We start from the raw sequence: 221,533 nt of genomic DNA, 5'->3' as shown, positions 1-221,533 counted from the left end.
GGGCGACTCGTTCGCCATCGACCGCGAACTGTTCTACGAACTCGACAGCGACGTGCACCTCATCGACCCGCAGTGGCTGATCAACAACGGCTTCAAGCTCGAACAGTCCGACGTGGACGGCGTCGTCGACGACGTCGGGCCGTTCGTCGGCAACACGATCTTCCGCCGGACCGACGGGTGGCACGAGTATCGCTACTACACGCTGTACGAGGCGTTCGAGAAGGTCGCGGAGGTGTTCCAGCGAACCGACCGCTACGAGGCGGTGAAGGCGGTCCACGACGACGCGCTCGCGACGGTGAGTGCGGATCTCCCGAGCGCCGACAGCCGGCCGAACGCGTTGCTGTGCTTCGGCGCGAGCGACGAGCCCGAACAGTTCTACCCGTACCGCCTCTCCGACCGCGGGACCAACAAGAAGCAGTTCCGCGACCTCGGGATCACGGACGCGCTCTCAGGCACCGGCGTCTCCGGGCTCTCGACCAACGACCGCGGGCAGATCGACTACGAGACGTTGCTCTCGGTCGACCCCGACTCCATCCTCCTGCGCGGCCACGAGGGGAAGACCGAACAGGAGTTCCGCGACACCGTCGTCTCGTTCATGCAGGATCACGACGTGGCCTCGGAGCTGACGGCTGTGCAGGAGGGTCGCGTGTTCCGCGGCGGCCCCATCTACCAGGGTCCGCTTCAGCACCTGTTCAACCTCGAACGCTTCTCGACGTTGTACTTCCCCGACCGGTTCTCCGGCGAACTGTTCTCGCGCGACGACCTCGCGGCGGCCGTCCGCGGCGAGGCCTGAACGAATCACCCGCGAAACTCGAAGGGGCTGGCTCTCTCGGTATTCCCGCGTCGCCTCGAGGAACGAAACGGTTTTGAATACTTAGGCCGCCCTAAAAATTATGCAACGAGTGGGGAGTCGCTGTGGCAGGTGAGGCCGGAAAGGCCGGTGGACCGGTCCACGAGGTGGAGAGTGCGCTCTCGTGGATCGACACGTCGCTCCTGACAGTCATCGCCGCGAGCACGGCGGTCGTGGTTCTGTCCGGGCTCGTGCAGGTGAGCTTCGGCACGTTCACGATGTCGATCACGACCGCGTGGGCCTCGGTGTTCGATCCCTTGGTGTGGACGAACCCGCAAGTGCTGTTGCGGCTGTTCCTCGGCGAGGGGTTCGGTAACGCGGTCGCGAGCGCGCTCGGGATCTCCACCGCCGCCGTCGACCTCCCGAAAGAGACGCTCATCGTCTGGCAGATCCGGATGCCGCGGGTGCTCGTCGGCGTCATCGTCGGCGCGAACCTCGCGGTCTCGGGCGCCGTGTTCCAGGCCGTGACGCGGAACGAACTCGCGTCCCCGTTCATCCTCGGCGTCTCCTCCGGCGCCGGGCTGGCGATCCTGTTGACGCTGATAGTCTTCTCTGGGCTGACGACGCTCCTCCCGCTCATCGCCGCCGGTGGCGGCGCGGTGGCGTTCCTGCTCGTGTACGCGATCGCGTGGAAGGGCGGGACGAACCCCGTTCGGCTCGTACTCGCGGGGGTCATCGTCTCGACGGTGTTCGGCTCGCTCCAGACGGGGCTGTTCTTTTTCGCCGACGACCTCGGCGTCGTTCAGTCCGCCATCGCGTGGACGACCGGCTCGCTGACGGGCGTCGACTGGGAGCAGGTGCGGATGGGGCTCCCGTGGACGCTCGTCGCGGTCCCCCTCACGCTCGTCGGCGCCAGACAGCTGAACGTCCTGCTGCTCGGTGAGCGCACCGCGCGTTCGCTCGGCATGTCGGTCGAGCGCGTCCGCTTCGCGCTGTCTGCGGTCGCGGTGCTCGCGGCGGGAACGGCGATCGCCGTCGCCGGCATCGTCGGCTTCGTGGGGCTCATCGTGCCGCACATGGTCCGCCAACTCGTCGGCTCCGACTACAAGCGCCTCGTCGTCGCGAGCGTCTTCGCCGGGCCGGCGCTGGTTACGCTCGCGGACGTGGGCGCCCGGCTCGCCCTGTCGCCGGCACAGCTCCCGGTCGGTATCGTCACCGGACTCATCGGCGGTCCGTACTTCCTGTACCTGATGCGCAAGCAGGACGGGCTGGGGGACCTATGAGCGCGGACGACGGCGCCGGCGATTCGCCGCCGCTGTCGATCCGCGACATCGCCCTCTCGTACGGTGACGGTGAGCCCGTGATCGAGGCCGAGCGCCTGGAGGTACCCGCCGGCGAGATCACCGCGCTAATCGGGCCAAACGGCAGCGGCAAGTCGACGCTCCTGAAGTCGATGAACGCGGAGCTCACCCCGGACCGCGGCGCGGTGGCGTTCGACGGGCGCGACGTCGAGGAGTTCGAGACGACCGAGCTGGCGCGCCGGCTCGGCCTGCTCTCGCAGGAACACGTCGCTCCGGAGTCGACGACGGTGCGCGAACTGGCGACCCACGGACGGTACCCGCACCGCGGCTTCTTCGAGGGGATGCGCGAGGAGGACTACCGTGCGGTCGACCGCGCCATCGAGCGCGCCGGCGTCGAGCACCTCGCCGACCGACGGGTGGGAGACCTCTCGGGCGGGCAGGCCCAGCTCGCGTGGCTCGCGATGGTGCTCGCACAGGAGACGGACGCGCTCCTGCTCGACGAGCCGACCACGTTCCTCGATCTGCATCACCAGCTCCGGGTGCTCGACGCCGTCCGCGAACTGAACGAGGACCACGGGATCACCGTCTGCGTCGTGCTCCACGACATCAGCCAGGCCGCACGCTTCGCGGACAACCTCATCGCGCTGCGTGACGGCGAGCCGTACGAGTGGGGGCCGCCCGACGAGGTCGTCACGGAGGACCTCCTCAGGGACGTGTTCGGCGTCGAGGCCGAGGTCGGCTTCGGCCCGAACGGTCCGCGTGTCACGCCGCGACGGGCGATCGACGAGTGAGCAGCGGCGCCGACCGCGGCAGCCCCGCTTCGCCGGGAACGCAACGGTAAACCCTCGCCCCCGCAGAGTACCGTCGACTCCCGTGTCCGTCGCCTCGAACCTCGCGTTCATGCTCGCCCTGCTGGCCGCCGGGCTCGCCGCCCGACGAGTCGGCCTACTCACGCCGCGCCGCCGCGACGCGCTCACCGACGCCGCCTTCTACCTCGCGTTGCCCGCGCTGGTGTACAGTTCGACGTACGCGCAGCCGCTCGGCGAGGTGCTCTCGATCCGACTCGTCGCGGGCGTGGTGGGCGCGCTTGCGGTCGGTATCGGCCTGAGCTGGACCGTCCATCGCCGACGGGCGGACGCCGCCGTCAGAAGCGTCGCCGTCGTCCAGTCGTACCACGCGAACCTCGGGTTCCTCGGGCTCCCGCTGGTCGCCGCGACCTTCGGCGCGGGCGCCGTCGAGGCGGGGAAGGCGAGCGTGATCCTCGGCGTCGGCGCCCTCGTCCACGTCCCCGCGACGGTGACGATCCTGTCGCTGGTGAACGACGCCGACGCGGATCTGGCGAGCGAGATCGTCTCGCTCGGGCGCAACCCCGTCCTCCTCGCGCTGGTCGCCGGCCTCGCCTCGGCAGCCGTCGGCTGGGCGCCGCCGTCGGCGGTCGCGACGGGGCTGTCGTGGCTGCCGAATTGGCGCTCCCCGTCGCGCTGCTTGGCGTGGGCGCCTCGCTCGCGCTCGACGGCGTCTCGATCGACTACCCCACCGTCGGAACGGTGGCGGGGACGAAGCTGCTCGCGATGCCGCTGATCGCGTTCGCCGCGTTCTCTGCGCTCGGCGGCGCTCCCTCGACGGTCCGCGCCGGCGTCGTCATGTTCGCGATGCCGACCGCCGTTTCGACGTTCGTGTACGCCAGCGCGCTCGGCGGCGACGACGGCCTCGCGTCCGTCAACGTGTTCGCGACGACGGTCGCCTCGGCGGCGACGCTGTTGCCCGTGCTGTGGCTGGTCGGTCCCTGATGCGACACCGGTTCGCCTAAGTCGCCCCCGCGGGTTTCGATTCGTAATGAGTACCGAGGAGGAGAGCGCCTTCGACGTGTACCGCGACCGCGTCGACCGGCCGCTGTACCGCCTGTTCACCGAGTACGGGCTCGACAAGTGGCCGTGGCTCCTCGTCGGCATGACCGCGAACGTGATCGCCCGCGGCGCGAGCCTGTTGCCGCCGCTGGTTCTTGGCGTCGCCATCGACGCCGCGTTCACCGGCGACCAGCCGTACACGCTGCCGCTGATCCCCGCCGGGTGGCTCCCGACGACCGCGCCCGACGTGGCGCAGTTCTGGTTCTCCGCGTGGCTGATCGTCGGCTCGTTCGCGGTCACCGCGGCGCTGACGTGGGTGTACGGCGTCGCCGCGAACAACTTCGCCCACCGCGTCATGCACGACGTTCGGACCGACTCCTACGCGAAGATGCAGGACCTGGACATGACGTTCTTCGACGACAAGCAGACCGGGGAGGTCATGTCGGTCCTCAACAACGACGCGACGAACCTCGAGCGCTTCCTCGACGACGCGCTCCAGAACTCCGTGCGCCTCGGGGTGATGCTGTTGGGGATCGGAATCGTCCTGTTCGAGCGCAACAGCCAGTTGGCGCTCGTCACCCTCGTCGTCGTGCCGGGGATGGTGCTGTTCACCTACTGGTTCATGAAGGCGGTCGAGCCCCGGTACGCGGCCCAGCGCGAGGCCGTCGCCGACCTCAACACCCGGCTGGAGAACGCCCTGGGGGGTATCCAGTTGGTGAAGACCACGGGGACCGAGGACTACGAGACGAGCCGCGTCGAGGACACATCCTACGACTACTTCCGCAAGACGCTCGCGATGCTCCGGCTCAACTACGTGTACCGCCCCGGGATGGAGCTGTTCGCCGGAATCGCGTTCGCGACGACGTTCGTGGTCGGCGGGCTGTGGATCGTCTCCGGCACCGCACCGGGGCCGCTGACTGGCGAGCTTCGGGCGGGGACGTTCGTCACGTTCCTGTTTCTCACCCAGCGGTTCGTCACGCCGCTGGCCGAGGTGTCGAACATCGTCTCGCAGTACGAGAACGCCAAGGCCTCCTGCGAGCGCGTGTTCGGCCTGCAGGACATCCCCGCGGCGGTCACGGAGGCGCCCGACGCGGTCGCCCTCGACGACGTGCAAGGTGCGATCGAGTACGACCGCGTCGACTTCGGCTACGAAGGCGAGGACGAACTCGTCCTCCGTGACGTGGACTTCGGCGTCGACCCGGGCGAGACGGTCGCGCTCGTCGGCCCGACTGGCGCCGGGAAGTCGACGCTGTTGAAGCTCCTCATGCGCCTGTACGACGTGGACGACGGCGCGGTCCGGATCGACGGCCACGACGTGCGCGAGGTGACGTTGCGGAGCCTCCGCGAGTCTGTCGGCTACGTCAGCCAGGACACCTACCTCTTCGACGGAACGGTCGCCGAAAACGTCCGCTACGGTCGCTTCGACGCCAACGACGGGGCGGTACGCGAGGCTGCGAAGGCCGCGGAGGCCCACGACTTCATCGAGAACCTCCCGAACGGGTACGACACCCGGATCGGCGAGCGCGGCGTGAAGCTGTCGGGCGGCCAGCGCCAACGCCTGTCCATCGCTCGGGTCGTCCTCCAAGACCCCGAGGTCCTCGTGCTCGACGAGGCGACCTCCGCGGTCGACACGGAGACCGAACTGCTGATCCAGCGGAGCCTCGACCGACTCGCGGCGGACCGGACGACGTTCGTCATCGCGCACCGCCTCTCGACGGTGAAGGACGCAGACGAGGTGCTCGTGCTGGAGGGCGGCGAGGTCGTCGAGCGCGGCGGCCACGAGGAGCTGCTCTCGGCCGACGGGCTGTACGCCAAACTGTGGGGGGTGCAGGCCGGCGAGATCGAGTCGCTGCCGGAGGAGTTCGTCGAGCGCGCCCGCAGGCGACAGGCGGAGACGCTCCCGGGAGCGTCTACCGACGACTGACGCGGGGGTGTGCGGGATCCTGCGGCCGTCGACGCCGGCGGTCAGACGTCCTCGACGAGTTCGCCCATGCGCTCGATCGGGATCGCGCGCATCGTCTCTGTGTCCAACCCGTGGCCCTCGATGGCGAGCGCGATCTGGAGGGCGGCCTCCTCGTCGGTGACCTCGAACGTGAGCTGGAAGTCGTACTCCCCGACGAGCGCGTGGCTCTCGCCGAGTTCGCCCCCGAGTCGCTCGATGTCCGCCCGAATATCACCCCAGATCGACACCAGTTCCTGCGGGTTCTGGAACTGCGCCTCGTTCGCGTTCGCGAGCACGGTGTACGTAGGCATACCGCACGGTACGTGATTCGGGTCGAAAGGCGTTCCCACGCTCCCACGGGCGATGGAATCCCCCACCGTGACGGATCGTGGTACTGAAGCCGGCGTGAGCTGACCTGCCGCCATGAGCGACACGACGCTCGACACCGACGCCGACTACGACGCGCTCATCGTGGGCGGCGGCGTCGCAGGCCTCACCGCGGCGACGTTCCTCGCGCGCGCAGACCTCGCGACGCTCGTCGTCGCCGGCGACGAGTCGATTCTCCGGCGCAACGCGCACCTGGAGAACGTTCCTGGCTTCCCGGCGGGTGTGAACCCCAGGCTGTTCGCCGACATGCTCCGCGAGCAGGCCGAGCGCAACGGCGCCGAGATCAAGACCGGGCTCGTCGAGGGCGTCACCGGCGAGGAGGGCGCGTTCACAGCCGCCGTCGACGATGGAACCGCGGTCACGGCCGCGCGCGTCGTCGCCGCCTCGTGGGCGGACGCCGACTACCTCGACGGGCTCGGCGTCGAGGTCCGCGACGCCGGGAGCAAGCGCTACGTCGCAGAGCACGCCCTCGGGCGCACCGCCGTCGACGGCGTGTACGCGGCCGGCCGGATCGCCGAGCGCTATCACCAGGCGGTCGTCACCGCCGGTCACGGCGCCGAGGCGGCGATCACCCTGTTGCACGACGCCGAGGTACCCTTCTATCACGACTGGGTCGTCCCCGAGGGGTACTTCACCGACCGCGGTCGGGAGGTGCCGCCCGGCTGTGCGGAGATCAGCGGCACCGAACGGCAGCGTCGCGCCGCCGAGTCGCGCGAGACGATGCGCGAGTTCTTCGCCGAGGAGCACCCCGACCGCCAGCGTACTCACCCGAGTCTCGTCGACGACGACCTCGGGCGCGTCGACGACGAGTGGTACGAGGACGGCGGTGGCGGCGGGACGAGCGACGGCGGTGGTGGGTCGACCGACGGCGACAGCTGAGACCAGGCGCCATTCGGGCTGGCTACGGATCGGTGCCACACGGTGTCGGTCATCGGCGGAGCAGCTCTCGAAGCCACCTCACCGACGGCGGTTTTCGTTCATCGAACTGACGTTGTCGTTGGACAAAGAGAAGTTGAACGTTGGACAACCCCTCCTCTCGAATGGATGTCGACAGAGACACCGCAAGCGACGACGATGCCGCTGATCGGAGACGAGTTCCCGGAACTCGAGGTCGAGACGACACACGGGTCGATCTCGCTTCCGGACGACTACGAGGGCGAGTGGATCGTCCTGTTCAGTCACCCGGGCGACTTCACCCCCGTGTGCACGACGGAGTTCACGGCCTTCGAGGAGCGCCGCGAGGAGTTCGAGGCCCGTGATGCGAACTTGGTCGGTCTGTCGGTCGACCGCGTCCACTCCCACCACAAGTGGACCGAATGGATCGCCGACGAACTCGACGTGGATATCGACTTCCCGATCATCGCCGACGAGGGCGGCACCGTCGGCGAGCGACTCGGCATGCTCCATCCGGGTGGCGGGTCCGCAACTATCCGCGCCGTGTTCGTCGTCGACCCGAAGGGGATCGTCCGACAGATCCTGTACTACCCCAAGGAGATCGGGCGGAACATCGACGAGATCCTTCGCTCCCTCGACGCCCTGCAGACGAGCGACGAGGAGGGCGTCGCCACGCCGGCCGATTGGCCGAACAACGACCTCTTCGACGATCGCGTGCTCCTCCCGCCGCCCAGCACCGTCGACGGGATCGCCTCGCGCGAGTCGATCGCGGACGAAGACGGGGTCGAGCTGTACGACTGGTGGTTCACGCTGCGAGACCTGGATTCGTAAACGGCCGAGACGGGTACCGGACCGCACGCTCGGGTCGCGTCCCGTGTCCCGGGTTCGAAGAAACACTAACGCGTTCGGTGGCCGCCGAACACCGGGTCGACGACGCCGTCGGATCCGCACAGCCGGTCCGAGGACAATTTAACACCCGACGGTGCATCCGTACCCGTGATGAGCGATCTCCTCGCCGACACCAACGTCGCGCTCGGCGTCTCCGGCTCCATCGCGGCCGTCAAAGTGGTCGAACTCGCCCACGAGCTTCAGCGTCACGGCGCCTCGGTCCGCGCGGTGATGACGGACGCCGCGACGGGGATCATCCACCCGTGGGCCCTCGAGTTCGCGACCGAACACGACGTCGTCACCGAGATCACCGGGCGCGTCGAGCACGTCGAGTTGTGCGGCCGCGACGGCTGGGCGGACGTGCTCCTGCTCGCGCCATCGACCGCCAACACCGTCGGCAAGATCGCCGCCGCCGTCGACGACACGCCGGTCACGACCTGCGCGACGACGGCGCTCGGGGCCGACGTGCCGGTCGTGTGCGCGCCCGCGATGCACGAGCCGATGTACGACCACCCGGGCGTGCTGGACGCCATCGACCGCGTGGAGTCGTGGGGCGTCGAGTTCGTCGACCCGCGGATCGAGGAGGGGAAAGCGAAGATCGCGACCGAGGAGGCGATCGTCACGGCGACGGCGCGCGCGGCAAGCGACCGATCGCTGGCGGGCAGGCGCGTCGTCGTCACCTCGGGCGCGACGAGCGAGCCCGTCGACGACGTGCGCGTGCTGACAAACAGGGCATCCGGGCGGACCGGCCGCGCGATCGCCCGGGCGCTCGCCGCCCGCGGCGCGGACGTGACGCTGCTACACGACGCGGGCGCGGTGAGGGGGCGGCTGACGCCGCCGGCCACGCGGACGGCGTCGTGCCGTACGCAGACGTGGTAGACGTCGAGTCGGCCGCGGAGATGACCGCCGCGGCCGTCGAGGCGTGTGCGGACGCCGACGCGCTGATCTCCGCGGCGGCCATCGCCGATTACACCGTCGAGCCGAGCGAGGGGAAGATCCGGTCGGGCGAGGCGTCGCTGACGCTGGAGTTGACGCCGACGCCGAAGCTGCTCGATGCGGTCCGCGATGAGTACCCGGCCCTCCCGCTCGTGGGATTCAAAGCCGAGCCCGGTGGCGACGACGAGGCGCTCGCCGCCAAGGCGCGCGAGACGCTGGAACGCGTCGACCTCGCGTTCGTCGTCGCGAACGACGCGGGCGTGATGGGCGCGGAAGACACCCGGGCGCTCGTCGTCCACCGAGAGGGAGCGGGCTTCGACGCCTATACCGGATCGAAGCTCGGGCTCGGGCTCCGTGTCGCCGACGAACTGGCGACGGTGATCGGCTGATCCCCGGCCGAACTCAGCCGAAATCGGCGCCCGTCGTCCCGATTTCGCGTACCCGGGATCACAACGGTTTTGATCCGTTCATCCCAACGACGCCACAACAGCCAGTGATACCAACCAGCTACCGCCGACCCATCCGCTCGGATCGGGACGGATGCCGCGAACCGGGGGGGACGCCGTGAGTCCCGGGGCCGTGGTTGTCCCGGTCGAGGAGTCGAGCACGCTCCGGAACACGGTTGGGTACGTCGTCCGACGGGCAGTCGAGTCCGGCGAGCCGTCGACGCTGCACTTCGTGTTCCCGCTGTCGAGCCGCGGCACGGTCGGCGACGAATACGACCGCGCGAGCGACCTGCTCGACCGGATCGAGGTGTGGGTCGAGGAGGACCGAGGCGAGAACGGCGACCGCGTGACCGTCGAGACCGCGGTCGTCGGCGCCGACGAGTACCTGTTCAGCCCCGGCGACTACGCCGATGCGATCGCCGAGTACGCGGACGAACACGGCGTTCGGGAGGTCGTGCTCGATCCCGAGTACCGCCCGACCGGCTCGACGCCGCTGCTGCCCGCGCTGGAGGCAGAGATCACCGGAACCGGACTCGACGTCGAGGAGGCCCCGGTCGAGCGCGAGACGCAGCGGGATCGCCTCGTTCGGAGGTCCGGCGTGGGCCAGTTCCTGTTGCTGTTCGCCCTCTCGGCGGGGTTCTACCTGTTCCTCGCCGGCTGGTCGACCGCCCCCTACGACCTCATCACCGGAGCGGTGTCGGCCGGCGCGGTCGCCGCCACGCTGTGGCACATTTCGTTCACCGGCGCGGTCGATCCTCGCCGGCTGGCCGCCCAGTTCGGTCGGCTGTCGCTGTATGCGGTGTTCTTGCTGTGGGAGATCGCGAAGGCGAACCTCCAGATCGCGTACGTGGTGTTGCACCCGTCGCTGCCGATCGACCCGAAGCTGATCGAGTTCGACGCCGACGTGTGGTCGACTGTCCCCGCGGCGACGCTGGCGAACAGCATCACCCTCACGCCCGGGACGCTGACCGTCGACGTCGAGCGCCGCCACTTCACCATCCACTCGCTGACCGCCGGCGCTCGCGAGGACCTGCTTGACGGGAAATTAGAGCGAGCCGTCAGGTTCGTCTTCTACGGCCGGTCGGCGGCCCGTCGCCCGACGCCGGGCGAGCGCGAGGAGGTGGAGGAGTGACGCTCGTCACCGACGCGCTACTGGCGGCGGCTGCCGGGTTCGTCCTCATCTCTCTGGTGGTGCTGTACCGTGCGGTCAAGGGCCCGACGATGCAGGACCGCGTCATCGCGGTGAACGTCGTCGGGTCGAACACGGTCGTGGTCGCGGCGCTGATCGCCGCGGCGACCGACACGCCGGGAGCGCTCGACATCGCGCTCGTGTACGCGCTGCTCAACTTCCTGATGAGCATCGCCATCTCGAAGTTCACCGTCGAGCGCGGAGGGGTCCTGTAGATGGTGACCGGTATCGAGGCGGCCGTGGTCGCGCTGCTTGCGGGCGGCCTCTTCTTCGCGTTCGTCGCCGCCGTCGGGCTGATCCGGCTGCCGGACCTGTACACCCGAGCCCACAGCGCCTCCAAGAGCGACACGCTCGGCGCGGTGCTCACGCTCGGAGCGGCCGCGCTCGCGCTCGACGCGGGCGTCGACACGCTCAAGCTCGCGCTGTTGATCGTCTTCATGTTCATCACGAATCCGACCGCCGCCCACGCCATCGCGCGGGCGGCCGCAGACCAGGGCATCGAACCGTGGACCGCAGGCGACCCCGACGCTGACGCCGAGGGGTCCGCGGACGGCGACGCCGATCCGACTCACTCCGGTGGCGACCCGCCCGGCGGCGACTCCGCGGGCGGCGACCCGGACGGCGCCGCAACCGACGGGGGTGACCGCCGGTGACGCCCGTCGAGTGGACGATCCTCGCGTTCGTCCTCGGCTGTGCGCTCGCGACGGCGCTGCTCCGCGACGTACTCGCGTCGATCATCGCGTTCGCAGCCTACAGCCTCGGAATCGCCGTCATCTGGCTGCTGCTTCGCGCGCCGGACGTGGGGCTGACCGAGGCCGCCGTCGGCGCCGGCGTGACGACGGTGCTGTTCCTGTTGACGATCGCGAAAACCGTGAGGCCCGCCGGCGACGACTTGTTCGTCGACATCGACGTGGCGGCCCTTGGAGTCTCCGGACTGCTGGTGGGAGCACTGGCGACGACGCTGACGGCACTCCCGCCGGTCGGCTCGTCGTCGACGCCGGTGGCGACCTCTCGGGTGACGAACTACTACTTGGAGAACGCCTACACCGAGACCGAAGTCGAGAACGCCGTGACCGCGGTGCTCGCGGCCTACCGCGGGTTTGACACGCTCGGGGAGGCGGTCGTCGTCTTCGCCGCGCTCATCGGACTGCTCGTCGTGCTCGACCGGGAGGTGTTGGCATGAGTTCGTCGTCGACCGCCGACGGTGACGACGAGTTCTCGGTCAGTAACGGCCCGGTCCGTCCGTACGTCGAGAGCCCGATCATCATGGCGACCGTCCGCATCGTCGCGCCGTTCGTGTTCACGCTCGGCGCGTTCATCATGTTCCACGGCGCCGATTCCGCCGGCGGCGGCTTCCAAGGCGGCGTCATCGTCGGGACGGTTATCCTCATGATAGCCATCGCCTTCGGCGTCGGGCCGACCCGCGATTGGCTCTCGTCGTCGTTTCTCACGGTGCTCGTCGTCTCTGGCGTCGCGCTGTTCATGGGTATCGGCCTCGCCGCGGTCGCCTTCGGCGGGGCGTTCCTGGAGTACACGGCGATCCCGGTGGCTCACTCCAGCAAGTACGGTATCGAACTCGTCGAGGTCGGGATCGGGATCATCGTCTCCGGGACCGTCGTCGGCCTGTTCTTCGCGCTGGCTGCGGGCCACGCGAACGGCGATGCCGAGGAGGTGGAGGAGTGATAGACGTGCTCGTCGACCGAGCGTACTTCGTCGTCGCGTTCCTTCTGCTCGGGATCGGCGCCCACATGGTGATCGGCGATCGAAACCTCGTCAAGAAGGTGATCGGACTGAACGTCTTCCAGACGGGGATCTTCCTGTTCCTCATCGCCTCGGCGTACGTGACCGGCGCGTCCGCGCCGCTATTGTCGGAGCCGGGACCGTACGTGAGCCCGCTGCCGCACGTGCTCATCCTGACGGCCATCGTCGTCGGAGTGAGCCTCACCGCGGTGGCGCTGGGACTGATCGTCCGCATCTACGGGGAGTACGGGACGCTCCGCGCGGATCTCGTCGCGGAGGTGAACGAGGATGAGTGACCTCCCGGCGCTGCTTGTGGTGCTCCCGATCGTGGGGGCGCTCGTATCGCTGCTCGCCGGGATCCGCTGGACCCGCTCCGGCTGGTACGTCGCGGCGGCGACGCTGGCCCTGCAGGTCGCCGGCGCGGTCGCGTTCGCCGCCGACGGGCTCTCGGGCGCGCCCGGCAGCTACGCCGTCGGCGACTTCACGATCCCCTACGGCATCGAACTGCTCGTCGACGGCCTGTCGGCGTCGATGGTCGTGCTGGTGGCGGTCGTCGCGCTCGGCGTGCTCGCGTACGCGCGCCGCGCCGGCCCGCGCTCGAACCGCTTCTACTCGACGTACCTCCTGCTCGTCACCGGGCTCACGGGGATGTCCGTCACCGGGGACGCGTTCAATATGTACGTCTTCCTGGAGATAACCGGGTTGACAGCCTACGCGCTCGTCGCGAGCGGAGACGGCGGGCGGTCGGCGGTCGCCGGGCTGAAGTACCTCCTCGTGGGGACGTTCGGCGCCGCCCTGTACCTGCTGGGCGTCGGCTACGCGTACGTCGCCACGGGGACGCTGAACATGGCCGATCTGTCGACCGAACTCGCCGCCGTCGGCTACGCGTCGCCGCTCGTCCGGGCGTCGTTCGCGTTCGTCGTCGTCGGCCTGTTCGTCAAGGTCGCGATGTTCCCGCTTCACACCTGGCAGCCGGCGGCGTACGCCGGCGCGCCCGACTCCGTGAGCGCGTTCATCGCCTCGCTCGTCTCGACGGTCAGCGCGTACGCGCTCGTCCGGATCGTCCTCACGGTGTTCACGCCGGAGTTCCTCGAGGCGGTGCCGTTCGCGCGGCCGCTGTTGGCGGCGACGGCCGCCGTCAGCATCGTCGTCGGCAGCGTCCTCGCGGTCGCACAGACGGAGATCAAACGAATGCTTGCCTACTCCTCGGTGTCGCAGTTCGGACTCGTCGTCGCCGCGCTGTCGGTGACGAACGCGACGGCGTTGGTCGGACTAGCGGTTCACCTCGTCGGCCACGCGGTGATGAAGGGCGGGCTGTTCCTCGCTGCCGGCCTCGTCGCCACCGGCGTCGGCGGCCGCTCGGTCGCCGACTACGACGGGCTCGGTTCCCGGATGCCGACCGCGGCGGCCGCCTTCGGCGCGCTCGCGCTCGGCATGGTCGGCGTGCCGCCGGCGATCGGCTTCTTCGGCAAGTGGTACATCGTCGTCGGCACGCTGGAGGCGGGCGCGTGGGCGCTGGCGTCCGTCATTCTCCTGTCGACGCTGTTGACGCTCGCGTACTTCGCGCGCCTGCTCGAACGGATGTTCTTCCGCGAGGCGCCCGCGGGAACCGACGCCGCTGCTGACGCCGTCGCCGACGGCGGCGGAGACGACGCCGTCGGCGACGCCCCCGCCGACCGCGGCGTCTCGCTCGGCATGGTCGCCGCCGTCCTCGCGGCGGCACTGCTCGCCGTCGGCCTCGGGGCGGCCGTCCCGGCGTACGAATCTGCCCTCGCTCCGACCGTTGAGGTGCTCCTCTCATGACCGATATCACGTCACTCAGACCGCTCGCGGCCGTGCTCGTCTCGGCAGTCGCTATCGGCCCGATCCTGCTGTCGGGCAGCCGGCCGAACGTCCGCGAGTCGTGGACCGCGGTCGCGGCGCTCGCGAAGTTCGGCATCGTCGCCAGCATGGTGCCCGCCGTGCTCGCCGGCGACACGTACGTCACGAATTTGGGCGCGTTCCTCCCGGGCGCCCGGTTCGCGCTGAAAGCGGACGCGCTGGGCGTCCTCTTCGCGCTCTTGGCCAGTTTTCTGTGGATCGTCACTAGCAGCTACAGCATCGGCTACATGCGCGGGCTCGACGAGCACGCACAGACGCGCTACTTCGCCGCCTTCGCCGGCAGCGTCTCCGCGGCGGTCGGCGTCGCGTTCGCGTCGAACCTGCTGGTGCTGTTCGTCTTCTACGAACTGCTCACCGTCGCGACGTACCCGCTCGTCGCCCACGACGAGACGGATGAGGCGCGCTCGGCCGCCCGGAAGTACCTCGCGTACACGTTCGGCGGCGGCGTCGCTGTGCTGGCTGGCACCGCGCTCGTCTACTGGCTCACCGGAACCGTCGCGTTCACCCCGGGCGGTATCGAGGGGCTCGCCTCGGCGGACCCGATGTTCGCCCGGCTGGCGTTCGCGCTGCTGGCGACCGGGTTCGGGGTGAAGGCGGCGCTGATGCCGCTGCACTCGTGGCTGCCCGACGCGATGGTCGCGCCCACGCCCGTCTCCGCGCTGTTGCACGCGGTCGCGGTCGTGAAAAGCGGCGTCTTCGGCATCGCCCGGATCGTCCTCGACGTGTTCGGGCCCGACGCCGTCGCGGACCTGGGGATGGGGCTGCCGCTTGCGGCGGTCGCGGCGTTCACGCTCGTGACCGCCAGCGTCATCGCGCTCAGGCAGGACAATCTCAAGCGCCGGCTCGCCTTCTCGACGGTGAGCCAACTGTCGTACATCGTGCTCGGGCTTGCGGTGGTAGCGCCAACGTCGCTGGTTGGTGGACTGCTCCATATCCCGGCGCACGCGTTCATGAAGATCACCCTGTTCTTCGCCGCCGGGGCCCTCCACGTCGAGACCCACACCGACGACATCTCCGACATGGCCGGCATCGGGAGGCGGATGCCGCTGACGATGGCGGCGTTCGCCGTCGCCGCGGCCGGGATGGCGGGCATCCCGCTGGTCGCCGGCTTCGTGAGCAAGTACTTCCTGCTCATCGGTTCGGTGTCGGCGGGACAGACGCTGTTCGCGGTCGCGCTGCTCGTCTCGGGGGTGTTGAACATCGGCTACTTCTGGCCGGTCGTGTACACCGCCTTCTTCGAGTCGCCCGAGGAGACCGACGAGAAGCCGCTCGTCGGGGGGCCGCTGGGCGGCCGACTGTCGTGGGGGCGCGCGGCCGTCGCTGAAGCTGAAACCTCCGACACCGACGCGGTCGCGGACGGCGGCGGCGACGCCTACGGCCACGAAGGCGGCCACGACCATGCGGGCGGCTGGGACCGCCGCGGGTGGACCGGCGGCGAGTCGACGTGGTTCATGCTCGCACCGATCCTCGTCACCGCGCTCGGGTCTGTCGTCCTCGGGATCGTCCCCGACGGCGCCGTGTTCCTCAGGATCGTCCGCCTGATCGTCGCGGGCGCCACGGGGGTGAGCGTCTGATGGTGGCGCTCGACCCGCTGGTCCCGCCGTTCCTGTTCGTGCTCGCGGCCGCGCTGGTCGTCCCCCTGCTGGGTCGCCGCGCCGGTCACGCGCTGGGCGTGCTCGCGACCGCGGCGGTCGTCCCGTACGTGTGGCTCGTGCCCGGCGGCGAGCACCTCCCGACGCTACTGTTCGGCTTCGACGCAGTCCTGTTCAACGTCGACGGGTTCTCGCGCCTGATGGGCGTCATCTTCGGCTTCATCGGCGCGATCGCGGTGCTGTACTCGTGGGCCAGCGGCGCCGACGAACGACAGACCGCGTTCGCGCTCGGCTACGTCGGCACCAGCCTCGGCGCGGTCTTCGGCGGCGACTGGCTCACGCTGATCTTTTTCTGGGAGCTGATGGCCGTCACCAGCACGCTCCTGGTGTGGCACTACGGCGGCCGCGCCGTGCGCGCGGGCTTCCGGTACGCCCTCCTCCACGGGATCGGCGGCACGCTCCTACTCGGGGCGGTGATCTGGCACTACGTGGAGACGGGCACGTTCGTCTTCACCGGCGACGGGTTGGCCGGCGTCGTCGCGCCCGTGCTCGCGGCAGTGGGTATCGGCGTCAACGTCGGCTTCATCGGGCTGCACGCCTGGCTGCCCGACACGTACCCCCGGCCGCACATCGCCGCCAGCGTGTTCCTGTGCGTGTACACCACCAAGACCGGCGTGTACGGCATGTTCCGGGCGTTCCCGGAGGGCGAACTCGCGGTCGCGTACATGGGCGCGCTGATGGCCGTCTTCGGTGCGGGGATGGCGCTGCTGCAGGGCGACATGCGGCGGCTGCTTTCGTATCACATCCAGTCGCAGGTGGGGTACATGGTCGCCGGCGTCGGCCTCGGCGGCGCGCTCGCCACCGCAGGCGCCTTCGGTCACGTCTTCAACCACATCCTCTACAAGAGCCTGCTGTTCATGACGGTCGGCGTCGTCATCTACCGCACCGGCGAGGAGCACCTCGAGGAACTGGGCGGGCTCTGGCGGAAGCTCCCCGTCACGGCGTTCGCGTTCCTGATCGCGGCGCTGTCGATCGCGGGATTCCCCGGGTTCAACGGGTTCGTCTCCAAGGGGATGGTGCTCGCGGCCGCTCACAAGAAGCACTACGACATCATCTGGTACCTGCTGCTTGCGGGCGGCGTCGGCACGTTCCTCTCGTTCATCAAGCTGGGTTACTACGTCTTCCTCCACGGCGAGTACGAGGGCGACGTGCGTCCGGCGAACGTCGGCCAGAAGCTCGCGATGGGGACCGTCGCCGTCCTGTGCGTCGTGCTTGGCGTCTACCCGCCCGCGCTGTTCGCGGTGCTTCCGGACACCGGCAGCTACGAATACACCACGTACACCGTCCCTCACGTTGAAGAGGGGCTGATCCTCGCGGCGCTCGGCGTGGTCGGCTTCGTCATCCTGAAGAAGCCGCTCGCGAAGGTCGGTCGCGTGCCCGACGTCGACGCGATCTACAACCGCGCGGGCTTCTACGGTACGCGGGCGCTCGTGGTCGGCGTCACCGAGCTGTACGCGGCGGTCGACCGCGCGGTCGTCGCGGGGTCGAGCGCCGTCGCGGGGGCCGTCCGGGACCCGGCCGGGACGCTCGACCGGATCGGCGCCGTCGGCGTGATCGCCGGCGACGACGCACTGACGAACGGCGCACACGAGCGGCCCGACATCGACCTGCGCGCCGGGTTCGGAACGAGCGTGTTGCTGGTCGCGTTGCTGGTCAGTCTCGCGCTGCTGTTCCTCGTGTGACCGGGAACCGCGACTGGACCTGTGGCAGTCAGCGGAGGGCGAGGACGGCACGTGCCCACCGCGTTCGTCGCGGGAGGTGCTTGCGGGCGACGAGCGGTCTTCGGTCGAACGCGGCCACACGATCCTCAGTGAGTCGAGCCTACGAGAACAGTCGCGCGTCAGCGTCTCGCGTGCGGCCGACTCGGGCCCTGTCGGGATCCGCCGCGCTTTTCACCTCGGTAGCGGTACCGGCAACATGGAACGCCTGCGCCAGTCCCTGCTGGACGCACCGATCATCGAGAAGGGCGAGTACCAGTACTTCGTTCACCCCATCAGCGACGGCGTCCCGATGCTGGAGCCGGAACTCCTCCGAGAGATCGTCATTCGGATCATCCGGAAGGCCCAGATCGAGGACGTCGACAAGATCGTCACGCCCGCCGCGATGGGGATCCACATCTCCACCGCGCTGTCGCTGATGACCGACATCCCGCTTGTCGTCATCCGCAAGCGGGAGTACGGCCTCGAGGGCGAAGTCGCACTCCAGCAGGAGACGGGCTATTCGGAGGGCGAGATGTACATCAACGACGTGTTCGAGGGCGACCGCGTGCTCGTGCTCGACGACGTGCTCTCGACGGGCGGCACGATGAAGGGTATCCTCGACGCGCTCACCCACATCGGCGCCGACGTGGTCGACGTCGTCGCGGTGATCAAGAAGGCCGGCCCGAACAAGCTCGACGACACCGACCACTCGGTGAAGACGCTGATCAACGTCACCGTCGAGGACGGCGAGGTCGTCGTCGTCGACGAGTACGGCGACGGCTGAGCCGGCTGACTCCCGCGCGTTTTTCACGGCGGCACCCACAGTACCGATATGGTCTCGACTCGCTTCCTCGGCGTGATCTCCACGGCGATGCTCGTCGTCGGCGCCCTCTCGATCGGCCAGGCGCTGCACCTTTCTGTCGTCACCGGCGAAGTGGGCGTGACCGCGACGCCGGTCGTCGTCTACGGGGTCGCCGGCGTCGTCGCCATCGCCATCGGCTACCGCGCGCGCAGACCGATCGCCGAGCAGTACGGGCTCACCAGCGAGGCCCGCGAACGCGGCGAACACGAGCGGGGTCACGACCGCGGATCCGGCGGCGGCGACGCGGGCGACACCGAACTGTCGACGGGGGAAGAGTCCACCTTCGACCCCGCGATGAGCCCCCTGGGCGAGGCCGACCCCGGCGACGCCGAACGCGACCGCCGCGAGCGCGGCGAGGAACGCGACGACCGATAACGGGTCGCAACGAGACCGCCTCAGCGGCTGCGTCGTCCGCGGTCCGTGCCACCTCGTAACGGGGGAATTAAGACCCGCGAATCCGCTACGAATAGGTACGAATGTCCGTGAGCAATCGCGTCCCCGACGGCCTCAAAGGCCCCCTCGGCGCCGCCTCTCTGGGCGTCATGATCCTCGGACTGGTGGTGGGCTACATCTTCACCATGCTCGGGATCACGCTGTTTCTGGGGCTGAACGGGATCGAGGGCATCTCCAGCACAGAGGCGTTGATCGTTATCGGAACCGGTCTCGCGTGTATCATCGCCGGCTACGCCGGCTGGAAGGGATTCATGGGGTTCGCGTACTGAGATGCAGTACGACATCCGCGAGCACCCGCAGGCGCCGCCGGTCGAAGAGCTCCGCGAGTTCACGATGGTGCCGGTCTCCCGCGAGGAGATCCTGTCGCGGCGCGAGGGAGACGCCGCCTTCGAGGAGGTGAACCTCCGCGAGGCGCGCGAGGACGTCCACATCGAACTCGAGCCGGACCCCACAGAGCGGGGAACCCACGACGACGTGGGAACGGCTCTCTACCGCCTCGTCCAGCTGTTCGGCACCCCGAACGTCCCGGGGTACGACGCCGGAGACGACCTCTCGGGTCGCGATGACACGACGTTCAAGTACCTGATCCGCGTCATAAACGAGTCCGACGCCGACGAGCGCACGCTCCCCGACGAGTGGCTGATCACGGTGTTCGATTACCACGTCGAACTGGGAGTCGGAATCGCCGCCTGGGACGACGAGGCGGCCGACGCGGGGGGGTACGACGACGCCGTCGAGATCGTCTCGATGGCGCTGGCGACGAACGTCGTCACCGAGCCCCTCCAGTGCGTGTACAACGACAAGTGGTTCTGAGCCCGGCTGCGACCGCGCGAGACTCCGACCGCCTCGGCATCAGACTCTCTCGTTCCGTTCCCTTCGGCCAGCGCCCGCTTGGGTGAGCGGCCGCCCTCACCGCCCGGTCGTGACGTGCATCACCGCGAACACGCCGGCCAGTCCCGCGACGAGCAGCCCCGCGAACGCGGGGACGACCGCCGACTCCCCGTAGAGACCGGCCCAGTACCCACCGTACGCGAGCGTCACGAACGCCGGCACCGACAAGAGAAAAAACAGCGACGAGAGGTACGATGCGAGCGTCGGGTCGTTGCCGTCGTTGGCGTACGTCCCCCGCTCGCGAACCGACTTCTCCTCCGTCGGGATCTCCTTCGGCATACCCACCGGTACCCGATAGCGAGCCAAAGGCCTGTCGTCGCGCGCCCGCGGTCAGGCTGTCGCGCCGTCGTAGACGATCGCGATGAGGTAGCCGAACAACAGCAGCGGGATCTGTCCGAACACCACCAGCGTGATCACGTCGCGGAGGTCCGGCAGCAGCGCGATCCCACCGAGCGTTCCGATGTCGAGCAGGAGGTACGGGGCGATCCCCGCAGCCGCCGTCAGGGCGGCTCCGGCGACGACGGCGACCGCCAGCGCGAGCACGCTCGTCTTGAGGTTCTGACACAGCAGCTTCACCAGCGCGCCCGCCGCGAACACCAGCGACCCCGTGACGACGTCGCTGGCCCACGTCGGCGCGAGTGATCCCTGCCACAGGGTGTACGTCGCCATCGCGGCCGACAGCCCCGCGAGGAGTCCGACAGCCAGCGCGGCGGCGAGTCGCTCGCGACGCGAGCCGTACGACGCTTGCACGGGGCGCGTCACCGCTCCTACCAGCCCCGACGTTCGCTCAGACATTCGCCTCATAGCTCCGTTCGCGGAGGGTGACCGCGAACGTCCCGGAGGTCACCGCGCGGTCCGACTCGATCGCCGCTCGCGCCGCCTCGACGGTGTCTCCGGGAACCGACGCGACGAGCGTCACCGTCGCTGTCGCGCCCGCCGCGACCGTCGCCTCTCTCCCGTCAGCCAGCCGCTCGCTTCGGGGAACCGACAACGCCGCGCCCTCTGCGGGATCGCCGTCGTACACGACCACCGAACCGACGCGGAATTGTGCGTCGACGCTCGTCGGGTTCGTCACCTCGAGACTCACTCGGAGCCGCGGATCGTCGTCGTCGACGAGCTCGTAGTCAGTGGGCTGGAAATCGATGCTGTCGCGCTGTTGCCACGCCAGCTGCGCGCTCGCTGTCGCGACGAACGCGGCGGCGCTGACGACGAGCACGACCGCGAGGGCGGCGAGGAGGGCGCGCTGGGTTCGCGGGGGCCTGACCACCGTCAGTCCTCCGCGGGGGCCGCGTTGAGCCGGCTGTCCGACCCGCCGATCGCCTCGCCGCTCCCGTCCTCGTACCGGTGACACGCGACCTCGCGCGTGCCCGACGGGAGCGGTCGCGGTTCCCGGGAGGCACACGGCGTCGTGATGACGTCGTCGAGCGCGGCGACGGCCGTCTCGGCGTCGCCATCGAGCAGCGCCTGCGCTGACTCCTCGAGCGCGCTGCGGGCGTCACCCGGCAGATCGAGCGACGAGACGGAGACCCGATGGCCGCCGCTCTCGACCTCCGACTCCCTGCGGTACTCCTCGGGCACGTCGAGCGTCAGTCCGTGCTCGATGAGCGACTGCACCGGCTCGCCGCCGTCGTCGCGCACAGCGTCGGCATCGAGGTCTCCCCGTTCGAGCTTCAACTTGTACTGGAAGGACCGTCGGAACGCCTCCTGGCTTCCGCCCCAGCCGTCCGGAGGGATGATGTGGGCACACCGCGGATGGTAGCGGCAGCCGCTCGGTGGATTCCGGGGCGAGGGCACCTCGCCGGTGGCGTTGGCGCGACGGCGATCGTCTCCCAGTTCCACGTCCGGAACCGCGTCGAACAGCGCCTCCGTGTACGGGTGTTTGGGATCGTCGATGACGTCGTCGGTGGGGCCCTGCTCGACCATGTTGCCGAGATACATGATCCCGGCGCGATCGCACATGTACCGGATGAGCGAGAGGTCGTGGCTGATGAACAGGTAGGTGAGGTCGTACTCGTCCTGCAGTTCCTGCATCAGGTTCAACACGCCCGCGCGGATGGACACGTCGAGCATCGATACCGGCTCGTCGCAGACGACGAAGTCCGGGTCGACGACGAGCGCCCGGGCGATCGCGACCCGCTGTCGCTCGCCGCCGGACAGTTCGTCGGGGAACGCGTCGAGGTATACCTCTGCGGGCCCCAGCCCGACGTCCTCGAGCACTTGTTTGACGCGCGCGCGCCGCTCGTCGTATCCGTCCACCATCTCGTTGATCTTGAGCGGTTCGGAGACGGTGTCGTACACCGTCATCCGCGGATTGAGCGACTCGAAGGGGTCCTGGAAGATCATCTGGACCCGCTTGCGGAACTCGCGTTCGTCCTCGCGGGTCATGCCGGTGATCTCCTCGCCGTCGAAGCGGATCGAGCCCTCCGTGGGCTCGTACAGCTTCACCAGCAGCTTCCCGAGGGTGGTCTTGCCGCACCCCGACTCGCCGGCGATGCCGACGGTGTCGCCCCGGTAGATGTCGAGCGACACGCCGTCGACGGCGCGGACCGGCTGCGGCTCGCGTCCCAGGACGGTGTCGACGATGCCCTGTGACTGGTCGAAGTGCTTCTGCAGCCCCTCGAGCTCTACTAGCGGTTCTCGATCGTCTGATCGGTCCATGTGGATTCGTTGAGTGCGTCGGTTCGGAGTTGTTCGAGGTCGTCGATTCGGTAGCAAGCCGTCTGGTGCGCCCGTCGGTCGGTCGACTCGACGGCCCTGCCCTCGGTCTCTGCGGTGGCAACGTCGTACATCGGCGGGTGTGCGGCGTGGCACTCCTCGACGGCGAACGGACACCGGTCGCGGAAGCGACAGCCTTCCTCGGGGTCACGCAGCGTCGGCGGTGTGCCGGGGATTGAGACGAGGTCCTGATCCGCCGAGGTGATCGTCGGGAAGGAGTTCTTCAGCCCGAGCGTGTACGGGTTCGCCGTCTCGCCGAAGATGTCCTCGGTGCGTCCCGACTCCATGACCTTCCCGCCGTACATGACGGCCATCCGGTCGCAGATCTCCGCCATCACCGAGATGTCGTGGCTGATGACGAGTATAGAGACACCGAACTCCTCTTGGAGCGCTTCCAGTTCCTCGAGGATGCGGTCCTGGATGATCACGTCGAGCGCGGTCGTCGGCTCGTCGGCGATCAGCAGGTCCGGGCTGCAGGCCATCGCCATCGCGATGACCGCCCGCTGTTTCATCCCGCCCGAGAACTGGTGTGCGTAGTCGTCCGCGCGGTCGGGCTCGATGCCGACCCGTTCGAGCAGGTCGCGGGCACGGTCGTCCGCCTCCTCGGCGGTCGTCTCCGGTTCGTGTCTGAGGATCGCCTCGACGATCTGGTCACCGACTTTGTACACCGGGTTGAGCGCGTTCATCGCCGACTGCGGGATGATGGCGATGTCGCGCCAGCGGATGTCGCGGATCTGCTTGCTGTCGAGCTGCGCCAGATCCGTCTTTCCGTCCGCCCGAACGGGTTTGTCCGGGTCGTCGATGACCGACTGTTTGGGGTCGCCGTTCTCGTCGGCCCACTGGGGGAGCGTCGTCTCGAACCACACCTCCCCGTCTTCGATGTACCCGTTGTCGTCGAGCAGGTGGACGAGGCTCTTCGCCAGCGTCGTCTTTCCGCAGCCGGACTCGCCGACGAGCCCGTAGGTCTCCCCGGGTTCGACCGAGAAGCTCACGTCGTCGCTGGCGTGGACCGACGAGCCGTCGTCGACCGCGTATCGGATCGAGAGGTCGTTTACTTCCAGTAGTGTCATTGAATATCAGATCACCGCTGCGGGTTGGTCACGTCCTCCATCGAGAAGCCGATGAAGTAGAACGATGCGGCCATCAGCATCAGTGCGATGCCCGGCGGCAGCAGCCACCACCAGGCGTCGAAGATGTACCCCTGGGACTTGATGTTCTCCAACATGATCCCCCAGGAGTTGGCGGTGAAGTCCGCCAGGCCGAGGTACGCCAGCGACGCCTGCGCGATGACCGCGCCCGCGGCGTCTTGCGCGAGGAACACGAACGAGATGGGGAGGACGTTCGGCATGATGTGCCGGAAGATGATCCGCGTGTCGGAGGCCCCGGCGACCTTCGCGGACTCGACGTACGAGCGCTCCTTCAGCGAGAGCGTCTCCCCACGGATCGTGATGCAGTTGTTGAGCCAGGAGGTGACCGCGATGCCGATGATGATGTTCGTCGTCGTGATCCCGCGGATGGCGACGAGCACGATCAGGAACGGCAGGAACGGCAGGCCGTACATGATGTCGACGAACCGCTGGATCGCCTCGTCGATCCACGTGTCGCCGTAGAACCCCGAGATCAGGCCCAGCGGAACGCCCACGAGGCTGGACAGCAGGCCGGCGGCCAGCCCGATGTACATGGCGTTGCTCGCCGAGTAGATCACGAGCGAGAGGATCCCGTTCCCGTTCGCGTTCGTCCCCAGCGGAGCGAAGAACGGGTCGCCGAACGCCGGCGGGTGCGGGAGCGACCGGACCTGTTCGGCCGAGAGCCGGCTCTGGATGGGCGGTTCCCCCAGGTAGGCGATCCAGTCCGGAGAGTGCGGGGCGAACACGCCCGGAACTACCGCCCACAGGCTGAATATCGCGAGGATGACGAGTCCGAGGATCCCGATGTTGTGCTCGGTGTATCTGCTCCAGCCTCGCTTGAGTCGCTCAATCCGCGGCTCAAAGCGCCGCGTGTACGATTCGCCGTCGGTGTCGGTGTCTCCTTGTCCGGTTGCCATTATTCACCCTCCCCGAACTTGATCCGGGGGTCGAGGTACGTGTACACCACGTCGGTGAGCAGCCGCATGATGACGACCAGCACGGCCAACAGGAAGAACGTGGCCTGTGCGACCGGGAAGTCCCGGTTGAGCACCGAGGTGACGATGATCTGTCCCATCCCGGGCCAGTTGAACACGTTCTCGATGATGATCGAGCCGTCGATGAGGAACGCCAGTCCGACGACCGCGCCGGTCGCGACCGGGATGAGCGCGTTTCGCGCGGCGTGTTTGATCATCACCGTGCGCTCCGAGAGCCCTTTGGCGCGTGCGAGGAACACGTAGCCCTCGTCGGTGACCTGGTTCATCGTCGGGCGCATGATGAGCATGGACCCGACCCATCCGATGAACGTGAGGCTCAGTATCGGCAGCGCGATGTGGTACAGCACGTCGCGCATCACGGTGAATGCGGTCCACTGGAACTCGGGGAACTGGGTGAACATGTACGCGCTCGGCAGCCACCCGAGCTCGTAATTGAACACCCAGATGAACAGCCACGAGATCCAGAAGCTGGGCATCGAGTACAGCAGCAGCGAGCTGCTAAAGATGGTCTTGTCCTTCTTCGAGCCGCGCCACCAGCCGAGGTACATCCCGACGAGCGGGCCGATGATGAAGCCGATCAGGAACGTCGCACCGAACAGGATCAGCGTCCGCGGTAGCCGACGGATCATCAGATCCGAGACGGGGGCGTTGTACGTCGGCGACCGGCCGAAGTTGCCGGTCTGATAGTTGATCATGAAGTCGAGATACTGTCTCCACAGCGGTTCGTTCAGTCCCCACGTCTCCCGGATCCGTTCGATCTGCTCCGACGTCATCCCGGTGCTGATCATGCTCGTGATGAACGAGCCCGGCATGCTCCGTAGGAGGACGAACAGCAGCGACATGATCACGAGGAGCGTCAGGTACGAAACGACGATCCGCTTTGCGAGGTATTTTCCACTGATTCTGGTCATGCGTTTTGTGGGACCGTTCTGCGTAGTACTATGTCACGAAGGCGGCCGTTTGAACCTGTTGAATCGTCCGATACCGACGCGCGGCGCCGTCAGGGACCCCGAATCGCTCCGGTCGAGACCGGACGATGAGGGGATGCCCGACACCGCGCGTCAGTCGGACGCGACGGTCGGTTTCGCGGGCGTTACTCGCTCTGGTGGATCTGCATGATCTGGGTTCCGAGATACGTCGAGCCCGGACCCGGGATGTTCTCGATGGCGCCCGACCACTCGGTCGAGATCGGCCACTTCGGCACGCCGTAGTCGACGACCATCGTCGGGAAGTCGAGGTAGATGCGCTCGACGGCCTCCCGGGAGGTCTGGTTGCGCCCCTCGGAGTCGAGCGTGGTACGCGCCTCGTCGATGAGGTCGTCGGCGCTGGCGTCCTCGAACAGGCCGTAGCCCATCGCGTTGTTGAGCAGGCTTGAGGTGTTCTCGTCGTCACCCTCGGTCTCCGCGACCGAGTGGTCGTCGGCGTTGTCGGAGTGGAACAGGCTGTACAGCGTGTTCGTCGCGAACGGCGAGAGGTTCACCCAGCCCATGCTGAACGCGTCGAACTCCTCGGAGCCGTACGCCCGCGTGACGCGGGTGTTGAACGAAACGACCTCGCGGTCGATCGGGATCCCGATCTGCTGGAGCGAGCCGATCCAGTCTTGGATCATCTGGGCCGACTGAGGCGCCTCCTGTGCCGGAGACATCAGCATCGTGATCGGGCCGTCGTTGATCTCGGTGATCGTCTCTCCGTTGACGCGGATCTCCTGATCCGGGTCCTGGTCGGAGTTGGCGAGCACGTCGGATTCGACGGGACCGAAGCTGTAGTCGTGCTTCGTCTCCGTCTGGCTCGCGGTGACGCCGGTGAGGCTGCCGGGGTACTCCTGCCCGACGTACGTTCCGCCCTCGCCGGTGATGACCTGTCCCTCGGTGAGGAACGCGCGGATGTTCTCCACGTCCGGGACGCTGGGACTCGACTGGCGGAAGGAGAACGCCTGCGTCGACGGCCCGTCGAGCAGTTCCTGGTCCGACCCGGTCTCCGGGCGGACGGCCGTGTAGCCGGGCGGCATGACGAAGTCACCCTGCTGGGCGTAGCCGCGCTGGAGCTGTTGGGTCCACAGTACGTCGTCGAACGCGAACCCGAGCACCTGCCGGAACGTCAGGTCGTCGAGCGGCGTGTTGCGGAGGTTGAACGAGTAGTGGCCGTAGCCAGTGTCGAAGCCGTCGAGCAGGTTGATGTTCTCGTCGTCCTGCGCGTCCGAGATACGGGAGGTGCGGACACCCTCGTACAGCGAGTCGATGTCGCCCTCGAACAGCGCCTGGTGGAGCGCGGACTGCGAGGAGTACACGCGGATCCGCATGGCGTCGATGAAGGGGCCGCCGGCGATAACGCCGGGGACCTCCTCGCGCCAGCTCAGCTCCGAGAGGTTGTACTCGCCCTCGCGCTCGGCGAAGGAGACCTCGACGGACGTGTCGGGGTCGTACTGCGTGACGACGCCCGGACCGAGTCCCACGGGACCGAAGTCGGTGTCGGCCGGCTCATACGTCTGGTAGTCGTCGACGTCGCTCCAGATGTGCTCCGGGAGGATCGGCAGGCCGAGCTGGTCGTACGCGAACGTCCCGTTCGGCTGGTTCAGCGTCATCACGCAGTCCCAGTCGCCGTCGTGCTCTTCGACGCTGACGATGGGGTTGAGCGACGCCGCGTAGCCGCCGGGAACCTGCTCCAGCATGTAGTTGTACGAGAAGATCACGTCGTCGACGGTGAACTCCTCGCCGTCGTTCCAGGTGAGGCCGTCCGTGCGGACGTCGAAGTAGACCTCGACGTTCGGGCGGTCGTCCTCGCCGGTCTCGTCGAGCACCTCGTAGTCCCAGTCGGTGAAGACGTTCGGGTGCATCTCGAAGTTGACCGGGTCGATCGCCGCACCGGACTCGTAGATACGGTCGGTGATGACGCCGACGTACGCGGAGGAACTCGCGAGGACGTTCAGCGTGTTGGGGGAGGTTCCCATGCCGAAGTCGAAGATCCCGCCGGTCGGGATGTCCCCGGTGTCGTCCACCTGGGTCGGCGTCTGATCTGGTGTCGGCGTCTCGTCGTCGTCGCCGGACGTTTCGGTGCCGTCGCCGCCGTTGCCTGAGCAACCGGCGAGGCCAGCGGAGACCGCCGCGACGCCAGTTCCCTGCAGGAACCGACGCCGGGTGGAACCGGACTGGTTGTCTGACATACGGGCCTTCGTTATGGAATACCGAACTTAAGCATGTGGGATTCTCTCATATCAGGAGAAGTCACTGAAATCAGTATTTCACCTTCCTCGGTTCTATTCCCAAATTCTCACGACGAGAAAGTGCCAGTATCTCCAGCTATTCGCTAGTTCTGTGCACAGACGAAATTTGGCGAAAACCGCCGTAAACGAAAAACGAGTTCATTTTTGTTTAGCGACAATAGCAGCCACGACGATCGCTCGGGGATGACCGGTCACTCGCCCTTCGCGAGGGCTCGCGCGCGCATCCCGAAGTACATCGCGAGGGTGACCGCGGCCATCGCGCCCGAGAGGTACGTCCTCTCAGGCGTCTGCGCTCGCCCCATGCGTGCCAACTCCATGCCGAGGAACGCCCAGCCGGCCGCGGTCGCAAAGCCCAGTGCCATGACCGCGTAGCCGGTACTTTCGCGCCCGGTCGCGTGGAGGTAGACTCCCGCGGTCAGCACGACGCCGCCCAGGAGGGCCAACACTGTCCGCGTGCCAACTGCCATACGCCCCGTTTCGGGTGGGTAGGGAAAAGCGGCGCGGCGTCACCCCTCGATCACGAACTGCGGTTCCTCGATGCGTTCCCCCTTACAGGAGGGACACCGCGACGGCGCGTTCACCGGTTCGTCGAAGTCGTCGAAGCCGCAGTCGCGACACGTCGGGGGTGCGACGAGGAACTCCTCGCCGTCGGGCAGCGACTGTGCGACGTGGTCGAGGTGGTCGTACACCGCCGAACGGGGCAGGTCGAACTCTGCGGCCAGCGCGCTGCCGGACCGCGCCCGTTCGCGCAACGCGTCGGCGATCCGCTCGCGGGTCGTCCGCTCGGGCATACCCGGAGTAGTTCATGAGGGAGGGTATCGGTTTCGGGCGACTGCCGCGGGCGCCGGGAGCGGAACTGTTGCCCGAGTGGAATGAGAGAGGAAAAGCCCTTGTCGGTCCGGCGTAACCGTGGCCTCATGAAGGCAGTTGTACTCGCAGGGGGATACGCGACGAGGCTCTGGCCGATCACCCGGAACCGGCCGAAGATGTTGCTTCCGGTCGGTGACGGGACCGTCATCGACGAGATATTCGGCGATCTGGAGGCCGACGATCGGATCGACGAGGTGTTCGTCTCGACGAACGAGCGCTTCGCCGAAGCGTTCGAGACGTACCTCGCCGACTCCGAGTTCGAGAAGCCGACCATCTCGGTCGAAGACACCAGCGCCGAGTCGGAGAAGTTCGGCGTCGTCGGCGCGCTCGCGCAGTTGATCGATCGAGAGAACGTGGACGACGACCTCGTCGTCGTCGCCGGCGACAACCTCATCTCGTTCGACGTCGCGGAGTTCGTCGACTTCTTCGCCGAGAAGGGGACGCCCGCGCTCGCCGCCTACGACGTGGGATCGCGCGACCGAGCGAAGAGTTACGGGCTCGTCGAGTTGGAGGGCGACCGCGTCATCAACTTCCAAGAGAAGCCCGAGGACCCGAAGAGCACGCTGGTCTCCATCGCCTGCTACGCGTTCCCCCAGGAGACGCTGCCGGACTTCGAGGAGTACCTCTCCGACGGCAACAACCCCGACGAGCCCGGGTGGTTCATCCAGTGGCTCCAGTCTCGCCAGCCCGTCCACGCGTTCACCTTCGAGGAAGCCTGGTTCGACATCGGCACGCCCGAGAGCTACCTCGACGCAGTCTCGTGGTATCTCGACGGCGAGTCGATCGTCCACCCGGACGCGACCGTCACGGACTCGGAGATCGGCGACGACGTGTACGTCCTCCCAGGCGCTGAGATCGTCGACTCGTCGCTCGAATCGTCGGTCGTCTTCGGCAACGCGACCGTCCGCGATGCCGACGTGCGCCGCAGCATCATCGACGAGGAAACCGTCGTCGACGGGCTCGACCTCTCGGGCGCGCTCATCGGCGCTCACTCGCGGCTGACCAACGATACCTGAAGAGCGACGACCGGTCTAGTCCGCCAGTTTGGCCTCCGTCACCCGGATCCGTCCGCGGGTGCCGTCCCATTCCGTGTCGTACAACAGTTCGATCCGGCGGTCCATGTGCGGGCCGTCGGTGACGAACGTCTCGAATTCGCCGCCCTCGCCGAGCAGGTGGACGCCGTACTCGTCGTTGAGTCGTTCCAACTCCGCGAGCGCCTCCCGGTCGATGGTCCGGCCGAGCCACGACTCGTCAAGCCCCGCCGCCGCGACCTGGATGACCGTGATCTCGAAGCCGGCATCGAGCATCTCCTCGGCGAGGGCCCGGGGGTCGCGCTGCCACAGCGGCGCGAACAGTTCGATCCCGAGGCGATCGCACATCGCCTCGATCCGGCTCGTCTGGAACTCGGACTCGACGGCGCCAGCGGTGACACCCGTCAGCCGAACCTCTGCGGCCAGATCCGTCAGCGCCGCTTCCATCGGTTCGAGTTCCCTGTCGCCCTGCGCGCCCGAGTCGGTCGTGGAACCGGCGTCGAAGTCGTCTGGCTCGATCTCCACGAGCGGGATCCCGATGCTCTCTGCCGCGAGCGCCGCGAGGCGCGTCTCGGGGACGTGGTACATGTACGAGTCGCCCGCGGGGTGGACCGTCAGCAGGCGCTCGACCGGGAGCCCGCGATCCAGCGCCCGGTACACCGCCCACGAGGAGTCCTTACCACCGGAGAACAGCCCGACGTAGGCGCCGGGCGAAGCGGTCGCGTCGCCGTCGGAGGTCCCGTCAGCGTCGCCGTCAGCGTCGTCGCTCATACCGAGGGTACGCGTCGACCACCCCTTACCCGTGACGGTCGGGCGCCACCGGACCCGTCGACACCGGTTTGAGCGGCGCCGACGTACGGACGGTGAGCGATGTCCCCGTCCTCGCCCTCGGCTCCCACCCGCGACCCGAGCGCCGGCTTCCGAGCCGCGATGGCCGTCGCCGGCGCGGCGACACTCGGCTTCTACGGGGTCGCCGCCGCCGTCTTCTGGCGGCTCGGACAGTTCGTTTGGGCGAACCGGCCGAGCGTGTTCACGCTGGCGTGGACGTTCCTCCTGGCGACGCTCATTTCGGGGTATCTCACCTACCGGTTCGGCACGGGGCGAACCCTCGCCGGACTGGACGCGCGAGAGCTTCCGCGCGAGCGTGCCCGCGGCGTCCACCGCGTCGTCGACGACCTCGCGGCGGCGATGAACGTGTCTCGCCCCGGGGTGTACGTCGCCCGCCTGGGCGAGCCAAACGCCCTCGCGCTCGGTGGGCGCCCGCCCGCGCTCGTCGTCGATTACTCGCTGTTTCGTGCGCTCGACGCCGCGGAACTGCGCGCGGTGCTGGCGCACGAACTCGCCCACATCGAGGGCCGCGACGGCCTCGTGCAGACGCTCGCTCACAGTGCCGTCCACACCGCCGTCGGCGTCGTCGCGCTCGCGCTCGCCCCGCTGACGTTCCTCGCTGGCGGGTTCGCCCGCGGGGTGGCGCTCGCACGCGGGTCGCCCGGCCAGTGGCACCGGACGGTGCCGGGACAGCTTCACGTCGGACTCGCGCAGGTGCTCACGCTCCTGTTGGTCGGGCTGACGCTGTTCTTGCGCGCGTACTCGCGTCGGCGCGAGCACGCGGCCGACGACCGCGCGGTCGAGGTGACAGGAGATCCGCTCGCACTCGCTCGCGCGTTGGAGCAGATCGAGCGGGCGAGCCGCTCTCGGATCCCGTTCGCGCCGCTGTACAGCCGCAGAGAGCACGAGCACCCGCTCGCGCGGCTGCTGGCAACGCATCCACCGATGGACGAGCGAGTCGATCGCCTCCGGCGACGAGGTGCTGAGTCGCGAGCCGGTGCCAGAGGGGTTCCCCGAGTTGACAACCGTGGGGGAGAGAGTCCCGGATCACCCTCCGCTGGCGATGGCGGGCTGCGCCCGGGGCGACCGAATCGCGGCGACGACGGCTGGACGCGGATCTCGATCGAAGAGCGGTGACTGTCGGTCCGAAGTTATCCGGAAAAAGCGGTCGTCGAAGGGGACTAGGCAGCGATCACCGCGGGGCGACAGCGCGCGGATCTTACATGTAGCCCAGGTCGCGGAGGCGCTCCATCAGGTCCTCCTTGTCCTGGGCGCGGCCGGCGCGCTCGGTCGTGTTCTCCATGTCTTGCAGCCACGCGGGCTCCTCGGCGGACTTGTCCGTCGAGATCTCCGAGCCAAGCGAGCGGAAGCCGGCGAAGTACTTCGGCGACACCGGGATGTCCTCGATCTCGATACCGTCCGGCAGGTCGTCGAAGCCCTGCGGGACGTAGCCGTCCTCGGGATACCCCTCGACTGTCTCGGGGACGACGAAGTACCAGAAGGCGTCCCACACGTCCGCCTCCTTGAACTGGAGGATCGGCTGGATGCGGTCGTGCGGCGGGTAGATGTCCGGGTCGTGGCGCGGCGAGAAGAACGTCTCGTCTGCGCGGGCCTCCTGCTCGTCCCAGCGGATGCCTGAGATGATGCCGTCGATCTCCTCCGACTCCAGCGTGTCGTTGAGCGCGACCGTCTTCAGCAGGTGGTTGCCGACGTAGGTGTCGAGCAGGAACGGGAACGTCTCCTCCTCGTACTCGAGGATGTTGCGGATGTGGTGCTGGTTGTGTTCCGAGAGCGCGTCGACGGGGATGTCGTCGCCCGGCTCCAGATCGTTCTCCTCGACGTAGTCGCCCACGTCCGAGTTGCGGGCCCAGACAACTTCCAGGTCCCACTCGTCGGCCCAGTGCTCGACGAAGTCCATCAGCTCGTCGAAGTGCTGGTAGTGGTCGATGAACACCGTTACCGGCAGCTCCAGTTCGTCGTGCTGCTCGACGACTTCCTTCACGAAGTACAGCGTGAGTGTGGAGTCCTTCCCGCCGGTCCACATCACCGCGGGGTTCTCGTACTCGCGCAGGCCGGTTTCGACGACCTCCAGGGCCTTCTCGAGCTTGTGCTCGATGCTCGGGTAGTCGCCGGGTTCCTCACCCTCGCCGTCCGTGTAGTCCACGTCAAGATACTCGGGGAACTGCTGCTGTGAGTCTGCCATGCCTGGTAATGAGATATAATTAGACGGGTAAAGTTCTTGTGACCGTAACCGTCGCTCGGGCCGGTTTGAGCGACAATATGGAGTGCCTATCAGCCGCAGGTAGCGGCCTACCCGTGGGAATGTGAAATCTGCTGCCGTGCTCTCGTGTACAGGCGATCGTCGCGTTCGGTCTGACGCCGCGTGTGCTCTGGCGTCCCGTGCGACCGCCTCCGTTCAGGCGCAGCGATCAGCTGATGAACTTGTTGTCCCGCCACTCGACGCCGCCCTTCTCGGCGTCGCGGTTGGGGGTTTCGACGACCTCGACGCTGGCGGGGCGTTCCTCGCCCTCGACGATGCGGTGGGCGCGGAGCGTGTCGTCGACCTCGGTGATGGCCGTGAGCGTTCCCTTCTCCGACAGCAGCGCGATCTCGCGCAGCACGAGGAACATCGGATACTGCAGCGCGGTGTTCTGGAGGACGGTCTCGCGGTCGCCCTTGAAGCAGGCGAACTCCACGAGTTCCGAGGGGATCTCCTCTTCCTCCTCTTGCATCCAGCCGCCGCCGGTACGGGGCGGTTCCTCCTCGTACACCCGCGTCTCAGAGACGCTGGCTTTCAACTGGGCAGTCGGGGTGTACTTCCCGATCGATTCGTCGTTCGACACCGCCTTCAGGATCAGCGTGTTGTTCCGGCGTGTGATGTCAACGTCCTCGACGCCCTCCGGAAGCTCCGGGTCGGACGCGAAGTGGTCCTGCAGGTCTTCCAGTGGCAGTTCAAGTGTCGAGTGAAGTCGGTATACGCGGCCTGACATGTGTGGAATGGGGGGTGGGGTGGGTGCGACGGGAAAGCGTCGCGTCGTCTTGCGGTCGCCGTCCGTACGACCCTACTCGCCGGTATCTACGAACCCGAGGCGTAAAACACCTGTCCCCGGCCGGCGCCGATCCGAACGAGGTGGGAACGACCGCCAGGAGCGTTCTACGCGTCCGCACCGAGGGTCTCGCCTAACTCCCCGCGTTCCTCCAACTCGACGAGGATGTCGCTGCCGCCGACGAACTCCCCGTCCACGTACGTCTGCGGGATCGTCTCCCACCCGCCTTGTGCCTCCAGCGCCTCCCGGTACTCCGGCAGCGCCGGGAGCACGTCGACCGTCTCGAACTCCTCGACGTGCTGGGAGATGAGCCCGAGCGCGCGCTTGGAGTAGCCGCACTGCGGCATCAGCCGATTCCCCTTCATAAACAGCACCACGTCGTGTTCCGAGAGCACCTCGTCGACGCGTTCGGTGGCCTCCTCGGTCGTCAGTTCGCTTTCGGGTTGGAACGCCATACGTGAGAGTAAGCGACTCCGGTTGATAGGGGTTGTGACGCGGTAGCGCGGTCGTATTTCTCCCGATCGCGAATTCCGCTTTTTCACCGCGTACATCCGGATCTACCCGGCGTACGCGTACCACAGCAACACGGCGATAACCGGAATCTCGCCCGCCACGAGCAGCGGAACCACGACCGCAAGGTCCGGCGGGGCGAGCAGGTGGACCGCGGCGGCGACGCTGACCATCCCCGTCGCGATCACGGCCGCGGTGATTCTGACGGCACGCGGGAGTCGGCGTGGCCGCTCGACGGGGCCGAGTGCGTCGCTGTCTCCGCGGACCCCCGCTCGCAACAGCGGCTCCGCCGCGGCGTACGCCTCCCGAGAGAAGGTCACCGCCCGCGAGGCCGTCGGTACCCCGCCGCGGTAGCGCGGGAGGACGACGACTCGGCCGGCGAACCCGACCGCCCGGAACGAGCGGATCGCTCCCAGCGGCAACTCGTCCCCACAGTAGTCGACGGTTCCCGCCGCCGGATCGACCCGCCCTTCACCCGCGAACACGGCGGAGGCGGCGATCGTCACGAAGCCGACCGCAACCAGCCCGTAGCTGTACTCGACTGCACCGGCGATCGCGATGAGTACGGCGTGAGCGACTCCGCCGAGAAGCGTGGCGACTACCATCCGCCGCGTTCCCGTCCCGCTTCCCGTCCTGTTGCGGTTCGCGATGCGGATCGCTGTGAACTCCGCGCGGGAGATCGCGACGGCGACGACCACGGCTGCCGCGAGCGCTCCCAACAGCACGAGGTTCTGCTCGAGGAGGGAGATCGCCGCAACGACGGCGCCGCCGAGGACGAGGGCTCCGACGGGGAGCCCGACGATCAAGCCGACTCCCGCGAGCAGCACCGCGCCCGCGACGCGGTCCGTTTCGGTCGAGAGATCCCACGAGACGACCGACTCGCAGTCCCCTCCCTCGTCGCGATCGATCGATCCGTCGCCGTCGTCGCCGCCGCTGTCGACGTCCTCGCCATTCTTAGCGCCGCTGCCGTCCTCGCCACCATCGGCGGGTTCGCCGCGACGGGATGAGTAGTGGTGCTCGGCGGGATCGGTGGAATCAGACGGCGCGGGGACCATCCGCGCGGCTCAGTCGCGACCGACGCCGACGACGTTGATCAGCGAGTAGACGGGCACGCCAGCGACCTCGTCGAGCCCCTGCTTGTCGACGATGACCACGCACGCCTTGGGCTGACCACCTTCGGCCTGCACTGCCTCGACCGTCTCCGTGAGCGTCGTCCCAGAAGTAACAGTGTCGTCGACGACGAAGCACTCTCGGCCGCGGATCGTCGCGAAGTTACGCGAGAAGCCGCCGCCAACGTCGTCGATGTCTCCCTCGTCCCACTGGTGTTTCGCCGGGGCGTACGCCGCCAGATCCGTGTCGAGTTCGCGTGCGATCGTCGTCGCCAGCGGCGTCCCCGCCTTCTCGATACCGACGGTGAGATCGACTTCGTCGCCCTCTTTCGCGAGCAGGTCCGCCATCGCGCGACCGACGTGGGTGAGCCGCGTCGAGTCGCGCCCGATCGTCGACCAGTCGACGTGGATGTCCTGCGGGCCGGAGGGGCCCCCGGCGTCCACAGCGTCACCGCCCGCGTCGGCGGGCGTCGCGCCGGACCGGTCCACGAGCCACGAGGCCGTCTCCCGGGAGACGTTCAACTCGTCGGCGATCTCTCCCTTCGAGAGCCCGCGCTCGGCCAGCTCCGCCGCGTCGTCGATGAGGTCGTCGACGTTCTTCATCGTGCCCCGAATTCCACGGCCGTCTTGATAGTGGTGTCGTCGTCGTCGAACGCTCGCTCGAACTCGTCGAGGCCGTACACGCCGGTCACGAGGGCGTCGGTGAACCAGTCGGGCAGCGCGGCGACCGACTCGACGGCGCGCTCGAAGTGCCTGACGTTCGAGTTCACCGATCCGACCAGCGCCTTGTTGTGGAGGACGAGCTCCCGGTGGAGCGCGCCGCCGTCGACCTCGAACGTCCAGTCGCCGGGCACGCCCAGCAGCGCCCCGACCCCGTTGGGCGCCAGCGCCTCGATCGTCTCGAAGGCGTGTTTCGCGTAGCCGGTCGCCTCGTACACGAAGTCCATCGGCTCGTGCGCCGCCGCCACTTGGTCGACGGGCGTCTCCCGGGAGTCGACGTACGTCGCGTTCAACTCGTCGATGATGTCGATCGTCGGGTCCGGTCGGTCGCGCCGACCGAGGCAGTAGAGCCTGTCGAACGATTCCTGAAGCATCGCGACCGTGAGAAGCCCCAGACTGCCGTTGCCCAGCACGAACGCCGACTCGGGGTCCCACTCGAACGCGGATCGGCTCGCTCGCGCGTGTTCGATCGCCTTCTCGGTGATCGAGGCGGGCTCCACGAGGAACCCCAGCTCCGCGAGTTCCGGCGGACAGTGGACGAGGTGTTCGGCGGGGCTGGTGAAGTACTCGGACATAAACCCGTGCGCGCCGTCGATACCGCGCTCGTGGTACTGGCCCTCGGCCGCCATGTCCGGCTCGCCGCGCGCGAAGTAGTCGTTCGAGCCGTTGGGTCGGCGCCGGACCGTCGGCACGACCACGTCGCCCGCCGACAGTCCGGTCCCGTTGGGGTCGACGACGACGCCGACCGCCTCGTGACCCAGCACGATGTGGTCCTCGCCGTCGGGATAGCCGCCGTGGCTCCCCGCGATGACCTCGTGATCCGTGCCGTCGACGCCGACGCGGAGCGTCCGGACGAGCGCCTCCCCCTCGACGGGTTCCGGCCTCGGCTTCTCGAGAATGGACGGGGTTTCCTCCCCCCGGCGAACGGCGATAGCCTTCATGACCGGACGTACCACGCGAGCCGCCAAAAGGCTTATTCTATCGTGAGTAAATAGTTATATCCGCGACGGCGACTCGCGGAGCGTCACCGGCCAGCACGCGACGCTCCATCGTCTGTCACCACAGTACTGTCACCACGTCTGGGTCGTCGTCGCGTTCCGTGCCGACATCCGCCCGCACCGCCGCCTCGTCACCACGCGGCGCCGCGGGCGGATCACTCGGACGACTCTCTTCCGGAGTGGGCACGCTCCCCAACGGTACAGCCCGTTCGACGGAGGGAGCGTCGCCGACGGCGATGCGATCGACCGCGCGAACGCGCTGGAACGCGTCGACCGTCAGCGCGCCATCACTGAGATCGCGCTCGTCGCCGTCTCGCATCTCCACGGACCGTCGATAGAAAGTGAATTCGACTCGGCGACCCGGCGAATCGCAGCGCGGATCGACGGTGTGAGCCGACAGTGCAGGTCGGCGAGCGGCGAGGCGGTTCGGCCCGACTACTCGTCGGCCGCGTCGTCGCCGTCGGCCTCCTCGTCCTCGGGCGCGAGGAAGTCGAATTCGTCGAGGTAGCCCTCGATCGAGGCGACGTCGTGGTCGACGTACTGCTCGTCGTCGACGTGGATCGTTCCGAGGCCGACACCGTCGGGCTCGAGACCCTCCTCGTCGCCGGACTCCGCGAGCGCGGCGAGCGCGAGCTCGATCCCCTCCTCCATCGCGAGGTCGTCGTTGTAGCCCTCCTCCAAGCGCTCGCGCACGTCGGCGCGGTTCGCGCCGATCGAGAGCGCCTTCCACTCGTAGGGCGTCCCCGATGGGTCCGTCTCGAACAGGCGGGGCTCGCCGTTCTCGATGCCGCCGACGATGAGCGCGACCCCGAACGGGCGCGCGCCGCCGACCTGGGTGTACTGCTGGATGTGGTCGGTGACGGTCTTCGTCAGCGTCTCGATGCCCATCTCCTCGCCGTAGCGGAGGCGATTTACCTGCGCCTGCCGACGTGCGAAGTCGATGAGCTGGCGGGCGTCGGCGACGTGACCGGCGCTAGCGATGCCGACGTGATCGTCGATCTTGTGGAGCTTCTCGACGGAGTCCGGCTCCATCAGCTCCGAGCGCGATCGCTTGTCCGCGGCCAGCACGACGCCCTCGGCCGTGCGGACCCCGACGCTCGCCGTCCCTCGTTTGACTGCCTCTCGCGCGTACTCGACTTGATAGAGGCGACCGTCCGGGGAGAAGATGGTGATCCCCCGGTCGTACGCCTGCTGTTGGGCTTGTCCCTGCATCGTGTCTCAGTGTCAGTGTTCGTCCGAGGTCGCGTCGTCGGCCGGGTCGGACCGCCCCGGGCGGGAAGTGTCTCCGTCGGTCGCGCCCACGTACCCAGACGGCGTCGAAACGTCGACGGCGCCGTCGCGGCGACGACGGCCGGGTCCGCTCGCGCCGTCGGCCGTGAGCTCGACCGTGCTCTCGTCTCCGACTCCGCCCGCGCCGCCTAAATAGCTTTCCTCACCGGCCCGTATCGTGCCCGAGACGCCGCGTACGCGGACCCCGACCGGGTCACCGTCGACGGTGTCGACGCACGCCAGTGCCGCCCGGGCGCGCTCGAGTTCCCCGTGGCGGACGCGGACCACAGCGGCGCCGGTCCCGTCGGCGAACCGGAAGCGCACGACCGTCAGGTCGGCGTCGGCGCTCCCGGGGTCGCCGAGGAGGTTCTGTGCGGCGTACCACACCTCGCGCTGAACCGACCCCCGCGTGAGGTTGGCGTCGGGCCACGACTCCAGGCCGACGACGAGGTACCGCCACCGCGGCCGGATGTGTTTGGGGAGGTGTTTCACGGGCGATCGAACGCGGCGGTCGACGCGGTCACGACTCGGTTCGGTCCGGTCACGACTCCCGGCCGCCGGAGACGACGCGCTCGGCGGTGATCACGCCGACCTGATCGTGGACTCGGTCCACCTGCGTCACGGCGTAGCCGGCGTCGGTGAAGTAGTCGACGAGCGTCCCGACGGTCGCCGGGTCGTCCACCTCGGGGCTGTAGAACGGCTCCTCGGGGTCCGGCTCGCCGAAGAACATCACGTCGCCGAGCACGATCCGCCGCGGGCCGACCGTGTCGCTCCGACTGGGCGTCGTCCCGCCGTCGAGGTCGGCCCACGTCTCGATCGCCTCGCGCTTCTGCTCGTCCGCGAGGTGGTGGAGCGCGAAGTTCGAGGTGACGATCTGCGCCTCGCCGTCGTACTCGGGCGCGCGGAACTCGCCGTACCCGAGCTCGACGGTTTCGACGCCCCGGTCTTCGGCCTTCTCCCTCGCCTGCTCCAGCATCCCCTCGCTCACGTCGCGGCCGACGACGCGGCCTGCGTCCGCCGAAAGCGCGAGCGCGATGGCGCCGGTTCCGGTGCCGAGATCCAGCACGGTGTCGGTCTCGCCGGGCGCCGCGCGGCGGATGACCAGCCCGGCGCACGCCTCGTACTCCTCGCTGTTCTGCTCGTCGTCGTAGTCGGCGGCGGCCTCCGAGAACCGCGCCGCGTGGTCAGCGATCGTCTGCTTCACACCGGTCCACTCGGACCCCCGGGGAAATGAACTCCGCGGAGAGTCGCTCGCGGTTGCGCGCCGCGAGCCGCCCCCACTCGGCCAGGCCCGCACGGAGCCACTCCTCGGCGAAGCCGAGTTCTGCCCCCAGCGCGGCCACCTCCCGCGGCGCGCGCAGTTGCAGGTGCGACGCCGGCCGAGCGCTTACCACGTACGGCGCGTCGTAGTGGCCGACGATCTCTCGGAGCTTCCGCAGCCCCTGAGCGCGCGAACTCGCACGCCGCCCGACTCCCGAAGCGCCGGCCCGAGGTCGAACTCCACGCGCGTGCCGTGGGTCGCCGCGGCCTTCGCGAGCACGTGGTTGAAGCCGCCCTCGCCCGACAGCGGGGCGGCGAGTACGTCGACGCGGTCCTGCTCGACTGCGAAGCGGTTGAGCGCGTCGGTCCCGCCGCGAACGAGCACCAGCGGGAAGTCCGGCCGAAAGTTGCCGACCGCGCCGCTGGCGGAGGGTGGCTCGTCGGCGACGACCTCGACGGCCGGCACCACGTCCACGTCGTAGCGGTCGCGGAGCGCGGCGGCGTCGACGTCCGCCTCGCGCGTCCGTATCACGAGCCCGTCGTACCCGTACCGCCGGGCGGTCTGAGCGAGCCGCGCCGGCGTCGCCTCACCGTCGGGACGAGCGTACGCGGCCTCGTACGGGCCAGGTTCGGTCACAGTCACGCGTCCCCACCGTCGCCGTCGGCTCGGTCCGTGTCGCCGGCGCCGTCAGCCGGTCGCGGCGCGTCGAACCCCGCCGGGTCGGCGGCCGCCGCGGCGACGCGGACGGCCGCGGCGTTCTCGGCGGCGTCGTGGACGCGGACGATGTCGGCGCCGTTGGCCGCCGCCAGCGCCGTCGCCGCGACCGTTCCATTTGGCGCGTCGCCGGCGGTCTCGCCAGTCAACTCGAACATCGACTTGTGGGAGTGGCCGAACAGCACCGGACAGCCCAGCGCCTCGAACTCCCCAAGCCGGCCCAAGAGGGCGAAGTTCGCTCGCGGCGACTTCCCGAAGCCGATCCCGGGGTCGACGATCACGTTCTCCCGGGGGATGCCCGCCTTCTCGGCGAGGAGCACTCGCTCGCCCAGCTCGGCGATCACGTCCTCGACGACGTCGTCGTAGTCGGGGGAGGTCTCGGGGTCGACGGGCGTGTCGATGCTGTGCATCACGATCACCGGCACGTCGCGCTCGGCGGCGAGGAAGCGCATCTCCGGGTCCTCCAATCCGGTCACGTCGTTGAGGACGTCGGCACCCGCGTCGAGCGCTGCCTCCGCCACGGACGCTTTCCGGGTATCCACCGAGACGAGGGCGTCGACGTCAGCAACGGCCTCGATGACGGGCACGATCCGGTCGATCTCCTCGTCGACGGGCACCGCTTCGGCGCCCGGGCGCGTCGACTCCCCACCCACGTCGATGACGTCGACGCCGGCATCGACGAGGGCCTCCGCGCGCGCCAGTGCGTCCGCCTCGTCGAAGAACTCCCCGCCGTCGTGAAACGAGTCGGGCGTGACGTTGAGCACGCCCATCACCGCGGTGCCGTCGGTCCAGGGGTATCGGGGGTCCGCGACGGCCTCGGTCGCCTCCCCGACGGCTCCGCGCAAGTCTTCGGCCACCCCGGCGAGTCCGTGGCCGAGGTCGTCGAGCGCATCCGTCAGCTCGCCGAACGCCGCGTGCGACCCCGCGAGGAGGACCTCCGCGAGCTCACCGCCACCGACGCCGCTGACGCCGCAGGCGGCGCCAGCGCGCGCGGCCTCCCGGCGCAGGTGGGTCGCCTGCGTCTCGGAGACCCGCGTCTTCACCGTCTCGTGGACGCTCTCGTCGGCCGCGGCGGCGATCTCGGGGGTCGGGACGTTCGCGTCCGCGAGGGTCTCGCGGGCGTCCGCCCCGTCGCTGAGACCCTTGGGGACGACCTGTCGGGTCCACGTCGTACGCGCCTCCGCGACGCAGAACAGCGACCCGGTGAGCAGCACGCAGTCGTCCGGACCGGCCGCCGCTCGCGCGTCGGCGAGCGCGTCGGCGACGGAATCGCCGGCGGTCACCGTCGCGTCGGTCTCCCGCTCGAACACCCGCGCGAGCACCTCCGGGTCCTCCGCGCGGTCCAGCGTCGGCGCGCACGTGTGGACTGACGCAGGCGCCGGCAGCGCGGCGGCCATCTCACCGTGGTCCTTGTCGTGCATCGCGCCGAACACGAGGTGGAGATCGTCGGCGTCGAGTTCGGCGAGCGTCTCGCCGAGCGTCCCGCAGGCGGCGGGGTTGTGCGCGCCGTCGAGCACCACGAGCGGGTCCGATTCCATGACCTCGAAGCGGCCGGGCCAGTGGGCGTTTCGCAGTCCGCGCGCGAGCGTCCCGCCGTCGTCGACGCCCATGGCCCGCACGAGCGAGGCGGCGACGCCGGCGTTCGTCGCCTGATAGGCGCCCAACAGCGGGATCCTGGTCTCGACGGCCCAGCCGTCGCCGACGAGCGCGACCCGCGACTCCTGGGGACTCACCGCGCCCTCGTACGTCGCCGTCAGGTCCGCGTCCGCGGGAGCCGGGCCGCCGGTCGGTCCCGCCACGGTGCGCACGGTAGCGTCGCGGTCGCCGGCGACTTCCCGCACGGTGGCGAGCGCCTCCCCCGCCGTCGCCGTGACGAGCGGACCGCCCGCGGGTGCGACCTTCGCTTTCGTGCGGGCGATCTCCTCGACCGTGTTGCCGAGGACGGCAGTGTGTTCGAGCGAGACGTTCGTCACCGCGGCGGCGACGGGATCGACGACGCTCGTGGCGTCGAACTCCCCGCCCATCCCGACCTCCAACACCGCCACGTCAACGTCCGCCCGGTCGAACCGCCACAGGGCCAACGCGGTGACGACCTCGAAGAAGGTGAGCGGCTCGCCGTCGGCAGCCCGCTCGACGAGCCACGGCTTCGCCGCCTCGACGAACGCCGCGACCTCGGCTTTCGGGATCGATCGGCCGTCGACGCGGACGCGTTCGCGGACGTGCTCGAAGTGCGGGGAGGTGTAGAGACCGACGCGGCGGCCGTCCTCGCGGAGGACGGACTCCACCATCCGGGCGACGCTCCCCTTCCCGTTCGACCCCGCGACCTGGACGAAGTCGATCCCCTCGTGGGGGTCACCCAGGTGCGCCAACAGGTCGCGCACCGATTCGGTGCCCGGCTTGACCTGGAAGCGCCGGAGGTCGAAGAGGAAGTTCGCCGCCTCGTAGTAGCGCATACCCGGACGGATTCGCGGCGCGCGCTTATGGCTAACGGGAGCCGTCGAAGGTCAGCCGGAGGCCGCCGTCCGCGCTCTCTGAGGCGCTCGTCGTCCAGCCGTGGGCCCGAGCGATGTCGGCGACGGTCGCGAGCCCGAAGCCCGTGCCGTCGTCGGCCGTCGTGTACCCGCGGTCGAACATCGCGTCCCGGTCTCCGGGATCGACTCCCGGGCCGTCGTCGGCGACGAAGAACCCCTCGTCGCTTTCGCCCACGACGACGGTCACGTCGGGGCCGGCGTGGTCGACGGCGTTGCGCAGGCAGTTCTCGAGCAGCGTCCGCAGTCGCTCCGGGTCGGCGGCGACCGTCGGCGCGTCGTCGACGACGAGCGACGCCTCGGGCGCGTCGACCACCGCCCACGCCTCCCGCGCGAGCCGGCCGACGTCCGTCGGCTCCGTCTCCTCGACGTCGCGTCCCTGACGGGCCAGCGACAGCGTTGCGTCAACGAGGTCGTCCATCCGGTCGAGCGCTTCGACGGCCGCCGGGAGGTGGTCGGTGTCGTCCTCCTCGAGGGCCAGTTCCACGTACCCGCGCGCGACGTTCAGGGGGTTCCGGAGGTCGTGGCTCACGATGGCGGCGAACTCGTCCAGCCGCTCGTTTTTGCGCCGCAGCGACTCCGTCCGCTCGGCCAGCGCCGTCCGCCGCCGCGCGCGGTCCATCGCCGCCTCCACGTTCGCCGCGAGCACGCGCGCCAACTCCACGTCGGCCGGGTCGATCCCGCCCTCGGTCGTCGATCCGAGGGTGAGCACGCCGTGCTCGCCCAGCGGCGCGATGAGCATGCTCCCTGAGCCCGAACGGGGCACGTCGTCGTCGATGTCGGTGATGTCGTCGAACACGAGCGGGTCGCCCCCGTCGAAGGCCTCCCATTGGATCGTCTCGCCCCGTTCGTAGGGCGTCCGCTCGCCGGCGAGTTCCTCCACCCCGTCGGAGACCGCCGTCGGCATGAGTCGGTCCGTCTCCGGGTCGTACAGGCGGACCGTGTTCAGCGGAAACCCGAGGACGTCCGTCGCCGCCGTCGCCGCCGTCCGCGCGACCGCCTCCCGCGACTCAGCGAGCATCATCGTGCGCGTGGCCTCGTGCAGGTTCGCCAGGCGGGCCGACGTCGAGGCCGCGGTCGCGCTCGCGTCGATGGGTACCGCGTCCTCAGTCATACACGGTCACGGTCATAGTTCGTGCGCTGTACCCCGTTTCGATAACTGCTTCGGTCGACACGTTGCCCTGTGGCCCGGAGCGCGCTACCGGCGTCGGCGCGGCTCAGTCGTGGCGGAACGCGCGGTCGCCGGTGAACACCATCGCCATGTCGTGCTCGTCGGCCGCGGCGGTCACGTCGTCGTCGTTGACCGACCCGCCGGGTTGGATCACCGCCTCGATGCCCGCCTCGGCGGCCTCCTCGATGGCGTCCGGGAACGGGAAGAACGCGTCCGAGGCCATCACGGCGCCGGCGGCGGACTTGCCATCGGCGTCCTTCTCGGCTTTCATCGCCGCCAGCGTGACGGCGTCGACGCGGCTGACCTGCCCCATTCCGACGCCCACCGTCTCGGTGCCGGTCGCGAACAGGATGCCGTTCGACTTCACGTGCTTCATGACGCGCCACGCGAACAGCATCGTCTCGATCTCCTCGTCGGTCGGCGCGCGCTCGGTGACGACCTCCAGGTCGTCGCGCTCGGGCGCCTGCAGGTCGCGCTCCTGCACGAGTCGGCCGCCGACGATGGGCTTCTCCGTGAGCGTCTCCGGGCGCTCGCCGAACGACTCCTCGTCGCCGACGTCGAGCACGCGGAGGTTGTCCTTCTCGAACAGCACGTCGAGCGCGTCGTCGGCGTAGCCGGGGGCGACGACGACCTCCTTGAACGAGTCGACGATCAGCTCGGCCGTCTCGGCGTCGCACTCGCGGTTGAGCGCGACGATGCCGCCGAAGGCGGACTTCGCGTCCGTCGAGAGCGCGTCGGCGTACGCGTCCGCGAGCGTGTCGGCCGTGGCGCAGCCCGCGGGGTTCGTGTGTTTGATCACGGCGGCCGCGGGTTCGTCGAACTCCTTCACCAGGTTCAGCGCGCCGTCGGCGTCGTTGTAGTTGTTGTACGAGAGCTTCTTGGCGCCCTCGTTGCGTTGGTCGGCGGCGACGACGTTCGCCTCCTCGCAGGTTGTGTCGGCGTACAGCGCGGCGTCCTGGTGGGGGTTCTCGCCGTAGCGGAGTTCACGGACGCGATCCTCGCTCGTCGTCCGCCGCGCGGGGAACTGGCCGTCGCCGGCGTCGTCGCCGTCGACGTGGACCTCGTGGGCGTCCAGATCGACCGTGACGCGACCCTCGGCGAACCACTTCACGGCCCGCGGGTACGCCGCGAACTCCGCCTCGTAGAGCACGCGCTCTTTCAGGTCCGCCTCGTCGTCCCCTTCGTACACCGGGACCGTCTCCTGAGTGACGATTGGCCCGCCGTCGACCTCCTCGGTGACGACGTGGACGGTGCAACCCGTCTGGCGGACGCCGGCGTCGAGCACGCGCCGGTGGGCGTCGTTGCCGGCGAACGACGGTAGGAGGGAGGGATGGACGTTCAGCGTCGGCGGCGCGGCCTCGAGAAACGTGTCCGTCAGGACGCGCATGTAGCCGTCCAGACACACGATGTCGACGTCGTGGTCCGCGAGCGCGTCGAGGACGCGCTCCTCGTGGGGCTCCCGCGATTCGCCCGCCTCGCGCTCGACGACCTCGGTCGCCACGCCGCGCTTGTCCATCGCGTCCAGCACCGGCGCGTCGGCGTCGTTCGTCAGGACGACCGACACCTCGGCGCCGCCCGGCGCTCGGTCCGCGATGTTCCTGAGATTGCGCCCGCGATTGCTCGCCATGCCCGCGATCTTCATGCGCGAAGGCTCCCGCGCCGTCGGAAAGAGCGTTGCGGTCTGCGGGCCGACAATATGCACGATTCCGGATCGAAACCGCGCGGTCGACGGGACTATCGCGCCGTCGTATGCACGCTCGTGGTGTTCCGAACGGTTGTCGACCGAAACCGCTTTGCCGTCCGCGACAGCAGCGCCGGACATGGACATCCCCCGCGAGGACCCCCTCGCAGCCGTCTCGCCGCTGGACGGGCGATACGCCGGTCGGACGGCGCCGCTGGTGCCGTACGCGAGCGAGGCCGGCCTGATCGCTGCTCGCGTCGAAGTCGAGGTCGAATACCTGCTCGCGCTGGCCGACGAGCCCGCCATCGACGTCGACCTCTCGAACGACGAGCGGGCCGATCTGCGCGCCGTCGTCGACGAGTTCGACGCCGAGGACGCCCGGCTCGTCAAGCGCCTGGAGACGGAGGGCGCCGAGGGGTACAGCGCGACAAACCACGACGTGAAGGCCGTCGAGTACTTCCTGCGTACCGAGACGCCCGAGCGCCTCCACCCGTGGATCCACTTCGGGCTCACCAGCGAGGATGTGAACAACCTCGCTCACCGGCTGCTGGTCAAGCCCGCGATCGACGCCGTCCTCGTCCCGGAGCTGCGCGACCTCCGCGACACGCTCGCCGAGGAGGCTCGCGAACACCGCGACGTGCCGATGCTCGCGCGGACGCACGGCCAGCCCGCGACGCCGACGACGTGGGGGAAGGAGCTGGCGGTGTACGCCGCTCGCCTCGCCACGACGCTCGGGCGCGTCACCGACGCCGCCGATTCCCTGTCGGGGAAGCTCGCCGGCGCCTCCGGCACCTACGCTGCCCACCGCGCGGCCTACCCGGACGTGGACTGGCGGGCGTTCTCGCGGGAGTTCGTCGAGTCGCTCGGACTGGAGCACACGCCGCTCGCGACGCAGGTGAATCCCTGTGACGACCTCGCCACGCTGTTCGACGCGCTTCGGAGGGTGAACGACGTCCTGCTCGACTTGGATCTGGACGTGTGGCTGTACGTCTCCGACGGCTACCTCGGGCAGGAGGCCGCCGCGGGCGAGACCGGGTCCTCGACGATGCCGCACAAGGTCAACCCCATCGACTTCGAGAACAGCGAGGGGAACCTCTCGAAGGCGAACTCGGATCTCACCTTCCTCGCGGACTACGTCACCACCTCGCGGCTCCAGCGGGACCTGTCGGACTCGACGGTCAAGCGCAACATGGGCGCCGCGCTCGCTCACTGCCTCATCGGCTACTCGAAGACGGCCGCGGGGCTCTCGACGGTCGTTCCGAACGAGCAGGTGATGCGCGAGGAACTGGAGGCGACGCCCGAGGTGATCGGTGAGGCGGTCCAGACGATCCTCCGACGCGAGGGCGACACCGCCGCCTACGAGCGGGTGAAAGAGCTCACGCGGGGCAGGCGTGTCACGATCGAGGACTTCCGCGGCCTGTTCGACGACCTCGACGTGGACGAGGACGTTCGCGCGGAACTCCACGCGTTGACTCCCGCCGGCTACGTCGGCTACGGCGGCGACTTGGTCGACGAACTGGACGACTTCGCCGACGACTGAGCCGTCAGCGGACCGGGTCCGCCCGTTTCCCCGCGCGGTGGCTGGGAGTCCGTCGCGACGCCCAGTCCCCGCCCGCGGTCACTGGTCGACTGCGCCACCACTAGCAGACGGCCGAGCGGGTCGAGGTGAAGGACGGACGGTTCCGCGAAGACGCGAGTTCAGTACTCCTCGTACGCGAGGTTCATGAGCCACTGCGTGAACGCGTCGGAGTTGGGATCGATCTCCTCCTCGCCGATGAACGGCGAGAGCATGTCACCGGCCATCAACAACGAGAAGTTCAGGTCCTTCGCCGTCGGTGCCAAAAAGTACGTGTTGTGCCCGTTGTAGACGGCGTCCTCGCGTTCGATCAGCCCGAGGCCCTCCAGTTTCTCTGCGATGCGACTCCCCTTGCGCGAGGAGACGTCCAGCTCCTTCCAGAAGTCGGACTGGTGGATGCCGCCGGTCTCGCGGACGAGTTCGAGGCCGGCGAGCTCGTCCTCGGCGAGGCTCGCTTCGGCTTCGGAGGCGCTCATACACGCCCTAACGACCGCGCCCCCGTTTACCCTTTCCCTTTTATTTCGGCCAGCCGGACCGAGGCGGTCGGCCGCCCGCTGCATCGCGGCCCGTGGATCGGACTCATCCCCACATCTCCACCGATTCGAACGCGGCCTCGCAGGGCGGGCCGTCCGCGTGGTCGTAGCGAAGCGATCCGTCGACCCCCACGCGGATGAGCGTCGAGGACACCGTGCCGAACCCGCGCGTCTCGTCGTGGACGCACGCGCCGAACTCGTGGGTGCCGAGCGCCCTCCCGGCTCGATCGAGCCACGCGTCGGCCGACTCGTCTCGTTCGGGAGCCAGTTCGGCGCGGAGTCGCGTCGCGTTCTGCGCCTCCGCGGGGCCCGCTTCCGGCCGTGCGACCGGTTCGAAGTAGTGACCGTCGTATCCGGTGTTACCGACGACGTGGACCCCGGGGCGGAACTCGGTCACCGTCAGGTACCCGTCCCACTCCAGCAGGACCGCCGCTCCCGCGTCCGCGAGCACGAGGTTGAAGCCGTCGTACCCGTGTTCGCGACACGACTCCTCAACGTACCGTGCGGCGTCCTCGGCCGACTCAGCGCGAAGGCAGTCATCGACGAGCAATCCCCGCGAGCGCGCTCCGGGGAGTCCGTCGACCCAGCGGTTGGTGATCCCGACGAACAGGCCGGCGTGGGTGACGCCCATCCACGTCCCGCCCGCCTTCGCGTCTCGCGGCGCGATGACTCCGTCCCCGCGGTCGGCCGGCGGCTCCGAGGGCCTGCCGTACGACTCGTCGCGGTTGGCCGCCACGACGACCGGCGCCTCGTCGAACACCTGCCAGGCCAGCGTCAACGTACACATGGCTCGTGCTACCGTCCGGGCGACCAAAGCGACGGCGGTCGATTTACCCGAGCAGCTCGTCGAGCGCGCGGCGCGCGGTCCCGGCGGCGTCGCGGACGCGGTCGACGCGGACGTACTCGCGCTCGCTGTGGGCGACCGCGCCGGCCTCGTCCGCCAAGTGTCCCGGTCCGAATACGACCGTCGGCGCGGGCGAGAAGTACGACGCCTCCGTCGCCGCGCCGAACGGACGCACCTCACCGTCGGCGGTGCCGCCGACCGCGCTCGCCGCCCCGGAGACGGCCGCGACCAGCGGGTGGTCGGGATCGGTGTCGAACGCCTCCAGGAACGGCGTCGGGCGCGCCGTGAGGTCGAACGCGACGCCAACGTCGTCGGCGACGGCCTCGCGGACGGCCGCCTCCAGCGACGCGCGAAATCCCTCGGCGGTCTCCGGCGGCACCGAGCGGCGGTCGAGTGTGATCGTCGCCGACGCGGGCACCTGATTGGTCGCCTCCCCGCCGGTCGCGCCGGTCGCGACGAGCGTCGGCTCCCCGAGCATCGGGTGCGCCTCGGCGCCGTCGTCGAACCGACGAATCGCCGCGAGCGCGGGCTCCAGCGCTGCGACAGCGTTGACGCCCGAGTCCGGTTCGGCCGCGTGGGCCGCCGACCCGGTGAGCGTCAGCGTCCCCTCGAACCGGCCCCGCGCAGCCACGCAGACGTCGCAGTCGGTCGGTTCGCCGACGATGAACAGGTCGCCGTCGACGGGGGCGACCGGGCCGTCCGGGTGGTCGTCCTCGCGACCCCGTACCAACGCGTCCGCGCCAGTCGACAGCGTCTCCTCGTCGGACGTGACCGCGAGCGTGACTCGTCCCCGCGTCGGCTCCACCGCCAAGAACCCGGCGAGCAGCGCCGCGAGCGGTCCCTTCGCGTCGCAGGCGCCGCGGCCGCGAACCACCTCGTTGCCCTCGTCGTCGGTGTCCCGTCGGCAGTCAACGTGCGGGGGCACGGTGTCGATGTGGGTGTTGCACACGAGGTGCGGCCCCTGCGCCGCGGCACTTGCATCCGCCGCGCACCGCGTCGCGCGGACGTTGCCGGCGTTGTCGACCCACGGCTCCGCGCCGTGATCCGAGAGCGTCTCGAGGAGGTACTCTCGCATCGCGTCGGGCGACTCGTGGGATTCTATCTGAACGGCATCGGCGAGGAAGTCGACCGGGTCGAAGTCGGCCGCCGGCGACGCCGCGGTGCCGTCGCTCATTCGGCACTCTCCCCGGCGGCCGCCTCCGGCACCGCGAGCTCGATCTCGAACTCCCGTGCAGCCGGACCGGTGAGCGTCGCCGGCGCGTCGTCGGGGACCGTGATCTGAAGCGTGCCGCCCGGCGGCGACACGGCGAGCGCGGTTCGGTCGGTCACGCCGAGACGGCGCGCGACCGCGCCCACGGCGACCGCACCGGTCCCGCACGCGAGCGTCTCGCCCTCGACGCCGCGCTCGTATGTGCGCTGGTCGACCGTTCCGTCGCCGGTATGGGTCGCGAGGGTGACGTTCGCTCCATCCGGGAACGCCTCGGCGTGGCGGACGGGCGGCGCGACCGACTCCAGATCCACGGCGTCCACCCCGCCGGCGTCGCCGTCGACGAACGCGACCGCGTGCGGAACGCCGGTGTCGACGGCGGTGACGGTGAGGCCCTCCACGTCCTCCTCGACGAGCGGGGCGTCCCGGTCGGCCGCAAGCGGCACGTCCTCCGGGGCGAACGACGGGCGACCCATCTCCACCTCGACGGTGACCTCGTCGGGTCCGTCGCCGCCGGCGCCGCCGTCAGTTCCGCCGTTCCCGTCGCCGTCGCGGACGACCGCCCGGCGGGTTCCGGCGGGCGTCTCCAGGTCGACCACGTTCGCGCCGGTTCGTTCGCGCACCCACGCGGCCGCACAGCGCGCGCCGTTACCGCACATCTCGGCGATGGAGGCGTCCGGCTGGACGAGCGTCATGGTGGCCGTGACGGGACCGTCGCCGTCGACGGTGGTCCCGTCGATCCCCATGAACAGGACGCCGTCGGCGCCGGTTCGGTCGGCGCCCTCGACGCCGGTCTCGCGGTCGCAGTGGTGGACCGCGAACGCGCCGCGGTCCGGGACCGTTCCGGCGGCGTCCGCGGCGTCGACCACCAGGAAGTCGTTGCCCGTGCCGTGGTACTTCACCGCCGGAACCGTCCGCGACTCGGCGGACGCGCGCTGCTCCGATGGCTCGGTCATTCGCGTTCCCCTCGCCGCTCCAACCGGGTAACTCCCGCGAGCGTCTCGCGCTCGCGCAGCGGGTCGCCCGCGAGGCTCACCTCCGCGGGGCGCGACCGGGAGTTGTACGTCGAGGCCATCTCGTAGCCGTAGGCGCCCGCGTTGCCGACGGCGAGCAGGTCGTCCCGCTCGGGGATCGGCAGCTCGCGAGCGTCGCAGAAGGTGTCGCCGGTCTCGCAGATGGGCCCGGCGACGGTGACCGGTCCGGTGTCGCGGGCGCAGTCCTCGGGAGTCCCCTCCGCGTCGGCCTCGTCGACGTCGAGTGTCCGGATCGCGTGGTACGCGTCGTACATCGCCGGGCGAAGCAGATCCGTCATCCCGGCGTCGACGCCGGCGACCGTCGTCTCGGGCGTCGGCTTCACGGTGTTCACCCGGGTCAGGAGGACGCCCGCGTCGGCGACGACGTAGCGGCCGGGTTCGACCGCGAGCGTCGCGGCAACGTCGCCCAGGGCCTCCCTGGTCGCGTCGGCGACGGCGTCGAGGTCGAGTGCGGGGTCGTCCTCCCGGTACGGGACGCCGAAGCCGCCGCCCACGTTGACGAACTCCAGTGCGCCGTCGCCGCCTTCGTCCCCGGCGGATCCGATCTCGCGCGCCAACTCGCCCATGCGTGCGACGAGGTCGCGGTGGGCAGCGAGGTCCTCCTCGGCGTGGATACCCGACCCCGCGTGGGCGTGGATCCCGACCACGTCGAACCGGTCGCGGGCGTCGGCGACGACCTCGGCCGCGCGGTCGTACGGGACGCCGAACTTCGGCGCCGCGCCCGTCCTGACCTTCTCGTGGTGGCCCGCGCCGACGCCCGGGTTGACCCGGACGCAGACGCGGCCGTCGTAGCCGCGCTCGGCGAGGCGATCCAGCGTGTCGCGCGCGCCGACGGTGATCGTGGGATCGGGGTGGTCGCCCCACCACTCGACCACGCTGTCGAGGTCGCATGCGGGCGGGTTGACGGCGGTGTAGTCGACGCGCTCGCCGGGGAATCCGGCGTCGAGCGCGCGGCGGACCTCGCCGGCGGAAGCACACTCGGCGTCGAGGCCGGCCTCGTGGACCGTTTCGAGGACGGCTCGACCGGTGTGTGCCTTCACCGCGTACTTCACGTCCGCGCCCGAAAACGCGTCGCGCAGGCGCGCGCAGTTCTCGGCGACCCGGTCGAGGTCGGTGACGTACAGCGGCGTGCCGTGCTCGGCCGCCAGGTCGCGCAGGCGGTCGGCGTCCCAGTCCGCGAGCCGGCGGACGAGTGGGTTTCCACCCCCGACGGACTGCTCGGCGCTCATTCGCGGAGGGCGTCCTCGCGCCGAGTCGCCTCCAGCGTCTCCGTCTCCACGTCGGTGGCGACGACCGCGGGCTTGTACGCGCCGCCCTCGAACAGGTCGTGGTCGCTGACGCTCGACTCGACGAACCGGGTGAACGCCCGGCGGTTCTCGGGGAGGTGGCCGTAGACGACCTCCTCCTCGACGAGGTCGTACACCGGGATCCTGGGGGTGAGCAGCGTGTTCTCGCCGACGATCGAGTTCTCGCCGACGCGGAACCCGGAGGTGACCCGACAGCCCGCGCCGAGGGAGACGCCGTCCTCGATTATCACCGGCGCGTCCTCGACCGGCTCTAACACGCCGCCGATCAGCGTGTTCGCGCCGAGCTTCACGTCCTCCCCGAGTTGGGCGCACGAGCCGACGGTGTCACAGGAGTCGACAAGGGTGCCGTCGCCGACGTACGCGGCGATGTTGACGAACGACGGGCTCATCATGATCGTGTCGTCGCCGAGGTGGGCGCCTCGTCGGAGCACGGTTCCGTCGGGGGTGTTGCGCGCGCCCCTGGCTTCGAGGTCGTCGGTCTCGCGCAGCGGGAGCACGTCGTAGTAGCCGACGCCGCCGTACTCGCGGCGCTCGGTCTCGCGCAGGCCGAAGTTGAGCAGGACGCCCCGCTTGACCCACTCGGTTGCCTCCCACGAGTCGACGCCGTCGCCGGTCTTGCGCGCGGCGCGGACATCGCCGGCCTCCAGCGCGTCGAGGAACTCGTCGAGCGTTCGCCGGACGGCGGCGTCGGCGTCGGCAGCGGTGAGTCCGTCGTCGTAGCGGTGCCACAGGTCGTCGATGTCGGATTCCAGTGTCATGGTCAGTCGAGTACCTCCGTGAAGTCGTATTCGCCGGCGTCGCGGTCGGTCAGCCACGCGGCGGCGTCGAGCGCGCCGGCGGCGAAGACGCGCCGGGAGCCGGCGCGGTGGGTCAGTTCGAGCACGTTCTCGTCGCCGGCCATGAGCACCTCGTGCTCGCCGGCGATGTCGCCCTCGGCGGGCGTGAACGCCGATCTCGCCGTCCGTCCGCGGGGCGTCGCCCTCCCGGCCGTGGACGCGCTTGTCCAGGTCAGGCCGCGCGTCCTCGATGTCGTCGAGCAGTGTGAGCGCCGTGCCGCTGGGCGCGTCGACCTTCCCGTTGTGATGGGTCTCGGTGACCTCCACGTCGTAGCCGGGCAGCGCCGCCGCCGCCTCGCGAACGGCGCGACGGAGCGCGGCGATGCCGCGCGAGAAGTTCGACGCGCGCAGGACGGGAACCGACTCGACGGCGTCGGCGAGTGCGCCCTCCTGCTCGTCGTCGAAACCGGTCGTGCCGACGACGCAGGCGACGCCGGCATCGGCGGCGGCGGCGACGTACTCGACGCTGGATTCGGGGCCGGTAAAGTCGACGAGCACGTCGACGGCCGGGTCCGCGTCGGCGAGCAGCGTCGGGAGGTCGGTCGCGTCGTCGACCGCGACGCCGGCAACGGGATCGACCGGCGAGCGGTTGACGGCGAGCGCGACCTCGCAGTCGTCGCGGTCGCTCGCGGCTTCGATGACTTCCCGACCCATTCGCCCGCCGGCGCCGGTGACGGCGATGTGGACGGTGTCGCCAGTCTCGACCGCCATCTCAGGCCCCATCTGCGGGCGACGCCGCGTCTGCTGGTCCCTCCAACTCCGCGAGCAGTTCCGTCAGCACGCGCAGCGTCTCGTCGCTCCCGCGCGTCAGCGGCGGGCGCAGTTCCGCCGGTCCGTACCCTCGGATCGCCATCGCCTCCTTCACCGGGATCGGGTTCGTCTCGCCGAAGAGCGCGCGCGTCAGCGGCCCGAGTTCGTGGTGGATCTCGCGTGCGCGCTCGAAGTCGCCGTCGAGGGCGGCGTGGACCAGTTCCGCGGTCCGTTCGGGCTCGACGTTGGCGGTGACCGAGATGGTCCCCGTCGCGCCCATCGACATGATCGGGAGCGTCATCCCGTCGTCGCCCGAGAGCACGTCGAACGCCTCCCCGCGCGTGCGCTCGATGATCTCCGAGATCTGGTTCGCGTCGCCGGAGGCGGCCTTGTACCCCTGCACGTTCTCGTGTGCCGCGAGGTCGACGACGGTGTCGACGTCGAGGTTGAGGCCGGTCCGGCTCGGAACGTTGTACACGACCTGCGGGACGTCGACCGCGTCCGCGATGGTCGCGAAGTGGTCGTACTGGCCCGCCGGCTCGGGCTTGTTGTAGTACGGCGATATGAGCAGGATCGCGTCCGCGCCGGCGTCGGCCGCGCGCTCGGACAGGTCCAGCGCCTCGCGCGTCGAGTTCGAGCCGGTGCCGGCGATCACGGGCACGTCGACGGCGCCGACGACGGTCTCGACGACCTCGGCGTGTTCGTCGTGGGTGAGCGTCGCGGCCTCGCCGGTCGAGCCGACCGGGACGAGCCCGTCGACGCCGGCGTCCGCGAGTCGTCGCGCGTCGGCGGCGAGCTGTTCGTGATCGACCTCGTCGGTGCCGTCGGTGAACGGCGTCGTCATCGCCGGGTAGACGCCGGCGAAGGTGTCGTGGGATATCGTCATGGGTGTGGTGTCTGGGTGAGTTCGTCGGTTGTCGCAGATGGGTACGGGCGAGCGAACGGCGGACCGAAACTCGCCCCCGACCGGCCGCTACGCCAGGCCGGGAGCGATCTCACACACGTTTCGGTTTCGCTGAGAAGGCGGGGCGGACGCAAGGCTCGACGACGACGGCGCGCGTCGAGGTCGGCGTCTCGCTCATTACCGAAGTACAGATCCGACGCGAGTAAAGGCGTTTCCCTGTTGGCCGAATTTGTGATCCCGCCCGTCTCGACTTGTGACTCCGCTCGTCTCGACTTGTGACTCCGCTCGTCTCGACGATCACTCCGGCGGACGGGGCTGCTGACCCGCCGTCGTCGAGCCCCGGCAACGAACCCACGCAACCGCGGCTGTAAACCCTTATACGAACACCGGCACGAGGACACGGTAATGAGCGACCTCCCTGACGACTTCGACTGCACCGTCACGAATTGGGAGTACATCTACGGACTCTGTCGGGACGTCTCCGATCAGGTGAAGGCCGCGAACTTCGAGCCGGACGTCGTCGTCGCGCTCGCGCGCGGCGGCTGGTTCGCGGGGCGGTGCATCTGCGACTTCCTCGGGCTCAACGACCTCACGAGCCTGAAGATGGAGCACTACGTGGGCACCGCCGAGAAGTCCGGCGAACCGACCGTCCGGTACCCCATGCCCGAGGGCAGCGTCCAGGGGAAAGACGTACTCATCATCGACGATATCGCCGACACCGGCGGGTCGATCAAGCGAGCCCACGAGTACGTCGCCGACCGCGACTGCGGCGAGGTGCGCACGGCGACGCTCCAGCTCCTCCAGACCTCGGAGTTCGACCCCGACTTCGTCGGCGAACAGCTCGAGGAGTGGACGTGGATGGTGTACCCCTGGAACTTCATCGAGGACATGATCGATCTGACGACGGGCGCGATTGAGCAGGCCGACGCCGAGGCGTTCACCGTCGAGGACGTGCGCCACCACCTCGCGGAGTTCCACGGGATCGACCGGATCGAGATGGAGATCGCCCAGCCGGACCGCGTCGAGGAGGTCGTCGACGAGATGGTGCGCCGCGACGTGATCCGCGAGACCGCCGACGGCTACCGGCTGCTTACCAACGGCGTCGACGCCGACGGGGAGTAGCGCGCCGACGGCGTGGCGCTTCTCGACATCTTCGCGGGAGCGGTCCTCCCCATCATCGCGGTCGCAGCGGTCGGCTTCGCGCTCGGACGCGCAAGCGACGTCGATGCGGGCCCGCTAAACACGGTCGTCGTGTACGTGCTCGCGCCCGCGCTCGTGCTCCACAGCCTCGCGACCGCCGCCTTCTCGGGCGCCACCATCGCCCGAATGACGGTCGCGGTCACGGCGTACGTCCTCGGGATGCTCGTCGTCGCCGAGGGAGTCGGTCGGCTGCTCGGCGAGTCGGAGCCCCGACTCTCGGCGCTCGTGCTCGCGGCGACGTTCCCCAATTCCGGGAACTACGGGATTCCGCTCTCGGACTTCGCGTTCCCCGCCGGCGGCCGTCCGGCGGCGGTGCTGTATCTCGCGATCCAGTCGGTGCTCATCTACACCGTCGGCGTGTACGTCGCCTCCCGCGCCGGCGGCGGCGGTGGCCTTCGGGGGGTTCGGCGCGTGTTCAAAATCCCGCTCGTGTGGGCCGTTCCGGTCGCGCTCGGCGCGCGGGCGCTCGGCGTCGTCCCGCCCGCCGCCGGAACCGTGATGCAGACGCTGCAACTGGTCGGCGACTCGTCCATTCCGGTGATGTTGTTGATCCTCGGGATCCAGCTCTCGCGAACTGACTACGGGGCCGCGCTCTCGCAGGCGGCGACCCCCTCGATCCTCAAGATGGCCGTCGCGCCCGCGGTCGCGGTCGCCATCGCGCTCGCTGTCGGGTTTCAGGACGCGACGGTCGCGCGCGTGTTCGTCCTCGAATCGGCGATGCCCGCTGCCGTGACGCCGCTCATCCTCGTGGGCGCCTTCGCCGACGACCTCGAGATCGGCGGCGTCTCCGTCCCCGAGTACGTGAGCACCGTGATCCTCGTGACGACGCTCGCATCCATCCCGCTGCTGACGGGGCTGATCGCGCTGTTGGAGAGCGGCCTTCTGGTGTGACCGGTCGGAACCGGGCCTGTCGGCGGCGCATACGAGGCGCCTACTGAAGCGTCCGCGACGCGTGCGAACGGGTCATGCGTCCCTCGAGTGAGAGACGGACGCGGGCGATCGGCGCCGGCGTCGGCATCGGCGCGGGGGTCGTGATCGCGCTCGTCGCCGGCGCCGCGGTGTACCGGACGGCCACGGCCGACGCGGAACCGGAACGCGGCGGTTAGTCGTCCGCAGGGACGACCGACGGTGGCTCCACCACCGACCGCATCCACGTCCCGTGCAGGAGCCACGCCAGCCCGGCGATCGCGCCGACGACGTCGCCGGCGACGACCGCCCACCAGATCCCCGTCGTGCCGAGGTCGTACACGAACACCGCGGCGTAGGTGACGGGGACGCGAACGAGCCACACCGCCACGAGCGACAGCGCGAGCGCCGTCGTCGTCCGGCCGGCGCCCCGGAACGCGCCCCGCGAGATCTCGAACACACCGAGGAAGACGAACATCGCGGACGCGATCCGCAGATACGTCGACGCGTAGGCGATCGTCTCGCCGGCGTCGGGCGACCCGGGCGGGAGGAACACCTCCACGATGGGGGTGGGGAACGCCGCCGTCAGGAGCGCCACGGGGACCATCACGACGACCACGACGCCCAAGGCCGCACGGACGGCGCGCCACGCACGGTCGGGCTTCTCCGCGCCGAGGTTCTGCCCGACGACGGTGTTCGTCGCCTGCGCCAGCCCCATCGCCGGCAGAAACACCAGCGAGATGAGCCGGTTGCCAAGCCCGTACGCCGCGACGACGGCGGGCGGGAACGTCGCCACGAGCGCCGTCAACACGACGAACGCGAGCGAGACGCCAGACTGCTCCAGCGCCGAGGGGACGCCGAGTTTGACCACCTTCCGGACGATCCCGAGGTCGGGGACCAAGTCGCGGGGGCGGATCGCCGGTCCCGCGGGCGTCCCGAACAGGACGTACCAGCCGACGACCGTCGCGATCGCGCGGGAGATCAGCGTCGCCCACGCGGCGCCCTCGATCCCGAGCGCCGGGAACGGTCCCCATCCGAAGATCAAGAACGGATCGAGCGCGACGTTGACCGCGACGGAGACGACCATCACCCGCAGCGGCGCGCGCGTGTCGCCGTAGCCGCGCATCAGCGAGACGAACACGAAGAAGCCGAACAGGAACGGCGTCGCGAGGAAGAACACCCGCATGTACGCGGCCGCCAGCGGCACGATGTCCGTCGCCGTCGCCTCGTTGGCCGGAATGAGCGACAGCGCCGGCTCGACGGCGAGGTAGCCGAGCGCGCCAAGCACCAACGCCACGAGCATTACGAACCCAAGGGCCGTGCCCGCCACTTTACCCGCCTCCCGGGCGCTCCCCGAACTGGCCGCGCTGGCGCCGGTGTGCTGGGCGACGAGGATCGCCCCCGCCGCGGTGAAGCCGCCGCCGACGCTGATGAACAAGAAGACGATCGGGAACGCCAGCGAGAGGGCGCCCACCGCGTCCGCCGAAAGCCGGCCGAGCCAGAACGTGTCCGCGACGTTGTACATCACCTGCAGCAGTTGGATCAACACTAACGGCCACGCGACGCGCAGCATCGGTCGGAGGAGGTCGCCCTCGACGAGATCCGACGCCTGCGCTGAGGAGGGGGACCCATTCATGACTCCTACGAAGCGAAGGTGGGTCTTGAACGCTTCTCACGCGTGGTATCACGAAACACGCCGACCAAACCGCTTTCCCGCACCTCCGTGATCCGAGCACATGACCGACAGGTACGTCGTAAACGTCGACGCCGCAGTGTACCGCCTCCGCGACGGCGACCCGGAGTACCTCCTGATCGAGCGCGGCGCCGGCGAGGATCACGCGCCCGGGACGCTGGGACTCCCGGGCGGCACGATGGAACTGTCGCCCAACGACAGGGGCGACGGCGGCGCCATCGAGTCGACCGTCCGCCGGGAACTCCGCGAGGAGGTCGCCGTCGAGGTCGGTGACGCGTCCGTCGTCACGAGCGGCGTGTTCGAGTTAGCCGCCGGCGATCCGTGTCTGAACGTCGTCTGTCTCGCAGCGCACGAGGCTGGCGGGCCGTATCCGGCTGCGCCCGACGAGATCGCGGCCGTGGACTGGTACACCCTCGACCGTATCGCCAGCGAAGAGGACGTTCCGGAGTTCACCCGCGGCTACGTCGAGGCGGCCGAACGAGCGCGAACCGGCGGACAGTGAACGTCGGCGCCGGGTACGCCTGTGCATCCAACACGCTCCTGTCGTGGCTCGTGTTCGCCCTGCTGATGGTCCCGTTTCGGCTCGTCAATCCGGACGGTGTCGCCGAGTCGTGGTCGTTCGTGGCGCTGCTGGCGATCCCGCCGGTCGTCGCGCTCGCCGCCTCCCCGCTGTCGTTTTGGGTCACGATCCCGGTGGGTGCCGCCGGCGGGTACGTGTGTCCGAGCGCGTCCGTCGAGAGACCCGCGACTGTCGTCGCCTCACGCGTCGAGGCCGGGCACGTCGAACGCGTTCGCCTCGCGGCGGACCCGCTCTGCGTCGAGGGTCTGGTGCCCGCCTCGCTCCTCGTCGTACAGCACCGCCCCGTCGACCGCGGTGAACGCGACGTCGTCGCCGTGGGCAGCGAACACGAGGTGGCTCACGGGGTCGTGGACCGGCGTCGCCCGGGTGAGGTCCGTGTCGACGCCGATCACGTCGGCCTTCCACCCCTCGCGGAGCGCGCCCACGCGGTCGAAGCCCGCCGCCCGCGCGCCGTTCAGGGTCGCCATCCGGAGCGCGGTCGCGGCGTCGACCGCCGTCGGGTCGCGGGCGTCGACCTTCGCGAGCAGGCTCGCCTGTTTGAGCTCGGTGAACGGGTCGAGCGTGTTGTTGCACGGCGGGCCGTCGTTGCCGAGGGCGACGTTCACGCTGCGCGCGAGGTAGTCCTCGACGGGTGCGATCCCGGAGGCGAGCTTCATGTTCGAGGAGGGGCAGTGCGTGACGTGGGTTCCGGTCTCCGCGATGATCTCGCGCTCGGCCTCGTCGGTGTGGACGCAGTGCGCGAGGATCACGTCGTCGCCGGTGAGGCCGACCTCGTGGAGGTACTCGACGTTTCGCCTGCCGGTGCGCTCCTCCACGACGCCGATCTCGTCGGTGTTCTCCGAGGCGTGGGTGTGGATCCGGACGCCGTCGTACGCGTCCGCCAACTCGCGACAGCCGCGCAAGCACTCGTCGGTGCAGGTGACGGCGAAGCGCGGGGTGACGGCGTAGCGGATCCGGCCGTCGTCGGCCCCGTGGTAGTTCCAGATCAGCCCCTCCGACTCCGCGAGCGCGCGCTCGGTCCCTTGTCGGAGCCCGTCCGGCGCGTTCGTGTCCATCAGCACCTTGCCGGCGCGAGCGCGGATCCCCGAGTCGACGGCCGCCTCGAGCGCGGCCGCCGCGTGGTGGACAGACAGGTGGTCGATCACGGTGGTGACGCCCGACTCGATGCACTCCAGGTACCCCAACTCCGCTGCGAGTCGCATCCCGTCAGCCCCGAGGCCGGCCTCCATCGGGAGCACGTGATCGTTCAGCCAGTCGAGCAGCGCCGCGTCGTCGGCGATCCCCCGGCCGAGCGACTGCACCGAGTGGATGTGTGCCCCGACCGCGCCGGGCGCGACGATCCCGAACGCTCGGTGTTCGTGGTCGGGGTAGCGGTCGCGGAGGGCGGTCTCGTCGCCGACGGCGGCGATCCGGTCGCCCTCGACGACGACCGCGCCGTCTTCGATGACCGTCTCCGGGTCGGCGACGACGGTTCCGGCGAGTAGCATGGGTCCGCGTTGACTCCCTCGCCGTGGTACAAAGGCGTACGGATCGGAGGCGAGGCGCGCTGTCGTCGGTCCCGGCTCGGATCCGCACCTCTTTACCCCGAACCGCCAGAATCGTCTGCCACGCATGACCATCGGCTTCATCGGCGGCAGCGGTATCTACGAGGCGCTCCCGCTGCGGAACACGCGCACCGAGTCCGTGACGACGCCCTTCGGCGAACCCTCCGCGGACCTGGAGATCGGGGAGTTCGGCGAGACCGGGCGGGAGGTCGTCTTCCTCCCGCGCCACGGGCCCGACCACCAGCGGTCGCCCACGGATCTCCCGTACAAGGCGAACATCTACGCGCTGAAACAGGCCGGCGTGGAGTACGTCATCGCCAGCAACGCCGTCGGCTCGCTGAAGGAGGAACTTCCGCCCCAGACGATCGTCATCCCGGACCAGATCTACGACCGGACGAAACACCGCGACCTCTCCTTTTTCGGCGACGGCATCGTCGTTCATCAGCCGTTCACACGGCCGTACTCGCCGAAGCTCGCCGAACACCTCGCGGACGCCGCCGACCGCGCGCTCGACGACCTCGGCGCCGACTCCGACGTGGTCGACGAGGGCACGTACGTCTGTATCGAGGGGCCGCAGTACTCTACCAAGGCCGAATCGGAGTTCTACAAGTCCCAGGGCTGGGACCTCGTGGGAATGACCGCCATCCCGGAGGCGAAGCTCGCGCGCGAGGCCGAGATGGCGTACGCGACGGTCGCCGGCGTCACCGACTACGACGTGTGGAAGCAGGACGCCGAGGTGACGCTGGAGGAGGTGCTGGAGAACGCCGCCGCCAACGAGGAGGCGATCAAAGAGACCGTCGAGGAAGCCGTCCGCACCTTCCCCGACGTGATGGACTGCGAGGCGCACGGTTCGCTCGAGGGGACGATCAACACGCCCGCCGAAGCCGTCCCCGAGGAGACGCGCGAGCGCGTCGGCATCTTCGTCGACGAGTACCTGGACGACTGAGGACGACGACCCCGGGCGAACAGCGCTATTGGCATGCCACGCGTTGGTTCGATGACTACCGACGAACCAGCCGGCAGAGAGCTATTGCGAACTGATCACCGCCAGTTACGTCTGGAAAATACATGTGTCGTTTGCAAGAGTGAACGCGAATCGGAGAAGATAGCCGGTTAAATTCTCACAGCAAGAATACAACGAGAATCGAATTATGAGCGGACTACACCAGAGATCGTAAAGTAACAAACGTATACTAATTTGATTGGTCCCGGTTCATTTGGGGAATGGGATCTATGGCCTCACGCTTCTATCGCCGAGTACGACACCTCGTCGAAGCCGCCGGTCTAAAGTCCGTGATACTGCCTTTCTATCGCCAGTGGACCCACCTCCAATACCGGTTAGCTGGCGAAGTACAAGCGGTTGAAATTGGAGGCGCCAGCGCACGATTCCTCATCCCGACAAGAAACGAGTGGTCGGACTTTCGGACGATCGAAGAACGACCGATCCTCGACCATCTCGTGTCGAATCTCCACCCTGACGACGTCTTCTACGACATCGGCGGCAATCTCGGTCTGTACTCCTGTCTGGTCGCAGACGTGGTGGACCAACCCGTTATTGCGTTCGAACCACACCCCGGCAACGCCGGACGGCTCGAAGAAAACGCAGACCTCAACGGAGCCGACATCTCTGTCTTCCGGCGCGCGCTCGCCGATTCCACGGGAGAAACGGAACTCACGATCACGTTGGAGAACGTCGGATCGGCCGGCCATACGCTGGTCTCGGACTGGGACCACGGCGTCGATTCGATCGCGATTTCGAAAGTCCGCGGTGACGAGTTCATCGTCAAAAAAGACCTCCCCCGGCCGACCGTCGTCAAGATAGATGTCGAAGGTGCCGAGCGGGCGGTGCTCGGTGGACTGGACGCAACACTATCTGACCCTGATTGTCGATTGGTGTACTGCGAGACACACGCAGAGCGACTGGAAATACAAGGCAGCTCAGTGGCGGATGTCCGTGCTACTCTCGAATCACAAGGATTCTCGGTCACGGAGCACCCCATCCGTGAGGGGAGAGGGGTATCGATGCTCATCGGTGCGAAACCGAACAGCGCGGTATGAGTCGGACCGAAATTCCCCACCAGTTACTGCAGGAGCGAAGCGCTCGCGATGGCAGCTGAGTTTACCTAACGCTTTTGCTACAAGTGATCGTCTGCACTGACGGCATCTGCGTCATCGGGAACGTCCCGGTTGGAAACTCATCGCCGAGAGTCCTACTCACTGGATCCTGGCGGAGATGAAATTATGAGTGAGAAAAAACAGATGCTTCGCGGCCTTCACGGAGAACGTCGCGGGATTCTCTCTCAGCCTCGACACGTACGATCTGCTCTGTTGGTACGTTCGCTTCGCCCGGCCGGGCCGGATCATCTCGTTAGTTCCGTAACAGAACACCGGCCGACTCGTCCGCTGACAGATCTCGCTCGATTGCCGCTGACTGCTTTCGATGAAGAGCGGAGCGTCCGTGGAGTCGTACACGTTCGCCTTGTGTTGCGCGTGGTTCCCCTGCGCTTGTCTCGCCTCCTTGCTCGGCAGATCCATCATCACAAGCCTGTCGTACTGAAATCCGTGCTCGTCCAACCACTCCTCTGTTTCCGTCCGATACGTTTCGAGTCTGCTCGTGACGAGGTGTCCGATCTGCTGGTTCGGAACGATGTTCGGCTCGACTTCGGTGAGAAACTCGCGGTACCGTTCGCCATCGTCGTTCTCCTCGGGGGTCGGGTCTCGACAAAGAACGCCGTCGATGTCAACACACGAGTTCTGCAACAGTGGGTGATGCATGAGGTTCCACTCAAAGACACGAGGTCGGGGGACGATCTCGCCCCAGTAATCGACGTATCTGTGACCCTCTCGAGAGACGTATACCGCAGCGTACGAGACGTCGAACGGCAGATCCAGTTCCTCGAGTCGATTCCGCGTTTTCGTCATCTGTGCTCCCGATCGCACAGAGTCATCGATGACTAACACGGAGTCGAGGTCGCGGAACGAGCGATCCTCCCGGTACCTTTCACCGGTGTCGAGCAGCCGACCCTCACAGAGCCCGTCAACGTCCGTCATCGGGACGTCGAGAGAGAGGCATAGCATGTTCGCGGCTAGGAGGCCGCTTCTCGGAACCCCGACGACGAGGTCGACGTCTCCCGAGTGTTCCCGAGCAAACTGTTGAGTGTCCTCGCTGAGTTCAGCGACACTCTTGTAGTTCATTTCGCGCACGTACTGGCGGGATCCCCTATGTTATGTTGCCCATACGGGAAGTGAGTGTGACGCTGTCCCGCCAGGGTGATACACGGTGGCGTTCGATGTGCGCGCTGGCTCTATCGCCGACTGACTCTCCAGCGGCTCTCGGTCGAACCACCACGTGCCGATCGATAGTCGCCGGACCGAGTAGCACATCCGCGAACGAAGCGAGAACGGTTCGTCGTCAGTCCGCGATCGCCTCGTCGCCGACGGCGGAAACGCCGGCGTCGCGAACCCACAGGTCACCGAAGAGGTCGTCCTGCTCCAGGGTGATCTCGCCGCGGTGCGCGAGGAACAGCAGCGCGAGATACGTCATCACGGCGGTGGACCCGACGCTCGCGATCTCTCGGAACAGCACCTCGGTGCGCCCCCGCTCGTACTGCGGGCGCAACTCGGCGCGCACGTTCTCGATGACGGCCTCGATGTCCTCCTCGTGGGTCGTGCCCGTCACGTCCGACTCGCCGGGTTCGCCCTCGCGCCGGAGGTCGTCGGCGCCGTGGTACTCCAGGGTCTGCGTCCCGCGGGAGAAGCCCTTCGGCGACTCGCTGGTGTCGTACTGACGCGACTCCTTCCACCAGGTGCCGCGCTCTGCCTCCCGCAGTTCCCGCACGAGTTCGTCCAGCGTCTCGGGGGACCCGCGGGTGCTCTTTCGCTCCAGCCGGCGGTCCATCTCGTCTTCCAGCGCGTTCACCGGATCGAAGCCGTCGTCGATCGGCGCGTCGTCGGCCATCGCGGCGTCGCCCTCGAAGGCCCGCTCCCACGGCTCGAGATCGTCCTCCGGGTCGTCGTCGTCCGCGGCGAGCATGTCGTCTGACTTCATCCGCAAGAGGACGCTCGCGTAGAAGAGCGCGCGCCCACCGGTCCGGAGGTCTGCCTCGTCGAGTCGGTCGAGGAACGCGTCGGTCACCTCGACCACGTCGATGTCCCACGGGTCGATCTCGCCCTCCTCGGCGAGGTTGACCAGCACCTCGACCGGCTCGACCTCGTCGTCGTCGGCCTCGTCGGGCGGGGCGATCCCCGCGTCGCCGGGCGCCTCAATCATCCGCGCTCGCCTCCGGAACCGGCTCGCCGTCCTCGCCCAACTGGATGCCGGTGACGGCCGAAACGTTGTCCGACTGCATCGTCACGCCGATGGCGCGCTCGGAGCGCTCCAGCAGCGCCGAGCGGTGACTGACGACGACGAACTGCGCGTCGCCCGCCAGGTCGTGAACCATCTCGCCGACGCGCTCGGCGTTAACCGCGTCGAGGAACGCGTCGACCTCGTCGAGCGCGTAGAACGGCGCGGGGTTGTGCCGCTGGATGGCGAAGATGAACGCCAGCGCCGTCAGCGACTTCTCGCCGCCTGACATCGCGTCGAGCCGCTGGACGGGCTTGTCCGCCGGCTGCGCCTTCATCGTCAGTCCGCCCTCGAAGGGGTCCTCGGGGTCCTCCAGGACCAACTCGCCGGTCCCCGCCGAGAGGCGCTGGAATATCTCGGTGAACTGCTCGTCGATCGCCTCGAATGCGTCCATGAACGTCGCTTTCTTCTGGGATTCGAACTGGTCAATCCGTTCTTCGATCGCCTCGCGCTCCTCGACGAGCACGTCGCGGCGCTCCTGGAGGTCGTCGAGATCAGACTGCACGTCGTCATACTCGTCTATCGCGAGCATGTTCACCGGCTCCAACTCCTCCATCTTGGCCGACAGTCGCTCGATCTCCGACTCGACGGTGTCGTGGTCGGGGATCTCCTCGGGGTCGTAGCTGCCGACCTGCTCCTCCAGCGAGTCGATCTCCCACTCCAGCCGCTCGGCGGTCTCGCGCAGCGACTCCAGCTTCGAGACGACGCGCTCGACCTCGCTCTCCTGTTCGTCGCGCGCGGATTTCGCCTCGCGGAACGACTCTTTGACGGCCTCGCGCTCCTCTTTGAGGTCCGCGAGCTCCTCCTCGAGCTCCGCGATGGCGTCGCGTTTCTCCTCTAGGGCGGCCTCCTTGTCTGCAATCTGCTCGTCGAACTCGTCGATCTGCTCTTCGGCGTCGGCCTTCTTCGACTGCGCCGATTCGACGGTGTCGTGGTGGTCGTCGACGGCGTCCTCTGCGTACTGTTTCTCCAGTTGGAGCTGGTTCAACTCGCCGTCGAGGTCGTCCATGCGCGCTTCGAGGTCCTCGATATCCGCGCGGATCTCGTCGGCCTCAGCCGACAGCTCCGGGATCTTCGAGTCGGCCAACTCGCTCTCAAGCTCCTCGATGTCGGCCTCGACGGACGCGATCGCCTCGTCGGCCGCATCGATCTCCTCGTCGAGCGCCGTCATCTCCTCGTCGACCGACTCCCGCTCCTCGCGCAGTTCCTCGAGGCGCGTTTCTAACTCCCCGATCCGCTCTTCCTTCTCCTCGAGTTTCTCCTCGGCGCGCTCGATATCGGACTCGATGTCGCGAACCTTCTCGGCGGCGTCGGAGGCGCGAGAGCGGGCGTCGTCGAGGTCGTCGTCGATGTCGGCGATCTCCGATTTAATCCGCTGACGCTCGTCCTCCAACCCGTGGATCTCCTCGGCGACGCGCTCCAGCTTCCCCTTCCCGGACTTCGAGAACGAGTACCGGGAGCCGCCGCCCGAGCCGCCCGTCATCGCGCCGGACTTCTCGACGAGGTCGCCGTCGAGCGTGACCATCCGGTAGCTGCCCATCAGGTGCCGCGCGGTCTCCATGTCCTCGACGACCAGCGTCGACCCGAGCACGTACGAGAAGATCGGCTCGTACCGGTCCTCGTAGTCGACGAGGTTGCGCGCGAAGTCGACGACGCCGGGGTCGTTCGGCAGCGACGGGAGGCCCCGGTCGTCCATCTCCGTGATCGGGAGGAAGGTCGCGCGGCCCGCGTTGCGCTGCTTGAGGTAGTCGATGCAGTCTGACCCGACGCCGTCATCGTCGACGACGACGTTCGCGAGCCGGCCGCCCGCGGCGGTCTCACACGCCTTCGCGTACTCCCCGGAAACCGAGGCCAGTTCGCCGACTGGGCCGTGGACGCCGGAGAACTGCGCGTTCGTGACTGTCGTGACCGCCCGCGGCCACGAGGTGTCGCCGGAGTCCCCCGCCCGCGCTTCCAGTTTGGAGTACTCCTGCTGTTTCGCGCGGATGTCCTCTTCGACCTCCGCGAGGTCGCTCTGGTGTCCTTCCTTCTCGGCGCGGAGGTCCTCGATGACGCCGTCGATGCTGGCTTTGTTTTTCTCGGCTTTGTCCAGTTCCGAGTGGAGGTTCGAGACGCGCGCGTTCAGGTCCGGGATCGCCTCGCGCGTCTCTTGGATCTCGTCTTCGACGTCGCCGATCTCGTTCGAGCGGCGGCGCGCGTCGTCGAGCAGGCGGTCTTTCTCCCGCTGCTGTTCGTTCTTTTCGGCGCGGCGCTCTTCGAGTGTCTCCTTCTTTTCTGCGAGGTCGGCTTTCAGCTCGTCGAACTCGGTGTCGACGCTGTCGATCTCCGCTTGCACCTCCGCCAACTCCGTCTGCTTCGAGGTGAGCGTCGACTTGACGTTCGCCTTCTCGACTTTCGTCTCCCGGATCTCGGCGTCGAGTTCGTCGATCTCTTCGGTCTTCTTGTCGATGGCGACGAAGGCGTCGCGGCGCTCGGTCTCGGCCTCCTCGACGCGCTCTCGCTGGTTCTCGATCTTCCCTTCCAGCCGAGAGACGTCGCCTTTGATCTCTTCGATCTCGGCTTTGATGGCGATCTGTTCGTCCTCGCCCTTGCGCTCGATCTCGCGGTTGATCTCGTCGAGTTCGGCCTCCAGATCGTCGACGCGGGCCTGCCGCTCGTCGAGCTCCGTCCGCAGTTCCTCGAGTTCGTCCTCGCGCGACTCCATCGACTCTCGCGTCCCCCCGAGGTCGGCGCGTTTCTCCTCCAGCTCGGCGGCCTTGAGGTAGCTCTCGTATTCCTCCTTCTCGTCGCGGAGGCCCTGATACTGGAGCGCGGTCTCTCGCTCGTCGGCGAGCTGCTCGATCCGCTCTTCTTTCTCACCGATGCGGAGGTCGGCCTCGTCGATGCGCTCCTCGACGGTCTCCAACTCGCCGAAGGCGTCCTCCTTCTTGGCGTCGAACTCGGCGACGCCGGCGATCTCGTCGATGATCCCACGGCGCTCGTGGGGCGTCATGTTGATGATGTCGGTCACGTCGCCCTGCATGACGACGTTGTACCCCTCCGGGGTGACGCCCGCCTGCGCGAGCAGATCCTGGATGTCCGAGAGGTTGACCGAACGGCCGTTGAGGTAGTAGTACGAGTAGTAGTTGTCCTCGGTCTCTTTCACCCGGCGCTTGATCGTGATCTCGCCGGCGTCGCCGACGTCGTCGCTGCCGGCGGCGCTGACGACCTGCGACCGGTCCAGTTTCCCGTCGGAGTTGTCGAGCACGACTTCGACGCTCGCCTCGCGGTCGCCCGACGGGCCCTCGCCGTCCTCGAAGCCGGGGTTGTAGATGAGGTCAGTGAGCTTCTCCGCGCGGATGCCGCGCGTTCGCGCGAGCCCCAGCGCGAACAGCACGCCGTCGATGATGTTCGACTTGCCGGAGCCGTTCGGGCCGGTGATGACGGTGAAGTCCTCGTAGAAGGGGATCCGCGTCCGGCGCCCGAAGCTCTTGAAATTGTCCAGTACGAGTTCCTTGATGTGCATACGTGTGTCTGGAGCGTGGTGTGTTGACCGCCACGGCGCCTCGCTCCGACGGCGCCAGCGGGTCGATTACGCGACGATGATGTCGTCGGAGTCGTCGTCGGTGGAGTCTGACCCCTCGGCCGCCTCCTCGTCGCCGCGGGCGGCCTGCTGAGCGGCCCCCTCCTCGTCGGCCAGTTCGGGGTCGTCGTCCGCCTCGCCGGTTGTCGCCGACTCGTTGGGGACGAACTCCGCATTCGGGTTGTGGTCGGGCGTCGACTCCTCTCGGACCTCCGTCGAGCGCTCCAACTGCGAGATGCGCTCTTTCGCCTCGACCAGTTCCTCGGTCAGTCCATCGACGGCTGCCTGTAGCTCAGCGACCTGCGCCTCGAGGTCCTCGACCCGATTTCCCATACACGGGGACGTGGCCGCACCCGTATAAACCCGCGTCAGACAGGCGGATGACCGGATAGATGGCCCCAAAGCACCGATATCAGGCGTATCCGACCGTTTCTGTCGGGATCCGGGAACCGTCTCTGTAAACCTCGACGCGCGATATCGAACTCGAAGTCGGGTCCTGCGGTCTCCCTTGTGAGCGGGCGATCCGTCGTCTCCACGCGACGCGACCGTCCGAACCCGCCGGCGTGTCCAGTCGATCGTAACCACAACCACCAAACGCGGGCCACCCCTACCGGCGGTCGATGAACACTCGCGCAGTCCGCGGCGTCCTCCTCGCGGGGCTGTTGTTCCTCGTCGTCCACGTGGGCGCCGTCTCGCTGGCACCCACGTTCGAGGCCGCCGGCTACCAGACGGTCGAGGACCCGCAGAACCCGACCAACTCCGCGCTGTACCTCGGTGCCATCCTCGTCGTCACGGCGCTGATGCTCGCGGCGTTCAAGTACGACTTCGACTGGGCGGTCCGACTCGTCATCGTCGGCTCCTCCGGGATGCTCTCGTGGTACGTCTTCTCGGTGTTTCTCCCGGGGCTTGCCGCCGTCGGCGCCGCGGCGCTGGTCGCCGTCGCCCTGCTCGCGTATCCCGAGTGGTACGTGATCGACGCCGCCGGCGCGCTCATGGGCGCCGGCGCGGCCGGACTGTTCGGTATCTCCTTCGGGCTCTTGCCCGCGATCGTCCTCCTGACGGTGCTCGCGGTGTACGACGCCATCTCGGTGTACGGCACCGAGCACATGCTTGACCTCGCGGAGGGCGTCCTCGACCTCAACATTCCGGTCGTGCTCGTCATCCCGCTGGAGTGGTCGTACTCCCTGCTCGCTGAGGGGTCGACCGAGGGCGCAACCGAGGGGACCGACGAGGACGAGCGCGACGTCTTCTTCATCGGGCTCGGCGACGCGGTGATGCCCGCGGTGATGGCCGCCTCGGCGGCGTTCTGGTCGCCCGCGCCGGCGTTCGGGCTCCCGGTCGTTCCGGCGATGGGACTGCCGGCCTTGCTCGCCATCGTCGGGACGTTCGTCGGGCTCGGGCTCCTGCTTCGGATGGTGCTGAAGGGACGCCCGCACGCCGGCCTGCCGCTGTTGAACGGCGGTGCCATCGGCGGCTACCTGCTCGGGTCGATCGTGGCGGGCGTCCCGCTCTTGCAGGCGCTCGGGCTGGCGCAGTACCTGTGAGCGGGCGGTCGGGTTCCGGGAGACCGGCGAGCGTCATCAGTGATCCCCGGATCCGCGGCGCCCTCGGCGTCGGGGGCCTGTTTCTCGCGGCCCAGTTGATCGCGCTCGCGGCCGCCCCCCGGCTCGACGGCTCCGGGATCAGCTACGGCAGCGGTGGCGACGCGCTCGTCCCGCTGGTGCTGGGGCTCGCACTCGGCACCGTGCTCTCGCTGGCAGTGGTTCGGTACGGTGCCAGTCGCCGGCTCGTCCGCGGGGTGATGCTCGTGTCGCTCGGGGCGGCGCAGTGGTTCGCGCTCTCGGCGTTCGTGGGACCCGTCGCGGGCGCGGTCGCCGCGGCCGCGGGGACCGTCCTCGTGTGGCGCGTTCCCCGCCCCGCCGTCCGCAACGCGGTCGCGGTCCTCGGCGTCGCCGGCGGCGCCGCGCTGTTCGGCGCCAGCCTCGACCCGGCGTACGCCGCCGGGGCACTGGTGCTCGCGGCCGGCTACGACGCCTACGCGGTGTACGGCTCCGGCCACATGCTCGACATGGCCGACGCGAGCGCGGACCTCCGGGTGCCGTCGATGTTCGTCGCTCCCACCGACGACCGGTACGACGACGCGAGGGCGACCGTCACCGGCGAGGGAACGCCCGCGGCGACCATGCTCGGCGCCGGCGACGCGCTGTTCCCCGCCCTGTTGACCGCGAGCGTCGGGGTCGCATCGCCGGGATCGCTCGCCGCGGCCGCGCCGCTGTTCGGGTCGCTCATCGGCCTCGCGGCGCTGCAGGTGTTCGTGCACCGCGTCCGCGGCGTTCACGCCGGACTTCCGTTCGTCAACGGCGGCGCGCTCGTCGGGTGGCTGGCGCTGCTGCTCGCGTGACGGCGACGGGGCGGGAGCAGTTCTGAATCGCGCCGAGAGCTGGCGATCCGACGACGAACTCCTCTGGACCACGTCCCGCGCCGCGGACGCGAGAGTCAGGCGTGCGCGAGTCGCCGGGCCGTCCCCGAGAAGGAACCAGGGAACCCGGTTTCGGGCGCCGGTTACTCCGGGCCGGCGCCCGATCGGACTTTCACCGCCATCCCCGACGAGAAGTCGCGCATCTCCGCGGCCGCAAGCTCAGCTCGGCCGACGCCGAGCACGGTGCCGTCCTCGTGGACGACGACCACCTCGTCGCGCGGGCGGACGGCGTCGCCCACTTCGCCCACGAACTTCGCGAACACGTTCTTGCCGTCCCGCACGAACGGCGCCGACTCGTCGCCGACGACGACGCTGTATTCGGGGTGTGGCAGTACGGATCGGATCCGTCGCCCCCCCTCGACGCCGAGCGTGAACCGACCGTTCGTTCGGTAGGAGACGACCCGTCCGGCGTCGGAGGTGACCTGCCGCGGGCGGCCGCTCGTCGACCGGCGGACCGTCACGTCCTCGTCCGCTGGGAACAGCGCGGCGCCCGCGCCGGCCCCGAACTGGTAGTCCGCGACCGTCCGGAGGTCGTCGAGGGTCGTGTCGCCGCTCATAGCAGGAACGTGTCCTCGCGCTCGCTCATGTCGACGAACGAGTCCGCAGCCGCCTTCAGATCCGCCGCGGCCGACTCCTCGAAGGCGACGACCTCGACGCGGACGCCCTCGTGGCGGAGGTGCGAACAGAGCCGGGAGAAGTCGGCGTCTCCGGTACAGAGGACGACCGTGTCGACGTGGTCGGCGAGCGTCACGGCGTCGAGGCTGATCCCCACGTCCCAGTCGGCTTTCTTGCTGCCGTCACCGAACGTCTTGATCTCCTTGATCTTCGTCTCGAAGCCGATGTCGCGCAGCGCCTCGAAGAACGACTCCTCGTCGGGGGAGTCAGCCCGGATGACGTACGCGATCGCCCGCGTCAACTGCCGGCCCATCACCGCCTTCTCCAGCATCTTCGAGTAGTCGACGTTGCGCGAGTAGACGCTCTGGGCGGAGTGATACAGGTTCTGCGAGTCGGCCAACACGGCCACCCGCTGTCCCTCGTGTATCTCGGTCATACCTGACCGTGTCGGACGCGCCGTTTAGTCGTGTCGGGGTCACGCTGGCACGGGAACAGCGTTCCCGAGCGCAGGGAACTAGCCCGTCTCGACGGCGGTCGCCGCGCCCTCCGTCGCCGACAGCTACACGTCGCTCGACGGGTATCCTCCGCTATGGCAACGCCGCTCGCAGATCTCCCCGACCGGTTCGCCAGCCTCAGCCACGAGGACCACGTCCGCGAGGCCATCGAGTTGGCCCGCGGCGCCGCCGAGCGCGGCGACGACCCGTACGGCTCCGTCGTCGTTCGAGCCCGCGACGACGAGGTCGTGATGACCGAGCGCAACGCGGTCAACACCGCAGACGACGTGCGTCGACACCCCGAACTGACGCTCGCGCACCGCGCCGCGCGGGAGTTCTCGCCCGAACAGCGCGCGGGTCTGATCATGTACACCAGCACCGAGCCGTGCCCGATGTGCGCGGGGGGGATCGCCCACGTCGGCCTCGGCGCGGTCGTCCACTCCACGTCCGCAGCGCGCGGCGCCGAGTTGTACGGCGCCGACTCGTGTCTCCCCTCCGCGGAGGTGTACGAGCGTCTCGGCAGCGACGTGGTCGCCGCGGGGCCAGTGCTGGCGGAAGCGGGCGACGCGGTCCACCGGGACTATGGCGGCGTGGTTTCGGACTAACGGGCCACCGACAACCAGTCGGTCCGGAGGATCGGAGCCATCGCGCCGCTCGAATCGAAGTCCCGTTCGCGCCCGATCCCCGCACCGACCACCGGGTGTTTTGTCACGCCGGACCCGACAGCGGTGCATGGCCGACGCAACCGACGCGTCCGACGACTCGCGCCGCGCCGCCGCGCTCGTCGACGCGTTCACGACCGAGCCGATGGCGGGCAACGCCGCGGGCGTCGTCGCCGACGCCGACGGGCTCGATGGCGAACAGATGCAGGCGATCGCGAACGAGTTGGGCGCCAGCGAGACCGCGTTCCTGCGGCCGTCGAGCGAGGCGGACCGACGCGTTCGCTACTTCACGCCGACCACCGAGGTCGACCTGTGCGGCCACGCGACTGTCGCCGCCCACGCCCGCCTGTTCGAGACGGGGGCCATCGGTCCCGGCACGCACTCGCTGGAGACGAACGTCGGCGTCATCGAGATCGAGGTGACCGACGAGGGACGCGTGTGGATGACGCAGAACTCGCCGACGGTGTACGAAGTCGACGTCGAGTACGACCGCCTCGGCGACGTGCTCGGCGTCACCCCGGAGGCGTTCCGTGACGTGGGCGCCGAACTCCCCGTCGCGTACGCCTCCTCCGGGCTCCCGTTCCTCGTCGTCCCGGTGAACTTCCTCGAACACCTCGGCGACATGGAACCCAACTTCGACGCGGTCGCGGCGCTGGCCGACGAGCACGACGCGGCCGGCGTGTATGCGTTCACCTTCGACGCGCTCGGCCCCGACTCCACGGCCCACGGGCGATGTTTCGTCCCCGGCAGCGGCATCGACGAGGACCCGGTGACCGGAACCGCGAGCGGCGCTTGCGGCGCGTACCTCGATCACTTTGCCGCCTTCAGCGGCGGCGATACGAGCGCCGTCCCCGGGTCGGCGGCCGCCACCGACGGCGACGCGGGTCCCGACGGCGACGCGGGAACGCCCGACGAACTGGTGTTCGAGCAGGGGCACTACGTCGATCGTCCGGGGACCGTCCGGGTGCGCGCCGGCACCGCCGGCGGCGACGGCGGCGCGCCGATCGTCGGCGGCGACGCGGTGACCGCGTTCGAGGGCACGATCCGCGTCCCCGAGGGCGAAGCCGACGAGATCATCGAGGTCTGAACTCCGTTCCGATCCTCGCTATCGTCCTGCGGTTTTTCGCTGAAACTACGGTTTTCGACAAAACCGGGTGGCTGAAACACGATCCGGAGAACTCACCCCCGCTGTGCCGCCTCCAGCGCCTCCTCGGGCGAGCGGTCGGGGGCTGCGCCGGGGTTCTCCGCGAGATAGGCCTCGGCGTCGGCGATCGTCGCCTCGTTTTCCAACCCGTACGCGCGCGCCGTCGCCCCGTCCGCGCTGGCGTCGACGACCTCGGGCACGTCGGTTAGTTCCTCCTCGTCCTCGCCGACGTGGCGGCGAACGATCACCGCGGCCGTCACGGCCGCGAGAACGGCGCCGACCGCGATCCCGAGCGTTCCCGCGAGCAGCCAGCCCGCGGCTGGGAGGCCGACGGCCGCGATCGGGACGAGCGCGAGCACGAGTCGCCGGCGCGAGCGCGCCCGGCGTTCGTACGTCCCCACCACGGCGGATCCCGCGCCAGCGGGGAGGACCCGGTGGACCGGTTCGGGATCCTCGTCGTAGCGCAGCACGTCCCACCGATCGGCCGCCGCCGCCGCGAGGTACGGCTCCTCCGGCGGCTCTCGGTCGACCGCGGACGCGTCGGTGACACCCTCGTTCACACGTGACGTGTCGCCCCCGTCGCGGAAAACCTCCCGGTTCACGGCGGGCGGATCCGCGCCGTTCGAGGGAGGAACGATACCGAGACCCGCGATTCGCGAAACGCCACGAGATCCGACGAGAAGTACTCAGAACCGAGTATAGACTTTCGCTCTGTTGCGTCGGTCGATACCTTCTTGGTTCAGTCCTCGGTCCCTCCAGATACGAAATGGCTGTACTTTGGCTGGACGACGTCACCGCCGACGACCTGGACACCGTCGGCGGAAAAGGGGCCTCGTTGGGGGAGCTGACCGGCGCCGGCCTGCCGGTCCCCCCGGGGTTCGTGGTGACCGCGAGCACGTACCGCACCTTCATCGAGGAAGCGGGCATCGACGAGGAACTGTTCGCCGCGATGGACATCGACCCCGAGGACTCCGCGGCGCTGCGTGCGGCCGAGCAAACCGCCAGGGATCTCATTCTCGGCACCGAGTTGCCCGAGTCCGTTCGCGAGGAGATCCTCGAGACGTACCGGTCGATGGGCGACGACGGCGAGGCGTTCGTCGCGGTCCGCTCGTCGGCGACCGCGGAGGACCTCCCGGACGCCTCCTTCGCGGGCCAGCAGGAGACGTTCCTCAACGTCCGCGAGGACGCGCTGCTGGAGCGCGTGAAGGAGTGCTGGGCGTCGCTGTTCTCCCAGCGCGCCATCTACTACCGCCAGCGACAGGGGTTCCCCCACTCGGAGGTCGACATCGCGGTGGTCGTCCAACAGATGGTCGACGCCGAGAAGTCCGGCGTCATGTTCACCTCACACCCCTCGACGGGCGAGCCGGAGATCATCATCGAGGCCGCGTGGGGCCTCGGCGAGGCGGTCGTCTCCGGCTCGGTCTCCCCCGACAACTACGTCGTCGACCGGGAGACGGCGGCCGTCGACCAAGTCACCGTCGCCGACAAGAAGATCCTGATGGAGAAAGATCCCGAGACGGGCGAGACCATCGAGCGCGAGGTCTCCGCCGAGAAGCGGGAAGAGCGGGTGCTCACCGACGCCGAGATCGAGCGCCTCGTCGAACTCGGTCGGCAGGTCGAAGACCACTACGGCAGCCCGCAGGACGTCGAGTGGGCCGTCTACGAGGGCGATGTGTACATGCTCCAGTCGCGTCCGATCACGACCATCTCCGACTCGACCAGCGGGACCGGGACGAATCCCTCGAACGCGGAGCGCGAGGCCGCGACGAACGGCGGGGTCGACGCCGGATCGAACCCGAACGCCGCGGCGGCGGCTGACGACGACGACGAGGTGCTCTTGCGCGGACTCGGCGCCTCGCCCGGAATCGTCTCCGGCGAAGTTCGGATCGTCACGAAGCTCGACCACCTCGACCAGGTCAGCGAAGGCGACCTCATCGTCACCGAGATGACGATGCCGGACATGGTGCCCGCGATGAAGCGCGCGGTCGGCATCATCACCGACGAGGGCGGCATGACCAGCCACGCCGCCATCGTCTCCCGGGAGCTGGGCGTCCCGGCGGTCGTCGGCACCGGTTCGGCGACGAGCGCGCTCTCGGACGGCCAGGTCGTCACCATCGACGGAGACAAGGGGACCATCCGACAGGGGAGCGTTGCAAACGAGGAGGAGGAGTACGAGCCCGTCGAAGCGGTCCGCCCCGAAACGCCGGTGAAGCCCATGACCGCGACGGAGGTGAAGGTGAACGTCTCCATCCCGGAGGCCGCAGAACGCGCGGCCGCCACCGGCGCCGACGGCGTCGGGCTGTTGCGCATCGAGCACATGGTGCTCTCGCTGGGCGTCACGCCCGAGAAGTACATCGCCGACAACGGCGAAGACGCGTACATCGAGGAGCTCGTCGACGGCATCCGCGAGGTCGCAGAGGAGTTCTACCCCCGCCCCGTCCGCGCCCGCACGCTCGACGCCCCGACCGACGAGTTCCGCGAGCTGGAGGGCGGCGAGACCGAGCCGAACGAGCACAACCCGATGATGGGGTGGCGAGGCATCCGCCGTTCGCTCGACAAGACCGACGTGTTCCGCCAGGAGCTGACCGCGTTCAAGCGCCTCTACGAGATGGGGTACGACAACGTCGAGCTGATGCTCCCGCTCGTGAACGACGCGTCTGACGTGGAGGCCGCCAAGCGCCACATGGAGGCCGTCGGTATCGACCCCGCGAAGCGCCGGTGGGGCGTGATGATCGAGACGCCCGCAAGCGCGCTCGCCATCGAGGAGCTGGCGGAGTGCGGCATCGACTTCGCGTCGTTCGGGACGAACGACCTCACCCAGTACACGCTCGCGGTCGACCGGAACAACAGCAACGTCGCCGATCGGTTCGACGAGCTCCACCCGACGGTGCTCACGCTCATCGGCGACGTGATCGAGACGTGCCGCGAACTCGACGTTGACACCAGCATCTGCGGGCAGGCGGGGTCGAAGCCCGAGATGGTCGACTTCCTGGTCGAGGAGGGCGTCACGAGCATCTCCGCGAACATCGACGCCGTCCGCGACGTGCAACACGAGGTCAAGCGCACCGAGCAGAAACTGATCCTCGACGACGTGCGCTGAACCGACGGTCGGCCAGAGTCAGTCGCGGTTAGTTGCGGTCGGTCGCAATCAGTCGCGGTCGCTCACAGTCAGTTGCGGTCAGTCGCGGTCGAGCGCCGGTCGCTGCGCGCACCCGACGCCCGAAAGCGCAACCCATAACTCCGGCTCGCTTCGTTCTGGGGGTAATGCAGTCGCCCGTCGCCGAACGCCGCCCCCAGTCGTTCGACCGCGTGCTCTCCTCGATGTGCACGGAGCCGCACCCCGCGGCCCGACGGGCGGCCGAGCGCTTTCTCGCCTCGAACCCCGGCGACCCGGCGACCTACGAGACGATCGCCGAACTGGAGCGAGAGGCCGTCGGCGCGCTCGCGGAAATCGCCGGCCTCGCTGACGCAGTCGACACGAACGTCGCCGGCGACGCCGATTGCGACGGCGACCACGGCAGCGACGACGCAGCCCGATCTGACGCAGGGATCGCGGCACACGGCTACCTCACCAGCGGCGGGACCGAGTCGAATATCCAAGCGGTTCGCTCCGCCCGCGAGCGCGCCGAGACGGACGACCCGGTCGTCGTCGCGCCCGAGTCCGCCCACTTCAGCTTCCACAAGGCCGCCTCGGTGCTCGGGGTCGATCTGCGGACGGTTCCGACCGACGAGGACGGGCGTGCCGATGTCGACGCCGTCGCCGCCGCCCTCGACGCCGACGCGGCGCTGGTCGTCGCCGTCGCGGGATCGACGGAGTACGGTCGCGTCGACCCGATCACCGCGCTCTCGGAGCTGGCGGTCGACGCCGGCGTCCCGCTCCACGTCGACGCGGCGTGGGGCGGCTTCCACCTTCCCTTCTCGGGCCACGACTGGGGTTCGCCGTCGACGGCGTCGAGACGGTGACGATCGACCCGCACAAGGTGGGCCGGGCGGCGATTCCCGCCGGGGGCTGCTCGCGCGCGAGCCCGCGGCGCTGGACGCGCTCGCGGTCGACACGCCGTACCTGGAGACCGCCTCGCAGGCGAGCCTCACGGGCACCCGCTCGGGGGCGGGCGTCGCCAGCGCGGCCGCGGCGACGGACGCGCTGTGGCCCGACGGCTACCGCCGCGAGCACGAGCGCGCGAGCGACTTGGCCGAGTGGTTCGCGGCCGAACTGCGCGCCCGCGGGGTCGCCGTCGTCGAACCGGAACTGCCGCTCGTCGCGTTCGATCTCTCGCAGGCGACGTTCGAGGCCGTCCGCGATCGGGGGTGGCGCCTCTCGCGCACCGGCGCCGGCGAGACCCGGGTCGTCGTCATGCCACACGTCACACGGGAATCGCTGTCGGCGTTTCTCGACGACCTCGACGACCTCCGCTAGCACGGGGCGCGACGACCGCGTCCGCTTCGACGACGACGCCCGGTCGACGCCCACCTCGCGGTCGACGCCGCTCGATCGACGGTCGAGTGGACGGCACGCCGACACCAATCCTCGCCGGGAACCACCGCACTTATTCTCCGGTGTCCCTGCGGTTCGATCGTGCTTTCGGTCCCCCTCACGGCCGCGCTGGCGACGCCCGCGGCGGCCGACGCCGTCGCCACGGCGGCGTCCGTCGGGCTCGCGCCCCTCGGCGACGCGGTCTCACTTCTCGGGCCCTCGGCCCCGCTGGCGAGCGAGCCGTCCTGGTGGCCCGACTTCGGCTGGCTCACGCGGCTCGTCGAGACCGCGACGGGCTGGACCGGGCTGGGGATCATCTTCGTCTACTCGTTCCTCATCGCGTTCGCGCTCCCGGGCGTGAGCGAGGTCGTCCTGCTGGCGCCGTTGGACCTGGGGCTGCCGACGTGGGCGAAGCTCTCGGTCATCATGTTCGTGTCCGGCCTCGGGAAGGCCGCCGGGTCGGTGTTCGCGTTCCACATCGGACAGGAGGCGAAGCAGTCGGGGCCGATCATCAGGTGGCTCCGGCGCTCCCGGTTCGACGTGATCGAGTGGTCCGAGAGCACGACCGCGGAACTGGCGCGTCGATACGGCTACGCCGGCCTCGCGCTCGCGCTCTCGGTGCCGTTCTTCCCCGACACGATCTCCATCTACGCGTTCGCCGTGCTCGAACGCGACTACTGGCGCTTCGCGCTCGCGACGTTCGTCGGCAGCGTCGGCCGCCTGATCGTCACGCTCGGCCTGTTCGGCGCCGGCTCGCTCACCCTCGGACTGTTCTGACCCCGGCGGCGAACCACTCGGTCGTGTGTTCCCAGCCAGATCACTCCGCGAGCGATTCGATCGGCTCGTGGCCGACGCGGTAGCCGCCGGCGACCGATTCCACGGTCGTCGCGGCGTACAACCGGATGTCGCGCTCGGCCTTCGTCACCACCGGGAACTCGTAGTGGGTCGCGTCGTACCCGGGCGGCTCGTCGCGCTCGGCGACGAACGAGCGGTGCTCGCGGAGCCGACGGCGACCCCGCTCGCGCGAGAGCGCGGGAGCGCGCCGCGCGTCGGCATCGAACGAGTCGAGGAGATCCGGGTCGCGCTCGACGCCGACGGAGTCGCGACCGGCGGCCATCGCCGCGAGGGTCGTCGTCCCGGTCCCCCAGAACGGGTCGAGCACGCGGTCGCCGTACGTCGAGTACATGCAGATCAGCCGGTACGGGAGTTCGAACGGGAACGCCGCCGACCGGTCGCGGGCGTCGCCCGCGTCGAGGGTCTGGTCGACCCCGCGGAGGTCGTCCCACGCGTCCGAGAACCAGCGGTTGCGCTCCTCCCAGAAGTACGCCGACGCGTAGCGCGCGGGGTCGCCGGCGTCGAACGAGCGGCGCGACCCTTTCCGGAATACGAGGACGTGCTCGTGTTCGAGCGTGACGTAGGCGTTGGGCGGGAGCGTGCCGCTGCCCATGAACTTCGTCGGCGCGTTCGTCGGCTTGCGCCACAGCACGCCGGGGAGCCGGTCGAGCCCGGTCGCAGAGAGCGCGTCGGCGACGCGGGTCGCGTTGTCCCACAGGCGGAACCGCCCGCCGGCAGAGCGCGTCGCGTCGCCGACGTTGACGCAGGCGACGCCCCCGGGCGCGAGCACGCGCTCGAGTTCGTTCCACGCCGGCGCGAGCGCCCCGTGCATCGCGTCGAACGCGCGCTCGGCGGCGCGACCGTCACCGCTCCCCGCCGCGGCGGCCTCGAGCGCCTCGCCGACGGTGGGGTCGAGCCGCGCGAACAGGTCGTCCCACTGCTCGACCATCGGGTACGGCGGTGAGGTGACGACGAGGTCGACGGACTCGTCAGGGAGCGCCAGCGCGCGGGCGTCGCCGACGCCGACGGCGTGTTCGGTCTCGAACGCCTGACCGACGCCCGGCGTGTCGAGGCTTCGATCGGGGTCGGCCGACGGATCGTCGCCGCTCATCGCGTCATCGGATCTGCCCGCGTGGAGCGGGCGAATAAACCCCGGCGATCCCGGCTGCGGCTGGCGGACCGAGCGACCGAACTCGGAGTCGGAACGGCGATCGCGACTACTCGCGACAGGTGTCGAGCCACTCGCCGGCCCACGACTCCACCTCTTCGAAGACGACCGAGAGCGATTCGCCCTTGGCGGTCAGCGAGTAGAACGTCGCCACGGGCGCGTCCGGCTCCATGCGCTTCTGGACGAACCCCATCTCCCTGAGGTCGTCGAGCACGCGGGAGAGGGTCCGCGCGCTGGCGTCCGTCGAGCGCTTCAGCTCGTTGAATCGCTTCTCGCCGTCAAGCAGGTCGTGCAGCACCACGAGACGCCACTTCGACCCCACCTGTTCGAGCGCGTCGACGACGGGGCACGGCCCGGCGTCGAGCGACTCCACGGACTCCGCCGCCTGCGGCTCTTCGACTGCCATGGGCGATGTACACGTCCGATCGGTATAGCAGTTCGGATCCGAACCGGGTAACGGACGAAAACCTGCTGTCACGACGCCAGTAGGGCGGGCCCGCGCGCTGCCGCCCGGCGGCTCACTCGTCGGCGTCGACCGCCGCGCGCTTCGCCTCCCAGCTCTTCAGCGAGTCGCGCACGGCCGCGAGGTCCTCCGGGTCGTCTGCCTCGCGACTATCGACCACGGTCCAGCCCGAATCCGGGTCGTAGCCGAGGCCGTGAATCGTCTCGTCCGTTTGGACGGCGAGCGCGCGGATGTCGTCGTCATCCACGCCGAGGGGCGCCGCTTCGGTGACGCTGTCGGCGTCGCGCAGCGCCTCTAGCTCAGCCGATCGAAGCGGTCTGGACGGGAGTGAATCGAGGACGGTCACGGTCTCGGGGACGAACGGCCCCGAGTTCAACGATTCGGCTCGGGATTCGACGGGCCAGCGTGCGGCCGATCGTCGCCCGTCCGAGTCCACCCGATTTTCACCCCCGCACGCGCCGAGGCGCCGGTGACGCAGGACGACACACGGTTCGCCACGGAGACGGCCACTATCGGCGGATGTACACGTGTATCACGCGAACTCATTTGATCGCCCACAAGATACATCGGGTCGGCCGCACTCCAGACGAGCACACATGTCCGGGGGGACCAAGCGCGAGGACGTCCTCGAAGTCGAGTTCCGCTTCGGGGAGTCTGCGTATCCGTTCGTCAGGGCGTCTGCTGCCGCCGACTGTACCCTGGAACTCGCCGAATTGCTTCCGCGGAGCGACGGCGAGTACGCCGAATACTTCAACGTTATCGACGCTCGCCCCGAGGAGATCGAACCGCTCGCGGCCGAACACGAGGGCACGGAGGTCTCGGTGATCGAGACCTACGCGGACGGCGGGCTGTTCGAGTTCGTGGTGTCCCACGGCTGCCCGGCACGCCGGTTGGCGGAACTCGGCGCGCTCCCGCGAACCGTCCGGGGGACGAACGGACGCGGCAGCATCGTCGCCGAGATCCCGAGCGAGGCCGACGCTCCTGCGATCGTCGCAACATTCCTCGAGGAGACGCCGGAGGCGACGCTGCGATCCAAACGGTCGAAAGCGTCGATGATGCCGCTGCTCTCGCGGGGGACACTCCATCGGACGTTAGCGGAGCGGCTCACCGACCGCCAGCGCGAGGTCCTCCGGACGGCGTTCGAGGCCGGCTACTACGACTGGCCGCGCGGGTGCACCGGCGAGGAGGTGGCGGCGGAACTCGATATCGCGTCGGCGACGTTCTCCGAGCACGTCCACGCTGCAGAACGGACCCTCATCGCGTCGATGCTCAACGAGCGCTGAATCGACGCGCGTCATCGAGACGATGGCGTACAAACCGAGGAGCCCCAATATCCTGCGCCCAGAGCGGCGAGAGACGACCGGTGAGTCAGCCGTCGGTCAAGCCGCTACTGCTCCCCGTCTGTTATCCGTTCGACGACCGACCGCCCGCTCGCGTGGACCGTGACGGTACACCCGTGATACCTGAACGAGACGTGACCGCCACCCGATCGACCGCCGGTCCGCCCCTCGCTCGCGAACAGATTGTTCAGCGCGTCGGGGTCGATCGCCTCGTGTAGCGGCGGAAGTTGGTGCGCACTACACTCTGTCGCCGCGGCGACGGATTCGATCACCACGTGCGATAGCTGCTGTCTCTCGTCGGTGTCGGCCCGACTGGCTGGCTTGTCGATCATTCGAACTGGACTCCCACCTCACTGAACGGCTGTCTCTGTCATAGTTCAACTCCCTACAGTTCGAGGGTGGTCCCGCACGCACGGGTCCCGGTTTGATCCGAACGATCGTACCCAAAGAGCGCGAATACCCTCTCGCCAGCGGGGACGAGACCACCGTGGACGAGTGTGTTACCGGTCGGAATCGGCCGTGCGAACAGTGATCCCACCGGTACCACGAACTGTGATATTGTGTTCTGCGAAGTCAAACGAGACATCCACAGTGTCGATTGCCCTTGACGCGCCGGTCGACTGAACGAGCGCAGCTACCGCGTCAGGATCGACGGACTCGGACAGCGGTTGGAGCGTTGACGGCTACGATCGACGACTCTCGAAACTGTCTCGACGATCGCCACCGAGGGAGCTGTCGACGCCCAATCGTAATGGGCACGGACAGTCCCGTTCGGTAGATCAGTCATACGACCCCGCTCAAGCGACGGCTAGCACTAAGTACCCTGTCATGATCACTCCGCTGCGTCCTCGGCGTTCTGCAACCGCCACGTGAAGATCGCTCTCAGCACGACGACGAGGCTGTTGGTCTCGCCTGCGCCCCAGATCGCCGTTTCCGCTCGTTCACCCGCCTCTCCGCTGGTAGAATCGGGAACGAGGACGCTCACAAGCGTTTGCGCGTCGTCGACCATCAGGAGTCGACCGGCGGGCGTGTCAGACCAGACCCACAGCGATTCAAAGATGTCTGCGCCTGGAATCTCGTCTCGGATCCGGTCTCGGACGTCCGCGGAAACGCCGCCGAGGCTGATCGTCACGCCCCGCTCGGCGGCGGCGCAGAGCGCGTCGATGATCTCCTCGGTGAGGAGTTCCTCGACGGTCATGTAGACGATTTTGTCGTCTGCCCCGCTCACGAACTCCAACACGCGGTCAGTGACCGCAGTCTGCCCATCGACCGTCCAGACGCCCCGCTGTTCTTCGCTCCGCGGGGCCGGGTTGAGTCGATCCAGTGAAGTCCGGAGAACCGACGTCCGGTACTCCATCTCGCGTTCGAACTTCCGGCTCGTCGTGTCGGCCGAGATCGCCCAGAACTCCTTGGGTGAAGACTGCTGAACGTCGACCAATCCTCGCGCGTGTAATTCGTCGATCGCGTCGTACACGCGAGTTCGGGGGACCTCCGAGACCTGACTCACCTCTTTGGCGGTGCCAGTGCCGAGGCTCACGAGCGCCACGAACGTCCGCGCGGCGTAGGCACTCAACCCGAACTCTTCGAGCTGCTCGATCGCCGCCCCACGGGGATCGTCAACGGGGTCCGGGTCGGTATCCATAATCCAAGTGTCCGTGTTGTGAACCCCAGCCACGGGATGTGGCCGGGTCCGGTACGCATCGGGTTGTGGTTGGGACACAAGTTCCGAGCCGCGTACCGGAGTGAGGAGTAGGACACCGCCGCCGATAATAGTTTTGTGATTAACAGGGTGAAAATCGTGATCGAGAGCATAACCGCTCCAGAGCTAGTAGATCGGATCCCATAGCGTTGTGATTCTCAGAGTTACACACTCTCTCGTAAACGTACGACAGAATCCGAATCGAGAGACCGTCGACGCGTTGGGGTCTCGTCTTCGATTCGACGTTCCGTTCAGTAGTGACAACGCCTATCTGCCCGGCGAAACGAGTTTCTCCGAGTTCCCGGATTCGGCCGGGTTGTGAGTTGGGACACATGAGCACAGATGACACAGTAGACGAAGCGGTCGAGGTACTCCAGCAACTCGGCCTAAAGGAGTACGAAGCCAAGTGCTTCGTCGGGCTATCGCGCCTCTCGACGGGCACGGCGAAACACCTCAGCGAAATAACAGACGTTCCCCGGACGCGCGTCTACGACGCGGTTCGCGTCTTGGAGGCCCAGGGGCTCGTCGAGGTCCAGCACTCGAGTCCACAGCGGTTCCGGGCCGTGCCGCTGGCAGAAGCGACCGAAACGCTCCGGGAACAGTACGAGGCCCGCGTCGACCGCCTCTCAGCGGCGCTTGCAGACGCCGAGCGCGTCGACGCCGAACAAGAGTCGCCGGTTCAAGAAGTCTGGACCATGTCGGGAACAGATGCGATCGCAAATCGGTCGTACGCGCTCCTCACGGACGCCGCCGAGGAGGTGGTATTCGTCATCGGCGACGGCACGATGTTGACCGACGAACTAATCGAGAGCCTCAACGCGCTCGACAGCAGCGTTGACCTGCTTATCGGTGCAGTCACAGAGGAACTCGAAGCGCAGATCCAAGAAGCCATTCCGAGAGCGACGACGTTCCTGTCGGGTCTCGGCTGGCTTCGCACCGAGGTCGGCGCGGATGACGATCTCGCTATCGGACGGCTCCTTCTCGTCGATCGGTCGACGATCCTCGTCAGTACGCTCGTGCCGGGCACGCACGAAGAACAGGCCGTCTTCGGCGGCGGGTTCCGAAATGGCCTTATTGTGATTGCGCGTCGGTTGCTCTCACAGGGGCTCATTCCGAAACGCGACCCACAAACGGACTAGAACCGGATCTCAGCCGAGAACAGAGACCTGTCTCGGCCCCGCAGTGCGCTCGAAAGGAGGTCCAGCGGTGCCTTCGAACGGGGTCGTTGTCGGCCGAGCGGTCTGGAACTCGCTCGGACCCGAGCGTCGACCGACTGATTCAACGACGAATCCCGCCGTTCACGGCGGTATCCCGAACGGAGCTCTCGGTCGCACAGCAGATCGCGTCCCGTTCTGGAGGCGGTGCGAATCCGATACCTGCAGAACAACCGCACACGCCGCCCAGCTCGGCGCCTCCAACCCTTCTCGCGTGAACGGACCAGCCGCTTCCACAGTACGCACGCGGACAGGCCCTTCGGCGTTCACACCCATCCGTGAGGGAGCTGATCCCGATTGTCGTCGAGGAGTTTGAGGATGGGACGGATCTCGTCGAACTGAGGGCCAGTGGTCACAGAACGCTGGTCTCGGTCGGCGTCAACGAACCCCAGATCCTCCAGTTTCGGGAGATGGACGTGGTGCAGAGACAGTCGCAGAGTTTCGTCAGCGGCGGTCGAATCGAGCCGGTCGAGCGCGACAGTTGGATCTCCGTCAGAAGTGCTATTCAGCAGCGCGAGAAGCAGCCGACGGCGTTCGACGTGTCCCACGGCATCGAGGTACGCTTCAAAAGAGACCGCCGTATCTTGCGTGCTCATGCGTACGTAGACGACAGTACCACGAATAAATTGTTCAGACTCTCACACGATTTATTTTTTGATTATTCGAGTGACGTCGTTCGGCCGGCTGAGGACACCGGGAGATGCGCCGTGCCCGGCTTCGACAGGCAGTTTGGTATCACGGTATAGCATTTATGCTACTCGAAGGCCGTCGTCGTCGTTGGATCAGCGATCTCCCGTAACTCCCCGGGAGTGAGCTCGAACACGGCGTCTGGCGTTCCGGCGGCGGCCCAGATCCGGTCGCGATCGAGAAGCGATTCGTCGAGATACGTCGCCACCGGCGACTCGTGTCCAAACGGGGGAACGCCGCCGATGCTCCAGCCGGTGGCGGCCTTCACTTCGTCGGGGTTCCCCGTTCGGACGGACTCGGCGCCGAGTTCGGCCTCGAGCGCGTTGGTGTCGACGCGGTTGTCGCCGGCGGTGAGCACGACGATCACCTCGCCGTCGGCGACGAGGACGATGCTCTTGACGATCTGCCGGACCGAGCAACCGACCGCGTCGGCGGCGTCAGCGGCGGTTTTCGTCCCGGCTGGGAACTCCTCGATGTCGGCCTCGAAGTCGAACTTCTCGGAGACTCGTTCAGCAAACCGCGACGCGCTGTCGTGCATATGACGACCGACCCCGTCGATGCCAAAGTAGCTACGGGACTCGACACCGACCCACACGACTGTCAGCGGGACGTCGATACCCTCCAGCAGGTTCCGTGATGCTCCCAGCCGCCCCGATGCGCAGACGCAGGTTCTCCACCTCCGGGTGGAGCGTTCGCGGCCGCTAGGGCGTGTAGCGGGTCGCGACGGCGGCGACGTGGGTTTCGCCGATCCGTCGGACGCGCTCGCAGAGCCGATCGGCGACGCTCAGGGCCGAGAGACTGTTCGCCCGTTTCGGCGGGCTTTAGGCCCGCATCCACGAGACGGTATTCATGAGCAGCAAGGACACCCACACGCGCGATCCGTTCCCCGCGGACGCGCCGGCGGTGGTCACCTGCGGGTTGCCGTACGCCAACGGCGACCTCCACATCGGCCACCTCCGGACGTACGTCGGCGGCGACGTGTACGCGCGAGCGCTGGAATCGCTCGGCCAACAGACCGCGTTCGTCTGCGGGTCGGACATGCACGGCACCCCCGTGGCGGTCAACGCCGAGCAGGAGGGCACGTCGCCCGAAGAGTTCGCGCTCGCGTGGCACGAGCAGTACGAGGAGACGTTCCCGCGGTTCGACGTCGACTTCGACAACTACGGCCACACCCACGACGCGACGAACACCGAAACGACCCAGGAGTTCGTTCGTACGCTGGAGGAGAACGGTCACGTCTACGAGAAGGAGATCAAAGTCGCGTACGACCCCGAGGCCGACCAGTCGCTGCCGGACCGGTACGTCGAGGGAACCTGCCCGTACTGCGGGGAACTGGCCCGCGGCGACGAGTGCGACGAGGGCTGCGGGCGCCACCTCGAGCCCGGTGAGATCGAAGATCCGCGCTCGACAGTCACCGGAAACCCCGCGGAGTACCGCGATCAGACGCACAAGTTCTTCCGCGTCTCCGAGTTCGAAGCGTACCTCTCGGGCTTCCTCGACCGTCTGGAGGGGACCGCGAACGCCCGGAATCAGCCGCGCGGGTGGCTCGAAGACGGCCTGCGCGACTGGTGTATCACCCGCGACATGGACTGGGGGATCGACTACCCCGAGATCGAGGGCGAGGACCCGACGGACCTCGTGTTGTACGTCTGGGTCGACGCGCCCATCGAGTACGTCTCCTCGACGAAACAGTACACCGAGCGCGTCGGCGCCGACGAGTACGACTGGGAGCGCGCGTGGCAAGACGACGGGGAGATCGTCCACGTCATCGGTCGCGACATCATCCAGCACCACACCGTCTTCTGGCCGGCGATGTTGCGCGGCGTCGACTACGCCGAGCCCCGCTCCGTGATGGCGAGCGGGTTCATGACCCTCGACGGCGCCGGCTTCTCCACCTCTCGAAACCGGGCGGTGTGGGCCCGCGAGTACCTCGACGAGGGGTTCCACCCGGACCTCCTGCGCTACTACCTCGCCACCAACGGCGGGTTCCAGCAGGACGTTGACTTCTCGTGGGAGAAGTTCCGCGACCGCGTCAACAACGAACTCGTCGGGACGGTCGGCAACTTCCTGTACCGCTCGCTGCTGTTCGCTCACCGCAACTTCGAGGGGACGCCCGAGGCCGAGGTGAGCGACGAGGTCGAGGCACGCATCGCGGAGGCGATCGACGACCTCGAAGCCGGTGTCAACGACTACTCGGTCCGCGCCGTCGGCAGCGCCACGGTCGACCTCGCTCGCTTCGGCAACGAGTACATCCAGCGCGAGGAACCGTGGAACCTCGTCGGCGAGGACGACGAGGCGGCCGCGCAGGTCATCCGCGACTGCGTCCAGATCGCGAAGGCCGTCGCCGTCCTCTTCGAGCCGATCGCCCCCGGCACGAGCGAGAAGCTGTGGGACCAACTCGCTGAGGAGGGCTCCGTCCACGACGTGACGACGGACGCCGCACTGGAGGCGCCCCCCGCGGACTTCGGCGCGCCCGACGAACTCTACGAGAAGATCGAGGCCGAACGCGTGGAGGAACTCAACGAGAAGCTCGAGTCCCGCGTCGCCGAGGCGGCCGCCGAAGCGGGCGCGGACGCCGAAACCGAAAACGACGAGTCCGAGGGGGACGCCCAGTCGGCCATGAGCGACATCGAACCCGTCGCCGACGACCGCATCAGCTTCGACGAGTTTCAGGACCTCGATCTCCGGGTCGGCGAGATCGTCGATGCCGAGGGAATCGACGGGGCGGACGAACTGGTCAGGCTCACGGTCGACATCGGCGTCGAGGAACGCCAGATCGTCGCCGGACTGAAACAGCTCCACGACGTTTCGTCGCTCCCGGGCACCCGGGTTGTCATCGTCGCGAACCTGGAAAAGGCGGAGCTGTTCGGCGTCGAGTCGAACGGCATGGTGCTCGCGGCGGGCGAGGACGCCGATCTGCTGACGACCCACGGCGACGCGCCGCTCGGGACGAAGATCCGGTGACTCCTCACTGACGCCGCTCCGCCGGTCTTCGCGGCGTCGACCGCGTTCTTCATTGCGCCCGCTTCGTAGCCGCTGCGCCGTTCAGACCCGTCCGCTAGCGCCTCCCGGTTCGCTCCGATATACCGCGTAGCGCGATATCAAATCGGCGTCGGCGTGCGGAAGCGCGACCACTGCGGTACTCCTGAAACAAGTCATCTGGTCGAGAGACGAACGCGGATGCCGTCCGCGTCGAGCGCGACGAGTCCGTCGCCGTCCGACGACACGTCGACGGCGGCGGCGGTGAGCCGCTCGCGAACCGCCGCCAGCGCGGCGTCATCGGGGAGGAGTACCTCGACCTCCGCGAGCCCGGTGCCAGCCACCGCGGCACGGCGACGGTTCCAGGTGTTGAGCCCGACGTGGTGGTGGTAGCCACCGGCGGCGACGAACAGCGCGTCCGTTCCCATGCGCTGGCGAACGTCGAATCCGAGCGCGTCGACGTAGAACGACTCGGCGGCCTCGAGATCGGTCACCTCGAGGTGGACGTGGCCGATCGTGATTCCCGCGGACGCCGCCTCCCCCGCCTCATCTGCGTCGCCGGCTCGGTCGGCCAACAGGGCGTCGACGTCGAGCGGGAGGGTGTCCATCTGTACCTCGCCGTCTTCCTCGGGCCACTCTGATCGCGGGCGATCGCGGTACAACTCGACGCCGTTTCCTTCGGGGTCTCTGAGATACAGCGCCTCGCTGACGCGGTGGTCTGAGGCCCCGGTGAGCCGCGCGCCAGCGTCGCGGGTCCTGGCGAGGGCGTCGCCAAGCGCCGCCCGCGAGGGGAACAGGAACGCGGTGTGAAACAGGCCGGCTGCGTCGGATGGCCGGGGGCCGGCGTCGGCGTCCTCGTTGAGAGCGAGAAGATCGTCGGCCGAGGACGTGTCCTCGGGGACGTCGTCACCGCCTGCGACGCCGAGGACCGCGCGCCCGTCCCGGCGTTCGCGGACGGTGAGGCCGACGACGTCGCGGTAAAACGGGATCACGGCGTCGAGATCGGAGACGGTGAGCGTGACGCGACCGAGTCGCGTTCCCGTGGGCAGCGAGCGCGTTGGCATGGCGAATCCAGTCCGCGAACCGTCAAAGCCGTGGCGACGGAGGCGGTTCGATCCGGCGTCGCCCGCGCGGGGTGGCGTCCGGCCGTGCTCCCGCAGTCACTCCGGGAGCCACGACGCGCGGTGTGCGAGCACCATTCCGACGAGGAGAATCACGAGCCCGGCCGCGGCGGCGCCGAAGACGGCGTCGTAGGCGAAGCCGGCGCCCCGGAGCGTGCCCACGACCGAAGACCCGGTCGCCTGTACGATCATCATCGAGGCCGAGTAGACCGCGTACGCCGACCCCCGAGTCGCGTCGGGCAGCGTGTCGAGGAGGTAGGTGTCCATCGCCGGGAACAGCGAGTGGATGACGTAGCCCGTCACCGCCGACACCGCAAGCAGCGGGACCAGCCCGGAGACCGACACGAGCGCGAACAGACACGCGATGAACGACGCGAGCACAGCCAGCAGGTACGGGACGTGCGGTAGGCGGTCGGCGAGTCGCCCGGAGACGAGGAACGCGGGGACGCCGGCGCCGAAGACGACGGTGAGGGCGTTGCGGGCGACGTTCGGTGCGAGCCCCTTCTCCAGCATGTAGAGCTCGTAGAAGTTGAACACGCCTTGCCAGACGAACCCCGCGACTCCCAGGATGAGCACGCCCGTGAGGATCGTTCGCCACTCGGTCCGTGCGGCCCCGAGCAGGTCGCGGTCCTCTGTGCCGGCCTCGGGGAGGTCGGTGCCGCGGGCGGTGACGAACACCAGCGCCGTCACGAGTGCGGCCGCGACTGCGAGGACGGCGAACACGGCGCGCCAGCCCGCGACTGCCTCGATCCCCAGCCCGAGGGCGACCGTCGCGAACGGAGCGGCCGCGACGGCGGCCAGCTGGCTGGCGGTGCCGTGGACGCCCATCACGCGACCGACCGACTGCGGGAACAGCTCGGAGATGAGAGTGTTGCCGGCGATGAAGTAGACTCCCGAGGCGAGGCCCATCCCCACCGCGGCGATCATCAACACGTCGATTCCGGGCGCCAGCGTCGCGAACGTCGACGCCAACGTAAGCACCACGCCCGCCGCCAAAACGACGTAGTGCCGGGGAACTCTTGTCAGTACCCAGCCCACGGGAAGTCTGGGCGCGGCGCTGCCGACCCACACGAGCGTGACCAGGAGACCCGCGGTCGCCTCGCCGATTCCGAAGGTGTCGATGAACTCCGACAGCAGCGGTGCGAACACGACACGCGCCATATTGACGAGGAACACCGCGCCGCATAACGTTCCGAACAGCCGTCCCCGTGACACGCAGGGCTCTTTCGGGTCTCGGGGCTCAAGCCTTCCGACTCGTCGCCGTCGTGCGCGTGAGTCGCACGCACCGTCCTGCCTCGGCGTCGGACGCAACGCCGTGTTTTTGAGTCCCCCGCGTCAACGGGAACACGTGAAATCTACACGGAAGGGGCTCCGCGAGGGAGAGTTACAGAAGGATAACTACGAGCGGTTGGTGTGTACCGACTGCGGCACGTCGCTCGCGAAAGAGAACCCGCCGGACGAGGTGTTCTCCGTGCGAACCTGCTCGGAGTGCGGCCGCGAGTGGAAAGAGCTGCGCTGACGAGTGACGAGCAGCCGCCTGTACTGACGACCCACACAGCCCCTCCGCGAACCGTTTTCTCCGTCCGTTCGCCGCCTCGACGTCCCTGATATCACTCGAACACGGAGTCGAACGCCGACGCACCCAAGGGGTCGAACGTTCCCGCTGCGACGCTCTCCCGGACGTGCTCGACCCGACTACAGCCCACGAGCGCCGCAGTGACCGCGGGCGCCGAGCGCGCGAAGTTCAACGCCCGCTGGGCCTGCGAATCCCCTGCCAACTGCGACTCGACAGACTCCGGGATCGACCCCGCGTTCGTCAGGTCGCCCTGCCCGAGGCTCGCGGCGGCAAACGCCGACAGACCCTCGCGGTGACAGAACGAAAGCGCACTCACCGGTCCGTCCTCCCCGTCGGCGTCGTGGTTCTTGCGCGTGAACCCGTCGGCCATCCGGACGTTGAACGGGAGCTGAACCGCGCGGAGGCCGTGGTCGTCGAGCCCGACCGCGTCGGCGGCGCCCTCGGCGCGGGCGACCACCTCGCGCAGGTCGAGGAACGCGTCGTGATCCGGCGGCACGCGGAACGCCTCCCACGTGGCCACCCCATATCCGCCGATATCGCCGCCTGCCCGCCGTCGTTCGAGCGCCTCGAACGCGGCGCCGAGTTGCTCGTACACGGCCTCGCGGTCGCGCTCGCCGAGTTGCGTCTCAGGGTTGTGGACGTAGTAGCAGTCAATCGAGTCGACGCCGAGGGCTTCCAGCGACCGATCCAGCATCTGGTCGAGGAACTCGGGCGCGAGACAGTGGCTTCCCCGGGCCAAGTCCGCCGGGGTGATGATCCCCGTGTCGACGAATCGCTCGCGGACGTACCGGCCCGGGTTCTCTGGTCGGTCGCCGTCGAACGGGACGAACCCGGCCTTGCTCGCGACGACGACCCGGTCGCGGTCGACGCTCGCCTCTCGCAACGCCGCCCCCACCACGCGTTCGGAGCGCCCGCACCGGTAGTTGCTCGCGGTGTCGACGAGATTGACGCCGGCCTCCAGCCCGGTGACGAGCGCTTCGCGGTAGCGGTCGTCGACCGCGTCGGTCGGGTCGCCCAGATACGTGCCGAGGCCGACGCTGGAGACGACGCCGGGGCCGAATCGGCGGAAGTAGGTGCGACCGAAGCGATCGCCGAAGCGGTCGCGGTACGCCCACGTTCCGCTGGAGGTTGCCATATCCGCCGGTGCGTGCCGAACGAGAAAAGGGCTGCCGCTGCGGGGCCGAGCCTCGCGGTCGGTTCCGCCTACCGCTCGCCGTCCATCGCGTCGAACAGCCGGTCGAGGAGTTCCTCCCGGCCGAGCACGGGGACCTCCTCGCTGCCGTCGGCGGTGACCTGCGGACCGATCTGCCCGCCGCCCATTCTCGCGTGGCCGCCCGCAGAAGCGTCCTGTACGTCGCCGACGGCGGCGTCGAGCGCCCGCCCCATGTGGACCCGGTCGTCGCGCGAGCGCCCCGAGAGGTGGATCGTCCCGTCTCGCTCGCCGAGGACGACGACCGCCGTCACCCCTTCGAGCCCGACGAGCTCGTCGGCGGCCTGCGGGATGGCGTCGACGTTGGACACCCGCCCCACGTCGCTGACGGCGAAGGAGCCGCGGATCTCGCGACCGGCGATCGCGCGGGCCTTCACGTCCAGCGCCTCCGTGCTGACGGCGGGGTCTGCGATCCGTTCGAGGTTGTCCTCGTCGACGCCGGGCTGGAGGTACGAGGCCGCCGCGAAGTCCTCGGCAGAGGCGCCCCTCGTCAGCCGGTTCGTGTCGGAGATGATACCGTACAACAGTCCGGTCGCCGTCCGCGTCGAGAGGGTCGCCCCGGTCACTTCCGTCTCGTGCGCATCCGGGGGGATCGGGGTCGAGCCGGTGTCGCGGAAGTATTCTGCGAGGACGCTCGCGGACGCGCCGTAGTCGGTCCGAACGTCGGTGTACGCCTCACCGCTCCCCTCGCCCGGGTGGTGGTCGACGACCGCGAACGGGAGGACGCCGTCGGCCCCCGCAAATCCGCGGGGAGTGTTGTGGTCAACGAGGACGACCGCCTCGGCGGCGAGATCCGACACGTGGTCGATCCGATCCAACTCGACGTCGAGTACGGTTCGGAACGCGCGGTTCTCCTGACGGCGCACTTGGCCAGTGTACTGGATGACGGTGTCGGTGTCGACGCTGTCGGCAAGTTCGGCGACGGCGATACCGGCGGCCATCGCGTCGGCGTCCGGGTTGGGGTGCAAGAGCACGCTGACCGACTCTCGGCCGGCCAGCAGCGCGCGAAAGCGCTCGCCGGGTGTCCGTCGGAGTCGCCGGTACAGCGCCAGCGCGGCGACGAGCGCGAGGGCACCGCCCGCGACGGCGACCACCAGCCGCGGGTTGGCGGACAGCGTCTCCCACCCCGACTGGATCGCCTGCGTGCTCACCTGTGCCATAGCTGCGCTATTCGGTCCCATGATATGAAGGTACTAGTCGCTTACTCACCCCGGAACGCGTCGATCGCCGCCCGATATCCGCTCCGATAGGTGGGGTACTTGAATCCGTAGCCGAGCGCTCTGAGACGGTCGTTCGAACAGCGCTTGCTCGTGCGGATCCGCCGCTCGGCGGCCGTCGAGAGATCGCCCGCGGCGATACGTTCCGCTTTCGTACGCTTCTCCGGCCGCTCGACCCCGCATTCGTCGGCCAGCCAGTCGGCGAACGCCCGCTTGTCGACGGGTTCGTCGTCGACGACGAGCACCACTTCGTCGCGCGCACAGTCGCCCGTCAGGAGGAACCGAACCGCGCCCGCGGCGTCGTCGCGGTGGATCATGTTCAGGTAGCCGGCCGTCACGGGTCCGTTTAGATAGCGCTCCAGTCGGTAGCGGTCGGGACCGTACAGCCCAGCGTACCGTGCGACGGTGCCGTCGATGCCGACCTCGGCCGTGCCCTCGAGGGCGACGCGTTCAGCCTCGGCGAGCACGCGCGTCTTGTCCGTGGTCGGGTCCAGCGGCGTCCCCTCGTCGACCCAGTCGCCGTCGTGGTCACCGTACACGCCGGTGCTGGAGGTGTACACGAGCCGACCCGGTCGAGAGTCGCGGGCGCCGTATTCGCGGATCACGTTCCGTAGCCCCTCGACGTACACGCTCCGGGCCGCGTCCGCGCCGCGGCCGCCCGAACTGGCGGCGAACACGACGGCGTCGGTGTCGGGGAGAGCCGAGAGCGAGTCCGTGTCAGTGACGTCGGCGGCGACGGACGCCGCGCCGGTCGCCTCGACGGCGTCCAGTCCCGATCGGGATCGGCGAACGCCGACGACCTCGTGACCGTCCGCGAGAAGTTGGCTGGCGAGTTCGAGTCCGACGTAGCCGCAGCCGATGATCGTGACGTGCATTAGTGGCCCTGGTTCGGAGTTACGGCGTTCGTTCGATCATGAGCGCTTGGATCTCGGCCAACTCGCCGAGCGTGAGCCGTGTTCGACCTTCGAGCGCCTGTTGTACCTCCTGACCGGTGAGATCCGCGTCGATCTCGGCGGCGATCGTGTCCACGTCGAGGATCGCGGTCACCATCTCCATCATCACGTGGTCGCGCACCTCGGAGGCGATGTCGTCCGCGGGAACGCCCTCGTGTCGTTCGAGGACGGCCGCGGCGTCGGCGAGTCGGACGGTCGCGAGGGCGTCGGCGTCGCCGGCGGCCATCGCGGCGGCGACGGACTCGTCGACGCCGGTTTCGTCGGCAACCGCGGCCGGGTCGTCGCCGTCGACCGCCGCCGCCAACTCGGCCGCGTACGCCGCAAGCAGGTCCCTTGCTGTCGCGCCGTCCGGGTCCGCGAGGGCGTCGTAGAGCATACCCGTCCTCTCATCCCCGACGGCAAAACCGTTGTCACTCCCCGGTCGACGGCGGACACCCGGCCGCCTCGGTGTCGGCCCCACCCCCGTCGGCGTTCGGCACCGACGGACAGGGCCAGCCGGGCGACCGCTCGTCCGCGTTCCCGTTCACGTCGCCGACACCGGAGGTACCGGCAGGGACGACGACTACGACGACTGTCCACGTCCGAAAGGCGACGCGGTCGCTCCGACCGAGTCGCTCCTCGGTCCCGTCGCCGTCCACGTCCAGCGTCGCGACCTGGCCGTCGCGGACGTATCGGACCCTCCCGTCGGCGCCGTCGGGTCCGCCGATCGGGGCGGTGACTGCGAACCGAGGGTACGCGCCGGCGACCTCCACGTCCCAGACGTTCACCGTCGCATACCAGTAGCCGGGGACAGGCGCGACCGGAAGCCCGGCGAGCACCGGTCCGAGTTTGCCCTTCCCGTACCGCTCGTGGAGCCGCTCAGTCGCGTTCGACCCCGCTCGCTTCGCCGCAGCGCGCAACTCCGCCCGTCGCGCCTCACGGGTCGCATCGACTGCACCGGCTTGGATCTCCGAAGGGACGGTGACGCTGGCGTCCGTTGCGGCGTTGACAGTCTCGACCCGCAGACGGAGAGCCAACCGATCTCGGTCCATCTCTGGCCAGTCACCGGCCCGAGCGTCCGCGGCCCTCGCGATCGCCGCGGCGTACGAGCCGTCGACGACTGCTGCCGTTCGCGCCCCAGGAGCCGCCCACCGACGGTTCGCGGTGCGGATCGCCGCGATCCGCTCCGCACGGGAGAGGTCGGTCTCCTCCCCCAGGACGGCGAGCGCGCGCGAGTCCACGACGCGGAGTCCCTCCGCGACCCGTCGACGGAGTTCAGCCCGCGCGTCCGCGTCGGCCAGTTCCCCGGCGGATACCGTGTCGGCCGCCGCTGCCGTCCGGTTCGCGGCGACGAGCGCGCGACCGGCAGCGGGGAGCGACGCGGTCCGACGGGCAGGGAGCGCGGCGTCGGTGACGGCGTCCGCGGCGTCGCCCGATGGAACGGCGAACAGGTTCGTGTTGCGCGCAGCGAGCGGGTGAACCGACTCCCCGGGCGCCAACGAGTCCACGTGATCTGCTTCGACGCGCGTTACCGGGAGGTACCCCGGGGTTCCCCGCGGCGTGAACACCACCTCGCCGGCGCGCCACCGGCCCGCTGGAGCCGGTTCGGGCTCGGAGACATCCGCAGCGATCCGGGACAGCTCGTCGATCCGACCGTTGACGCCCTCTCGGACCCGTCCGATCTGTTCGCGGTAGGCGTCGTTGCGCGCGGTCGATCCCTCGGCCCGTGCGTCGAGTTCGGCGAGCACTGCGTCGACGTACGCTGCCCTGGCGGCCACTCGCGCGCGGTCGGCGGCGCCGTCGTACGTCTCCGGCGCATCGACGAGATCCCCTCGTCGGTTTCTGATCGCCGTCGCGAGTCGGTCGGCGGCGTTGGCCTCCCCGGACGCGACTGCGGATCGCGGGACGCGGATCGAAACAGACCGGATCCGCTCGCGGAGGGCCGCCACGTCGCGGTACACCCAGTCGTCCAGTCGTTCGGGGCGATCGCCGTAGACGACCGCCCGGTCCGTCGTCTCGCGTCGCCACCCGTCGTCGTCCTCGACCGATCGAACGGCCGCGATCCCCTCGCTGTCGGCGGTTCCCGACGCGAACAGCTCCGCTCGCGCGGTCGCCGGCACGTCGGCGAGATTCGGACCGTCGACGGCGCCGCCGCGGACGAATACTGGCGCAGTCGGTCGATCGGGCCCGGTGGACGGCGCGTGCTCGATCGAGAGCGTGATCCTGATCTCGTACCGATCGCTCCACGTCGCCGTCGTCGTTCTGAGCGAGCTGTTTCCGATCCATCCCCGCCTCGCCCGGTTTCGGACGGCGACTGTCCGGCGTTCGTCAGCCACTGACCGGGGCGTCGACGTGGGGCGCGACTCCCGGTCGACGACGACGATTCTCTCGTCAGTCCGCTCTGACAGGAGCGTCCAGTTGGGGCCGGGCGCGGATGCCGGTGGTCGCCGCGATCGGGCCGCAGAGACGACTGTGACCTGTCTGACCGCTACTGCGCGGTAGGCACCGCGGATCGCGGCGTCGAAATCGCGATCGGACTCGCCGTCGATAAACGCGAGGAACGCCCGGTCCGCGGTCGCGTTTACTCCGACGCGAAGGTCGTCGTCGCCGACGGCTCCGCGGTTCGGATCCCACCGCTCCCCGTCGGCGGGAGCGGCCGACGACGTCCGGCCTGCGCGTCCCGGCGACCCGCTCGCGTCGAGGACTCGACCGGTCCACGACGGCCCGGAATCCATCGCCGGCGCGAGCAGGTCCCGCGCGCCGACGCGACCGGTTGCCCTGATCATCGCGGCGCGGCCAGCGGGATCGCTACGACCGTACGCCGCACGCTGGGCACGCAGCGCCGCGGCGTTCGTCGAGAGTTCCACGTGCCTGCTCGCGAGCACGTTCGATATCGGCGCGCCAAGGTACTGCGCGGTGCCACGGGCCTGCGCGACCGACCACAGGCGCCACGTGAGCGCGCGCCCGACTCCCGGCCCTTCGAACGGCGAACGGTTCAGTCGGGCTTCGTAGGCGACGGTCCGGTCGTGCATCGCGAGGACGGGTACCGACACCGCGACGGCGTAGTTCACCCGCCGCGTCGCAACGATGCGTTCCCCGCGGGTCGCTGTGAGTGTCACGTTCCGGACGACGACGCGCAGCGCGGTCCCGTTCGCCAAGGGCGCGACCGAGACGCGCGCGATGGCGGCGCGCGCGTCGCTCGGCGAGTCGACCGCCGGGAGCGAGGCGGTCGCGGTCACGCCGCCGGCGTCGGTCCGGGCGTCCGACAGCGCCTCGCCGGCCGCCAACGAGATCCGCAGCCGGAGGGCGTCCCGAAACGGCTGATCCGGAGCCAGCGAGCGGCCGGCGGTCGTGTTCGCCCGCGTCGTCACGGGATGCAACGCCGCCTCTCGGGCGGCAGCCGTGGCCGCAGCGCGGACCGCCGGCCTGCCGACCGATTCCGCGCGGTCGAGGGCGTCGTCCGCGGCGGTGTCGACGACGACCGGGCCGCGGAGTGCGAGCGTGTTCGCGTAGACGACACTTCCGAGGAGAAGGACGACGGCGATCAGCGCGAACGGTACGAGTCCCCTATCGCGGTCACCGCCGCCGGATCGAGTTGTCGATCTATCACTGGACTCGCCGGCGTTGAGACCTCCGTCACTGCTGCCGATTCCGAACTGTGGGACAGCGAGTACCGCCGCTCCCGAACCGATCTGACCGCTCACGCCGACCACGTCCTGACGACGACGGTCACGCGGTTCGCGTCCCCGACTCCACACGCATCGCCCCCGTCCGAGAGCCCGCGCGTCTCGTGCCGCTCCGCGAGCGCAGCAGCGAGGGCTCGGTTGGCCTCTCGCGGCCCGCCGCGGTCCAGCGCGGCGACTGCGTCGACATCCAGTGCGTTCCCAATCCGGCGGTAGCGTTCGGTCACGGCGTCCGCCGCGGCGGGGTCACCGCGGACCGCGGCGGCGATCCGGTCGGGGGGAAACAGCACGGTGGTCACCCCTGCAGCGACATGGTCGATCAAGTTCCTCCCCTGGGTTCCGTCAGCGGCTGTCCCAAACGACGGCCCTACCGGGACGGTGAACCGGGCAGCGCGAACCGTCGCCGACGCCGGCGGATCCGGTCCGACCGTGACCGCGCCTTCGATCAGTGCAGTGGTGTCGCTGGCATCGCTGACATCGCACTGCAGCGGAGTCCACCCCGCGCGCACGCTCGTTCTCGGTCCGACCGCCTCGGCGACGGTCTCGCGAACCGATCGGCGGTAGTCCGCGGCCGTAGTGGTCGGGCGCGTGCCGTCGACAGTCGCCGAGCGGACGGCGGCGCGCGCAAGGTGCTCGGCGAGCGTCGCGTGGGCGACCCGCCGCGCCTCCGGCGACGGAGACTGCTCCTCGCCTCTCGCGCCGCCGCGCTCGGCCACGAGGTCGTACTGGACCGTCGCCGTCGACGCCGCGAGCGTCTCGGCCGTCTGGCTCGCGCGCGAGGCGGACACCGGCCGATCGGTCTCGACCGTGTCGGCACCGACAATCGTCCCGGCCGCGGCGCCGATCAGGAGAAGTGCGAGACACACGTCGAGTAGCGAGCCGGTCATCGCCACACGGTAACTCGGAGCCTGCCCGGTCGGACGCGTCCAGGAGCGAGCGCGACGCCCATCCGTCTGGTAGCGCTCGCGCGGTCCGTGACGGCCGCGGATGGCTCCGGAATCGCGGGTCCGATGCGCCAGCGTCGATCGGCGACGCGCAGGCAGACGGTTACGCGTCGATCCGGTGGAGCGGTCACGGACCGAACTCGATCGAATCGGTCCGGATCTGCGACGCCGCCGACCGTAATCGCGTCGTGGACGCGTTCGAGCGCCGGTTCGGCTGTCGGCTGTCGTTCGCCAACGCCGCCCAGTACGATCGCGTACGCAGCGACGCCAAGCGACAGCGCGAGCACCGCCGACAGCGCAACGATCGGCTCGGCGAATGCGCGTTCACGCGACGAGGACGAGCGTGACATCGGTCTCCCCCCACGAGACGTGTCGGGCGTGCAGCGTGCGACCCGAGATCCACTCGGCAGTCGATTCGGGCCCGGTCCGGCTCCCCACTGCGTCCGCGGTCGCGACCGCGACGGCGAACCCTCCAGGGGTGTCGAACGTCTGCTCCGGAGGGTCGCCGAGTGCGACGCCCGCCAGCGGACCGCCGGCCTCGACGGGGACGATCGAGCCGCTCCCGAAGGCTGCGAACGTGCTTCCCCCGTCAGTGCGCAGTGAAACGCCCCGCGTCGTCACTCTGATCCGGTCGGCTGCGACCCGGTACCGGCCTGTCGCTGGCGGGCTCGCGGCGGCGACCGTGTCGACGGTCGCGGCGGCCGACACGGCGTCAGGTGGCGGGGCCGTGGGGAGTCCGGACACCGCGGCGAACGTGACCGCGCCGGCGACTGCGAGCCCGAGCCAGGCGTACCAGACGTCGAGTGGTGCGTCGATCATGTGTCGGGGTGGTCCCGCTCTGGTATTTGAACGCTCGGGGGCGGATCAACCGACGAGCATCGCGACGGCGACGTGGCCGACGACGAACGCGCCGCTCGCGGTGACGAGCGCGATCCCGACGCGGTAGCCGACGACCGTGGGATCGAGTCCGCGCTCCAATCCCGTCGCGAGCGCGGTCAGCGTCGCTGCGAGCGTCAACACGTACACGCCGACGACCGGCCCGACGAGCGACGCAGAGAGCCCGGCCGCCTCTCCAGCGACTGCGCCGCCGCCAGCAGATTCGACGCCGTCGAATCCCCCGAGGCGGTCGAGACGAGCGGCGAGCGCGACCGTCGCGCCGCCGACGAGCGGGCCGAACAGCGCCGCTGTGTCGCGGAGCGTCCCGGTCACGGCCGCCAGTTCCCGGCGTCCGGCGCGCTCGGCAGCAGCGAGCGCGTCGAGCCGATCTGCGTGCGCCACCAGTGCGTCGCCGGCTGGCCGGCCTTCCGTCGCCGCGGCGGTGATCCCGATCACCGCTCCTGCCGCTCGGCCGCCGGCCCCGCGTTCGGGTGCGAACGGTGCACCGTCGCCCGCGAGCGCGACTGCAACCGGCACACCGAGAGCAGACTGTCGCCGGCTCGCTTCGGTAAACGCGTTCGCAGTCGGACCGGTGAGCGACGCCGCGACGGCGGGGAGCGCTCGTTCGACGGCCTCTCCGTCGGCTACACGGCGCCCCACGAGTGTGAGCGCGTCGCTCAGCCCCCTGTCCCGCTCCTCAACTGTTCGTCGGACCTCACGTCGCGGATGCAGGTGGACCCAGGCTCCGGTCCCCACGCCGACGCCGACGGCGAGCACTGGACTCGCCCATCCGCTAACCACAACCGGGGCGACGAACCAGCCCGCGACGGCAGCCGTCGCTCCCGCGAGCAGTGCCAGGGCTCGCCGGTCGGGCACAGCCGGATGCGTCGCGTCGATTCGTGGGGCGGGCAGTGCGACCGGTCTCCGGAGCAGGAGCCGCCCGGCGGCGACCGCGAGCGCCGCCGGCAACACCAGTACGTACGTCGTGGCGAACCCCCAGGCCGGGATCGAGACCCCGGCGGCGACCGCCGCCGGGAGCGTACCGACGAGCGCGAGCGGGAGTAACACCCCGAACGCGTACAGCCCGGTGACGGGCGCGCGGAGATCGCCCGCAAACGACGCCGCCCGGTGACGAAGGTCGCCCTCGACGGCTGCGACCGCGCGGTCCAGCAGCCGGGTCCGATCTCTCCCCTCCTCGGCGTCGGCCGCCGCGAGGAGGAGAGAAACCGACCGATCGAGCGCCGGAAACCACTCGTGCCACTCGGCGGCGAATGCGGAAAGACCGGCGTCGACGGCGCCCGTGAGGGCCGCACGGTCGGCGTGCGCTGCCAGACTTCGATGGAGTTGGCTCGTCCCACTGGTCGCGGCGAACCGGACGGCGCGCTCGGGGACGGGGGTCAGCCGGAGCGACAACGCGATCGCGCTGACGACGGTTGTCGCGTCCGCAACCGCGCGGGTCCTAGCGACAGCCGCGGCAACCACGGGCGCGAGGCGGAGCCCGGAGTACCCGATCCAACCAACAGCCACTGCGACGCCGACGGCGAACAGTCCTGACAACGTTCCCGCCATGGTCCCAACGAAGCGTGCCCACGCGAGCGCAACGGTGAACCCACATACACCGACGAGCACCGCAACGGTCGCGGCAGCGGCTGCGATCTCGTCGGCGTCAACGGGGAGATCGAAGAATGCGCACGCCCTAGCGAGGTCGTCGTCCGGATCGATCCAGTCGCCGCCTCGATCCGGCCACGTTCGAGCAGCCGACGTGACCGCGGGGTAGACCAACCGGTGTAGCACCGGTCCGCGCAACACTGCCCCCCCGGGAACAACTCCGGCCGGAACATCCCGGTCCAGAAGCGACTCTCCCGTCTCCGCTGCACCCTTTGTCATCGATCTGATACCGCGTCGATCCCGCTCGTGCTCGTCCTGTCGGCGTCAGCGAGGGTTCGGATTGCCCGCGTCCGATCCCGGATCGCGGCGCGCACGTCGGCGTACGACTCTCCGGGTTCCGCGAGCGCGGCGACGACGCTGCTCTCGCCGCGGTCGACCACCCCCGTCGGTGTGGCTACCGGCGTGCCGGTTCCGCCGCCACCGCGCTCGTCACCCCGATGGACCAGCCGTGCGAGTTCGTGAGGATCTGGGCCACGCACCTCCTCAACCGACGCCAGCGCGCGGTCGGGGCCGAGCGTGACGATCAGATCCGTCGCGGCGAACGACGAGGCGGGTACGTCGAGGTCGGAGACGACGCGTTCGCGGACCGAGTCGCCGTCGGTTCCGTGGATCGTCCCGAGCACAGCGTCGGCCGCGGCGCCGACCCGCATCGCCTCGTACAGTGCTCGGGCCTCCGGACCCCGGACCTCGCCGACGACCAGCGCGCCTTCGCCGAGCCGGAGCGCGGTCCGAACGGCGTCCGTCGGCGTGAGCGCGTCGTCGCCGTCGGCCCCGGCGCACAGCGGCTGTACGTCGCGGCCGGCATCGCGGATCGCCGCGACCGGAAGCTCGGGCGTGTCTTCGATGGCGACCGTTCGAGTGTCGGCGGGAACTTCCAGACACAATCCACCGAGCAGAGACGTCTTCCCCGCACCTCTGGGACCGGCGACGAGGATCGCGGCGCCGCGCTCCACCGCGACCGAGAGGAGCCCGCCGGTCCCCGCCGGGAGGGACCCGGCGGCAACGAGCCGGGGGAGCGTCCATGGGTCGTCGTCGCGCCGTCGGAACGCGAACCCGCGGCCGTCGCTCGCGGGATCAGTGACGGCCGCGACGCGTACGTCGCCGAGTGCGGCGTCCGTCGTCGGCGACGCGCGCGAGAACGCCCGCCCGCTCGCCGCGCGGACTCTTGACGCCAGCGCGTCGAGGTCCCCGGTCGAGAGCCGGACGTTCGTCGTCATCATCTCGCCGTCGACGACGGCCCGAACCGGCTGGTCGGCCGCGGGCGCCGACAGGAACGCGTCCGTCACGCGGTCGTCCGCGACCAGTTCGTCTAACACGCCGAGTCCACGAGTGTGGCGGCGCAACGACGCCGCAAGCGCCTCCGCCGGTGCCGTGGATTGACTCTTGACCTCCGTAGGTTCGGGAGCCCGGTCGGCGGCGTGACGAACGGCCCGACGATGCGAACGCGGCCCCCGCGACACTGATCCCTCCGCGATCGCGGCGGCGGCCGACATCAGCAGATCGAGCGACCTCGCGGAGAACTCCCGTTCCGCAGGCGTGAGGTGGTAGTACGGACCCCCGTCGGGGCGGTCGTACACGGCCGCGGTTCCGTCAGTCGAGAGATCGGTAATCTCCCGGAGTTTGGCGTCCGGCGGACACGAGAGGCGTGTCCGGCCCAGCGCGATCGCCGGCGCGACGCTCGCCGGAAGCGTTCCCCCGGGCGGATTGCGGTCCGTTCCCTCTCCGATCCACGCAGTCACCCCTGTCTCCGCGGCGAGTCGGGCGACCGGCCCGGCGCGACCGACCGCCTCGTGTGCGACCGCTGCGGGATCGAGACGGACGCGCTTCGCCAGTGCCGGATCGGGTCCCTCGACTGCGTCGGCAAAGCGGCCGGCAGCGAGCAATAGCCCCGCGGCCTCACCCTCGTAGAACCGGTCGCGGCCGGCGCTCCGAACCCGAACGAGGTCTGTGTCCCGTTCGGCGAGCGCGCCGATCACTGTCGCTCTGCACGCCGGATCGGCGGCGAGGTCGCCGCCCGAACAGGCGGAGGCGTCGACGCGCAACACCCTCGGGTCGGTCACCGAGCCGGTATGGCGAGTCGTTCCCCGGCCGGAACTCGAACGGGGCTCGAACGCAGCGGCGCAGTGGCATTCGTCGGCGGCTCCCCGCTCGTCACCGCCCCGATCGCGGAGCCCGTCGATGAATCGCATGGGCCGGCTGGTTCCGGTTCGGTACTTGAATTTACGCCCGCGGTCGCCACCGACGAGCGTGTGAGCGGTCGGACCCGCACCAGACGGTCGGTTCCGTCTGAGCCGCCCGCGATCGGAACCAGCGAGAGGGACACCTGACCGCGGCCGCCGAGCGCGATTCCCCCGTCCGGGAGGTCGTACGGGGCCGAAAGCGCCGTCCAGGATCGGCTCTCGTCGCCGACAGCGTGGACCAGCACTGCCGTCCCTCGCACGTCGCCCGAACACAGCGCGAGCGAGCGAACGCGCGCTGTCGTCAACGAGCGTCCGGGGAGCGAAAACGTCACGACGCGACGGGCGGCCGGAACCGAGTCCGTCGAGGGTCGGTACGCCGGTTCGCTTGCGAGCGTCGACAGCGCGGCGCGGTCGATCCGGTCGGGAACCCGCTCGACTGCTGCCGTCGTCCGGTCGACCCGCGCCATCTCGACCGCCGGTAGCGCCGCAGAAAGCAGCGCCGCCGCCATCGCGACGGCGACGACAACGCGGATCACAGCGCGTCCCTGAGCCGTTCGACGAGCGCTGTTGCGTCGTCGTCCGTCCCGTCCACTCCACCGCGTTCGGCTGTGTCGTGAGTCGCGTTCTCCGAGTCTGATTCGAGAGGTGTGTTCAGATCCGGCGACGGCGCCAGGTGTGCTTGATCGACCGCGGCGGCCGGGGCCGCGGAACGGTCACGAGTCGGCGCCGCCCGCGCCGCCGCGAGCGCACGGTCGGCCCGGTGCTCGACTCGTTCGTTCACCGCCCGTATCGACCCGACGTAGCCGCGGAGGGCCTGCGTCGCCGCTTCGAGTTCACCGACCCGATCCTCGATGTCGTCGAGCCGGTCCGCCGCGCGCCGCAGTTCGGCGGTCGCCTCGGTGGCGTCAGCGATGTCTGTCAGGTCCGCCTTCGCATCGCCAGAACACGCACGCTCAACCGCCGCGAGCCTCGTTCGGAGGTCGTCGACGGCGGCGGCCGGAGAACCGCAATCGCAACCGGCGGGGGTCTGCTGTTCGGTTTCCGGCGGGAATCGGGTCGGCTCTTCGCGGGACATGCGGGGGTTGGCCGCCCGTTCGTATTTGAACGTCGGGGACGATGGTGTCGGCCAGGGTTCGACGCCGGTGCTAGTCCGGGCCTCATCGCGACCGTGGGAAGATTCAAGCGATGGGCGGCGCGAGTACGGAGCGTATGAAGACGGTCCTCATCGGCGTCGGCCAGGCCGGCGGCAAGGTCACCTCCTCGCTGGTCGAGTTCGACCACGACATGGGATTCAACTCCGTTCGCGGTGCTCTCGCGGTCAACAGCGCGACGGCGGACCTCCAGTCGCTCCCGATCGACACGGTTCTGGTGGGGCAAGACCGCGTGAAGGGGCACGGCGTGGGCGGCGACAACGAACTGGGTGCGGAGGTGATGCAGTCGGACGCCGGCGAGGTGCTGTCCGCGCTCGACGGACGCATTACCGCCGAGGCGGAGGCGATCGTCATCGTCGCGGGACTGGGCGGCGGCACCGGCTCCGGCGGCGCGCCGGTGCTCGCGAAGGAGCTCTCGCGCGTGTACGACGTACCGGTGTACGCGCTCGGAATCCTCCCCGGGCGCGGCGAGGGGGCGATGTATCAGGTGAACGCCGGCCGGTCGCTGAAGACGCTGGCTCGCGAGGCCGACGCGACGATTCTGATCGATAACGACGCCTGGCACTCCTCGGGGGAGAGCCTAGAGGAGGGATTCGACAGCATCAACCGCTCGATCGCCCGTCGCGTCGGGCTCTTGTTCGCCTCCGGCGAGAACGTAGAGGGAGTAGGCGAGTCAGTCGTCGACACCAGCGAGGTGATCAACACGCTCCGGTCGGGCGGGGTCGCCGCGATCGGCTACGCCAGCGCGGAGGCCGACGACGACCCCGACACGAACGTGAACGTCGTGACCAGCGTCACCCGGAACGCGCTACTGACGGGCACGAGTCTCCCGAACGCGACGACGGCGGACTCGGCGCTCCTCGTCGTCGCCGGCAAGCCAGACCGGATCTCTCGAAAGGGCGTCGAGCGCGCCCGCAAGTGGCTCGAAGAGGAGACCGGCTCGATGCAGGTCCGGGGCGGCGACTTCCCGCTCGACTCAGAGCGCCTCGCGTCGCTGGTGCTGCTCGGCGGCGTCGAGCGTTCCGCGCGGCTGGAGGAGTTCATGCAACAGGCGAAGGAGGCGCGCGAGGAGGCACAGCGCCAGGAACAGGGCCGCGAGGACGCGGACAAGCTGTTCCAGAACGACGACCTCGACAACCTGCTCTGAACCGCGGCGGTGAGATCGTGAGGGAAACGGGATCGAGAGTGGCGAGGACAGCGTCGACGGGAGCGGGGGATCGAGGAGTCACACGCGCGGGTGCGCGTGCTGTCCAGTCAGTGACCGGTCACGTCGCGTTCGACCCCGCGGTTCGCCGTTTCGGCGGCGGACTGCCGACCCCCGGCCGACTGTCTCTCAGCCGGCGACTGTCCGATCTCGTCCGTTTCGAGCACGGTCTCCAGTCGCCGGTCGAACTCCTCGTCGGATAACTCGCCCGCGGCGTACCGCCGCTGCAACACGGTAACCGGATCCGCCTCCTCGACCGAGGAGCCGGGACGAGCCTCAGGGGCGGTGCGGCGCCCGGCGTCCGGCGCCAACAGCGCCATCGCGGCGAACGCGGGGGCCAAGAGTGCGACTACCGAGAACAGGAGAATGATCAGGTCGTACGTCATCCCGCTTTTCACACCCGAGGCGACCGCCCACGACCCGTACAGCGCCAGCGGCGCGGCGACGGCCGCGAGGGCGGCGACCACCCGTCTCCGTCGACGGCTATCGGGCGTTATTCGTGCGAGTAGTCCGGGCGCGTCTGCGTTCGGTGGAGGGTTCATGTCGGCAAATGAGACTGTCGACAATATAATTCTGCTGGGGCGACGGCAGACGTGGCGGTCACACCGGTCAACCACGCTATCTAAGTGTCCCCATCCCCGACATCAGAGTAATGTCACGCGGACCCGACTGGCTCTCGTTCCGTCGGTATGCGGCGTTCACCACCGGGATGGCGCTCACGCTCATCTCGCTTGGCATCTACACCGCCGCGACCGGCGCCGGACTGGCGTGTGCCCAACAGTGGCCGCTGTGTGACGGCGGCGTGCTCCCGCAATCGATCCCCTCGTTCATCGAGTGGTTCCACCGGCTGTGGGCGATGATAACCGGGTTCTTCATCCTCGGTGCGGCGGTGTGGGCGTGGCGGGCCCGCGGGTCGATATCGACCCGCGGGCGGTACGCCGTCACCCTCGCGACGGCGTTGACGCCGATGCAGGCGATCTTCGGCGCGATCACCGTGACCCTCAACGGCGCGCTGCCGGGCGGGTACTCCGCACCGGTCCACGCGGCGCACTTCCTCACGGGGTTCTCCATCTTCGCGCTGCTGTCGTACACGACGCTGCTGGCGTATGACGGACGGTTTTCTCGCGACGCGCTCTCGCGGAGTCGGCTCGCCGTCGGCGTCGGATTGGCTGGGCTGCTCGCCGCGTGGGTGTTCTCGCGTATCGACCCGGTGTCGTCGTACAGCCCCGCCGAGCAGGCCGTCTTCTTCGCCGTGTCGCTTGCGGCGTTCGCCGGGCTGTTGGCGGCGACGCGCTGGCTCGGCGAACTGGACGAACTGGTCCCGCGGGTCGCCGCCGGCGCCGCGGCCGTGCTGCTGTTCGTCGGGATGGTACTCGGCCGTGACCTCGTCGTGTACACGGCCGGCGTCCGCGTCGTGAATTGGCTCGTGATCGCGACCGCGGTGGCGCTGACTGCGGGCGCGGCGTGGGCGCTGCGCGGCGTCGAACCGGAGGTCGCGGAGCCGGTCTACGGATCGACCGACGACTGACCCGGGCAGTCGCGCCGGCGCCCGCCGGTCCCGCATAATCGTTTATTACTGCGCTGTCTCCACCGAAGGGGACATATAGCCGGACGAATGTAGATACCCGTGCTATGGATAGACGCACCTACCTGAAATCCGCCGGCGCGGCCGGCGCAGCGCTCACGGCGGCCGGCTGTCTCGGCGGCGGTGGCGGAAGCGAGACGATCACCATCGGCTCGGATATCCCGTACCGGCCGTTCGAGTACGAGACGACCGACGGAGACCTGACCGGATTCGACGTGGACATCGCGCAGGCGGTGTTCACCGAGGAACTCGGCTACGAGCACGAGTTCGTCCAGACGTCGTTCGACACGATCATCCCGTCGCTGAACAACGGGAACTTCCGCGTCATCATGTCCGCGATGACGATCAACGACGAGCGCGACGAGGAGGTCGACTTCTCTGACCCGTACTTCACGGCGTACCAGACCATCGTCGTGCGCGAGGACTCCGACATCTCCTCGGAGGAGGACATGGCGGGCGTTCGCGTCGGCGTCCAGAAGGGCACCACCGGCGCGGCCGCCGCTCAGTCGCTCAAAGAGGACCTCGGGGGCGACCTCGATATCAACGAGTACGACCAGATCCCCGACGCGTTCAGCGCCCTGCTGAACAACCAGGTCGACGCCGTGATCAACGACAACACCGTCAGCGCAGAGTTCGTCAACGGCGACGGCGAGGGGCAGGTCCGATTCGTCGAGGGCGAGGGCGCCGCCAGCGAGGCCGGGCAAGATGCGCCGCCGTATCTCACGCTCACCGTCGAGAACTACGGGATCGCGTTCCGCGAGGACGACGACGAACTCCTCGAAGAAGTCAACGGCGCGCTCGCGACGATCAAGGAGAACGGCACGTACGACGACATCTACAGCGAGTACTTCGCCGGGTAATCGATGGCGACAGACTCCGGGCGCGCGGCCGAGCGGGACCGCGGCTTCCTCGAACAGCTGAACGACCGCACTTTCCGGCGACTCGGCGTCGTCGGGACGACGGCGTTCGCGCTCGGCGTCGCGCTGTTCATCGGGTACATCCTGACCGTTCGGGTCGACTACGCCCTGCTGATCAACATCGTCTACCCGCAGTTCACGTTCGCGTTCCTGCGCGTCATCGGGATCGTCCTGGTCTCCAGCGTGTTGTCGGTTATCGCCGGAGTGATGGTCGGCCTCGCGCGCGTCTCTCAGACGCGGGTGACGAGTTCGATCGCGAAGAGCTACATCGAGTTCTTCCGCGGGACGCCGCTGCTGTTCCAGCTGTTCGTGATCTACCTGGGCGTGCCGCAGCTGTGGCCGCCGGGGCAGTTCCCCATCCAGGGGTTCAACTACTACGCCGCGGTCATCGGCCTGACGCTCAACCACGCCGCGTACGTCGGCGAGGCGCTCCGGGGAGGCATCGAGTCGATCCCGGACGGCCAGATGGAGGCCTCCCGCTCGTTGGGGATGAGCTACATCCAGTCGATGCGAGAGGTGATCCTCCCGCAGGCGTGGCGCAACTCGCTGGCCGCCATCGGCAACGACCAGGTGATCCTCGTGAAGGACACCTCGCTGCTGACGGTGCTGGCGATCCCGGAACTGCTGTCGGCGTTCCGGCAGATCAACTCCGCGACGTTCGACGCGTGGACGCCCATCGTCCTCGTCGCGATCGCGTACCTCATGATCACCGTCCCGCTCGGGAAGGTGATTCGGACGCTCGAGGCCCGCGCCGACCCGGCGACCCACGGAGGTGACGACTGATGTCCCTCCTGGAGTTCGAGCAGGTGAACAAATACTTCGGCGAGACGCACGTCCTGAAGGACATCGACCTGGAGATCGACGAACAGGAGGTGGCCGTCGTCATCGGCCCCTCCGGCTCCGGGAAGTCGACGCTGCTTCGGTGCACGAACCGACTGGAGGAGATTCAGTCGGGAGAGATCCGGCTCGACGGCGTGCCGCTCACCGACCCGGATGCCGACATCAACCGCCTCCGACAGCGCATCGGAATGGTGTTCCAGTCGTTCAACCTCTTCCCGCACAAGACGGCGCTGGAGAACGTCGCGCTGGCACCGCACAAGGTGAAGGGCGTGAAGAAGTCGAAGGCCGAGTCGGAGGCGCGCTACCTCCTGGAACGCGTCGGTCTCGGCGCTCAGACCGGCTCGTACCCGAGCGAGCTCTCGGGCGGACAGCAACAGCGGGTCGCCATCGCCCGCGCGCTCGCGATGGACCCCGACGTGATGCTGTTCGACGAGGTGACGAGCGCGCTCGACCCCGAACTCGTCGGGGAGGTGCTTGAGGTCATGCGCGACCTCGCTGACGAGGGGATGACGATGATGGTCGTCACTCACGAGATGGGCTTCGCCCGCGAAGTCGCCGACACGATCACGCTCATGTCCGAGGGACGGGTCGTCGAGCGGACGCCGCCAGAGCAGTTCTTCGATAAGCCGACGACCGATCGCGGGCAGCGGTTCCTCTCGAAGTTGCTGTAGGCGGCTGCTCCGTCGGCGTATCCCGTTTTTCAGAACGTCAGTACCTCCACACCCTCGGTCTCGTAGTCTGTCATCGCCGCCAGCCGCTCGGGTACCTCGTCCAGCCCGACCTCCCGGCCGACGATGACGCCGGGGTCCAGGTCGCCGGCCTCCAACAGCCCTAGCAACTCGTCGTACCGCGTCGGGGGCATCCCACGCGAGCCGAGGAAGTCGACCTCCCAGCGGCTCATCGCGTCCGTCGGTAGCGACACCTCCCCTTTCTCGGCGTCAGTCGTCAGCCCGACCTGCACGTGGGTGCCGCGTTCGCGGAGACAGGCGACGGAGTTGCGACACGTCTCCGCACGGCCGAGCGCGTCCATCGAAATGTGCGCGCCCCGGCCGGTGATCGATTCGATCGCGTCTGGCACGTCGACCTCGTCGCCGCGGACGGCCTCGTCGGCGCCCGCGTTCTCCGCCCGCGAGAGCGCGCCGTCGTCCACGTCGACGGCGATCACTCGGGCGCCGAGCGCGTCGGCGACCTGGACCGCAGAGAGCCCGACGCCGCCGCAGCCGTGGACGGCGACCCAGTCGCCGGCGCCGACGGCCGCGCGGTGTTCGAGCGCGTGGTACGCCGTCATGAACCGGCAGCCGAGCGCGGCCACGTCGCGGGCGGCGACCCCTTCGGGCAGGCGCATCGCGTTGTAGTCGGCGTAGGGCAGGTGGACCCGTTCGGCGAACGCGCCCGGGGCGGCGCGCTCGAACCCGAGCGCGCGACCGTCCAGACAGGTGTTCCCGTGCCCGTTCACGCACTCCGGGCAGGCGCCGCAGCCGAGGTTGAACGGGACGGCGACGCGGTCGCCCTCCGCGATGGAGGTGACGCGCTCGCCGACCGCGACGACGGTGCCCGCGGGTTCGTGGCCGAGCACGTAATCGAGGGGCACTTGATCGTCGGCCCACTCGCCGTGGCCCATCCAGGCGTGCCAGTCCGAGCGGCAGATCCCGCACGCCTCCACGTCGACGACGACGCCGTGGGGGTCGAGATCCGGTTCGGGTACGTCGGTCACGTCGAGTGGCTCCCCGTACTCGCGGAGGACGGCCGCTTGCATGGCACGGGAGTCGAGTCGGAGGCTGAAAAATCGGGACGGTACGGCCGGGACCCGGTAACCGCTGCCTCGCCCTCCCCAGCCGACTCACTCGCTCGCTGGCGCTCGCCCGTTCGCCCCTCGCGCGCGTCCGGCAGGCACTACCCGGGACCTTCGGCCTCGTGAGGTCACACTCGCTTCGCTCGCGTGACCGGGGGCCTGCCGGCACGCGCCACCGCACACGGCAACGGGACCGCTGCGGCGCGAACACCGACCGCTCGGAGTCTGAACTACATGAAGTCCGACAGTCCGGACTGGCCGTCGTCCTCCTCGGCGGCCTCGGGGTCCGCGTCGCGCGCAGCGTCGTCCCCTTGCTCCTCCCCGTCGTCGCCGGTGTCGGCGAGACTCGTCTGCCCGTCGTCGCCGGCGGTCCCGTCGTCGGCGTCCGCGTCGGCTTCAGCCTCCGTGCTCGGCGCGACGCCCGCGAACGCGCCGCCGGAGTGTTCCTCCATGCGCTCGGCCCGCAGCTCCTCGGCGTCCTCGACGACGGACTGCACCTTGTTCGTCGTCTCGCCCGACCCCGTGACGAACGAGACGTGCGCTTCGTCGAGCTCGTAGGCGGCGGCCATCTCGACCGTCAGATCGCGGGGCTTGCAGTGGTGCGTCATCGCCTGGAGGTACGGGAGGACGGCGCGGCGAGCGGTGTCCATCGAGAAGCCGCCGCGCTCGGCGATGGCGCGCACCACGTCGTCGCTCGTGTTCGACGTGGAGTGGTAGAACTGCGGGCGGCCCCACCGCGTCCACCCGCCCTTGGTGCCGTCGCGGGCGGCGGCGACGCCCGCCGAGAGGTTGTCGCCGGCGTAGCGCCAGTAGGAGTAGTTCTGGCTCGCCCACACGCGGCCGAGCCACACGTCCGCGTCGGCCAAGTGGTCGTACGCGCGGGTCGCCTCCTCCGCGTCGTACACCTTCAGCATGTTGTCCTCGATCCACTTCGTCAGGTCGTCGGGAGTCTCGTCCACGTCGTAGCTGGACTGGAGCGCCTCGCGGGCGGAGGTTCCCTCTTTGAGCACCAGATCGAGGAACGGGAAGATCCCCATCGAGCGGTCGCGGTCGCCGGTGATCACGTCCTCAAGCGTGAGGTGTGCTCTCCCGTCGGCGACCGCCTGCAGGTCGTTGACGGCGCCGCGGAGGTCGCCGTCGTTCCGCTCGGCGATGCGGTCGAGCGCGTCAGAGTCGAACTCGATCCCCTCCTTGCGACAGACGTCGCGGAGGACGGGCACGATGGAGCGTTTGCCCACGTCGCGGAACTCGACGTCCTGCGTCGCATTCCGGAGGCCGCGACTCATCTCGTAGTACTCGTTGGCGATGAGGACCACCGGCTGGCCGGCGTTCTTCACTAACTCTGTTACTGCGCTCTTGCCCCCGCGGTCGTAGTTCCCGTGGATGTTGTCGGCCTCGTCGAGGATGACGAGTTGGCGGCCGCCGGTGTCGTCGCCACCGGAGGAGCCGCTGAGCGTCGCGTTGTTGGCGGCGCGGCCCGCGTACCGCTCGATCACGTCGGCGGTGCGCTGATCTGAGGCGTTCAACTCGACCGTCTCCCAGCCCATGTCGGCCGCCAGCGCGTGCGCCGCGGAGGTCTTCCCGACGCCGGGCGACCCGTGCACCACGAGTCCCTCTCGGTGGTCGTCCCACGTGTCGGCCCACTCGCGGACTCCCTTCACCGCCTTGTCGTTGCCCCGGAGCTCCGAAAGCGAGGACGGGCGGTACCTCTCCGTCCAGTCGGTCATTACTGGTGGGAGGAACGAGCCGCGTTTAGTGGTTGCGGAGGCACCACGGGAACGGTCGACGAGCACTCCAGATCGCTGCGGGCGGACCGCCGTCGGCCGGTCAGCGCGGCGTCGGGTCGTCGAACGACCCACAGCGAGCCTCCGGTACCCGTCCGCCGTGATCGTCCTTCGGTGAACGGTCGAACGGGCACTCGCCGTCGACGATTGTTCTGCCCACGACCGGCGAGACGATCGTCACGGACACCCAACTCGTCCACCGGCCCCACGCGTTCTTCGAAACGGTGAGTTCGATCACCGGGCCGTCTCTCAGAACCGAAGAACTTGCAGATCGGATACCCGAACGGGGCGAAACCCACAGGCCCCGACTCCGTTCACCGACACTCGACGCGGACGGTTCGGGAGGCCGCGAACCGGAGCCCGCCGTCACCCTCCGCCTCGATGTCGAGCGTCACCGACTGCGCCGCAGTGCTGTTGTCACACTGGACGTCCGCGGTGACCGCACCCGCGTCACCCTCGCCGAGCGTCCCCGGCGGCTCGACGTTCTCCAGCACCGGATACCCGTCGGGATCCCCGACGGAGACGTCCACGTCGACCGCCCGCGGGAACCGGTTGGTGAACACGGCGAGCGTCTCGCCCTCGCTGACGTTGCCGGCGACCGACACCGTCTCGCGGTCGATGCCGAAGTACCCCCGGTCGTCACCGACCTCGTTCACCGTGACGGGGCGGTCTGCCGCGACGGAGACGAAAGCACCAGTCTGCGTGGTCGCGAGGACAGCCACGGCGAGTGCGGCGAGTGCGGCGAACGCGGTGACCCTCCACGCGCTGCCCATCACTTCCGCACCTCGGGCGGCCTCGTGGTGCTCCCGAGCCGGAGTCGGGAGTAGTTGAAGTACGTGTGGGCCCCCGCCGAGACGAGGACGGCCACACAGAATCCGATCCCGATACCAAGATCGGGGACCAGCGACGCGGCGCCGACATCAAATTCCGTGAGCGAGATCGCGAGGACGCCGAACGCCGAGACGCCGAGGTAGTAGAGGCTCCAGGGGACGTCGGCCCCCGGAACGACGTCGAGATAGACTTCGAGGTCGGCCGCCCCGTCGGTAAGGACGACCGTCTCGCGGCCCGAGTCGTACTCGACGAACCCCTCGTCGTCCATCTTCGGGAGGTGGTGCTGGTGGAGGGCTGTCTTCACGCGCTTCGTCTCGGCCGAGGAGAGCTCGCGGATCGATTTGCCGTTCTCCCAGGCCGCGACGTGTTCCGCGAGTTCCCGAAGATAGACTCGTCTGCGATGTCGCTTCAGAAAGTGAAAGACAAACCGGCGACGCCGGTTGCTCAGTATCTCGAACACCTCGTCTTCTGTGAGGTGTCTGTTTTCGTTGTGCTGTTCTCCCCCTGTGAGTGCGATGGTCTCGTCGAACATTCTACCCTCCAGCCTGACACCGATTCGGACCCCGTGAGTCGGCTATCGATACACCATCTTAGTTAGACATGTGACAGTTCTATGGAATGATCAGCTTTCCAGTCTCCGGTCTGCCTGGGTAGAGAACCGGCGGTCGCTAAGGCCGGGCTATCGAACCGTTATCGCTCTTTGCGTGGCGTGGACCGGCCCTGCAGGCCCGAAACTAGTCTCTTCGAATTGCCGGGTGTGTATACCAAACCGGTGCCCTTCCGATGGGGTCTCCGAACACGCCCCCATCCGACCCCGACGGAGCACAGCTCCCGGGGTCGCTGGCCGGGCCGGGCGTGTACGGGGGTTCGACGAATCATGAACCGACGGAGTATGATCGCGGGTATCGGATCGATCGCCGCCGCGGGGGCGGCCGTAACAGGAATGGGTGCGTTCCAGAGCGTCGAGGCCGACCGGCAGGTGACTATCTCGGTCACCGGCGACGCCACCGCCTATCTGGGACTCAGTTCGGACAACGAGTTCATCAACAACGACAACGGGGGGACGAGCACGCTGACCCTTGATCTGGGATCGGCAGGCGCGTCGAACACGGGCGGGAGCGGGCTCAACAACGAGTCGGTCACCACCTTCAGAGCGGTCAACGTCGCCAACAACGGCGAAGACGACGCCACGCTGACGAGCGTGGAGACCGACGATTTATCGAGCGACGTCAGCGCCTCGCTCGTGAGCGCCGTCGAGATCAGTCCGGGGAACATGGCGAACGACGTCATCGAGTTCACCGTCGACACGCGCGGGAGCGTTTCGACGAACGCCGGCTCCGTGACGTTGGTGGCGGAGGACTCCGACGGAGCGCAGAGCTAACATCCGAACATCCGAGATTTTTCACTCACTCCTGCCGGACAGACTCACGCGTATACCAGTCGCCTCACTTTAGTGTAGGGCGGCGGATGTGGGAACCATCGTGGTTTCGGGACTAGTTTGAAACGATCTCCTCAACGAGCAGACGAGTGGGCACCGTCGCGTCTCTGTTCGGCCGCTTCTTCTGTGACGTGGGGTAGTATCTCGGAGTTACTGTTCAAAAAGAGCCTTTTCTAGGAGCTTCGTCTCTCTACAGTCTCGCAGTCTGATTCTCTATTCTGACCGCAGTGTATTCCAAAGACAGTGGCTGTCATGGGTGAGAACGAGCACGTCGCGGGGTGCCCGGTGTGGTTCGGGTCATCCCAGCCGGCGTGCACGAGGAACGAAACCATGGAACGACGGAAGTTCATGATCGGTGTGGGATCGCTCGCCGCCGGTGGGGCGGCTGCAATAAGTACTGGTGCATTTACTAGCGTAAGTGCTACACGCAGTGTGTCAGTGACTGTCACGGGAGACGCTCAAGCCTATCTTAGCTTAGAATCTCAGGGTTCACGTGCAACGCAGGCGGGCAATGGAGAATTGGAACTAGATTTCTCAAGTTCTGGAAACGGTGCTTCTGGACTCAATCCAGATGCTAGAACGGCGTTCCTAAACGTTTTCTCAATTTCAAATCAAGGCGAAGATGATGTTGTTATTGGAATCGTCAAATCAGATTCGGCATATGAGGATCCAAGCATGGCTCCCAGTCTTATTGCTGACGTAGATGGTATCGATACAGCCTACGTTTATAACGAACCGGAAACCGGGCCCGGAACCGGCGGCTCAGGTCTTTCGGCATCCGGAGGAGGAACAGGGGTTATAAATATCGACTCAGGCGGGAGAGTAATTCTCAAATCTCGTGGAAATGTCTTCAACGCGATCCGCCTATCACCAGGAGAAAGTGTATTCGTTGACTTCACATTTATTACTAATAACCAATTAGGAAATTTCTCCGCAAAAATGCCGATCGTCGCGGTACAGCCAGGTTCCAGCAGAGACGAAACCACATAATTGTTACATCTGTACGGCGCACGCTTGATCGACGGCGGGTTCACACTGATGATCGTCAATTGTCCGATGTTTTTTAAGATCATGCCCGATAGTGCACAGGAGTACGACATCGTGAGCCGAGGCTTCAGTCCTGATGGCCGACGATAACCCCAAGAGACAACTCGAGATCCCTGAGACAACTGGTCGCAAAGGGGCATTCATCTCGGTCGCTAGTATCTTCTGTCCGCGGACGAGTGCACCAGGCTCTTCCATAGTCCACTCAGAATACGTTCGAGAGGGTTAACTCATCTAACTTTCAGGTCTGATTCTCAGCAGGCTATTCTTAAATCTCTTCGTGGCGACGTTTCGATTATTCCGGGCGCCTGCTGGGGGGGCGCCCACTCCCAGCGATGCCCACGCAAGACCCCACACACGGATGGAAATCGGCTGACAGAGCCGTTACGCCGGTGATCGCGACCGTCACGATGGTGGCGATCTCGGTCGTACTCGCGGCGGTGCTCGGCGCCGCGATGCTCGGCCTCCCGGGTGGACTCGGTGCAGGTCCGCCGTCGGTGACGGTCGACTTCACTTACCGGACGGTCGGGAACAACTACGAAGTGACTGCCAGCATCCACGGCGGCGAAACCGTTACCAAGCAGAACACGGGCAATCTGACGCTCGTCGCCGACAGCGGGCACGAGCGCGCCGCGCTGAAGACGCGCTACCCGCTCACCGGCGGCGACAGCATCGTCCTCTCGTCGGAGACGGAGGGACCTGTCCCGCCCGGAACCGACGTCCGTCTCGTCTGGACCGATCCTGACGAGCGGGCTTCTGTCGTGATCGCGCGCGGGCGGACACCGTTTTGAAGCGGGGGACTGCTCGACAGGTGTCTTTGAGCCGAATGTACGGCGTGCCGCGACCGGCTCAGAGACGACACGGCTGACTCAAACCGATCGCGGCCCGCAGGGTTTTCGAGCGCCGGCGCGCAACCGCGACCATGAGCGAGGATCTTGGGACGCCCGTGCTCGACAACCACCTCCACCTCGACCCCGAGCACGGTCGGGGTATGGCCGCCGTCGACGATTTCGCCCGGCTGGGCGGCACGCACCTGATCGTCGTCAACAAGCCCTCCTGGCACCTCGGACCGGTTCCGTCCGACGCCGAAGCGTTCCGGTCGGTGTTCGAGACGACGATCGAGGCAACCCGCGAGGCGAGCGAGCGGCTCCGCGGCCGCGCGTGGCCTGTCCTCGGCGTCCATCCGGGCCTGGTATCCCGACTCGTCGACGACGAGGGGTACGACCCCGCTGCGGCGCGGGACTTGATGCGGGAGGGTCTCGCGATTGCCGCGGAGTTCGTCGACGAGGGGCGCGCGCTCGGACTGAAGTCAGGTCGCCCGCACTACGACGTGTCTGACGCCGTCTGGGACGCCTCGAACGCGGTGATGCGCCGCGCGTTCGAACACGGCGCCGAGCTGAACTGCGCGGTGCAGCTCCACAGCGAGGCCAGCGAGGACCTCACCGAACTCGCCGAGTGGGCGGTCGACGCAGGGATGGAACCCACGCAGGTCGTGAAACACTACGCGTCTGGGCGGCTGGCCGGACCGACGCCGAGCGTGATGTGCGAGAAAGACTGGCTGCGGACGGCCGCCGAGCGCGGCGAGCCGTTCGTGATGGAGACGGACTTCGTCGACGACCCGGAGAAGCCGGGGATGGTGCTTGGACCGAAGACAGTTCCGCGGCGCGTTCGGTGGCTGCTCGACGAAGGATACGACGACGCGGTGGCGACTGCTCACGTCGAGACGCCGCGGGCGGTCTACGACATCGACACCGAGGCGACGCTCTCGGAGTCGGCGTCGGAGTAACGCCGGTCCCGTCCGCGACCGCGATCGGAAGTTCGACCGCGTCGTGGACGAAGATGATTGGAAGTCGGATGCCGTTGGTGTGATTCGAGCGTGGCCGTCGTGATGTGGACGCGGTCATCGTGAACTGGACACGGCTGTGCGATCCAAACGCCGTGACCGCGGCAACTATGACCGCGTTCTGAGCCTGAGAGTGACACGCCAGATCCACCGCGATCCGTGTGACACGCCCCCGATCGCCGGGCGTTCGGGGAGAAGAAAGGCATATCAAGACAGGCCGAAACCGTGTGGGTATGAGCGAATCCGAGGAGACGTTCTACACCGCCGACCGGTGGCAGAACTGGCTCGACCGCGTGGCGGAAGAAGACCTCGATCCCGAAAACGAGGACTCCGCCCGGTTGCTGCTCAATCTTCAGGACGACACCGCGATCGCGATCGCGAAGATCCTCGCAGCATACGACGACGACCGGCTGAGTGAACAAGAGGCGACCGACGAGATCGCCGACATCCGCGACATCGTGCTGGAAGACGTCGACATCGCGGACGAGGAGAAGGCGATGCTGATCGACGGCGTCCAGACGAGTCAGGTGTGCGTGTTCTACGCCGCCGAGGAGTACGTCGTCGGCGGCGCCGCAGACGAGGGAACCGTCGCCGAGTACGTCGAGGCCGCCGCGGCCGCGGAGGCAGAGGAGGACGTCGACGCCGCCCTCGGCTACCTCGTCCAGGCCGGCACCCGAATCATCGACGGCGACGAGCTGCCGCTGGACCTCGTCGAGGACCTCGAATACGGCTTCGTCTCCGAGTGGGTCAACGGGCTCGACTCGCTGCAGTCGGCGATGGCCGACCCCGAAGTCGTCGAGGAAGACGAATAGGGACCGCCTACGTGGCGGCGTCCGAACTGATAGCCGGTCCCGCACGCTTATCACCGCCCTCCGGCTACACGGGTCCATGACTGGCCGGGGGGACGGGAACGGAACGCGTGATCGCGCCGTCACGGTGCAAATCGGCGCGGTGATCCTCTTCGGATTCCTGATCGTCGCCCTCTCGACGTACCAGGCGACGGTCGTCCCGGACCAGAATCGCGAAGTCGAGTTTCTTCACAACCAGGAGGTCCAGACTGACATGGTCGAGTTGTCGGCCAGCGTCGCCGCGACCGGACGGACCGGGAGCGCCGCGCCGGCGACGGTGAAACTCGGGACGCGCTACCCCAGTCGGACGTTCTTCGTGAATCCGCCGCCGGCGTCGGGGAGACTCTCGACGGTTCCGCCTCCCGATAACGAGAACGCCTCGCTGGAGAACGTCAACGTGACGAGTTCCGTCGGCAACGAGGCGAACGACTATTGGACCGATGGGGCAAACCGGAACAAATCCACGCGATTCGTCGTCTACGAACCGCGATACAGCAACTACCGCGAGGCGCCGGCCACGCGCTACGAGTCCGGTATCACGTTCAATCGGTTCTCAAACGGGGCGAACCTCACGCTGACGGATCAACGCGTCGTCGAGGACGACCGAATCACTCTCGTCGCCGTGTCGGGCGATCTCCGACGGAACGGCGTCTCGACGGTATCGGTCGACCCGGAGGCGGTGAGTACGATATCTCGGCGCGAGCGCGTTTCAGGAGAGCTGAACGTCACAATCCCGACGACCCTGAATGCGACGCGTTGGGATGAGCTGTTGTCTGACGAGATCGATGATGGGTGGGTGAACGACACGCACCAAACCGGGCCGAACCGCGTGACGATCGAACTGAACGACTCCCGGACGTACTCGCTCGGCATCGCGGCGGTACATCTCGGATCGGGTGACGCTCCCGACCGGTCCGCGGCGTATCTCGACGTGGAGCAGCGCCCCTCACAGATGACTGAAGGGACGACCCGCGAGGTTGTTCTGGAGGTTCGCGACCAGTTCGGGAATCCCGTCTCCGGGAAGGCTGTCACCGGCTACGCACCGGAAGGGTCGTTCGTGGGCGGTACCACGGCGACGGTGCGAACCGACGATGACGGACGGGCGGTCTTCGAATACACCGCCGGGGGTGATGATGCGGCCCTGAACTTCACGTTCGTGGACGGGAAGAACCCAGGAGACAGCGGGTTCGATGCCTCGATGCCCGAAAACGCGAACATAACTGTTGACATCTCGGCGCCGACAGCCGGAACCGGTGGCTCCGGCTCTCCGCTCGCGGTGGTTGGCACCGCGACAGCATTCGACGCCGATGGCGACTCAACTCCAGGCGGCGTCTCGCTAACCGTCCGCAACACCGGGAACACGAGTGTCGACATCACGGCTGTGACGGTGATACCCGAAGACATCCGGTTCAATGGCCTCTCCGACGAGATCGCCGGCGAAGGGAAAGAACAAAGCGAACTATACGTCGAGTCGTCGACACAGAGCGGGTACGTCGACGTCGAACTGACGCCCGACCAATATACATACGTGAGCGGTCGTGGACGGTCTCTATCACTCATCGAACCGCGAACGGAGCGGGCGTTGAACACCAACACCGGGGGTTTGGAAGACGTCTCGACCGTCGTCGGCAGTGGGATGGTCGAAGTCAGGGGGCAGACGAACACAACGGTGGAGTTCGCTGAGTTCTATCTCGTCGGCGAGAACAGTGCGACCGAACAGAACATGTCCGATAGGGATGTTCGGATCGTCGTCGCTTATATGTCAAACGATGGGGCAAAACGAACCGCGGAGTTCCTCGTTCACACAGCACCGCCGGGCAGCGCCGGTGGCGGCGGAGGGAGTGGAAGCGGTAGTTCACAGACGAGTTTCACGGGCACTTCAGTTACCGACAATACTGGCTCAAACGGGAAACAAACTGACTTCGACATTAGCTATTCCGTTAATAACACTGACTTTGAAAACGTGACTATTACGGTGGTAAACTCTGATTCGGGAGTTCAAGAAGGACAGTACACGTCGGTTGCGCAGAGCGATACGTACTCTTTCAATGATGATAACAGTAATAAACAGACATATGATATTGTTTTCCGGATATACGCATCAGATGGAACCATAGAGGACGAAGTGACCATCACCGAGAAATCGGGGGCAGGATAATGAGAATTGCGAAGACAGGGTTGGCAGCTTCTCGAGGGAAATCTTCCTGAGAAGACCGTTTTACTAAACACTATTTCGACGATCGACGTATTCGACCATCGACAGACCTACAACCCGGTTCTCCGTACGGCCGTCCATGACAGCAGTGGGCATCGACGCGATCGAGATCTGGACGGGGAAGCTCCAACTCGACCTCCCCGGAACGTTCGCGCCGGCGAAAGGTGAGGACCCCGGGAAGTACACGAAGGGCCTCGGGCTGGAGACCTCCTCGTTCCCGGACGCTTACGAGGACATCGTCACGATGGGCGCGAACGCGGCCAAGCGCCTGATGGACCGCAAGGACCTGGACCCGCAGGACATCGGGCGCATCGACGTGGCCACCGAGTCGGCGTTCGACAACTCCAAGCCCGTCTCCACGTACATCGCCGGCTGCCTGGAGCAGGTGTACGAGGGCGACTTCCACCACGCGAACAAGGGCGAGCGCAAGTTCGCCTGCGTCGCGGGCACCCAGTCGATCGACGACGCGTACAACTGGATCAAGGCGGGGCGCAACCGCGGTCGCGCGGCGCTGGTCATCGCCACCGACACGGCGCTGTACGCCCGCGGCGACCCCGGCGAGGCGACCCAGGGCGCCGGCGCGGTCGCGATGCTCATCGACGAGAATCCGTCGGTCGTCGAACTCTCGACCGAGCAGGGGTACGGGAGCGCCGACGAGACGGACTTCCTGAAGCCGAACCAGCAGTTCCCCTCCGTCGACGGCAAGCGCTCGATGCAGGTGTACCTCGCTCGCATGCGCGAGGCGCTGACCGACTTCGAGTCGGTGGCGTGGGACGCCCACCCCGACGACTTCGCGTACGTCCCGTTCCACACGCCCTTCCCGGGCATGGTCCGCAAGGCGGGGCTGCTCGGCTACCGGCACATGATCCGCGACACCGAGATCGAAGACGCCCTCGAGGGTCGCATCGGTCGCCAGCCCCGCGAGGAGGACTTCGACGACTGGGACAGCTATGAGGAAGCCATCCGGGCGTACATGGACGACCTGAAGGAGACCGAGGAGTACCAGTCGTGGTACGCCGAGACGATCGACCCCACGCTGAACATCTCGCGACGCGTCGGGAACTGGTACACCGGCTCGGTCCACATCGCTCGCACCTCGGCGCTGCGTCACGCAGCCGAGAACGACATCGATCTCGAAGGCCAGAAGCTCCTCGTCGCGTCGTACGGTTCCGGCGCGCAAGCGGAGATCCACGCGGAGACCGTCGCCGACGGCTGGCGCGAGGAGATCGACGCGGCCAATCTCGAGGACCAACTCCAGCGGCGCTACGACCTCTCGTACGACGAGTACGAACAAGTGCACGACCGCCACAACCACGACATGGACGTGGAACTGGAGGAATTCACTCAGCCAGAGGGGAGTTCGTGTTCACCGGCTGGGGCCGGATGAGCGAGCGGAAGTACGACTACGTCGAGTGAGCCCAGTCGCCGTCGGCTGACGGGACGTGCTCCGCCCGCGTGATCGGCTCCGCCCTCGCCGCCGCCGGTGCGCGGATCGCGCACTCGTGTACAACGGCTTTACTGCCGGCGGCCGATGAAACCGTATGAGCGACACCTCCCCCGCCGGCGGGTCCGCCGACGCGACACACAGACCCCGGAACGTCGACGCCCACGAGTTCCCCGGGGCACTTCGCGACGCCGTCGCCGAGTCGGATCTCGTCCTCGTCGACTTCTACACGAACGGCTGTTCGATCTGCCAGAGCATCGAACCGGTGCTTGGCGGCGTCGCGCGCAACGCCGCGGTGCCGATCCTGCTGGTGAACCCGCGCGACGACCCGCAGCTCGTGAGCGACCACACGATCCGGTCGGTGCCGACGCTGGCGCTGTTCGAAGCCGATGACGACGGTGATCCGGTGGAAGTCGGTCGGCTCGCGGACGGGTTCGTCGGCGCCGACCGCCTCGCCGAGTTCGTCGAGTCACACCGGTAGTCGTTCCGACGTGGCTGGCGCCTCGCCCTGCTTACAGCGACCGAAGTTCCTCCAGCGCCGGCTCCAGATCCGCCGTCGACACCGCGAGCGAGAACCCGTCGACCTGCGCGAGCGCGGCGGCGTGGTCCCACAGTGCCTCCTCGTCAAGGCCGTGGAGGATCACCGCGTTCGGCGTCGGCGTCACCACCCTGAGCGCGACCAGCGGTGACTCTCCGCGGGTGACGCCGGTGAACACGAGCGCGCGGTCGGTCGACTGGCCGTACAGGCGGTAGAACTCCTCGGAGGACAGCGACGTGATCGCCTCGATGGAGTTGATCACGGTGTGACCGTTGACCGTGTCGCGCTCGCCGGATGCGACCTCGGTGGCGTCGAGCGCCTCGTACACGCGTTCGGTCGGGATCGCGGCGGGATACTCGCGGATGTCGCGGACGATGTCTGACTCGAAGCCCGCCGAGACGACGCGGGCGAACTGCCGGATGCGCGATCCGCCGCGCGACTCGTCGATGTCGAGCAGTCCCCGGACGACCCGAGAGACGAGGCCGATCCCGGGGGACTCCCGGCGCCCGCTCTCGTAGTCGGAGACGACCGACGAGGACACGTCCATCCGATCGGCCAGTTCCGTCTGGGAGACGTCGAAGTCCGTGCGCCACTTTCGCAGCGTCGCACCCGGGTCCCGGGAGAGTGTGATCTCCCCGCGATTCGGCGGGCGAGGCGCGAGCGCGCCTCCCCGTGGTCCTCGCCCACAGTCATATCCGGCAGGTCGGTTCACCCGAGTGTAAGGGTGTCGGAGCGGCCGGCCCGCTCGACGGGAGCGACGCGGTGCCCACCGGTTCGCGACCGGCCCTTGGCCCGCCGACCGCCGAAACGGCCATGCCACCGCGAGCCATGGCTCACCCCGTGCCCTCGACGCTCGTTCACCTGGCGCTGGCCGGATTGCTCGCTGCGGCGCTGCTGCGCGGGTCGACGTTCGGTCGGCGCGCGGTCGGAGTCGTCCTCCTGGCGACGGTCCTCCCGGATCTGGACTCGTTCGTCTCGCCGTTCCTCGCGGGCGCACACCGCTCGCTCGGGCACAACGCCTTGATCCCGGTCGTACTCCTCGGCGCACTCGCGTACGACACCCGCGTCCGCGACCGATCGTGGCTCCGCACCAGAGTCGGCGCCGCCGGGCCGGAGGTGGCGTGGGTCGCGCTTGCGGGCTTTGCCGTGGCCGGGGTCGGCCTCGACTACGTCGCCAACGGCGTCAACCTGTTCTGGCCGGTCCACGACCAGTTCTACGCGCTCAACGGCCGCGCCGGGCTGTCGAACCAGCGCGGCTTCTTCCAGACGTTCGTCGAACTCGCTCCCGAGGAGGTGCGCACGACCGAGAACCTCCACTACTCGACGGGCGTCGATCCCTCGCCGGGGGAGGAACCGGAGAACGTCGAGCGCGTGTTTCCGCTGGTGTGGGCGGGGTGGCAGCTCCTGCTCGTGGCGACGAGCGCCGCCGTGCTCGCGGTCCGGTTCGCGCGCCGCGAGTGAGGGCGGGTCCTCCGTGGATCGCCGCCACCGGCGCCTTGATTCGATCGGCCGCGGACTCCCGGGTATGGACGAGACTGCCGATCACGGGGCGACTGTCCGGCCGTACGACGCCGGCGACGCCGACGCGCTGTGGGCGCTGAAGCGCGGCTTCGAGACGGGGTTGGGCGCCGGCACCGGCGGCGACGAGAAGGCGGCGACCTACGAGGCGAAGCTGACCGACGAGTATCGCCGCCGCTGGCTCGACTGGGTCGAGCGCTGCGTCGACGAACAGGCGGCGACGGTGACCGTCGCCGACGCGGGCGACCCGAGCGGGGAGCTCGTCGGCTACGTGTTCGTCCTCCCGGAGTCGCTCTCGTTCGTCTGGGACGCCGCGGTGCTCAACGAGGTGTACCTCCGCCCCGAGTTCCGCGGAACCGGCGTCGCCGACGATCTAATGGACGCGGCGCTGGCGACCGCCGGCGAGCAGGACCTCCCGCTGGACAGGATGGTGCTCGACGTGGACCGAGCGAACGACCGGGCTCGGGCGTTCTACGAGCGGTACGGCTTCGAGCACTGGGGCGAGCTGATCGCTCGCGACCTCTGAACCGGGCCGGCGCTGAATCGGCGAGTCCGAGACCCGCTCACGCCGAGCGCACGGCCGACGCGAGGGCCCCGCCGACGCTGCCGAAGACGGCGGGATAGACGAGGCCGGCAAGCAACGCTCCCGTGACGTAGTCCGGGTGGACGCTCCCCGCGTCGCCGACCCCGTACGCGAACAGGACGGTACCGACGACCGCGAGCGCGAAGTACGCGGGGACGACGCCGAGGGCGGCCAGCGCGCCGTCGGTCGGGTCAGAACTGTCGTTGATCGCGGCGACGGCGGCGCCGGCCAGCAGCAGCGCGACCGGCGGCACCGCGTACAGATACGCCAGGTTCGCATCGGCGCTCGCCAGCAGGTCCGACGAACGCGTCCCGCCGCCGAACGTCGGCGACACGACGCTCACGAAGTGCGCGTTGTAGAAGTACCAGCCGACGCCCTGCCACGCGGCGACCGGGTCGCCGCCGAACAGGCTCGCGAGGAAGTTCAGCCCCGAGAGCCGGTCGCGCATCGCGCCCGCCTGGGTCACGTACGTCACGAGGTACCCGAGGAGGTACGCGCCCAGCCCCGCGACCGCGCCGGCGCCGAACGAGACCCGATCACCGACGCCCGCTGCGTTCGATCTGTCAGTTCCCATCGCTCCCGAAGACGTCTGTGCATCCCCCATGCACCAGCCGACGACTCGCCGAAATAAACCCGTTGTGGCCGCGCCGACGGATCCGCAACGCTCTTTCGACGTCCCGACCGACCGAGAAACATGCTTCTGCGGGACGCGACGTTGGTCGACGTTGCCGGCATTCGTGGCGGGGACCTTCGGGTGGCCGACGGGCGCATCGAGGGCGTCGGCGACCTGGAGCCCGGCGGCGACGAAGCCGTCGTCGACCTCCGAGGGCGGACCGTCCTCCCGGGACTGGTCGACGCGCACGTCCACTTTTCGCTGTCTGGCGAGCGAACCGTCGGGGACGTGGTCGGCATGAGCGACGCGGAACTCGCCCTGGTGGAGGCGCGAAACGCCCGCAAGACGCTCGAAGCCGGCGTCACCGGCGCCCGTGTGATGGGCGCGCGCGACGTGGACGTGCACGTTCGCGACCGCATCGCGACCGGCGACATCCCGGGACCGCAGACGGTGGCGAACTGCCGGTCGATCACGGCCACCGGCGGCCACGGCCACCACCTCGGCCGCGAAATCACCGGCGACGACGACGCCCGACGGGCCGTCCGCGAGCAGGCGGCCCGCGGCGCGGACTTCATCAAGTTCATGGTGACCGGCGGGGTCACGACGCCCGGCAGCGACCCCGGCGCCGTCGCGCTCACCGACGCCGAAGTCGAGGCGATCGTCGACGAAGCGCACCGGCGCGGACTCCACACGGCGACGCACGCCCACGGCACCGATGGCGTGAAGGCGGCCGTCGCCGCCGGCGTCGACACCGTCGAACACGGAACGCTCCTCGACGACGAGGCGATCGACATGCTCGTCAGCGAGGACGTGACGCTCGTGCCGACGCTGTCGGCGCCCCACCACATCGTCCGCAACGTCGACGCCGTGACCGAGGAGGACCGCACGCAGACCGAGGCGGTGTACGAGCGCCACCTCGACTCGTTCCGCCGCGCTGTCGACGCGGGCGTCCGGGTCGCCGGCGGCACCGACGCGGGAACGCCGTTCAACATGCACGGCGCCAACGCGGCGGAAGTGCGTTTCATGAGCGAGCACGGACTGGAGCCGTTCGACGCGATCGTCGCGATGACCGCGACCGCCGCCGAGGCCGTCGGGCTCGACGGACAGGGGACTCTCGACCCGGGCACGCACGCGGACCTGCTGGTGCTCGAGTCGGACCCGACCGAGGACGTCACGGCGCTTCACGACCCCGGGGTAGTCCTCAAGGCCGGGGCGGTCGTCGCGGGTGGAGATGTGCGGACGAAACGAGCGCTCGCGGACGCGTCCGACGACCACTAGCAGCGACTCGTCTCCGCGCTCCCGACGCACACCTCGGCGGAGTTTAAGTCGGCGGCGACGGTACGGAGGGATGTAATGTCTGAACTCGTTCTGTACGAACTCGAAGGCTGCCCCTACTGCGCGAAAGTGACGAACAAGCTGGCCGAGTTGGGGCTCGAATACGACTCGATCATGGTGCCCGGGTCGCACGCCGAGCGCACCGAAGTGAAGGAGGTGTCCGGCCAGACCGGCGTGCCGGTCCTCGTCGACGAGGCGCACGGCGTCGAGGGGATGCCCGAGTCAGACGACATCGTCCAGTACCTCGAAGAGACGTACGGCGACGGCGCGGGCGCGTAAGTTCGGCGCCCCGACCGATCGTTCGACCACGTGAGGCGCAGGCTGGACCGAACGGGCGCTGTCTCGACGGCAGGTCCGAAGCCCGCGACAGCCGGCCCATCCGGCCTTTTTCCCAACCGCGAGTGATACGTAGCAGATGTTCCCTCCGATCGATGGCGCCGTGGCGTCCGTTCAGTCGGTCCTCGTCGTGGACGACGATCGACCGATGACGGAGCTGTTGACCGACCGCCTCGACCGCGATCTCGACGGCGCCGAGGTGTCCGGGACGACCGAACCGGCGGACGTCCTCGACGCCGTCGAACGGGGAGCGCGAACTGCATCGTCTCCGATTACGACATGCCGTCGATCGACGGCCTCTCGCTCCTCCGGCGGATCAGGAGATCGACCGGCGCGTTCCGTTCGTCCTGTTCACCGGACGCGGCAGCGAAGAGATCGCGAGCGAAGCCGTCTCCGCCGGCGTCACTGACTACATCCAGAAAGGCGGCACCGAGTCGTTCGCGGTCCTCGCGAACAGCGTGCAACAGGCGCTGTCTCGTCGTCGCGCCGAGCGCGAGCGCGAGGCGGCGCGACGCTCGCTCGCCGCCAAGGAGGCGACCCTCGAATCGCTGTTCGAGTCGACGCCGTCGCCGACCGTCGTCGTGGACTCCGCAGCCCCGAGGACGCCGGTGAGTCAGGTCAACCCGGCGTTCACGCGGCTGTTCGACGTCGACCCGGACCGGGCGATCGGCGCCCCCGTCGACGACGTCGCTCCCGTCGTCGGCGGCGAGGGGATCGACGACCTCACCACCAGCGCGGACCGGCGTCGCGAGGAACTCACGGTTCGGACCGCCGCCGGCGAGCGGGAGTTCCTCGTCACTGTCGTTGCCACTGTCGGCGGCGGCAAGGAACGCTACGTGCTGTTCACCGACATTCACGAACAAAAGCGCGTTCAGCAGTCCCTCGAGGGACTCCACAGCGCGACGCGGGCGATCATGGTCGCAGACAGCGTCGCGGAGGTCGAAGCGCTCGCGCTCTCGGCGGCCGGAGACGTGCTCGGCTTCCCGCACAACGGGACCCGTCGCTACGATCCGGCGACCGACAGGCTCGTGCCGAGCGAAACGACGGCCGCCGCCGAGGACCACTACGAGCGCCCTCGGACCGCGTACGAGCGCGGCGACCCGGACGCGGCCCACGCGTGGCAGGCGTTCGACGAGGAGGAACCGGTGACGGTCTCCAGCCGGTCGGATCTGCAACGTGAGAACGTCGCGAGCAAAGTGTACCTTCCGGTGGGCGAGTGGGGAGTGATCACCCTCTCGGATCCCGATCGCGACGGGATCGACGAGACCGAGGCGCGCCTCGGGAGCATCCTGGCGACGAACACGGCGGCGAGGATATCGATGCTCAGTTCCGGGGGGTCGTGACGGACGGCTGCTGATTCAGGCTTCGGCCGGCTCGTCGGACCGCTCACGGATGAGCTCGCGGATGCGCTCGGGGTCGTCGGCGCGCGACAGCTCGACCATCGTGACGATGGCGGTTCCGTCGACCGTCTCCTCTTTCGGCTCGTCGTCTCCCTCGGTGAAGTAGACGGCGCGCGTGCCGGTGACGCGTCCGAGCGACCCCATCAACTTGGCGCGCTTCTCGGCGGTCCGCGTGAACGGCGAGTGGCCCGTGAGCAGCGTGAACTCCACGCGCGGCTCGGCCTCGTCCTCGCTGACGGCGGTGAACGGCGCGCGCTGGGTCGGATGGACCGCGAAGCCCGCCCGCGAGAGCACGCCGTACACGTGCTCGTCGTCGGGGTCGACCTCGGGTGGTTCCGGGGTGGGATCGGCCTCGCGGACCTCCTCGGCGCCCTCCATCACCTGCACGGGGTCGGAGAACGGGCGATCGAACAGGTCCTCCAGCTGGACCGCGACCTCGACGGAGGCGTTCATCCCGTCTTCGTACTTCGCGACGGTGCGACGGGAGACGCCCAGCTCGTCGGCGAGTCGCCCGAGGCTCCACCCGCGGTCCCGGCGCTCGTCTGCGACCGTGGTGCCGTCGATGTTGACGTACAGCCCGCCGGGAGCGGCGTAGATGAGCGGCGGGACCTCCTCGACGAGCAGATCGTACAGCGTCTCCGGGTGGATCGCCGGGACGCCGTGGCGGAAGTAGACGACGCCGGGCTTGAGGTCCTCGTCGCGCGTGCGCATCCCCACGAGGACCGGGGTCCCCGAGAGGTACTCGCCGAGGCGGCGCATCTCCGCGCCCGTGGCCCGGTCGAACGCGTCGACGTTGCCGAGCACCTTCACGAGGAGGAGGTCCTCCCGCGCCGCGCGGCCACGTCGAAGCTCTTTGGTCGAACCGCACAGCGTTCGCTGACCAGGAAATCCGCGTCTGCCAGCATGGCAGTGACGTTTCCGACCAGCGCCTTCCGCGACATATCCGTATATACGCGACTCACGGTTTAAATGGATTGTGCCGAGAGAGGCGAGTGGCTATCCGACGCCGTCAGCCGGTCGTCCCGGGCCCGCGGCCGATAGAGCTATCAAGCAGGCGACGCCCTCGGCGGCGAACGAGACGCGAAAGGCACAACTCCGGCGACAGTCTCCGACCAGCCGTGACGGTCCTCGGCATCGACGACACCGACTCGCGAACCGCGGGGATGTGCAGCACGTACCTCGCCGCGCTCGTCGCCGAGGGCATCGAAGACGCCGGCGACGCCGTACAGCGACGACTCCTGATCCGACTCAACCCCGCCGTCGAGCACAAGACGCGGGGGAACGCCGCGCTCGCGCTCCACACCGACGCGAGCCCCGAAGCCGCGCTGTCGATCGCGAGCGATCTGATCGAGGAGTACGCCGTCGACGACGATCCGCGCACGTCTCCCGGCGTGGTCGTCGCCGACTGCGAGCCGGGAACCGTACCGGGTCGGGTCGCCGCGTTCGCCCGCGACGCAGTCAGGGAGTTCCACGACCTCGGCGACGCGCTCGCGCTCGCCGACGAAGTCGGCTTCGACCACCGGGGGTGGGGGTACCAGGGCGACGCTGGGGGCGACACGGCTATCGGTGACGACGGTGAGGCCGGGCAGGACCAAAGCGCTGACAGCGCGACCGGCCGCGGCCGGATCGGCGCGCTCGCGGCCGTCGGGGCGTGGCGGGCGTTCGACGACTGGACCTACGAACGCATCTCCTACCGGGAGTTCAACCGGTGCGGCACGCCGCGAATCGTCGATGAGGCGAGCGTGTTCGCGGCGGCCGAGGCCGGCTACCCGGCGGTCTGGGACACCGTCGACCGGGTCGAGCGCGAGGCTGTGTGCGTCCCGAACGCGCCGGGGCCCATCCTCCACGGGATCCGCGGCGACGACCCCGAGGAGGTGGCCCGCGTCGCCACCGATATCGACTCCGAGCCGGTGGAGCGGACCGCGACCTTCCTCACGAACCAGGGGACGGACGCGCACCACCGCGAGAGTCCGCCCGGCGGGCTCCGCGCGCTACGCGACGGGCGCGCCTACCGCGTCGACGCCGCGGTCGCGACGCCGCCGGAGACCCGCCGGGGCGGCCACGTGTTCTTCGGTGTGACGGCCCCCGACGGCGACCCCACCGGCGACGCCAGCGCCAGCGACATCGCCCTGGAGTGCGTCGCTTTCGAGCCCACCAAGCGCTTCCGCGAGCGCGTCCGCGACCTCCGGGTCGGCGATCGACTCACCCTCTGTGGCGAGGTGGGTAACGGGACGCTGAAGCTGGAGAAGTTCGCCGTCCGCGACCTCGTCGAGACGCGGCGGGCGGTGCCGTCGTGTCCCGACTGCGGACGATCGATGAAATCGGCCGGCGCCGGTCAGGGCTACCGCTGTCGCGACTGCGGCACGAGCGAACCGGGGACGGTCCCGGAACCGGTCCGTCGCGACCTCGAACGAGGGTGGTACGAGGTGCCGCCGTGCGCGCGCCGGCACATCAGCAAGCCCCTCGTGCGGGGCGGCTTCGACGCGCCGACGCACCCCGAGCGGTGAGCCGGCGGGGGTCACCGCTCCAGCACCGCGGCCAACAGGTCGCGGTCCCACGGGCTGATCCCGCCGTCGTCGCGGAACGAGTCGAGCGTGTCGAACCGCGCGGCGGTCGTCTCGTCGCGGGCGGTCGGCTCTCCGTCGACCGCGCGACGGTCGACCACGAACCGGATCCCGACGACCGACCGGCTCGGGGAGTCACCCGTCCGGGGCTGGTCCCTCGTGTGGTCCACGGTGAACAGCGTCAGGTCCGCCGGATCGACGTCGACGCCCGTCTCCTCGCGGAGTTCGCGCGCGGCGCCGTCGGCGGGGTGCTCGTCGTGTTCGAGGTTGCCGCCGGGGACGCCCCACAGTCCCCGGTGGGGGTCAACGTCGCGCCTCCCGAGCAGCACCTCGTCGCCGTGGCGGACGACCACGCCCGCGACCGGCTTGCTGTTGCGCCAGACGACGCGGTCGCAGTCGGGACACCGCCTGCGTTCGCGGCCCTCCAGATCGACTCGGTCGAGTTCTGTGCCGCACAGCGGACAGTAGTCGCCGGGAACCGTGATCACCGATCGCCACCCCCGTCGCCTCGCGTCTCGCTTGACGGAATCACGTCTTCAGCCCGCTCCCGGTCAGCGGGACGACTACGTCCTCGTCGCCGGTGAGGACGCCCCGCTCGCGGTACGCTCGGAGCGCCGCGGGGGCGACCGCGCAGGTCGGTTCGACGTAGAAGCCGCGGGCGTGGAGGTCGGCGAGTTCGGCCTCGACGGCGTCGCGCCCGATCGCGATAGCGTCGCCGTCGGTGTCGCCGATCGCGTCGAGGATCTGGTCGCGACGCACTGGCTTCGGAATCTGGATGCCGTCGGCAGCGTCGTTGTCGCCGGCGGCCGCGCGGGCGCCGTGGAGCGCCTCAACGAACGGCGCGGAGCCGGCCGCCTGCGCGCCCAGCAGCCGGGGCAGATCGTCGATCCAGCCCGCCTCTCGCAGCGCGCGAAAGCCGCGGTAGGCGCCGAGGAAGAGCGTCCCGTGGCCCAGCGGGAGCACTACGGCGTCTGGGGCGGTCCAGTCGCGCTGGAGCGCCGTCTCGTAGGCGACCGTCGCGGTTCCCGCGAAGAACGCGGGGTTCCACGCGTGGCTGGCGTACCAGCCGGCGCCCGCCTCGACGGCGCCGACGCACGCGTCCGTCGTGGCCTGCCGCGGTCCCTCGGTCTTCACGGGCGTCGCGCCGGCGCGCCGGATCGCCCGCAGTTTGGTGTCCTTGACCGACGCCGGGACGTAGATCTCGGCGTCGATGCCCGCGCGGGCGGCGTACGTCGCGATCGCGGCGCCGGCGTTGCCTGAGGAGTCTTCGACGAGCGTGTCGACGCCGAGCGCAGCAGCCCGGGAGACGGTCGTCGTCGCGCCGCGGTCCTTGAACGACCCGGTGGGAAACACGTACTCCAACTTGAACTGCGCGTCCCACTCGTCGGCGTCGACGAGCGGCGTCGTCCCCTCGCCGAGCGTGACGAGCGGGGACTCGGGGAGGAACTCACCGAACGACCACAGCCCCGCTCGTGAGTCGAAGGCGGCCGGATCGGGGGCGGGGCCGTCGGGGAGCGGCGGCGATTCGTAGTCGAGCGGGTGCCCGCACTCGCAGCGCCAGCGGTCGGCGTAGGTGGCGCCACAGTCCGCACACCGGAGCGACGGAACGGTCATCGACCGATCGACCGTGGCCGAGCGACCAGTAGGTGACGGTTCGACCCAACGACGGTCGCGACCCGGGCGCTACCGGTCGTCGTCGGTCGACGCGCTCGTTCGAAGGCGGTCGAGTCCGAGGGTCGTGACGAAGAACACGCTCCCGACGTACAGGAGCGTCTGCGGATTCGTGATAAGGGAGTTGCTATACCCGATTACCGTCCCCAAATACCCGAGCAGGGATGCGGTCCAGCCGAACCCCGTGATTCCGGCGACCTGATCCATCGCGTCCCCCGTTAGTAGTCCACGCTGCTTCAGTGACATGAGTTGGTCACGCCCATCATAGGACGTGCTTACCGAGGGACGGTCATGAAGCTGATTTCAGGCTGCCGCGGTATGGTTATCATTCGATGTCTGCTGGGAGTCGAAACATTCCTCGATACCTGCATCGTTGTTCACCAGCGGCTCCGAGCCACGGCGCCTGGGCGACCCGTCAGCGATACCGTCGGCGCCGCGCCAGTAGGAAGCGAGGGCGGGCGGCTCGCTGTGAAGCCAGAACGGACTGAAATCAGACTGCGAACTGTAACCCACTGCCGCGCGAGACTCGATTCACCGATCCCCGACTGAGATGGCTCAGTCGGGGTCAGAACTCGTCGATATCCGTCCCGACCGAGCAGACGTACTCGCCGGTCGCCACCTGCGGGAGGCGCCGGGAGCGCCAGAACACCCCGTCGTTGTCGGCGGTCACGCGTCCTTTGAGCGAGCCGAACGCGTCGGTCACCTCGAACAGCGCCTCGCCGCGGTTGACGCGCTCGCCGAGAGACTTTTCGAAGGTGACGAGTCCGCCCGCGGGCGAGCCGTACTGGTCGAAGCCGGAGGCTCGGGTCTGGACCTCGCGCTCCACGTCGCCGTCGAGAAATCCGTAGTAGCGCAGAACGCGGAACATTCCCTCCAGCCCGACCTGGATGGACTCCTCGTCCCACCCGACCGCACCGCCGAGTTCGGGGTCGATCGTCGGGATGCCCTTGTCAGGGGCTGCCCGCGCGAGCTGACCGTCGGGGCCCTTCTGGTCGAGGACGTAGCCGGTGCCGAACACCTTCGCGAGTTCGAGACACTCCCGGTGGAGTCGGTGGCGGGGGCCACAGCGCACGCGCGTCTCGTTGATCATCCGAGAGGTACGCCCCTGGTGGAGGTCGACGATGAGGTCGGCGCGCTTTGCCGCCTCGAACGTCGCGGCAGCGATGCGTTCGGAGGAGGTGCCGTTGGCGTCGCCGGGGTACGCCCGGTTCATCTTCGTGTCGTCAATCGGATTCCGGTGCTCGGCGACCTGGAATGCGTGGTAGTTCACGATCCCGACGAAGAGGATCTGCCCCGCGATCTCGTCGGGATCGAGCTGCGGGACGAGTCGGTTGATCACGCCGAGTCCGTTCAACTCATCCCCGTCGCTGACTGCTTGCACGTACAGCGTCTTTCCGTCGTCCGCACCGTTCAGCACCGCGACCGGGAGGCCGACGGGCGACCCGTCTCGGGTCTCACCCACTTCGAGCCGGCCGGTGTCGAACTCGCCGGGGGGCACACTCGCGCTCCCGAGCGTCGTCATCATTACGACGTTCTTTCGAGTATCCCCTCTTTAGGGGTTCGGTCCGAACACCGCGTCTCCGTGGTCGGATCGCCGCAGATCGTGAACGCCGGGTATCACGGACGGCGACGGAATCGCGGACGCCGACTGAATCGCGGAACGAGAACGCCGGCCTCGATGTCACCGGATTCAAGCCCGACCGGTCGGACCCGCGAGTATGGTCGACATCGACGAGCGCGAGGAGCGGTTGGAACGGTTTCTCGCCGCGGAGGGGTACGAGGCGGTCTGGTTCGCGCAACCGAACGCGTTCGCGTGGCTCACCGGCGGCGACAACTGGGTCGACGCGAGCGCCGACGTCGGCGACGCCGCCGCCGGCTACCTCGGCGACGGCGAGTGGACGGTCGTCACGAACAACATCGAGGCCGAGCGGATCGCTGCCGAAGAGCTCCCCGCGGAACTGTCGATGTCTGTCGCCGCCGACGACTGGCACGAGGCGTCTCTGGGCGAGTCGGTCGCCGCCCGTTCGCCGACGCCGGCGGCCGCGGACTTCGACGTGCCCGGGCTCGACTCGCTCGACCCGACCCGGCTCCGGGTGCGCCTCGCAGACGACGATCTCGCTGCCTACCGCACCCTCGGCAAGGAGGTAGCGCTCGCCGTCGAGACGGTGTGCCGTGAACTCCAGCCCGGCGACACCGAACACGAGGTCGCCGCGGGCCTCCGAATTTCGCTGGCCGGCCGGAACATCGACGCACCGGTCGTCCTCGTCGGTGGGAGCGACCGTGCGCCCGAGTACCGTCATCCGACGCCGACGGACGCCGCGCTCGGGGACTACGCACTCGTCATCGTCACCGCGCGGCGGGGCGGCCTCCACGCCTCCTGCACCCGGACCGTCGCGTTCGACCCGCCCGAGTGGCTCGACGAGCGCCACCGCGCGGCCCAGCGCGTCGAGACCCGGGCGCTGGCGGCGACGCGGGAAGCCGCCGGCCGCGACGGCGGCACCGCCGGAGACGTGTTCGCGGCGATCCGCGACGCCTACGCCGAGTCCGGCCACGAGGGCGAGTGGCGAAAACACCACCAAGGCGGCGCGACGGGGTACGCCGGCCGCGAGTGGTTCGCGACGCCGAACAGCGACGCACCGATCGCGAGCGAGGCCGCATACGCGTGGAACCCGACCGTCTGTGGCGCGAAAAGCGAGGATACCGCCTACGTCACTGCCGACGCCGTCGAGGTGCTCACCGACTCTGGACGATGGCCGACCGACACCGTCGAGGCGGGCGGACTCACAGTGGAGCGACCCGCGATCAGAGAGCAGTAGCGGCGATCGCGCCGCGATGTCTCCGTCGACGACATCGAGTCGTCGACTGAAGAACAACTTTCTTTGTGTGCCACTTTGACAACCGGACATGAGTTGGCACGGCGTCGACGCGGTCGACGACGCGATCGACGTGACCCGCGAGTTCCTCTTTCCCTTCAGCCTCGGACGATGGATCAGAATGGTGATCGTGAGCCTCTTCACCGGCGGCGGCGGCGCCGGCGGACAGGTCGCGAGCAACGCCGGCAACCTCGGCGCTCGTCTCGCCGGAGCCGGCGGGTTCTCCGGGCCGTCCGGCGGGGCGAGCGCGGTTGCGGCGCTGTTGGTCGCGATACCGGCTCTCTCGTTCGGGGCGGCCTCCCTCGGCGATCCCACTCTCCAACTCGGCGGGGTCCCCCAGGCGGGCGCGGTCGGCCTGGTGGGGATTGTCCTCGCCGTCGTGGTCGTCGCGGTCGCGCTGCTGGCAATATTGCTGTCACCGGTGTTCGAGTTCGTGCTCGTCGACGCCATCGCGCGCGACGACCTCCGACTCCTGCGGGACATCGGTACCCACCTGACGAACGGGCTCCGACTGCTCGGCTTCCGGATCGGACTCGCGGCGGCGTTCATCATTCCGCCCGCCGCGATTATTACGGCGCTCGTCCTGAGCGGAACGAGCGCGGAGTCGCTGGCGGGTCGCCCGCTCGTCATCGCTGCTGTGGCGCTCGTCGCGATCGGCTACGTGATCGTCTACGCGTTTGTCGACCGCTTCACCGTCGAGTTCGTCGTCCCGGCGATGGTCGCCGACGGCGGCGGTGTCATCGACGGCTGGCGCCGCGTGTGGCCGCGGTTGCGGAGCCAGCCCGGACAGACACTCGTCTATATCGTGATGCACCTGCTCGTCGGGATCGGCCTCTCGATCGTCTCGTTCGTGCTGTTTCTCGTCGGCGCGCTCGTCATCGGCCTCCTCGCCGCCGGGATCGGGTTCGCGGTGGGGACGGTCACCAGCGGCGCCGCGACGACGGATCTGGGGATCAGCCTCGGCGTCCTCGCCGGACTCGTCGTCGGGGTTCCACTGCTCGTCATCCTCGTTCTGCTTCCGATCCAGGTGCTCACGCTCACGTACCGGCGGTCGTACGAGCTCGCCGCCCTCGGTCGGTTCGGGGAGAGCCTCGACCTCATCGGACGCTACCGCGACGACGGCGAAAGCGGCGACGTCGCGGCCGAACTCCGCGGGGGAGACGACGGGCCCGACGCCGGCACACAGTCGGTCGACTCCGAGGCGACGGCCGACAGTGACGACGAGGAGTTCGGCGGATTCGTCCCGGCGTCGTCCGAGGTGGCAGCGGAATCGGACGCCGGCGACGACGAGGCCGGCGACGCCGCTAGCGACCCGATCGGCACCGACCGCGACGCTCCGGCGGACGACGACGGAACGTTCCGCGACCGCGACGGCGCCGACTCGAACAATCCCGATTCCGACGAGCGAAGCTAACTCGGGAACGAGTAGCGGATTCGCGTTCTCCGGCGATCGGTGTGTCGGCTCGGTAGGTTTTTCCCCGATCCTGCGGTCGCCACGGTATGGGACTAGACGACGACGCACGGGAGTACCACCGATCCGAACCTCCCGGGAAGATCGAGATCTCGACGACGAAGCCGACGAACACGCAGCGCGACCTCTCGCTCGCGTACTCACCCGGGGTCGCGGCACCGTGCCGCGACATCGACGAAGACCCCGATCGCGCGTTCGAGTACACCGCGAAGGGGAACATGGTGGGCGTCGTGTCCAACGGGTCGGCCGTGCTCGGCCTCGGCGACATCGGCGCGCAGGCCTCAAAGCCCGTCATGGAGGGCAAGGGCGTGCTGTTCAAGCGATTCGCCGACATCGACGTCTTCGACATCGAGCTCGACGAGGACGACCCCGACGAGATCGTTCGATCGGTCGCGGCGATGGAGCCGACGTTCGGCGGGATCAACCTCGAGGACATCAAGGCGCCCGAGTGCTTCGAGATCGAGGAGCGCCTCCGGGAGAAGATGGACATCCCCGTGTTCCACGACGACCAGCACGGGACGGCGATCATCTCCGGGGCCGGCCTGATCAACGCCGCCGAGATCGTCGACAAGGATCTCGCAGACCTCGATATCGTCTTCTCGGGCGCCGGCGCGTCCGCTATCGCGAGCGCGAAGTTCTACGTCTCGCTGGGCGCGGACCCCACCAACATCACGATGTGCGACTCCTCGGGGATCATCACCGAGGAGCGCGCGGCGGCGGGCGACGTGAACGACTACAAGGCGCAGTTCGCCAGCGAGGGAGACGGGGGCGACCTTGCTGACGCGATCGAGGGCGCCGACGTGTTCGTCGGCCTCTCGGTCGGCGGGATCGTCAGCCAGGAGATGGTGCGGTCGATGGCCGACGACCCGGTCATCTTCGCGATGGCGAACCCGGACCCCGAGATCACCTACGACGACGCCAAGAAAGCGCGCGACGACACCGTCATCATGGGGACGGGGCGGTCGGATTACCCCAACCAGGTCAACAACGTCCTCGGGTTCCCGTTCCTCTTCCGCGGCGCGCTCGACGTGCGCGCGACCGACATCAACGAGGAGATGAAGCGCGCGGCCGCCGAGGCGCTCGCGGAGTTGGCTCGCCAAGACGTCCCGGACGCGGTCGTGAAGGCATACGGCGACCAGCCGCTGCAGTTCGGGCCCGAATACGTGATCCCGAAGCCACTGGACCCGCGTGTCCTCTTCGAGGTCGCCCCGTCAGTTGCCGAGGCGGCGATGGAGTCCGGCGTCGCCCGCACGGACGTCGACATCGACGAGTACGCCGAGCAGCTGGAGGCCCGCCTGGGGAAGAGCCGCGAGATGATGCGCGTCGTCCTCAACAAGGCCCGCTCGGCGCCGAAACGCGTCGCGCTCGCCGAGGGGACCGACGAAAAGATGATCCGCGCGGCCTACCAGATGGCCGAACAGGGGATCGCCGACCCCGTCCTGTTGGGCGACCGTGACACCATCGAGTCCACCACGGCGCATCTCGGCCTGGACTTCGACCCGCCGGTGGTCGACCCCGACGAGGATGGAAAGGCCGACGAATACGCCGACCGGCTCCACGAACTCCGCAAGCGCAAGGGGGTCACCCGATCGGAGGCGGCCGAACTGATCCGCCGGGACACGAACTTCTTCGGCAGCGTGATGGTCGAGCGCGACGACGCCGACGCGCTCCTCACGGGGCTGACGCACCACTACCCGAGCGCGCTTCGACCGCCGCTCCAAGTCATCGGCACCGCCGAAGACGCCGAGTACGTCGCGGGCGTATACATGCTCACGTTCAAGAACCGCGTCGTGTTCTGCGCCGACACCACGGTGAACCAGGCGCCCGACGCCGAGGTGCTCGCGGAGGTGACGAAACACACCGCGAAGCTCGCTCGCCGGTTCAACGTCGAGCCGCGCGCGGCGATGCTGTCGTACTCCAACTTCGGGTCGGTTGATAACCCCGGGACGCGGAAACCCCGCGAGGCGGTCGACCTGCTCCACGACGACCCCGAGGTCGATTTCCCGGTCGACGGGGAGATGCAGGCCGACACCGCCGTCGTCGAGGACATTCTCGAGGACACGTACGACTTCTCGACGCTCGACGGTCCCGCGAACGTGCTCGTGTTCCCGAACCTCGAAGCCGGGAACATCGGCTACAAGCTGCTCCAGCGCCTCGGCGGCGCGGAGGCGATCGGCCCGATGCTCGTCGGGATGGACCAGCCCGTCCACGTAATGCAGCGGGGAGACGAGGTCAAGGACATCGTCAACCTCGCGGGGGTCGCTGTCGTTGACGCGCAAGACGAGGACGAGTAATCGGATCGCCCGGTGACATCGCCCCGCGGAAGGTCCGATTCGACGGGGGGCCCGGATTTCGGAGCGACGAGGACGCGGTAAGCGAGGCCGCCAGCGGCGTCATCTCAGGCGTCTGTTGGTGTGCGACACCGTACCCCAGCATATAAGAGGTCGTCTCACATCGTTCCGGGCATGTCTGATCAAGACACGAGCAGGCGACGGTTCCTCCAAGCGGCGGGTTCGGCGACGGCGGCGGTTGCGCTCGCCGGTTGTTCCGGCAACGGCGGCGAGTCGACGCCGACCGACGACTCGACGGACATGGGCGGCGGCGACGAGACAGAGACGACGAGCCAGCCCGAGGAGACGACCGAGCGCCCCGAGCCGGACACTCGCGACGGGTACCTCCAGCGGGCGAACCGCCACTGCCACGAGCAGGCGCCGTGGGTGTTCCTCAACCGCCAGTACTCCGTGTACGGGCAGTCCTCCGACATCGAGTGGCAGCCACGTACCGACGAGCGGGTCGCTGCCTACGCGATCGAGCCGGCGACGGACTCCGGCGACGACGTCGTGATGACCCAGTCGCAGATGGACTCCGGGCTCGACCCGCAGGACCACCGCGAGACGCCGACCGACAACATCGTCCTGCAGGCGTACGAGGGGCTCCTCGAACGCGACGCCGAGGGCGCCATCGTCGAGACGCTCGCCACCGACTACCAGCGCCTCGACGAGACCACGGTGCAGTTCACCGTCCGCGACAACGTCTCGTTCCACTCGGGCGACTCGCTGACGCCGGAGGACGTCGCCTTCTCGATCAACCGGATCGTCCAGTCGGACGTCGGCGGTCTCGAGTCGCCGCAGGTCGACCAGCTCATCGGCGTCGAGGGCGCCGAGGTCGCCTCCACCGACGACCGCACGGTGAACGTGAACCTCTCCGGACTCAACCCGATCGTGTTCGCGTCGTTCGCGACCTACTGCGACGTGATGAACAAGTCGTGGGTCGAGAGCAACGACAGCGCGTACATCAACCAGAACATGGAGGGGACGGGGCCGTTCGTCCTCTCGAACTACGAGCAGGGCGTCGAGGTCGCGTTCCAGCGCAACAACGACTACTGGGACGACGAGGCGGCCATCTCGACGTTCACGATCAACTCCGCATCCGAGTCCTCGACGCGCGTGAATCGTCTCCTCAGCGACGAGACCGACATCGCGGTCAACGTTCCGCCCCAGGAAGTCTCCCGGGTCGAGAACAGCGATAACGCGTCGATATCGGCGGTGCCGTCGACGCGAGTCCTGTTCAACGCGATGCGGTACGACGTCGAGCCGTTCGACTCGCCGGAGTTCCGTCGGGCGATCAACTACGCCATCGATCTCGACTCCATCGTCGAGAACGTGCTGCAGACGTTCGGTTCGGCGACCGGCCAGCCGACGCTCGAGGGCTTCTTCGGCCACAACGGCGATCTCGATCCATATCCGCGCGACCTCGACCAGGCCGAACAGCTCGTCGAGGAGTCCGGCTACGCGGGCGCCGAGATCGAACTCGTCACGCCGATCGGTCGGTACCTGCGTGACGTCGAGATCGCACAGGCGGTCGCCTCGCAGGTCGACGAGCTGCCGAACGTTTCCGCGACCGCGCGCCAGGTCGAGTTCTCGACGCTCGTCAGCCAAGTCACCACGGGCAACATCGAGGACAAGCCCCCCTGGTACCTGCTCGGCTGGGGGAACGCGACGTTCGACGCGATCCAGACGATCCAGCCGCTCCTCGCGAGCGACGGGGCGTTGACCTCGTACGCGAACGACGAACTGGACCGTCTGCTCGACGAAGCCCAGAGCCTCCCGAGCGAGAGCAACCAGGCCGTCATGGGCTACGGTCGATTTCTTCTGAAACGCGGCGTGCAGGGCGTCGGTGTAGTCTGGGGAGTCGTGACTGTCGTGTTTATCCTGCGGTTCATCACCCCGGGATCGCCGATCGACACGGTGGCGCCGCTCGATGCCAGCCAGGAGACGCGACAGCGAATCGCCGAGGAGTTGGGGCTGAACCAGCCGCTGTACATCCAGTATCTAGACTACCTCTGGGAGCTCCTGCAGGGCAACATGGGCTACTCGTACATCTCGAGCATCCCGGCTTCGGTCCAGGTGTTCCAGAAGCTCCCGGCGACGCTGGAGCTCGCGGTCGCAGCGAGCGTCGTCGCGGTCGTCCTCTCGATCCCGCTGGGTGTCATCTCGGCGACGCGGCGTCACGAACCGGCCGACTACGCCGCCACGTCGTTTTCGCTCCTGGGAATCTCGACGCCGAACTTCTGGCTCGGTATCATGCTCGTGCTGGTGTTCGCAGTGGAGCTCGACGTGTTCCCGACCAGCGGTCGCGCGTACGGCTTCATGGACTCGCTGGCGGCGATCACGGGCCCGGAGCCGTTTTTCGCCGTCGTGACCGCATGGATCGCCTCGCTGGTGTTGCCGGCGATCACGCTGGGAACGTACTTCACGGCGCTCATCACGCGGCTCGTGCGGTCGGGCATGCTCGACGAGCTGTCCGCGGGGTACGTTCGCGCGACGCGCGCAAAAGGGCTCCCGGAGACGCTCGTCCGCTACAAACACGTCCTCCGAAACACGCTTGTTCCGGTGGTGACCGTCCTCGGGCTCCAGCTCGGGACGCTCATCGGTGGGGCGGTGATCACGGAGGCCGTCTTCGCGTGGCCGGGGCTCGGCACGGAGATCATCCGCGCGATCAACGCGCGGGACTGGCCGATACTGCAGGGCAGCCTCATCGTCATCGGGACGGGGTTCGTCCTGTTGAACATCGTCGTCGACGCACTGTACGCGTACCTCGACCCGCGGGTGATGGCTGAATGAAGATCGGACCGATCTCGATCTCGCCGCGTACCATCCGCAACCTCCGCAAGGAGTTCCGGTCCTCCGGGCTCGCGCGGATCGGCGTGGTATTGGTGGTCGTGATCGTGCTCGCGGCTGCGCTCGCGCCGATGATCGCCCCGCACAACCCCCGCACGCAGAACCTCGATCGGTCGCAGCTTCCCCCGCTGGGGTTCACTGACACCGAGCAGCAGACCCGTACGGAGATGGTCAACGGGAGCGTCCAGACGGTGACCGAGAACGTCACCGTGAACGCGACCGTCCAGCATCCCCTCGGGACGAACTCGCTGGGGCAGGACATCCTCTCGCGGGCGATATACGGCGCCCGAACCTCGCTGCTCGTCGGGCTGTTCGGAACGATATTGGCGGCAGTGTTGGGCGTCACCGTCGGACTGACCGCCGGCTACTACCGCGGCCGGATCGACGACGCGCTGATGCGCACGGCCGACGTGTCGCTGGCGTTCCCGTCGCTCGTGCTCGCGATCGCGTTGATCGGGCTGTTCAGCCGCTTCCAGGCGGACGTGGCGGTCGCGATCACGGACCCACTCGTCACCACGGGTGTGGCTGGGTCGTTCCGGGACGCCGTCGGGCTCCCGACGCCGATGCCCGACACGTTCGTGTTGCCGACGGTCGTCATCCTGGTCGTCGGGTTCGTCAACTGGGTGTGGTTCGCCCGCATCGCGCGCGGCGGAGCGCTCTCGATCCGTGAGGAGGAGTACGTGAAGGCCGCGCAGGCGCTCGGCGCCAGCGACGCGCGAGTCGTGTTCCGGCACGTCCTGCCGAACGCGATTACGCCGATCCTCGTGCTCGCGACCATCCAGGTCGCCGCGATCATCCTGCTTGAATCGGCCCTGTCGTTCCTCGGCTTCTCGGGAACGACGCTCTCGTGGGGATTCGACATTGCGCAAGGACGTGGCTACCTCTCGTCGTCGTGGTGGATCGCAACCGTGCCCGGGATCGCGATCGTGCTCTCGGTCATCGGCATCAATCTCGTTGGGGACTGGCTCCGCGACGCGCTCGATCCGGGTATCGAGGGCGAGGGGGATGTAGATGAGCGAATCCGTTCCCCCGTCGTCGACCGCTGGCGACGCCGCAGACGAGCGTGACGCCACCGAGGGTCACGGTGCCCCGGAAGGCCACGCAGACGACGTGCTCCGGGTCCGCGACCTCTCGACGCGCTTTTTCACCGAGGAGGGGCAGATCAACGCCGTCGAGTCGGTCGACTTCACCGTCCGCGATGGCGAGGTGTTCGGCATCGTCGGAGAGTCCGGCTCCGGGAAGTCCGTGACCGCGCTGTCGCTCATCGACCTCGTGGACTCGCCCGGCCGGGTCACCTCGGGCGAGGTGTGGTACCGCGACGGCGACCTCGCCGACGAGTTCCGCGAGAAACTGCCCGAGGCCGTCGACGGCGAGTTCGTCGACACGCTGCGACTCCCCGAAGGCGTCCGCCGCGCGCTGCGTGGCCCCGCGTTCTCGATGGTGTTCCAGGACCCGATGTCCTCGTTGAATCCGTCGATCACCGTCGGCGAACAGATCGCCGAGGCCGTCGAGGTACAGCGGCGCGCCCGCGCGAACCCGCGAAGCACGCGCTCGCGGACGCAGGGGTACGGCATGGGACGGCTCATCGCCGACACCCTGCTCCCGAACAGGGGGTACACCTCCGAATCGAGCATGAACCGCGCGATCGAACTGCTGGAACAGGTGGGCATTCCCGACCCCGCCGAGCGCGCCCACGAGTACCCCCACCAGTTCTCGGGTGGAATGCTCCAGCGCGCCATGATCGCGCAGGCGCTGGCAGGCGAACCAGACGTGTTGATCGCCGACGAACCGACGACCGCGCTCGACGTGACGATCCAGGCGCAGATCCTCAATCTCCTGCGCGACCTGCAGGAGGAGCAGGACACCTCCGTCGTGATGATCACCCACGATCTTGGTGTCATCGCGCGGATGTGCAACCGCGTCGGCGTGATGTACGCCGGCCAGATCGTCGAGCGGGGGACGCTCGCTGACGTGTTCGAGTCGCCCGTCCACCCGTACACGGAGGGGCTCATCGGGTCGATCCCGGACCTCGACGACCCCGCGCCGCGTCTCCAGCCGATCGAGGGGAACGTCCCCTCGCTGCTGGACGAGGAGATGGGCGGCCGGTGTTTCTTCGCCGACCGGTGTCCGAAGGCGATGTCCGATTGCCTGCAGGACATCCCGGAGTACGATGCCGAACCGGGGACCGACGACCACGCCGTGCGATGCGTGCTCGCCGAGCGCGAGTACAGCGAGGCGGACGCGCTCGCGCCCGACCACTTCGACCGCAACGAGGAGGTGCGCGGCGATGAGTGAGTCGACGCCCGCCGCAGACGACGATCGTGCCGTCGACCGCGCGGCAGGCGGCGGATCGGACGCGACCGAACCGCTGCTTGAGGTCCGTGACCTGCGGAAGTACTACTACGAGAACGACTCGCTGTTCGACAGGCTCCTCGGCCGAGAGCCGACCAGCGTGAAGGCCGTCGACGGCGTCGACTTGGAGGTGTACCCCGGCGAAACGCTGGGGGTCGTCGGAGAGTCCGGCTGCGGGAAATCCACCACGGGCGAGACGCTCCTCCGGCTGCGTGATGCCACAGACGGAACGGTCCGGTTCGACGGCGAGGACGTCATGGCGATGTCCGGCGACGAGCTGACGCGCTTCCGCAAGCGCGCGGGCATCGTCTTCCAAGACCCGTTCTCGAGCCTCGACCCGCGGATGACCGTCGGCGACATCGTCAGCGAGGGGCTGAAGATCCACAACCTCCCCGAGGAGTCTCCCGACGACGACCGCTCCAAGCGGGAGTGGCGTCGCGACCGCGCGAAGGAACTGCTCGAACGCGTCGGCCTCTCGGCTGACCAGATCGACCGCTACCCGCACGAGTTCTCGGGCGGGCAACGCCAACGCGTCGGGATCGCCCGCGCGCTCGCGCTCGATCCTGAGTTCATCGTGCTCGACGAGCCGGTGTCCGCGCTCGACGTGAGCGTCCAGGCGCAGATCCTGAACCTCTTGGAGGACCTGCAAGCGGAGTTCGGCCTCACGTACCTGTTCATCGCACACGACCTCAGCGTCGTCCGACACATCTGCGACCGCGTCGCCGTGATGTACCTCGGCGAGGTGGTCGAAACAGGTCCCACCGACGACATCTTCGAATCGCCGAAACACCCCTACACCGAGGCGCTACTGGAGTCGGTCCCGCGTGCGTCCGTCGAGGAACAGGGCCGGCGTGTCGACGCACTCCCCGGCGACGTTCCGTCGCCACGGGATCCCCGTCCGGCTGTCACTTCCGGACGCGCTGCCCGAAGGTCATCCAACCGGCGACTATCGACATCCCACAAGAGCAGTACCGGGGCGTGATGAATCTCCGCGACAGGCTCGAACGCCAGGGATTCACGGCGGAGTCGGTCTGGGAGACCCTCGAAAGCGAGCACGACGGCGACGACTTCGAACGGGACACCGTCGCGTTCAAGGAGGCGATGCGCGATGAGTTCGACCTCGCGGGCCTCTCGGGCGCGACGATGGACACCGTCGAGGACGCCCTCGAGATCCTCGCGAACGGCCGCGAGGCGGAGGCGGCCGAGCGACTCGAAGCCGGGTTCGCGTCCCCCTGTGAGGAGGACGAGCCGATGTTGACCGGCGGCGAACACGCCGCCGCCTGCCACCTCTTCGCGGACGAGGAGTACGACCGCGACCTCGACCCCGACGACATCGGGAACGCGATGGGCGGAGTCGGCGTGCCGAACGCGTCGGGCGCTGCCGACCGTGACGGCGCTGACGCTGCGGACCCTGACGACGGGCGGTAACCCGTTCGCCCGTCCGACCGCTCGGGCCATCTGCAATTTTGCTCGGTTCGTTCCGTAGCTGATGAACTGTCCGTTATCAACCGCCTTCCGAGTGCAACGAGCAGCCACGCCGCCGTTCGAACCGACGCTGGGTTGCGATCGATCCGAATGTGGGGCCTGTTCGGCGCCTCCGCGAACTCTCGACACTCGCGACGCGGGAGGCCGAGCAAAGATTCACGCACCTCGATAAACGGTCTGCTCCGTTCTGAGCTCTTCGTGAAACGTCGATGCGGACGATGGTCGTCGGTGAACGGTTCGAATCCGCCCGAAGGCTCTTCATACTATATGTGGTCGGGTGTGTATCGGTGCAGTGTGCGATGACTCCCTCCAATCCCCTCCGATCGGTCGACGGACTCTGGGACGCCGTCCCGGCATCGTCGAGCCTGAAAGCAGCCGTTACCGAGTTCACCGGCGCGGGCCGTACGGTCGCGGTCGAACCGGTCCGCGCGGTGGCGTTCTACGCAGCGATCGGTCTCCCGTTCGGCTATTTACCGCTGCTCGCCAACGGTATCACCGCCGAACAGCTCACCGTCTTCGTCGGCCTGCTGTTCGCGAACGCGGCCGCCTTGGTCCTCGGCCACGGCTACGGGTCTCGATAATTTCCTCGCAAACGAGGCTTACGCGTTTCGACCGGTCTCGGTGTTATCCGATCTCCAACCTGTTCGGGAACACAGCCGATCTGCCCCTCCGAATCAATCGGCCAGCCGACCTCGATGAGTCCGCAGAAACGGGTCAGTGGTAGTTCGGATCCTCTTCGAAATCCTGAACCTCGATCGTAACCTTGCCGTTCCCCCAGAGGATGACCAACGCATCGTGGGTCGTGAGTTCGAGTTTGATCGTATCTTCGTCTCCATCTTCCCGAAACATCGAGTCCAGTGCGTCCGGGTTGATACTATCGTATAGTACACACCCCTCCTCGGTGATGTCTCTACCTTTCGCCTTTGACAGCGCCTCTACGACCGCAACGCTAAGATCCTCATTTTCTGCCGGTTTGTACTTGATGCGCTTGCGTTGAGCCACTATTCACAAGTTCAATTGAGAAGATAGTTAAAACAAGCATTTTCTCTAAGTCTATATCGTTGTTACAACCTTCCGATCACCACAGACTCTCGCCTCCGCATCCGACTGCCTCCCCGCGTATTGCAGGTAGTCGTTCGCGCTCGATAGGTCGGCGGTCGGCTGTGCCCCATCAGTCGCACCAGCCGACATACGCGCCACGCTCGTCGTCCAGGGCGACGCTGTGGGCGTCGGTACCGCCGGGGAGGCTGACGCGCCAGCCGTAGGCACTTGCCCGTTCGATGAGCGCCGCGAGACCGCCGCCGCGCTCTCACGAGGTCGTACCGTCGTTGCGCTCGGGCTCGAAGTCGAGCACGTCGCCGCTCACCGCGTCCGAGACCGACACCACGGTCGCGTCGGGGTACGTGCGCGAGGGGGCCGTCAAACCGGAGCCGACCGGCTCACGTTGTACCACCCCGGAACCGGGAGAAGTGGGTCGGGCGATCCCAGGGCACCACCCGTGTGCTGCCAGCGCCGTAGGCCCACACGGTCGCTCCGTGGACGTGCTCGCGAGCGATCGAGCGCTTCGCAGCTCGTCACCCCCGTCACACTCGGGGCAGACGTGGCGGGCGATTCCGCTCCCGTAGGGGGTGTGAACTTTGAGCTGAGCGCCGCAGGTCGGGCAGAATCTCACGGCGAACACCTCCCGTCGTCGAGGGCAGGGCACTGCTGTTCGGGATCGGTGATATGCGATCCACAGGTCGCACAGATTGGTGTCGGGAGACCCGACAGGTTGACGCGACGGCTGCGGCTCACAGCCGGTCACCTCCGTGGGATAAGAGGGAGGCTACCGGCTGGCGATTCGTGATAGGGTCAGAAGTGGGTTGGGGCGGTTTTCCGATCATAGCGTCTCACCGTGGTGTTCGTCGGCCTCAAGATCCAACGAGTCGATGAGGTGCGACTCGCGTTCGCGGAACTCCTCGCGCTTCGTCGGATGGTCGTAGTGCTGTTCGATCACGGCGACGCTCGCGTTCACACGGCGCGCGACGGCCTCGACGCCGAGGCCGCGGTTACGTTGCCAGCTGATGCTCCCCGAGCGGACCTGATGCGGTGACCGCGAGGACGGGCACTGTGAGGCGCCGCGACCCGCGAACCAGTCGCACGTCGCTTGCTTCTCGCCGTGAGGGCAGTCCTGGTAACGACAGGGAACGGTCGCGTAGTAGCACCAGTTCCGTAGCGTCGTCAACGAAACGCGGCCGTGCGTCGTCGGAAGCAGCGGCGCCCGACCGTGGTCGTCGCGAACCTGCGGCCGCTGCACGCTGATCCACTCGTCCAACACCTCGACCGTCGCGTCGGGAATGCCAACGTCGCGCTCGCCCTCAACGCCGTTCTTCAGCGGAGTGTCCGCGTCCGGCCGGTGCCGGAACTCCAACACGCCGGCCGACCGGTCCACGTCGCTCACGTCGAGCCCGCGGAGGCCGCCCATCCGACAGCCGACCGTCCACAGGATCTCGAGCACGACATGGTGCTTCGAGGCGCGGTTCGGCGACGAGCGCCACGCCTTGAGTAGCGCCTCGCCGCGATCGGGCGCGAGTCGAACCTCCGAGACGTGGTCGCTGCGGTTGATGTCGGGCACCTCGATCGCGTCGCCGACGCCGTCCTCAGCGAGTCCCACGTCGCTGGCCCACTGCAACCAGTCTTGGACCGTCTGCTGGTGGTTCCGAAGCGTGACCGGGGCGAGATCGTCGCCGGCGCGCTTCGCGTCCCACTGGTTGATGTCCCACGCCGTGAGGTCGCGCATCGTCTCGATCTCCTCCTCCTCACACCAGTCGACGAACTGCTTCAGCCGGTACCAGTAGTCCGTCAGGGTGTGCTCCGCGAGCGACACGGCGCGCTTGTCGAGCCACCGTTGGGCGGCTTCCCGGGGAGAGAGGTCGGGCGCGTCGCTCACGGTTCGTCCTCGTCGGTTTCGATCCGCGGGGCGAGCATGAACCGGCCTTCGTGGCCCCAGTCCTCGTTGTGGAACTGAAGCACGGTTGGGAACTCGTCGCCCCACTTGAGGGTCACATCGTCGGCCTTCGCGGCGTTCAGGGCGTCGACCATATCGGCGAGATAGTCCATGCTGAACAGCGACGAGCACGCTTCCGCGCCGTCGTCGCGGGTGTCCCACGCACAACCGAGCATGGTCACGCGGTCGGCGGTCGTGTCGTCGTCCGGGTCGGCGTCCTTCCGCGACTCCAAGACCAACGTCTCGCCGTCGCGAGTGACGCGGACGTAGTCGTGCCGAGAGTCGATCGCGGCGACCGCGTCACCGAGCGCGTCGATGGACGGACGGGCACGGTTCGGAAGGTCGAGACCGGGGAAACTTGGACGCGGTCGCATGTTGTTGGGGTCGATCGCGAACCACTCCGAGCGCCGCGTCATACGGGTGTCCTCGCGGACAATCCGAACGCGAATCCGGCGGTCGAACACGTCCACCACAACGGGATCGCCGTCGTTGCTCCCGCGACCCTTTCGCGCCCACTTCAGGGTCTTCCGTAACCGCTTGAGGTTCACACCGGTCTGGTCTTCGTCGCCGCTGACAGTGTACCGACTGAACCCCTCGGCGGGGAATGACGCATCCACCATCCCGACGTTCGGGGCGTCAACGGCCTTGATCTGCAAGCCGTCGTCGTCGAACACGGCGACACACTCGTCCACGAGCGGCGCCGGGTACCGCAGGAACGACCGGAGCGGGTCGCCCGCGGTCGTGAACGACACACGCGCTTCCTCCGCGGGTTCCTGCGCCAACTCGTTCTCTCGGTCGTCCTCGACGACCTGACCACCGTCAGCGACGAGGCGCCGATCGTCCTCGTCGTCGGACTGGCATCCGATGCACACGCCCTCTTCGTCGAGCGCGGGCTTACCGACGTGCCGACCGCAGTCCGCGCACTTCCCCGAGGCGTTCTCGGGGGGTCGCTGTGCTCGCCCGTCGGGGCCACACACACCGCACCACTCGCGGAACGCCGGCGGGAGCGTAGACAGCGCAACCGGCCGCGGTTCGGTCGTTTTGAGCTGCCGACACTCCTCGTCGAGGTGAAACATCCCGCCGCCATTGCCGCGGCGGCGACTCTCGTACACCGTCTCGGGGAGGTCGTCGCTCATGGACGCACCTCCTCCTCGCGAGCGGCGTCGGCGGCCCACCCGGAGCGCTGGGGCCGCACGGGCGTCACACCCATGATGCGGTTGCACCGGCTGCAACGGCGATCGTTCTCGCCCGGACGGTCGCCCCGCGAGCCCTGCCGCCCGCAGCTCGGGCACCGGATGATGAACTCGTGCGGGTCGTGATGGTCGACCACCAACCCGTCCGAGACGTACGCGGGCGTCTCGGCACTCATGCGTCACTCTCCGATTGGGCGGTCACGCGACGCCCGATCTCGGCGTAGGCCGATGCGGTCCCAGCCGAGTACGTCTTGAACTCACCGAGGTCACCCTCGACCGTGTAGACGGTGCGCGCCATCACACACCCCCACGTCGGCGACGCGGTCGGCGACGAGTTCGCCGGCGTCGGTCGCGTCGTACAGGCGGCCCTTCCGGCGCTCTTCGGGCACCAGCAGCGTAACGGCGCCACGCTCGCGAAGGTCGCCAAGCGTCCCAGAGACGTGCGAGAGGTCCAGGCCGGTAGCCTCCGCGATCGTCGACGGCGTCGCCGGACTCTCCGCGAGCCGTTCGAGCACGGCCGCGCGGTGTTCCGAGGCCGCGACCGCCCCGATGAGATCCCAGTCAGGGGACTCGTCGGTGACGGCAGGCTTACGGGATTCGGCCTCGTTCGACGACTCGGGGGTCGGCTCGGACTCGCTGGCAGGCGTGGTGTGAGACTGGCCCCCGTTCATGCTTCGGTCGTTGCGGCGTTCTTCTTCTCGGTGAGCAGATCGTTGGGGTAGTCGAACGGCGTTCCGTTGGCCGTCCGAACAGCGTTGCGGATGTACTCCGCGCGGCTCATCCCGAGCAAATCGGCCTCTTCGTCGATGTTGTTGACCATCTCCATCGGCATGGTGACGGTCACGTTGGCTGATAGCGCCATGCGCCCCCTGCTTAGTAGGTGGTTAACTTAGTCATTTTGGTGCTGCACTTGTTTCACCATGTATCCGTAGACCTGATTAAGTTAGTGACTTAGTACCTAAGCTATTCACTTACTGCGCCACAAATCGCGCGTGTGAGTGCAACCTCAGATGGCGGTGACGAAACCCACAACGTCACCACCACAGTTAGTTCGGAGTTCAAGGACGACTTCGACCGGGCTTTGAAGAAAGCCCAGATCGAGGGGCACGTTCCCTTGAACATGTCTCGCTCCGAAGCGATTCGGAACCTCATGCAGGCGGCGATTGCGGATCCGTCGCTGATGGCCGGTCCCGAGGACGACGGGGGCGAGTGAGTGCAACCGGACTCCCCGGCACCGGCACTATCGTGTAACGCCGGGAGGGTATTAGGGGTCAGCCTACTACCCGGAGTGAAAGTGAAACAACGGAAGCTATATCCAACATGATAGAATCGATGCGATCCGATCTGCTCCGCTTAGTCGCAGACGTGGAGGGGTTCGGGCTGTTCCGACCGGGGGAAGCGGAGGGGTGGCGCGAGGACATCGAGGCGGCGGAAGTGGTTCCGGAGCTGATGCGAATCAACGAGTCGCTGTTGCAGTCCATCGAGGATCGCGACGGGTACGAGGAGTTCCGCGAGCAGGTCGGCGTCTCGCGCGGCTCGCCGGCGGCACCAGTCGACCGAGCGCAGAAATGACAGTTGATCGATTGCCGTGGGATCAGCGTGTGTTAGAAAACGGCGCCATCGGGATTGTTACAGGAATAACCGCATCAGAAGTAGCCGGATCGGGTATCGCTTCGACACTCACTCTTGTCCCGCTTTCACTGGTATGTCTTCTCGGAGCTTCTTACGCTCTCAGATATATGCAAAACAGAAAAGCGACACGGAGGGACGGTCTGGGGCGCGAAATACAGTATGCACCGCGCCGCGAGTAACTCGTTGATTATGTTAACTTACCGTCGAAACTAAGACGGTCTGTTGAGGAATCGGAATTATGTCAGAAGAGCCGACCGCAGGCGACGCGGTGGATGGGTTACTCGGGAACCGATGGGTTCAGACGATCGCGGCCGTCGTAGCGACTGCGGCAGCAGTTCTCGGCGCGCTCCAGCCAACGAACACGGCGGCGTTCATCCCGATGATCGCAGTCCCGCTGATGTGGCGCCTCGGAATGTCATACGGTCGGCGGCAGTAGGCTACAACCCGTACAGTTCTGCGCGCTCGTTCACCGCCCGCCGGACCGTCTTCCGACCGGCATCGAGTTCCTGCGCCGCCGCGCGCTGGCTCATCTCGTCGGCGGCGACCTGCTCCAGCACGGTAACGACGCGGTGGTAGTCGCTGCCCTCGACGAGCCGACCGTCGTCCTTCTCGAACCCCAGCGGCGCGGGACCGTGCCGATACTCATCGGAGTCCTGGCGCGCCGCGATCCCCTCGCGGATGTTCTGACGCTTGATCCGCGCTTCCAACTCGCCGAACACACCGAGCATCTGAAAGAGCGCGCGCTGGTACGGATCTTCCTCGTCGGGCTTCATCACCAGCGACTCGGAGACGATGTGCAGCTCGACGCCAGCCTCTCGCAGCCGCTCGGCGGTGCGCTCCAGGTCGGTGATGGAGCGGGCGACGCGCGAGACCTCGTGCGCAACGACGGCGTCGATCTCGCCGGCCTCCGCGTCGGACATGAGCCGCTGGTAGGCGTCGCGGGCGGTGTTGGTGCCACTCGACTTGTCGCGGTAGACCTCGATCTCGGCGAGCGACGCGCCGAGGGTGTCCTCGGCGTACTGCTTCGTCGAAGTCAACTGCCGTTCGAGGTTCTGCTTCGCGGTGGAAACGCGGGTGTAACAGGCGACGGTCACGCCCACCACTTCGAGCACTTAATATCTAGCCTTTACGCCCAGTCTGGGCAGGGACTAAAGTTCAGCCCCACCCCTCGGGGGATTCTCCGGACACCGGATCAGTACACATCCGAGCGCAGAATCGAGTACTAATTTCAGGGTGGTGGTTGCCGGGGTTCCTGATACACTCGCGAACTTCATTTCACCGCGTCAAAGAAGAATCGGCCGCTAACAAGTTCTCAGTATTCCCCTGGCATCGCTGAAGAACAACAGTTAATATTACAAGAATTTCCATTTACCCTTGTGATTGTGAATCGGGAACGTCTCGCTACTATATTTCTTGCCACAGTAGCCATTGGCCAGGCTTCTTACCAATTCCTAATGGTGCGAGCAGGTCTTTCGAATTTGTTTTTCGATGCGCGGGAAGTCTGGTATCCCGTCGCGGAAGCAGTTAGTTCTGGAGAGGCACTTTACCTCGGCAATGCGGGCGACAACAAACCACCTCTCTTTGAGATCCTCAATGTATTATTTTATCAAACGGGACAATACGAGCTTTCGTTCTTTGCATTTGTTGGATTATCTAATGCACTTGCAGCAGTCTTACTCTATCGATGGGTTGCTCAAGACTACTCTTTGATATTTGGTGAAGCCGCTGCACTACTCTACCTATCTACTCTCCCGTTGATCAATGGAACTATCCTTAATGTCCGCTCAGTTGCCGTCGTATGTCTCCTCTTCGCCCTTTATACTGAGAAGCCATTCGCGAAAGGCGTCAGTATCGCCACAGGTGCGATGTTCTCTCAATATACTGCATTAGCGGCAATACCAATTTTGCTCTGGGGTATTCATCGAAGCAAGCGTACCCGCGAGTGGGTATTCTCTTATATTTCTGCTGGGTTGCTTGTCATTGCAGTCAGTTATGGCACTGTTGGGGTTATCTGGGGTGTTGAGTCATTCCAGCAAGCTATTTTGTCCTCGGTGCTTGCTGCGGGAGATTACGTTGCTACTCCTGTGCGAAATCCGCTTATAAATCCGATACGTTGGGTGAGTTTACTTGGTCTTGTGATTGTGTCGACTGTTCACGTTTGTGTTCCCGCAGCAATTTTGATATCTCGGAAGGTTCGAAGCCAACCAATCCAGATAATTGCTTCAAGCCCAAATTCTGTTTTGGGACAATCATTGATTCTCTCTGTGCTCTATTTCTGCACATTATTCATTAAATCACTCAGATACTATTGGGTATTCGTCATGCCATTTTTCTCTGTACTCACGGCCGAGCTGATCCTCTTGCGTCTGCATTCGAATTCAGAGGACCTATGAATGAGATTGGCATCAAAATGTCAAATTTAGATTTGAACGCATGTACTCAATTCGTGTGAATTCAATTAATGGGCTCTGTTGAAATCCTTCAGATCTGACATTGGCAAGAGCGAGTCTCCTGACCGATTTTCTCGGTTACGGTGCTAAATTACCGTCTCAACAAATCGCACGACAGCAAGAGGGTTTCAACAGAGCCAATTAATGAGCATTCAACTCCTATTGGATTCTTCCGGAATCAAGTTGCTCCCGACAGCAATCAAGACATACCAAAGTGGCTCGTCAATCACGATGTTGACCATTCCGGCGACGGTGATCCCACCAAATCCAATAAAGAGTGCTGAGAGGTACATCTGATCTATACTATCCAGATTGTAGATCGCTCGAGTATAATTGCGAATGATGGATAATCCGGTTGCCAGCAGTATGAGAACTGGTCCAATACCAGCCGCCATCCAGACACGTGTAATCAGATTGTGTGCCCGGAAGGAGCCGATCTCGTACATTTTCTCAGTCAAGACAACAAACCCTTCGTATCCGACACCAGTCAACCAGTGCCGCTGAATTGTAACAAGCTCCGCTTTGTGAACATCATAGCGCTGCGGTCCCAAAACCTCAGGCGAGAACGCGCCCGCTGTGAGCGGGATACTCGTTAGTCTTTGTGGGAATATGCCGATATGGACTGCAGCAAGTACAACGAGGCCGAATAATATGACTGCCACAGCTCCAGCTGGAAGTAGTCTCAAGAGTTCCAGTTCGGCGATAGACCGAAGAAACAGTATAGTCAATGCACCAAGTACGAAAACAAGCCCAACGATACCTCCCCGGGAACCCGAAAGAGGAATGAGGAAAATCATAGACGCAGTCAGCCCCACGTACGCCACTTTTGTCCATCCGGTCTTCCAATGGGTGACGAGTGCCATGAGTGGGATGAGAGCTAAGAGATTGCGCGAAAGTTCGTTTCGGCTAATATACGGGACAATACCAGCGTGAGGTCGCCGAAAGCGATCTCGAACACTCCGTATCCTACCCACAAAGTCGAGATAATTAGAAGTACTCGGATGAGTTCCTGTAGAGCATCATCTCGACCGAGATATACTACGATAGATCCATAATAAATCATCATTAAGCCGAGATCAATAGCTCGGCGCATAGATTCGTATGGACTTGGAGACCAAGATGAACTGGCGATCAAGATAGAGAGTAGAACAAAAATTCCAATATCCGAGTGCGTGAGCCTGACATATCGTTCTTTGATTGCCGTTATAAATGCGAAAGAACCTACAAAAAAGACACCTATCATACGCGGTGTAATATATAAGCCGAGATCAAAACCGTACGGAATGAAGTGGCCGATGATCGGCAAAGAAAGTAGTAGAGCAAAAAGGCGAGTATAGATTTGAGGTCGCATTCGATATGCATGCCTACATCGCTCCGAATTTAGACTTTGCCAATCCGTTGGAACACTCGGCTGGAAAGACTGAAAAATGAGGTGCCAATCCGAGTTTTTAGATCGTCATGTCGGCGACCGCTTCGTTCGTCTCGTCCCCAGAGTCGTTTATCCCTGCCGCGACGGTTGGCCACCTGCGGATAACCTTGTTATTACTGTCGCAGTTGGCTGTCCATTCCCACGGGGTCGTTACTGACGCAACGTCAAACATCGTCCCTCGCAACACGTTTGCCCGCACTCCGGCAGTAGTTGAGTCCGCGTTGTCGAAGAGTGCGATCCGATCGCCGCCGGTGAAATTCAACCCGTGTGAATTGACCACGTTGAGGGTGACTTCAACGCCATCATCGTAATCAAACACAAAAGCCTCCCCAGCAGAAACGTTGCCGCGGACCTCCACACGATTCATATTCGCCCAGCCGTTTGCTCCGCCAGAATGAAAGCGCGCGACGCCGCCCGCGTTCCACGCGTGGACTTCGGCGTACCCGCCGACAACGCTATTCCCGTTCGTCTGTCGAAACTCAACAATTGGGGTGCCGTTAGTCGTGTCAACACGGGGGTAGCCGTAGACAGCCGTTTGATCTTGGCTCGCAATAGATTCAAGATCCGCGTTAAATCGAAACCACGACCCAACACCGCTCGACTCCGATAGCATTGCCCCATCGGCGTAGACAGTTGCGTTTGGCTTCAAATCGAACACCGAACCGGCTGACGATGCCGTCTCTCGGAGCCACACCCCTGATAGCGAGAGCGTGACGCCACCCTCGATTGTGATTGGCAACGTATCGTTTGCGGACACGTCTCCGAGGAAGTCGTTAGTGATGGGACCTTTTTGGATTCTGACCGATCCACTCCTCCGTGAATCTGGGGCGGCTGCCTCATCGATTGCGGCTTGGATGCTGTCGCCACTCGCAATATCAACTTCTATTGCATCTCTCAAGGGCAGTTTGCGCGTGTGTGTCCTATTCCCTGGATCGGTAAACGATTCCTCTGTACTTACCGATTTAGGTTCGATGTCTCTTCCCCGAATCGCGTTCGGGCCGGTCGCCGGCGTTCTCTCTGGCATTTAGTTGTCCTCCATGTCGGTCTTGGTGTTCTCTCGGTCGGATCGGCTCGTCTGCGGCGGCTTGTACGGGAGTCTGTCGAGTGCTGCGCGGGATAGTCCCCGGATCCGTTCCATACCGTACCGAAACGGGACGCCCAGCCCCAGGAGTATCCCAAACAGGAGGTACCCGAGGTTCGATCCGCTGATGCTCGAAATGCTTTCGAGCACGCTTACTCGCCTCCCTCGAACGTGACCACGACAGCGTCACCAGCGTTCGGCGTCCGAACGTGGATGAGTGACGTATCTGTGACGCTGAACAACAGCGAGTCCGTACGGCCGGTTAGCGGCGACTCCTGTGTGTCGGCGTCACCGACGAACACGTCGCCCGAGTTGTCGGATTTGTACTCGACCAGCACTCCAGCTCCCTCAGGCACGTCGAGAGACGGCAAGGGTTCGGCGTCGGTCCCGCCAGTCGAGTGGACAACTTGCGTCAGGCTGTCGTAGTTCCCGAGCCGGGCGTTTGTTACATCCTGCTTGTCGGCGTTTGCCGGTGGTCGTGGGTCTCCGTTGCGATCACGAACGGAGTCGATTTTGTCTACCTCTGCGGTGGTATCAAGTACCATTCTCAGGCACCCCCTTCGATCTGCTCGAAACCGACCGGCTGGATGTGGTACGTCTGGGGTGCTCCCGACGTGTTTCGGATGATTACTTCGGGAGTCGCGAAAGCGCTTTGCTGGGGCGAAGGTTACGGTCATGTCGTCGATGTCGGTCGGTGGGATGGCCGCCGGCCCGTATTGCGTGCTCCCGTCGTCGCGGATCTCGTAGATCGTGCCGCGGACCTTCGAGATGGCAAGAATCGGGAGATAGAACACGCTACCGGACTGCTCGGGCGTGAACGTAACCGTCACCTTCTCGCCGTCGTCCAACTCGGCTGTGTACGGCTCGTTGAAGGGAACGTCGTCCGGGTCGGGTTCTGGTACCCAGGGCATCACCGCACCTCCTCGGGAGGATCGGCGTACGCCCCGCCGTTATTGTCGGTGCCGTCACTCTCACCGCCGGTCCGGCCGGTGTCGTCGTCCATCTTCTCCCGGACCCGCTTCAGTTCCTCGTCCGTCATGTCCTCGTACTCGGTGTTCTCGATGTTAGCCATCCTGTCGCCCTCCGTCGGGTCGCGGTTCCTCGTCCGGGTCGAAGCGGTGCGGCGGCTGGTACTTCTCGTTGCCAACGAGCCGCGCCCCGAAGCGTTGGAGCCACCGGCGATTGCCGATGGACCGCGTCTTGTTCGCTGCGCCCCGCTCGCTATTCCGCTCGACAGCGCCGCGCATCCGGTGGGCCTCGTAGAGGATGCCGAGCGCCGACGTGGCGGTGATACCCGCTGACACCTGCACCGCGTAGCTCGCCAGTAGGTCCATCATGTGAACGCCTCCGCGGTGTTGCTCGCGCTGTTCGCCAGCCACGCGATAGCCAGCAGCGCGACGAGCGCCAGCACGACCTTGCTGTTCGGCAGCCCGAGCGCGTCGCCCGAGCCGCCGAACGGGTTGTTTCCGCCGTCATCGCTTTGGTCGTCGCCGCCCCCGCCGAACGGATTCGATCCGCCGGGGTCGTCGCCACCAGGAAGCGCGCTGCTGTCCTCCTCGACGGTCAGGGACCGCGGCGTACTGGAGTGCGTCCGCTCCTCCTTGATGACCGAAACGGTCGCCTCCACCGTGTACTCTCCCGCCGGAAGCTCCGGGTCGAACTCGACAGCCGCGTTCGCCCCGAGCATCTGCCCCACACGGTTCCGGGGGACGCACTCGCGGACCGTCTCATCAAAGACCTTCTCGCCGGCAGCGTCGCGGATGACGAGGGTTACGTCGGTCTTGTGTCCGTACTCGCCGCCGGTGTTGCAGGTCTTCTCCTCCCACGAGAACGCGGCCGTCTCGTTGTTGTTGACGCCGACGCGGATCGGGATCGGAACCCCCGCCGCGGCCGGACCCTCGAACTCGACGCGCCGAACTCGAACATCCGCCACGGGCTACTCACCCCCGTACATGACCCAGCCGACAACGACGAGTGCCAGCGCCAGCAGCGCCGGATTGCCGATGTCGCCGCCGACTCCCGGTGTCTCTGTGTCGGCGGGCGTGTTGTCCGGCTGGTTGTCGGTGTCGGCGCCGTCGGTGTACTCGCCGCTCTCGCTGTCGACTACCCCGCTCTCGATGCCGCCGGTGTCGTCCGACCCGTCCGACCCGCCCGAACCGTCCGATCCGTCCGAGCCCCCGATAGTGTCGAGCGCGTCGTCGGTGAGATCCTGCTGGGCGTCGTCGGCCGCCGGGTCGTCGCTGTTGTTGTCGCTGATGATGGTGACGCCGCCCGTGTCCGGGTCGCCGTCCGAGTCCACGACGTTGCCGGCCGAGTCCTCGCTGTCGTATTCGAGCCCGCCACCGTCGGCCTGCCCGAGATCGAGGTCGTCGCTGGTCTGGTCCTGCTCGATGTCCTCGGTGTCGTTCGTGTAGTCGCTCGAACCGCCGGAGTCGTCCGAGCCGCCGGAGTCCGTGTCGTCGGTGGTGTCGGTCGTCCCGCCACCGCCGCCGTCCTGGTCCCACGACGGGCCGGTGAGTCCGCCCACCATCAGCGGTTCACCTCCACGTACACCAGCGACGCGAACAGCAGCACGTTGATGAGCGCCGCCGCGACTTGGATGTCCTCGGGTGTCACCGAGGTACCCGCCAGCGCGTTCTCGAACACCGGGGCGCCCGGCTGTGCCGGCGTGCCCGGTTCCACGTACCCCGGCATGGCGGCGCCGTCGGTCATGGTCGTGAGACGGTCCGACGGCTCGGTGCCGGTCGGAGCGCCGCCAGTCGCGGCCGGCGTGAGTCCGCCGGACATTGTTTACCGCCTCGCGGCGTCCATGCGGACCACCGCGCCCAGCCCCTCGATGGAGCCGGTGGCTGCCGAGTAGGGGATCGACAGCAGCGCGTTGGCCGCCGGTTCGGGCTCGCCGTCGCCGTCGACGTCCTGCATGAACGCCGCCGTGTACGGCGCGTCGACGTACAGCGAGAGCGTCCAGTCGGTCGGGACGTACCGCTGCCAGTACGACCGCCCGAGCGAGAGATTCACCGGCTCCTTGGCGTTGTCACGCAGGTGCAGCTTGTTGATGAGCCGCGAGTCGACGGTCTCCTTCGTCCCGTTCGGTGCCTCCTTGACGAGTTCGAGCTGGGCCTGATCGCCCGCGGCGTAGTAGACGCCCAGCGTGGTGTCGGTGCCCCCGCTCGTGTAGTCGAAGGTGTTGGCGTCGTAGTCCACCGAGTCGGGCTGCACGACGGAACCGCCTTCGTACAGTAGCAGCGAGGTGTCGACCGCTCCGGAGTCGATGAGGTCGTGCGAGAGGTTGAACGTCTCCTGGTTGTCCGCAGTCCCGTCGGTCGTGAACTCCTGGTACGCCATGATGGCGTACTCCGTGGCGTTGGTCTCGCGGAGCATGTGCGCCCGGTTGACCTGCACGGAAGCGACCTCGGTCCGCTCGCCGGGCGTGCCGGCGGTGAAGTCGAAACTCGCCTTGGTGAACTCGTCGCGGTTGATGCTGGCCGACTTCAGCCGCGAGCGCACGGCGGATTCGTCCGCCATCGCTCAGTCCCCCCCGGACCGGACGGTCACGGCCTTGTCGTCGAAGTAGAACTCCGAGTTGTCCCAGTCGATCTGCTCCGAGGACTCGAGGAACACCTCGACGCTCTCGATGTCCTCGACGACCAGCGCGGAGCCCTTGAGTTCGACACGGGTCCGGTCGCGGTACTCCTCGTTCTGCTGCTCCTTGATGCTCAGACGGCGGAACGTGCCGATGTTCGAGAGCTTGTAGGAGACGACCTGCGGCTGATCGAGGTGGGGTGCGTCCCATCGGATCGTCACCTCCGTGTCGAGCGGGAGCGGGTCGTCGTTGGAGTCGCGGAGCTTCGCCTGGATGGGGAAGCCCGCGCCGCCCATGTTCGAGATCTCCAGGACCATCCCGTCGATGGGCGAGAAGCCGAGGACCGAGGTCGCCTGATCCACGACGTTGGTCTTCTCGGTGGCCTCGACCTGCCGCGTGCCGAGGTTGGAAAGCGTTTCAGTCATCTACGCCCCCACTCCCTGAACCGTCGACTTGATGTCGAACCGCTCCGCGGCCTTGTCGACCGTGTAGAGGCCGCCGCCGATGCTGATCTCGTAGGAGTACATCGGGGAGAGCTGGCCGCCGGCTGCGACCGCGAGCCCGTATACCTCGGGGTTGTCCTTCACCATGTCCGGCGCGACGCCGGAAGTCAGGTTCTTGAGAACCGTGGGGGCCATGAAGCCCGCGAAGATCGCGGCCACGGACTCCCACAGTTCGGTCGATGCGAGTGCGTCGAACGCCTCTGCCATGTCTGCCATGCTACACCCGGGCCGATGAGAGGGGGCGAAAAAGGCGGCCTGCGCAGGGATTGCGTCGCGTGTGTCCTGATTGCGTCGCTGGTGATCAGCGACGGCCGGGCGACTGCTCTTTCTCCCACATCTCCATGAGTCGGCGCACAACCTCGGCGTTCGAGAGCTCGCCGCGGCGGTGCTCGCTCAGGTCCTCGCGGATGTCCGCGAACTGTTCGGCGTCCTCACCGCTCAGCGTGGTGCGTTCTCGGGCCATGGTCAGAGGTTCGGGTCGTGAATCGGGTTGCCTTCCGGGCCGTAGTGTGTCGATTCCATCTCCAAGCCGCGGGTGTCCCAACGGTCCATCTCGCCGGCCGTGTTCGCGAATATCCACTCCGAGCCGATGATGTGGCCCGCGTCGTCCTCGAACTGCCGCAGCGGGACCGGCCCGGCGTCCGGCGCGTGCAGTTCCTCGGGAAGCGACGGAACGCGCGAGACGGACGGGTTGTGTACGTCGACGGGGTACTCGGCCTCGATCTGGTTCCGGTCCTGTTTGGCCTTGAACGCCCCCAGTACCGTTTCGTCACACTGTGAGACGACCGTCTTTTCCAGCTTCGCGAGCCGCTGGGTGATCCACAACGAGGACGCACCTTCACCGCGGCCGGTCGTTGCCAGCCCCTCGATAGCGTCGGGCACCTTCCCCGTCTGCGGGGCGACGAAGTGCGCCTCGTCGATGGCCGTGAGAGAGTCGCCGAGGCGACGCGCGGCCTTGATGATGCGGGCACAGACCGTCCGCCACTCCTCCGGCGGAAGGTTGTAGCGGGCGAGCACGACGGCGCCGTTCTCCGCGATGAACGACTCCCACATCTTGACGGACCACGACGCCTCCCGAGGACCGACGATGAAGTGAGAGGCGAAGCCGGCTTTCACCAGCCCGCGGTACTCGTCCTTGAAGTCGAGGACGGCGACGTGCTCGAACTCGGGGATGTTGCGCTCGATGATCGACTGCCCGACGAAGGACTTCCCGTGCCCGCTCATGGCGCCGAGGAGCCGGCGCGTCACGGCTCGCGAACTCCTGCGGCGTCCGGGTCGACGCCGGCCGCGAGCGCCACCCGGCGGTTCTTCTCGGGCGTACTGTACCCGTCGTACTCGGGATCTCGCTCGGGGAGCCAGTCGGGGACCATCTCGGTGGGGACATGCCAGCCCGCCTGTCCCTCGTCGGGGAGGTCGGCCCACACGACCGCCCACTCGTCGCCGTTCACGTCGTCGGTGTCGTGCCAGTAGCCCATCGGCACGTATGCGAGGTTGTGTTGATCGAGCAGACTCAGCGCCCGGAGCGCCAGCAGCGCGTTCAGGTTCCGCTCGCGGTACACGTCGGTCTTGTCCTTCGGTTCGCTGTCGGTCTCACTCATCCGCGTCGCCCTCCAGCTCGTCTGCGGCGTTGTGGATGACCGTACAGGCGGCGCGGAAGTTCGCTGCGAACAGTCGTTCGGCCGCCTCTCCTCCGTCGAACTCGACAACGCGATCCTCGAACGTCGCGAGGTCCACGCCCCACTTGTTCCGAACGTGGTGGTCGGCGAGCGCTCGGTCGGAGCCCTCGGCGCCGCCTTCTCGGTACGTCTCCGCCCAGCGGGCGATCTGCGCCTCCCACTCGTCGGCGTCGGCGCCGAGATACCCCTCGACGCCGTCGGTGGTGTCGAGGAGTTCGGGCGCGACGTTTTCGAGCCAGAGGTCGTCGAACGAGCCGCCGGCCATCGCGTCGATCATTGCTTCGAGCGAGTCTCGGCGCATCTCGACGGCCGGCACCTCGCCGATCACGTCCTGGTCGGTGGCGTCCTCCAGGCGCTTGGCGGCGGTCAGTACCTCGTGTTCGGCGCCGGCGATGATGCCGGTCAGGTGGTCGATCGCGCCCATCTCCTTGAGCTTCGCCATCATCTTGCGGACGGCGCGGTTTCTGATCCCCCTCATGCGGCCGCCTCACCCCCGGTTCCGCCCATCGCCTTCTCCATCAGCCGGTCGATCTGCTTGTCGAGAACGTCCGTCTCACGAGTGAGGCCGTCGCCCATCGACAGGACCGTAGCGAACAGTAGCGCCTCGTGCGGTTCGAGGTCGCTCCCGACGCCCATCATGTCCATCGTCTCGTTGAAGTGGTCCGCGAGGTCGTACTGCTCGAAGTGGTCGCGCCCCAGCTCGTTCTCGCCGCCGTGCTTGCGGATCTGGGCGTTGGTCACGGACTTGACGACCGAGACGTACATCTCGCCAGCCTTCGCGACCGACGCATCCGGGTTCGCATCGTCCGCCATGCTGCCCGGCTCGGTCGGTTCGGCGGCGTCGTCGCCGGCGTCCTCGCTCTCGTTCTCGTCGTCGGCACCGGCCTCCGCCTCAACATCGTCGGGGTCGATGTCGCTGGGGACGATCGCCTGCTCGTCGCTCTCGATGTCCGGCTGTTCGTCGCCGGTGTCGCTACCGCCCTCGGTAGCGGCCCCTTCAGGGGCGCTTTCGGCCCCCTCGGGCGCCCCCTCGTCGGCGCTCTCTTCAGCCCTGCCGTCTGGGGATTCGGCTTGCTCTTCGGGGTCGCTCATGCGGTCAGACCACCCCCGGACTCGCCGGCACCGGCTTCAGGGGCCGCTTCAGCGCCCCCCGGTTCCGCCCCTTCCGCGCCGCTTGAGCCGGCTGGATCGCCTGATTCGCCTCCGCCACCGTCGGCGGTGACGAGGAGCACCAAGAGCACCGCCCCAAGGGCCAGCCCGAGCAAGAGTGGAGGGGACACCCCGCCGATAGAGCCGGCAAGCAGGCCCCCAGCGGCGGCCGCTTCCGCCCCTGAAGCGCCCCCTCCGGCGCCGCTCTCGTCGCCTTCGGAATCGCCTTCCGAAGCGCTGCCGTCGCTCGATTCGCCTTCGCTGTTCCCCTGCTGCTGTTGGTACTCGTCGTCGGTTGCCATGCTGTCGTCGGTAGCACCCCCTTCAGGGGCCGCTTCGGTCGCCTCGGATTCGGCGCTCTCGCGCCCCTCTCCGCCCTGTTCTTCGCCCTTCTCCCCGCTCTCCTCGGCCGGGGACTCGGTAGCGGGGCCCTCGGGGGCGCTTTCGACCCCTTCGTCGCCCCCCTCGTCGCCCGGCTCTTGAGCTTCGAGCTCGGCTCGCAGCGCCTCCTTGTCGGCGTGGGGATCGTCGCTCATCGCGTTGATGTGCGAGCGGACACTGTTCGCGGTCTTGAACTCGCCAGTGCCGAAATCGCAGTCGTCGGCTGGGCAGGTGTGGCCGCTCATAGGTCCATGTGCTCGGCCGCACCGACGCCCTCAGCCATCGCTTCGAGGAACTCACGGAACTCGCGCGGGTCGTCGAAGTCCGGGAGCGTATCGGGCGAGAGGTGCGCTTCTGCGATGAGGTCGCCATCCTCGACAATCTCGGCGCTCCAGTAGCCTGCCTGTACCTCGGTCGGGTCGCTGATCGTGATCTGTGTCATGTGTCTGCCTCCGTAGCTGCTCGTTCGGTTTCGTCACTCACGCCGACGGGCGTCGAACCCGCACCGTCGACGGCCGCCTCTCGTACGTCCTCGCGGTCGCCGGCGGTCACGTCGTGACCGTGTTCGGAGTGGTCTGCATGGCACTCCTCGCAGGTCGTCGCGACCATCCGCACAAGATCCGTGAGGTCGGCGTTCGCATCCTCCAGCTTCGTGAAGTGGATCGGCTCCAGCCCCGCGTCGGTTCGGATGCCGTTCACCGCCCGCGCCGCGTCGTTCGCGTGCTCCAGCGACTCGCGCAGCTTCTCGATGTGCTCGGCGACAGCGTCGGTCGCGTTGAGATAGCCCCGGACCGACCGGAGGTACGCACCGACACGCGCTCCTCGAGATCGTCCGGCGGCGATAGCGGGCTGGCATCGTCGTCGGTCGGCCCGTCTCCGGGTGCTGGGTCCGGCTCCGTGAGCAGGTCGGATACCTCCGCCTCCGAGTACCCACACGCCTCTTGGAGGAACTCGCAGGCGTCGGGGTCGCCGTGCTCGCAGTGGCCGCGGGCGTGGTTGCAGCCTTCGGCCTGCTCGGTGGCGGCTGCGTTCGCCTCCCGGTCGGCGTCGCGCTGGTCCGGATCGGCGCGGGCGCCGCCGCCCTCTTGGCCGGCGTTCTCCATCACCTCGCGGTGCTCGTCGACCGTGAGGGTCGGGTCGACGTAGCTCGTCCAGTCGCTCACACCGTGGCGGGCGGCCAGTCCCTTGATAGAGCGCGCCCAGAGCACGTTTGCCCGGCCTTTCGAGAAGTCGAGGCGCCCGCGTTCGGCGTCGGTTAGGTCGACCTGACCGGGGCCGCGGTCCTCGCGCTGGGCGGTTCCCTCGTCGGCCTCGGCGCGGAGTCGGTCAAGGAGCGTGTCGGGCGTGTCGCTGACGAAGTGGACCGTCCGCATCCGCTTGTCGTCGTCCACGGGACAAACGAGATCGGCGTGCTCCTCGCGAGCGCGGTCCGCAGCCGCCTTCGAGCCGAACTCGACGGCCTCGCTCACGTCGGCCCCTCCATCGCTGCCAGCGTTACCGCGGCGCCGATGATCAGCCAGAACAGCGTGACTACAACGGCAAACGTGATAGCCGCTGCACACCCTGCGGCGATGAACGGCCCGCTGAAGCAGGTCATGTCTCACCACCCGGACAGATGTATCGATAGCAGATCCGCCCCTCGCCGTCGCGGGTCTGCTCCATCTCGTGCTCGAAGCCCGGCCGGCCGCAGTTGGCGCAGTCCCAGCCCGGCGTCCGAACGCCTGCCTCCTTGGCCTGTTCGTACGTCTCAGGCATTGATACCCTCCGTATCCGACTCTTCGATGAGGGTGACATACTGACCGAGCATCCCGACGGCGAGTAGCGCCAGCGCGATCCCCTGACCGACCCCGCCCCAGTAGCCGAGCGGGTCTGTCGGGAACCTCGCGACCAACATCGCACCGACGTTGAGGCCGAGGATGCCGGCCGTTCCGTAGGCCCACACCAACGTCCATGCGTCAGTCATCGCCCAGCTCCTCGCCGGTGTACGCTTCCAACGTCGAGACGGCCGAGGCGGGCGCGTCGTCGCGCTCGTCGATCTCGCCGGGCTCACCGGCGCCGCGGTACTCGATTCCGTCCGCGGTGTCCTCGAAGGTGTGCGGGAACGTCTTGCCGGTCGCGTCTTCGACAGAAACGACGTGATACGTTCGCTGGGTTCCGTTCTGCTTCTCGTGGAGTGTTTGCACTCCCATGTTCGCGTGAACGGTGGTTTTGCCTACAAGTCTTGTTAGTGATGTATTCAGCTATGGAATTAATCACTTGCGACCGTAAGAAGGAGTCGCCGGCGGGGCCTACAGGTAGGTCTCGCCGTGGTCGAGGTGATCCGCACGGGCCATGTGCCGGCGGTGCTCTTTCACGCTGTTCTCGATGTTCCCGCAGCCGAGACAGCGGATCCGCGACTGAGGAATATCTGTGTCGTCTACTGCATCCGGCTCAGTCATCCGCCGGAGCCTCCTCGGGACTGCCGTAGCTGTTCAGACTCGGGGCCGTCGACGTGAGGGCCTCGTTGACCAGTGCCCGGGCAAGGTTCACGGGGACAGCGTTCCCGATCTGTGCCGTCCTCGACGCCTTCGTGTCGCCGACAAACTCGTAGTCGCTCGGGAAGCCCTGTGCCGCGGCGAGTTCCCGCGGCTGGAGCATCCGGTACCGGAGCCCGAGCCCCAGCGGTGAGAGGTTCGGAACGCACAGCGCGTGCCGATCCTTCGTCGTCACCGTCGGCAACGGCTCGTCGACGGGTGCCGTGTCGCTGTTCCCGTAGTATTCGACGAGGAACGGCGAGACCAGGTGCCCGTCGTGGTTGCTTGCCGTCACCGTGTGAAGCGGCCGGTCGTCTGCCTCGTAGGTCGCGTTCGAGTGAAGCCCGCGAGCCGGCAGGTTCCGCGGCTTCAACGGCTGCGCTTCGATGAAGTGAACGGCGCCGCGCGTCGCGATCGTCGGCACCGGCTCCGTGTCGGCGTCGAGAGCACGGGCGTTCGACTGCTGGCCCATCACCATCCGAGTTCCGCCGTCGGTCGCCGCGGACGCCGTCGCGGACACGAGAAACGGCTCGTCGCGTTCGTCGAGCGCGTCGGGTAGGTCGTCGACCGAAACGACATCCTCCTGCATCCGTTCGATGTCGTCGGGGCCGATCCCGGCGACCACGTCCGCGTAGTCGGCGAGGTCGTCGTCACAGTGGTCGCGGATACCCTGTGCGATCCGCTGCATCGTGTTGTTCGAGAGTGGCCGCGAGCGCGTCCAGATGGACGATCCGCGGTCGCTCCAGTCGATCACTTCAGCGGCCGACCGCCACGGATCGCGGTCCTCGCCGGGCGACTCCGCGTGTGTTGGTTCCGGGTGGGTAGCACGACCGCCACGGCGGGCGACGACGAACAGCCGACGCCGCGAAGTCGTGTCGCCGTAGTCGGCGGCGTTCAGCACGTCGTAGTCGACCGAGTAGCCGAGCGAGTGGATCACGTCGACCCACGCCTCGAACGTCTCGCCGTTTCGCGTCGGCTTCCCGTCGTCGTCGATCGGTCCCCACGACTTCAGTTCCGGGACGTTCTCGACGAGGACCGCCTCGGGTTGCGTCTTCTGAACCCAGTCGACGACGTGCCACGGGCTCGCGCGGCGCTGTTCGGAGACGGGTTGCGATCCGTGGGCTCTGCTGAAGTGCGTACACTCCGGGCCGGCGACGAGCAGGTCCACGTCGTCGTCACCAACGACCTTCGGCGGGTGCAGCTCCTCGACTTTCGCGTTGTGATGCTCGGCCCACGGGTGGTTCCGCTTGTGCGTCGCGATCGCGTCGTCGTCGTGGTTGACGGCGATCAGTCGCACGTCGTAGCCGAGATTTTCGCATTCGAGTGCGAGCCCGTGGCTGAATCCTCCAGCGCCGCAGAACAGGTCCACGGCGGTCAGGTGAGAACCTCCAGATTCGTCTATATCGCCCATGGTTCCACCTCGATGTCCGACAGCGGCACGTAGCTCCAGTTCCAGCGCCCGTTACTGTTCACGCGATTGATCGCGAATCCGATGGACGTCTTCTTCCACTGGTTGTTGAACTCAGCAACGCGCCACATGTTGCCGTTGGCGCTCTGAAGAACCCACGAGAGTGTCCCGTGGGGACTCTCCAGCCGCAGGCATTTCCCGGTCTCAGATGGCGTGATGGCGGCACGTAGCGACTCGTGCGACGGACAGTAATGGTCGTCGAGCGCGAGTTGAGAACCTCCCGCGTTGTGATCATCAGTCATCGGCGGGAACACCCCCACGCCGCGCCTCTCGGCGCTCGGCCACGGTCCGGTGCCGGTGGATCCACTCGTCGGGGTCGGCCGCGGGCGGCTTCACCCGGACGTAGGTCTTCGAGTGCCGGACGCTCGGCCCGTCGCCGGACAGGTTCACGTAGCCCTCTCGCTGGAGCCGGTGGGTGAAGGCATCGAGACTCCCCTTCTTCACGTCGGCCTCGTTGGCGACCGCGCTGTCGTAGTGGTCGAGGGTCAGCTTCAGGTCCTCGTTCGCGAACGCCAGCAGGGCGTCGTAGACGCGCGCCAGTGTGTCGTCGTCGGGACGGAACTCGTCGGAGGTGTCGCGACCGCGCTCGCGTCGAACGACGGCCTCCATGTGTCGGCGGAGGTCGTCGCTCATGCTGTCGCCGCGCTCGTCGAGCACGTCCTGGTAGTCCTCCTTCAGTTCGGCGTCGCACCGGACGGACAACTGCGCGCTGTCGTTGCTCTTACTCTGTTGGTTGCGAGGCATCAGATAGCCTCCGTGTGTAGCAGGTTGGTGTTCGTGTAATACGCAGACGGCGACGGGGAACGGGCCTCCGCTACACACCCCCGGGGAGGGGGTAGCGCGGGGTTCGTGCGCGCCCTCGGGTGTGCGCGCTCGCGAGGACCGCCGGAACCGCCGTCGCTGACGGGCCGAGACGGTCGCGAACGGCCGATCCGTCATCTGCGACCCTCCCCGCCGACGCGGCGGTCGCCGACGGCATCCTCTCGAAGCGCCCGATCGATCTGGTGGCCGCCGTCCGGTAGGGCCTCACCTGACGGTGTGTCCTCGACGGCGGTCGACGCGATCCGGACGCGCTCGCCGGTCGTCGTCTCGCCGCCGATGAACGCGGCCTTGCGAAGCGTGCAGAGATGAGCGCATGGCCCGTCGTTCCAGTGATAGCCCTCGCAGTCGCACCAACCGACGAACGCGCCGCTCTCGTCCGCGAGGGCGACGCTGTGTGCGTCCTCTCCGTCCGGGAGAGACACACGCCAGCCGTAGGTGCTCGCCCGCTCGATGAGCGCGTGCAGGCCGTCGGCGCGGTCCCACGAGGTACCGCCCATCGCGGCCTCGAAATCGAGCACGTCGCCGCTGACGGCGTCGGAGACCGTCACCTCGGCCGCGTCTGGAAGCGTGCGGCGGTCGTCGGTGCTCACCGTTCGTCACCTCCAGGACACTCGGGACAGACGCGGCGCGGGATCCCGCTGCCAAACGGCGTCCGTGTAACGAGTCGGGAGCCGCAGCTCGGGCAGTAGCTCACGGAGAACACCTCCCATCATCGAGAGCCGGACACCGCTGATCGTCCTCACCAATCGGGGAGCCGCAGACCGTGCAGATCGGCGCGGGAAGCGCCGACAAATCGACGCGACGGGTGCGGCTCACCGCCGTTCACCTCCGTGGGATAAGGAAGAGGCTACCGGCTGTCGATTCGTGATAGGGTCAGAAGTGGGTTGGGGCGGATTTGAACCGCCGGCCTCCTCCATGTCAAGGAGGTGTCATAACCGGACTAGACTACCAACCCATCCGCGCGTGCTTCGCACTCGTCGATTCCGCAGGGACATAATTAAGACTTCCGAAAGGGTGGCGCCCCGGGGCGCCGTCCCACGGTTTCCCGCATTACCCGCCGCTGACTGGCGGGAACAGCGCGAGTTCGTCGCCGGCGTCGACCGGCGTGTCGAGTCCCTCCGCCTTCCGAACGTCCTGCCCGTTTCGAAGGATGTTGATGTGCCCTCTGAGGTCGCCGTCCTCGTCGAGCACGCGAGCCGCGAGCGCGGGGTGTGTGTCCAACAGCGCATCCAGCGCCTCCCCGACTGTCGCGGTGTCCTCCGCCTCGACGGTCGGCTCCGACTCGCCGGCCGCCTCTGCGAGGTCGGCAAACAGCTTCCAGTTCATACCCCTTCGTCGCCGTCGGGCAATCAAGAGCGTTGCGCCGTCGCATCCACCGGTCTCGTCGATCGAACGTCTCAGTCAGTCGGCGGTACCCGTTCCGTCCGCCGATCGTCGTTCGGTCGCCCGCCGTTCGATCTCGCGGAGCACCTCCGGTCGGGCGATCACGTACACCGTCTCGTCGGCCGTCAGCGGCCGACCGCGAGCCGGGATCGGCTCCACCGACCCGTCTGTCGGTTCGACGGCGACGACGGACCCGGGCACGTCCCCGACTGTCGTACCCTCGAACTCGCTTCCCGCAGCGACGGTGATGACGGCCATGGTCTCGTCGGCACCGCGCAGCAACGACGCGAACTCGCGGTCGGCACGGGGACTCGCCGGCATGGTGATCAGCCGGTACGTCCCGTCGTCGTCGAAGGCCGAAACGTCGTCGTCGTCGACGGCCAACGTCACCACGTCGCCGGCACTGGCACGCAGTTCCCCGGTCGCGATCCGTTCGGCCTCGCTCGCCGGGAGTGCCGCCGCGGAGCCGTCGTCGGCCTCCGAGGGCTCCGCCGAAGCGGGAGCGGGCGGCTCCGGGACGCGCCACACCTGTACGATGTCTCCCGGACCGCCCCCGTTGGGGGGTCCGCGCGGATCGCGACGGCGCGCGTTCCCGGACCGAGCGTCGGGCCGATCCCCGCGATGCGGCGGCCGATACCGAGGTGAGTCACGCTGTCGCCGTCGAACTCGGCGTCGGTGTGCCCCACGTCGTACTCCTCTTTCAGTCGGGTGAGCAACGCCTCGTGGAGCGCTTCTCCTGAGAGGCGCTTGGGGAACAGCAGCGTCTCGCCGGCGAGTAGTTCCTTCGTGTCGTCGTCGACCGGGTCGTACCCGTCGATATCGGCGATTTCGTCTGGCAGCGTGACGGTGCGGATCCGCCCGACAGTCCGCGCGAATCGACTGAGTTCGCCCTCGACGCGGTCCCCGCCGGTGACGGCGGTCACGTTCGTCGCGAACCGGTCGCCCACGCGTCGCCCGAGGGGCGCGGTTCCGGCGGCGATGAGGAGACTGACGACGTTTCGCAGCACGGCCATCGGCGCGAACGGGTCGGCGGTCGCGATCCCCCCCACCGGGATGACCGTCGAGAACAGCCCCACCGTGTTGAGGTACACCGCGACCACCGCAGTCCCCAACAGGGTCGTCAGCCCGCGCGGCACCGGTTCACTAACGAACCAGCGGTACGCCGCCGCTGCGACGGTCGCAACGAGGAACGACGCGACCGCGAAGCCGGCGAGTCGGGGAGCGTTCACCAGATCGAGCGCGTCGGCCACCGTTTGCAGCGGCGCCGCGGCGAGCGATGCACCGCCGATCGAGCCCGGTGCCGTCGGACTCACGTCGCCGCCTCCCGACCGAAGCGATCGAGGTCGTCGCGGGTCCCGACGGCGATGAGATCCGCCCCGGCCTCGGGCGTCACGTCGCCGTCGGGCGCGAGCCGCCAGCGGGCGCCGTCGCGAACCGCGAGCACGGCCACGCCGTACTCGTCGCGGACGGCGGCGTTGCCGAGGCTCACGCCGTCGAGCCCCCTCCGCGCGGACGGTCACGCGGCGGAAGCGCTTGCCGGCGCGTCGCAGCAGCGAGAGCAGTTCGAACTCGCGTCTAACGCCGCGTGACCGGACGACGACGCGGCGCACGTCGGCGGCGAGGAGCCGGGCCGCGGACGCACGGTCGACCGCGAGCGTGAGCCGTCCGTCGCCCCCGGTAGTCGTCGGCGACGCCGGAGGGGCTTGGGGTCGGTCCCGCCGTCGCCGGCCGGGGTCGCGTCGCTCGCCTTCGCGCCGTCGGTTTTGGCGGCCACGACCGAGCCGTCGACGGGATCGCCGTCGGCCACGACGACGGTCACCTCGTCGCCGCGGGCGAGTCCGGTCGGGACGAGCGCGGACACCGAGACGGCGCGCTTCCCCTCGGGCACGCGGGTGGAGATGCCGGCGGTGGGCGGCGCGGCGGCGACGGTGGCCGTCCCGCGCTCGTCGAGTCGCACCGTCACCTCCGCAAGGTCGAACTCCGACCGGAGGCGGTCGGCCACCGCCGCCTCTAATTCCCCCAGCGACAGATCCGCATCGAACACTTCGGTGAAGGCGGCGATCGACGAGCGGAGGTCGGTCGGGAGCGCGGGGTAGCCCTCGATGTCGGCCACGTCGCCGCCGACGGTGACCCGAACCTTGCCTCGTCCGGCGCTGAGGTCGATCACGTCCGTGGAGAGCGTCCGCTCGGTGAGGCTCTTGAGCGTCACTCGCTTCGGGAGCGCCGCCCCCATCGCGTCGCCTTTCGCGTGGGCGTACAGCGAGATCATGAGGACGACGACGATCGCGATCAGCAGCGCCGTTCCGTTCGCCGAGTTGCGGATCGTCTGGTCGTTCAGCGCGAGGAGTCCGCCGTTGACGCCGGCGATGGCGAGCGAGAGCACGACCACACCGAACCCGGGTATCGAGACGCTGGTGAAGTATTTGAACGTGAAGCCGAGCGTCCACGCGACGAGCGCGGGGACGATCCCGGTCAGCAGGCCGAGGTAGACACCGAGTAACACTTGGACCGGGAGCGATGAATCGACCATGCCTCCCGGTGACGGCGGGAGCACAAATTCGTACCGGGAGACCGTGTTGTGTGGGGTGACCGTCGAGATGCTGTCCCGCACTGTTTATCAGTGCTGGCCGGGTGATTCCGGTAATGACAGGGCTGCGGAAGCGACTCGGCGGTCGGCTTGCTGTGGGGCTCGTCGGCGCCGCCGCGCTGCTGTCGGTGGTCACGGGGATCAACCGGATCGTCGCGCCGCCCGGGAACCGACTGCCGTTCGTCGCGCTGTTGCCCGAGGAGGCGACGCTGCTCGCGGGGTTTACCGGCGCGATCACCGGGTTCCTGCTCCTGATCGCTGCGTATCTGCTCAGGCGCCGACTCCGAGCGGGGTGGTTTGCCGCGGTCATCCTCCTGCCGTTGACGGCGCTGCAGGGACTTGTGGGATCCACGCGGATCGGCCTGCTGCTGGCGCTGGTATCGCTCGTTGCGCTGCTGTCGCTCGCGGTGGACCGCCGCCCGTTCTCCGAGGAGATCGACTTCACCCCGACACAGTGGGCGGCGCTCGCCGGCCTCGTCGGCTCGCTCGGCTACTCGACGGCCGGCGCGTACGCGCTCAACGAGGAGTTCACCAACCTCGCGACGATCACCGACGCGGTGTATTTCTCGGTCGTCACCGCCTCGACCGTCGGGTACGGCGACGTTACCCCGACATCGCCGCTCGCGAAGTGGTTCGCGATGTCGGCGCTCGTGCTCAACGTCGCCGCCTTCGCGGTGGCGCTCGGGGTCCTGTTCACGCCCGCGATCGAAGCCCGCCTCACAACCGCCCTTGGACGCATGACAGACACAGACATCGACCTACTCGCCGACCACGTGCTCGTGCTCGGCTACGGCGAACTCACCGAACCGCTCATCGACGAACTGATCGAAGCGAACGTGCCGTTTCTGGTCGTCACACCGGAGGAGTCGGTCGCACGCGTGCTCGCCGAGCGCGACGGCGTGCACGTGCTCACCGCGGACCCGTCCGACGAGGAGGCGCTCGAGCGCGCGAACGTCGGCGACGCCCGCGCGGTCGTCGCCGCGACGAACAAAGACGCCGAGGACGCGCTCTCCATTCTCACCGCCAGACAGCTCAACCCGGACGTGACGATCGCGGCGGCGGCGACCGACCGCGAGAACGTGAACAAGCTGAAGCGCGCGGGCGCTGACATGGTGATCTCGCCGGCGACGATCGGCGGTCACCTGCTCGTCCAATCCGTTCTGGGGGCGGAGACTCGGAGGCACTCGCCCGGCGCCTCCTCGACGAGGAGTGATCGAGGGGCGGCGCGGACCCGGACGAACTGCAATCGGTTCCCTCCCGTCGGGAACGACCGCCGCTCACGCCGCGGTCACCGCGGCCGCGATCTCGGCGACTATCGCAGCGTCGTCCGTCCAGAAGCCGGTGTAGCCGTCGGAGTCCTCCCGAGCGACGAGCCCGCAGGCCTGTCCCTCGTCGCCGCCGTCGAACGCGAGGACCCAGAACCGTTCGAGTTCGTCGTCGACCGCGTGGTACCGAACTCCCGGTATCGGCGGCACGTCCCAGTCGTCGACGCCGTGGACGTGAACGGACAGGTCGGTGTCGGCCGCGAGATAGCTGTACACGCCGACCTGCGGCCGGAACGCAGAGAACCGCTGAAAGCTCGCGCGGAGCGTGCCGGTCCCGACCCGATGGGCCCGGTCCTCGATCTCGCGGCTCACCGCGAGCAGCGAGCGCCGGCGCATCGACGTGAACAGCGTGTCGTCGAACAGTTCGAAGACCGCGCGGTACCCGGGCGAGACCCCGTCGCGATCGCCCGGACGGACGATCGGTGGGTCGAGGAGGTCGTCCAACTCGTCGACGCTGATCACTCCGAGGAACTCCCCGCCGCTCTCGATGAGCACGAACGGATCGGGCCCGAGGGGCGGCAGCGTTCGCACCTCGAACGCCACGCCGTGAGCGTCGAACAGCGACTCGATCCCGGTGGGTTCCGCGCCGCGGTAGACGGTGAACGCGTGTGCGGTGGTCCGGGCGTTCGCGAGCAACGAATCGAGCATCGTCACTCCCGGGAGAGAGACTCGGCCGCGACGCTCCGCTCGAGCAGTTCCTCGACGCGCGGATCGAGCGGCCGCGGCGCGACCCTTCCGGCGGATCGGTCGTACTCCACCAGCCCGGCATCGTCGAGGGACGGCAGGTGAACGTGCCTGAGCGCGATGAGCAGTTGGTTCCGGTCGCTCGGGGTTCGCATCGCCCCGGCGTCAGCGGCGTCCCACCCGCACAACACGGTCGCGAGTTCGTCAACGGAGATTCCGTCGGGGCCAGTGTCTTGGACCGCCGCTGAAGCCGTCGTCGCGCCCTCGAGGCGAACGCGCGGTAGAGCGCATCGTCCGCCAGCGTCACACTCCACTCGGTCTGTTCGCCTTCGTCGTGCTGGTCGGCAGCTATCCCGTCACGGCCCATAGTATTCAGATAAAGGATGGTCATCCGGCAAAGCTTCTTCGACGGGATCGTGTCCGAAGATCAACCCCGTGCCCAAACGACCTTCAGCGTCGCTACAGCAGCGCTATCGCGGCCGGGTGGCGATCCGTCAGCGCCCCTACAGCGATGCGACGGCGTCGAGCGCGATGTCGATCGCGCGGCCGACGTTGTCTTTCGCCTTCTCCGGCAGTTCGTCCTCGGAGTCGGCGCCCTTCTGAGTGCCGGCGACGAGGTTGCCGTCGGCGGTGCAGATGGCGCCGGCGTTCATGCCGCGGCGACGCGCCAGCGAGAAGACGGCCGACGCCTCCATCTCGATGGCGAGCAACCCGGCGTCCTCCCAGTCGGCGACGTACTCGTCGGACTCGTTGTAGAACGCGTCGTCGGAGACGATCGGCCCCACGTGCACGTCCTCGTCGTTGGCCTCCGCCGCGTCGACCAGGGCCGTGAGCGTGTCGTAGTCGGGCACCGCCGGGTAGACTTCGTTCTCGTAGCGTTTGCTCGTCCCCTCTTCTTTCGCGGCGCCGGTGGCGACGACCATGTCGCCGATCTCCACGTCGGTCTGAAGCCCGCCGCAGGTGCCGACGCGGATCACCGTCTCGACGCCGACGTTGCAGAGCTCCTCGATGGCGATGGCGGCGGAGGGGCAGCCGATACCCGTCGAGCAGATCGTGAGATCGACGCCGTCGTAGGTGGCGTTGACGACGCGGTATTCGCGGTTCTCGGCGACGAGTTCCGACTCGTCGCAGTGGTCGGCGATGCGGTCGACGCGGTCGGGGTTGCCCGGGATGAGTGCGATCTCGTGGACGTCGCCCTCGTCGACGAGCAGGTGGGGCTGGTTTGCCATACGCCCGCTCGCCGCCCGCTCAGCAAAAAGGCCGCGGAAGCGTCGGCGATCCCCGGAGCGGCGGCGGTGTTCCACTCCGCGGTAGCGCAATCCCTTTCCCCCGCTCAGTCGAACGCTAGCGCATGAGTGCCCTCGACGAGGACGTGCTGGCGAAGTACCGCGAGGCGGGCGAGATCCTGACGACGGTGATGGGCGAGACCCGCGAACTGGTCGAGCCGGGCGCGACGCATCTGGAGGTCGCCGAGTACGCTGAGGAGCGCATCCGCGAGGAGGGCGCCGGGCTCGCGTTCCCTGTGAACATCTCGATCGACGAGGAGGCGAGCCACGCGACGCCCGAGCGCGACGGCGAGACGGAGTTCGGCGAGGACGTCGTCTGTCTCGACATCGGCGTCCACGTCGACGGGTACATCGCCGACTCCGCGGTGACGGTCGACCTCGCGGGGGAGACGGAACTGGTCGAGGCCGCCGAACAGGCGCTGGAGGCGGCCGTCGACGCCGCGGGACCGGGGGTTCCGGTCGGCGAGATCGGCGCGGAGATCGAGGACGTGATCGAAGCGTACGACTACACGCCGGTGTACAACCTCTCGGGCCACGGCGTCGAGCGCTTCGACGCCCACACCGGCCCAAGCGTGCCCAATCGCGGCGTCGACCGATCGGTCGAGTTGGAGCCGGGGCAGGTCGTCGCCATCGAGCCGTTCGCCACCACCGGCCGCGGGAAGGTCGGCGAGGGCAGCCAGGAGGAGATCTTCGAGTTGACCCAGGACGTGTCGGTGCGCAACCGCGCGGCCCGACAGGCGCTCGAACAGGTCCGGGAGTTCGACGGGCTCCCCTTCGCCGCCCGCTGGCTCGACTCCTCGCGCACCGAGATGGCGCTGCGGCGGCTTTCCCAGCAGGGCGCTGTCAAAGGGTATCCGGTGCTGAAAGAGCAGAACGACGAGTTGGTCAGCCAGGCGGAGCACACGCTCGTCGTCACCGAGGACGGGATCGAGGTGACGACGGCAGGGCTGTTCGGCTGAGTCGGCATGCGGCGCTGATCGGCGCGGGCGGCGAGAGAAGGATCGCGTGGTTCCGGGGTCGCTCCGATTCGACCCGACGAGTCGGTCGGTCGAGTCAAGCAGCCGGTCTCAGGCGTTGTTCATCCGGGTCGCGGTCTCGGACCCGCACTCGCTGCAGGTGGTGATCCGGTACGGCTCGCGGGAGAACTCGGCGTTTTCCTCCTTCTGGCTCTCCGTGCGGATCTCGACTTGCACGTCGTGCGTCGTCTCCCAGCCACAGTCGGAACAGCGTTCGGTGACGTGGTCTGGATCGGAGGGTTGGGTCGCCATGTACGGTCGCCTACGGCACTAACCCCGATAAAGCTACTACGTATGTGATAACTCTTTGCGTCGCGAGGGTGGCAGTCCGAGCGCACCGTTCAAGACGCGGGCCGGCGACCGCCGGGTATGGATCAGGTGTTCGCGCCGTGGCGGATCGAGTGGGTCGAACGCGACGACGGGGCCGCGATCGACGGCTGTCCGTTCTGCGTGCTCCCCGAACGAGACGACGACCGCGCCTCGCGCATCGTCGCCCGCAGCGAGCGCGCGTTCGCCCTGCTCAACAACTACCCGTACAACCCGGGGCACGTGATGGTTATCCCCCGCGTTCACGAGGGGGGGTTCACCGCGCTCGACGACGACGACCTGCTGGATCACGCCCGGCTGAAACAGCGGACGATGCGCGCGCTCGACGACGCCCTCGGCCCCGACGGACTCAACACCGGGATGAACCTCGGCGGAAGCGCCGCCGGCGGCTCCATCGACGACCACCTCCACACCCACGTCGTCCCGCGGTGGGAGGGCGACACGAACTTCATGCCGGTCGTCTCCGATACGAAGGTGATCGTCGAGGCGCTGGATGACACCTGGGAACGCCTCCGCGACGCCTTCGCCGAGCAAGAGGGCGCGCGCGTCGCCGGCGACGACGACGCGGTGCGCTTCTCCGTCGAGTAGGTCGCGGATCCGCGGGTTCGACCCAACGATTTTACCGAGCGCTGACGCAGATATCCGTATGAGCAGATCCGCGGAGGAGGCTATCGATCGGGCGGGCGAGGCGGACCTCGATCCGGCCGAGGCGTTCGCCCTCCTCGGCAACGAGACTCGCATCGACATCCTCCAGTCGCTGCACGAGGCGACGATCGAGCGCGACGACGACCGACCGGTCGCGTTCTCAGAACTGTACGACCGCACCGGCCTGGACGACAGCGCGCACTTCAACTACCACCTCAAGCAACTCCTCGATCACTTCGTCCGGAAAGTCGAGTGCGGCGACCCCGACGACGGCCAAGCCGGATCGGACGACAGCACGGGTTCCGACGACTGCGTCGAGGGATACGAATTCCGCACCCCGGGCTGGAAGGTCGTGCGCTCGGTGTTCGCGGGCACGTTCACCGGGCGAAGCGAGGTGGGGCCGTTCGACGCGCCCGGCGCCTGCTACGAGTGCGGCGGCGACCTGGTGGCGACGTACGCGAACGAGTTGCTGACGATCGCCTGCAGTGAGTGCGGACGGACGCCGGTCAACTACTCGTTCCCGCCGGGGGCTCGCCGACCGCACTCCCGAGGAGTTCCTCGACGCGTTCCACCACCACGTCCGCCACCACTACTGCCTCGCGGCCGACGGCGTCTGCCCGGAGTGCATGGGCCGCATGGAGACGAGCGTCGCGGCCGACACCGCGGTTCCCGGCCAGGAGATCGCGGTGCGACACGTGTGCGGTCGCTGCGACAACCGACTCACCTCCGCGGTCGGCGTGAACCTCCTCGATTCCGCTCCGGTGCTCACGTTCTTCTCCGAGCGCGGCGTCGACCTCACGACCGAGCCGTTCTGGACGCATCCCTGGACCGTCAGCGACGTGCACACGACCGTCGTGAGCGAGGAGCCGCTGCGCGCCCGGCTCGACCTGCCCTGCGGTGGCGACGTGCTCTCGGTAACGGTCGACGAAACGCTCGATCTCCTCGACGTGGAACGACGGGACTGAGCCCGGCCGGCGCGCCGACAGCTACCGGTCGTCGTACACCACGTCGCCGTCGACTGCAGTCAGCGCGACGCCGATCTCGTCAATCCGGTCGGCCTCTTCCCAGGGCGAGTCGTCGAGCAGGACGAAGTCCGCGCGGTACCCCGCCTCGATCGTCCCGAGTCGGTTCTCGTCGAACCCGGCGTACGCCGCTCCCGCCGTGTACGCCCGGAGGGCATCAGTCACGCCGAGCGACTGATCCTCGCTGGGGGCGTTGACCGCGTAGTGAACGCCCAGTAGCGGGTTCAGCGGCATGCAGTCGCTGCCGAACGCCAGTGGGGCGCCGGCGTCGAGATACGCCGGGAGGCGGTTCGCGTCGGTTCTGCGGTCGCCGAGGCGATCCTCGTAGAGACCGCCCTCGAACCCCCACTTGTGGAAATTGGGCTGCACGGAGGCGACGACGCCCATGTCGGCCATCCGGTCGATCGCCTCGTCGCTGGCGAGCTCGGAGTGTTCGATCCGGTGTCGGGAGTCGCCGGGAGCGTCGGTGTCCTCGTACGCGTCGAGCACCGCGTCGACCGCCGCGTCGCCGATGGCGTGCAGCGTCACCTGGAAGCCGTGATCGTCCGCGCGGGCGACGAGTTCGTCGATCTCGTCGGGACCGAGCACCCACGTGCCCGTCTCGTCGGGGGCGTCGGCGTACGGCTCGTGGAGCTTCGCCGTCCGTCCGCCGAAGGTGCCGTCGGTGTAGGACTTCACCGCGCCGGTCCGGACCATGTCGCTGCCGTGGTTCGTTCGAAGGCCGGCGTCGATGAGCGAGTCGAGGTGGTCGGCCCAGTAGTTGATCCGCACGCGCAGCGTGAGCTCGCCCGCACGGTCGAGGTCGCGGTACACCTGCGGCGCCTTCGACTGGCGGACCATGTCGTGGACCATCGTGACCCCGCGCTCGTTGGCGGTCGCCTGCGCGGCGCGGACCAGCCGCTCGGCCTCGGCGGCGCCGGGTTCGATCGCCTCGTAGACGGGGTCGACGGCCTCCTCGACGATCACGCCGGTGGGCTCGTCGTTCGGACCCGCCGTGTGGACGTCGTCAGCCGGCATCTCCTCGCGGAGGCGGTCGAACACCGGGTCGTTGACGCTGGCGACGTGCATGTCCTCCCGGAAGGCGACAACGGGGAGCGACTCGCTCACTGCGTGGAGGTCCTCGCGCGTGAGGTATCGCGACTCGCCCCACGTCGACTCGTCGTATCCGAAGCCGAGCACCCACTCGCCGCCCTCGACCTCCTCGGCGCGTTCGCGCAGCAACTCGACCGCCTCGTCCGGGGAGTCGGCCGCCGAAAGGTCGGCGTGAACGAGCGACCGGCCGGCGTTGAGGAGGTGCGTGTGCGCGTCGATCAGTCCGGGGAGCGCGATGCGTCCGCCCGCGTCGATCGTTGTCGTGTCGGCGCCGGCGAGGAACTCCACGTCGTACGTCGTGCCGAGGCGGACGATCCGGCCGTCGCGGACGGCGAAGGCGTCGACCGTCTCGTCGGGGTCGGCCAGCGTGTGCACCTCGGCGTTCGTGACGACGAGGTCCGCGGGTTCGGTCATGTCAGAGGCCGGGTCCGCCCGGAGCAAAACGGTTCGGGAAGCGGGCGGGTGCACGGAACCGACACGACTTAGCGGCCGCCGCCGTCACGCCGAGGTATGACCGACACCGACACCGACGCGGCCGCGCTCGCCGAGCGCGTGCGCGACAGCGACCTCCGCCTGTACGAGTTGGAGGAACACGCGGACGCCGACACCGCCGCCGCGGCGCGACGGCTGCTCGTCGAGGACCACTCCGGTGCCGATCTCTCCACCAGCGGCGAGTACGCCTTTGACGCCGCCGGCGTCGAGGCCAACATCGAGAACATGCTCGGGGCGATCCAGATCCCGCTGGGCGTCGTCGGCCCGGTCGAGATCGACGGCGGCGCGATTTCGGGCGAGCACTACCTGCCGATGGCGACGACCGAGGGGGCGCTGCTGGCCTCCGTCAACCGCGGCTGCGCGGCGCTCAACACCGCCGGCGGAGCGGGGCGCGCGTCCTCAAGAACCGCATGACGCGTGCGCCCGCCTTCCGAGTCGCCGACGTGGCCGAGGCCGAAGCGCTCTCCGAGTGGGTGCGGGAGAACACGGCCGTGCTCCGTGAGGCGGCCGAGGCGACGACGAGCCACGGCGAACTGAAGGAGGCGACGCCGTACGTGGTCGGCAACACCGTGTTCGTCCGGTTCGCGTACGACACCAAGGACGCGATGGGGATGAACATGGCAACCATCGCGACCGAGGAGGCCTGCGACGTGATCGAAGCGGAGACGACCGCCTCGCTCGTGGCGCTGTCGGGGAACCTCTGTACCGACAAGAAGCCCGCCGCGATCAACGCCGTCGAGGGACGCGGGCGAACCGTCGCCGCCGACGTGACGATCCCCCGCGAGACGGTCGCGGAGACGCTGAAGACGACGCCAGAGGCCGTCGCGGAGGTGAACACACGCAAGAACCTCGTCGGCTCCGCGAAGGCCGGCAGCCTGGGGTTCAACGCCCACGTCGCCAACTCGGTCGCCGCGATGTTCCTCGCGACCGGCCAGGACGCCGCGCAGGTCGTCGAGGGCGCGAACGCGATCACGACCGCCGAGGTCGACGACGACGGGGGGCTGTACGTGAGCGTGACCATCGCCTCGCTGGAGGTGGGAACCGTCGGCGGCGGGACGAAACTGCCCACGCAGTCGGAGGCGCTCGACGTGCTCGGGATCCGGGGCGGCGGCGATCCAGCGGGCAGCAACGGCGACGCGCTCGCGGAGGCCGTCGCGGTCGCGGCGCTGGCCGGCGAACTGTCGCTGCTGTCGGCGCTCGCCTCGAGAAACCTCTCGTCGGCGCACGCGAGCCTCGGGCGGTGACCCCGCGTCGCGACCGCGGCGCTCGTTCGCGTCGGCGTCGCTACCGCTCGTTCAGCGCCGCCGCGAGCGACTGCACCGCCCACCAGCTTCGGCGCCGGAGGCGCAGCGGGTCGCCCCAGAGGTGCGCCGCCATCGGCGCCTGAAACGCGCCGGCGGCGAAGAGAAAGACGCCGACGGCGGGGTCGACGTACACCCACGCGGCGACGCCGGCGGTCCACTCCCACACGAGCAGCGCGTACGCCGCCGCGCCGTGCAGCGTCAGGAACAGCCCCAGCAACGAGACGAACGTGGCGAGAAACAGCAACCCTGCGTACGGCGGGACGCCCTCGGCGCCGCCGACGGTGCCGGACTGCAGCGGCACCGTGACCGCGTCGGCGACGGCCACCGGTCCCGCGAGCATCGACATGGGTCGACTGGTCCGCAGTCCGATATAAACGCTCGGTCGCGGTTACAGGAGCCGATACTCCCCGCGCGATTCGCTGGCCTCCCCCGCCGCGTCAGCCGGTCGAGGATGTCGCGCGCGGCCTCGGCCGGGACGCCGTGGTCGGTCGCGTAGGCGACGATATCCGCCTCGGTTGCAGTCCCCTCGCGGAACGCGTCGCGGACGACCTCGTCTCGCGAGCGCGACTCCCCCGCGTCGTCGGCGCCGGCGGCGGCGACCTCGTCGGCGTCGAGGCCGGCGCGTTCCAGATACTCGCGATCGTCGACGACCGCCTCGGACTCCTCCAGTTCTCGCTCTAACTCGGCGACGGTTCCCGCGCGCTCGAACGCCGCCGACTGCCCCTGCTTGTCGGCCAGCAGTTTCGCTCGCGCCTCGGCGGCGGCCGCCCGGTCCTCGGACTCGTAGAACCGTTTCAGGCGGTCGGTCCGGTGGCGGGTGTCACAGCGCGGGCAGGTGGCGGAGTCCTGGTCCCGGGGGTCGGCGACGAGCCAGTAGGTGCCACAGGAGTGACAGCCGACGACCGCGTACATACTCGCGGGTTGCTCGCCACCGGTGTTGAACCTTGTTACTACACCGGCACTCGGGACCCGCTGTGGGGGCAGCTCCCGTGTGGTCTTCGAGCCCGGCCCCCAGCGTCGCCCGCGGAATTAAGCGCCTCGCCGTCGGCAGGGAGGGTATGGAACGCGAACGCCACGATCCGAGCACCGACACCGAAGCGGTTCCGGGGGCCCACCTCGCCCAACTCGCGACCGGCGCGGAGATGAGCGTCCAGCACTTCTCGATCGAACCCGGCGCGGAGGTGCCGTCGCACAGCCACCACCACGAGCAGGCGGGCTACATCACCGCCGGTGCGTTGACGTTCATCCTGGCCGACGGCGAGGAGGTCGTCTGCGAGGCGGGCGATTCGTACGTCTTGGCGGGCGAGGAGGTTCACGGCGCCGAGAACAGGGGCGACGAGCGGGTCGAGGGGGTCGACATCTTCAGCCCGCCGCGGCCGAACCCGGACTGGCAGGAGTAAGCCGCAGTCGGCGCAGGACGCGGCGCCGCGATCAGTCGGCCTTCGCCTCGTCGTCGCCGTCGAAATCGACCTCGTCAGCGCCCGGTGCGACGCTCACGTCGACCTCGTCGGGTTCGTCGGTCCCGCCGACGTGGAGCTCGCCGTCCGCGTCCTCGACGTACGCGTCGTCGGCGAAGCCCGCGACCGCGTTCTCGAACTCGCCGGCGTCCATCCGCTCGGGCGTGGCCGGCGCGTCGGCGACGCCGTCCGCGGGGCGGAACTCGCCGAGCGGGTCGTCGATGGTGATCCTGTACCGCTGGAAGAACCGCTCGTATCGGCGGTAGTGCTGCTCCAACTCGTCGCTGGGGATCTCCATCATCTCCGCCCAGCCGTGGTTGAAGAAGTCGAAGTTGGCTTGGATGTGAGTGATCTCGCGGGCCTCCGCCTCGGGGTAGCCCGCTTCCAGCGCCGCGACGTAGGTGTCCATCGTCGCGTCGAAGAACTCGTCGAGATGGGCGCGTCGGCCCTCGCGCCGCTCCTCGTCGGCCTTGTCGAGGAAGATATCGGTGTGCATCCCGACGAGCCTCTCGTTGACGTAGTCGCCGACGACCGGCGTGGTGAGCGCGCGCTTTGCGGCCCAGTGGCGGACGTTTTGGCGGAGCTTCATACGCAGTTGATGGCGCTGGACGCTCTTGAATGTGCGGCGAATCGGAACCCACGGTAAGCGATCGTCGAGGGGCGATGGGGCAGTCCTTCGATTCCTAGAGGAACCCGTGAATCCCTTTGGGACGAACTCTCGTGAACCCTCACGTCGATAGCAACCCACATTAACCCCGAATCCGAATCGCCGGTATGAGCGAGTCGTTCGTCATCATCGGCGACGGGATCGCCGGTAGTTCCGCCGCCGAGACCCTCCGTGAGGAGGCGCCCGACGCCGACATCACCGTCATCACTGACGAGGGGAAGCCCTCTACAACCGTATCCTCATCAAGGAGTTCGCCAAGGGGAAGCTCCCCGAGGCGCCCATCTCCATCCACGAGACGGGATGGTACGAGGAGCGAGACATCTCCCTCGAACTCAACACGCTCGTCACGGACATCCGCACCGACGAGCACGAGGTCGAAACCCACGAGGGCGACGTCCTGGAGTACGACAAGCTGCTGCTCGCGGTCGGCGGCACGCCCCAGCAGCTCCCCGTCGAGGAGCGACGCCGACGGAGTCCACCACTTCTGGACGTTCCAAGACGCCCGTCGCATCCGCGAGTCCGCCGAGAACGCGGACCAGGCTGTCATCGTCGGCGCCGGTCTGCTCGGCATCGACCTGGCAGCAATCTGCGGCGCGCAGGACATCGAGGGCAAGTACCTGATGCGCGGCAACGCCTGGTGGCGCTACGCGCTCAACGAGGAGGGCGCCGAGATCATGCACGAGGCGATGCGCGAGCGCGGCGTCGAACCCGTCTTCGACTCCGGCGTCGACCACTTCGAGACGGACGACGAGGGCCACGTGACGGCCGCGGTCGATCCCAACGGCGACCGCTTCGACGCTGATTTCGCGGGCGTCGCCATCGGGCTGAACCTCAACACCGAACTCGTCGAGGGCACGCCCATCGAGACGGACGACGGCATCGTCGTCGACGAGTTCATGCAGACGAACGACGAGGACGTGTTCGCCGCCGGCGACATCACGCGCTTCTACGACGTCATCCTCGGCGAGCAGGCCCAAAACGGCGCGTGGGGAAGCGCGAAAGAGCAGGGGAGCATCGCCGCGAAGAACATGCTCGAGTACGGCTCGGCGGAGTTCCGCTGGGTCTCGTCGTACTCGATCACGCACTTCGACTTCCCGTTCCTCTCGTTTGGCCATCCGACGCTCGGCGACGACGAGGTCATGCGCTCGTTTGGCGACGACGAGTGGCGCCGCCTCGCGCTGAAGGACGGCAAGATCGTCGGCGGCGTGCTCATCGGCAACCTCGCACCGCAGTCTGCGTACAAACAGCTCATGCGCGAGCAGGTGGACGTGAGCGGACAGAAGGACGTCCTCATGACCGAGGGCTTCTCGGTCGACGACCTCGAAACCGAGGGCGCGACCGCCGAGTAACCGCCGAGGACGCCAACTCCCGCTGGGTTCACAGAGACAAGACGCGACAGGACCGACGACCGAGCCGTCGGACCGACACCGTTTTCGGCGGGACTCTCGGAGTACGCTCATGAACGGCGGCGGTTCGAGCGACATGACGCTCGCCTTCGAGTTGGACGCGCTGAAGTCGTTGGCCGATCCGAACGAGGTGTTCAACGACGCGCGCGGGTGGACGGAGTACGTCGGCGTGGTCTCGGAGAAGCCCACGTACGTCGTCACCAACTTCACCCGGAAGCACCGCATCCGCCAGGACTTCTTCTCGGGCCCTCGGGGCGTGCGGGAGTCACTGGAGAACGTCAAGCGGCAGTTCGACACCGACCGCCACGTGTTCGTCGGCACGACCGACGAGGACCGCGCGGTCTCCGAGGACACCGGCTGGGAGTTCCTCCCGCTGGAGCAGGCCGCGGAGGCGGCCGGGTGGACGACGACGGAACCCGACGACCAGTCGGACCACTTCGACGAGAACGCGCGCGACGACTGGCCCTGACGCCGCGGGGGACACCGCGCGCGACGGCCGGTCTCGAAGGAGCATGGGCGCCACCTTCAGCTTTCGAAACCACTAATCAGCGTCGACCCTTGTGAGTATCTACTCAATGAGTCACCAGTTGCCGGACGTGCAGGCCAGTCGGCCGGACGTCACCGTCGGACTCAGCCAGGTCGGTGTCACCGGCGTCGACAAACTCGTGAAAGTCGGCCGGGACGAGAAGCGACCCTGGGTGTTCATGGCCGAGTTCTCGGTGTTCGTCGACCTGCCCAGCGAGCGCAAGGGGATCGACATGAGCCGAAACATGGAGGTGATCGACGAGGTGCTGGAGGCGGCAACACGCGAGGAAGCGTACCGCATCGAGGACGTCTGCGGCGACGCCGCCGAACGGCTGCTTGCGAAGCACGACTACACCACCACGGCGGAAGTCGAGATGACCGCCGAGCTCGCGGCCCGCGAGGACACGCCCGCCTCCGACCGCGAGACGCAGTCGACGTTCACCGTCGTCGCCTCCGCCGTCGCCGACGACGAGGGCACCCGCGAGGAGATCGGCGCCGAAGTGACCGGCATGACCGTCTGCCCGTGTTCACAGGGAATGTCGGAGTCGCGCGCCCGCGAGAAGCTCGACGATCTCGGTGTCGACGATCAGGTCGCCGAGGAGTTCCTCGACGCCGTCCCGCAGCCGGGCCACTCCCAGCGCGGACACGCCACGCTCACGTTCACGGCCGACGGAGCCCCCGAGGTCGACCTCTTGGACGTGATAGACACCGCACGCGACGCGATGAGCGCGCGCATCTACAACTACGCCAAGCGCCCGGACGAGGACCACATGACCTACGAGGCACACATGGACGCGAAGTTCGTCGAGGACTGCGTCCGCGCGCTCGCAGAGGACGTGGTCGAGACGTACGACCACCTCGCGGACGACGTGGTCGTTCACATGAAGCAGTCGAACGACGAGTCCATCCACCAGCACAACGCCCACGCCGAACGCGAGATCACCATGGGCGCGCTGCGCGAGGAGCTCAGTCGCTGATCGCGGAGTTCAGGCTCGACTCATCGATTCACCCGCTCCCGGTTCCGCCGACCTCGTCATGCCATTCCGTTTCCGCCTCGCCTGTTCGTCTCCGGTCGTCGATTCCGTCCCGTACTACAGCCCGAGCGGCGAGGCGTCCTCCCACCGCTCGCGGAACGTCCGGCGAACGTCGCCGGCGAACTCGGGGTCCTTCAGGTCGATCATCGCGAACGACTCGTCCGGATCCACCGGGCTCGGAACTTCCATGCACACCTCCGCGTCGTCGACGAGCGTGAACGTCCCGCGCAGTCCCGGCGCGGTCCGCACCGTGAAGTTCGGGTGGTCGGCCATCCGGTCGAAGTAGCGCTCGCCGACCCCCTCCGGAAGCTGTGCGGGCAGCTCCTCTGACAGCAGCAGCGACACCTCGACGCCGCGTTCGAGCGCCGCCTCCAACTCCTCGGTTATCCGCTCGCCGACGGCACCGATGTCGAGTCCGGAGGCGGGCGCGGCTGCGATCATCACGACTCGATCGTCGGCCGCAGACAGCCGTTCGAGCAACAGATCAGCCGTCTCCTCCGGGCCGAGTGCAGCCGTCCAGAACTGCTCGTCCGGCGGGTCGCCGGCCTCCAACTCCAACGAGAGCTCGTCGACGACGGCCTCGTACTGCTCGGCCTGCTCGTCGAGTTCGCGCTGCTTCTCCTCCAGCAGCCGGTCGAGGGCGGCGTCCGGCTCGACTGCGAGGTACTTCTTCGGTCTGCTCGCGGCCTGACTGCGGGCGAGCCGGTGGCGTTCGAGGCTGTTGAGCACGTCGTACACCCGGCCCATCGGGACGCCGCTCGCCTCTGACAACTCCTTTGCGGTTGCGGGTCCGACGTCGAGGAGCGCGCGATACGCACGAGATTCGTACTCCGAGAGCCCGAGGTCGCGAAGGTCGGCCATACCACACCCAGGACATGGACACTCAAAAAACACACTCCGAGTTTACCCTCCGGCGCGCGGAGCGAAGCGGCACGTCGTCGCTTACTCGGCGGCGTCGGCGACGCGGCGCATCAACGCGTCCGGCGACTCGGCGGGCCCGGCGTCGCGGCCGCGGAGGACGGCGGCACCCTCGGGCGCGCGGTCGCTGTCGGGGACGACGACCTTCTCGTGGTCGGCGACACGCAACGCTGCGCGGTGGAGATCCGAGCCGGCAGGGACGCCGACGTCGACCACGAGCGGTTCGTGTGTGAGTCGGGCGGCCACCGAGCCGTAGCCGGCCACCTGCGCGCCCATGCGCTCGGTCGCGCCGGCGAAGGCGCCGACCGCGGCCTCGGCGCGCTCGCGGTAAGCGTCCTCGCCGGTGAGCGCGGCCAGGTCGACCAGCGCGTCCGCGAACTCGACCACGCTGTCGATCGGTCGGAGCGGCCTGTCGACCAGCCCGAGACCGGTCGCGGGACCGTCGCGGAACGCCGGCTCGTCGCCGAGGACGTCGAGCCCGCGGTCGGTGACTGCGCGGGCGAGGTCGAGCCCGTCGCCCAGGACGGACTCGGCTGTGCAGAAGGCCGCCGCGACGCGCCCCACGTCCTCGAGCAGATCGATCTCGGCGCCATCGTCGTCGACGTGGCGGACGGTGCCGTCGTCAGCGACGAGCGTCTCTCGGAGGTACGAAAGCGCGCGCTCGGCGGACGCTTTCGCGCGCTCGTCATCCGTGTAGGCCGCGAGGGTGAGCAGTGCATCGGCGGCGAGGGCGTTGCCGCCGGCGTAGGCCGTGAGGTCGGTCCGCTCGCCGTCGGGGCCGACGCTGGCGCCGTAGGCGAACCCCGACCAGAGGTCGGCGTCGAGGAACGCGCGGATCGAGTCGGCCGCCTCGCGGTACGCCTCGTCGCCGGTGTAGAGGTAGGCGTTGGCGAACGCGCGCAGGACGCCGGCGTCGTCGGCGAGCAGCTTCTCGCGGGCGGGGTCGGACCAGTCTCGCGCGCCCGCGTACCGGAAGACGCCGCCGTCCTCGTCGAGGAGGTTGCGGTCGATCGCATCGAGGGTCTGAGTCGCCTTGTACCGGTCGCGCTTGAGCGCGAACTCGACCGTCCGCGGCATGGGGAACTTCGCGTCGTCGCCCCACCCGGCGAAGTCCGGGTCCCACTGGGCGTCGAGTTGCCCCGCGAGGTGCTCCTCGATGGCGGTCGTCACCGGCCCGCTCGGCGTCTCGTTGCCGGCGAGCGCACGCGGGATTCGTCCCGCGTCCTCACCGCGTTCGTCCCACGTTTCTCGCACGCGGGTGAGCACCGAGCGGAAGCCCTCCGGTCCGAGATACGTCGCTCCGGTGAGCAGTTCGCCCGACGGCGTCGTGAACACGGTCGATGGGAACCCCCCCATGTTGTACCGCTCCCGGACGCGCGGCTCGCGGTCTACGTCCACCTTCACCGGGACGAATCCGTCGTTGACGTTGGCCGCGATTCGCGGCTCGCCGAACGTCTCGACGAGCATCTCGTGGCAGTCGTCGCACCACGTGGCCGTGAGGAACAGCAACACCGGGCGGTCCGTCTGTTCGGCCTCGGCGAACGCGTCATCCCCCCACTCACGCCACAGAACTCGCGTGTCCTCGGTCATAGTCGCGCTCGGGGGCGCCCGAGGGTAAAGTCGGCGTTCGCGGACGCGAGGGGCAACTGGCAGTTGCGGCGCTCGTCCGTTCGGTCGCTTCGCCCGGTAGAGCCGCTGGCGAGGTCGTCGCGCGATCGGCCGAGCGTGCGAGCAGCGAGTCGACCTCCAAAAGGGCTATACTGCGCGCTCGGGTAGCCCGGGTATGCGCATTCGGGTTCGCTACCTGCTCGTGGCCCTGCTCGCGATCCCGCTGGCGGACGCCGCGTTCCTGCTGTGGGTGGCGACGAATCTCCTCACCGCGGTGCAGACGGTCGCGCTGGTCGTCCTCACCGGACTGCTCGGGATGCTCCTCGTACGCGCGGAGGGGCGCCACACCCTCCGGGCCATCCAGCGGAAGCTCGCGACGGGCGAGGCGCCCACGGGCGAGGTGCTCGACGGCGGCCTGTTGATCGCCGCCGGCGCGTTCCTCCTCACGCCCGGTCTGGTGACCGACACGATCGGGTTCCTGCTCGCGATCCCGCCAACGAGGTACCCGATCCGCGAGCTGTTGCGGCGCTACGTCGTCGTCCCGTACGTCGACGCGCGGATGGACGGCTTCGCGACGGGCGCGGTCTGGACCGAGGGCTTCCCGAACCCCGAGGGAACGGCCGGCAGCGACGGGAACGGGACGGCCGGAAGCGTGGGATTCGGCCCCACGGAGACGGATGGCCGTGACGCCAGCGCCGCCGGCGACGAGGACGTCGTCGACGTCGACTTCGAGGAGGTCGACGATGACGATGAACGGCGGTAGTGAGGCGCACCCGGTCGCCTCAGACGCCGTCTCCGATCGCGGGTGAGGTGACCGAGATCCACCCGACCGGGGCGGCGTGCAACCGCATGACGTGGCGGCGACGCCGAACGGAAACGCTTAACCAATCCCTCCCACTACTCGGAGATGCGCTCACCTGGGCCAATAGCTCAGTCAGGTTGAGCGCTCGGCTGATAACCGGGAGGTCCGCGGTTCAAATCCGCGTTGGCCCATCCAAGGTATCACCGGCCCTTGGCCGGTGAGAATTGGGCCACTGGCTCCCCAGCCACCCAATTTCCGCGTTCTACCAATACTACGGGTAAGGGTAGGTTTACCTCGACTCACACTCACACCACACGCGGGTCCACCCCGTACAGCGGTGCCAGAGGCGGGAGGTGGCTTTCGTGAACCGCGCGTTCGGATCTGGCAAATCCGCAGATCGCGGTTGTCAGGACTGCGACTGCCACGTCACGCGCCGCGTTCGCGCGATCAGAACCCCTCGCGGAGGAACGGGTTTGTCGGCGGGAACGCGGCTGCGAGCGCCGGCTGCGTCGCCTCACCTTCGGTATCGACGGCGCCGAGTTCGACCAGCCGATTCGCCGAGTGTGAGCCGACGACCAATCGAGCGAGCGCGCCGATGTCGAGCACCACCTCCGCATCCGCGTCCGCGACCCGGTCGACGGTGCCGCGACCGTCGGCAACGCGCAGCCGGAAGCGGTCGTCGTTCCACTCGCAGGAGTCGTCGCGCACGTCGAACACGAGCGTCGTCTCGAGGTCCGCGGGATACTCGATCGCCGCCAGCGCAGATTCGACGTCGACGACGCGCGCCATCGGTCCGGGACGGATCTCCGTCTCCGCGGCCTGCGGGTCGTCGAGGTCGTCAAACAGGCGGGTGTCGGCCGGCCCGGTGAACCGGACGCGCTCAACCTGCGAGTCGTGATCGCGACAGAATCGCAGGAGCTGTCGGCGAGCCTCCCGGTCTCTGGCCGCGAACTCGTTCACCGTCAACGCTCGTCCGTCGGAGCCATCCTCGTCCCGAATCGTGTAGACGAGATAGCCGCGGAGTGAGTCGCCCCGGTCACCGTCGGTCCACCCGTACACGTACGGGTCGGTCTCCCACGACTCGAATACTCGATGGCGCCACCAGCCCTCGCCGCGGTCCAGCCGGAACTCGTCGCCCGCCCACTCGTCGTACACTGCGTCCAGCCGCGGCCACGCGTCGGCGTCGAGCCGTTCAAACGCCCCCGCCGGGTCCGGACACGCGCTCGCTGCGCCTCCGGAGCGACCTCGATCCGTGCGTACTCGCCGATCCGCTCGTAGCCGAGTCGGCGGTAGAAAGAGTATTCGAACGGCCACAGCGCGGCGAAGGCGACATCGGCGTCACGGAGTTCGCGGTGGACGTGTCCGAGGAGATCGCGGACGAGTCCGCGACGGCGCATCTCCGGGGGCGACGCGACCGCCGAGACGCCGGCCACGTCTCGAATGCCCCCGCGGATCCGCGCAGAGAAGTCGTAGTAGCCGCAAACAGCGGCGAGCGTCTCGGTTGCAGGGTCGTCTCGATCCCCGCCGTCGTCCTCGTAGAGGCCTCTGGGCTGGAACGACGCCGGCCGATCTGGGCCCTCCGGCTCGTAATCGGGACCTCGTTCCGGGGAGAAGGCGTACACGAGGACGTCGTCGAATGCGGTCTCGTGCTCGTCGGGGATCGCGCGGTAGTCCATGAGAGGACGGGTCCCGCTCCGCGAATAGTGTTTGCGCTGCCGCGAGACCGACTCACACGACCGGTGGTCTCTCCCCGGTGCGATGCTCTAGCTCGCGCTCTGATGCTCAGGCCCGCGCTCTTGGTCACCGGTTCCGGTTCGGATCGCGGGGTTCTCGGTGGTGGGGACCCTGGCGTGGGTATGGGCGACGACACGCGGCTTCGCGACCGGATCACTCGCGATCGACTCCTGCTCGCGGTGGTGCTGGTCGTCGGTATTGCGGGAACGGGGATCGTCCGCCGTCAGCTGGGCCTCCTCGGCTTCAACGAACTCGGTCGCGTGGTGTTCATTCTCGGGTACGGCCTCACCGTCTTCGCCGTCTGGTACGGGTGGATCCGACCGCTGGACATCACCGGCCCGGGTACCGATCGCGAGATCTCGCCGTCCGGATCGTCGCTCGATGAGCCGACCGAGAGCGACCCGAACGACGGCGAGAACGGTGTCGCTGCTGACCCCGGCACGCCGAACGACCGCGCGAATTGAGCGAGACGGCGAACGAGTCGGGCGGCGGAGCGATCCAGAGCCACGTCTTGCGGGAGGCGATTCGATCGATGTACCCGCCGTGCGGACGGTCCGCTCAACGGTGGTCTGGCATCGCGGGGGCCGGGCGCAAACGAGCGAGAACGGAACGTTAATGCGGCGCCCGGGGGGAACTGAAGACAAGAGATGATCCCGCTCCAGATCGTCGACAGCTTCCTGCTCCCGTACAACGTCGGACAGGCGCTGCTGCTCGGGTTCGTGCTGACGACGCTCGCAACGCTACCGGTCTCGCGGAAAGCCATGGCGCTCAACACGATGCTGTTCGGCGTCGTGTTCCTGCTGACGCCGCAGTCGCTCGTGCCGGTCCACTATCTCTTCCTCGGCATCGTGCTCGTCGTCATCGGCCCGCTCGTGTTCGTCGTCTCGCGGCGATAGCCTCGCGTCGACTCCCGACTCGCGCCCGACGACTCCCGAACACCGAACAGGAGCGGCAGGCGGTTCGAGCCGAACGTCATCCTTTTGGCCGCCGCGGCGGACCGAGGCGGCATGGTAACCGCCCGCGCGCCGGCGACCAGCGCGAACCTCGGCAGCGGCTTCGACACCTTCGGCGTCGCGCTGTCACACCCTGCAGACACCGTCTCGGTCGAGCGCGCCGCCGAGACGACCATCCGAGTGCGCGGCGCGGGCGCCGACTTCATCCCGACCGACCCCGAGAAGAACGTCGTCGGCGCCGTCGCGGAGGCGCTCGACGCTCCGGCACACATTCACATCGACAAGGGCGTCCGTCCGTCCTCGGGACTCGGCTCCTCGGCCGCGTCCGCCGCCGCCGCCGCGGTCGCACTGAATGAACTGTACGACAGGGGCTACAGCCGACACGACCTCGTTCCCGTCGCAGCCGAGGGGGAGGCGGTCGTCTCCGGGGAGGCCCACGCAGACAACGTCGCACCCGCGCTGTTGGGCGGTTTCACGATCGTCCGCAGCGACGACGGCGCGACGAGCGTCGACGCCGACCTGGCGCTGGTCGCGTGCCTCCCGGAGGTCGTCGTCTCCACGCGCGACGCCCGCGGAGTCGTGCCGGACTCCGTGTCGATGACCGACCACGTTGAGACGGTCGGCAACGCCGCGACGCTCACGGCCGGGATGTGTCGCTCGGACCCGGAACTGGTCGGCCGCGGACTCGACGACCCCGTCGTCACTCCGGCGCGCGCGAAACTGATCACTGGCTACGAGGGGGTCCGCGAGGCCGCACTGGCGGCCGGGGCGACCGGCGTCACCGTCAGCGGCGCCGGCCCGAGCGTGCTCGCGGTGTGTGAACCGGGTCGCAAGCGCGCGGTCGCCTCGGCGATGGTCGAGGGTTTGCCGACGCTGGCGTCGGTGCGCGCGCGTACCAGACCGCCGTCGGCGACGGCGCGACGGTGCTGTAGCTCGACTGGGAACCGCGGCCGACCGGCGTGCCGGTCACTCCAGCGCCCGCTCGGCGAAGCGCTCCCTGACCTCCGGCTCCGGCACCTCGCAGGCGTCTTTCTTCCCGAACACCTCATACCGGTACTCGGCGACCACGTCGTAGGCGGCGTCACGGATGCCGAGCGGGAGTCGGCGCAGTGCCCACGCGAACCGCCACGGTGCCCCCAGCCGACGGGCGACCCGTAGCGCTGCCGTCGACTTCTGAGAGGTCTCGTCGCCCTCGACGAGCACGAAGGAGTTGTGGTCCTCGGTCGGGAGTCCGTGCTCGCGCAACAGCGCCTGCCCGACCGGCGAGTCCAGCGGCGCGAACCGGAACACGCCCTCGTCGTCGTGGCGGACGAGAAATCTGATCGTCCCGTGACAGAGATTGCAGACCCCGTCGAACAGGATCACCGGATGACGGTGCGGGTCCACGTCTGCCAACGGGTCTGCGTCCGGCGGCGCGTCCGAGGCTCCGTCGTGGCTCACGGCTGTCGCTACGAGTTCCGAAGGCATCAAGCCCGCGGCGACCGGGCGGCCGCACGGCGGGCTCGTCGCCGGTGTGGTGGCGAACAGGCGACACGGCGGGCTGCCCGCGGAACGGCGTGTCGCACACCCGCGTGCGCCCCGCGGCCGGAGTCAGATCACGACAGTCGCACAGCTGTGGCCCCGGTATCGAATAAAAACGCTCGTGCGGGCGAACACCCAACGCGTGTCTCTCGTCGTTAGACGCCGCGGCCCTGCAGCTTCTCCTCCTCGTCCATCTGCTCGTTCGCTTGGCCGGACATCCCCTTACCGGGGGACTTGGCGATCTCCGTGAGCGTCTCCGGGTCGTCGTAGTTGTTGACCGCCTTGACGATCGCCTCGCCCATTGCGGGCGGGTTCTCGGCGCCGAAGATACCCGAGCCGACGAAGATGCCGTCGCAGCCGTGTTGCATCATGAGCGCGGCGTCGGCGGGCGTCGCGATGCCGCCGGCAGCGAAGTTGACGACCGGCAGGCGACCCATCTCGGCGGTCTCGTGGACGAGTTCGCGGGGCGCGCCGTGCTCGCGAGCCCACTCGTCGCGCTCCTCGCGGGCCATCCCGGAGAGCTGGCGGACGGCGCGCTGGATGTTGCGCTGGTGGGTGACCGCCTGGTTCACGTCGCCGGTGCCGGCTTCGCCCTTCGTCCGGATCATCGCGGCGCCCTCGTCGATGCGACGCAGCGCCTCCTCCAGGTTGCGCGCGCCGCAAACGAACGGCGCGGTGAATTCGCGCTTGTCGATGTGGTAGCGCTCGTCGGCGGTCGTGAGCACCTCGGACTCGTCGACCATGTCGGCGCCCGCGGCCTCCAGGATCTGTGCCTCGGCGGTGTGGCCGATGCGGGCCTTCCCCATCACCGGGATCGACACCTCCTCGATGACCTCCTCGAGTTTGCCGGGGTCGGCCATCCGCGCGACGCCGCCCCGCTTACGGATGTCCGCCGGGACGGACTCGAGGTGCATCACGGCGACCGCGCCGGCGTCCTCGGCGATCCGAGCCTGTTCGCGGTTGACCACGTCCATGATGACGCCGCCCTTCTGCATCCGCGCGAAGCCGCGCTTGACGAGGTCGGTCCCGCGTTTGAGCTCCTCCAGATCGGTCTCCTCGGTCATGGTCTACGTTACGGGTGTGCGTACGTAACGGTTGTCCTTCCCCGGGCGACGGCCGCCCGACGGCGTCGCCGTTAACCGGCAACAGCGGGTCGCGACCGGGGCGCCTTACCCGTGGTCGCCGCTGACTGCCACTGCCTGCCGCTGCCTGCCGCCGCTCGACCCGGCGTGCCGCGACCCCGGGCTACAAGCCGCCCGAGCGCCATCGCCTGCCGTGTACCGACGAGACCTCCGCGACACCGAACTCGACGACCTGCTGGCCGCGATGGCGAGCGCGGACTCGGTCGTGCAGGCTGCGCCAGCACCGGACGGCGACCGCATCGCCTACGCGAAGGCCCGCGAGGGCCAGATCGATCTGTGGGTGTGGGACGGGACGACCGACACCCGACTGACGAGCGGGGGCGTCGCCGCGATGCGCTACGGCCGGGGCGACCCCGCGTGGTTCGACTGGCACCCGGCGGGCACCGAGGTGGCGTTCGTCTCGGGCGACGGCGACCTCTCGACGGTCGACGCCGAGACCGGTGCGGTGACGACCCTGACTGGCTACGACGACCCGGACCTCAGCCTCGCGTACGCCCCCGGCGGCGACGACATCGCGGTCGTGACCGACCACTTCTCGCGCGCCTCGCTCGCGCTCGTCGCCGCCGACGGTTCGCGGGTCGAGGCGCTCGCCGACGACGAGTTCCTCTACGGCGACCCCGCCGTCGCGGACGACGGGACCGTGTACGCGACTCGCGCCGAGCACCGACACCTGTTCGACGACGAGGCCCATCTCGTCGCCGTCGACCGCGACGACGGCGGCCGCGGACAGGGCGTTCGCGTGGTGTTCGCCGAGGAGGGCGTCCGCGTCCAGAACGTCCGGCCGCGCCCCGACTCCACGGAGGTCGCGTTCGTGCACGACAAGAGCGGCTTCGACGCCGTATCCGTCGTCGACGGCCACGGACCGGACGAGGATGCAGACGCCGCTGCGAGCGCCGGTGGCGACCCCGGAGAGTTGTACGCCGTCGAGGAGGCGGAGGTCGCAGACCCCGCGTGGAGTCCCTCGGGCAAGACGCTCGCCGTGACCGTCACCCGTGACGGCCGCGCGAACGTCCACGCCGTCGACCGCGACGGCTTCGCCGAGGAGGTGACCGACGAGGACGCCTTCCACACGGCGCCCAGGTGGCGCGACGGCGACGTCCTCACCGTCCGCGACACGCCGCACGAGCCCGCGACGGTGTGGAACGCCTCCGCGGGCGAGCGGGTGACGCCGAGCGCCGCGCCAGACTTCGGCGCCCGGGTCCCGTTCCCCACGACGCTCACCTACGACTCCGACGGGACGGAGGTCCAGGCGGTCGTCTACCCGCCGGCCGACGACGCGGACGACGAGTCGGTGCCGGTGCTCGTGAAGGCCCACGGCGGCCCGACCTCCTTCGACCGCTTCGGCTTCGACCACCGCGCGGCCTATCTGGCCGCGCTGGGCTACTGCGTGATCCTCCCGAACTACCGCGGCAGCGACGGCTACGGCCGCGCGTTCCGCATGGCCAACGACCGAGACTGGGGCGGCGGCGACCTCCACGACGTGATCCGCGCGGTCGACGCCGCCGACGCGGCCTTCGACGCGGTCGACGGCGACCGGGCGGGCATCTACGGCGGCTCCGGCGGCGGCCTGATGACGGTGAACGCGCTCGGCAACTCCGGCCGGTTCGCCGCGGGCGCCGCCTTCTACGGCGTCTACGACTACGAGACGTTCCTCGACGACACCGACGACATCGGCTGGCAGCTCATGAAGCGCGAACTGGGCGACGTGGCGACCGACCTCGACAACTACCGCGAGGCGTCGCCGATCCGCCACGTCGAGGACATCGAGGACCCGCTGCTCGTCCTCCACGGCGAGGACGACGCGCGCGTCCCCATCAGCCAGTCAGAGCAGTTGTGCGACGAACTGGAGACGCACGGCAAGCGCTTCGAGTTCCGCCGATACGACGGCGAGCCGCACGGCTTCGGACGACGAGAGAACGTCGTCGACGCGTACACCCGCGTCGCCGACCTCTTCGCGAAGTACCTCCGGGTCGACCCCGACGACGGGAGCAGCAGCCCGCACCCGACCGACGAGCCCGACCGCGCGTCGAACTGACCGAGACCGGGGTCCGACGACGCTCGGCCGATCGGGGACCGGTGGAGCCCGCCGAGTTTCGCTTATTCGTCCGCGTCGATCGCCTGTTGGATCCGCCGCTCGATCTGCGGCACCCGTCGCTCGACCAGGCCAGGGAGCTGTCCGGGGAGGTTCTCGCGGTTGCGTTCGAGCGCGTCAGCGATCGCGGCGGTCCGCTGTTTGAGCCCGCGCAGGCGGTTGTCCGCTCCCTGCGCGTTCCCCGCCTGCGCCGCCTCGTTCGCCCGCCGCGCCGCGTTCGTCGACGCCTCTAACGCCCGGAGCAGCCCGACGAACCCCGCGTCCGGTCCGCCGCCCGACCCGTCGTCGCCGCTGTCGCCGCCACCGGTGTCGCCGCCCGGTCCGCCGGTGACCGACGCCGTCGCCTCCAGCACGTCCTCGACGGCGTCGGCGGCCGCGCCGGTCTGCTCTTCGGTGTCGTCCGGGACGCCGACCTCGTCGATGCCGTCGGCGTCGCCGTCCTCGAAGACGCTCGCCTGCGCGATCGTCTCCGTCAGCAGGGTGAGCAGGAACGACGTCAGCGACGCCTTCCCGGTGCGCGCCTCGCGAACGGTCGCGGTCGACTGGTCGGCCGCGGGGTTCACGCGGTAGGCGCCGAGCGCGCCCGCCTCGTCCTCGACCTCGGCCGTGTAGGCGCCCTCGCGGTGGACGTACACCGCGGCGCCCTCGGCCTCGTCGTCGGCGGGGAGGCCGTCGTAGACCCGGCCGGCGACGTCGTCCTCGACGGCGACCCGGTCGAAGCCGGGCGCGTCCGCGGCGGGCTCGGCGCGCACCTTCACCGCGTCCTCGTTGGGCGTCACCACCACGTCGCCGTCGACGCCGACGGTCGTGGTCGCGGGCGGGCCGTCGGCGGTGGCCGCTGACTCGGTCGGCTCGGCCGTCTCCGAGTCGGTCGTCGCGGAGTCGGTGGATCCTGCGCCGTCACCGCCGTCGCCGCCGTGATCAATCCGCTGGCCGTACGGCGCGACGCCGGCGCCGTTGACGGTCAGTCGGTGCTCTCCGGCCGGCACGTCGCGAAGAGCGACGACCCCGTTGAACGTGGGAACCGCTTCGGGATCCGATTCGAGGAGGGCGATCCCCTCGACGACCGGCTCGCCAGTGTCGACGCCGTTGCTCCCGGGTGCGTCGTCGCTGTCGGTGGCCTCGCGGATCACGCCGACCACGTCCCCGGCGAGTCCGCTCACGTCGAGGTCGAACCGCTCTGAGAGCGCAGAGCGGTGCCGCGGGTCGGTCACGTCCGTGAGCGGGTCCGCGAATCTCGGTTGCGCCGTGGGAGTGCCCGTGGTCGTGATGTGGGACGCGACCGCGTCCTCGGCGAAGGACGGGACCGCGAACTCGAAGCTCAACTGCGGACCGGTGAACTCCCCGATAGTCAGGTCCGCCATGGGCGTCAGCGAGTAGCCGTAGTCGGCTTCGCCGGCGGTGTCGGCTCCCTCGAACGCGAACATGAGGCCCGTCTCTCGCAGCGGAATGTCGTCGGGCGGCGAGGGGTCCCCGAGAAGGACTCGACGGTCATCGCTGCGGGGACGAGGTGATCGCGGGTGACGTTCGGGAGGTCCGGGTGATCGTGGATCGGCGAGCCGTCGAGTTCCGGCAGCGAGAAGGGGAGACGATACCCCTCTCCGCGGAAGCCCGTAGGCCGCGGGCACGTCCAGCGGGGAGAGCGCACCGTTGGAGATGTCGGCGATGTCGGTGACGAGCGGAAGCCGCTCGAACTCCGCTTTCGTCTCGTTGATCCCCAGCGCGGAGGAGTGACTCCCCACCTCACTGATGATGCTCGCGCGGTCGGTCTCGGGGTCGAGGAACTCGTTGTTCGGCACCTTCCGAGAGTGGGCCGACGCGACCAGCAGCGTCGGGTCGCCCGTCTCCGGGTCGCCCGACCCCTCGCCCACGTCGAGGAACACGTGCAGCACCTCCCAGTCGTGCCAGTGGAAGTTCACCGAGAACTGGTCGAACGCCGAGTAGAACCAGTACTGCACCACCGTGAGATCGGTGTCCGGGTAGCGAACGGTGTTGTAGAACGCCGTCCGATGCGGGCTCGCCGCCGGGCTCGTAGTCGCGGGCGTAGCCGTCGAACGCCGCGAAGCCGTCGAGAACGCCCCCGTCGCCGTCGTCGCCGGTGTACTCTCGTGGGTCCGTCGGGAACCACCGCTCGCCGGCGCCGAAGTACAGGTCCGGTGCGTGGGCTTCCGCGAGCGTCCGGGCGCGCTCGCCGGAGACGGCTTCGCTCTCGGGCGCGTCTCCGCCCCCGAGAACTCCCGCACAGCCCGCGATCGACGCGGCGCCGGCGGCGGCACCGGCGGCTGCACCGGCCGCGAGAACCTCGCGGCGCGTGCGTCGAGCGGTGTCGGTCTCGTCGTCCGCGTCGGCGGCGGAGTCGCGCATCCTCGGACTACCCCCCGTCGTGGGTGACCGAGCGCATCATCGTTCGGACGTCGTCGGCCTGTCCCGACAGTCGGGTCGGGTACGCGCCGACCGTGACGACGAAGTCCCCGCCCGCGCGAACCGCCTCCGAGACGTGCAGTCGAATCTCGACGGTGACTCCCTCGGTAACGGTCGCGTCGGCCGTGAACAGCCCGACGGTCGTGTCGGTGCCGAGCACCGTGACGGTCTCCTCGCCGTCCGACTGGAGGTTGGAGATCCCGTCGTACTGGGAGAGCATCCGCCGCGCCAACTCCCTCGTACTCAACTCCCCGACGGGGTTGAACGTCTGCTCGGCGATCTCGACGGCCGGCGTCGACAGCGCGACGAACAGCGACGCCTGGATGCGCTCGCCGAGTATCTCCGCGGCTTTGTCGTACTCGGCGACCTGGTTGGTGACGACGACCTCTCGGGTCTGGTCGGCGACGGTGAACTCCCGGGTGATCTCCATCGGTTCGACCCGGTACTCCTCGAATCCGGTCGATTCCAGGGTCGAATCGGGGACCGACGCGACGCTGGCGGAGAACTCCGCCGGCTCCGAGCCGGTGATGACGCCGAGACAGCCGCTCGTCGCGCCCGCACCCCCAGCGCGAGCGCCGCACCGGTCCGCCGAAGGAACTCCCGTCTGCGTGCCTCTCGTGGCATGGGACGGACCTTGGATTCAAGCGGTATCAGTCTCGTGGTCGACGGCGACGCGGGCGAGCACGCCGCTGTCGGCCTCGAACCCGTCGCGACAACGGCTCACACGGTCGAACGACCGGGTATCGTACCGCTTTTGCCGCTCGGCCGGGAACGTAGGGTACCGAATGATCTCGAAGGGCTGTGAACAGTGCTCCAAGGGCGGGAAGATGGTGCTGTTCGTGTACGGCTACTGCGACCAGCGCGACTGCTTCTACTGTCCGCTCGGGGAGAACCGCAAGAACGTCACGGACGTGTACGCCAACGAGCGCCTCGTCGAGTCCGACGAGGACGTGATCGAGGAGGCCAAGCGGATGTCGGCGTTGGGCACCTCCATCACCGGTGGCGAGCCCCAGGAGGCGATGGGGAAGACGACGCGGTATCTCCGCCTGCTCAAGGAGGAGTTCGGCGAGGACCACCACACGCACCTCTACACCGGGATCCCGGGCGGCCGCGAGAACATGCGCCGCCTGTCGGAGGCGGGCCTCGACGAGATCCGATTTCACCCGCCGGTCGAGCAGTGGGGAGACCTTCACGGCACCGAGTGGGAAGAAATTCTCTACGTCGCCCGCGAGGAGGGCCTGACGCCGGCGTTCGAGATCCCGGGCATCCGCGCGGAGGAGGAGTTCCTGGAGTTCCTCGACGAGGGGGCCGCCGACTTCTGCAACGTCAACGAGTTCGAGATGTCCGACGGGAACTACCGCCGGATGCAAGAGCAGGGCTTCGAGCTGCAGGAGGGCCACATGTCGGCCGTCGACGGCTCGAAAGAGGAGATCTTGGACGTCATGGGCGACCACGAGAAGGTGTACTTCTGCACCTCCGTGTTCAAGGACGCCGCCCAGCACCGCAACCGCCTCAAGCGGATGGCGCGCAACCTCCAGCGCCCGTTCGACGAGGTAACTGACGACGGCACACTCGTGTACGGCAAGACGTACGCGAGCCCAGAACGCATCCGCGATCTCGGGGTTCCAGAGGAGTTCTACACCACGAAGTCCGACCACGTCGAGGTGGCGTGGTGGCTGCTCGAGGAGATGATCGACGAGGGCGATCTCGACGACGGCGAGGTCGTCGAACAGTACCCGACCTACGACGGCACGGTCGTCGAGCGGACGCCGCTGGCGTGACCGTCACGGTCTCTCACTGAGCGCGCCGAGGCGTTGGTCGATCCTGAGAGCCGGAACGCCGACGCACTAACTGGCGACTGCCCCGTGTAGAGCGTCCGCGCGTCACGATTCGTCCTTCCGAGTGCAAAGGAGGACCGGGCGGTCCGTCCCGAGGACGACCTCCTGGGAGACGCTCCCGAAGAGCGCCTTCCCCGCCTTCGAGCGCTTGCGTCCGGCGATGCTGATCGCGTCAACGTCTATTCCTCCGCGGTCTGGATGATAGATCTCGACGGCGTTCCACTCGTCTCGTGGTACTCCACGGTGACCCCGGCGTCCTCTAAGATGGTAGCCGCACGCCTGACAGCGGCGACCTGACTGACCGACGCGCCCTCGCGGTTGTCCGTGAAGTCGTGCAACAGGTGCGCGGTCGTGCTGTCGGTGTCGAACAGGTCGCGGACCGTCGCCGCCTGGGCGGCCGCACGGTCGCCGCTCTCGTCGATGGCCAAGAGGAGATGTTTCACACGCACGAATTGCTGCGATCGAACATATACGTATGGGTGGGTCCGAGCGCGGCGGGCGCGTCGTCGCTACTGCCGGTTCGGAGTCGCTACTCCCCGAGCGTGACAGCCTCGTCCGCGCTCCGCCGGAGCGCGTCGGAGCGGCCGTAGCTCCCCGGCGCGATCGCGAGCGTCCCGAGGCCGTACTCGTTGGCGACCTCCAGCGCGGGCTTGAAATCGGTGTCGCGGGAGGCGATCGCGACGGTCGCCGCGCGACGCTCGGCCGCGAACGACGCCACGTCGACGGCGAGTTTCACGTCCACGTCGCCGCTGGTGGTGATCACCTGAAAGCCGTTGGCTTCGGCAGCCTGGATGAGGCCCGGGGTGGCGTGCTCGTCGAGGTACAGCCGCGCGGTGACGAGTCCACCGTCGGCCTCGGCGGCCGCGCGCAGATCCGCGAAGTCCACGTCGAACTCATCGCGGAAGACGTTCGGCCCGTCGACGAACAGCGCGACGCCCCGCGGTCGCGCCGGTTCCCCGTCGGCGTCTCGCCACGGGCCCCGCGGACCCGCGGCTCCATCGCCCGCTGACGACGGCCCGTCTGCGCCGCGAGCGTCGTCGCCGCCGGCGCTCGCTCCGAAAACGCGATCCAGCAGTCCCATGGCGAGGGGACCGGACGGTGGCCGATACGCGTTCCGGTTCGCCCCCGATCGTCCGTCGGCCCCGCCGGCCCGAGGGAAACCGACATACCCGCCCCCGCCGTTCGTGGGCACATGAGCAACTGGACGGACGCGATCGTCGGCGAACGCATGACCGTCGACCGCGAGTTCAACGACCGGATCCACCAGTCGGAGTTCTCGAACCAGCAGTGGGGACTGATCATGACGGCCGTCGAGTTCGAGATCGAGGACGCGGACGACCCGGAGAACGCCCGGATCGTCGCCGACACGTCGAAGCTTCCCCAGATAATGCCCGAACTCGACAACGTCTCCCAGCAGATGGGCGGGATGCCCGGCGGCGACCCCACGGGCGACTCCTCTGGCGGCGCCTTCGGCGAGATCGTCTCCGACATCAAGGACGCCCTCCTGGGCGGCGGTGGGGGCGGCGGCACGGACACCCAGCAACTGGAGGCCGCCGAGCGACTCACCCAGGAGTACGCCGACGAGCTCCAGCGACACCTGGAGTCGAAGGGGAAGTTCGAACAGGTCCGACTGGCGTATCAGGAGTAACGAATCGGTCGAGCGCGGAAGTCGGCTCGCGGGCGTGGTTTCTGTCGCTTACAGCCGCGCCAGCACCGCGTCGGTCACCTCGCGCGTCGTCGCCTCGCCGCCGAGGTCGGGCGTGCGCGGCCCGTCCGAGAGCACGCGCTCGACGGCCGACCGAATCTTCGCGCCCGCGTCGTCGTCGCCGAGCGACTCGACGAGCATCGCCGCCGAGAGGATCGTCGCCGACGGGTTCGCGACCCCCTCGCCGGCGATGTCGGGAGCGGTGCCGTGGACCGGCTCGAACAGGCCCCGCTCGGCGCCGACGTTCGCCGACGGCAACAGGCCGAGCCCGCCGACGAGTCCCGCCGCCAGATCCGACAGCACGTCGCCCGCGAGGTTCGGGCAGACGATCACGTCGAACTGCGTCGGGTCGAGACACACGCGCGTCGCGAACGCGTCCATGAGGACGGTCTCGGCGTCGACGCCGGCCGCCTCGGCCGTCGCGAGCACGGTGTCGCGGAACAGCCCGTCCGTCTCGCGCATCACGTTGGCCTTGTGCGCGACGGTGAATCCGTCGTGGTCGCGTTCGGCGACGTACTCGCAGGCGAACTCGCCGAGGCGCCGGGAGGCCGACTCCGTCACCACGCGCGTCAGCGTCGACACGTCGTCGCTGAGGCGGTCCTCGTGGCCCGCGTACACGCCCTCGGTGTTCTCTCGGAGGAAGACGAGGTCGGTCTCCGGGCGGAGCGCGTCGACGCCGGGGTACGCCCGCGCCGGGCGGATGTTGACGAACGAGCCGACCGCCTCCCGCAGCGGGAGGATCACGTCGGCTGCCGAGTCGCCGGCCGCGCCGAACAGCGTCGCGTCCGCGGTCGCGGCCAGTTCGTACGTCTCCGCGGGCAGCGCCTCGCCGGTCTCGTCGAGCGTCGCGTCGCCCGCCTCGGCCGCGGTGAACGCGTAGTCGCCGACGGCGTCGAGCACCTCGACGGCCGCGGGGACGACCTCCCGCCCGATGCCGTCGCCCTCGATGACCGCGATCTGGGGGACATCGCCGCCGTCCGATCGCGGCGCGTCCGCCGGGCTCGCCTCAGTCATCGGTGTAGGGCAGACTGTCGTTGACCGCCGTCGCGCGGTCGAGGTTCGTCCGCATCACCGCGGTCGTGTCCCACTTCCCCTCGAGGAGCGCCTCGCGCATCGCGTCCGGGACCTCCTCGATCGCGGTCCCGTCGTAGCGGACGGTCTCCTCGCGCACGTCGACCTCGACGCCCGCGTCGGGGTTCGTTTCGATGAACTCCTGGAGCGCGACGACGTCCTCGTGGTCGACCGCGAGCGTCGGGATGCCCAGCGACTTGCAGTTGTCCTGGAAGATCTCCGCGAACGACTCGCCGACGATCGCCTCGACGCCCCAGCGCATCAGCCCCTGTGGGGCGTGCTCCCGGGAGGAGCCGCAGCCGAAGTTGTCGTTGACCGCGAGCACGTTCGCGCCGCGATACTCGTTGAACGGGTGATCGTTGGGATCGCCGTTCTCGTCGCGGCGCTGGTCGTAGAAGGCGTACTCGCCCATATCGTCGAAGGTGACAGCCTTCAGGAATCGGGCGGGGAGGATCTGGTCGGTGTCGATGTCGTCGCCGCGAAGCGGACGCCGGTACCGGCGACCCGGCGGATCGCCGGCACCGCGGCCGAGTCGTCCGCGCCGTCCGTCTCGGGCGCGTCGTCGCCGGCGCTGCCGGGGACGTCGTCGCTCATTCGCTCACCTCCGCGCTCGCGTCGTCATCGTGGGGAGCGGCGCCGTCGCCGTCGGCGGTGCCGACGAGCTCGGGCGTGTCGAACGCCCGCACGTCCGTCACCGCGCCCTCGACGGCCGCCGCGGCGACCATCGCGGGCGACATCAGGTGCGTGCGCCCCTCGGTGCTGCCCTGTCGGCCGACGTAGTTGCGGTTCGACGACGAGGCGCACACCTCGTCGCCCTCGAGCGCGTCGTCGTTCATCGCGAGGCACATCGAACAGCCGGCCTCGCGCCACTGGAAGCCGGCGTCCTTGAAGATCTGGTCGATGCCTTCGGCCTCCAGCGTCCGCTTGACCGTGCCGGAGCCGGGGACGGCGAGCGCGCGAACGTCGTCAGCGACCTCGCGGCCCTCGAGCACCTTCGCGGCCTCGCGGAAGTCCGCGACGCGGCCGTTCGTGCAGGTGCCCAGGAACGCCACGTCGATCTCGTGGCCCTCCATCGTCTCGCCGGGCGTCACCTCCGTGTGATCCTGCGCGGACTCGGCGGCCGCGGGGTCGCGCGTCTCGGACGGGGCGGGCACCGGTTCGTCGACGCCGACGACCTGTTCTGGGTTGGTCCCCCACGACACCTGCGGGGCGAGGTCGTCCGCGTCGACCTCGACCCAGTCGTCGTACTGGGCGTCCTCCTCCGAGCGGATCGACTCCCAGTACTGCTTGCGCTCCTCGAACGCTTCGCCGTCCGGAGCGAACTCGCGCCCCTTCAGGTACTCATAGGTAGTCTCGTCGGGGTTGATGTAGCCCGCGCGGGCGCCGCCCTCGATGGACATGTTGCACACCGCGAGGCGGCCCTCCATGTCGAGCGTGCGGATGGCCTCGCCGCCGTACTCGTACACGTGGCCGACGCCGCCGTCGACGCCCAACTCGCGGATGACGTGGAGTATCACGTCTTTCGCGCCGACGCCGTCGCCCAGCTCGCCGGTGACCTCGACGCGTCTGACGTCCTTCTTGTCGGCGGCGATGGAGCCGGTGGCGAACACGTCGCGGATCTGGCTCGTGCCGATCCCCATGCCGATGGCGCCGAAGGCGCCGTGGGTCGAGGTGTGGCTGTCGCCGCAGACGACGGTCATCCCCGGCTGGACGAAGCCCAGCTCGGGCCCGACGACGTGGGCGATGCCCTGGCGGTCGTCGTCGAGGCCGAAGAAGCGGATGCCCGCCTCCTCGGTGTTGCGCTCCAGGTGCGTGAGCATCTCCTCCGCCTGGTCGTCGGCGAGCGGACGATCGCGCCCCTCCGGGCGCGTCGGGACGATGTGATCGGTTGTGGCGACCGTCCGATCCGGGAACGCGACCTCCATGTCGCGCTCGCGCAGCATCCCGAACGCCTGCGGGCTCGTCACCTCGTGGACGAGGTGGAGGCCGATGAACAGCTGGTCCTGCCCGTTCGGCAGGTCGGCGACCTTGTGTCGCTCCCACACCTTGTCGTACAGGGTCCCCTTGCTCATCGGCGTACGTCCCTCGGGTCGTCGCTGGCGCGCGCGAATCCGCGCGACCACACGTCGTTCGCTTCGGGATACGGCGCGGTGTGATCCACGTCGGCGACGGTGCGCTCCTCAGTCATCGGCGCGTACCTCGGCCTGGCCGGGTTCCTCGCCTTCGCCGTCCTCGGCGGCCTCGTCGGCGTCCCACGCGAACAGCGAGCGGAGGTCCTCGCCCACGTCCTCGATGTCGTGGTTCTTCTCGGCCTCGCGAAGCTGCGTGTAGGAGGGTCGGCCGGCCTGGTTCTCGGCGATCCACTCGCGCGCGAAGGTGCCGTCCTGCACCGCCTCCAGCACCCCCTCCATGTTCTCGCGGGCGTGCTCGTCGACGACCTCGTCGCCCTTGACGAGTCCGCCGTACTCCGCGGTGTCGGAGACGGAGTCCCACATCTCGCCGAGCCCGCCCTCGTACATCAGGTCGACGATGAGCTTCAGTTCGTTCAGGCACTCGAAGTACGCCATCTCGCGGGAGTAGCCCGCGTCGACGAGCGTCTCGTACCCCTGCTTCACGAGCGAGGTGACGCCGCCGCACAGCACCGCCTGCTCGCCGAAGAGGTCCGTCTCGGTCTCCTCTCGGAACGTCGTCTCGACGACCCCCGCGCGGGTACAGCCGATCGCGTGAGCGTACGCAAGGCCCTCCTCGCGCGCCTCGCCGGTGGCGTCCTGATAGACGGCGAGCAGTCCCGGGGTGCCCTCGCCGGCCTCGTAGTTGCGGCGCACGAGGTGGCCCGGCGACTTGGGCGCGACCATGGTCACGTCGACGCCGTCCTTCGGCACGATCTGGTTGTAGTGGATGTTGAAGCCGTGCGCGAACTGGAGCGTGTCGCCCTCCTCGATCCCCGGCTCGATCTCCTCGTACACGGTCGGTTGGACCGTATCGGGGACGAGCACGGAGACGATGTCCGCCTCGGCGGCGGCGTCAGCGGGCGTCTCCACGCGCAGCCCGTCGCCCTCGGCGGCCGCGCGCGAGGAGGAGTCCTCCCGCAGGCCGACGATCACGTCGACGCCGGAGTCGTGGAGGTTCTGCGCGTGGGCGTGGCCCTGGCTGCCGTAGCCGAGCACGGCCACGGTCTTGTCGTCGATCGCCGAGCGGTCGGCGTCCTCGTCGTAGTATACGTCTGTGTCCAAGGTGGAATCGGAGTCTGTCATCGGTGTGTAGTGTGCGGTGTGGTGTGATTTGGCTGTCGATGCGGCGCGGTCAGTCGTCGTAGTTCGTGAACTCGTCGTCGTCCGTCTCGCCCGCCGAGTGCCCCGGCTCCTCGCCGGGCGTCGTCGGGGAGTCCCCTCGCTCCAGGGCCGTCTGGCCGGTCCGGGCGATCTCGATGATGCCGAACTGGTCGAACGCGTCGATCGCGTCGTCGATCGTGTTCTCGTCGCCGGTGATCTGCACGGTGATGGTACGCGGGCCGGCGTCGAGGGTCTGCCCGTCGTACATCGAGGTGATCGCGTGCACCTTGTCGGGCTCCTCGCCGCGGACCTTCAGCAACACCAGTTCGGCGGCGACGGCGTCGCCGCTCAGCTCGCCGACCGCGATGACCGGCGTGAGCTTCGCGAGCTGCTTTTTCGCCTGCTCGATCCCCGCCTCGGTCTCCTCGACGACGAGGGTGATCCGCGAGTGGCCCTCGACGGTCGTCGGGCCGACCGTCAGGCTCTCGATGTTGAACTGCCGGCGGCGGAACAGCCCCGCGGCGCGCGCGAGGACGCCCGGTTCGTCCTCGACGAGCGCGGAAACGGTCGCGCGTCGCGTCGGCTCCGGACCGTGGTCCGGCTCCTTGCGGACGCCGTGTTCGTCTCGGCGACCCGTCGGGTGTGGCCGCTCGTCGGGAGTCGGTCCCGCCAGCCCCGTCTCGGGGCGTCGCCGCCGGCGGGACGTGCGTGCTCGGCCACCGGCGACTCGGCCGGGTGGTCGGTGCCGCCGTCGGTGGTAGGCGCTCCGGCCGATCGCTCAGTCTCCTCCTCGGATCGGTCGCCCTCGGTACGCTCGCTCATAGCTGGTCCTCCGCGAGCGCGAACTGGCCGTTCGCGGCGCCGCTGGCGACCATCGGATAGACGTTCTCCTCGGGGTCGATGTGGGCGTCGACGACCGAGGGGCCGTCGTACGCCAGCGCCTCCTCGACGACGCCCTCCACGTCGTCGTACTCGTCGATGCGGAAGCCCTTCGCCCCGAACGCCTCCGCGAGCGTGTCGAACTCCGGCATCCAGTCGTACTGGGAGGCCATGTGGTTGCCCTCGAAGAAGGCGTCCTGCCACTGGCGAACCATCCCGATGTACTCGTTGTTGAGCACGACGATCGTGACGTCGAGGTTCTCCCGGACGGCGACGGAGAGCTCCTGGATCGTCATCAGGAACGATCCGTCGCCCTCGAAGCTGATCACCTGCCGGTCGTCGTCGGCGGCGACGCGCGCGCCGATGGCCGCGGGCAGCCCGTACCCCATCGTCCCCAGCCCGTGCGAGGAGACGAAGGTCCGCGGCTCGCGGTACGTCCAGTACTGGGCCGCCCACATCTGGTGTTGGCCGACGCCGGTGGTGACGTACGCGTCGTCGTCCATGGCGGCGTCGAACGCCTCGACGACGAACTGCGGTTTCACCGGCTCGTCGGGGTCGATGGCGTAGTCCATCGGGTACTGCTCGCGCCACGCGGCGCACTGCTCGCGCCACGCCGCGGTGTCGGGCGCGTCCGCGTAGCCGATGGCGGCGTCGAGCTGGTCGAGCACCGTCGCCGCGTCGCCGATGACCGGGTAGTCGGCGTGGACGTTCTTCGAGATCTCGGCGGGGTCGATGTCGACGTGGACGACCTCCGCCTCGGGCGCGAACGTGTCGACGCCACCGGTGAGGCGGTCGTCGAACCGCGTTCCGACCGCGATCAGGCAGTCCGTGTGGGTGATCGCCATGTTGGCGTAGCCGGTGCCGTGCATCCCCGCCCACGAGAGACACAGGTCCTCATCCTCGGGGAACGATCCGATGCCGGGCATCGTCGTCACGACCGGGATCCCGAACTCGCGGGCGAACGCCCGCGCCTCCTCGGTCGCGTCGCCTTTGATCACGCCGCCGCCGAACAGGCAGAGGGGACGCTCGGCGCGCTGGATCGCGCTCGCGGCCTCCTCGACCTGCCGGTCGTCGGCCTCGGCGTCGGGGATCGCTCGGTCGGGCGCCGCCGGTTCGCCGACCGGGCGGTCGGTCTCACCGAACGTGACGTCTTTCGGGAGGTCGACCAGGGTCGGCCCCGGACGACCAGTCCCCGCGAGCGCGAACGCCTCGCCGACAGTTCGGCCCACGTCGTCGGAGTCGCTGGCGAAGTAGTTGTGCTTCGTGATCGGCGCAGTCACGCCGACCGTGTCGGTCTCCTGGAACGCGTCGGAGCCGACCATGTCCGAGGGGACCTGTCCCGTCAGCGCGAGCATCGCGTCCGAGTCCATCGACGCGTCGGCGATGCCGGTGACGAGGTTCGTCGCGCCCGGTCCCGAGGTGGCCATGCAGACGCCGGGGTCGCCGCGGACGATGCCGTAGGCGTCGGCCGCGTGGACTGCTCCCTCGTGAGCCATTGTCACGTGGTGGATCGACGACGCCGAGAGCGCGTCGTAGACGGGCATGATCGCCCCGCCCTGCACGCCGAAGGCCGTCTCGACGCCGGCGGCTTCAAGGGCGGCGATAACCGCGTTCGCCCCCGTCCCCGGAGACCTCGTGGCTGCCTCCGCTCGCGCCGCGGCGGCGTCGGCGGTGGGCTCGTCGGTCGGTTCGGCGTCCGCCTCGTCGGGTCGCTCCGCTCGGTCGGTTCGCCCCCGCCGTCGCCCTCGTCGGGCTCGGCGTCGGGGGTCGCTGGCTCGGTCATCGTCGGTCTCCTCCATCCGTGTGTGTCATTCGTTCGCGGTCGGTGATCGCTGGTCGCTGGTCATCTGGTGTCGATACGCGCGTCGGGGGTGGGTGATGTGGGGGCGCTTACGATACCCGCGGTCCCGGCGAGAAGGGCGACGACACGCTCGGCGGGCGCCGGGCGAACGGCGGCCGTCGTGGAACGGGTCGTCATCTCGCACATGGCTACCGGTCGGATCCGTATAACCGTGGCGCGGGTGGCAACGATTGCGGCGCCTCCTGCCCGCTCGTGGGCGGGGAGAGCGCACCGCCGCCCTCAGATCCGAGCCTCCCGCTCGCGCTCCTCTTCGCCGTCGTCCTCCATCTCGGCGACGCCCTCCTCGCGGGCGAACTGGCGAACGTCGGACATGGTGACGCGGCCCTCGGCGCCGGCGTCTTTCACCCGGCGGGTGATGGTGCGCACCTGCGACTCCGTCGGGTCGAACCCGGCGTCGGTCAGTCGTTGGCGGACCGAGTGGGTGCCGGTGTGTTTGCCCATCACCAGCTCGCGGGTCGCGCCGACCATCTCCGGGGTCATGACCCCCGGCTCGAACGTGTCGCTGTTCTCGATGACGCCGGCGGCGTGGATGCCGGACTCGTGGCTGAAGGCGTTGCGCCCGACCACGGGCTTGTTCGGCGGCACCTCGATGTCGCTGGCCTGCTCGACCATCCGCGACACTTCGGTGATCCGGGTCGTGTCGATGCCGGTGTCGGCGTCGTACAGCGACTCGGCGGCCATGACGACCTCCTCGAGGGCGGCGTTGCCCGCGCGCTCGCCGATGCCGTTGACCGACACCTGCATCTGGTGGGCGCCAGCCTCGACGCCGGCCAGCGCGTTCGCGCCCGCCAGCCCGAAGTCGTCGTGGGTGTGGACGTCGATGCCGGCGTCCGTGTGCTCGGCGACGACCTCGATCAGGTCGCCGAAGCGGCGCGGCGTCGCCACGCCGCAGGTGTCGGGGATGTTGATCCAGTCGACGCCGACCTCGTCGACGGCCTCGATGACCTCGACCAGGAACGACTCCTGGGTCCGGGTGGCGTCCATCGGCGAGAACATGACCTCGGCGCCGGACTCCTTGGCCATCTCGACGGCCTCGACCGCCCGCTGTTTCACCTCCTCGCGGGTGGCGTGCATCGAGTCTTCGATCTGCACGTCGCTCGTGGAGACGAAGGTGTGGATCATCCCGACCCCCGAGTCGATGGCGGCCTGAATGTCCTTCTCGACCACGCGGGCGAGCCCGCAGACGGTCGTGTCGGTCGACTCCGCGATGTCTTTGACGGCCTCGAACTCCGCGTCGGAGTTGACCGGGAAGCCCGCCTCGATGACGGACACGCCCAGCTCGTCGAGCGCCGCGGCTATCTCACGTTTCTCCTCGTAGTCGAACGACGTGCGCGGCGACTGCTCGCCGTCGCGGAGCGTCGTGTCGAAGATTCGGACAGAATCGAACTCGTCAGTTGCACTCAGTGTGCCCTGGAAGAACTCGTTCCGCCGGACTGGTTACCGACGAGTCCTGATTATGGGACATCATCCCATGGGAGAGCAGAACTGATTGTAAAGCGTTGTGGTCGGACAGGTCGACGCCGCCGCAGAGATCCATCACGAACGTTCGATCTACCGTAAAATCGAATGACTTCGCCGACTACCCGTTGAATACGATTCTTAGTATTTCCTAATATGCATGATATTGACGGATGCGGGGTGGGCATCATCCGGCCGACCGCGGGTGCGAGGCGATCGCCGGTCCGTCGGGGTCAGACGGGCGTCCGACCGTGGACCGAACCCTTTTGAAAGCACACGCCGTGAGCGGCGATATGACCGATTTCGGGCTCGACCTCCGCGACGCCGAGGAGATGATCGAGTCGGAGGGGACCGTGGGGGACGTGATCTTAGGGGTGCTCGACGGGGAGACCGAACCCGAGCACTGGGTGCGCAACGTGGAGTACGGGAACGTGCTCGTGCTCGCCGTCGAGGGCGATCTGAACGAGCGGGCCGGCGGCTTCGCGCGAGAGGTGAAGGATATGGGCGGGGAATTGACCCACTTCCGAGGCTTCCTCATCGTCTCCCCGCCGGGCGTCGACGTCGACACCGAGAAACTGAGCTGAGCGTCGGCGGGTTCGACCCGGCACGACGTGGCGGGACGGGCGTCGGAGAGTTCCAGCAGCTACCCCGAGAAGCGATCGGTCTCGGCGCCGCAATCGGCACATCGGAGGACGTACTCCTCCACCTCGGGGTTCGCGCTCGATCCGACGCCCTCGGTCTTATTCCTCATCGGTCGGTTCGAGTGGGACTCGCTCTACCTCGATGTCTTCGTAGTCTCTCTCAGAGGAGAGTACGTCCATCCCTCGCGTTTCCGCAGTCGCTGCGTGGAACGCGTCGAACGGTGTCATCCCCTCGTCGTAATAGTTGACTGCTTTCAGAACTACCTGTTTCTCTTTCTCGTCCTGCACTGGAACGAGTTCGAGCAGATTCGCCACGAGCGGTACGTAGTCGAACTCGTAGCGTTCTCGGGCGAGAAGGAGTTCGAGGTAGGAGAACGCCGATGTTTCGACCTCGTATTCCCCGAGTGCTTCCTCAGCGGACCCCTGCAGCCAGTCGGAGTCCTTGGCGAGTGCGAGCAAGAAGTCCGTCTCGACGTACACCGTCATCTATCGGCGTCCTCCTCTCCGGCGTCTGCCATTGCTTCTTCTTCGATGTCTTCTCGAATGTCCTCGACTGGTGCATCACGAAGGTCGCCCGCCGCCTCGCGGACGGCGGCGAGTGGATCGTCTGCGACCGGAATCAACTCGATTCTGTCCTCGTACATCACGAGATGATACTTCTGGCCGTACTTCTCGCGGACCTCTTTCGGGATGTACAGCCGTCCCTGCCCATCGGTCTCTGTTGACATAGAAGCATATAGTCTACCACAGTCAAAGATTCTTACCATCAAATTCTGTTTGGTGGTTCTATATGGCGACTCTATGAGAGCCAGCTATGTACTGCATGCAAACCCCGGGAAAATCGGAAGGGGCCGGTGCATTGGTTGGCTCGCTACAACTTGAAGACTCCCTCATGACACCGATAACCGTCCGACAGAAAAGGATCGAATGACAACGAGAACCGATGATCGAACGCATTTGGCACGGATGGACGACCCCGGAAAACGCGGATGAGTATGAGCGGCTTCTGAGAGAAGAGATAATCCCGAGCTTTGACGACAAAGAAATCGATGGGTATCGTGGGTTTCGATTGTTGCGTCGCTCACGCCCGGAGGAAGTCGAATTCGTCACGATCATGAGGTTCAGATCGATTGAATCGGTGAAGCAATTCGCAGGGGAGGATTACGAGACTGCTCACGTACCTCAGGAGGCGCGTGATGTACTCATAAGATTCGACGATCATGCACAGCACTACGAATTGCGAGAGCAATTAGACTACTGGATTGAGACGACTCACCGGCGCCTCCATGAAAGTGAGACACCAGCGAGACGGTGACATGAAATCTCACCACAACCACGATCAACTCGGTGAATGTCACCAGAACGGAACTCCCCAGAACTATTTACACGCGCACACGTGCTCAGTGGCTGTTCCACACCGATCAGAGTGCGAGAACTTGCCTCGCCATGCGGTGTACCTTCCATGAGTACAGAGGATTTACTCGGTGGGTTCGACGAACTGCTGGGTTCCCTTTCGGACGAGATACGGAACGCGTTTCGAGACGGCGAGGCCGAATTTCGTCTTCCAGTCGGCGTAGATAACCGGCCCCCTCGATTCGATCTTCCCAGTAGCTTGCGGCCGACGGTTTTCGGGTCACTCAGCAGGGATTCCGGATAGCCGAGTTCGGCCGTGGAGCGCGTGTTCGAGAGCGGCGGGTGCATCACTGTACACGTGACATTCTCATGTTGCAGTTCCAGCCGCAGCGATCGCACGAGCGCTTCGATAGCGCCTTTCGTCGATGCATAGCCGGAGAGTCCGGGATGGCCGACGAGGCCTGCCCCGGAACTCACGTTATGGATGAGTCCTTCCCCCCGTTCCCGCATATGCGGCAGGATCGCGTGGATCAGCCGGACATAGCCGAAGTAGTTCACCTCGAACTCCCGTTTTGTGTCGGCGAGCGTCTGGTCCTCGAAGAGGTCGAAGTTGAATATTCCAGCATTGTTGACGAGGATGTCGATCGGTCCCCATTCGCTCACGACCTCCCCGATCGCTGTCTCGACGTCCTCATCTACGGTCACATCACAGTCGATAAAACGCACCAATTCAGGGTGGCTGTTTTGGAGAGGTTCGATGTGCTCTCCGTTGATATCGAGTCCAGCAACTCGGTAGCCGTCCTCGACGAGCGAGGTGAGAAGATGATAGCCGATCCCCTCGTTTGCCCCGGTGATTACGACAGTACGGTGTCGTTTTGTCCAGTCCATAACACAAAAATTCGCGTGTAACACGTATCAACGTCGTGGTTGGGCACTATCACGCGAAATCTGGCCAGATCGTTCCAGAGATCAGTCACCGAGTTGTAGGAACAGTTACGATCAATTCGCAGATTCACTCAGCGGCTGTTCCACTCTAGATTAGACCGTAAGAATCCCCCTCCATATGGCGGGTAGCTTCGCTACGTACAGAGGGTGTAGTCAGCACGGGGTGATCTCGGTCGGGACACGGTTGCGGGATATCGCTCAGTTCACTTACGTTTCGCCGGTTCGACACATTCGAGATGATGGAACCCCAACGGGCGCCGAATGGAGTCTATCGTTGAGACTCTCGAACCCAATGTTCCCTCCCGCGTGAGAACGCGGCTCGGTCCGTTGATCACCCGACTCGGCCGAGCTCTCGGACAGCCCGAGTATCGCCTTCGTGATACCGAATATGTCGGCACCGTTCAACAGCCGCTGGACGAGTTCACAGAAACACTCCGGAAACACGGGTTCGAGTGGGACCCACTGGCGTGGTATCATCAGCCGTCAGTTGGGTCGGAGCCAAACGGGAGCTGGACGTATCGGCGGACCGTGCTGGCCGACAGACAGATCCACGTCATCCTCATCGCCCACTCCCCGGAGTATATCGACGTGTTCGCCCACGAGGAATACAGCTGGCTGCGACACCCGATCAAACACTTCCGGCAGGTCGGAATCAAGCGGAAAGTCGGTCGGAGGAAAATGCGGAACTGGATCGAGAGCCACGGCATAGAAGTCGATGTCAACTCACGTCGCCGGCGACGGGTCACACAGGCGGTAAAAGACCTCTGCACGCATCTCCGGTCAATTATCCGGTAGTGTGGATTCGATCCATATCTTCGAAGAGCATCGGCGAACTACGCCGCACTTGGTGTTCTTCGGAAGTTGCTCTCGGTGGCTTGCTATTCGTCGTCGCCGGGTCACCAAAAGGGGATTTGCGCCGGATATTCAGCATGGCTCTATGAACAACATGTCGAACTGGAAGAGCGTTCAGCGGTAACGGCTAGTTCATCGAGAATCGGGTCCGACCAATAGGGTTCAACAAGGCTTCTCACTCATCGTGAGAAATCCGGCACTTCGGTGAGATTTCACCTCACCCGAGATCTTGCTGCATAGACGAATAGCAACGAGACTGAGACCGCCAGAACTACTGACGCCCGAACAGCGACGCGCCGATCGTCACGTCCAACTCGCGTTTCGCGCGTGTCGGGTTCGGCGTGTTCGCCACGTCCCCGGTCACGAGGTGCCGGTAATCGCCCTCGGCCGGCTCGGTGGGTCCGGCGACGCCGCCTTCGTCGGCGTCGGACCAGACCGGATCTCCGTCACGGCTCCTCCTCTGCCGTGTCCGTACTCTCGTCGTCGGGCAGCAACACGAGGTGGTGGCCGTCCGGGTCGTACAGCTCGACCGACCCATCGGGCGCCTCTTGGACTGTCACCGAAGGGAGGTCGCCGTAGGCGTGCTCCGCGACGGCCGCGGGCTCGCGTACCCGGAACGCCAGGTCGACGTGGACGCCACCACGGGCGCCCGCCAGTCCCAGCTGGGGCTCCCACAGTTCCACGTCGAACTGTCGGTCGGCGCCGGCGGGGCCGCGCATCCGGATCCGTCGCCGCCCGTCGCCGCGGTCGACCGCCGAAAACCCGAGTGCCGACCAGCAGTCGCTCGCGAGGTCGACGTTCGCCACCTCCAGCACCACCTCGAACACGCCGACGAGACCGGTTCCGGTCCCGTCGGGGGCCGTCCCGCCGATCTCCGGGGCGTGGCCGTCGTCGTCCTCGAGATATAGCGAGCGAAAGGTGCCGAAATCAATTTCGGGCGCGTCGGGGAAGCGAGCGCGCCAAGCGGGGTACTCGCGGGCGGGCGTCTCGAACGCGAAGTGCGTGTGGAGGCCGCCGCGCGGGACCGAGTCGGGCCGACGGAGCACGAACTCGGTGCCGCCGACGTCGAAGGCACACTCGGTAGCGGTTCGACGGGTCGGAACTAGACCGAACGTGTCGGCGTACCACGTCGCCGCGCGCCCGAGGTCGGACACCTCCAGCGCGAGCGACGCGAGCGCCGGGCGCGGCTGCGTCGCCGCGGGTCGCGTCGTCATCTCGTCCACCCTTCCGGCGGCACCCCACTTAAGCCCGCGGCGCCCGTTTCGTCTTCCGATGGCGATGAAAGGTTCCGGCGACGCCGACCTCACCGTGATCGACGAGTTCACCGACGGCGTTGGGTGGATCGCCTATCCCGACGAGACGATGGAGCGCGCGAGCCACGCCCTGTCCGTCGACGGTGACGTGTGGGTACTGGATCCGGTGGACGCCGACGGTGTCGACGACCTCCTGGCTGATCTGGAGGGGGAAGTCACCGGGGTAGTGGTCTGTCTCGATCGCCACAAGCGCGACGCGGCGGCGATCGCGACCCGCCACGACGTGCCCGTGTACGTGCCCGATTGGATGACTGGTGTCGCCACGAAGCTCGACGCGCCCGTCGAGCGGTTTGGACGCCAACTCGGCGGGTTGCAGGCGATCACGATCCGCGATTCGTCGATCCCGCCGTGGCAGGAGGTCGGGTTGTACGACGAGGACGGCGGCACGCTGTACGTCCCCGAGTCCGTCGGGGCCTCCTCGTACATGCGCACGGGGGCCGAGACCCTCGGTGTTCACCCGATGCTCCGGCTGTTCCCGCCGCGGCGCGCGCTGTCCGGGCTGGACCCCGAGCGGGTGCTGTGTGGACACGGCGCCGGCGTCATGGAGGACGCCGGACGCGAGCTCGCGGCCGCGCTCGACAGTTCGCGCGGAAACGCGCCGGGACTGTACGCGAAGGCCATCGGGCAGTTCCTCGGGTGAGCGCCCCGTCGTGATCCCCCCAACCGGCGGCGGCCCCGGCGGCGACGGTCCCGCCGACGCGACGACGGACGGATCGGTTGGAATGGACGCCACTCCCAGCCGTGAGGATCCCGCGCCAGTGTACATCACCGCCGACCTGCTCTCGCTGCTGGTCGAACGTGCGGCCGACGCCGACCCCAAAGCCGAGAACGTCGTCCTCGACGCGACGCCCGGAGGCGAGTTGGTCGACAGACCTGCGGATCTGGATCCGTCGACGCCGGTTCTCACGCACTTCTACTTCCCGGCGGCCGCCGGGTCCGTCTCGGCTGTGTTCGGGATGGATCTGGGTCGACCTGCGGGCCGTGCACGCTTTCTCTCGCATCCCGACGGCGACCGCCGGCTCACCGAGGAGGACGACCTCGCGGCCGCGGTGCTGGTGGCGGTGCCGCCGTACGATTCCGAGAACGTGACCGCGTACGACCGCCGGGGGCGTCGGCGGGAACTGGTCGTCGTCGACGCGCACCCGCCTGAGGAGCGGGTCGAGGACTGAGTCGTGATAAGTGAGAGTCGGCTGCGTCCCTACTCTAAATAGCCGAGGTCGCGGAGTTGCTCGGTGATCTCCTCGAACTGTGCCTCCGAGAGCGACCCCTGTTTCTGGTGTTGGATCACGATGCTTCGGAGGAGAAAGCGCACGAGATCGGAGGTCGACGAGAAGCTCGTCCCCTCGAGCGTCTCCTCGACGCGCTCGGCGAGGTCCTTCGGGATGGAGACGGTGGTGTAGTCGGTCATGGCTCGGGGAACGGGCGCGCGACCGATAAGCGCGACGGAGCCGCCGCCGGCGACACGCCGTCTGCGTCGTGCGAGCCACCGACTCCTGCGTCGCGTCCGTGGGCCCGTCCGCTTTAGTCCCCGGGGCGGCAACTCGGCGTAATGGCAGCCAGACCGCCGCAGGGGGACACGAGCGAGCCCGAGTCGATCGAGTTCGGCATCGCGGCGTTGGACGCCCGCCTCGACCGAGCGGGCGTGCGGTTCCCGGCGACGACCGAGGAGCTGATCGCGTCGATGCGGAACACGAGCGTCCCCTACGACGCCGCGGGAAACACGCTCGATCTGGCGGAGGTGCTCCGCGAGCTCCCGGAGGAACGGTTCGAGACCGAGCGCGACCTGCTCAATCGTCTCCATCCGATCTTCGAGGACCGGCGGCGCAGCGGCGCGGGGTCACTGCTCGGGCGGGTTCGCGCACTCTTACCGTTCTGACCATATCCGATCAGGTCCGGTTTCCATCATCCGAGTGTCTACTCCGAACGGTCGAACACTATCGGCCGGCCCTCTTGTCCCGAATCGGACTCGCTCGCTCCTGTTGTCCGAAAGGGGGTATCGAAGCCACACCGGACGTCCGGCGGCGTTCACAGCAGCGATGGACCTCCGGAAAGAGTCGTATCAATAGACGAGTGGCAGACTGTGGGTGCCTGCGGCCGAGGTGATCAGCGTGTAGCCGCAAGCAGTGCCTCGAAGAAGCGCTGCCGGGGGACATCATCACAGCACAGGAGCGGTCACACCTGGTCGCAGTCTACGGGTTTTCATCAGCACCGTTGGGAGTCCTGTATCGAGTGAGTTGTCGTGTCATCCCGTATTTTCTTGCTCCGCGCGGTATCGGCCGATAGACGCCATGTAGTGAGCGATCGTGGCCGACGATCGTACCCGAACCGAGAACGCCACAATCACCCACACACTTGTTCAAACGCCTGTTACCGGGGAGCTGAATCGATTGTGAAGGTACGCTGACCGCGGTAGAGGTTCCTTCGACGTTGCTCGAACCTGCGCTTCTGTGATTCTGAGCGAGGGGGGCTACCCTCGGGCAACAGTCTACTCGTCCTCCGGATCTAGTGAGGCAGCACTACACAGGAGAGGCTATTGCTCGGGGGGGCCCACACATCCCTCGTCTTTCGTAGGTGTCACCCCTTTTTCGGTGGCTTCCTCGCTACTCGTGTCCGCTCCGGCCGGCATCTCCCGTTCGAGCGCCTCGACTCGGTCGAGTGTCTCGCCGTGGAGCGTGACAAGCAGGTCCGAGAGCACGCCGAAGATGAGCAGTTGCACGCCGAGGATGACCCCGACGCCCGCGACGATCGCGAGGACGTTGTGGGAGATCCCGTTTGCGAACCAGTCATAGGCGACGTACGCGGCGACGAGTCCGCCCGCGAGCCCGGAGGCCACGCCCGCGCTCCCGAAGTAGAACAGCGGGTTCGAGGTCTTCGCCTGCCGGTAGATCGCCATCAGGATGATCCCCCCGTCGCGCACCGGGTGGAGGTTCGTGTTCGAGCCGTCCGGACGCGGGAGGTACGTGATCGGGACGACGGTCGTGCGGACGCCGTGGCGCGCGCACTCGACGGCCAGTTCCGTCTCGATACCGAAGCCGTCCGCCGAGAGGCGGAGGCGCTTGAAAGAGTCGACGGTGAAGGCGCGGTATCCCGAGAGGATATCGCCGAAGT

221 protein-coding genes, 2 tRNA genes and 23 pseudogenes (1 of these 246 cut by a window edge) are annotated in these 221,533 nt (G+C 68.0%); 94 read left to right on the top strand and 152 right to left on the bottom strand.

Annotation, left to right across the window (positions count from 1 at the left end; all coding sequences use genetic code 11):
- From P0Y41_RS01210 to P0Y41_RS01185, 5 genes and pseudogenes are all read left to right on the top strand, one after another.
- Positions 1-793 carry the 3' portion of an ABC transporter substrate-binding protein gene (locus P0Y41_RS01210; RefSeq protein WP_284062197.1) on the top strand. The gene continues 383 nt to the left of window position 1, outside the view, so only the last 793 of its 1,176 coding nucleotides appear in the window; the start codon falls outside the window, past its left edge; the stop codon is at positions 791-793.
- 122 nt (positions 794-915) lie between these two features.
- Complete coding sequence (locus P0Y41_RS01205) at positions 916-2,073, top strand: FecCD family ABC transporter permease (protein WP_284062196.1); 1,158 nt, start codon at positions 916-918, stop codon at positions 2,071-2,073.
- The gene (locus tag P0Y41_RS01200) at positions 2,070-2,882 is read left to right on the top strand and encodes an ABC transporter ATP-binding protein (protein WP_284062195.1); all 813 of its coding nucleotides are present in this window, start codon (positions 2,070-2,072) and stop codon (positions 2,880-2,882) included. The genes P0Y41_RS01205 and P0Y41_RS01200 overlap by 4 nt, the downstream gene beginning before the upstream one ends.
- A gap of 82 nt (positions 2,883-2,964) precedes the next feature.
- A pseudogene (locus P0Y41_RS01195) lies at positions 2,965-3,881 on the top strand (AEC family transporter).
- A gap of 46 nt (positions 3,882-3,927) precedes the next feature.
- Complete coding sequence (locus P0Y41_RS01185; RefSeq protein ID WP_284062192.1) at positions 3,928-5,862, top strand: ABC transporter ATP-binding protein; 1,935 nt, start codon at positions 3,928-3,930, stop codon at positions 5,860-5,862.
- Between the two features lie 41 nt (positions 5,863-5,903).
- On the opposite strand, the gene P0Y41_RS01180 is transcribed toward P0Y41_RS01185, so the two are convergent.
- Complete coding sequence (locus P0Y41_RS01180; RefSeq protein ID WP_284062191.1) at positions 5,904-6,191, bottom strand: GYD domain-containing protein; 288 nt, start codon at positions 6,189-6,191, stop codon at positions 5,904-5,906.
- Positions 6,192-6,303: 112 nt separating this feature from the next.
- Between P0Y41_RS01180 and P0Y41_RS01175 the strand changes: the two genes are divergently transcribed.
- From P0Y41_RS01175 to P0Y41_RS01100, 16 genes and pseudogenes are all read left to right on the top strand, one after another.
- Entirely contained in the window at positions 6,304-7,146 is an 843-nt protein-coding gene (locus P0Y41_RS01175) for an FAD-binding protein (RefSeq protein WP_284062190.1), read from the top strand.
- 165 nt (positions 7,147-7,311) lie between these two features.
- The gene (locus P0Y41_RS01170) at positions 7,312-7,992 is read left to right on the top strand and encodes a peroxiredoxin (RefSeq protein WP_284062189.1); all 681 of its coding nucleotides are present in this window, start codon (positions 7,312-7,314) and stop codon (positions 7,990-7,992) included.
- A 168-nt stretch (positions 7,993-8,160) separates the two neighbouring features.
- Positions 8,161-9,374: pseudogene (gene coaBC / locus P0Y41_RS01165) on the top strand (bifunctional phosphopantothenoylcysteine decarboxylase/phosphopantothenate--cysteine ligase CoaBC).
- Positions 9,375-9,549: 175 nt separating this feature from the next.
- Complete coding sequence (locus P0Y41_RS01160) at positions 9,550-10,563, top strand: monovalent cation/H+ antiporter subunit E (RefSeq protein ID WP_284062188.1); 1,014 nt, start codon at positions 9,550-9,552, stop codon at positions 10,561-10,563.
- A complete protein-coding gene (locus P0Y41_RS01155; RefSeq protein WP_284062187.1) occupies positions 10,560-10,835 on the top strand; it encodes a cation:proton antiporter in 276 nt (91 codons plus the stop codon). The genes P0Y41_RS01160 and P0Y41_RS01155 overlap by 4 nt, the downstream gene beginning before the upstream one ends.
- Before the next feature lie 3 nt (positions 10,836-10,838).
- A pseudogene (gene mnhG, locus P0Y41_RS01150) lies at positions 10,839-11,153 on the top strand (monovalent cation/H(+) antiporter subunit G); the annotation flags it as partial.
- Positions 11,154-11,269: 116 nt separating this feature from the next.
- Positions 11,270-11,803, top strand: a complete 534-nt coding sequence (locus tag P0Y41_RS01145; RefSeq protein WP_284062186.1) for a DUF4040 domain-containing protein — start codon at positions 11,270-11,272, stop codon at positions 11,801-11,803.
- A complete protein-coding gene (locus P0Y41_RS01140; RefSeq protein ID WP_284062185.1) occupies positions 11,800-12,303 on the top strand; it encodes an MnhB domain-containing protein in 504 nt (167 codons plus the stop codon). Before P0Y41_RS01145 ends, P0Y41_RS01140 begins: the two co-directional genes overlap by 4 nt.
- Positions 12,300-12,656, top strand: a complete 357-nt coding sequence (locus P0Y41_RS01135) for a cation:proton antiporter subunit C (RefSeq protein WP_284062184.1) — start codon at positions 12,300-12,302, stop codon at positions 12,654-12,656. The genes P0Y41_RS01140 and P0Y41_RS01135 overlap by 4 nt, the downstream gene beginning before the upstream one ends.
- Positions 12,649-14,163 (top strand): proton-conducting transporter transmembrane domain-containing protein, encoded by a 1,515-nt coding sequence (locus P0Y41_RS01130; RefSeq protein WP_284062183.1) that lies wholly within the window; start codon positions 12,649-12,651, stop codon positions 14,161-14,163. The genes P0Y41_RS01135 and P0Y41_RS01130 overlap by 8 nt, the downstream gene beginning before the upstream one ends.
- Complete coding sequence (locus P0Y41_RS01125; RefSeq protein ID WP_284062182.1) at positions 14,160-15,815, top strand: cation:proton antiporter; 1,656 nt, start codon at positions 14,160-14,162, stop codon at positions 15,813-15,815. Before P0Y41_RS01130 ends, P0Y41_RS01125 begins: the two co-directional genes overlap by 4 nt.
- Complete coding sequence (locus P0Y41_RS01120; protein WP_284062181.1) at positions 15,815-17,575, top strand: Na(+)/H(+) antiporter subunit D; 1,761 nt, start codon at positions 15,815-15,817, stop codon at positions 17,573-17,575. Before P0Y41_RS01125 ends, P0Y41_RS01120 begins: the two co-directional genes overlap by 1 nt.
- Before the next feature lie 235 nt (positions 17,576-17,810).
- Entirely contained in the window at positions 17,811-18,377 is a 567-nt protein-coding gene (hpt, locus tag P0Y41_RS01115; protein ID WP_284062180.1) for a hypoxanthine/guanine phosphoribosyltransferase, read from the top strand.
- 48 nt (positions 18,378-18,425) lie between these two features.
- Positions 18,426-18,830 carry a hypothetical protein gene (locus tag P0Y41_RS01110; protein ID WP_284062179.1) on the top strand — a complete coding sequence of 135 codons (405 nt, stop codon included), beginning with the start codon at positions 18,426-18,428 and terminating at the stop codon, positions 18,828-18,830.
- 101 nt (positions 18,831-18,931) lie between these two features.
- Entirely contained in the window at positions 18,932-19,177 is a 246-nt protein-coding gene (locus P0Y41_RS01105) for a hypothetical protein (protein WP_284062178.1), read from the top strand.
- Between the two features lies 1 nt (position 19,178).
- Entirely contained in the window at positions 19,179-19,721 is a 543-nt protein-coding gene (locus P0Y41_RS01100; protein WP_284062177.1) for a hypothetical protein, read from the top strand.
- A 96-nt stretch (positions 19,722-19,817) separates the two neighbouring features.
- On the opposite strand, the gene P0Y41_RS01095 is transcribed toward P0Y41_RS01100, so the two are convergent.
- The 10 genes from P0Y41_RS01095 to P0Y41_RS01050 all read right to left on the bottom strand — a co-directional run bounded on the left by P0Y41_RS01095 (position 19,818) and on the right by P0Y41_RS01050 (position 28,647).
- The gene (locus tag P0Y41_RS01095; protein ID WP_284062176.1) at positions 19,818-20,078 is read right to left on the bottom strand and encodes a hypothetical protein; all 261 of its coding nucleotides are present in this window, start codon (positions 20,076-20,078) and stop codon (positions 19,818-19,820) included.
- Between the two features lie 51 nt (positions 20,079-20,129).
- A complete protein-coding gene (locus P0Y41_RS01090; RefSeq protein WP_284062175.1) occupies positions 20,130-20,594 on the bottom strand; it encodes a hypothetical protein in 465 nt (154 codons plus the stop codon).
- Entirely contained in the window at positions 20,587-21,066 is a 480-nt protein-coding gene (locus tag P0Y41_RS01085) for a hypothetical protein (RefSeq protein ID WP_284062174.1), read from the bottom strand. Before P0Y41_RS01085 ends, P0Y41_RS01090 begins: the two co-directional genes overlap by 8 nt.
- A 2-nt stretch (positions 21,067-21,068) precedes the next feature.
- Positions 21,069-22,457 carry an ABC transporter ATP-binding protein gene (locus P0Y41_RS01080; protein WP_284062173.1) on the bottom strand — a complete coding sequence of 463 codons (1,389 nt, stop codon included), beginning with the start codon at positions 22,455-22,457 and terminating at the stop codon, positions 21,069-21,071.
- A complete protein-coding gene (locus P0Y41_RS01075) occupies positions 22,427-23,584 on the bottom strand; it encodes an ABC transporter ATP-binding protein (protein ID WP_284062172.1) in 1,158 nt (385 codons plus the stop codon). The genes P0Y41_RS01080 and P0Y41_RS01075 overlap by 31 nt, the downstream gene beginning before the upstream one ends.
- Positions 23,585-23,595: 11 nt before the next feature.
- Complete coding sequence (locus P0Y41_RS01070) at positions 23,596-24,558, bottom strand: ABC transporter permease (RefSeq protein ID WP_284062171.1); 963 nt, start codon at positions 24,556-24,558, stop codon at positions 23,596-23,598.
- A complete protein-coding gene (locus P0Y41_RS01065) occupies positions 24,558-25,547 on the bottom strand; it encodes an ABC transporter permease (protein WP_284062170.1) in 990 nt (329 codons plus the stop codon). Before P0Y41_RS01065 ends, P0Y41_RS01070 begins: the two co-directional genes overlap by 1 nt.
- A gap of 182 nt (positions 25,548-25,729) precedes the next feature.
- Positions 25,730-27,796 (bottom strand): ABC transporter substrate-binding protein, encoded by a 2,067-nt coding sequence (locus P0Y41_RS01060; RefSeq protein ID WP_284062169.1) that lies wholly within the window; start codon positions 27,794-27,796, stop codon positions 25,730-25,732.
- 251 nt (positions 27,797-28,047) lie between these two features.
- A complete protein-coding gene (locus P0Y41_RS01055; protein WP_284062168.1) occupies positions 28,048-28,323 on the bottom strand; it encodes a hypothetical protein in 276 nt (91 codons plus the stop codon).
- A gap of 39 nt (positions 28,324-28,362) precedes the next feature.
- Positions 28,363-28,647, bottom strand: a complete 285-nt coding sequence (locus P0Y41_RS01050) for a transcriptional regulator (RefSeq protein ID WP_284062167.1) — start codon at positions 28,645-28,647, stop codon at positions 28,363-28,365.
- Positions 28,648-28,773: 126 nt separating this feature from the next.
- Between P0Y41_RS01050 and P0Y41_RS01045 the strand changes: the two genes are divergently transcribed.
- Positions 28,774-29,742 (top strand): nucleotidyltransferase family protein, encoded by a 969-nt coding sequence (locus tag P0Y41_RS01045; protein ID WP_284062166.1) that lies wholly within the window; start codon positions 28,774-28,776, stop codon positions 29,740-29,742.
- A gap of 15 nt (positions 29,743-29,757) precedes the next feature.
- On the opposite strand, the gene P0Y41_RS01040 is transcribed toward P0Y41_RS01045, so the two are convergent.
- Complete coding sequence (locus P0Y41_RS01040) at positions 29,758-30,528, bottom strand: diphthine--ammonia ligase (RefSeq protein ID WP_284062165.1); 771 nt, start codon at positions 30,526-30,528, stop codon at positions 29,758-29,760.
- 99 nt (positions 30,529-30,627) lie between these two features.
- Here P0Y41_RS01040 and P0Y41_RS01035 point away from each other — a divergent pair, with 99 nt between their 5' ends.
- Positions 30,628-31,722, top strand: coding sequence for a M48 family metallopeptidase (locus P0Y41_RS01035; RefSeq protein ID WP_284062164.1), 1,095 nt, complete (start codon positions 30,628-30,630; stop codon positions 31,720-31,722).
- 82 nt (positions 31,723-31,804) lie between these two features.
- On the opposite strand, the gene P0Y41_RS01030 is transcribed toward P0Y41_RS01035, so the two are convergent.
- The 14 genes and pseudogenes from P0Y41_RS01030 to purH form a co-directional block, all read right to left on the bottom strand.
- Positions 31,805-32,788, bottom strand: coding sequence for a phosphoadenosine phosphosulfate reductase family protein (locus tag P0Y41_RS01030; protein WP_284062163.1), 984 nt, complete (start codon positions 32,786-32,788; stop codon positions 31,805-31,807).
- 226 nt (positions 32,789-33,014) lie between these two features.
- The gene (locus P0Y41_RS01025; RefSeq protein WP_284062162.1) at positions 33,015-33,575 is read right to left on the bottom strand and encodes a DUF7110 family protein; all 561 of its coding nucleotides are present in this window, start codon (positions 33,573-33,575) and stop codon (positions 33,015-33,017) included.
- 164 nt (positions 33,576-33,739) lie between these two features.
- Positions 33,740-34,087 carry a glutaredoxin family protein gene (locus P0Y41_RS01020; protein ID WP_284062161.1) on the bottom strand — a complete coding sequence of 116 codons (348 nt, stop codon included), beginning with the start codon at positions 34,085-34,087 and terminating at the stop codon, positions 33,740-33,742.
- Positions 34,088-34,189: 102 nt separating this feature from the next.
- Positions 34,190-35,197, bottom strand: coding sequence for a hypothetical protein (locus P0Y41_RS01015; RefSeq protein ID WP_284062160.1), 1,008 nt, complete (start codon positions 35,195-35,197; stop codon positions 34,190-34,192).
- 9 nt (positions 35,198-35,206) lie between these two features.
- Positions 35,207-35,854: a transcriptional regulator GfcR gene (gene gfcR, locus P0Y41_RS01010; RefSeq protein WP_284062159.1), complete on the bottom strand. Its 648-nt coding sequence runs from the start codon at positions 35,852-35,854 to the stop codon at positions 35,207-35,209.
- Complete coding sequence (locus tag P0Y41_RS01005; RefSeq protein ID WP_284062158.1) at positions 35,851-36,912, bottom strand: glucose 1-dehydrogenase; 1,062 nt, start codon at positions 36,910-36,912, stop codon at positions 35,851-35,853. Before P0Y41_RS01005 ends, gfcR begins: the two co-directional genes overlap by 4 nt.
- Before the next feature lie 115 nt (positions 36,913-37,027).
- Positions 37,028-37,288: a hypothetical protein gene (locus tag P0Y41_RS01000; protein WP_284062157.1), complete on the bottom strand. Its 261-nt coding sequence runs from the start codon at positions 37,286-37,288 to the stop codon at positions 37,028-37,030.
- 116 nt (positions 37,289-37,404) lie between these two features.
- Positions 37,405-38,181 (bottom strand): archaeal proteasome endopeptidase complex subunit alpha, encoded by a 777-nt coding sequence (gene psmA / locus P0Y41_RS00995; protein WP_284062156.1) that lies wholly within the window; start codon positions 38,179-38,181, stop codon positions 37,405-37,407.
- 12 nt (positions 38,182-38,193) lie between these two features.
- A complete protein-coding gene (locus P0Y41_RS00990) occupies positions 38,194-38,730 on the bottom strand; it encodes an Rpp14/Pop5 family protein (protein ID WP_284062155.1) in 537 nt (178 codons plus the stop codon).
- 49 nt (positions 38,731-38,779) lie between these two features.
- Positions 38,780-39,442, bottom strand: a complete 663-nt coding sequence (locus tag P0Y41_RS00985) for a class I SAM-dependent methyltransferase (protein WP_284062154.1) — start codon at positions 39,440-39,442, stop codon at positions 38,780-38,782.
- Positions 39,423-40,141 (bottom strand): annotated as a pseudogene (locus P0Y41_RS00980) (RNase P subunit p30 family protein). The gene P0Y41_RS00985 and the pseudogene P0Y41_RS00980 overlap by 20 nt, the downstream one beginning before the upstream one ends.
- Positions 40,138-42,666: a dihydropteroate synthase gene (gene folP / locus P0Y41_RS00975; RefSeq protein WP_284062153.1), complete on the bottom strand. Its 2,529-nt coding sequence runs from the start codon at positions 42,664-42,666 to the stop codon at positions 40,138-40,140. The pseudogene P0Y41_RS00980 and the gene folP overlap by 4 nt, the downstream one beginning before the upstream one ends.
- 31 nt (positions 42,667-42,697) lie before the next feature.
- The gene (locus P0Y41_RS00970) at positions 42,698-43,855 is read right to left on the bottom strand and encodes a sensor histidine kinase (RefSeq protein ID WP_284062152.1); all 1,158 of its coding nucleotides are present in this window, start codon (positions 43,853-43,855) and stop codon (positions 42,698-42,700) included.
- A 103-nt stretch (positions 43,856-43,958) separates the two neighbouring features.
- Positions 43,959-45,554 (bottom strand): bifunctional phosphoribosylaminoimidazolecarboxamide formyltransferase/IMP cyclohydrolase, encoded by a 1,596-nt coding sequence (gene purH, locus P0Y41_RS00965; protein WP_284062151.1) that lies wholly within the window; start codon positions 45,552-45,554, stop codon positions 43,959-43,961.
- 178 nt (positions 45,555-45,732) lie between these two features.
- On the opposite strand from purH, the gene purB reads away from it, so the two are divergent.
- Positions 45,733-47,133: an adenylosuccinate lyase gene (gene purB / locus P0Y41_RS00960; protein WP_284062150.1), complete on the top strand. Its 1,401-nt coding sequence runs from the start codon at positions 45,733-45,735 to the stop codon at positions 47,131-47,133.
- 158 nt (positions 47,134-47,291) lie between these two features.
- On the opposite strand, the gene P0Y41_RS00955 is transcribed toward purB, so the two are convergent.
- The 8 genes and pseudogenes from P0Y41_RS00955 to dapA all read right to left on the bottom strand — a co-directional run bounded on the left by P0Y41_RS00955 (position 47,292) and on the right by dapA (position 54,566).
- Positions 47,292-47,645, bottom strand: a complete 354-nt coding sequence (locus P0Y41_RS00955; protein ID WP_284062149.1) for a helix-turn-helix transcriptional regulator — start codon at positions 47,643-47,645, stop codon at positions 47,292-47,294.
- 103 nt (positions 47,646-47,748) lie between these two features.
- Positions 47,749-48,489: an NRDE family protein gene (locus tag P0Y41_RS00950; protein WP_284062148.1), complete on the bottom strand. Its 741-nt coding sequence runs from the start codon at positions 48,487-48,489 to the stop codon at positions 47,749-47,751.
- A 43-nt stretch (positions 48,490-48,532) separates the two neighbouring features.
- Positions 48,533-49,720, bottom strand: coding sequence for a M20/M25/M40 family metallo-hydrolase (locus P0Y41_RS00945; RefSeq protein ID WP_284062147.1), 1,188 nt, complete (start codon positions 49,718-49,720; stop codon positions 48,533-48,535).
- A complete protein-coding gene (dapF, locus tag P0Y41_RS00940; RefSeq protein ID WP_284062146.1) occupies positions 49,717-50,709 on the bottom strand; it encodes a diaminopimelate epimerase in 993 nt (330 codons plus the stop codon). The genes P0Y41_RS00945 and dapF overlap by 4 nt, the downstream gene beginning before the upstream one ends.
- On the bottom strand, positions 50,706-52,016 hold the full coding sequence (lysA, locus tag P0Y41_RS00935) for a diaminopimelate decarboxylase (RefSeq protein ID WP_284062145.1): 1,311 nt from the start codon (positions 52,014-52,016) through the stop codon (positions 50,706-50,708). Before lysA ends, dapF begins: the two co-directional genes overlap by 4 nt.
- Positions 52,013-52,852 carry a 2,3,4,5-tetrahydropyridine-2,6-dicarboxylate N-succinyltransferase gene (locus tag P0Y41_RS00930; protein ID WP_284062144.1) on the bottom strand — a complete coding sequence of 280 codons (840 nt, stop codon included), beginning with the start codon at positions 52,850-52,852 and terminating at the stop codon, positions 52,013-52,015. Before P0Y41_RS00930 ends, lysA begins: the two co-directional genes overlap by 4 nt.
- A gap of 2 nt (positions 52,853-52,854) precedes the next feature.
- Positions 52,855-53,641, bottom strand: a pseudogene (gene dapB / locus P0Y41_RS00925) (4-hydroxy-tetrahydrodipicolinate reductase).
- Position 53,642: 1 nt separating this feature from the next.
- Entirely contained in the window at positions 53,643-54,566 is a 924-nt protein-coding gene (gene dapA, locus P0Y41_RS00920) for a 4-hydroxy-tetrahydrodipicolinate synthase (protein ID WP_284062143.1), read from the bottom strand.
- A 423-nt stretch (positions 54,567-54,989) separates the two neighbouring features.
- Between dapA and P0Y41_RS00915 the strand changes: the two genes are divergently transcribed.
- The 3 genes from P0Y41_RS00915 to P0Y41_RS00905 all read left to right on the top strand — a co-directional run bounded on the left by P0Y41_RS00915 (position 54,990) and on the right by P0Y41_RS00905 (position 56,890).
- Complete coding sequence (locus P0Y41_RS00915; protein WP_284062142.1) at positions 54,990-55,706, top strand: phosphoribosyltransferase; 717 nt, start codon at positions 54,990-54,992, stop codon at positions 55,704-55,706.
- Between the two features lie 12 nt (positions 55,707-55,718).
- A complete protein-coding gene (locus P0Y41_RS00910; RefSeq protein ID WP_284062141.1) occupies positions 55,719-56,675 on the top strand; it encodes an AEC family transporter in 957 nt (318 codons plus the stop codon).
- 74 nt (positions 56,676-56,749) lie between these two features.
- Positions 56,750-56,890, top strand: coding sequence for a hypothetical protein (locus P0Y41_RS00905; protein WP_284062140.1), 141 nt, complete (start codon positions 56,750-56,752; stop codon positions 56,888-56,890).
- Here P0Y41_RS00905 and P0Y41_RS00900 read toward each other — a convergent pair.
- Positions 56,887-58,326 carry an MATE family efflux transporter gene (locus tag P0Y41_RS00900; protein WP_284062139.1) on the bottom strand — a complete coding sequence of 480 codons (1,440 nt, stop codon included), beginning with the start codon at positions 58,324-58,326 and terminating at the stop codon, positions 56,887-56,889. The two genes, P0Y41_RS00905 and P0Y41_RS00900, sit on opposite strands and share 4 nt — an antisense overlap.
- A 100-nt stretch (positions 58,327-58,426) precedes the next feature.
- Between P0Y41_RS00900 and P0Y41_RS00895 the strand changes: the two genes are divergently transcribed.
- Positions 58,427-58,885, top strand: coding sequence for an NUDIX hydrolase (locus P0Y41_RS00895; protein ID WP_284062138.1), 459 nt, complete (start codon positions 58,427-58,429; stop codon positions 58,883-58,885).
- A gap of 257 nt (positions 58,886-59,142) precedes the next feature.
- Here P0Y41_RS00895 and P0Y41_RS00890 read toward each other — a convergent pair whose 3' ends face one another.
- Positions 59,143-60,450, bottom strand: a complete 1,308-nt coding sequence (locus tag P0Y41_RS00890; protein WP_284062137.1) for a 5'-deoxyadenosine deaminase — start codon at positions 60,448-60,450, stop codon at positions 59,143-59,145.
- Between the two features lie 124 nt (positions 60,451-60,574).
- Here P0Y41_RS00890 and mtnP point away from each other — a divergent pair, with 124 nt between their 5' ends.
- Positions 60,575-61,453, top strand: coding sequence for an S-methyl-5'-thioadenosine phosphorylase (mtnP, locus tag P0Y41_RS00885; protein WP_284062136.1), 879 nt, complete (start codon positions 60,575-60,577; stop codon positions 61,451-61,453).
- Positions 61,454-61,731: 278 nt separating this feature from the next.
- Positions 61,732-62,565, top strand: coding sequence for an FkbM family methyltransferase (locus P0Y41_RS00880; protein WP_284062135.1), 834 nt, complete (start codon positions 61,732-61,734; stop codon positions 62,563-62,565).
- 156 nt (positions 62,566-62,721) lie between these two features.
- Here P0Y41_RS00880 and P0Y41_RS00875 read toward each other — a convergent pair whose 3' ends face one another.
- The 4 genes from P0Y41_RS00875 to P0Y41_RS00860 all read right to left on the bottom strand — a co-directional run bounded on the left by P0Y41_RS00875 (position 62,722) and on the right by P0Y41_RS00860 (position 68,747).
- Complete coding sequence (locus P0Y41_RS00875) at positions 62,722-63,702, bottom strand: orotate phosphoribosyltransferase (protein ID WP_284062134.1); 981 nt, start codon at positions 63,700-63,702, stop codon at positions 62,722-62,724.
- A 217-nt stretch (positions 63,703-63,919) separates the two neighbouring features.
- Complete coding sequence (locus P0Y41_RS00870) at positions 63,920-64,777, bottom strand: segregation and condensation protein A (RefSeq protein WP_284062133.1); 858 nt, start codon at positions 64,775-64,777, stop codon at positions 63,920-63,922.
- Positions 64,770-68,357 carry a chromosome segregation protein SMC gene (gene smc / locus P0Y41_RS00865; protein WP_284062132.1) on the bottom strand — a complete coding sequence of 1,196 codons (3,588 nt, stop codon included), beginning with the start codon at positions 68,355-68,357 and terminating at the stop codon, positions 64,770-64,772. The genes P0Y41_RS00870 and smc overlap by 8 nt, the downstream gene beginning before the upstream one ends.
- Positions 68,358-68,423: 66 nt before the next feature.
- The gene (locus P0Y41_RS00860) at positions 68,424-68,747 is read right to left on the bottom strand and encodes a DUF7518 family protein (protein WP_284062131.1); all 324 of its coding nucleotides are present in this window, start codon (positions 68,745-68,747) and stop codon (positions 68,424-68,426) included.
- A 287-nt stretch (positions 68,748-69,034) separates the two neighbouring features.
- On the opposite strand from P0Y41_RS00860, the gene P0Y41_RS00855 reads away from it, so the two are divergent.
- On the top strand, positions 69,035-69,958 hold the full coding sequence (locus tag P0Y41_RS00855; RefSeq protein ID WP_284062130.1) for a presenilin family intramembrane aspartyl protease PSH: 924 nt from the start codon (positions 69,035-69,037) through the stop codon (positions 69,956-69,958).
- Positions 69,955-70,815 (top strand): presenilin family intramembrane aspartyl protease PSH, encoded by an 861-nt coding sequence (locus tag P0Y41_RS00850; protein ID WP_284062129.1) that lies wholly within the window; start codon positions 69,955-69,957, stop codon positions 70,813-70,815. Before P0Y41_RS00855 ends, P0Y41_RS00850 begins: the two co-directional genes overlap by 4 nt.
- Before the next feature lie 161 nt (positions 70,816-70,976).
- Here P0Y41_RS00850 and P0Y41_RS00845 read toward each other — a convergent pair whose 3' ends face one another.
- Complete coding sequence (locus tag P0Y41_RS00845) at positions 70,977-71,450, bottom strand: PUA domain-containing protein (RefSeq protein WP_284062128.1); 474 nt, start codon at positions 71,448-71,450, stop codon at positions 70,977-70,979.
- The gene (locus P0Y41_RS00840) at positions 71,447-71,944 is read right to left on the bottom strand and encodes a LabA-like NYN domain-containing protein (RefSeq protein ID WP_222922063.1); all 498 of its coding nucleotides are present in this window, start codon (positions 71,942-71,944) and stop codon (positions 71,447-71,449) included. Before P0Y41_RS00840 ends, P0Y41_RS00845 begins: the two co-directional genes overlap by 4 nt.
- 153 nt (positions 71,945-72,097) lie before the next feature.
- Here P0Y41_RS00840 and P0Y41_RS00835 point away from each other — a divergent pair, with 153 nt between their 5' ends.
- Complete coding sequence (locus P0Y41_RS00835; protein WP_284062127.1) at positions 72,098-72,607, top strand: nucleoside deaminase; 510 nt, start codon at positions 72,098-72,100, stop codon at positions 72,605-72,607.
- Positions 72,608-72,734: 127 nt separating this feature from the next.
- On the top strand, positions 72,735-73,751 hold the full coding sequence (locus P0Y41_RS00830) for a PhzF family phenazine biosynthesis protein (protein ID WP_284062126.1): 1,017 nt from the start codon (positions 72,735-72,737) through the stop codon (positions 73,749-73,751).
- A 92-nt stretch (positions 73,752-73,843) separates the two neighbouring features.
- Here P0Y41_RS00830 and P0Y41_RS00825 read toward each other — a convergent pair whose 3' ends face one another.
- A complete protein-coding gene (locus P0Y41_RS00825) occupies positions 73,844-74,368 on the bottom strand; it encodes a hypothetical protein (RefSeq protein WP_284062125.1) in 525 nt (174 codons plus the stop codon).
- Positions 74,369-74,574: 206 nt separating this feature from the next.
- On the opposite strand from P0Y41_RS00825, the gene ppsA reads away from it, so the two are divergent.
- The 3 genes and pseudogenes from ppsA to P0Y41_RS00810 all read left to right on the top strand — a co-directional run bounded on the left by ppsA (position 74,575) and on the right by P0Y41_RS00810 (position 79,059).
- Complete coding sequence (gene ppsA / locus P0Y41_RS00820; RefSeq protein WP_284062124.1) at positions 74,575-76,908, top strand: phosphoenolpyruvate synthase; 2,334 nt, start codon at positions 74,575-74,577, stop codon at positions 76,906-76,908.
- Positions 76,909-77,072: 164 nt separating this feature from the next.
- Positions 77,073-78,225 (top strand): annotated as a pseudogene (gene mfnA / locus P0Y41_RS00815) (tyrosine decarboxylase MfnA).
- Between the two features lie 285 nt (positions 78,226-78,510).
- Entirely contained in the window at positions 78,511-79,059 is a 549-nt protein-coding gene (locus P0Y41_RS00810; RefSeq protein WP_284063435.1) for a YqaA family protein, read from the top strand.
- Between the two features lie 40 nt (positions 79,060-79,099).
- Here the strand turns inward: P0Y41_RS00810 and P0Y41_RS00805 are convergent, their stop codons facing one another.
- The 3 genes from P0Y41_RS00805 to P0Y41_RS00795 all read right to left on the bottom strand — a co-directional run bounded on the left by P0Y41_RS00805 (position 79,100) and on the right by P0Y41_RS00795 (position 81,093).
- On the bottom strand, positions 79,100-80,227 hold the full coding sequence (locus P0Y41_RS00805; protein WP_284062123.1) for a DNA-methyltransferase: 1,128 nt from the start codon (positions 80,225-80,227) through the stop codon (positions 79,100-79,102).
- Between the two features lie 106 nt (positions 80,228-80,333).
- On the bottom strand, positions 80,334-80,690 hold the full coding sequence (locus P0Y41_RS00800) for a winged helix-turn-helix transcriptional regulator (RefSeq protein WP_284062122.1): 357 nt from the start codon (positions 80,688-80,690) through the stop codon (positions 80,334-80,336).
- A 112-nt stretch (positions 80,691-80,802) separates the two neighbouring features.
- Complete coding sequence (locus tag P0Y41_RS00795; protein WP_284062121.1) at positions 80,803-81,093, bottom strand: DUF7964 domain-containing protein; 291 nt, start codon at positions 81,091-81,093, stop codon at positions 80,803-80,805.
- Between the two features lie 250 nt (positions 81,094-81,343).
- On the opposite strand from P0Y41_RS00795, the gene P0Y41_RS00790 reads away from it, so the two are divergent.
- Positions 81,344-82,030, top strand: coding sequence for a helix-turn-helix domain-containing protein (locus P0Y41_RS00790; protein ID WP_284062120.1), 687 nt, complete (start codon positions 81,344-81,346; stop codon positions 82,028-82,030).
- A 104-nt stretch (positions 82,031-82,134) separates the two neighbouring features.
- Here the strand turns inward: P0Y41_RS00790 and ddfA are convergent, their stop codons facing one another.
- The 3 genes from ddfA to P0Y41_RS00780 all read right to left on the bottom strand — a co-directional run bounded on the left by ddfA (position 82,135) and on the right by P0Y41_RS00780 (position 83,729).
- Positions 82,135-82,419 (bottom strand): DdfA family disk-determining factor, encoded by a 285-nt coding sequence (ddfA, locus tag P0Y41_RS00785; RefSeq protein ID WP_284062119.1) that lies wholly within the window; start codon positions 82,417-82,419, stop codon positions 82,135-82,137.
- Positions 82,420-82,587: 168 nt separating this feature from the next.
- Positions 82,588-82,752, bottom strand: coding sequence for a HalOD1 output domain-containing protein (locus tag P0Y41_RS17965; RefSeq protein ID WP_432764895.1), 165 nt, complete (start codon positions 82,750-82,752; stop codon positions 82,588-82,590).
- A 167-nt stretch (positions 82,753-82,919) separates the two neighbouring features.
- Positions 82,920-83,729, bottom strand: a complete 810-nt coding sequence (locus P0Y41_RS00780) for a TrmB family transcriptional regulator (protein WP_284062118.1) — start codon at positions 83,727-83,729, stop codon at positions 82,920-82,922.
- A gap of 389 nt (positions 83,730-84,118) precedes the next feature.
- On the opposite strand from P0Y41_RS00780, the gene P0Y41_RS00775 reads away from it, so the two are divergent.
- Positions 84,119-84,925, top strand: coding sequence for a TrmB family transcriptional regulator (locus P0Y41_RS00775; protein ID WP_284062117.1), 807 nt, complete (start codon positions 84,119-84,121; stop codon positions 84,923-84,925).
- 341 nt (positions 84,926-85,266) lie between these two features.
- Here P0Y41_RS00775 and P0Y41_RS17960 read toward each other — a convergent pair whose 3' ends face one another.
- Complete coding sequence (locus tag P0Y41_RS17960) at positions 85,267-85,596, bottom strand: DUF7344 domain-containing protein (RefSeq protein WP_432764882.1); 330 nt, start codon at positions 85,594-85,596, stop codon at positions 85,267-85,269.
- 158 nt (positions 85,597-85,754) lie between these two features.
- Positions 85,755-86,225 carry a YbaK/EbsC family protein gene (locus P0Y41_RS00765; RefSeq protein WP_284062115.1) on the bottom strand — a complete coding sequence of 157 codons (471 nt, stop codon included), beginning with the start codon at positions 86,223-86,225 and terminating at the stop codon, positions 85,755-85,757.
- 311 nt (positions 86,226-86,536) lie between these two features.
- Between P0Y41_RS00765 and metG the strand changes: the two genes are divergently transcribed.
- The gene (gene metG / locus P0Y41_RS00760; protein ID WP_284062114.1) at positions 86,537-88,651 is read left to right on the top strand and encodes a methionine--tRNA ligase; all 2,115 of its coding nucleotides are present in this window, start codon (positions 86,537-86,539) and stop codon (positions 88,649-88,651) included.
- Between the two features lie 191 nt (positions 88,652-88,842).
- Here the strand turns inward: metG and P0Y41_RS00755 are convergent, their stop codons facing one another.
- Both P0Y41_RS00755 and P0Y41_RS00750 read right to left on the bottom strand, forming a co-directional pair.
- Complete coding sequence (locus P0Y41_RS00755) at positions 88,843-89,730, bottom strand: VOC family protein (protein ID WP_284062113.1); 888 nt, start codon at positions 89,728-89,730, stop codon at positions 88,843-88,845.
- 96 nt (positions 89,731-89,826) lie between these two features.
- Positions 89,827-90,948, bottom strand: a complete 1,122-nt coding sequence (locus P0Y41_RS00750; protein ID WP_284063434.1) for an MFS transporter — start codon at positions 90,946-90,948, stop codon at positions 89,827-89,829.
- A 187-nt stretch (positions 90,949-91,135) separates the two neighbouring features.
- Here P0Y41_RS00750 and P0Y41_RS00745 point away from each other — a divergent pair, with 187 nt between their 5' ends.
- Positions 91,136-91,306, top strand: coding sequence for an HVO_0758 family zinc finger protein (locus tag P0Y41_RS00745; RefSeq protein WP_284062112.1), 171 nt, complete (start codon positions 91,136-91,138; stop codon positions 91,304-91,306).
- Between the two features lie 91 nt (positions 91,307-91,397).
- Here P0Y41_RS00745 and P0Y41_RS00740 read toward each other — a convergent pair whose 3' ends face one another.
- From P0Y41_RS00740 to P0Y41_RS00685, 12 genes are all read right to left on the bottom strand, one after another.
- Positions 91,398-92,498, bottom strand: a complete 1,101-nt coding sequence (locus tag P0Y41_RS00740; protein WP_284062111.1) for an aldo/keto reductase — start codon at positions 92,496-92,498, stop codon at positions 91,398-91,400.
- Positions 92,499-92,566: 68 nt separating this feature from the next.
- A complete protein-coding gene (locus P0Y41_RS00735; protein WP_284062110.1) occupies positions 92,567-93,733 on the bottom strand; it encodes a DHH family phosphoesterase in 1,167 nt (388 codons plus the stop codon).
- Positions 93,734-93,774: 41 nt separating this feature from the next.
- Positions 93,775-94,665, bottom strand: coding sequence for an SDR family oxidoreductase (locus P0Y41_RS00730; RefSeq protein ID WP_284062109.1), 891 nt, complete (start codon positions 94,663-94,665; stop codon positions 93,775-93,777).
- Positions 94,666-94,684: 19 nt separating this feature from the next.
- Positions 94,685-95,119, bottom strand: coding sequence for a DUF5791 family protein (locus tag P0Y41_RS00725; RefSeq protein WP_284062108.1), 435 nt, complete (start codon positions 95,117-95,119; stop codon positions 94,685-94,687).
- Positions 95,120-95,153: 34 nt separating this feature from the next.
- Entirely contained in the window at positions 95,154-98,426 is a 3,273-nt protein-coding gene (locus P0Y41_RS00720) for a DUF7286 family protein (RefSeq protein ID WP_284062107.1), read from the bottom strand.
- The gene (locus P0Y41_RS00715; RefSeq protein WP_284062106.1) at positions 98,423-99,292 is read right to left on the bottom strand and encodes a DUF7284 family protein; all 870 of its coding nucleotides are present in this window, start codon (positions 99,290-99,292) and stop codon (positions 98,423-98,425) included. The genes P0Y41_RS00720 and P0Y41_RS00715 overlap by 4 nt, the downstream gene beginning before the upstream one ends.
- Positions 99,289-99,699 (bottom strand): DUF7285 family protein, encoded by a 411-nt coding sequence (locus P0Y41_RS00710; protein ID WP_284062105.1) that lies wholly within the window; start codon positions 99,697-99,699, stop codon positions 99,289-99,291. The genes P0Y41_RS00715 and P0Y41_RS00710 overlap by 4 nt, the downstream gene beginning before the upstream one ends.
- Positions 99,674-100,168 carry a DUF7283 family protein gene (locus P0Y41_RS00705; RefSeq protein WP_284062104.1) on the bottom strand — a complete coding sequence of 165 codons (495 nt, stop codon included), beginning with the start codon at positions 100,166-100,168 and terminating at the stop codon, positions 99,674-99,676. The genes P0Y41_RS00710 and P0Y41_RS00705 overlap by 26 nt, the downstream gene beginning before the upstream one ends.
- 45 nt (positions 100,169-100,213) lie before the next feature.
- The gene (locus tag P0Y41_RS00700; RefSeq protein WP_284062103.1) at positions 100,214-102,019 is read right to left on the bottom strand and encodes a hypothetical protein; all 1,806 of its coding nucleotides are present in this window, start codon (positions 102,017-102,019) and stop codon (positions 100,214-100,216) included.
- A gap of 89 nt (positions 102,020-102,108) precedes the next feature.
- Positions 102,109-103,953 carry an ATPase, T2SS/T4P/T4SS family gene (locus tag P0Y41_RS00695; protein WP_284062102.1) on the bottom strand — a complete coding sequence of 615 codons (1,845 nt, stop codon included), beginning with the start codon at positions 103,951-103,953 and terminating at the stop codon, positions 102,109-102,111.
- Complete coding sequence (locus tag P0Y41_RS00690) at positions 103,950-104,609, bottom strand: DUF7311 family protein (protein ID WP_284062101.1); 660 nt, start codon at positions 104,607-104,609, stop codon at positions 103,950-103,952. Before P0Y41_RS00690 ends, P0Y41_RS00695 begins: the two co-directional genes overlap by 4 nt.
- A complete protein-coding gene (locus tag P0Y41_RS00685; RefSeq protein ID WP_284062100.1) occupies positions 104,606-105,148 on the bottom strand; it encodes a DUF7310 family coiled-coil domain-containing protein in 543 nt (180 codons plus the stop codon). Before P0Y41_RS00685 ends, P0Y41_RS00690 begins: the two co-directional genes overlap by 4 nt.
- A 134-nt stretch (positions 105,149-105,282) precedes the next feature.
- Between P0Y41_RS00685 and P0Y41_RS00680 the strand changes: the two genes are divergently transcribed.
- A complete protein-coding gene (locus P0Y41_RS00680; RefSeq protein WP_284062099.1) occupies positions 105,283-106,371 on the top strand; it encodes a tubulin/FtsZ family protein in 1,089 nt (362 codons plus the stop codon).
- Positions 106,372-106,478: 107 nt separating this feature from the next.
- Here P0Y41_RS00680 and P0Y41_RS00675 read toward each other — a convergent pair whose 3' ends face one another.
- Positions 106,479-106,970, bottom strand: coding sequence for an SHOCT domain-containing protein (locus P0Y41_RS00675; RefSeq protein WP_284062098.1), 492 nt, complete (start codon positions 106,968-106,970; stop codon positions 106,479-106,481).
- A 110-nt stretch (positions 106,971-107,080) separates the two neighbouring features.
- On the opposite strand from P0Y41_RS00675, the gene P0Y41_RS00670 reads away from it, so the two are divergent.
- The 4 genes from P0Y41_RS00670 (at position 107,081) to P0Y41_RS00655 (ending at position 110,441) form a co-directional block, all read left to right on the top strand.
- A complete protein-coding gene (locus P0Y41_RS00670) occupies positions 107,081-107,956 on the top strand; it encodes a COX15/CtaA family protein (RefSeq protein WP_284062097.1) in 876 nt (291 codons plus the stop codon).
- Between the two features lie 104 nt (positions 107,957-108,060).
- Positions 108,061-108,873, top strand: a complete 813-nt coding sequence (locus tag P0Y41_RS00665; protein ID WP_284062096.1) for a basic amino acid ABC transporter substrate-binding protein — start codon at positions 108,061-108,063, stop codon at positions 108,871-108,873.
- A gap of 3 nt (positions 108,874-108,876) precedes the next feature.
- On the top strand, positions 108,877-109,713 hold the full coding sequence (locus tag P0Y41_RS00660) for an amino acid ABC transporter permease (protein WP_284062095.1): 837 nt from the start codon (positions 108,877-108,879) through the stop codon (positions 109,711-109,713).
- The gene (locus tag P0Y41_RS00655; protein ID WP_284062094.1) at positions 109,713-110,441 is read left to right on the top strand and encodes an amino acid ABC transporter ATP-binding protein; all 729 of its coding nucleotides are present in this window, start codon (positions 109,713-109,715) and stop codon (positions 110,439-110,441) included. Before P0Y41_RS00660 ends, P0Y41_RS00655 begins: the two co-directional genes overlap by 1 nt.
- Before the next feature lie 29 nt (positions 110,442-110,470).
- Here the strand turns inward: P0Y41_RS00655 and P0Y41_RS00650 are convergent, their stop codons facing one another.
- The 4 genes from P0Y41_RS00650 to P0Y41_RS00635 form a co-directional block, all read right to left on the bottom strand.
- Positions 110,471-111,526 (bottom strand): zinc-dependent alcohol dehydrogenase family protein, encoded by a 1,056-nt coding sequence (locus P0Y41_RS00650; RefSeq protein ID WP_284062093.1) that lies wholly within the window; start codon positions 111,524-111,526, stop codon positions 110,471-110,473.
- A 266-nt stretch (positions 111,527-111,792) separates the two neighbouring features.
- Entirely contained in the window at positions 111,793-113,289 is a 1,497-nt protein-coding gene (locus P0Y41_RS00645; RefSeq protein ID WP_284062092.1) for a replication factor C large subunit, read from the bottom strand.
- Positions 113,290-113,660: 371 nt separating this feature from the next.
- Positions 113,661-114,119 (bottom strand): hypothetical protein, encoded by a 459-nt coding sequence (locus P0Y41_RS00640; RefSeq protein WP_284062091.1) that lies wholly within the window; start codon positions 114,117-114,119, stop codon positions 113,661-113,663.
- Complete coding sequence (locus P0Y41_RS00635; RefSeq protein ID WP_284062090.1) at positions 114,119-114,709, bottom strand: DUF7344 domain-containing protein; 591 nt, start codon at positions 114,707-114,709, stop codon at positions 114,119-114,121. The genes P0Y41_RS00640 and P0Y41_RS00635 overlap by 1 nt, the downstream gene beginning before the upstream one ends.
- A gap of 345 nt (positions 114,710-115,054) precedes the next feature.
- On the opposite strand from P0Y41_RS00635, the gene P0Y41_RS00630 reads away from it, so the two are divergent.
- From P0Y41_RS00630 to P0Y41_RS00595, 8 genes and pseudogenes are all read left to right on the top strand, one after another.
- A complete protein-coding gene (locus P0Y41_RS00630) occupies positions 115,055-115,558 on the top strand; it encodes a hypothetical protein (RefSeq protein WP_284062089.1) in 504 nt (167 codons plus the stop codon).
- A gap of 387 nt (positions 115,559-115,945) precedes the next feature.
- Positions 115,946-116,605 carry a hypothetical protein gene (locus P0Y41_RS00625; protein WP_284062088.1) on the top strand — a complete coding sequence of 220 codons (660 nt, stop codon included), beginning with the start codon at positions 115,946-115,948 and terminating at the stop codon, positions 116,603-116,605.
- A 467-nt stretch (positions 116,606-117,072) separates the two neighbouring features.
- On the top strand, positions 117,073-117,450 hold the full coding sequence (locus tag P0Y41_RS00620; protein WP_284062087.1) for a hypothetical protein: 378 nt from the start codon (positions 117,073-117,075) through the stop codon (positions 117,448-117,450).
- 131 nt (positions 117,451-117,581) lie between these two features.
- Entirely contained in the window at positions 117,582-118,445 is an 864-nt protein-coding gene (locus P0Y41_RS00615) for a TatD family hydrolase (protein ID WP_284062086.1), read from the top strand.
- A 290-nt stretch (positions 118,446-118,735) separates the two neighbouring features.
- Complete coding sequence (locus P0Y41_RS00610) at positions 118,736-119,314, top strand: DUF2150 family protein (RefSeq protein WP_284062085.1); 579 nt, start codon at positions 118,736-118,738, stop codon at positions 119,312-119,314.
- 124 nt (positions 119,315-119,438) lie between these two features.
- Positions 119,439-121,508 carry a hypothetical protein gene (locus P0Y41_RS00605; protein ID WP_284062084.1) on the top strand — a complete coding sequence of 690 codons (2,070 nt, stop codon included), beginning with the start codon at positions 119,439-119,441 and terminating at the stop codon, positions 121,506-121,508.
- A 136-nt stretch (positions 121,509-121,644) separates the two neighbouring features.
- Positions 121,645-122,981 (top strand): annotated as a pseudogene (gene hmgB / locus P0Y41_RS00600) (hydroxymethylglutaryl-CoA synthase).
- A 125-nt stretch (positions 122,982-123,106) separates the two neighbouring features.
- Entirely contained in the window at positions 123,107-123,490 is a 384-nt protein-coding gene (locus P0Y41_RS00595) for a thioredoxin family protein (protein ID WP_284062083.1), read from the top strand.
- Between the two features lie 31 nt (positions 123,491-123,521).
- Here P0Y41_RS00595 and P0Y41_RS00590 read toward each other — a convergent pair.
- Positions 123,522-124,240 (bottom strand): annotated as a pseudogene (locus tag P0Y41_RS00590) (helix-turn-helix domain-containing protein).
- A gap of 147 nt (positions 124,241-124,387) precedes the next feature.
- Here P0Y41_RS00590 and P0Y41_RS00585 point away from each other — a divergent pair.
- Positions 124,388-125,008, top strand: coding sequence for a metal-dependent hydrolase (locus P0Y41_RS00585; protein WP_284062081.1), 621 nt, complete (start codon positions 124,388-124,390; stop codon positions 125,006-125,008).
- A 64-nt stretch (positions 125,009-125,072) separates the two neighbouring features.
- On the top strand, positions 125,073-125,591 hold the full coding sequence (locus P0Y41_RS00580; protein ID WP_284062080.1) for a GNAT family N-acetyltransferase: 519 nt from the start codon (positions 125,073-125,075) through the stop codon (positions 125,589-125,591).
- 37 nt (positions 125,592-125,628) lie between these two features.
- On the opposite strand, the gene P0Y41_RS00575 is transcribed toward P0Y41_RS00580, so the two are convergent.
- A complete protein-coding gene (locus tag P0Y41_RS00575; protein WP_284062079.1) occupies positions 125,629-126,252 on the bottom strand; it encodes a DUF7978 family protein in 624 nt (207 codons plus the stop codon).
- Between the two features lie 90 nt (positions 126,253-126,342).
- Here P0Y41_RS00575 and P0Y41_RS00570 point away from each other — a divergent pair, with 90 nt between their 5' ends.
- The 3 genes from P0Y41_RS00570 (at position 126,343) to P0Y41_RS00560 (ending at position 129,275) form a co-directional block, all read left to right on the top strand.
- Positions 126,343-127,539, top strand: coding sequence for a metal-dependent hydrolase family protein (locus tag P0Y41_RS00570; RefSeq protein ID WP_284062078.1), 1,197 nt, complete (start codon positions 126,343-126,345; stop codon positions 127,537-127,539).
- 75 nt (positions 127,540-127,614) lie between these two features.
- Positions 127,615-127,875, top strand: coding sequence for a glutathione S-transferase N-terminal domain-containing protein (locus P0Y41_RS00565; protein ID WP_284062077.1), 261 nt, complete (start codon positions 127,615-127,617; stop codon positions 127,873-127,875).
- A gap of 515 nt (positions 127,876-128,390) precedes the next feature.
- Positions 128,391-129,275, top strand: a complete 885-nt coding sequence (locus tag P0Y41_RS00560; RefSeq protein WP_284062076.1) for a PAS domain-containing protein — start codon at positions 128,391-128,393, stop codon at positions 129,273-129,275.
- A 15-nt stretch (positions 129,276-129,290) separates the two neighbouring features.
- On the opposite strand, the pseudogene P0Y41_RS00555 reads toward P0Y41_RS00560, so the two are convergent.
- A pseudogene (locus tag P0Y41_RS00555) lies at positions 129,291-130,273 on the bottom strand (transcriptional regulator).
- Between the two features lie 177 nt (positions 130,274-130,450).
- On the opposite strand from P0Y41_RS00555, the gene P0Y41_RS00550 reads away from it, so the two are divergent.
- Positions 130,451-131,839, top strand: a complete 1,389-nt coding sequence (locus P0Y41_RS00550) for a tRNA(Ile)(2)-agmatinylcytidine synthase (protein WP_284062075.1) — start codon at positions 130,451-130,453, stop codon at positions 131,837-131,839.
- An 11-nt stretch (positions 131,840-131,850) separates the two neighbouring features.
- Here P0Y41_RS00550 and P0Y41_RS00545 read toward each other — a convergent pair whose 3' ends face one another.
- From P0Y41_RS00545 to P0Y41_RS00530, 4 genes are all read right to left on the bottom strand, one after another.
- Positions 131,851-132,384, bottom strand: a complete 534-nt coding sequence (locus tag P0Y41_RS00545) for an NUDIX hydrolase (protein WP_284062074.1) — start codon at positions 132,382-132,384, stop codon at positions 131,851-131,853.
- A gap of 40 nt (positions 132,385-132,424) precedes the next feature.
- Positions 132,425-133,510, bottom strand: coding sequence for a pyridoxal-phosphate dependent enzyme (locus P0Y41_RS00540; RefSeq protein ID WP_284062073.1), 1,086 nt, complete (start codon positions 133,508-133,510; stop codon positions 132,425-132,427).
- Positions 133,511-133,579: 69 nt separating this feature from the next.
- The gene (locus tag P0Y41_RS00535; protein WP_284062072.1) at positions 133,580-133,813 is read right to left on the bottom strand and encodes a hypothetical protein; all 234 of its coding nucleotides are present in this window, start codon (positions 133,811-133,813) and stop codon (positions 133,580-133,582) included.
- A 319-nt stretch (positions 133,814-134,132) separates the two neighbouring features.
- On the bottom strand, positions 134,133-135,089 hold the full coding sequence (locus P0Y41_RS00530; RefSeq protein WP_284063433.1) for a succinylglutamate desuccinylase/aspartoacylase family protein: 957 nt from the start codon (positions 135,087-135,089) through the stop codon (positions 134,133-134,135).
- A gap of 196 nt (positions 135,090-135,285) precedes the next feature.
- Between P0Y41_RS00530 and P0Y41_RS00525 the strand changes: the two genes are divergently transcribed.
- The 9 genes and pseudogenes from P0Y41_RS00525 to P0Y41_RS00485 all read left to right on the top strand — a co-directional run bounded on the left by P0Y41_RS00525 (position 135,286) and on the right by P0Y41_RS00485 (position 147,509).
- On the top strand, positions 135,286-136,383 hold the full coding sequence (locus P0Y41_RS00525; RefSeq protein ID WP_284062071.1) for a M24 family metallopeptidase: 1,098 nt from the start codon (positions 135,286-135,288) through the stop codon (positions 136,381-136,383).
- Between the two features lie 88 nt (positions 136,384-136,471).
- Positions 136,472-137,854, top strand: a complete 1,383-nt coding sequence (locus P0Y41_RS00520; RefSeq protein ID WP_284062070.1) for a DUF7544 domain-containing protein — start codon at positions 136,472-136,474, stop codon at positions 137,852-137,854.
- Positions 137,855-137,940: 86 nt separating this feature from the next.
- Complete coding sequence (locus P0Y41_RS00515) at positions 137,941-140,205, top strand: NADP-dependent malic enzyme (protein ID WP_284062069.1); 2,265 nt, start codon at positions 137,941-137,943, stop codon at positions 140,203-140,205.
- A gap of 171 nt (positions 140,206-140,376) precedes the next feature.
- A pseudogene (locus P0Y41_RS00510) lies at positions 140,377-142,044 on the top strand (ABC transporter substrate-binding protein); the annotation flags it as partial.
- The gene (locus P0Y41_RS00505; protein WP_284063432.1) at positions 142,042-143,034 is read left to right on the top strand and encodes an ABC transporter permease; all 993 of its coding nucleotides are present in this window, start codon (positions 142,042-142,044) and stop codon (positions 143,032-143,034) included. The pseudogene P0Y41_RS00510 and the gene P0Y41_RS00505, both read left to right, overlap by 3 nt.
- Complete coding sequence (locus P0Y41_RS00500) at positions 143,031-144,158, top strand: ABC transporter permease (protein WP_284062068.1); 1,128 nt, start codon at positions 143,031-143,033, stop codon at positions 144,156-144,158. Before P0Y41_RS00505 ends, P0Y41_RS00500 begins: the two co-directional genes overlap by 4 nt.
- Positions 144,103-145,386 (top strand): ABC transporter ATP-binding protein, encoded by a 1,284-nt coding sequence (locus tag P0Y41_RS00495; RefSeq protein ID WP_284062067.1) that lies wholly within the window; start codon positions 144,103-144,105, stop codon positions 145,384-145,386. The genes P0Y41_RS00500 and P0Y41_RS00495 overlap by 56 nt, the downstream gene beginning before the upstream one ends.
- Positions 145,379-146,871, top strand: a pseudogene (locus tag P0Y41_RS00490) (ABC transporter ATP-binding protein). The gene P0Y41_RS00495 and the pseudogene P0Y41_RS00490 overlap by 8 nt, the downstream one beginning before the upstream one ends.
- A gap of 356 nt (positions 146,872-147,227) precedes the next feature.
- Positions 147,228-147,509, top strand: coding sequence for a DUF8028 family protein (locus P0Y41_RS00485; protein WP_284062066.1), 282 nt, complete (start codon positions 147,228-147,230; stop codon positions 147,507-147,509).
- A gap of 133 nt (positions 147,510-147,642) precedes the next feature.
- On the opposite strand, the gene P0Y41_RS00480 is transcribed toward P0Y41_RS00485, so the two are convergent.
- From P0Y41_RS00480 to P0Y41_RS00455, 7 genes and pseudogenes are all read right to left on the bottom strand, one after another.
- Positions 147,643-147,930, bottom strand: coding sequence for a HalOD1 output domain-containing protein (locus P0Y41_RS00480; RefSeq protein ID WP_284062065.1), 288 nt, complete (start codon positions 147,928-147,930; stop codon positions 147,643-147,645).
- A gap of 619 nt (positions 147,931-148,549) precedes the next feature.
- Positions 148,550-148,600: pseudogene (locus P0Y41_RS17955) on the bottom strand (hypothetical protein); the annotation flags it as partial.
- A 207-nt stretch (positions 148,601-148,807) separates the two neighbouring features.
- Entirely contained in the window at positions 148,808-149,857 is a 1,050-nt protein-coding gene (locus P0Y41_RS00475) for a tyrosine-type recombinase/integrase (RefSeq protein WP_284062044.1), read from the bottom strand.
- Positions 149,854-151,050, bottom strand: coding sequence for a beta clamp domain-containing protein (locus P0Y41_RS00470; protein ID WP_284062043.1), 1,197 nt, complete (start codon positions 151,048-151,050; stop codon positions 149,854-149,856). Before P0Y41_RS00470 ends, P0Y41_RS00475 begins: the two co-directional genes overlap by 4 nt.
- Positions 151,047-151,283, bottom strand: coding sequence for a hypothetical protein (locus P0Y41_RS00465; protein ID WP_284062042.1), 237 nt, complete (start codon positions 151,281-151,283; stop codon positions 151,047-151,049). The genes P0Y41_RS00470 and P0Y41_RS00465 overlap by 4 nt, the downstream gene beginning before the upstream one ends.
- 90 nt (positions 151,284-151,373) lie before the next feature.
- Positions 151,374-151,778 carry a winged helix-turn-helix domain-containing protein gene (locus P0Y41_RS00460; RefSeq protein WP_284062064.1) on the bottom strand — a complete coding sequence of 135 codons (405 nt, stop codon included), beginning with the start codon at positions 151,776-151,778 and terminating at the stop codon, positions 151,374-151,376.
- Positions 151,775-151,969 (bottom strand): ribbon-helix-helix domain-containing protein, encoded by a 195-nt coding sequence (locus P0Y41_RS00455; RefSeq protein ID WP_284062039.1) that lies wholly within the window; start codon positions 151,967-151,969, stop codon positions 151,775-151,777. The genes P0Y41_RS00460 and P0Y41_RS00455 overlap by 4 nt, the downstream gene beginning before the upstream one ends.
- A 132-nt stretch (positions 151,970-152,101) precedes the next feature.
- Here P0Y41_RS00455 and P0Y41_RS00450 point away from each other — a divergent pair, with 132 nt between their 5' ends.
- A complete protein-coding gene (locus P0Y41_RS00450) occupies positions 152,102-152,320 on the top strand; it encodes a hypothetical protein (protein WP_284062038.1) in 219 nt (72 codons plus the stop codon).
- A 119-nt stretch (positions 152,321-152,439) separates the two neighbouring features.
- The gene (locus P0Y41_RS00445; protein WP_284062037.1) at positions 152,440-152,679 is read left to right on the top strand and encodes a hypothetical protein; all 240 of its coding nucleotides are present in this window, start codon (positions 152,440-152,442) and stop codon (positions 152,677-152,679) included.
- Positions 152,680-153,176: 497 nt separating this feature from the next.
- On the opposite strand, the gene P0Y41_RS00440 is transcribed toward P0Y41_RS00445, so the two are convergent.
- The gene (locus P0Y41_RS00440; RefSeq protein WP_284062036.1) at positions 153,177-153,833 is read right to left on the bottom strand and encodes a recombinase family protein; all 657 of its coding nucleotides are present in this window, start codon (positions 153,831-153,833) and stop codon (positions 153,177-153,179) included.
- A gap of 360 nt (positions 153,834-154,193) precedes the next feature.
- Between P0Y41_RS00440 and P0Y41_RS00435 the strand changes: the two genes are divergently transcribed.
- Positions 154,194-155,132: a hypothetical protein gene (locus P0Y41_RS00435; protein WP_284062035.1), complete on the top strand. Its 939-nt coding sequence runs from the start codon at positions 154,194-154,196 to the stop codon at positions 155,130-155,132.
- Between the two features lie 209 nt (positions 155,133-155,341).
- Here the strand turns inward: P0Y41_RS00435 and P0Y41_RS00430 are convergent, their stop codons facing one another.
- From P0Y41_RS00430 to P0Y41_RS00260, 36 genes and pseudogenes are all read right to left on the bottom strand, one after another.
- Positions 155,342-156,052, bottom strand: a complete 711-nt coding sequence (locus tag P0Y41_RS00430) for an O-antigen ligase family protein (RefSeq protein ID WP_284062050.1) — start codon at positions 156,050-156,052, stop codon at positions 155,342-155,344.
- Between the two features lie 585 nt (positions 156,053-156,637).
- Positions 156,638-157,642: a hypothetical protein gene (locus P0Y41_RS00425; RefSeq protein WP_284062033.1), complete on the bottom strand. Its 1,005-nt coding sequence runs from the start codon at positions 157,640-157,642 to the stop codon at positions 156,638-156,640.
- Positions 157,643-157,849, bottom strand: a complete 207-nt coding sequence (locus P0Y41_RS00420) for a hypothetical protein (RefSeq protein ID WP_284062032.1) — start codon at positions 157,847-157,849, stop codon at positions 157,643-157,645.
- Between the two features lie 2 nt (positions 157,850-157,851).
- Positions 157,852-158,610: a hypothetical protein gene (locus tag P0Y41_RS00415; RefSeq protein ID WP_284062063.1), complete on the bottom strand. Its 759-nt coding sequence runs from the start codon at positions 158,608-158,610 to the stop codon at positions 157,852-157,854.
- Positions 158,610-158,771: a hypothetical protein gene (locus tag P0Y41_RS00410; RefSeq protein WP_284062030.1), complete on the bottom strand. Its 162-nt coding sequence runs from the start codon at positions 158,769-158,771 to the stop codon at positions 158,610-158,612. Before P0Y41_RS00410 ends, P0Y41_RS00415 begins: the two co-directional genes overlap by 1 nt.
- Positions 158,764-159,036, bottom strand: coding sequence for a hypothetical protein (locus P0Y41_RS00405; RefSeq protein WP_284062029.1), 273 nt, complete (start codon positions 159,034-159,036; stop codon positions 158,764-158,766). The genes P0Y41_RS00410 and P0Y41_RS00405 overlap by 8 nt, the downstream gene beginning before the upstream one ends.
- Positions 159,033-159,632: a hypothetical protein gene (locus P0Y41_RS00400; RefSeq protein ID WP_284062028.1), complete on the bottom strand. Its 600-nt coding sequence runs from the start codon at positions 159,630-159,632 to the stop codon at positions 159,033-159,035. The genes P0Y41_RS00405 and P0Y41_RS00400 overlap by 4 nt, the downstream gene beginning before the upstream one ends.
- Before the next feature lie 3 nt (positions 159,633-159,635).
- Positions 159,636-160,229 carry a hypothetical protein gene (locus P0Y41_RS00395; protein ID WP_284062027.1) on the bottom strand — a complete coding sequence of 198 codons (594 nt, stop codon included), beginning with the start codon at positions 160,227-160,229 and terminating at the stop codon, positions 159,636-159,638.
- Entirely contained in the window at positions 160,229-160,486 is a 258-nt protein-coding gene (locus P0Y41_RS00390; RefSeq protein ID WP_284062026.1) for a hypothetical protein, read from the bottom strand. The genes P0Y41_RS00395 and P0Y41_RS00390 overlap by 1 nt, the downstream gene beginning before the upstream one ends.
- A gap of 3 nt (positions 160,487-160,489) precedes the next feature.
- Positions 160,490-161,224 carry a hypothetical protein gene (locus P0Y41_RS00385; RefSeq protein WP_284062025.1) on the bottom strand — a complete coding sequence of 245 codons (735 nt, stop codon included), beginning with the start codon at positions 161,222-161,224 and terminating at the stop codon, positions 160,490-160,492.
- A gap of 3 nt (positions 161,225-161,227) precedes the next feature.
- A complete protein-coding gene (locus P0Y41_RS00380; RefSeq protein ID WP_284062024.1) occupies positions 161,228-161,707 on the bottom strand; it encodes a class-II aminoacyl-tRNA synthetase family protein in 480 nt (159 codons plus the stop codon).
- Complete coding sequence (locus P0Y41_RS00375; RefSeq protein WP_284062023.1) at positions 161,708-162,001, bottom strand: hypothetical protein; 294 nt, start codon at positions 161,999-162,001, stop codon at positions 161,708-161,710.
- A gap of 85 nt (positions 162,002-162,086) precedes the next feature.
- On the bottom strand, positions 162,087-162,248 hold the full coding sequence (locus tag P0Y41_RS00370) for a hypothetical protein (protein WP_284062022.1): 162 nt from the start codon (positions 162,246-162,248) through the stop codon (positions 162,087-162,089).
- Between the two features lie 2 nt (positions 162,249-162,250).
- Complete coding sequence (locus P0Y41_RS00365; RefSeq protein WP_284062021.1) at positions 162,251-163,033, bottom strand: hypothetical protein; 783 nt, start codon at positions 163,031-163,033, stop codon at positions 162,251-162,253.
- A complete protein-coding gene (locus tag P0Y41_RS00360) occupies positions 163,030-163,383 on the bottom strand; it encodes a WDGH domain-containing protein (RefSeq protein WP_284062020.1) in 354 nt (117 codons plus the stop codon). The genes P0Y41_RS00365 and P0Y41_RS00360 overlap by 4 nt, the downstream gene beginning before the upstream one ends.
- Positions 163,376-163,939, bottom strand: a complete 564-nt coding sequence (locus P0Y41_RS00355) for a hypothetical protein (protein WP_284062019.1) — start codon at positions 163,937-163,939, stop codon at positions 163,376-163,378. The genes P0Y41_RS00360 and P0Y41_RS00355 overlap by 8 nt, the downstream gene beginning before the upstream one ends.
- Positions 163,936-164,553: a hypothetical protein gene (locus P0Y41_RS00350; RefSeq protein WP_284062018.1), complete on the bottom strand. Its 618-nt coding sequence runs from the start codon at positions 164,551-164,553 to the stop codon at positions 163,936-163,938. Before P0Y41_RS00350 ends, P0Y41_RS00355 begins: the two co-directional genes overlap by 4 nt.
- Positions 164,550-165,236, bottom strand: a complete 687-nt coding sequence (locus tag P0Y41_RS00345; RefSeq protein ID WP_284062017.1) for a hypothetical protein — start codon at positions 165,234-165,236, stop codon at positions 164,550-164,552. Before P0Y41_RS00345 ends, P0Y41_RS00350 begins: the two co-directional genes overlap by 4 nt.
- Positions 165,233-165,433 (bottom strand): hypothetical protein, encoded by a 201-nt coding sequence (locus P0Y41_RS00340; RefSeq protein ID WP_284062016.1) that lies wholly within the window; start codon positions 165,431-165,433, stop codon positions 165,233-165,235. Before P0Y41_RS00340 ends, P0Y41_RS00345 begins: the two co-directional genes overlap by 4 nt.
- Complete coding sequence (locus P0Y41_RS00335; protein WP_284062046.1) at positions 165,430-165,690, bottom strand: hypothetical protein; 261 nt, start codon at positions 165,688-165,690, stop codon at positions 165,430-165,432. The genes P0Y41_RS00340 and P0Y41_RS00335 overlap by 4 nt, the downstream gene beginning before the upstream one ends.
- The gene (locus P0Y41_RS00330; protein WP_284062045.1) at positions 165,687-166,460 is read right to left on the bottom strand and encodes a hypothetical protein; all 774 of its coding nucleotides are present in this window, start codon (positions 166,458-166,460) and stop codon (positions 165,687-165,689) included. The genes P0Y41_RS00335 and P0Y41_RS00330 overlap by 4 nt, the downstream gene beginning before the upstream one ends.
- Complete coding sequence (locus P0Y41_RS00325; protein ID WP_284062014.1) at positions 166,457-166,588, bottom strand: hypothetical protein; 132 nt, start codon at positions 166,586-166,588, stop codon at positions 166,457-166,459. The genes P0Y41_RS00330 and P0Y41_RS00325 overlap by 4 nt, the downstream gene beginning before the upstream one ends.
- A complete protein-coding gene (locus P0Y41_RS00320) occupies positions 166,585-166,746 on the bottom strand; it encodes a hypothetical protein (protein WP_284062013.1) in 162 nt (53 codons plus the stop codon). The genes P0Y41_RS00325 and P0Y41_RS00320 overlap by 4 nt, the downstream gene beginning before the upstream one ends.
- Positions 166,739-166,954 carry a hypothetical protein gene (locus P0Y41_RS00315; RefSeq protein WP_284062012.1) on the bottom strand — a complete coding sequence of 72 codons (216 nt, stop codon included), beginning with the start codon at positions 166,952-166,954 and terminating at the stop codon, positions 166,739-166,741. The genes P0Y41_RS00320 and P0Y41_RS00315 overlap by 8 nt, the downstream gene beginning before the upstream one ends.
- A complete protein-coding gene (locus P0Y41_RS00310; protein ID WP_284062011.1) occupies positions 166,947-167,180 on the bottom strand; it encodes a hypothetical protein in 234 nt (77 codons plus the stop codon). The genes P0Y41_RS00315 and P0Y41_RS00310 overlap by 8 nt, the downstream gene beginning before the upstream one ends.
- Positions 167,181-167,279: 99 nt before the next feature.
- Complete coding sequence (locus tag P0Y41_RS00305) at positions 167,280-167,429, bottom strand: hypothetical protein (protein WP_284062010.1); 150 nt, start codon at positions 167,427-167,429, stop codon at positions 167,280-167,282.
- Positions 167,422-168,915: a DNA cytosine methyltransferase gene (locus tag P0Y41_RS00300; protein ID WP_284062009.1), complete on the bottom strand. Its 1,494-nt coding sequence runs from the start codon at positions 168,913-168,915 to the stop codon at positions 167,422-167,424. The genes P0Y41_RS00305 and P0Y41_RS00300 overlap by 8 nt, the downstream gene beginning before the upstream one ends.
- The gene (locus P0Y41_RS00295) at positions 168,903-169,214 is read right to left on the bottom strand and encodes a hypothetical protein (protein ID WP_284062008.1); all 312 of its coding nucleotides are present in this window, start codon (positions 169,212-169,214) and stop codon (positions 168,903-168,905) included. The genes P0Y41_RS00300 and P0Y41_RS00295 overlap by 13 nt, the downstream gene beginning before the upstream one ends.
- Positions 169,207-169,716 (bottom strand): hypothetical protein, encoded by a 510-nt coding sequence (locus P0Y41_RS00290; RefSeq protein ID WP_284062007.1) that lies wholly within the window; start codon positions 169,714-169,716, stop codon positions 169,207-169,209. Before P0Y41_RS00290 ends, P0Y41_RS00295 begins: the two co-directional genes overlap by 8 nt.
- A gap of 191 nt (positions 169,717-169,907) precedes the next feature.
- Entirely contained in the window at positions 169,908-170,384 is a 477-nt protein-coding gene (locus P0Y41_RS00285) for a hypothetical protein (RefSeq protein WP_284062006.1), read from the bottom strand.
- Positions 170,381-170,488: a zinc ribbon domain-containing protein gene (locus P0Y41_RS17950; RefSeq protein ID WP_390214545.1), complete on the bottom strand. Its 108-nt coding sequence runs from the start codon at positions 170,486-170,488 to the stop codon at positions 170,381-170,383. Before P0Y41_RS17950 ends, P0Y41_RS00285 begins: the two co-directional genes overlap by 4 nt.
- Positions 170,489-170,674: 186 nt before the next feature.
- Positions 170,675-170,749: transfer RNA gene (locus P0Y41_RS00280), tRNA-Val, on the bottom strand.
- Positions 170,750-170,844: 95 nt separating this feature from the next.
- Positions 170,845-171,120, bottom strand: a complete 276-nt coding sequence (locus P0Y41_RS00275) for a ubiquitin-like small modifier protein 1 (protein ID WP_284062005.1) — start codon at positions 171,118-171,120, stop codon at positions 170,845-170,847.
- Between the two features lie 75 nt (positions 171,121-171,195).
- Entirely contained in the window at positions 171,196-171,705 is a 510-nt protein-coding gene (locus tag P0Y41_RS00270; protein WP_284062004.1) for a DUF8167 domain-containing protein, read from the bottom strand.
- 158 nt (positions 171,706-171,863) lie between these two features.
- Positions 171,864-172,340: pseudogene (locus P0Y41_RS18105) on the bottom strand (DUF8167 domain-containing protein); the annotation flags it as partial.
- 146 nt (positions 172,341-172,486) lie between these two features.
- A pseudogene (locus P0Y41_RS00260) lies at positions 172,487-173,707 on the bottom strand (potassium channel family protein).
- 113 nt (positions 173,708-173,820) lie between these two features.
- Between P0Y41_RS00260 and P0Y41_RS00255 the strand changes: the two are divergent.
- A pseudogene (locus P0Y41_RS00255) lies at positions 173,821-174,828 on the top strand (NAD-binding protein); the annotation flags it as partial.
- A 213-nt stretch (positions 174,829-175,041) separates the two neighbouring features.
- On the opposite strand, the gene P0Y41_RS00250 reads toward P0Y41_RS00255, so the two are convergent.
- The 3 genes from P0Y41_RS00250 to P0Y41_RS00245 form a co-directional block, all read right to left on the bottom strand.
- Positions 175,042-175,425: a DICT sensory domain-containing protein gene (locus P0Y41_RS00250; RefSeq protein WP_284063430.1), complete on the bottom strand. Its 384-nt coding sequence runs from the start codon at positions 175,423-175,425 to the stop codon at positions 175,042-175,044.
- A 314-nt stretch (positions 175,426-175,739) separates the two neighbouring features.
- The gene (locus P0Y41_RS17945) at positions 175,740-175,964 is read right to left on the bottom strand and encodes a DUF7344 domain-containing protein (RefSeq protein WP_432764894.1); all 225 of its coding nucleotides are present in this window, start codon (positions 175,962-175,964) and stop codon (positions 175,740-175,742) included.
- A 312-nt stretch (positions 175,965-176,276) separates the two neighbouring features.
- A complete protein-coding gene (locus P0Y41_RS00245) occupies positions 176,277-177,002 on the bottom strand; it encodes a guanosine phosphorylase (protein WP_284062003.1) in 726 nt (241 codons plus the stop codon).
- A 122-nt stretch (positions 177,003-177,124) separates the two neighbouring features.
- Between P0Y41_RS00245 and map the strand changes: the two genes are divergently transcribed.
- Positions 177,125-178,018: a type II methionyl aminopeptidase gene (gene map, locus P0Y41_RS00240; protein ID WP_284062002.1), complete on the top strand. Its 894-nt coding sequence runs from the start codon at positions 177,125-177,127 to the stop codon at positions 178,016-178,018.
- Positions 178,019-178,126: 108 nt separating this feature from the next.
- On the opposite strand, the gene P0Y41_RS00235 is transcribed toward map, so the two are convergent.
- Positions 178,127-178,327: a DUF7835 family putative zinc beta-ribbon protein gene (locus P0Y41_RS00235; RefSeq protein ID WP_284062001.1), complete on the bottom strand. Its 201-nt coding sequence runs from the start codon at positions 178,325-178,327 to the stop codon at positions 178,127-178,129.
- 117 nt (positions 178,328-178,444) lie between these two features.
- On the opposite strand from P0Y41_RS00235, the gene P0Y41_RS00230 reads away from it, so the two are divergent.
- Positions 178,445-178,990: an HIT family protein gene (locus P0Y41_RS00230; protein ID WP_284062000.1), complete on the top strand. Its 546-nt coding sequence runs from the start codon at positions 178,445-178,447 to the stop codon at positions 178,988-178,990.
- Positions 178,896-180,012, top strand: a pseudogene (locus P0Y41_RS17940) (DUF7351 domain-containing protein). Before P0Y41_RS00230 ends, P0Y41_RS17940 begins: the two are co-directional and overlap by 95 nt.
- A gap of 21 nt (positions 180,013-180,033) precedes the next feature.
- Here the strand turns inward: P0Y41_RS17940 and P0Y41_RS00220 are convergent.
- Positions 180,034-181,575, bottom strand: coding sequence for an amidohydrolase (locus P0Y41_RS00220; protein ID WP_284061998.1), 1,542 nt, complete (start codon positions 181,573-181,575; stop codon positions 180,034-180,036).
- Between the two features lie 96 nt (positions 181,576-181,671).
- Here P0Y41_RS00220 and hmgA point away from each other — a divergent pair.
- Positions 181,672-182,897: pseudogene (gene hmgA / locus P0Y41_RS00215) on the top strand (hydroxymethylglutaryl-CoA reductase (NADPH)).
- A 40-nt stretch (positions 182,898-182,937) separates the two neighbouring features.
- Here the strand turns inward: hmgA and P0Y41_RS00210 are convergent.
- Both P0Y41_RS00210 and P0Y41_RS00205 read right to left on the bottom strand, forming a co-directional pair.
- Positions 182,938-183,303: a hypothetical protein gene (locus P0Y41_RS00210; RefSeq protein WP_284061997.1), complete on the bottom strand. Its 366-nt coding sequence runs from the start codon at positions 183,301-183,303 to the stop codon at positions 182,938-182,940.
- 42 nt (positions 183,304-183,345) lie between these two features.
- Positions 183,346-183,869, bottom strand: a pseudogene (locus P0Y41_RS00205) (DUF5817 domain-containing protein).
- Between the two features lie 146 nt (positions 183,870-184,015).
- Between P0Y41_RS00205 and P0Y41_RS00200 the strand changes: the two are divergent.
- Entirely contained in the window at positions 184,016-184,357 is a 342-nt protein-coding gene (locus tag P0Y41_RS00200; protein WP_284061996.1) for a cupin domain-containing protein, read from the top strand.
- A gap of 31 nt (positions 184,358-184,388) precedes the next feature.
- Here P0Y41_RS00200 and P0Y41_RS00195 read toward each other — a convergent pair whose 3' ends face one another.
- On the bottom strand, positions 184,389-185,003 hold the full coding sequence (locus P0Y41_RS00195; protein WP_284061995.1) for a DUF6149 family protein: 615 nt from the start codon (positions 185,001-185,003) through the stop codon (positions 184,389-184,391).
- 185 nt (positions 185,004-185,188) lie between these two features.
- Between P0Y41_RS00195 and P0Y41_RS00190 the strand changes: the two are divergent.
- The 3 genes and pseudogenes from P0Y41_RS00190 to mptA all read left to right on the top strand — a co-directional run bounded on the left by P0Y41_RS00190 (position 185,189) and on the right by mptA (position 187,989).
- Positions 185,189-186,430 (top strand): annotated as a pseudogene (locus tag P0Y41_RS00190) (NAD(P)/FAD-dependent oxidoreductase).
- A gap of 109 nt (positions 186,431-186,539) precedes the next feature.
- Positions 186,540-186,956, top strand: a complete 417-nt coding sequence (locus P0Y41_RS00185) for a DUF7124 domain-containing protein (RefSeq protein WP_284061993.1) — start codon at positions 186,540-186,542, stop codon at positions 186,954-186,956.
- Positions 186,957-187,062: 106 nt separating this feature from the next.
- A complete protein-coding gene (gene mptA, locus P0Y41_RS00180; RefSeq protein WP_284061992.1) occupies positions 187,063-187,989 on the top strand; it encodes a GTP cyclohydrolase MptA in 927 nt (308 codons plus the stop codon).
- A 114-nt stretch (positions 187,990-188,103) separates the two neighbouring features.
- Here mptA and P0Y41_RS00175 read toward each other — a convergent pair whose 3' ends face one another.
- Both P0Y41_RS00175 and P0Y41_RS00170 read right to left on the bottom strand, forming a co-directional pair.
- The gene (locus P0Y41_RS00175) at positions 188,104-188,907 is read right to left on the bottom strand and encodes a TrmB family transcriptional regulator (RefSeq protein WP_284062059.1); all 804 of its coding nucleotides are present in this window, start codon (positions 188,905-188,907) and stop codon (positions 188,104-188,106) included.
- A gap of 81 nt (positions 188,908-188,988) precedes the next feature.
- Entirely contained in the window at positions 188,989-190,554 is a 1,566-nt protein-coding gene (locus tag P0Y41_RS00170) for a DUF255 domain-containing protein (protein WP_284061991.1), read from the bottom strand.
- A 199-nt stretch (positions 190,555-190,753) separates the two neighbouring features.
- Between P0Y41_RS00170 and P0Y41_RS00165 the strand changes: the two genes are divergently transcribed.
- Both P0Y41_RS00165 and P0Y41_RS00160 read left to right on the top strand, forming a co-directional pair.
- Complete coding sequence (locus P0Y41_RS00165) at positions 190,754-191,335, top strand: FxsA family protein (RefSeq protein WP_284063429.1); 582 nt, start codon at positions 190,754-190,756, stop codon at positions 191,333-191,335.
- 156 nt (positions 191,336-191,491) lie between these two features.
- A tRNA-Ile gene (locus tag P0Y41_RS00160) sits at positions 191,492-191,565 on the top strand.
- 256 nt (positions 191,566-191,821) lie between these two features.
- On the opposite strand, the gene P0Y41_RS00155 is transcribed toward P0Y41_RS00160, so the two are convergent.
- Both P0Y41_RS00155 and P0Y41_RS17935 read right to left on the bottom strand, forming a co-directional pair.
- Entirely contained in the window at positions 191,822-192,529 is a 708-nt protein-coding gene (locus tag P0Y41_RS00155; RefSeq protein WP_284061990.1) for a GNAT family N-acetyltransferase, read from the bottom strand.
- A 173-nt stretch (positions 192,530-192,702) separates the two neighbouring features.
- Positions 192,703-193,050, bottom strand: a pseudogene (locus P0Y41_RS17935) (GNAT family N-acetyltransferase); the annotation flags it as partial.
- 102 nt (positions 193,051-193,152) lie between these two features.
- Here P0Y41_RS17935 and P0Y41_RS17930 point away from each other — a divergent pair.
- The 3 genes and pseudogenes from P0Y41_RS17930 to P0Y41_RS00140 all read left to right on the top strand — a co-directional run bounded on the left by P0Y41_RS17930 (position 193,153) and on the right by P0Y41_RS00140 (position 194,993).
- Entirely contained in the window at positions 193,153-193,572 is a 420-nt protein-coding gene (locus P0Y41_RS17930) for a DUF7996 family protein (RefSeq protein ID WP_490396649.1), read from the top strand.
- 183 nt (positions 193,573-193,755) lie between these two features.
- Positions 193,756-194,004 carry a DUF8006 family protein gene (locus P0Y41_RS00145; RefSeq protein ID WP_222915982.1) on the top strand — a complete coding sequence of 83 codons (249 nt, stop codon included), beginning with the start codon at positions 193,756-193,758 and terminating at the stop codon, positions 194,002-194,004.
- 111 nt (positions 194,005-194,115) lie between these two features.
- Positions 194,116-194,993, top strand: a pseudogene (locus tag P0Y41_RS00140) (homoserine kinase).
- A gap of 34 nt (positions 194,994-195,027) precedes the next feature.
- Here P0Y41_RS00140 and P0Y41_RS00135 read toward each other — a convergent pair.
- Both P0Y41_RS00135 and pdxS read right to left on the bottom strand, forming a co-directional pair.
- Positions 195,028-195,501, bottom strand: a complete 474-nt coding sequence (locus tag P0Y41_RS00135) for a thiol-disulfide oxidoreductase DCC family protein (RefSeq protein ID WP_284061988.1) — start codon at positions 195,499-195,501, stop codon at positions 195,028-195,030.
- A gap of 236 nt (positions 195,502-195,737) precedes the next feature.
- Positions 195,738-196,646 carry a pyridoxal 5'-phosphate synthase lyase subunit PdxS gene (gene pdxS / locus P0Y41_RS00130; RefSeq protein ID WP_284061987.1) on the bottom strand — a complete coding sequence of 303 codons (909 nt, stop codon included), beginning with the start codon at positions 196,644-196,646 and terminating at the stop codon, positions 195,738-195,740.
- 211 nt (positions 196,647-196,857) lie between these two features.
- On the opposite strand from pdxS, the gene P0Y41_RS00125 reads away from it, so the two are divergent.
- Entirely contained in the window at positions 196,858-198,759 is a 1,902-nt protein-coding gene (locus P0Y41_RS00125) for a S9 family peptidase (RefSeq protein WP_284061986.1), read from the top strand.
- Between the two features lie 62 nt (positions 198,760-198,821).
- Here the strand turns inward: P0Y41_RS00125 and P0Y41_RS00120 are convergent, their stop codons facing one another.
- Complete coding sequence (locus P0Y41_RS00120) at positions 198,822-200,777, bottom strand: hypothetical protein (RefSeq protein WP_284062058.1); 1,956 nt, start codon at positions 200,775-200,777, stop codon at positions 198,822-198,824.
- A gap of 410 nt (positions 200,778-201,187) precedes the next feature.
- Complete coding sequence (locus P0Y41_RS00115; RefSeq protein ID WP_490396648.1) at positions 201,188-201,667, bottom strand: DUF6517 family protein; 480 nt, start codon at positions 201,665-201,667, stop codon at positions 201,188-201,190.
- A gap of 355 nt (positions 201,668-202,022) precedes the next feature.
- Between P0Y41_RS00115 and P0Y41_RS00110 the strand changes: the two genes are divergently transcribed.
- The gene (locus P0Y41_RS00110; RefSeq protein WP_284061982.1) at positions 202,023-203,018 is read left to right on the top strand and encodes a radical SAM protein; all 996 of its coding nucleotides are present in this window, start codon (positions 202,023-202,025) and stop codon (positions 203,016-203,018) included.
- Positions 203,019-203,254: 236 nt separating this feature from the next.
- Here the strand turns inward: P0Y41_RS00110 and P0Y41_RS00105 are convergent, their stop codons facing one another.
- Entirely contained in the window at positions 203,255-203,518 is a 264-nt protein-coding gene (locus tag P0Y41_RS00105) for a hypothetical protein (protein ID WP_345783171.1), read from the bottom strand.
- An 86-nt stretch (positions 203,519-203,604) separates the two neighbouring features.
- Positions 203,605-204,156 (bottom strand): NYN domain-containing protein, encoded by a 552-nt coding sequence (locus P0Y41_RS00100; protein ID WP_284061980.1) that lies wholly within the window; start codon positions 204,154-204,156, stop codon positions 203,605-203,607.
- A 111-nt stretch (positions 204,157-204,267) separates the two neighbouring features.
- Between P0Y41_RS00100 and P0Y41_RS00095 the strand changes: the two genes are divergently transcribed.
- Positions 204,268-204,723 (top strand): DUF5799 family protein, encoded by a 456-nt coding sequence (locus P0Y41_RS00095; RefSeq protein WP_284061979.1) that lies wholly within the window; start codon positions 204,268-204,270, stop codon positions 204,721-204,723.
- A gap of 48 nt (positions 204,724-204,771) precedes the next feature.
- On the opposite strand, the gene P0Y41_RS00090 is transcribed toward P0Y41_RS00095, so the two are convergent.
- From P0Y41_RS00090 to P0Y41_RS00060, 7 genes and pseudogenes are all read right to left on the bottom strand, one after another.
- The gene (locus P0Y41_RS00090; protein WP_284061978.1) at positions 204,772-205,794 is read right to left on the bottom strand and encodes an isocitrate/isopropylmalate dehydrogenase family protein; all 1,023 of its coding nucleotides are present in this window, start codon (positions 205,792-205,794) and stop codon (positions 204,772-204,774) included.
- Positions 205,787-206,445 (bottom strand): annotated as a pseudogene (locus tag P0Y41_RS00085) (3-isopropylmalate dehydratase small subunit). Before P0Y41_RS00085 ends, P0Y41_RS00090 begins: the two are co-directional and overlap by 8 nt.
- The gene (gene leuC, locus P0Y41_RS00080; RefSeq protein WP_284061977.1) at positions 206,442-207,923 is read right to left on the bottom strand and encodes a 3-isopropylmalate dehydratase large subunit; all 1,482 of its coding nucleotides are present in this window, start codon (positions 207,921-207,923) and stop codon (positions 206,442-206,444) included. Before leuC ends, P0Y41_RS00085 begins: the two are co-directional and overlap by 4 nt.
- 108 nt (positions 207,924-208,031) lie before the next feature.
- A complete protein-coding gene (gene ilvC, locus P0Y41_RS00075) occupies positions 208,032-209,105 on the bottom strand; it encodes a ketol-acid reductoisomerase (protein ID WP_284061976.1) in 1,074 nt (357 codons plus the stop codon).
- 49 nt (positions 209,106-209,154) lie between these two features.
- On the bottom strand, positions 209,155-209,796 hold the full coding sequence (gene ilvN / locus P0Y41_RS00070; RefSeq protein ID WP_284063431.1) for an acetolactate synthase small subunit: 642 nt from the start codon (positions 209,794-209,796) through the stop codon (positions 209,155-209,157).
- Between the two features lie 145 nt (positions 209,797-209,941).
- Entirely contained in the window at positions 209,942-211,801 is a 1,860-nt protein-coding gene (ilvB, locus tag P0Y41_RS00065) for a biosynthetic-type acetolactate synthase large subunit (RefSeq protein ID WP_284062057.1), read from the bottom strand.
- A 281-nt stretch (positions 211,802-212,082) separates the two neighbouring features.
- A complete protein-coding gene (locus P0Y41_RS00060) occupies positions 212,083-213,267 on the bottom strand; it encodes a LeuA family protein (protein ID WP_284063427.1) in 1,185 nt (394 codons plus the stop codon).
- A gap of 347 nt (positions 213,268-213,614) precedes the next feature.
- Between P0Y41_RS00060 and P0Y41_RS00055 the strand changes: the two genes are divergently transcribed.
- Positions 213,615-213,905, top strand: a complete 291-nt coding sequence (locus P0Y41_RS00055) for a DUF5779 family protein (protein ID WP_284061973.1) — start codon at positions 213,615-213,617, stop codon at positions 213,903-213,905.
- Between the two features lie 156 nt (positions 213,906-214,061).
- On the opposite strand, the gene P0Y41_RS00050 is transcribed toward P0Y41_RS00055, so the two are convergent.
- The 3 genes from P0Y41_RS00050 to P0Y41_RS00040 form a co-directional block, all read right to left on the bottom strand.
- Positions 214,062-214,448 carry a PIN domain-containing protein gene (locus tag P0Y41_RS00050; RefSeq protein WP_284061972.1) on the bottom strand — a complete coding sequence of 129 codons (387 nt, stop codon included), beginning with the start codon at positions 214,446-214,448 and terminating at the stop codon, positions 214,062-214,064.
- Entirely contained in the window at positions 214,445-214,690 is a 246-nt protein-coding gene (locus P0Y41_RS00045; protein ID WP_284061971.1) for an AbrB/MazE/SpoVT family DNA-binding domain-containing protein, read from the bottom strand. The genes P0Y41_RS00050 and P0Y41_RS00045 overlap by 4 nt, the downstream gene beginning before the upstream one ends.
- A gap of 544 nt (positions 214,691-215,234) precedes the next feature.
- Positions 215,235-216,203, bottom strand: a complete 969-nt coding sequence (locus P0Y41_RS00040; RefSeq protein ID WP_284062056.1) for an SDR family NAD(P)-dependent oxidoreductase — start codon at positions 216,201-216,203, stop codon at positions 215,235-215,237.
- A 318-nt stretch (positions 216,204-216,521) separates the two neighbouring features.
- On the opposite strand from P0Y41_RS00040, the gene P0Y41_RS00035 reads away from it, so the two are divergent.
- Complete coding sequence (locus P0Y41_RS00035) at positions 216,522-217,055, top strand: hypothetical protein (protein ID WP_284061969.1); 534 nt, start codon at positions 216,522-216,524, stop codon at positions 217,053-217,055.
- A gap of 503 nt (positions 217,056-217,558) precedes the next feature.
- On the opposite strand, the gene P0Y41_RS00030 is transcribed toward P0Y41_RS00035, so the two are convergent.
- The gene (locus tag P0Y41_RS00030) at positions 217,559-218,326 is read right to left on the bottom strand and encodes a VOC family protein (protein WP_284061968.1); all 768 of its coding nucleotides are present in this window, start codon (positions 218,324-218,326) and stop codon (positions 217,559-217,561) included.
- A gap of 58 nt (positions 218,327-218,384) precedes the next feature.
- On the opposite strand from P0Y41_RS00030, the gene P0Y41_RS00025 reads away from it, so the two are divergent.
- Together P0Y41_RS00025 and P0Y41_RS00020 are read left to right on the top strand one after the other, a co-directional pair.
- Positions 218,385-219,065 carry a hypothetical protein gene (locus P0Y41_RS00025; protein WP_284062055.1) on the top strand — a complete coding sequence of 227 codons (681 nt, stop codon included), beginning with the start codon at positions 218,385-218,387 and terminating at the stop codon, positions 219,063-219,065.
- A 10-nt stretch (positions 219,066-219,075) separates the two neighbouring features.
- Positions 219,076-219,594 carry a JAB/MPN domain protein-containing protein gene (locus P0Y41_RS00020; protein ID WP_284062054.1) on the top strand — a complete coding sequence of 173 codons (519 nt, stop codon included), beginning with the start codon at positions 219,076-219,078 and terminating at the stop codon, positions 219,592-219,594.
- A gap of 29 nt (positions 219,595-219,623) precedes the next feature.
- On the opposite strand, the gene P0Y41_RS00015 is transcribed toward P0Y41_RS00020, so the two are convergent.
- Positions 219,624-219,833, bottom strand: a complete 210-nt coding sequence (locus tag P0Y41_RS00015; RefSeq protein WP_284061966.1) for a ribbon-helix-helix domain-containing protein — start codon at positions 219,831-219,833, stop codon at positions 219,624-219,626.
- Positions 219,834-219,974: 141 nt separating this feature from the next.
- Here P0Y41_RS00015 and P0Y41_RS00010 point away from each other — a divergent pair, with 141 nt between their 5' ends.
- Positions 219,975-220,301: a hypothetical protein gene (locus P0Y41_RS00010; protein ID WP_284061965.1), complete on the top strand. Its 327-nt coding sequence runs from the start codon at positions 219,975-219,977 to the stop codon at positions 220,299-220,301.
- Between the two features lie 654 nt (positions 220,302-220,955).
- Here P0Y41_RS00010 and P0Y41_RS00005 read toward each other — a convergent pair.
- Positions 220,956-221,531 (bottom strand): annotated as a pseudogene (locus P0Y41_RS00005) (S-layer glycoprotein N-glycosyltransferase AglJ); the annotation flags it as partial.
- Positions 221,532-221,533 lie beyond the last annotated feature (2 nt).

Origin of the sequence: Halobaculum halobium (assembly GCF_030127145.1) — an archaeon.
Taxonomy (GTDB): domain Archaea; phylum Halobacteriota; class Halobacteria; order Halobacteriales; family Haloferacaceae; genus Halobaculum; species Halobaculum halobium.
This window is presented reverse-complemented; position numbering and strand designations above follow the sequence as displayed.

Bases quoted from the DNA above. Each gene is read 5' to 3' on its own strand.
- P0Y41_RS01200 (WP_284062195.1), top strand. From the start codon at position 2,070: ATGAGCGCGGACGACGGCGCCGGCGATTCGCCGCCGCTGTCGATCCGC.
- P0Y41_RS01185 (WP_284062192.1), top strand. From the start codon at position 3,928: ATGAGTACCGAGGAGGAGAGCGCCTTCGACGTGTACCGCGACCGCGTC.
- P0Y41_RS01180 (WP_284062191.1), bottom strand. From the start codon at position 6,191: ATGCCTACGTACACCGTGCTCGCGAACGCGAACGAGGCGCAGTTCCAG.
- P0Y41_RS01175 (WP_284062190.1), top strand. From the start codon at position 6,304: ATGAGCGACACGACGCTCGACACCGACGCCGACTACGACGCGCTCATC.
- P0Y41_RS01170 (WP_284062189.1), top strand. From the start codon at position 7,312: ATGTCGACAGAGACACCGCAAGCGACGACGATGCCGCTGATCGGAGAC.
- P0Y41_RS01140 (WP_284062185.1), top strand. From the start codon at position 11,800: ATGAGTTCGTCGTCGACCGCCGACGGTGACGACGAGTTCTCGGTCAGT.
- P0Y41_RS01130 (WP_284062183.1), top strand. From the start codon at position 12,649: ATGAGTGACCTCCCGGCGCTGCTTGTGGTGCTCCCGATCGTGGGGGCG.
- P0Y41_RS01125 (WP_284062182.1), top strand. From the start codon at position 14,160: ATGACCGATATCACGTCACTCAGACCGCTCGCGGCCGTGCTCGTCTCG.
- P0Y41_RS01120 (WP_284062181.1), top strand. From the start codon at position 15,815: ATGGTGGCGCTCGACCCGCTGGTCCCGCCGTTCCTGTTCGTGCTCGCG.
- hpt (WP_284062180.1), top strand. From the start codon at position 17,811: ATGGAACGCCTGCGCCAGTCCCTGCTGGACGCACCGATCATCGAGAAG.
- P0Y41_RS01110 (WP_284062179.1), top strand. From the start codon at position 18,426: ATGGTCTCGACTCGCTTCCTCGGCGTGATCTCCACGGCGATGCTCGTC.
- P0Y41_RS01105 (WP_284062178.1), top strand. From the start codon at position 18,932: ATGTCCGTGAGCAATCGCGTCCCCGACGGCCTCAAAGGCCCCCTCGGC.
- P0Y41_RS01100 (WP_284062177.1), top strand. From the start codon at position 19,179: ATGCAGTACGACATCCGCGAGCACCCGCAGGCGCCGCCGGTCGAAGAG.
- P0Y41_RS01095 (WP_284062176.1), bottom strand. From the start codon at position 20,078: ATGCCGAAGGAGATCCCGACGGAGGAGAAGTCGGTTCGCGAGCGGGGG.
- P0Y41_RS01090 (WP_284062175.1), bottom strand. From the start codon at position 20,594: ATGTCTGAGCGAACGTCGGGGCTGGTAGGAGCGGTGACGCGCCCCGTG.
- P0Y41_RS01080 (WP_284062173.1), bottom strand. From the start codon at position 22,457: ATGGACCGATCAGACGATCGAGAACCGCTAGTAGAGCTCGAGGGGCTG.
- P0Y41_RS01075 (WP_284062172.1), bottom strand. From the start codon at position 23,584: ATGACACTACTGGAAGTAAACGACCTCTCGATCCGATACGCGGTCGAC.
- P0Y41_RS01070 (WP_284062171.1), bottom strand. From the start codon at position 24,558: ATGGCAACCGGACAAGGAGACACCGACACCGACGGCGAATCGTACACG.
- P0Y41_RS01065 (WP_284062170.1), bottom strand. From the start codon at position 25,547: ATGACCAGAATCAGTGGAAAATACCTCGCAAAGCGGATCGTCGTTTCG.
- P0Y41_RS01060 (WP_284062169.1), bottom strand. From the start codon at position 27,796: ATGTCAGACAACCAGTCCGGTTCCACCCGGCGTCGGTTCCTGCAGGGA.
- P0Y41_RS01055 (WP_284062168.1), bottom strand. From the start codon at position 28,323: ATGGCAGTTGGCACGCGGACAGTGTTGGCCCTCCTGGGCGGCGTCGTG.
- P0Y41_RS01050 (WP_284062167.1), bottom strand. From the start codon at position 28,647: ATGCCCGAGCGGACGACCCGCGAGCGGATCGCCGACGCGTTGCGCGAA.
- P0Y41_RS01045 (WP_284062166.1), top strand. From the start codon at position 28,774: ATGAAGGCAGTTGTACTCGCAGGGGGATACGCGACGAGGCTCTGGCCG.
- P0Y41_RS01040 (WP_284062165.1), bottom strand. From the start codon at position 30,528: ATGAGCGACGACGCTGACGGCGACGCTGACGGGACCTCCGACGGCGAC.
- P0Y41_RS01035 (WP_284062164.1), top strand. From the start codon at position 30,628: ATGTCCCCGTCCTCGCCCTCGGCTCCCACCCGCGACCCGAGCGCCGGC.
- P0Y41_RS01030 (WP_284062163.1), bottom strand. From the start codon at position 32,788: ATGGCAGACTCACAGCAGCAGTTCCCCGAGTATCTTGACGTGGACTAC.
- P0Y41_RS01025 (WP_284062162.1), bottom strand. From the start codon at position 33,575: ATGTCAGGCCGCGTATACCGACTTCACTCGACACTTGAACTGCCACTG.
- P0Y41_RS01020 (WP_284062161.1), bottom strand. From the start codon at position 34,087: ATGGCGTTCCAACCCGAAAGCGAACTGACGACCGAGGAGGCCACCGAA.
- P0Y41_RS01015 (WP_284062160.1), bottom strand. From the start codon at position 35,197: ATGGTCCCCGCGCCGTCTGATTCCACCGATCCCGCCGAGCACCACTAC.
- gfcR (WP_284062159.1), bottom strand. From the start codon at position 35,854: ATGAAGAACGTCGACGACCTCATCGACGACGCGGCGGAGCTGGCCGAG.
- P0Y41_RS01005 (WP_284062158.1), bottom strand. From the start codon at position 36,912: ATGAAGGCTATCGCCGTTCGCCGGGGGGAGGAAACCCCGTCCATTCTC.
- P0Y41_RS01000 (WP_284062157.1), bottom strand. From the start codon at position 37,288: ATGCGAGACGGCGACGAGCGCGATCTCAGTGATGGCGCGCTGACGGTC.
- psmA (WP_284062156.1), bottom strand. From the start codon at position 38,181: ATGCAGGGACAAGCCCAACAGCAGGCGTACGACCGGGGGATCACCATC.
- folP (WP_284062153.1), bottom strand. From the start codon at position 42,666: ATGCGCTACTACGAGGCGGCGAACTTCCTCTTCGACCTCCGGCGCTTC.
- P0Y41_RS00970 (WP_284062152.1), bottom strand. From the start codon at position 43,855: ATGACTGAGGACGCGGTACCCATCGACGCGAGCGCGACCGCGGCCTCG.
- purH (WP_284062151.1), bottom strand. From the start codon at position 45,554: ATGAAGATCGCGGGCATGGCGAGCAATCGCGGGCGCAATCTCAGGAAC.
- purB (WP_284062150.1), top strand. From the start codon at position 45,733: ATGGACATCCCCCGCGAGGACCCCCTCGCAGCCGTCTCGCCGCTGGAC.
- P0Y41_RS00955 (WP_284062149.1), bottom strand. From the start codon at position 47,645: ATGAGCGCCTCCGAAGCCGAAGCGAGCCTCGCCGAGGACGAGCTCGCC.
- P0Y41_RS00950 (WP_284062148.1), bottom strand. From the start codon at position 48,489: ATGTGTACGTTGACGCTGGCCTGGCAGGTGTTCGACGAGGCGCCGGTC.
- P0Y41_RS00945 (WP_284062147.1), bottom strand. From the start codon at position 49,720: ATGAGCGACGGCACCGCGGCGTCGCCGGCGGCCGACTTCGACCCGGTC.
- dapF (WP_284062146.1), bottom strand. From the start codon at position 50,709: ATGACCGAGCCATCGGAGCAGCGCGCGTCCGCCGAGTCGCGGACGGTT.
- lysA (WP_284062145.1), bottom strand. From the start codon at position 52,016: ATGAGCGCCGAGCAGTCCGTCGGGGGTGGAAACCCACTCGTCCGCCGG.
- P0Y41_RS00930 (WP_284062144.1), bottom strand. From the start codon at position 52,852: ATGACACTGGAATCCGACATCGACGACCTGTGGCACCGCTACGACGAC.
- dapA (WP_284062143.1), bottom strand. From the start codon at position 54,566: ATGACGATATCCCACGACACCTTCGCCGGCGTCTACCCGGCGATGACG.
- P0Y41_RS00915 (WP_284062142.1), top strand. From the start codon at position 54,990: ATGAGCGACCTCCCTGACGACTTCGACTGCACCGTCACGAATTGGGAG.
- P0Y41_RS00905 (WP_284062140.1), top strand. From the start codon at position 56,750: ATGCGTCCCTCGAGTGAGAGACGGACGCGGGCGATCGGCGCCGGCGTC.
- P0Y41_RS00900 (WP_284062139.1), bottom strand. From the start codon at position 58,326: ATGAATGGGTCCCCCTCCTCAGCGCAGGCGTCGGATCTCGTCGAGGGC.
- P0Y41_RS00895 (WP_284062138.1), top strand. From the start codon at position 58,427: ATGACCGACAGGTACGTCGTAAACGTCGACGCCGCAGTGTACCGCCTC.
- P0Y41_RS00890 (WP_284062137.1), bottom strand. From the start codon at position 60,450: ATGCTACTCGCCGGAACCGTCGTCGCCGACCCGGAGACGGTCATCGAA.
- mtnP (WP_284062136.1), top strand. From the start codon at position 60,575: ATGACCATCGGCTTCATCGGCGGCAGCGGTATCTACGAGGCGCTCCCG.
- P0Y41_RS00880 (WP_284062135.1), top strand. From the start codon at position 61,732: ATGGGATCTATGGCCTCACGCTTCTATCGCCGAGTACGACACCTCGTC.
- P0Y41_RS00875 (WP_284062134.1), bottom strand. From the start codon at position 63,702: ATGAACTACAAGAGTGTCGCTGAACTCAGCGAGGACACTCAACAGTTT.
- P0Y41_RS00870 (WP_284062133.1), bottom strand. From the start codon at position 64,777: ATGATTGAGGCGCCCGGCGACGCGGGGATCGCCCCGCCCGACGAGGCC.
- smc (WP_284062132.1), bottom strand. From the start codon at position 68,357: ATGCACATCAAGGAACTCGTACTGGACAATTTCAAGAGCTTCGGGCGC.
- P0Y41_RS00860 (WP_284062131.1), bottom strand. From the start codon at position 68,747: ATGGGAAATCGGGTCGAGGACCTCGAGGCGCAGGTCGCTGAGCTACAG.
- P0Y41_RS00855 (WP_284062130.1), top strand. From the start codon at position 69,035: ATGAACACTCGCGCAGTCCGCGGCGTCCTCCTCGCGGGGCTGTTGTTC.
- P0Y41_RS00845 (WP_284062128.1), bottom strand. From the start codon at position 71,450: ATGAGCGGCGACACGACCCTCGACGACCTCCGGACGGTCGCGGACTAC.
- P0Y41_RS00840 (WP_222922063.1), bottom strand. From the start codon at position 71,944: ATGACCGAGATACACGAGGGACAGCGGGTGGCCGTGTTGGCCGACTCG.
- P0Y41_RS00835 (WP_284062127.1), top strand. From the start codon at position 72,098: ATGGCAACGCCGCTCGCAGATCTCCCCGACCGGTTCGCCAGCCTCAGC.
- P0Y41_RS00830 (WP_284062126.1), top strand. From the start codon at position 72,735: ATGGCCGACGCAACCGACGCGTCCGACGACTCGCGCCGCGCCGCCGCG.
- ppsA (WP_284062124.1), top strand. From the start codon at position 74,575: ATGGCTGTACTTTGGCTGGACGACGTCACCGCCGACGACCTGGACACC.
- P0Y41_RS00805 (WP_284062123.1), bottom strand. From the start codon at position 80,227: ATGAGCGGCGACGATCCGTCGGCCGACCCCGATCGAAGCCTCGACACG.
- P0Y41_RS00800 (WP_284062122.1), bottom strand. From the start codon at position 80,690: ATGGCAGTCGAAGAGCCGCAGGCGGCGGAGTCCGTGGAGTCGCTCGAC.
- P0Y41_RS00790 (WP_284062120.1), top strand. From the start codon at position 81,344: ATGTCCGGGGGGACCAAGCGCGAGGACGTCCTCGAAGTCGAGTTCCGC.
- ddfA (WP_284062119.1), bottom strand. From the start codon at position 82,419: ATGATCGACAAGCCAGCCAGTCGGGCCGACACCGACGAGAGACAGCAG.
- P0Y41_RS00780 (WP_284062118.1), bottom strand. From the start codon at position 83,729: ATGGATACCGACCCGGACCCCGTTGACGATCCCCGTGGGGCGGCGATC.
- P0Y41_RS00775 (WP_284062117.1), top strand. From the start codon at position 84,119: ATGAGCACAGATGACACAGTAGACGAAGCGGTCGAGGTACTCCAGCAA.
- P0Y41_RS17960 (WP_432764882.1), bottom strand. From the start codon at position 85,596: ATGAGCACGCAAGATACGGCGGTCTCTTTTGAAGCGTACCTCGATGCC.
- P0Y41_RS00765 (WP_284062115.1), bottom strand. From the start codon at position 86,225: ATGCACGACAGCGCGTCGCGGTTTGCTGAACGAGTCTCCGAGAAGTTC.
- metG (WP_284062114.1), top strand. From the start codon at position 86,537: ATGAGCAGCAAGGACACCCACACGCGCGATCCGTTCCCCGCGGACGCG.
- P0Y41_RS00755 (WP_284062113.1), bottom strand. From the start codon at position 89,730: ATGCCAACGCGCTCGCTGCCCACGGGAACGCGACTCGGTCGCGTCACG.
- P0Y41_RS00750 (WP_284063434.1), bottom strand. From the start codon at position 90,948: ATGGCGCGTGTCGTGTTCGCACCGCTGCTGTCGGAGTTCATCGACACC.
- P0Y41_RS00740 (WP_284062111.1), bottom strand. From the start codon at position 92,498: ATGGCAACCTCCAGCGGAACGTGGGCGTACCGCGACCGCTTCGGCGAT.
- P0Y41_RS00735 (WP_284062110.1), bottom strand. From the start codon at position 93,733: ATGGCACAGGTGAGCACGCAGGCGATCCAGTCGGGGTGGGAGACGCTG.
- P0Y41_RS00730 (WP_284062109.1), bottom strand. From the start codon at position 94,665: ATGCACGTCACGATCATCGGCTGCGGCTACGTCGGACTCGAACTCGCC.
- P0Y41_RS00725 (WP_284062108.1), bottom strand. From the start codon at position 95,119: ATGCTCTACGACGCCCTCGCGGACCCGGACGGCGCGACAGCAAGGGAC.
- P0Y41_RS00715 (WP_284062106.1), bottom strand. From the start codon at position 99,292: ATGACCGGCTCGCTACTCGACGTGTGTCTCGCACTTCTCCTGATCGGC.
- P0Y41_RS00710 (WP_284062105.1), bottom strand. From the start codon at position 99,699: ATGTCACGCTCGTCCTCGTCGCGTGAACGCGCATTCGCCGAGCCGATC.
- P0Y41_RS00705 (WP_284062104.1), bottom strand. From the start codon at position 100,168: ATGATCGACGCACCACTCGACGTCTGGTACGCCTGGCTCGGGCTCGCA.
- P0Y41_RS00685 (WP_284062100.1), bottom strand. From the start codon at position 105,148: ATGTCCCGCGAAGAGCCGACCCGATTCCCGCCGGAAACCGAACAGCAG.
- P0Y41_RS00680 (WP_284062099.1), top strand. From the start codon at position 105,283: ATGAAGACGGTCCTCATCGGCGTCGGCCAGGCCGGCGGCAAGGTCACC.
- P0Y41_RS00675 (WP_284062098.1), bottom strand. From the start codon at position 106,970: ATGAACCCTCCACCGAACGCAGACGCGCCCGGACTACTCGCACGAATA.
- P0Y41_RS00670 (WP_284062097.1), top strand. From the start codon at position 107,081: ATGTCACGCGGACCCGACTGGCTCTCGTTCCGTCGGTATGCGGCGTTC.
- P0Y41_RS00665 (WP_284062096.1), top strand. From the start codon at position 108,061: ATGGATAGACGCACCTACCTGAAATCCGCCGGCGCGGCCGGCGCAGCG.
- P0Y41_RS00660 (WP_284062095.1), top strand. From the start codon at position 108,877: ATGGCGACAGACTCCGGGCGCGCGGCCGAGCGGGACCGCGGCTTCCTC.
- P0Y41_RS00655 (WP_284062094.1), top strand. From the start codon at position 109,713: ATGTCCCTCCTGGAGTTCGAGCAGGTGAACAAATACTTCGGCGAGACG.
- P0Y41_RS00650 (WP_284062093.1), bottom strand. From the start codon at position 111,526: ATGCAAGCGGCCGTCCTCCGCGAGTACGGGGAGCCACTCGACGTGACC.
- P0Y41_RS00645 (WP_284062092.1), bottom strand. From the start codon at position 113,289: ATGACCGACTGGACGGAGAGGTACCGCCCGTCCTCGCTTTCGGAGCTC.
- P0Y41_RS00640 (WP_284062091.1), bottom strand. From the start codon at position 114,119: ATGGGCAGCGCGTGGAGGGTCACCGCGTTCGCCGCACTCGCCGCACTC.
- P0Y41_RS00635 (WP_284062090.1), bottom strand. From the start codon at position 114,709: ATGTTCGACGAGACCATCGCACTCACAGGGGGAGAACAGCACAACGAA.
- P0Y41_RS00630 (WP_284062089.1), top strand. From the start codon at position 115,055: ATGAACCGACGGAGTATGATCGCGGGTATCGGATCGATCGCCGCCGCG.
- P0Y41_RS00625 (WP_284062088.1), top strand. From the start codon at position 115,946: ATGGAACGACGGAAGTTCATGATCGGTGTGGGATCGCTCGCCGCCGGT.
- P0Y41_RS00615 (WP_284062086.1), top strand. From the start codon at position 117,582: ATGAGCGAGGATCTTGGGACGCCCGTGCTCGACAACCACCTCCACCTC.
- P0Y41_RS00610 (WP_284062085.1), top strand. From the start codon at position 118,736: ATGAGCGAATCCGAGGAGACGTTCTACACCGCCGACCGGTGGCAGAAC.
- P0Y41_RS00595 (WP_284062083.1), top strand. From the start codon at position 123,107: ATGAGCGACACCTCCCCCGCCGGCGGGTCCGCCGACGCGACACACAGA.
- P0Y41_RS00580 (WP_284062080.1), top strand. From the start codon at position 125,073: ATGGACGAGACTGCCGATCACGGGGCGACTGTCCGGCCGTACGACGCC.
- P0Y41_RS00575 (WP_284062079.1), bottom strand. From the start codon at position 126,252: ATGGGGGATGCACAGACGTCTTCGGGAGCGATGGGAACTGACAGATCG.
- P0Y41_RS00570 (WP_284062078.1), top strand. From the start codon at position 126,343: ATGCTTCTGCGGGACGCGACGTTGGTCGACGTTGCCGGCATTCGTGGC.
- P0Y41_RS00565 (WP_284062077.1), top strand. From the start codon at position 127,615: ATGTCTGAACTCGTTCTGTACGAACTCGAAGGCTGCCCCTACTGCGCG.
- P0Y41_RS00540 (WP_284062073.1), bottom strand. From the start codon at position 133,510: ATGACCGTTCCGTCGCTCCGGTGTGCGGACTGTGGCGCCACCTACGCC.
- P0Y41_RS00535 (WP_284062072.1), bottom strand. From the start codon at position 133,813: ATGTCACTGAAGCAGCGTGGACTACTAACGGGGGACGCGATGGATCAG.
- P0Y41_RS00530 (WP_284063433.1), bottom strand. From the start codon at position 135,089: ATGACGACGCTCGGGAGCGCGAGTGTGCCCCCCGGCGAGTTCGACACC.
- P0Y41_RS00525 (WP_284062071.1), top strand. From the start codon at position 135,286: ATGGTCGACATCGACGAGCGCGAGGAGCGGTTGGAACGGTTTCTCGCC.
- P0Y41_RS00520 (WP_284062070.1), top strand. From the start codon at position 136,472: ATGAGTTGGCACGGCGTCGACGCGGTCGACGACGCGATCGACGTGACC.
- P0Y41_RS00515 (WP_284062069.1), top strand. From the start codon at position 137,941: ATGGGACTAGACGACGACGCACGGGAGTACCACCGATCCGAACCTCCC.
- P0Y41_RS00505 (WP_284063432.1), top strand. From the start codon at position 142,042: ATGGGCTACGGTCGATTTCTTCTGAAACGCGGCGTGCAGGGCGTCGGT.
- P0Y41_RS00500 (WP_284062068.1), top strand. From the start codon at position 143,031: ATGAAGATCGGACCGATCTCGATCTCGCCGCGTACCATCCGCAACCTC.
- P0Y41_RS00495 (WP_284062067.1), top strand. From the start codon at position 144,103: ATGAGCGAATCCGTTCCCCCGTCGTCGACCGCTGGCGACGCCGCAGAC.
- P0Y41_RS00485 (WP_284062066.1), top strand. From the start codon at position 147,228: ATGACTCCCTCCAATCCCCTCCGATCGGTCGACGGACTCTGGGACGCC.
- P0Y41_RS00470 (WP_284062043.1), bottom strand. From the start codon at position 151,050: ATGAGCGACGACCTCCCCGAGACGGTGTACGAGAGTCGCCGCCGCGGC.
- P0Y41_RS00465 (WP_284062042.1), bottom strand. From the start codon at position 151,283: ATGAGTGCCGAGACGCCCGCGTACGTCTCGGACGGGTTGGTGGTCGAC.
- P0Y41_RS00460 (WP_284062064.1), bottom strand. From the start codon at position 151,778: ATGAACGGGGGCCAGTCTCACACCACGCCTGCCAGCGAGTCCGAGCCG.
- P0Y41_RS00455 (WP_284062039.1), bottom strand. From the start codon at position 151,969: ATGGCGCTATCAGCCAACGTGACCGTCACCATGCCGATGGAGATGGTC.
- P0Y41_RS00445 (WP_284062037.1), top strand. From the start codon at position 152,440: ATGCGATCCGATCTGCTCCGCTTAGTCGCAGACGTGGAGGGGTTCGGG.
- P0Y41_RS00435 (WP_284062035.1), top strand. From the start codon at position 154,194: ATGGTGCGAGCAGGTCTTTCGAATTTGTTTTTCGATGCGCGGGAAGTC.
- P0Y41_RS00430 (WP_284062050.1), bottom strand. From the start codon at position 156,052: ATGGCACTCGTCACCCATTGGAAGACCGGATGGACAAAAGTGGCGTAC.
- P0Y41_RS00425 (WP_284062033.1), bottom strand. From the start codon at position 157,642: ATGCCAGAGAGAACGCCGGCGACCGGCCCGAACGCGATTCGGGGAAGA.
- P0Y41_RS00415 (WP_284062063.1), bottom strand. From the start codon at position 158,610: ATGCCCTGGGTACCAGAACCCGACCCGGACGACGTTCCCTTCAACGAG.
- P0Y41_RS00410 (WP_284062030.1), bottom strand. From the start codon at position 158,771: ATGGCTAACATCGAGAACACCGAGTACGAGGACATGACGGACGAGGAA.
- P0Y41_RS00405 (WP_284062029.1), bottom strand. From the start codon at position 159,036: ATGATGGACCTACTGGCGAGCTACGCGGTGCAGGTGTCAGCGGGTATC.
- P0Y41_RS00395 (WP_284062027.1), bottom strand. From the start codon at position 160,229: ATGGTGGGCGGACTCACCGGCCCGTCGTGGGACCAGGACGGCGGCGGT.
- P0Y41_RS00390 (WP_284062026.1), bottom strand. From the start codon at position 160,486: ATGTCCGGCGGACTCACGCCGGCCGCGACTGGCGGCGCTCCGACCGGC.
- P0Y41_RS00385 (WP_284062025.1), bottom strand. From the start codon at position 161,224: ATGGCGGACGAATCCGCCGTGCGCTCGCGGCTGAAGTCGGCCAGCATC.
- P0Y41_RS00380 (WP_284062024.1), bottom strand. From the start codon at position 161,707: ATGACTGAAACGCTTTCCAACCTCGGCACGCGGCAGGTCGAGGCCACC.
- P0Y41_RS00375 (WP_284062023.1), bottom strand. From the start codon at position 162,001: ATGGCAGACATGGCAGAGGCGTTCGACGCACTCGCATCGACCGAACTG.
- P0Y41_RS00370 (WP_284062022.1), bottom strand. From the start codon at position 162,248: ATGGCCCGAGAACGCACCACGCTGAGCGGTGAGGACGCCGAACAGTTC.
- P0Y41_RS00360 (WP_284062020.1), bottom strand. From the start codon at position 163,383: ATGAGTGAGACCGACAGCGAACCGAAGGACAAGACCGACGTGTACCGC.
- P0Y41_RS00355 (WP_284062019.1), bottom strand. From the start codon at position 163,939: ATGAGGGGGATCAGAAACCGCGCCGTCCGCAAGATGATGGCGAAGCTC.
- P0Y41_RS00350 (WP_284062018.1), bottom strand. From the start codon at position 164,553: ATGAGCGACCCCGAAGAGCAAGCCGAATCCCCAGACGGCAGGGCTGAA.
- P0Y41_RS00345 (WP_284062017.1), bottom strand. From the start codon at position 165,236: ATGAGCGGCCACACCTGCCCAGCCGACGACTGCGATTTCGGCACTGGC.
- P0Y41_RS00340 (WP_284062016.1), bottom strand. From the start codon at position 165,433: ATGACACAGATCACGATCAGCGACCCGACCGAGGTACAGGCAGGCTAC.
- P0Y41_RS00325 (WP_284062014.1), bottom strand. From the start codon at position 166,588: ATGACCTGCTTCAGCGGGCCGTTCATCGCCGCAGGGTGTGCAGCGGCT.
- P0Y41_RS00320 (WP_284062013.1), bottom strand. From the start codon at position 166,746: ATGCCTGAGACGTACGAACAGGCCAAGGAGGCAGGCGTTCGGACGCCG.
- P0Y41_RS00315 (WP_284062012.1), bottom strand. From the start codon at position 166,954: ATGACTGACGCATGGACGTTGGTGTGGGCCTACGGAACGGCCGGCATC.
- P0Y41_RS00310 (WP_284062011.1), bottom strand. From the start codon at position 167,180: ATGGGAGTGCAAACACTCCACGAGAAGCAGAACGGAACCCAGCGAACG.
- P0Y41_RS00305 (WP_284062010.1), bottom strand. From the start codon at position 167,429: ATGACTGAGCCGGATGCAGTAGACGACACAGATATTCCTCAGTCGCGG.
- P0Y41_RS00300 (WP_284062009.1), bottom strand. From the start codon at position 168,915: ATGGGCGATATAGACGAATCTGGAGGTTCTCACCTGACCGCCGTGGAC.
- P0Y41_RS00295 (WP_284062008.1), bottom strand. From the start codon at position 169,214: ATGACTGATGATCACAACGCGGGAGGTTCTCAACTCGCGCTCGACGAC.
- P0Y41_RS00290 (WP_284062007.1), bottom strand. From the start codon at position 169,716: ATGCCTCGCAACCAACAGAGTAAGAGCAACGACAGCGCGCAGTTGTCC.
- P0Y41_RS00275 (WP_284062005.1), bottom strand. From the start codon at position 171,120: ATGAACTGGAAGCTGTTTGCCGACCTCGCAGAGGCGGCCGGCGAGTCG.
- P0Y41_RS00250 (WP_284063430.1), bottom strand. From the start codon at position 175,425: ATGCGCCGGCGCTCGCTGCTCGCGGTGAGCCGCGAGATCGAGGACCGG.
- P0Y41_RS00245 (WP_284062003.1), bottom strand. From the start codon at position 177,002: ATGGCAAACCAGCCCCACCTGCTCGTCGACGAGGGCGACGTCCACGAG.
- map (WP_284062002.1), top strand. From the start codon at position 177,125: ATGAGTGCCCTCGACGAGGACGTGCTGGCGAAGTACCGCGAGGCGGGC.
- P0Y41_RS00235 (WP_284062001.1), bottom strand. From the start codon at position 178,327: ATGGCGACCCAACCCTCCGATCCAGACCACGTCACCGAACGCTGTTCC.
- P0Y41_RS00230 (WP_284062000.1), top strand. From the start codon at position 178,445: ATGGATCAGGTGTTCGCGCCGTGGCGGATCGAGTGGGTCGAACGCGAC.
- P0Y41_RS00220 (WP_284061998.1), bottom strand. From the start codon at position 181,575: ATGACCGAACCCGCGGACCTCGTCGTCACGAACGCCGAGGTGCACACG.
- P0Y41_RS00210 (WP_284061997.1), bottom strand. From the start codon at position 183,303: ATGTCGATGCTCGCGGGACCGGTGGCCGTCGCCGACGCGGTCACGGTG.
- P0Y41_RS00200 (WP_284061996.1), top strand. From the start codon at position 184,016: ATGGAACGCGAACGCCACGATCCGAGCACCGACACCGAAGCGGTTCCG.
- P0Y41_RS00195 (WP_284061995.1), bottom strand. From the start codon at position 185,003: ATGAAGCTCCGCCAAAACGTCCGCCACTGGGCCGCAAAGCGCGCGCTC.
- P0Y41_RS00185 (WP_284061993.1), top strand. From the start codon at position 186,540: ATGAACGGCGGCGGTTCGAGCGACATGACGCTCGCCTTCGAGTTGGAC.
- mptA (WP_284061992.1), top strand. From the start codon at position 187,063: ATGAGTCACCAGTTGCCGGACGTGCAGGCCAGTCGGCCGGACGTCACC.
- P0Y41_RS00175 (WP_284062059.1), bottom strand. From the start codon at position 188,907: ATGGCCGACCTTCGCGACCTCGGGCTCTCGGAGTACGAATCTCGTGCG.
- P0Y41_RS00170 (WP_284061991.1), bottom strand. From the start codon at position 190,554: ATGACCGAGGACACGCGAGTTCTGTGGCGTGAGTGGGGGGATGACGCG.
- P0Y41_RS17930 (WP_490396649.1), top strand. From the start codon at position 193,153: ATGCTCAGGCCCGCGCTCTTGGTCACCGGTTCCGGTTCGGATCGCGGG.
- P0Y41_RS00145 (WP_222915982.1), top strand. From the start codon at position 193,756: ATGATCCCGCTCCAGATCGTCGACAGCTTCCTGCTCCCGTACAACGTC.
- pdxS (WP_284061987.1), bottom strand. From the start codon at position 196,646: ATGACCGAGGAGACCGATCTGGAGGAGCTCAAACGCGGGACCGACCTC.
- P0Y41_RS00115 (WP_490396648.1), bottom strand. From the start codon at position 201,667: ATGGAGATCACCCGGGAGTTCACCGTCGCCGACCAGACCCGAGAGGTC.
- P0Y41_RS00110 (WP_284061982.1), top strand. From the start codon at position 202,023: ATGATCTCGAAGGGCTGTGAACAGTGCTCCAAGGGCGGGAAGATGGTG.
- P0Y41_RS00100 (WP_284061980.1), bottom strand. From the start codon at position 204,156: ATGGGACTGCTGGATCGCGTTTTCGGAGCGAGCGCCGGCGGCGACGAC.
- P0Y41_RS00095 (WP_284061979.1), top strand. From the start codon at position 204,268: ATGAGCAACTGGACGGACGCGATCGTCGGCGAACGCATGACCGTCGAC.
- P0Y41_RS00090 (WP_284061978.1), bottom strand. From the start codon at position 205,794: ATGACTGAGGCGAGCCCGGCGGACGCGCCGCGATCGGACGGCGGCGAT.
- leuC (WP_284061977.1), bottom strand. From the start codon at position 207,923: ATGAGCAAGGGGACCCTGTACGACAAGGTGTGGGAGCGACACAAGGTC.
- ilvC (WP_284061976.1), bottom strand. From the start codon at position 209,105: ATGACAGACTCCGATTCCACCTTGGACACAGACGTATACTACGACGAG.
- ilvB (WP_284062057.1), bottom strand. From the start codon at position 211,801: ATGGAGGAGACCGACGATGACCGAGCCAGCGACCCCCGACGCCGAGCC.
- P0Y41_RS00055 (WP_284061973.1), top strand. From the start codon at position 213,615: ATGACCGATTTCGGGCTCGACCTCCGCGACGCCGAGGAGATGATCGAG.
- P0Y41_RS00050 (WP_284061972.1), bottom strand. From the start codon at position 214,448: ATGACGGTGTACGTCGAGACGGACTTCTTGCTCGCACTCGCCAAGGAC.
- P0Y41_RS00045 (WP_284061971.1), bottom strand. From the start codon at position 214,690: ATGTCAACAGAGACCGATGGGCAGGGACGGCTGTACATCCCGAAAGAG.
- P0Y41_RS00040 (WP_284062056.1), bottom strand. From the start codon at position 216,203: ATGGACTGGACAAAACGACACCGTACTGTCGTAATCACCGGGGCAAAC.
- P0Y41_RS00035 (WP_284061969.1), top strand. From the start codon at position 216,522: ATGGAGTCTATCGTTGAGACTCTCGAACCCAATGTTCCCTCCCGCGTG.
- P0Y41_RS00030 (WP_284061968.1), bottom strand. From the start codon at position 218,326: ATGACGACGCGACCCGCGGCGACGCAGCCGCGCCCGGCGCTCGCGTCG.
- P0Y41_RS00025 (WP_284062055.1), top strand. From the start codon at position 218,385: ATGGCGATGAAAGGTTCCGGCGACGCCGACCTCACCGTGATCGACGAG.
- P0Y41_RS00015 (WP_284061966.1), bottom strand. From the start codon at position 219,833: ATGACCGACTACACCACCGTCTCCATCCCGAAGGACCTCGCCGAGCGC.
- P0Y41_RS00010 (WP_284061965.1), top strand. From the start codon at position 219,975: ATGGCAGCCAGACCGCCGCAGGGGGACACGAGCGAGCCCGAGTCGATC.